The 230,686-nt window shown below is 61.3% G+C and carries 209 protein-coding genes and 5 pseudogenes (2 of these 214 running past the window's edge); 137 read left to right on the top strand and 77 right to left on the bottom strand.

What is annotated here, in order from left to right:
• The 16 genes from murG to HQ843_RS20985 all read left to right on the top strand — a co-directional run.
• On the top strand, nt 1-6 hold the final stretch of the coding sequence (gene murG / locus HQ843_RS21060) for an undecaprenyldiphospho-muramoylpentapeptide beta-N-acetylglucosaminyltransferase (RefSeq protein WP_180901353.1). 1,107 nt of this gene lie to the left of the window's left edge; 6 of the gene's 1,113 nt are visible here — the last part of the coding sequence; its start codon lies beyond the left edge, outside the window; the stop codon is at nt 4-6.
• On the top strand, nt 6-1,406 hold the full coding sequence (murC, locus tag HQ843_RS21055) for a UDP-N-acetylmuramate--L-alanine ligase (protein ID WP_180901354.1): 1,401 nt from the start codon (nt 6-8) through the stop codon (nt 1,404-1,406). The genes murG and murC overlap by 1 nt, the downstream gene beginning before the upstream one ends.
• 559 nt (nt 1,407-1,965) lie before the next feature.
• Nucleotides 1,966-2,889, top strand: coding sequence for a D-alanine--D-alanine ligase (locus tag HQ843_RS21050; RefSeq protein ID WP_180901355.1), 924 nt, complete (start codon nt 1,966-1,968; stop codon nt 2,887-2,889).
• Nucleotides 2,877-3,803, top strand: coding sequence for a cell division protein FtsQ/DivIB (locus tag HQ843_RS21045; protein WP_180901356.1), 927 nt, complete (start codon nt 2,877-2,879; stop codon nt 3,801-3,803). Before HQ843_RS21050 ends, HQ843_RS21045 begins: the two co-directional genes overlap by 13 nt.
• Complete coding sequence (gene ftsA / locus HQ843_RS21040) at nt 3,800-5,119, top strand: cell division protein FtsA (protein WP_180901357.1); 1,320 nt, start codon at nt 3,800-3,802, stop codon at nt 5,117-5,119. The genes HQ843_RS21045 and ftsA overlap by 4 nt, the downstream gene beginning before the upstream one ends.
• Nucleotides 5,120-5,176: 57 nt before the next feature.
• Nucleotides 5,177-6,775 carry a cell division protein FtsZ gene (gene ftsZ / locus HQ843_RS21035; RefSeq protein WP_180901358.1) on the top strand — a complete coding sequence of 533 codons (1,599 nt, stop codon included), beginning with the start codon at nt 5,177-5,179 and terminating at the stop codon, nt 6,773-6,775.
• Between the two features lie 285 nt (nt 6,776-7,060).
• Complete coding sequence (gene lpxC / locus HQ843_RS21030) at nt 7,061-7,999, top strand: UDP-3-O-acyl-N-acetylglucosamine deacetylase (RefSeq protein WP_246710184.1); 939 nt, start codon at nt 7,061-7,063, stop codon at nt 7,997-7,999.
• A 253-nt stretch (nt 8,000-8,252) separates the two neighbouring features.
• Complete coding sequence (locus tag HQ843_RS21025; protein WP_180901359.1) at nt 8,253-9,113, top strand: outer membrane protein assembly factor BamD; 861 nt, start codon at nt 8,253-8,255, stop codon at nt 9,111-9,113.
• A 29-nt stretch (nt 9,114-9,142) separates the two neighbouring features.
• A complete protein-coding gene (gene recN, locus HQ843_RS21020; protein WP_180901360.1) occupies nt 9,143-10,810 on the top strand; it encodes a DNA repair protein RecN in 1,668 nt (555 codons plus the stop codon).
• Nucleotides 10,811-11,041: 231 nt separating this feature from the next.
• Nucleotides 11,042-12,484 (top strand): phospholipase D-like domain-containing protein, encoded by a 1,443-nt coding sequence (locus HQ843_RS21015; protein ID WP_180901361.1) that lies wholly within the window; start codon nt 11,042-11,044, stop codon nt 12,482-12,484.
• Between the two features lie 40 nt (nt 12,485-12,524).
• On the top strand, nt 12,525-13,367 hold the full coding sequence (locus tag HQ843_RS21010; RefSeq protein ID WP_180901362.1) for an endonuclease/exonuclease/phosphatase family protein: 843 nt from the start codon (nt 12,525-12,527) through the stop codon (nt 13,365-13,367).
• A gap of 312 nt (nt 13,368-13,679) precedes the next feature.
• Nucleotides 13,680-15,827, top strand: coding sequence for an NAD-dependent DNA ligase LigA (gene ligA, locus HQ843_RS21005; protein ID WP_180901363.1), 2,148 nt, complete (start codon nt 13,680-13,682; stop codon nt 15,825-15,827).
• Nucleotides 15,828-16,132: 305 nt separating this feature from the next.
• Entirely contained in the window at nt 16,133-16,615 is a 483-nt protein-coding gene (locus tag HQ843_RS21000) for a CreA family protein (protein ID WP_180901364.1), read from the top strand.
• Nucleotides 16,616-16,681: 66 nt separating this feature from the next.
• Nucleotides 16,682-17,155 (top strand): GFA family protein, encoded by a 474-nt coding sequence (locus tag HQ843_RS20995; RefSeq protein WP_180901365.1) that lies wholly within the window; start codon nt 16,682-16,684, stop codon nt 17,153-17,155.
• Nucleotides 17,156-17,192: 37 nt separating this feature from the next.
• A complete protein-coding gene (locus tag HQ843_RS20990; RefSeq protein ID WP_180901366.1) occupies nt 17,193-17,789 on the top strand; it encodes an SCO family protein in 597 nt (198 codons plus the stop codon).
• 175 nt (nt 17,790-17,964) lie between these two features.
• Nucleotides 17,965-18,846: a 50S ribosomal protein L11 methyltransferase gene (locus HQ843_RS20985; RefSeq protein ID WP_180901367.1), complete on the top strand. Its 882-nt coding sequence runs from the start codon at nt 17,965-17,967 to the stop codon at nt 18,844-18,846.
• Between the two features lie 24 nt (nt 18,847-18,870).
• Here the strand turns inward: HQ843_RS20985 and HQ843_RS20980 are convergent, their stop codons facing one another.
• Both HQ843_RS20980 and HQ843_RS20975 read right to left on the bottom strand, forming a co-directional pair.
• Complete coding sequence (locus HQ843_RS20980; RefSeq protein ID WP_180901368.1) at nt 18,871-19,881, bottom strand: GlxA family transcriptional regulator; 1,011 nt, start codon at nt 19,879-19,881, stop codon at nt 18,871-18,873.
• A gap of 274 nt (nt 19,882-20,155) precedes the next feature.
• Nucleotides 20,156-20,323, bottom strand: coding sequence for a hypothetical protein (locus HQ843_RS20975; RefSeq protein WP_180901369.1), 168 nt, complete (start codon nt 20,321-20,323; stop codon nt 20,156-20,158).
• Between the two features lie 121 nt (nt 20,324-20,444).
• On the opposite strand from HQ843_RS20975, the gene HQ843_RS20970 reads away from it, so the two are divergent.
• The gene (locus tag HQ843_RS20970) at nt 20,445-21,350 is read left to right on the top strand and encodes a LysR family transcriptional regulator (protein WP_180901370.1); all 906 of its coding nucleotides are present in this window, start codon (nt 20,445-20,447) and stop codon (nt 21,348-21,350) included.
• Nucleotides 21,351-21,376: 26 nt separating this feature from the next.
• On the opposite strand, the gene HQ843_RS20965 is transcribed toward HQ843_RS20970, so the two are convergent.
• Nucleotides 21,377-21,985, bottom strand: coding sequence for an exopolysaccharide biosynthesis protein (locus HQ843_RS20965; protein WP_180901371.1), 609 nt, complete (start codon nt 21,983-21,985; stop codon nt 21,377-21,379).
• A gap of 283 nt (nt 21,986-22,268) precedes the next feature.
• Here HQ843_RS20965 and HQ843_RS20960 point away from each other — a divergent pair, with 283 nt between their 5' ends.
• The gene (locus HQ843_RS20960) at nt 22,269-22,430 is read left to right on the top strand and encodes an entericidin domain-containing protein (protein ID WP_180901372.1); all 162 of its coding nucleotides are present in this window, start codon (nt 22,269-22,271) and stop codon (nt 22,428-22,430) included.
• Between the two features lie 71 nt (nt 22,431-22,501).
• Here HQ843_RS20960 and HQ843_RS20955 read toward each other — a convergent pair whose 3' ends face one another.
• From HQ843_RS20955 to HQ843_RS20945, 3 genes are read right to left on the bottom strand one after another with little or no spacing between them, the layout of a single operon-like run.
• Nucleotides 22,502-23,581 carry a Gfo/Idh/MocA family protein gene (locus HQ843_RS20955; RefSeq protein ID WP_180901373.1) on the bottom strand — a complete coding sequence of 360 codons (1,080 nt, stop codon included), beginning with the start codon at nt 23,579-23,581 and terminating at the stop codon, nt 22,502-22,504.
• On the bottom strand, nt 23,578-23,910 hold the full coding sequence (locus tag HQ843_RS20950) for a hypothetical protein (protein ID WP_180901374.1): 333 nt from the start codon (nt 23,908-23,910) through the stop codon (nt 23,578-23,580). Before HQ843_RS20950 ends, HQ843_RS20955 begins: the two co-directional genes overlap by 4 nt.
• Nucleotides 23,907-24,713 (bottom strand): fructosamine kinase family protein, encoded by an 807-nt coding sequence (locus HQ843_RS20945; protein ID WP_180901375.1) that lies wholly within the window; start codon nt 24,711-24,713, stop codon nt 23,907-23,909. Before HQ843_RS20945 ends, HQ843_RS20950 begins: the two co-directional genes overlap by 4 nt.
• Before the next feature lie 105 nt (nt 24,714-24,818).
• On the opposite strand from HQ843_RS20945, the gene HQ843_RS20940 reads away from it, so the two are divergent.
• From HQ843_RS20940 to HQ843_RS20930, 3 genes are all read left to right on the top strand, one after another.
• Entirely contained in the window at nt 24,819-26,222 is a 1,404-nt protein-coding gene (locus HQ843_RS20940; protein WP_180901376.1) for an FAD-binding oxidoreductase, read from the top strand.
• 104 nt (nt 26,223-26,326) lie between these two features.
• Nucleotides 26,327-30,058 carry an AsmA family protein gene (locus tag HQ843_RS20935; protein ID WP_180901377.1) on the top strand — a complete coding sequence of 1,244 codons (3,732 nt, stop codon included), beginning with the start codon at nt 26,327-26,329 and terminating at the stop codon, nt 30,056-30,058.
• A 195-nt stretch (nt 30,059-30,253) separates the two neighbouring features.
• Nucleotides 30,254-30,643 carry a YbaN family protein gene (locus tag HQ843_RS20930; RefSeq protein ID WP_180901378.1) on the top strand — a complete coding sequence of 130 codons (390 nt, stop codon included), beginning with the start codon at nt 30,254-30,256 and terminating at the stop codon, nt 30,641-30,643.
• A 13-nt stretch (nt 30,644-30,656) separates the two neighbouring features.
• Here the strand turns inward: HQ843_RS20930 and HQ843_RS20925 are convergent, their stop codons facing one another.
• Nucleotides 30,657-31,736, bottom strand: a complete 1,080-nt coding sequence (locus HQ843_RS20925) for a LacI family transcriptional regulator (RefSeq protein WP_180901379.1) — start codon at nt 31,734-31,736, stop codon at nt 30,657-30,659.
• A 553-nt stretch (nt 31,737-32,289) separates the two neighbouring features.
• On the opposite strand from HQ843_RS20925, the gene HQ843_RS20920 reads away from it, so the two are divergent.
• The 7 genes from HQ843_RS20920 to mgrA all read left to right on the top strand — a co-directional run bounded on the left by HQ843_RS20920 (nt 32,290) and on the right by mgrA (nt 39,647).
• Nucleotides 32,290-33,522 (top strand): ABC transporter substrate-binding protein, encoded by a 1,233-nt coding sequence (locus HQ843_RS20920; RefSeq protein WP_180901380.1) that lies wholly within the window; start codon nt 32,290-32,292, stop codon nt 33,520-33,522.
• A gap of 69 nt (nt 33,523-33,591) precedes the next feature.
• Nucleotides 33,592-34,485 (top strand): carbohydrate ABC transporter permease, encoded by an 894-nt coding sequence (locus HQ843_RS20915; protein ID WP_180901381.1) that lies wholly within the window; start codon nt 33,592-33,594, stop codon nt 34,483-34,485.
• 4 nt (nt 34,486-34,489) lie between these two features.
• Entirely contained in the window at nt 34,490-35,386 is an 897-nt protein-coding gene (locus HQ843_RS20910; RefSeq protein ID WP_180901382.1) for a carbohydrate ABC transporter permease, read from the top strand.
• A 3-nt stretch (nt 35,387-35,389) separates the two neighbouring features.
• Entirely contained in the window at nt 35,390-36,484 is a 1,095-nt protein-coding gene (locus HQ843_RS20905; protein ID WP_180902090.1) for an ABC transporter ATP-binding protein, read from the top strand.
• A 102-nt stretch (nt 36,485-36,586) separates the two neighbouring features.
• Nucleotides 36,587-37,348, top strand: coding sequence for a sugar phosphate isomerase/epimerase family protein (locus HQ843_RS20900; protein ID WP_180901383.1), 762 nt, complete (start codon nt 36,587-36,589; stop codon nt 37,346-37,348).
• Nucleotides 37,349-37,359: 11 nt separating this feature from the next.
• Nucleotides 37,360-38,481, top strand: coding sequence for a Gfo/Idh/MocA family protein (locus HQ843_RS20895; protein WP_180901384.1), 1,122 nt, complete (start codon nt 37,360-37,362; stop codon nt 38,479-38,481).
• Between the two features lie 113 nt (nt 38,482-38,594).
• Nucleotides 38,595-39,647, top strand: a complete 1,053-nt coding sequence (gene mgrA / locus HQ843_RS20890; RefSeq protein ID WP_371822127.1) for an L-glyceraldehyde 3-phosphate reductase — start codon at nt 38,595-38,597, stop codon at nt 39,645-39,647.
• A 93-nt stretch (nt 39,648-39,740) separates the two neighbouring features.
• On the opposite strand, the gene HQ843_RS20885 is transcribed toward mgrA, so the two are convergent.
• A complete protein-coding gene (locus tag HQ843_RS20885) occupies nt 39,741-40,727 on the bottom strand; it encodes a zinc ABC transporter substrate-binding protein (RefSeq protein WP_210275302.1) in 987 nt (328 codons plus the stop codon).
• A 135-nt stretch (nt 40,728-40,862) separates the two neighbouring features.
• On the opposite strand from HQ843_RS20885, the gene HQ843_RS20880 reads away from it, so the two are divergent.
• From HQ843_RS20880 to HQ843_RS20870, 3 genes are read left to right on the top strand one after another with little or no spacing between them, the layout of a single operon-like run.
• Entirely contained in the window at nt 40,863-41,675 is an 813-nt protein-coding gene (locus HQ843_RS20880) for an ATP-binding cassette domain-containing protein (protein WP_180901386.1), read from the top strand.
• On the top strand, nt 41,668-42,468 hold the full coding sequence (gene znuB, locus HQ843_RS20875) for a zinc ABC transporter permease subunit ZnuB (protein WP_180901387.1): 801 nt from the start codon (nt 41,668-41,670) through the stop codon (nt 42,466-42,468). The genes HQ843_RS20880 and znuB overlap by 8 nt, the downstream gene beginning before the upstream one ends.
• Nucleotides 42,469-42,482: 14 nt before the next feature.
• A complete protein-coding gene (locus tag HQ843_RS20870; protein ID WP_180902092.1) occupies nt 42,483-42,893 on the top strand; it encodes a Fur family transcriptional regulator in 411 nt (136 codons plus the stop codon).
• A gap of 19 nt (nt 42,894-42,912) precedes the next feature.
• Here HQ843_RS20870 and HQ843_RS20865 read toward each other — a convergent pair whose 3' ends face one another.
• From HQ843_RS20865 to HQ843_RS20855, 3 genes are read right to left on the bottom strand one after another with little or no spacing between them, the layout of a single operon-like run.
• Nucleotides 42,913-44,187: a GGDEF domain-containing protein gene (locus tag HQ843_RS20865; RefSeq protein WP_180901388.1), complete on the bottom strand. Its 1,275-nt coding sequence runs from the start codon at nt 44,185-44,187 to the stop codon at nt 42,913-42,915.
• Nucleotides 44,184-44,726 (bottom strand): gamma carbonic anhydrase family protein, encoded by a 543-nt coding sequence (locus HQ843_RS20860; RefSeq protein ID WP_180901389.1) that lies wholly within the window; start codon nt 44,724-44,726, stop codon nt 44,184-44,186. The genes HQ843_RS20865 and HQ843_RS20860 overlap by 4 nt, the downstream gene beginning before the upstream one ends.
• 34 nt (nt 44,727-44,760) lie before the next feature.
• A complete protein-coding gene (locus HQ843_RS20855; RefSeq protein WP_180902093.1) occupies nt 44,761-45,450 on the bottom strand; it encodes a fumarylacetoacetate hydrolase family protein in 690 nt (229 codons plus the stop codon).
• Nucleotides 45,451-45,733: 283 nt separating this feature from the next.
• Here HQ843_RS20855 and HQ843_RS20850 point away from each other — a divergent pair, with 283 nt between their 5' ends.
• Complete coding sequence (locus tag HQ843_RS20850; RefSeq protein ID WP_180901390.1) at nt 45,734-46,828, top strand: GGDEF domain-containing protein; 1,095 nt, start codon at nt 45,734-45,736, stop codon at nt 46,826-46,828.
• Nucleotides 46,829-46,906: 78 nt separating this feature from the next.
• Here the strand turns inward: HQ843_RS20850 and gndA are convergent, their stop codons facing one another.
• From gndA to HQ843_RS20835, 3 genes are all read right to left on the bottom strand, one after another.
• Nucleotides 46,907-48,331, bottom strand: a complete 1,425-nt coding sequence (gndA, locus tag HQ843_RS20845) for an NADP-dependent phosphogluconate dehydrogenase (RefSeq protein WP_180901391.1) — start codon at nt 48,329-48,331, stop codon at nt 46,907-46,909.
• Nucleotides 48,332-48,568: 237 nt separating this feature from the next.
• Nucleotides 48,569-49,414, bottom strand: coding sequence for a tRNA 2-thiocytidine(32) synthetase TtcA (ttcA, locus tag HQ843_RS20840; protein ID WP_180902094.1), 846 nt, complete (start codon nt 49,412-49,414; stop codon nt 48,569-48,571).
• 49 nt (nt 49,415-49,463) lie between these two features.
• Complete coding sequence (locus HQ843_RS20835; RefSeq protein ID WP_180901392.1) at nt 49,464-50,390, bottom strand: glutaminase; 927 nt, start codon at nt 50,388-50,390, stop codon at nt 49,464-49,466.
• A 267-nt stretch (nt 50,391-50,657) separates the two neighbouring features.
• Between HQ843_RS20835 and HQ843_RS20830 the strand changes: the two genes are divergently transcribed.
• The gene (locus tag HQ843_RS20830) at nt 50,658-51,281 is read left to right on the top strand and encodes a PadR family transcriptional regulator (RefSeq protein WP_180901393.1); all 624 of its coding nucleotides are present in this window, start codon (nt 50,658-50,660) and stop codon (nt 51,279-51,281) included.
• A 315-nt stretch (nt 51,282-51,596) separates the two neighbouring features.
• Here the strand turns inward: HQ843_RS20830 and HQ843_RS20825 are convergent, their stop codons facing one another.
• The 6 genes from HQ843_RS20825 to HQ843_RS20800 all read right to left on the bottom strand — a co-directional run bounded on the left by HQ843_RS20825 (nt 51,597) and on the right by HQ843_RS20800 (nt 57,828).
• On the bottom strand, nt 51,597-52,160 hold the full coding sequence (locus HQ843_RS20825; protein ID WP_180901394.1) for a GNAT family N-acetyltransferase: 564 nt from the start codon (nt 52,158-52,160) through the stop codon (nt 51,597-51,599).
• Nucleotides 52,161-52,165: 5 nt separating this feature from the next.
• Nucleotides 52,166-53,005 (bottom strand): 3-mercaptopyruvate sulfurtransferase, encoded by an 840-nt coding sequence (sseA, locus tag HQ843_RS20820; RefSeq protein WP_180901395.1) that lies wholly within the window; start codon nt 53,003-53,005, stop codon nt 52,166-52,168.
• Between the two features lie 128 nt (nt 53,006-53,133).
• On the bottom strand, nt 53,134-53,856 hold the full coding sequence (locus tag HQ843_RS20815) for an alanyl-tRNA editing protein (RefSeq protein ID WP_180901396.1): 723 nt from the start codon (nt 53,854-53,856) through the stop codon (nt 53,134-53,136).
• A 10-nt stretch (nt 53,857-53,866) separates the two neighbouring features.
• Nucleotides 53,867-54,898: a cysteine synthase A gene (locus tag HQ843_RS20810; protein ID WP_180901397.1), complete on the bottom strand. Its 1,032-nt coding sequence runs from the start codon at nt 54,896-54,898 to the stop codon at nt 53,867-53,869.
• Nucleotides 54,899-54,993: 95 nt separating this feature from the next.
• On the bottom strand, nt 54,994-56,418 hold the full coding sequence (locus HQ843_RS20805; protein ID WP_180901398.1) for a cryptochrome/photolyase family protein: 1,425 nt from the start codon (nt 56,416-56,418) through the stop codon (nt 54,994-54,996).
• Nucleotides 56,419-56,499: 81 nt separating this feature from the next.
• Nucleotides 56,500-57,828, bottom strand: a complete 1,329-nt coding sequence (locus HQ843_RS20800; protein ID WP_180901399.1) for a L,D-transpeptidase — start codon at nt 57,826-57,828, stop codon at nt 56,500-56,502.
• 150 nt (nt 57,829-57,978) lie between these two features.
• On the opposite strand from HQ843_RS20800, the gene HQ843_RS20795 reads away from it, so the two are divergent.
• The 4 genes from HQ843_RS20795 to HQ843_RS20780 all read left to right on the top strand — a co-directional run bounded on the left by HQ843_RS20795 (nt 57,979) and on the right by HQ843_RS20780 (nt 60,468).
• Nucleotides 57,979-58,830, top strand: coding sequence for a DUF4432 family protein (locus HQ843_RS20795; RefSeq protein WP_180903298.1), 852 nt, complete (start codon nt 57,979-57,981; stop codon nt 58,828-58,830).
• A gap of 75 nt (nt 58,831-58,905) precedes the next feature.
• Entirely contained in the window at nt 58,906-59,244 is a 339-nt protein-coding gene (locus HQ843_RS20790; protein ID WP_180901400.1) for a TIGR01244 family sulfur transferase, read from the top strand.
• A 75-nt stretch (nt 59,245-59,319) separates the two neighbouring features.
• The gene (locus HQ843_RS20785) at nt 59,320-59,664 is read left to right on the top strand and encodes a RidA family protein (RefSeq protein ID WP_180901401.1); all 345 of its coding nucleotides are present in this window, start codon (nt 59,320-59,322) and stop codon (nt 59,662-59,664) included.
• A gap of 78 nt (nt 59,665-59,742) precedes the next feature.
• Nucleotides 59,743-60,468, top strand: a complete 726-nt coding sequence (locus HQ843_RS20780) for a ribonuclease T2 family protein (RefSeq protein ID WP_180901402.1) — start codon at nt 59,743-59,745, stop codon at nt 60,466-60,468.
• A 5-nt stretch (nt 60,469-60,473) separates the two neighbouring features.
• On the opposite strand, the gene HQ843_RS20775 is transcribed toward HQ843_RS20780, so the two are convergent.
• Nucleotides 60,474-60,800 carry a BON domain-containing protein gene (locus HQ843_RS20775; protein WP_180901403.1) on the bottom strand — a complete coding sequence of 109 codons (327 nt, stop codon included), beginning with the start codon at nt 60,798-60,800 and terminating at the stop codon, nt 60,474-60,476.
• Nucleotides 60,801-60,982: 182 nt separating this feature from the next.
• Between HQ843_RS20775 and ettA the strand changes: the two genes are divergently transcribed.
• Nucleotides 60,983-62,632, top strand: coding sequence for an energy-dependent translational throttle protein EttA (gene ettA, locus HQ843_RS20770; RefSeq protein ID WP_180901404.1), 1,650 nt, complete (start codon nt 60,983-60,985; stop codon nt 62,630-62,632).
• Nucleotides 62,633-62,899: 267 nt separating this feature from the next.
• Here the strand turns inward: ettA and HQ843_RS20765 are convergent, their stop codons facing one another.
• The gene (locus HQ843_RS20765; RefSeq protein WP_180901405.1) at nt 62,900-63,769 is read right to left on the bottom strand and encodes an ATP-binding protein; all 870 of its coding nucleotides are present in this window, start codon (nt 63,767-63,769) and stop codon (nt 62,900-62,902) included.
• Between the two features lie 231 nt (nt 63,770-64,000).
• Here HQ843_RS20765 and yajC point away from each other — a divergent pair, with 231 nt between their 5' ends.
• The 5 genes from yajC to HQ843_RS20740 all read left to right on the top strand — a co-directional run bounded on the left by yajC (nt 64,001) and on the right by HQ843_RS20740 (nt 68,866).
• Nucleotides 64,001-64,345, top strand: coding sequence for a preprotein translocase subunit YajC (gene yajC, locus HQ843_RS20760; RefSeq protein ID WP_180901406.1), 345 nt, complete (start codon nt 64,001-64,003; stop codon nt 64,343-64,345).
• Between the two features lie 134 nt (nt 64,346-64,479).
• Nucleotides 64,480-67,038, top strand: coding sequence for a protein translocase subunit SecDF (secDF, locus tag HQ843_RS20755; protein WP_180901407.1), 2,559 nt, complete (start codon nt 64,480-64,482; stop codon nt 67,036-67,038).
• Nucleotides 67,039-67,042: 4 nt separating this feature from the next.
• Nucleotides 67,043-67,429, top strand: coding sequence for an Mth938-like domain-containing protein (locus HQ843_RS20750; RefSeq protein ID WP_180901408.1), 387 nt, complete (start codon nt 67,043-67,045; stop codon nt 67,427-67,429).
• Nucleotides 67,430-67,475: 46 nt separating this feature from the next.
• Nucleotides 67,476-68,327: a phytoene/squalene synthase family protein gene (locus HQ843_RS20745; RefSeq protein WP_180901409.1), complete on the top strand. Its 852-nt coding sequence runs from the start codon at nt 67,476-67,478 to the stop codon at nt 68,325-68,327.
• Between the two features lie 116 nt (nt 68,328-68,443).
• Nucleotides 68,444-68,866 (top strand): hypothetical protein, encoded by a 423-nt coding sequence (locus tag HQ843_RS20740; protein WP_180901410.1) that lies wholly within the window; start codon nt 68,444-68,446, stop codon nt 68,864-68,866.
• Nucleotides 68,867-68,884: 18 nt separating this feature from the next.
• Here the strand turns inward: HQ843_RS20740 and trmFO are convergent, their stop codons facing one another.
• Entirely contained in the window at nt 68,885-70,285 is a 1,401-nt protein-coding gene (trmFO, locus tag HQ843_RS20735) for a methylenetetrahydrofolate--tRNA-(uracil(54)-C(5))-methyltransferase (FADH(2)-oxidizing) TrmFO (protein WP_180901411.1), read from the bottom strand.
• 417 nt (nt 70,286-70,702) lie between these two features.
• Here trmFO and HQ843_RS20730 point away from each other — a divergent pair, with 417 nt between their 5' ends.
• Both HQ843_RS20730 and HQ843_RS20725 read left to right on the top strand, forming a co-directional pair.
• The gene (locus tag HQ843_RS20730) at nt 70,703-73,102 is read left to right on the top strand and encodes a phosphoketolase family protein (protein ID WP_180901412.1); all 2,400 of its coding nucleotides are present in this window, start codon (nt 70,703-70,705) and stop codon (nt 73,100-73,102) included.
• Nucleotides 73,103-73,193: 91 nt separating this feature from the next.
• Nucleotides 73,194-74,396 carry an acetate/propionate family kinase gene (locus HQ843_RS20725; RefSeq protein ID WP_180901413.1) on the top strand — a complete coding sequence of 401 codons (1,203 nt, stop codon included), beginning with the start codon at nt 73,194-73,196 and terminating at the stop codon, nt 74,394-74,396.
• Between the two features lie 87 nt (nt 74,397-74,483).
• Here the strand turns inward: HQ843_RS20725 and HQ843_RS20720 are convergent, their stop codons facing one another.
• On the bottom strand, nt 74,484-74,774 hold the full coding sequence (locus HQ843_RS20720; protein WP_180901414.1) for a helix-turn-helix domain-containing protein: 291 nt from the start codon (nt 74,772-74,774) through the stop codon (nt 74,484-74,486).
• A 94-nt stretch (nt 74,775-74,868) separates the two neighbouring features.
• The gene (locus HQ843_RS20715; protein WP_180901415.1) at nt 74,869-75,084 is read right to left on the bottom strand and encodes a DUF2842 domain-containing protein; all 216 of its coding nucleotides are present in this window, start codon (nt 75,082-75,084) and stop codon (nt 74,869-74,871) included.
• 110 nt (nt 75,085-75,194) lie between these two features.
• Between HQ843_RS20715 and HQ843_RS20710 the strand changes: the two genes are divergently transcribed.
• On the top strand, nt 75,195-76,283 hold the full coding sequence (locus HQ843_RS20710; RefSeq protein WP_180901416.1) for a COX15/CtaA family protein: 1,089 nt from the start codon (nt 75,195-75,197) through the stop codon (nt 76,281-76,283).
• Between the two features lie 7 nt (nt 76,284-76,290).
• Here the strand turns inward: HQ843_RS20710 and HQ843_RS20705 are convergent, their stop codons facing one another.
• The 3 genes from HQ843_RS20705 to HQ843_RS20695 all read right to left on the bottom strand — a co-directional run bounded on the left by HQ843_RS20705 (nt 76,291) and on the right by HQ843_RS20695 (nt 79,735).
• Nucleotides 76,291-77,124, bottom strand: coding sequence for a DODA-type extradiol aromatic ring-opening family dioxygenase (locus tag HQ843_RS20705; RefSeq protein ID WP_180901417.1), 834 nt, complete (start codon nt 77,122-77,124; stop codon nt 76,291-76,293).
• A 344-nt stretch (nt 77,125-77,468) separates the two neighbouring features.
• Nucleotides 77,469-78,395, bottom strand: coding sequence for an N-acetyl-gamma-glutamyl-phosphate reductase (argC, locus tag HQ843_RS20700; protein ID WP_180901418.1), 927 nt, complete (start codon nt 78,393-78,395; stop codon nt 77,469-77,471).
• An 83-nt stretch (nt 78,396-78,478) separates the two neighbouring features.
• Nucleotides 78,479-79,735, bottom strand: a complete 1,257-nt coding sequence (locus HQ843_RS20695; RefSeq protein ID WP_180901419.1) for an AGE family epimerase/isomerase — start codon at nt 79,733-79,735, stop codon at nt 78,479-78,481.
• Nucleotides 79,736-79,994: 259 nt separating this feature from the next.
• Here HQ843_RS20695 and metH point away from each other — a divergent pair, with 259 nt between their 5' ends.
• Nucleotides 79,995-83,765, top strand: coding sequence for a methionine synthase (gene metH, locus HQ843_RS20690; RefSeq protein WP_180901420.1), 3,771 nt, complete (start codon nt 79,995-79,997; stop codon nt 83,763-83,765).
• A 19-nt stretch (nt 83,766-83,784) separates the two neighbouring features.
• Here metH and HQ843_RS20685 read toward each other — a convergent pair whose 3' ends face one another.
• From HQ843_RS20685 to HQ843_RS20660, 6 genes are all read right to left on the bottom strand, one after another.
• Entirely contained in the window at nt 83,785-84,576 is a 792-nt protein-coding gene (locus tag HQ843_RS20685; RefSeq protein WP_180901421.1) for a phytanoyl-CoA dioxygenase family protein, read from the bottom strand.
• Between the two features lie 167 nt (nt 84,577-84,743).
• The gene (locus tag HQ843_RS20680) at nt 84,744-85,361 is read right to left on the bottom strand and encodes a glutathione S-transferase family protein (RefSeq protein ID WP_180901422.1); all 618 of its coding nucleotides are present in this window, start codon (nt 85,359-85,361) and stop codon (nt 84,744-84,746) included.
• Nucleotides 85,362-85,517: 156 nt separating this feature from the next.
• Complete coding sequence (locus HQ843_RS20675; RefSeq protein ID WP_246710182.1) at nt 85,518-85,958, bottom strand: DUF779 domain-containing protein; 441 nt, start codon at nt 85,956-85,958, stop codon at nt 85,518-85,520.
• 87 nt (nt 85,959-86,045) lie between these two features.
• Entirely contained in the window at nt 86,046-87,557 is a 1,512-nt protein-coding gene (adh, locus tag HQ843_RS20670; RefSeq protein ID WP_210275344.1) for an aldehyde dehydrogenase, read from the bottom strand.
• 204 nt (nt 87,558-87,761) lie between these two features.
• Entirely contained in the window at nt 87,762-88,775 is a 1,014-nt protein-coding gene (locus tag HQ843_RS20665; protein ID WP_180901424.1) for a GAF domain-containing protein, read from the bottom strand.
• A gap of 247 nt (nt 88,776-89,022) precedes the next feature.
• Nucleotides 89,023-90,237, bottom strand: coding sequence for an NADP-dependent isocitrate dehydrogenase (locus HQ843_RS20660; RefSeq protein WP_180901425.1), 1,215 nt, complete (start codon nt 90,235-90,237; stop codon nt 89,023-89,025).
• A 204-nt stretch (nt 90,238-90,441) separates the two neighbouring features.
• On the opposite strand from HQ843_RS20660, the gene HQ843_RS20655 reads away from it, so the two are divergent.
• The 3 genes from HQ843_RS20655 (at nt 90,442) to HQ843_RS20645 (ending at nt 93,549) form a co-directional block, all read left to right on the top strand.
• Entirely contained in the window at nt 90,442-91,572 is a 1,131-nt protein-coding gene (locus tag HQ843_RS20655; protein ID WP_180903296.1) for a carbohydrate kinase, read from the top strand.
• Nucleotides 91,565-92,488: a pseudouridine-5'-phosphate glycosidase gene (locus HQ843_RS20650; RefSeq protein ID WP_180901426.1), complete on the top strand. Its 924-nt coding sequence runs from the start codon at nt 91,565-91,567 to the stop codon at nt 92,486-92,488. The genes HQ843_RS20655 and HQ843_RS20650 overlap by 8 nt, the downstream gene beginning before the upstream one ends.
• Nucleotides 92,489-92,556: 68 nt before the next feature.
• Nucleotides 92,557-93,549, top strand: coding sequence for an MDR family oxidoreductase (locus HQ843_RS20645; RefSeq protein WP_180901427.1), 993 nt, complete (start codon nt 92,557-92,559; stop codon nt 93,547-93,549).
• A 5-nt stretch (nt 93,550-93,554) separates the two neighbouring features.
• Here HQ843_RS20645 and HQ843_RS20640 read toward each other — a convergent pair whose 3' ends face one another.
• Genes HQ843_RS20640 through HQ843_RS20630 form a run of 3 tightly spaced genes read right to left on the bottom strand, consistent with a single transcriptional unit; the run spans nt 93,555 to nt 98,053 of the window.
• A complete protein-coding gene (locus tag HQ843_RS20640; RefSeq protein ID WP_180901428.1) occupies nt 93,555-94,442 on the bottom strand; it encodes a DMT family transporter in 888 nt (295 codons plus the stop codon).
• Between the two features lie 4 nt (nt 94,443-94,446).
• Nucleotides 94,447-96,822 (bottom strand): PIG-L family deacetylase, encoded by a 2,376-nt coding sequence (locus HQ843_RS20635; RefSeq protein ID WP_180901429.1) that lies wholly within the window; start codon nt 96,820-96,822, stop codon nt 94,447-94,449.
• 19 nt (nt 96,823-96,841) lie between these two features.
• Entirely contained in the window at nt 96,842-98,053 is a 1,212-nt protein-coding gene (locus HQ843_RS20630) for an ROK family transcriptional regulator (RefSeq protein WP_180901430.1), read from the bottom strand.
• Nucleotides 98,054-98,314: 261 nt separating this feature from the next.
• Here HQ843_RS20630 and HQ843_RS20625 point away from each other — a divergent pair, with 261 nt between their 5' ends.
• Genes HQ843_RS20625 through HQ843_RS20600 form a run of 6 tightly spaced genes read left to right on the top strand, consistent with a single transcriptional unit; the run spans nt 98,315 to nt 104,849 of the window.
• Nucleotides 98,315-99,565 (top strand): extracellular solute-binding protein, encoded by a 1,251-nt coding sequence (locus tag HQ843_RS20625; RefSeq protein ID WP_180901431.1) that lies wholly within the window; start codon nt 98,315-98,317, stop codon nt 99,563-99,565.
• A 9-nt stretch (nt 99,566-99,574) separates the two neighbouring features.
• Complete coding sequence (locus HQ843_RS20620; protein ID WP_180901432.1) at nt 99,575-100,537, top strand: carbohydrate ABC transporter permease; 963 nt, start codon at nt 99,575-99,577, stop codon at nt 100,535-100,537.
• The gene (locus tag HQ843_RS20615) at nt 100,534-101,391 is read left to right on the top strand and encodes a carbohydrate ABC transporter permease (RefSeq protein ID WP_180901433.1); all 858 of its coding nucleotides are present in this window, start codon (nt 100,534-100,536) and stop codon (nt 101,389-101,391) included. The genes HQ843_RS20620 and HQ843_RS20615 overlap by 4 nt, the downstream gene beginning before the upstream one ends.
• Before the next feature lie 4 nt (nt 101,392-101,395).
• Complete coding sequence (gene argH, locus HQ843_RS20610; protein WP_180901434.1) at nt 101,396-102,910, top strand: argininosuccinate lyase; 1,515 nt, start codon at nt 101,396-101,398, stop codon at nt 102,908-102,910.
• Nucleotides 102,910-103,959, top strand: coding sequence for an ABC transporter ATP-binding protein (locus HQ843_RS20605; protein ID WP_180901435.1), 1,050 nt, complete (start codon nt 102,910-102,912; stop codon nt 103,957-103,959). The genes argH and HQ843_RS20605 overlap by 1 nt, the downstream gene beginning before the upstream one ends.
• Entirely contained in the window at nt 103,956-104,849 is an 894-nt protein-coding gene (locus HQ843_RS20600) for a carbohydrate kinase family protein (protein WP_180901436.1), read from the top strand. Before HQ843_RS20605 ends, HQ843_RS20600 begins: the two co-directional genes overlap by 4 nt.
• 152 nt (nt 104,850-105,001) lie before the next feature.
• Here HQ843_RS20600 and HQ843_RS20595 read toward each other — a convergent pair whose 3' ends face one another.
• Nucleotides 105,002-106,099, bottom strand: coding sequence for a tyrosine-type recombinase/integrase (locus HQ843_RS20595; protein ID WP_180901437.1), 1,098 nt, complete (start codon nt 106,097-106,099; stop codon nt 105,002-105,004).
• A gap of 80 nt (nt 106,100-106,179) precedes the next feature.
• Here HQ843_RS20595 and HQ843_RS20590 point away from each other — a divergent pair, with 80 nt between their 5' ends.
• From HQ843_RS20590 to nusG, 7 genes are all read left to right on the top strand, one after another.
• Entirely contained in the window at nt 106,180-106,428 is a 249-nt protein-coding gene (locus HQ843_RS20590; protein ID WP_180901438.1) for a hypothetical protein, read from the top strand.
• 68 nt (nt 106,429-106,496) lie between these two features.
• Nucleotides 106,497-106,988, top strand: coding sequence for a GcrA family cell cycle regulator (locus HQ843_RS20585; protein WP_180901439.1), 492 nt, complete (start codon nt 106,497-106,499; stop codon nt 106,986-106,988).
• A 52-nt stretch (nt 106,989-107,040) separates the two neighbouring features.
• Nucleotides 107,041-107,790 carry a hypothetical protein gene (locus HQ843_RS20580; RefSeq protein WP_180901440.1) on the top strand — a complete coding sequence of 250 codons (750 nt, stop codon included), beginning with the start codon at nt 107,041-107,043 and terminating at the stop codon, nt 107,788-107,790.
• Between the two features lie 736 nt (nt 107,791-108,526).
• Nucleotides 108,527-108,910 carry a hypothetical protein gene (locus HQ843_RS20575; protein ID WP_180901441.1) on the top strand — a complete coding sequence of 128 codons (384 nt, stop codon included), beginning with the start codon at nt 108,527-108,529 and terminating at the stop codon, nt 108,908-108,910.
• Nucleotides 108,885-109,343, top strand: a complete 459-nt coding sequence (locus tag HQ843_RS20570; RefSeq protein ID WP_180897425.1) for a hypothetical protein — start codon at nt 108,885-108,887, stop codon at nt 109,341-109,343. Before HQ843_RS20575 ends, HQ843_RS20570 begins: the two co-directional genes overlap by 26 nt.
• Nucleotides 109,333-110,067: a hypothetical protein gene (locus HQ843_RS20565; protein ID WP_180897424.1), complete on the top strand. Its 735-nt coding sequence runs from the start codon at nt 109,333-109,335 to the stop codon at nt 110,065-110,067. The genes HQ843_RS20570 and HQ843_RS20565 overlap by 11 nt, the downstream gene beginning before the upstream one ends.
• Nucleotides 110,068-110,075: 8 nt before the next feature.
• On the top strand, nt 110,076-110,753 hold the full coding sequence (nusG, locus tag HQ843_RS20560; RefSeq protein ID WP_180901442.1) for a transcription termination/antitermination protein NusG: 678 nt from the start codon (nt 110,076-110,078) through the stop codon (nt 110,751-110,753).
• 218 nt (nt 110,754-110,971) lie between these two features.
• Here the strand turns inward: nusG and HQ843_RS20555 are convergent, their stop codons facing one another.
• From HQ843_RS20555 to HQ843_RS20525, 7 genes are read right to left on the bottom strand one after another with little or no spacing between them, the layout of a single operon-like run.
• Nucleotides 110,972-112,030 (bottom strand): 4-oxalomesaconate tautomerase, encoded by a 1,059-nt coding sequence (locus HQ843_RS20555; protein WP_180901443.1) that lies wholly within the window; start codon nt 112,028-112,030, stop codon nt 110,972-110,974.
• Nucleotides 112,031-112,042: 12 nt separating this feature from the next.
• A complete protein-coding gene (locus tag HQ843_RS20550) occupies nt 112,043-112,714 on the bottom strand; it encodes a 4-carboxy-4-hydroxy-2-oxoadipate aldolase/oxaloacetate decarboxylase (RefSeq protein WP_210275304.1) in 672 nt (223 codons plus the stop codon).
• Nucleotides 112,714-113,445 carry a PIG-L deacetylase family protein gene (locus HQ843_RS20545; RefSeq protein ID WP_180901444.1) on the bottom strand — a complete coding sequence of 244 codons (732 nt, stop codon included), beginning with the start codon at nt 113,443-113,445 and terminating at the stop codon, nt 112,714-112,716. Before HQ843_RS20545 ends, HQ843_RS20550 begins: the two co-directional genes overlap by 1 nt.
• Before the next feature lie 33 nt (nt 113,446-113,478).
• The gene (locus tag HQ843_RS20540) at nt 113,479-114,783 is read right to left on the bottom strand and encodes a TRAP transporter large permease (protein ID WP_180901445.1); all 1,305 of its coding nucleotides are present in this window, start codon (nt 114,781-114,783) and stop codon (nt 113,479-113,481) included.
• 28 nt (nt 114,784-114,811) lie between these two features.
• Nucleotides 114,812-115,363, bottom strand: a complete 552-nt coding sequence (locus HQ843_RS20535) for a TRAP transporter small permease (protein ID WP_180901446.1) — start codon at nt 115,361-115,363, stop codon at nt 114,812-114,814.
• A gap of 3 nt (nt 115,364-115,366) precedes the next feature.
• Nucleotides 115,367-116,455 carry a type 2 periplasmic-binding domain-containing protein gene (locus HQ843_RS20530; RefSeq protein ID WP_180901447.1) on the bottom strand — a complete coding sequence of 363 codons (1,089 nt, stop codon included), beginning with the start codon at nt 116,453-116,455 and terminating at the stop codon, nt 115,367-115,369.
• A 33-nt stretch (nt 116,456-116,488) separates the two neighbouring features.
• The gene (locus HQ843_RS20525; protein ID WP_210275305.1) at nt 116,489-117,391 is read right to left on the bottom strand and encodes an amidohydrolase family protein; all 903 of its coding nucleotides are present in this window, start codon (nt 117,389-117,391) and stop codon (nt 116,489-116,491) included.
• 142 nt (nt 117,392-117,533) lie between these two features.
• Here HQ843_RS20525 and HQ843_RS20520 point away from each other — a divergent pair, with 142 nt between their 5' ends.
• From HQ843_RS20520 to HQ843_RS20490, 7 genes are all read left to right on the top strand, one after another.
• Nucleotides 117,534-118,754 carry a LysR substrate-binding domain-containing protein gene (locus HQ843_RS20520; RefSeq protein WP_180901448.1) on the top strand — a complete coding sequence of 407 codons (1,221 nt, stop codon included), beginning with the start codon at nt 117,534-117,536 and terminating at the stop codon, nt 118,752-118,754.
• 297 nt (nt 118,755-119,051) lie between these two features.
• A complete protein-coding gene (locus HQ843_RS20515; RefSeq protein WP_371822131.1) occupies nt 119,052-119,963 on the top strand; it encodes a tyrosine-type recombinase/integrase in 912 nt (303 codons plus the stop codon).
• A gap of 4 nt (nt 119,964-119,967) precedes the next feature.
• Nucleotides 119,968-121,161 (top strand): IS91 family transposase, encoded by a 1,194-nt coding sequence (locus tag HQ843_RS20510; RefSeq protein ID WP_180901450.1) that lies wholly within the window; start codon nt 119,968-119,970, stop codon nt 121,159-121,161.
• Nucleotides 121,162-121,914: 753 nt separating this feature from the next.
• Nucleotides 121,915-122,574, top strand: a complete 660-nt coding sequence (locus tag HQ843_RS20505) for an esterase/lipase family protein (RefSeq protein ID WP_180901451.1) — start codon at nt 121,915-121,917, stop codon at nt 122,572-122,574.
• Between the two features lie 60 nt (nt 122,575-122,634).
• Nucleotides 122,635-123,717, top strand: a complete 1,083-nt coding sequence (locus HQ843_RS20500) for an IS630 family transposase (protein ID WP_180899062.1) — start codon at nt 122,635-122,637, stop codon at nt 123,715-123,717.
• A gap of 140 nt (nt 123,718-123,857) precedes the next feature.
• The gene (locus HQ843_RS20495) at nt 123,858-127,700 is read left to right on the top strand and encodes an HTH domain-containing protein (protein WP_180901452.1); all 3,843 of its coding nucleotides are present in this window, start codon (nt 123,858-123,860) and stop codon (nt 127,698-127,700) included.
• Complete coding sequence (locus HQ843_RS20490; RefSeq protein ID WP_180901453.1) at nt 127,690-129,615, top strand: hypothetical protein; 1,926 nt, start codon at nt 127,690-127,692, stop codon at nt 129,613-129,615. The genes HQ843_RS20495 and HQ843_RS20490 overlap by 11 nt, the downstream gene beginning before the upstream one ends.
• A 223-nt stretch (nt 129,616-129,838) precedes the next feature.
• Here HQ843_RS20490 and HQ843_RS20485 read toward each other — a convergent pair whose 3' ends face one another.
• Nucleotides 129,839-131,314, bottom strand: coding sequence for a protein adenylyltransferase SelO (locus HQ843_RS20485; protein WP_180902098.1), 1,476 nt, complete (start codon nt 131,312-131,314; stop codon nt 129,839-129,841).
• 614 nt (nt 131,315-131,928) lie between these two features.
• Complete coding sequence (locus HQ843_RS20480) at nt 131,929-132,678, bottom strand: SDR family oxidoreductase (protein WP_180898696.1); 750 nt, start codon at nt 132,676-132,678, stop codon at nt 131,929-131,931.
• A 32-nt stretch (nt 132,679-132,710) separates the two neighbouring features.
• Between HQ843_RS20480 and HQ843_RS20475 the strand changes: the two genes are divergently transcribed.
• Nucleotides 132,711-133,064, top strand: coding sequence for a hypothetical protein (locus tag HQ843_RS20475; protein WP_180901454.1), 354 nt, complete (start codon nt 132,711-132,713; stop codon nt 133,062-133,064).
• A 371-nt stretch (nt 133,065-133,435) separates the two neighbouring features.
• Here the strand turns inward: HQ843_RS20475 and HQ843_RS20470 are convergent, their stop codons facing one another.
• The gene (locus tag HQ843_RS20470; protein ID WP_180901455.1) at nt 133,436-133,852 is read right to left on the bottom strand and encodes a VOC family protein; all 417 of its coding nucleotides are present in this window, start codon (nt 133,850-133,852) and stop codon (nt 133,436-133,438) included.
• 38 nt (nt 133,853-133,890) lie between these two features.
• Here HQ843_RS20470 and HQ843_RS20465 point away from each other — a divergent pair, with 38 nt between their 5' ends.
• Nucleotides 133,891-134,736 (top strand): helix-turn-helix domain-containing protein, encoded by an 846-nt coding sequence (locus HQ843_RS20465; RefSeq protein WP_210275306.1) that lies wholly within the window; start codon nt 133,891-133,893, stop codon nt 134,734-134,736.
• On the opposite strand, the gene HQ843_RS20460 is transcribed toward HQ843_RS20465, so the two are convergent.
• The 3 genes from HQ843_RS20460 to HQ843_RS20450 form a co-directional block, all read right to left on the bottom strand.
• Nucleotides 134,711-135,127, bottom strand: a complete 417-nt coding sequence (locus tag HQ843_RS20460; protein ID WP_180901456.1) for a YdeI/OmpD-associated family protein — start codon at nt 135,125-135,127, stop codon at nt 134,711-134,713. The genes HQ843_RS20465 and HQ843_RS20460 overlap by 26 nt on opposite strands.
• A 509-nt stretch (nt 135,128-135,636) precedes the next feature.
• Nucleotides 135,637-136,773, bottom strand: coding sequence for a DNA polymerase IV (gene dinB / locus HQ843_RS20455; RefSeq protein ID WP_180901457.1), 1,137 nt, complete (start codon nt 136,771-136,773; stop codon nt 135,637-135,639).
• A gap of 7 nt (nt 136,774-136,780) precedes the next feature.
• Nucleotides 136,781-138,850 carry an ATP-dependent helicase gene (locus tag HQ843_RS20450; protein WP_180901458.1) on the bottom strand — a complete coding sequence of 690 codons (2,070 nt, stop codon included), beginning with the start codon at nt 138,848-138,850 and terminating at the stop codon, nt 136,781-136,783.
• 929 nt (nt 138,851-139,779) lie between these two features.
• Between HQ843_RS20450 and HQ843_RS20445 the strand changes: the two genes are divergently transcribed.
• Together HQ843_RS20445 and HQ843_RS20440 are read left to right on the top strand one after the other, a co-directional pair.
• On the top strand, nt 139,780-141,951 hold the full coding sequence (locus HQ843_RS20445) for a dehydrogenase E1 component subunit alpha/beta (RefSeq protein WP_180903294.1): 2,172 nt from the start codon (nt 139,780-139,782) through the stop codon (nt 141,949-141,951).
• Nucleotides 141,948-143,027, top strand: coding sequence for a GlxA family transcriptional regulator (locus HQ843_RS20440; protein WP_180901459.1), 1,080 nt, complete (start codon nt 141,948-141,950; stop codon nt 143,025-143,027). The genes HQ843_RS20445 and HQ843_RS20440 overlap by 4 nt, the downstream gene beginning before the upstream one ends.
• A 22-nt stretch (nt 143,028-143,049) precedes the next feature.
• Here HQ843_RS20440 and HQ843_RS20435 read toward each other — a convergent pair whose 3' ends face one another.
• The 4 genes from HQ843_RS20435 to HQ843_RS20420 all read right to left on the bottom strand — a co-directional run bounded on the left by HQ843_RS20435 (nt 143,050) and on the right by HQ843_RS20420 (nt 148,313).
• Entirely contained in the window at nt 143,050-144,318 is a 1,269-nt protein-coding gene (locus HQ843_RS20435; RefSeq protein WP_180903292.1) for a four-carbon acid sugar kinase family protein, read from the bottom strand.
• Between the two features lie 217 nt (nt 144,319-144,535).
• Complete coding sequence (locus tag HQ843_RS20430; protein WP_180901461.1) at nt 144,536-145,780, bottom strand: aminotransferase class III-fold pyridoxal phosphate-dependent enzyme; 1,245 nt, start codon at nt 145,778-145,780, stop codon at nt 144,536-144,538.
• Nucleotides 145,781-145,832: 52 nt separating this feature from the next.
• A complete protein-coding gene (locus HQ843_RS20425; RefSeq protein WP_246710181.1) occupies nt 145,833-147,428 on the bottom strand; it encodes an ABC transporter substrate-binding protein in 1,596 nt (531 codons plus the stop codon).
• 177 nt (nt 147,429-147,605) lie between these two features.
• Nucleotides 147,606-148,313, bottom strand: a complete 708-nt coding sequence (locus HQ843_RS20420; RefSeq protein ID WP_180901462.1) for a hypothetical protein — start codon at nt 148,311-148,313, stop codon at nt 147,606-147,608.
• Between the two features lie 383 nt (nt 148,314-148,696).
• Between HQ843_RS20420 and HQ843_RS20415 the strand changes: the two genes are divergently transcribed.
• Nucleotides 148,697-149,416 (top strand): response regulator transcription factor, encoded by a 720-nt coding sequence (locus HQ843_RS20415; RefSeq protein WP_180901463.1) that lies wholly within the window; start codon nt 148,697-148,699, stop codon nt 149,414-149,416.
• A gap of 66 nt (nt 149,417-149,482) precedes the next feature.
• Here HQ843_RS20415 and HQ843_RS20410 read toward each other — a convergent pair whose 3' ends face one another.
• Nucleotides 149,483-150,295, bottom strand: a complete 813-nt coding sequence (locus HQ843_RS20410) for an IclR family transcriptional regulator (protein ID WP_180901464.1) — start codon at nt 150,293-150,295, stop codon at nt 149,483-149,485.
• Nucleotides 150,296-150,494: 199 nt separating this feature from the next.
• On the opposite strand from HQ843_RS20410, the gene HQ843_RS20405 reads away from it, so the two are divergent.
• The 5 genes from HQ843_RS20405 to HQ843_RS20385 are packed head-to-tail and all read left to right on the top strand — an operon-like array spanning nt 150,495 to nt 155,630.
• On the top strand, nt 150,495-151,508 hold the full coding sequence (locus HQ843_RS20405; protein ID WP_180902101.1) for an ABC transporter permease: 1,014 nt from the start codon (nt 150,495-150,497) through the stop codon (nt 151,506-151,508).
• Nucleotides 151,509-151,511: 3 nt separating this feature from the next.
• Complete coding sequence (locus HQ843_RS20400) at nt 151,512-152,357, top strand: ABC transporter permease (RefSeq protein WP_180901465.1); 846 nt, start codon at nt 151,512-151,514, stop codon at nt 152,355-152,357.
• Nucleotides 152,354-153,355 carry an ABC transporter ATP-binding protein gene (locus HQ843_RS20395; protein ID WP_180901466.1) on the top strand — a complete coding sequence of 334 codons (1,002 nt, stop codon included), beginning with the start codon at nt 152,354-152,356 and terminating at the stop codon, nt 153,353-153,355. The genes HQ843_RS20400 and HQ843_RS20395 overlap by 4 nt, the downstream gene beginning before the upstream one ends.
• Nucleotides 153,352-154,365 (top strand): ABC transporter ATP-binding protein, encoded by a 1,014-nt coding sequence (locus HQ843_RS20390; protein WP_180901467.1) that lies wholly within the window; start codon nt 153,352-153,354, stop codon nt 154,363-154,365. The genes HQ843_RS20395 and HQ843_RS20390 overlap by 4 nt, the downstream gene beginning before the upstream one ends.
• 20 nt (nt 154,366-154,385) lie before the next feature.
• Nucleotides 154,386-155,630 (top strand): CaiB/BaiF CoA transferase family protein, encoded by a 1,245-nt coding sequence (locus HQ843_RS20385; protein ID WP_180901468.1) that lies wholly within the window; start codon nt 154,386-154,388, stop codon nt 155,628-155,630.
• A gap of 19 nt (nt 155,631-155,649) precedes the next feature.
• Here the strand turns inward: HQ843_RS20385 and HQ843_RS20380 are convergent, their stop codons facing one another.
• Nucleotides 155,650-156,300 carry a class II aldolase/adducin family protein gene (locus HQ843_RS20380; RefSeq protein WP_180901469.1) on the bottom strand — a complete coding sequence of 217 codons (651 nt, stop codon included), beginning with the start codon at nt 156,298-156,300 and terminating at the stop codon, nt 155,650-155,652.
• Between the two features lie 735 nt (nt 156,301-157,035).
• Between HQ843_RS20380 and HQ843_RS20375 the strand changes: the two genes are divergently transcribed.
• Together HQ843_RS20375 and HQ843_RS20370 are read left to right on the top strand one after the other, a co-directional pair.
• Entirely contained in the window at nt 157,036-157,347 is a 312-nt protein-coding gene (locus tag HQ843_RS20375; protein WP_180901470.1) for a 2Fe-2S iron-sulfur cluster-binding protein, read from the top strand.
• A gap of 33 nt (nt 157,348-157,380) precedes the next feature.
• A complete protein-coding gene (locus HQ843_RS20370; RefSeq protein WP_180901471.1) occupies nt 157,381-158,673 on the top strand; it encodes a cytochrome P450 in 1,293 nt (430 codons plus the stop codon).
• Here HQ843_RS20370 and HQ843_RS20365 read toward each other — a convergent pair.
• The gene (locus HQ843_RS20365) at nt 158,645-158,923 is read right to left on the bottom strand and encodes a hypothetical protein (protein WP_180901472.1); all 279 of its coding nucleotides are present in this window, start codon (nt 158,921-158,923) and stop codon (nt 158,645-158,647) included. The genes HQ843_RS20370 and HQ843_RS20365 overlap by 29 nt on opposite strands.
• Here HQ843_RS20365 and HQ843_RS20360 point away from each other — a divergent pair.
• A complete protein-coding gene (locus tag HQ843_RS20360; protein WP_180901473.1) occupies nt 158,914-160,098 on the top strand; it encodes an NAD(P)/FAD-dependent oxidoreductase in 1,185 nt (394 codons plus the stop codon). The two genes, HQ843_RS20365 and HQ843_RS20360, sit on opposite strands and share 10 nt — an antisense overlap.
• A 693-nt stretch (nt 160,099-160,791) precedes the next feature.
• Nucleotides 160,792-161,526, top strand: a complete 735-nt coding sequence (locus tag HQ843_RS20355; protein WP_256432929.1) for a GntR family transcriptional regulator — start codon at nt 160,792-160,794, stop codon at nt 161,524-161,526.
• A gap of 36 nt (nt 161,527-161,562) precedes the next feature.
• Here HQ843_RS20355 and HQ843_RS20350 read toward each other — a convergent pair whose 3' ends face one another.
• The 4 genes from HQ843_RS20350 to HQ843_RS20335 form a co-directional block, all read right to left on the bottom strand.
• Nucleotides 161,563-162,381, bottom strand: a complete 819-nt coding sequence (locus HQ843_RS20350) for an SDR family oxidoreductase (RefSeq protein ID WP_180901475.1) — start codon at nt 162,379-162,381, stop codon at nt 161,563-161,565.
• A gap of 37 nt (nt 162,382-162,418) precedes the next feature.
• Entirely contained in the window at nt 162,419-163,672 is a 1,254-nt protein-coding gene (locus tag HQ843_RS20345) for an amino acid deaminase (RefSeq protein WP_210275307.1), read from the bottom strand.
• 412 nt (nt 163,673-164,084) lie between these two features.
• Entirely contained in the window at nt 164,085-164,552 is a 468-nt protein-coding gene (locus tag HQ843_RS20340; protein WP_180901477.1) for a RidA family protein, read from the bottom strand.
• A complete protein-coding gene (locus tag HQ843_RS20335) occupies nt 164,553-165,329 on the bottom strand; it encodes an HpcH/HpaI aldolase family protein (protein WP_180901478.1) in 777 nt (258 codons plus the stop codon).
• 166 nt (nt 165,330-165,495) lie between these two features.
• Between HQ843_RS20335 and HQ843_RS20330 the strand changes: the two genes are divergently transcribed.
• On the top strand, nt 165,496-166,377 hold the full coding sequence (locus tag HQ843_RS20330) for an SMP-30/gluconolactonase/LRE family protein (protein ID WP_210275308.1): 882 nt from the start codon (nt 165,496-165,498) through the stop codon (nt 166,375-166,377).
• A 296-nt stretch (nt 166,378-166,673) separates the two neighbouring features.
• A complete protein-coding gene (locus HQ843_RS20325; protein WP_180901479.1) occupies nt 166,674-166,922 on the top strand; it encodes a hypothetical protein in 249 nt (82 codons plus the stop codon).
• Nucleotides 166,923-166,939: 17 nt separating this feature from the next.
• On the opposite strand, the gene istB is transcribed toward HQ843_RS20325, so the two are convergent.
• The 3 genes from istB to HQ843_RS20310 form a co-directional block, all read right to left on the bottom strand.
• Nucleotides 166,940-167,698, bottom strand: coding sequence for an IS21-like element helper ATPase IstB (gene istB, locus HQ843_RS20320; RefSeq protein WP_180899036.1), 759 nt, complete (start codon nt 167,696-167,698; stop codon nt 166,940-166,942).
• Entirely contained in the window at nt 167,695-169,191 is a 1,497-nt protein-coding gene (istA, locus tag HQ843_RS20315) for an IS21 family transposase (RefSeq protein ID WP_180899035.1), read from the bottom strand. Before istA ends, istB begins: the two co-directional genes overlap by 4 nt.
• 119 nt (nt 169,192-169,310) lie before the next feature.
• Nucleotides 169,311-169,607 (bottom strand): DeoR family transcriptional regulator, encoded by a 297-nt coding sequence (locus HQ843_RS20310; protein ID WP_180901481.1) that lies wholly within the window; start codon nt 169,605-169,607, stop codon nt 169,311-169,313.
• A 233-nt stretch (nt 169,608-169,840) separates the two neighbouring features.
• Here HQ843_RS20310 and glpD point away from each other — a divergent pair, with 233 nt between their 5' ends.
• The 7 genes from glpD to HQ843_RS20275 all read left to right on the top strand — a co-directional run bounded on the left by glpD (nt 169,841) and on the right by HQ843_RS20275 (nt 177,420).
• Nucleotides 169,841-171,424 carry a glycerol-3-phosphate dehydrogenase gene (gene glpD, locus HQ843_RS20305; RefSeq protein WP_180901482.1) on the top strand — a complete coding sequence of 528 codons (1,584 nt, stop codon included), beginning with the start codon at nt 169,841-169,843 and terminating at the stop codon, nt 171,422-171,424.
• Nucleotides 171,421-172,500 carry an ABC transporter ATP-binding protein gene (locus HQ843_RS20300; protein WP_180901483.1) on the top strand — a complete coding sequence of 360 codons (1,080 nt, stop codon included), beginning with the start codon at nt 171,421-171,423 and terminating at the stop codon, nt 172,498-172,500. The genes glpD and HQ843_RS20300 overlap by 4 nt, the downstream gene beginning before the upstream one ends.
• Before the next feature lies 1 nt (nt 172,501).
• A complete protein-coding gene (locus HQ843_RS20295; protein ID WP_180901484.1) occupies nt 172,502-173,584 on the top strand; it encodes an ABC transporter ATP-binding protein in 1,083 nt (360 codons plus the stop codon).
• The gene (locus HQ843_RS20290) at nt 173,581-174,453 is read left to right on the top strand and encodes a carbohydrate ABC transporter permease (protein WP_180901485.1); all 873 of its coding nucleotides are present in this window, start codon (nt 173,581-173,583) and stop codon (nt 174,451-174,453) included. Before HQ843_RS20295 ends, HQ843_RS20290 begins: the two co-directional genes overlap by 4 nt.
• A 108-nt stretch (nt 174,454-174,561) precedes the next feature.
• Nucleotides 174,562-175,338: a carbohydrate ABC transporter permease gene (locus HQ843_RS20285; protein ID WP_371822157.1), complete on the top strand. Its 777-nt coding sequence runs from the start codon at nt 174,562-174,564 to the stop codon at nt 175,336-175,338.
• A 33-nt stretch (nt 175,339-175,371) separates the two neighbouring features.
• Nucleotides 175,372-175,647, top strand: coding sequence for a DUF2160 domain-containing protein (locus tag HQ843_RS20280; protein ID WP_180901487.1), 276 nt, complete (start codon nt 175,372-175,374; stop codon nt 175,645-175,647).
• Between the two features lie 66 nt (nt 175,648-175,713).
• The gene (locus HQ843_RS20275) at nt 175,714-177,420 is read left to right on the top strand and encodes an ABC transporter substrate-binding protein (protein WP_180901488.1); all 1,707 of its coding nucleotides are present in this window, start codon (nt 175,714-175,716) and stop codon (nt 177,418-177,420) included.
• A gap of 237 nt (nt 177,421-177,657) precedes the next feature.
• On the opposite strand, the gene HQ843_RS20270 is transcribed toward HQ843_RS20275, so the two are convergent.
• Both HQ843_RS20270 and HQ843_RS20265 read right to left on the bottom strand, forming a co-directional pair.
• On the bottom strand, nt 177,658-178,638 hold the full coding sequence (locus HQ843_RS20270) for a zinc-binding dehydrogenase (protein ID WP_180901489.1): 981 nt from the start codon (nt 178,636-178,638) through the stop codon (nt 177,658-177,660).
• The gene (locus HQ843_RS20265) at nt 178,635-178,928 is read right to left on the bottom strand and encodes a TetR family transcriptional regulator C-terminal domain-containing protein (RefSeq protein WP_246710179.1); all 294 of its coding nucleotides are present in this window, start codon (nt 178,926-178,928) and stop codon (nt 178,635-178,637) included. Before HQ843_RS20265 ends, HQ843_RS20270 begins: the two co-directional genes overlap by 4 nt.
• 13 nt (nt 178,929-178,941) lie before the next feature.
• On the opposite strand from HQ843_RS20265, the pseudogene HQ843_RS20260 reads away from it, so the two are divergent.
• The 11 genes and pseudogenes from HQ843_RS20260 to HQ843_RS20210 all read left to right on the top strand — a co-directional run.
• A pseudogene (locus HQ843_RS20260) lies at nt 178,942-179,025 on the top strand (IS6 family transposase); the annotation flags it as partial.
• A 46-nt stretch (nt 179,026-179,071) separates the two neighbouring features.
• A complete protein-coding gene (locus HQ843_RS20255; RefSeq protein ID WP_180901490.1) occupies nt 179,072-179,443 on the top strand; it encodes a hypothetical protein in 372 nt (123 codons plus the stop codon).
• Between the two features lie 31 nt (nt 179,444-179,474).
• Entirely contained in the window at nt 179,475-180,476 is a 1,002-nt protein-coding gene (gene gnd / locus HQ843_RS20250; RefSeq protein ID WP_180901491.1) for a phosphogluconate dehydrogenase (NAD(+)-dependent, decarboxylating), read from the top strand.
• A 19-nt stretch (nt 180,477-180,495) separates the two neighbouring features.
• Nucleotides 180,496-181,872, top strand: a complete 1,377-nt coding sequence (gene zwf / locus HQ843_RS20245) for a glucose-6-phosphate dehydrogenase (protein ID WP_180901492.1) — start codon at nt 180,496-180,498, stop codon at nt 181,870-181,872.
• A 148-nt stretch (nt 181,873-182,020) separates the two neighbouring features.
• On the top strand, nt 182,021-182,605 hold the full coding sequence (locus tag HQ843_RS20240; RefSeq protein ID WP_210275309.1) for a hypothetical protein: 585 nt from the start codon (nt 182,021-182,023) through the stop codon (nt 182,603-182,605).
• Nucleotides 182,606-182,793: 188 nt separating this feature from the next.
• Nucleotides 182,794-185,445 (top strand): bifunctional lysylphosphatidylglycerol flippase/synthetase MprF, encoded by a 2,652-nt coding sequence (gene mprF / locus HQ843_RS20235; protein WP_180901493.1) that lies wholly within the window; start codon nt 182,794-182,796, stop codon nt 185,443-185,445.
• 135 nt (nt 185,446-185,580) lie between these two features.
• Entirely contained in the window at nt 185,581-187,461 is a 1,881-nt protein-coding gene (locus tag HQ843_RS20230) for a potassium transporter Kup (RefSeq protein ID WP_180901494.1), read from the top strand.
• Nucleotides 187,462-188,190: 729 nt separating this feature from the next.
• A complete protein-coding gene (locus tag HQ843_RS20225; protein ID WP_180901495.1) occupies nt 188,191-188,967 on the top strand; it encodes a helix-turn-helix domain-containing protein in 777 nt (258 codons plus the stop codon).
• A gap of 69 nt (nt 188,968-189,036) precedes the next feature.
• The gene (locus HQ843_RS20220; protein WP_210275310.1) at nt 189,037-189,441 is read left to right on the top strand and encodes a VOC family protein; all 405 of its coding nucleotides are present in this window, start codon (nt 189,037-189,039) and stop codon (nt 189,439-189,441) included.
• Nucleotides 189,438-189,791: a VOC family protein gene (locus HQ843_RS20215; RefSeq protein WP_180901496.1), complete on the top strand. Its 354-nt coding sequence runs from the start codon at nt 189,438-189,440 to the stop codon at nt 189,789-189,791. The genes HQ843_RS20220 and HQ843_RS20215 overlap by 4 nt, the downstream gene beginning before the upstream one ends.
• A 227-nt stretch (nt 189,792-190,018) precedes the next feature.
• A complete protein-coding gene (locus HQ843_RS20210; protein ID WP_180901497.1) occupies nt 190,019-190,399 on the top strand; it encodes a DUF1801 domain-containing protein in 381 nt (126 codons plus the stop codon).
• 81 nt (nt 190,400-190,480) lie between these two features.
• Here the strand turns inward: HQ843_RS20210 and HQ843_RS29545 are convergent, their stop codons facing one another.
• Nucleotides 190,481-190,966, bottom strand: coding sequence for a hypothetical protein (locus HQ843_RS29545; RefSeq protein WP_246710178.1), 486 nt, complete (start codon nt 190,964-190,966; stop codon nt 190,481-190,483).
• Nucleotides 190,967-191,001: 35 nt separating this feature from the next.
• Nucleotides 191,002-191,337 carry a universal stress protein gene (locus HQ843_RS20200; protein ID WP_180901498.1) on the bottom strand — a complete coding sequence of 112 codons (336 nt, stop codon included), beginning with the start codon at nt 191,335-191,337 and terminating at the stop codon, nt 191,002-191,004.
• 576 nt (nt 191,338-191,913) lie between these two features.
• Between HQ843_RS20200 and HQ843_RS20195 the strand changes: the two genes are divergently transcribed.
• From HQ843_RS20195 to HQ843_RS20125, 17 genes and pseudogenes are all read left to right on the top strand, one after another.
• Nucleotides 191,914-193,395: an aldehyde dehydrogenase gene (locus HQ843_RS20195; RefSeq protein WP_180901499.1), complete on the top strand. Its 1,482-nt coding sequence runs from the start codon at nt 191,914-191,916 to the stop codon at nt 193,393-193,395.
• On the top strand, nt 193,392-193,808 hold the full coding sequence (locus HQ843_RS20190; RefSeq protein WP_256432928.1) for a PaaI family thioesterase: 417 nt from the start codon (nt 193,392-193,394) through the stop codon (nt 193,806-193,808). The genes HQ843_RS20195 and HQ843_RS20190 overlap by 4 nt, the downstream gene beginning before the upstream one ends.
• On the top strand, nt 193,756-195,345 hold the full coding sequence (locus tag HQ843_RS20185) for an ABC-F family ATP-binding cassette domain-containing protein (protein ID WP_180901501.1): 1,590 nt from the start codon (nt 193,756-193,758) through the stop codon (nt 195,343-195,345). The genes HQ843_RS20190 and HQ843_RS20185 overlap by 53 nt, the downstream gene beginning before the upstream one ends.
• Nucleotides 195,346-195,541: 196 nt before the next feature.
• Nucleotides 195,542-195,664 (top strand): annotated as a pseudogene (locus tag HQ843_RS30105) (D-Ala-D-Ala carboxypeptidase family metallohydrolase); the annotation flags it as partial.
• A gap of 10 nt (nt 195,665-195,674) precedes the next feature.
• A pseudogene (locus tag HQ843_RS30100) lies at nt 195,675-195,863 on the top strand (hypothetical protein); the annotation flags it as partial.
• Nucleotides 195,829-195,954 carry a hypothetical protein gene (locus tag HQ843_RS29800; protein ID WP_256432927.1) on the top strand — a complete coding sequence of 42 codons (126 nt, stop codon included), beginning with the start codon at nt 195,829-195,831 and terminating at the stop codon, nt 195,952-195,954. The pseudogene HQ843_RS30100 and the gene HQ843_RS29800, both read left to right, overlap by 35 nt.
• A 93-nt stretch (nt 195,955-196,047) precedes the next feature.
• Complete coding sequence (locus HQ843_RS20175) at nt 196,048-196,500, top strand: hypothetical protein (protein ID WP_180901502.1); 453 nt, start codon at nt 196,048-196,050, stop codon at nt 196,498-196,500.
• A gap of 53 nt (nt 196,501-196,553) precedes the next feature.
• Entirely contained in the window at nt 196,554-196,970 is a 417-nt protein-coding gene (locus HQ843_RS20170; RefSeq protein ID WP_180901503.1) for an organic hydroperoxide resistance protein, read from the top strand.
• A gap of 37 nt (nt 196,971-197,007) precedes the next feature.
• Entirely contained in the window at nt 197,008-198,591 is a 1,584-nt protein-coding gene (locus HQ843_RS20165; protein WP_371822135.1) for an aldehyde dehydrogenase family protein, read from the top strand.
• Nucleotides 198,592-198,699: 108 nt separating this feature from the next.
• A complete protein-coding gene (locus HQ843_RS20160) occupies nt 198,700-201,612 on the top strand; it encodes a winged helix-turn-helix domain-containing protein (protein WP_180901505.1) in 2,913 nt (970 codons plus the stop codon).
• Nucleotides 201,613-201,648: 36 nt separating this feature from the next.
• Nucleotides 201,649-201,978 carry an ATP-binding cassette domain-containing protein gene (locus HQ843_RS30095; protein WP_180901506.1) on the top strand — a complete coding sequence of 110 codons (330 nt, stop codon included), beginning with the start codon at nt 201,649-201,651 and terminating at the stop codon, nt 201,976-201,978.
• Nucleotides 201,908-202,279: an ATP-binding cassette domain-containing protein gene (locus tag HQ843_RS29795; protein WP_180901507.1), complete on the top strand. Its 372-nt coding sequence runs from the start codon at nt 201,908-201,910 to the stop codon at nt 202,277-202,279. Before HQ843_RS30095 ends, HQ843_RS29795 begins: the two co-directional genes overlap by 71 nt.
• Before the next feature lie 338 nt (nt 202,280-202,617).
• On the top strand, nt 202,618-203,670 hold the full coding sequence (locus HQ843_RS20145) for an alpha/beta fold hydrolase (RefSeq protein WP_180901508.1): 1,053 nt from the start codon (nt 202,618-202,620) through the stop codon (nt 203,668-203,670).
• 61 nt (nt 203,671-203,731) lie between these two features.
• Nucleotides 203,732-204,189, top strand: a pseudogene (locus HQ843_RS20140) (cytochrome P460 family protein).
• A 23-nt stretch (nt 204,190-204,212) separates the two neighbouring features.
• Nucleotides 204,213-205,106, top strand: a complete 894-nt coding sequence (locus tag HQ843_RS20135; protein WP_180901509.1) for an SDR family NAD(P)-dependent oxidoreductase — start codon at nt 204,213-204,215, stop codon at nt 205,104-205,106.
• Nucleotides 205,107-205,155: 49 nt separating this feature from the next.
• Nucleotides 205,156-205,911 (top strand): alpha/beta fold hydrolase, encoded by a 756-nt coding sequence (locus HQ843_RS20130; protein WP_180901510.1) that lies wholly within the window; start codon nt 205,156-205,158, stop codon nt 205,909-205,911.
• A 64-nt stretch (nt 205,912-205,975) separates the two neighbouring features.
• On the top strand, nt 205,976-206,599 hold the full coding sequence (locus tag HQ843_RS20125; RefSeq protein ID WP_246710176.1) for a YkgB family protein: 624 nt from the start codon (nt 205,976-205,978) through the stop codon (nt 206,597-206,599).
• Nucleotides 206,600-206,879: 280 nt separating this feature from the next.
• Here the strand turns inward: HQ843_RS20125 and HQ843_RS20120 are convergent, their stop codons facing one another.
• The 4 genes from HQ843_RS20120 to HQ843_RS20105 all read right to left on the bottom strand — a co-directional run bounded on the left by HQ843_RS20120 (nt 206,880) and on the right by HQ843_RS20105 (nt 210,129).
• Complete coding sequence (locus HQ843_RS20120) at nt 206,880-207,152, bottom strand: creatininase family protein (protein ID WP_371822158.1); 273 nt, start codon at nt 207,150-207,152, stop codon at nt 206,880-206,882.
• 91 nt (nt 207,153-207,243) lie between these two features.
• Nucleotides 207,244-208,382 (bottom strand): IS3 family transposase gene (locus tag HQ843_RS20115; protein ID WP_180901512.1). Its coding sequence is split into 2 segments (ribosomal slippage): nt 207,244-208,124 and nt 208,124-208,382, totalling 1,140 coding nucleotides; the frame shifts between segments, so codons are not numbered across the junction.
• A 383-nt stretch (nt 208,383-208,765) separates the two neighbouring features.
• Nucleotides 208,766-209,617 carry an anti-sigma factor family protein gene (locus tag HQ843_RS20110; RefSeq protein WP_180901513.1) on the bottom strand — a complete coding sequence of 284 codons (852 nt, stop codon included), beginning with the start codon at nt 209,615-209,617 and terminating at the stop codon, nt 208,766-208,768.
• Complete coding sequence (locus HQ843_RS20105; RefSeq protein WP_180901514.1) at nt 209,614-210,129, bottom strand: RNA polymerase sigma factor; 516 nt, start codon at nt 210,127-210,129, stop codon at nt 209,614-209,616. Before HQ843_RS20105 ends, HQ843_RS20110 begins: the two co-directional genes overlap by 4 nt.
• 193 nt (nt 210,130-210,322) lie before the next feature.
• Here HQ843_RS20105 and HQ843_RS20100 point away from each other — a divergent pair, with 193 nt between their 5' ends.
• The 3 genes and pseudogenes from HQ843_RS20100 to HQ843_RS20085 all read left to right on the top strand — a co-directional run.
• A complete protein-coding gene (locus tag HQ843_RS20100; RefSeq protein ID WP_180901515.1) occupies nt 210,323-210,724 on the top strand; it encodes a DUF4168 domain-containing protein in 402 nt (133 codons plus the stop codon).
• Between the two features lie 910 nt (nt 210,725-211,634).
• Nucleotides 211,635-212,258 carry a hypothetical protein gene (locus HQ843_RS20095; protein ID WP_180901516.1) on the top strand — a complete coding sequence of 208 codons (624 nt, stop codon included), beginning with the start codon at nt 211,635-211,637 and terminating at the stop codon, nt 212,256-212,258.
• Nucleotides 212,259-212,623: 365 nt separating this feature from the next.
• A pseudogene (locus HQ843_RS20085) lies at nt 212,624-213,379 on the top strand (DinB/UmuC family translesion DNA polymerase); the annotation flags it as partial.
• Between the two features lie 147 nt (nt 213,380-213,526).
• On the opposite strand, the gene HQ843_RS20080 reads toward HQ843_RS20085, so the two are convergent.
• Complete coding sequence (locus HQ843_RS20080) at nt 213,527-214,450, bottom strand: LysR substrate-binding domain-containing protein (RefSeq protein ID WP_180901517.1); 924 nt, start codon at nt 214,448-214,450, stop codon at nt 213,527-213,529.
• 155 nt (nt 214,451-214,605) lie between these two features.
• Here HQ843_RS20080 and HQ843_RS20075 point away from each other — a divergent pair, with 155 nt between their 5' ends.
• The 9 genes from HQ843_RS20075 (at nt 214,606) to HQ843_RS20035 (ending at nt 223,553) form a co-directional block, all read left to right on the top strand.
• Nucleotides 214,606-216,213 (top strand): ABC transporter substrate-binding protein, encoded by a 1,608-nt coding sequence (locus HQ843_RS20075; RefSeq protein ID WP_180903290.1) that lies wholly within the window; start codon nt 214,606-214,608, stop codon nt 216,211-216,213.
• Nucleotides 216,210-217,313 (top strand): NAD(P)/FAD-dependent oxidoreductase, encoded by a 1,104-nt coding sequence (locus tag HQ843_RS20070; protein ID WP_180901518.1) that lies wholly within the window; start codon nt 216,210-216,212, stop codon nt 217,311-217,313. Before HQ843_RS20075 ends, HQ843_RS20070 begins: the two co-directional genes overlap by 4 nt.
• Before the next feature lie 29 nt (nt 217,314-217,342).
• Complete coding sequence (locus tag HQ843_RS20065) at nt 217,343-217,693, top strand: RidA family protein (protein WP_180901519.1); 351 nt, start codon at nt 217,343-217,345, stop codon at nt 217,691-217,693.
• 62 nt (nt 217,694-217,755) lie between these two features.
• Nucleotides 217,756-218,763, top strand: coding sequence for an ABC transporter permease subunit (locus tag HQ843_RS20060; protein ID WP_180901520.1), 1,008 nt, complete (start codon nt 217,756-217,758; stop codon nt 218,761-218,763).
• Nucleotides 218,756-219,670 (top strand): ABC transporter permease subunit, encoded by a 915-nt coding sequence (locus HQ843_RS20055; protein ID WP_180901521.1) that lies wholly within the window; start codon nt 218,756-218,758, stop codon nt 219,668-219,670. Before HQ843_RS20060 ends, HQ843_RS20055 begins: the two co-directional genes overlap by 8 nt.
• A gap of 2 nt (nt 219,671-219,672) precedes the next feature.
• Complete coding sequence (locus HQ843_RS20050) at nt 219,673-220,491, top strand: ATP-binding cassette domain-containing protein (protein WP_180901522.1); 819 nt, start codon at nt 219,673-219,675, stop codon at nt 220,489-220,491.
• Nucleotides 220,491-221,375 (top strand): ATP-binding cassette domain-containing protein, encoded by an 885-nt coding sequence (locus HQ843_RS20045; RefSeq protein ID WP_180901523.1) that lies wholly within the window; start codon nt 220,491-220,493, stop codon nt 221,373-221,375. The genes HQ843_RS20050 and HQ843_RS20045 overlap by 1 nt, the downstream gene beginning before the upstream one ends.
• Nucleotides 221,365-222,471 (top strand): alpha-hydroxy acid oxidase, encoded by a 1,107-nt coding sequence (locus HQ843_RS20040; RefSeq protein WP_246710174.1) that lies wholly within the window; start codon nt 221,365-221,367, stop codon nt 222,469-222,471. Before HQ843_RS20045 ends, HQ843_RS20040 begins: the two co-directional genes overlap by 11 nt.
• On the top strand, nt 222,468-223,553 hold the full coding sequence (locus HQ843_RS20035) for an NAD(P)/FAD-dependent oxidoreductase (RefSeq protein ID WP_180901525.1): 1,086 nt from the start codon (nt 222,468-222,470) through the stop codon (nt 223,551-223,553). The genes HQ843_RS20040 and HQ843_RS20035 overlap by 4 nt, the downstream gene beginning before the upstream one ends.
• A 543-nt stretch (nt 223,554-224,096) precedes the next feature.
• Here the strand turns inward: HQ843_RS20035 and murB are convergent.
• Both murB and HQ843_RS20025 read right to left on the bottom strand, forming a co-directional pair.
• Nucleotides 224,097-225,083: a UDP-N-acetylmuramate dehydrogenase gene (gene murB, locus HQ843_RS20030; RefSeq protein WP_180901526.1), complete on the bottom strand. Its 987-nt coding sequence runs from the start codon at nt 225,081-225,083 to the stop codon at nt 224,097-224,099.
• A gap of 124 nt (nt 225,084-225,207) precedes the next feature.
• Nucleotides 225,208-227,271 (bottom strand): lytic transglycosylase domain-containing protein, encoded by a 2,064-nt coding sequence (locus tag HQ843_RS20025; protein ID WP_180901527.1) that lies wholly within the window; start codon nt 227,269-227,271, stop codon nt 225,208-225,210.
• Nucleotides 227,272-227,470: 199 nt separating this feature from the next.
• Between HQ843_RS20025 and dapA the strand changes: the two genes are divergently transcribed.
• Both dapA and smpB read left to right on the top strand, forming a co-directional pair.
• Complete coding sequence (gene dapA, locus HQ843_RS20020) at nt 227,471-228,352, top strand: 4-hydroxy-tetrahydrodipicolinate synthase (RefSeq protein ID WP_180901528.1); 882 nt, start codon at nt 227,471-227,473, stop codon at nt 228,350-228,352.
• A 34-nt stretch (nt 228,353-228,386) separates the two neighbouring features.
• Entirely contained in the window at nt 228,387-228,866 is a 480-nt protein-coding gene (gene smpB / locus HQ843_RS20015) for an SsrA-binding protein SmpB (protein ID WP_180901529.1), read from the top strand.
• 101 nt (nt 228,867-228,967) lie between these two features.
• On the opposite strand, the gene HQ843_RS20010 is transcribed toward smpB, so the two are convergent.
• Nucleotides 228,968-229,546, bottom strand: coding sequence for a LabA-like NYN domain-containing protein (locus HQ843_RS20010; RefSeq protein WP_180901530.1), 579 nt, complete (start codon nt 229,544-229,546; stop codon nt 228,968-228,970).
• 291 nt (nt 229,547-229,837) lie between these two features.
• Between HQ843_RS20010 and rpoZ the strand changes: the two genes are divergently transcribed.
• Nucleotides 229,838-230,239 carry a DNA-directed RNA polymerase subunit omega gene (gene rpoZ, locus HQ843_RS20005; protein ID WP_180901531.1) on the top strand — a complete coding sequence of 134 codons (402 nt, stop codon included), beginning with the start codon at nt 229,838-229,840 and terminating at the stop codon, nt 230,237-230,239.
• A 101-nt stretch (nt 230,240-230,340) separates the two neighbouring features.
• Nucleotides 230,341-230,686, top strand: partial view of a RelA/SpoT family protein gene (locus HQ843_RS20000; RefSeq protein ID WP_180901532.1) — the 5' end (the start) only. It continues 1,841 nt past the right edge of the window; the window shows 346 of its 2,187 coding nt (coding positions 1-346); the start codon lies at nt 230,341-230,343; its stop codon lies beyond the right edge, outside the window.

The following is a 230,686-nucleotide window of genomic DNA, read 5'->3' as shown; positions in this document are numbered from 1 at the left end:
GACTGATGAGAATGCCTGAGGCTATCGGCGTCGTCCATTTTGTAGGCATCGGCGGCATCGGCATGAGCGGTATCGCCGAAGTGCTGAACAATCTCGGCTACAAGGTGCAGGGCTCCGACCAGGCCGAAAGCGCCAATGTCGCGCGCCTGCGCGAGAAAGGCATTTCCGTGTTCATCGGCCACAAGGCCGAAAATCTGGGCGATGCCGAAGTGGTTGTCGTCTCCTCGGCGATCAGGCGCACCAATCCGGAGCTTGTGGCGGCGCGCGAAAAACACCTGCCCGTGGTCCGCCGCGCCGAAATGCTCGCCGAACTGATGCGCTTCCGCGATGCGATCGCGATCGGCGGCACCCATGGCAAGACCACGACCACGTCGATGGTGGCGACGCTGCTGGAGGCCGGCGGGCTCGATCCGACCGTCATCAACGGCGGCATCATCAATGCCTATGGCACCAATGCCCGCATGGGTGAGGGCGAGTGGATGGTGGTGGAGGCCGACGAATCCGACGGCACCTTCCTGAAGCTGCCGGCCGAAATCGCGGTCGTCACCAATATCGATCCCGAACATCTCGACCATTACGGCACGTTTGACGGCGTTCGCGCGGCGTTCCGGCAGTTCGTCGAGAACGTGCCGTTTTATGGCTGCGGCGTGATGTGCCTCGATCATCCCGAAGTGCAGACGCTTGTCGGCCAGATCGAGGATCGCCGGATCGTGACCTATGGCGAGAACCGCCAGGCCGATGTCCGCTTTTCCAACATCCGCAACGAGGGGACGCGCACGACCTTCGACGTCGATATCCGCCGCCGCCGCCGTCCCTCGGTCAAACTCGAAAATCTCACTTTGCCGATGCCCGGCCGCCACAACGTTTCCAATGCGACGGCGGCGATCGCGGTCGCAGACCGGCTGCATATCTCCGAAGCCGATATCCGCAAGGGGCTGGCGGCATTCGGCGGGGTCAAGCGCCGGTTCACGCTGGTGGGCGACTGGAACGGCGTTCAGATCTTCGATGATTACGGCCACCATCCGGTCGAAATCCGCTCTGTGCTGAGGGCCGCGCGGGAAGCCTGTGAGGGGCGGATCATCGCGGTTCACCAGCCGCACCGCTATTCCCGGCTCGAAAGCCTGTTCGAGGACTTCACCAACTGCTTCAACGATGCCGACACCGTGTTCATCGCGCCGGTCTATGCCGCCGGCGAGGAGCCGCGCGCGGGTTACAATGCCGAAACGCTGGTCACCGGCATGAAGTCCGCCGGCCATCGCGATGCGCATTATCTGGCCGACGAGACCACCCTTGCGCATAACGTGGCGGCGATCGCCAGACCCGGCGATTTCGTCGTCCTGCTCGGCGCCGGCAGCATCACCAACTGGGCCGCGCGCCTGCCGGGAGAGCTTTCGGCGGGTGCGTGAGTTGTGGCCTTTTGAGGCCGCAAAGGGCAGAGCCTTGCGGAGGACTCTGTCTTTTTCGCCTCGCCGTTATGCATTTGGCCCGCCCCCATCCCCTGAGTCATCCTCGTGCTTGACACGAGGATCCAGGCGGCGTTTTCCGTGTGGCCTGGATGCTCGGGTCAAGCCCGAGCATGACCCGTGAGGGGAGGTATGACTCGCATCGCAGTCGCAGCATTTGCCGCGAGCAATGTGAGGCGCCTGTCGCCGGCGTTTTTTCGTGCGCACCGTTTCGAACCTGCCGGATGCGTGAAGGAAAAGGGCTGAAACCCTGGCTTTAGTGTCCTGCCTGCTTCCGAAACTCCCCTGAAACGCCCGGCAAAACCCTCCTTTTCCAATCAGTTGATCAACGCTGTCATCGCGCCGCTAACCCGTTTGATCGCATCGATTTTTTTGCATCGGTTAACCAAAGTAAACGCTTCATTAACCATCCTCGGTCACTAATGGTCACACGACGCTTTCCTTAAAAAAGCGGCATTGTGAGTGTGCTTTCCGGTGATAGCCGGAAAAGATGGGGACAGGCATGGGTGCCTTGCATGTAGCGGTATTGATGGGCGGGTTTTCCTCCGAGCGGCCGGTAAGCCTTGCCTCGGGGAACCCCTGCGCCGATGCGCTCGAGGCCGAGGGCTTCCGGGTCACCCGCGTCGACGTCACCCGCGATGTCGCAAGCGTGCTTGCCGAACTGAGGCCCGATGTCGCCTTCAACGCGCTCCATGGACCCTTCGGCGAGGACGGCACCATTCAGGGTATTCTCGAATATCTGCAGATCCCCTACACCCATTCCGGCGTTCTGGCGTCGGCGCTTGCCATGAACAAGGTTCAGGCCAAGCGCGTGGCGGCCGCCTGCGGCATTCCGGTTGCCGAGGACCGGTTGATGCAGCGCAGCGAAATCGGCCAGACCCATCCGATGACGCCGCCCTATGTGGTCAAGCCGGTCAATGAAGGCTCCTCTTTCGGGGTGGTCATCGTCGACGAGGGGCAGAGCGCGCCGCCGCAATCGATCACATCCTCCGAGTGGCCCTATGGCGAGACCGTGATGATCGAGCGCTTCGTGCGCGGCCGCGAATTCACCTGCGGCGTGGTCGACGGCAAGCCGCTATGCGTGACCGAAATTGTGCCGATCGGGCAGAAATTCTACGATTTCGACGCAAAATACAAACCTGGCGGCTCAAAACACATTCTGCCGGCGGAACTTAAACCGAATATTTACCAAAAGATTCAATCATTGGCAGTTCAGGCGCATCAGATCATGGGATGCCGCGGCGTCAGCCGTTCGGATTTCCGGTTCGATGAGGAGAGGGGCGAGGAGGGGCTGGTCTGGCTGGAAGTCAATACCCAGCCCGGCATGACCCCCACCTCCCTGGTTCCTGAAATGGCGGCGGAAGCCGGTATGAGTTTTGGTGCTTTTCTCCGTTGGATGGTGGAGGACGCTTCGTGTTTGCGTTGAAGACTGGAAAGGATGATATCGGCGAGAGCGACCGCATGGCTGCGGGCAGCCGCGCGGGCGTATTGCCGCGTCCTTTCCGGCGTCTGGTGCGCGCCACGACCGGGATATTCACCGGCCGCACCTCGGCTCCCAAACATGTCGGCAGCGCTGTTGCCCTGGTGTTCTTCGCGGTTGTCGGCGCCAACGGCATTGTCGTGGCCGGCAAGGGCGATCTCGTGCGCCGCGCCGCCTTCCAGCTTTCCGGTTTCGCCGTCGAGGATATCCAGATTTCGGGCAATAGCGAGACCTCGGAGATCGTGGTCTTGCAGAACCTCGGCCTTGAAGGCGCCTATTCATTGCAGGGCGTCGATATCCAGGCGGCCCGCGGCCAGCTTCTGAACCTGCCATGGGTGGCGGATGCCGATATCCGCAAGGTCTATCCCTCGACCCTCAAGATCACGCTCAAGGAGCGGCATCCCTATGCGCTCTGGCAGCAGGAAGACGGCCGGCTTCTGATGATCGAACGCGACGGCAATATCATCGGTCCGCTGAGCGCGCCGAAGTTCCGCCGCCTGCCGCTGGTGCTTGGCCAGGGCGGCAATGTCGCGGCAGAGGATGTCGAGGAATTGCTGCAGGAGTGGCCCGAGCTTGGCGAGCGCGTCAGGGCATTCAAGCGCATCGACGAGCGCCGCTGGGACCTCTATCTCGACAATGGCATGATCATCAAACTGCCCGCACAGGACAGCGATGCGGCCATTGTGCGGCTGCGCGCGCTGGAAAACGATCGTTCTATCCTGGAGCGCGAAATCGCAGCCGTCGATCTTCGCCTCGATGACCGGGTCGCGATCCAGCTGACGCCCACTGCCATGGAGCGGCGCGACGCTGCCCTGGAGGCGCTGCAGAAGACATTCAAGAACAAGGGGAGGCGTCTTTGACCCTGTTCCGCTCTTCCGGCTTTAACCGCTCCAAACCGCTTTCGGTCAAGAAGACGCATATCGTCAGCGTTCTCGATGTCGGTTCCTCCAAGGTCGTCTGCATGATCGCGCGCCTTACCCCGCGCGAGGAAAGCCTTATCCTGCCGGGCCGCACCCACAATATCGAGATCATCGGCATCGGCCATCAGCGTTCGCAAGGCATCAAGAGCGGCGTGATCGTCAATCTGGATGCCGCCGAACATGTGATCCGGCTTGCGGTGGACGCGGCCGAAAGCATGGCCGGCATCACCATCGACAGCCTGATCGTCAATGTCTCGGCGGGTCGCCTGCACAGCGATACCTATACGGCCGCGATCGACCTTGGCGGGCAGGACGTGGACTCCTCCGATCTCCGCCGCGTCCTGTCCGCCGTTTCCCGCCGCTCGATCAACGAGGAACGGCAGGTGCTGCATTCGCTGCCCGCCGGCTTCACGCTCGACGGCGAGCGCGGCATTCGCGATCCGCTCGGCATGTATGGCGAGACGCTCGGCGTCGACCTGCATGTGGTGACGGCGGAACGGCTGGCGCTGCGCAATCTCGAACTCTGCGTCAACCGCGCCCACCTTTCGGTCGAGCGCATGGTGGCGACCCCTTATGCGAGCGGCCTTGCCGCACTCGTCGACGACGAAGTCGAGCTTGGTTGCGCGGCGATCGACATGGGCGCCGGCACCACGACGATCTCGGTGTTTTCCGAAGGCCGGCTGGTTCATACCGACGCGGTGAGCCTTGGCGGCCATCATGTGACGACCGATCTCGCCCGCGGCCTTTCGACCCGGATGGAGGATGCCGAGCGGCTGAAATGCGTGCACGGCTCGACCATTGCCTCGAGTGCCGACGAGCGCGAGATGATCGCGGTCCCCTCCATCGGCGAGGACGACCACGACCAGCCCCGGCAGGTTTCGAAGGCGCTGCTTTCGAAGATCGTCCGGGCCCGGATCGAGGAAACGCTGGAACTGATCCGCGACCGGATCCAGCTTTCGGGCTTTTCGAACGTTGTCGGAAAGCGGGTGGTGCTGACCGGCGGCGCGAGCCAGCTGATCGGCCTCAGCGAATTGTCGCGGCGGATTTTGAGCAGGAACGTGCGCATCGGTCGTCCGATGGGTGTTTCCGGTCTGCCGCTTCCGGCCAAGGGGCCGTCGTTTTCGACGGCCGCGGGCCTTCTGATCTATCCGCAGCTTGCGGAAAGCGAAACCTATGGCAGTGAGCAGCGGGGCTTTCTGTCGTCGGGGGGCGGCCGCCTTGCGCGCGTCGGCCAGTGGTTCAGGGAAAGTTTTTAACGAACACAGAGATTGGCCGGCTAGGCGGTACGGCCATAGCGAGAAGGAACGAAACTCATGACTATCACGCTGCAGAAGCCAGATATTACTGAACTGAAGCCGCGCATCACCGTTTTCGGTGTCGGCGGCGGCGGCGGCAACGCCGTCAACAACATGATCACCGCGGGCCTTCAGGGCGTCGATTTCGTCGTCGCCAACACGGATGCCCAGGCGCTGACCATGACCAAGGCCGAACGGGTTATCCAGCTCGGCGTCGGCGTCACCGAAGGTCTCGGCGCCGGCTCGCAGCCGGAAGTCGGCCGCGCGGCCGCCGAGGAGTGCATCGATGAGATCATCGATCACCTCAACAACACCCATATGTGCTTCGTCACCGCCGGCATGGGCGGGGGCACCGGTACGGGCGCCGCTCCGATCGTTGCCCAGGCCGCCCGCAACAAGGGCATCCTGACCGTTGGCGTCGTCACCAAGCCGTTCCAGTTCGAAGGTCAGCGGCGCATGCGTCTCGCCGATGCCGGCATAGAGGAGCTTCAGAAGTCGGTCGATACGCTGATCGTCATTCCGAACCAGAACCTGTTCCGGATCGCCAATGACAAGACCACCTTCGCCGACGCCTTCGCGATGGCCGACCAGGTGCTCTATTCGGGCGTTGCCTGCATTACCGATCTGATGGTCAAGGAAGGCCTGATCAATCTCGACTTCGCCGACGTCCGTTCGGTGATGCGCGAGATGGGCCGCGCCATGATGGGCACCGGCGAGGCATCCGGCGAAGGCCGCGCCATGCAGGCCGCCGAAGCCGCGATCGCCAATCCGCTGCTCGACGAAACCTCGATGCGCGGTGCGCAGGGCTTACTCATCTCGATCACCGGCGGTCGCGACCTGACCCTGTTCGAAGTCGATGAGGCAGCAACCCGTATCCGCGAGGAAGTCGATCCGGACGCCAACATCATCCTCGGCGCCACTTTCGACGAGGAACTGGAAGGCATCATCCGCGTCTCCGTCGTTGCCACGGGTATCGACCGTTCGGTCAACCACGCCGACGACGATGTGCCGGAACCGCGCCGCGAGACCCGTGCGCCGGAAATCCGCAGCACCACAGCGCAGAGCCAGCCGGCCCAGCCCGCAGCCCCCCAGCCGCGCCAGGACCCGATCGCCGAAACGATCCGTTCCGCCGAGGCTGAAATGGAACGCGAGCTGCAGATGGCGATGAGCCATCAGCCGCAGCAGCCAAAGCCGCAGCCGCGCGCCGAAGCGCCGCGGATGCAGCCGAAGAGCCAGATCTTCGCCTCTGAAGCGCCGCGTCAACCTGCGCCGCAGCCTGTCCCCCAGCAGCCGCGCCCGCAGATGGCCGAGCCGCGCCGCATGCCGGAAGTCAGCGACTTTCCGCCGGTGGTTCAGTCCGACATGAGCGCCAGCCGTCGCCAGGAACACGAAGAGCGTGGACCGAAGGGCCTGTTCAAGCGCCTCTCCAACACGCTCGGCCGTGGCGACGAAAGCTTCGAAGGTCATCACGAGGAGCCGGTGGCTCGTCGCGAGCCGGCGCAGCCTGCCCAGCCGCAGCAGAACCCCTACGCGCCGCGCCGCGCAGAGGCACAGCCTGCCCGCCAGGACGACGATCAGTTCGATATCCCCGCCTTCCTGCGTCGCCAGGCGAACTGAAGCTCCATCGGTCCCCGGATTGTTAGGGGACCGGTAACCGTCTTTTTGAAAACCTTCTCGCCCATCGAACCCGGTCGCCCGCGCGGCCGGGTTTTTACGTGTTTCGTAACATTACGAAAGAAACAGTGATTTGGAATCATGCGAGCCTATGCGTAACTACATGCAAAGGCATCGACTCGCCGGACGCTATGCGTCTGCCGCTATTTTCAGCTCGCGACGCAAGCTGGAGCAAATATCGGGCATTGATAGGGCAGGGTCGGAATTCAGTTGAGTAGGGACATCATAATGTCGACAGGTATTTTCGGATTGCAGACGACGATTTCGAACTCCGTGCGGATTTCGGGGATCGGCGTGCATTCTGGCAAGCCGGCAACGATCGTCCTGCAGCCGGGCGAGGCCGATCAGGGAATCCTGTTCGAACGCTACGAAAACGGCAAGCGCATCAGCAGCTTCAAGGCCGTGTCGGACAATGTCGGCCCGACGGCGCTTTGCACCGTGCTCGGCACCCATCCGGGTGAATGGATCGCCACGATCGAACACCTGATGGCAGCGATTTACGCGCTCGGTATCGATAATCTCGTGATTGCCGTGGACGGCGCCGAGATGCCGATCATGGACGGCAGTTCACGGGTTTTCGTCGATGCGCTGGACGAGGCCGGGATCGTCAAGCTTTCGAAGCAGCGCAGCTATATCAAGGTCGCGAAAACGGTGCGCGTTGAAAGCGGCGCCGGCTGGGCCGAGTTCTCGCCCTATGACGGCACCCGTTTCGACGTCGAGATCGACTTCGACACCCCGGTCATCGGTCGCCAGAAATGGGTCGGCGACATGAACGCCGAGACCTTCCGCAAGGAACTGTCCGGCGCGCGGACCTTCGGCTTCATGCGTGACGTCGAGCCGATGTGGGCGCGGGGTTTCGCGCTCGGTTCCTCGCTTGAAAACTCGGTGGTGATTGCCGATGACGACCGCGTCATCAATGCCGAGGGTCTGCGCTATGAGCACGAATTCGTCCGTCACAAGACGCTCGACGCCGTCGGCGATCTGGCGATGATGGGCATGCGTTTTGCCGGCGCCTTCCGTTCCTATCGCGGCGGGCATGCGCTGAATGCGGCTGCCGTGCGCAAGCTGTTCGAAACGCCGGGCGCTGCGGTCATCGTCTCGCCGCGCGGCGCGCTGCCCTTCCGGCTGCGTCAGGAAGACGTCGTGGCCGCGGGACCTGCTTCCTGAGTTTTGTCGGCTACAGCACATATTTATGGCGGACTGATCGCGGGATTGCGACGGTCCGCCTTTTGTTTTCAATGTTTTACCGGCCTTCGGAACCTCTTCGCCTTTCCCGGACGCACTTCATCAATGCCTTGTTGAATCGCCAATAATTTGTGCGTTTTTCGCGCGTGCGCGATTGCTCTTGGCAGCGGGATATGCGTAAAACGTCGGTTGAAACAGAAATGCGTCGGTGTGACGCGCAACTGGGGCACAAGCAATGTCGGATACTCAGAACCGGAAAAGACAGGGGCCGTTTCGCGCAGCAGCGCTGCCGTTGGCGATAATTGTCGGAGCAGGTATCGTTCTGGGCGGATGCTCCAGGGACAAGGATGTCGACATCTCCACGCTGCAGTATGAGGCCGATCCGCCCCAGCAGGTTTATGACGAGGCGCTTGCCAATATCAACGCCGGCAAGGTGAGCGAGGCGTTGCGCAAGTTCAAGTCGGTCCAGGACCAGAACCCGCTTTCCGATTATGCCCGTCAGGCGCTGCTGATGCAGACCTATCTGCAGTATCGCTCGCGCAAATATGAGGCGGCGGTCAAGTCCGGGACCCGCTATGTCCAGCTTTATCCGAACTCGGAGGACGCGGCCTATGCGCAGTATCTGGTCGGACTTGCCTATTCCAAGGAGATCGTCGACGTCACCCAGGATCAGACGGCTGCCGATCAGACCATCGCCTCGATGCAGAAGGTGATCGACAACTATCCCGATTCCGATTACGCAGGCGATGCGCGCGCAAAGATCCGCTATGCCCGCGACCAGCTTGCCGGCAAGGACATGCAGGTCGGCCGCTACTATCTCGAGCGCAAGGACTATGTCGCCGCCATCTCCCGCTTCAACCAGGTGGTTGACGAATATTCCGATACCAACCAGATCGAGGAAGCGCTGGAGCGGCTGGTGGAAGCCTATTATGCCATGGGCGTCGTCTCCGAGGCACAGAACGCGGCCTGGGTGCTCGGCCACAACTATCCCGACAGCCCGTGGTATGCACGTGCGTACAAGCTGCTGAATTCCAAGGGGCTTCAACCCAAATCGTCCGGCCGGGGCTCCGCTGTTACGGACGCCACGCCGAGCTAAACCGGCGCATTCGCCAGGGCGCGAACAACATGCTCGTCCAGCTTTCCATTCGGGACATCGTTTTGATCGAGCGGCTGGAGCTTGACCTCGGCGCGGGTCTTTCGGTGTTGACCGGTGAGACCGGCGCGGGAAAATCCATTCTGCTCGACAGCCTTTCGCTCGCGCTCGGCGCGCGCGGCGATGGCGCATTGGTGCGTCACGGGCAGGAGTCCGGGCAGGTGATCGCGGTGTTCGATGTGCCGACGGATCACCCGGCGCGGCTTCATCTGCGCGAAAACGATCTCGATGACGATGGCGACCTGATCTTCCGGCGCATGCAATCCGCCGATGGCCGCACCCGCGCCTTCATCAACGACCGGTCTGTGAGCGTGCAGATGATGCGCCAGGCCGGCCGGCTGCTCGTGGAAATCCACGGACAGCATGACGAACGCGCGCTGATCGACACCGATGGCCACCGCCGCCTGCTCGATGCATTCGGCGGGCTGACGGGCGATGCCGAGTTTGTGGCCGGCCTCTATCGCGGCTGGAAGGACACGGAGCGCAAGCTGAAGCAGCACCGGGCCCATATCGAGGCGGCGATGCGCGAGGCGGATTATCTGCGCGCCTCCGTGGACGAGCTTCAGGAGCTTGCGCCGGTCGACGGCGAGGAAGACGCGCTGGCCGAAAAGCGCGCGAATATGATGAAATCCGAGCGGATTGCCGGCGATATCGCCGAGGCGCTGGAATTTCTGAACGGCAATGCCTCGCCGGTTCCGATGATCGCCTCGCTGGTGCGGCGGCTCGAACGCAAGTCGCACGAGGCGCCGGGGCTTCTGGAGGAGACGGTCGAGCTGCTGGATGCAGCGCTTGAAAAGCTCTCCAGCGCGCAGATGGAGGTCGAGGCCGCCCTCGATCGCGCCGCCTTCGATCCGAAAGAGCTGGAACGCACCGAGGAACGGCTGTTTGCGCTGCGGGGCGCCGCGCGCAAATACAGCGTGCCGGTCACCGAGCTTCCCGCCCTTGCCGAGCGCATGGTCGCCGATCTGGATGAACTCGACGCCGGCGAGGCGAAGCTTGCGGCGCTGACCGAGGCGGTGACGGTCGCCGAATCCGCCTATTTTTCGGCCGCGCGCGCGTTGTCATCACGCCGCATGGTGGCTGGAGAGCAGTTGAGCGCCGCCGTGATGGCGGAACTGCCGGCGCTGAAGCTGGAGCGGGCCCGTTTTACCGCCGTGGTCTCGGCCGACGACGACGCGGCTGGCGCGGAAGGCATCGATACCGTCTCCTTCGAGGTTCAGACCAATCCGGGCACCAGGGCGGGACCGATCATGAAGGTCGCCTCCGGCGGCGAACTCTCGCGTTTCCTGCTGGCGCTGAAGGTCGCGCTTGCCGACAAGGGCTCGGCGCCGACCCTGGTCTTCGACGAGATCGACACCGGCGTCGGCGGCGCGGTGGCGGACGCGATCGGCCAGCGACTGAAGCGGCTGGCCGAGAATGTCCAGGTGCTTTCCGTGACCCATGCCCCGCAGGTGGCCGCCCGTGCCGGCGGACATTTCCTGATATCCAAGGGCGACCGTGGCAAGGATACCGTCAGCACCCTTGTCGAGGTGATCGGTCCGGAAGCCCGCCAGGAGGAGATCGCCCGGATGCTGGCCGGCGCCAAGGTTACGGCGGAGGCGCGCGCGGCGGCGGCGAAACTGCTGGCCGGCGATGGCTGATCGGTGTTTGCTGATATAGGATGAAGACGAATGCGGAACCGCTTCCGGCAATGTCCCCTCAAGGGGCGATTGAGGGCGGCGACGTTGACGGACAGAATAATCGCCTCCATTTTCCGGCGGCATATCGAGCGTCGGGCGAAAAAGTGGAATCCGGTTTTTCGTTAACCCGACGCGTCAAAATGAAGAATCTGGAGCATCGGGCGATGCTCCAGAACAAGGGGACTGCCGTCGATGGAGACTTTTCTGGAACATTACTGGCCGCATATTCTGGCGGTGATTTCCTTCCTTCTCGGCGCGACCGCGGCGATCCATGCCGCGATGACCAAGGATGAGGTGCGCGCCGCGATCGGCTGGGTCGGCGTGATCATGCTGTCGCCGCTTCTGGGCGCCGCGATCTATGCGGTTGCCGGTATCAACCGGATGCGCCGGGCCTCGATCCTCGACAAGCGCGGCAATGTGCCCGCCGCCGTCGCCAATGAGGAGAAGGAGCACCATGTAGAGCGTGCGGCGATCGTCTCCGCCTTCGGTTCGCGCATGGGGGCGATGTGGAACCTCGGCAACCGCGTCTCGGGCATGCCGGCGACCGAAGGCAATGCCATTCACCTGCTGGAAACGGGCGACGAGGCCTATGCCGCCATGCTGGAGGCGATCGACAAGGCCGAGCGCTCGATCCTGATGGAAACCTATATCTTCGATTCCGACGCTATCGGCCGCCGGTTTGTCGACAGTCTCGATGCGGCGGTCAAGCGCGGCGTCGAGGTGCGGATTCTCGTCGATTCCATCGGCGCGCGCTATTCCCGCCCGCGCATCACATCGCTTCTGCGCGAACGCGGCATCCGGGTCGCGACCTTCAACGGCGCCGTGCTTTTGAAAATGCGGCTGCCCTATGCAAATCTGCGCACCCACCGCAAAATTCTGGTGATCGACGGCGAAACGGTTTTCGCCGGCGGCATGAATATCCGCGCGGCCTTTACCGGCCCGAACGCCGCCCACGATACCCATTTCAGGCTGCGCGGCGCGGCCGCGGGCGACTATTTCACCGTGGCTGCCGCCGACTGGTTTTTCGAAACCCGTGAAAAGCTCGATGGTCCGGCCTGGAAGGTTTCCGCCCCGGAAACCCATGAGGGCGTGATCGCCCGCGTCGTGCCGTCCGGACCGGATCGCAATCTCGGCAACAACAACAGCATGATCATCGGCGCGCTTTCGGTGGCGCAAGACAGCGTGATGATCATGTCGCCCTATTTCCTGCCCGATCGCGACCTCCTGTCCGCGCTGGCAACAGCCGCAAAGCGCGGCGTCGCCGTCGATATCATCGTGCCGGGCAAGAACAATCTGGGGCTCGTCGACAAGGCCATGACGGCGCAGTTCGAGGAGATACTGGAAGGCGGCTGCCGGATCTGGCGCGACAACGGGCCGTTCAACCATTCCAAGCTGATGACGATCGATGGGCGCTGGTCCTATCTCGGCTCGTCCAATCTCGATTCGCGGTCGCTGCGGCTGAACTTCGAAACCGATCTCGAAGTCTTCGACACCGGCTTTGCCGCCGAGCTTCAGGCCCGCATCGGCGCCGCGCGGGCCAATTCCACCGAGGTGACGATCGCGAAGCTGAAAAGCAGGCCGTTCCCCTACCGGCTCCGCGACCGGATTTTCTGGTTGGGATTGCCGTATCTCTGAAAACTGCCCATATTCATGGTCATTGAACTGCGTGTGAAACATGAGCCCGATGAAATCTCCGCTTGCCAATGCCTTGCTGCGCTCCTTCCGTGAAAACGGAAAACGCCCGGACGAGGCCGTGCCGATCGCAGGCGCGGGGCTCAGGGTCGCGACCTACAATGTCCATAAATGCGTCGGCGTCGACGGCCGTTTCGATCCCGACCGCACCTTCGAGGTGATCCGCGAGATCGGCGCCGATCTGATCGCCCTTCAGGAGGCCGACACCCGTTTCGGTGAGCGCACCGGGCTTCTGGACCTCAAGCGTATCGAGGCCGAGACCGGGCTGGTCGCCGTGCCGGCGGAGGCGAGCGTGCGCGCCCATGGCTGGCACGGCAATGTGCTGTTGTTCCGCGATGGCGCGGTGCGCGACATTCACCGCGAGAAGCTGCCGGGACTGGAGCCGCGCGGCGCGCTGCTGACCGAAATCGAACTCAAGAACGGCATCACTCTGCGTGTGGTCGCCGTTCATCTCGGTCTGTTCCGGGCCTCGCGCCGACAGCAGGCCGATCACATTCTCGGCCTGCTCGGCAATCGCGCGGAAACGCCGACGCTGATCATGGGCGACATGAATGAGTGGCGGCTCGGCAATGGTTCGGCGCTGCGCCGGTTCGAGGACAGCTTCGGCGCGCTGCCGCCGGCCAGGGCGAGCTTTCCGGCGCGCTGGCCGGTTCTGGCCCTCGACCGCATCATCGCCAATCGCGACAATCTGGTGGCCGACCTCGCCGCCCATGATTCGCTGCTCGCCCGCGTCGCGTCCGACCACCTGCCGCTGACGGCGCTGCTCGATACCGGGGTCTTGAGCGGTGAGCCCGATGCGACGACGGTGGCGCGGGCTTCTGGGTGAACGAACGCGCAGCCCGCCCGGGCTTTCAGTTGATTCTTATGCCCATCAGCCTCAATCTCTCCCCTTGAGGGAGAGATGCCCCGACAGGGGCAGAGAGGGGTGAACCCTCTCCGAGAGCACGGCGTCTGCGGTTTACGCCCATACCCCCTCTGTCGCTTTCGCGACATCTCCCCCTCAAGGGGGGAGATTGTGGGCTGCGAGGCCCGGTTTCGAACGAAGCTCATCGAAGGCGGCAGCGCCATCGCCATCAACCGGCTTCCATTTCTGAGCAAACCGCTCTAATTCAGCGGGGGAGCTGCGAAGGAGTGTGACATGGCGAAGAAACCGGTCGAGGAACTGTCCCGCGATGAGGCTGAGGCGGAGCTTTCGCATCTCGCCGGGGAAATTGCCCGCCACGACGCTGCCTATCACGGCAAGGATGCGCCGGAGATCAGCGACGCCGAATATGACGCGCTGAAGCAACGCAATGATGCGCTGGAAGCGCGGTTTCCCGACCTGATTCGCGCCGACAGCCCGTCCCGCCGGGTCGGATCGACGCCGTCGGAGGCGTTTGCGCCGGTGGTTCATGCCGTGCCGATGCTTTCGCTGGGCAATGTGTTCTCCGACGAGGATGTGCAGGATTTCATCGCCTCGGTCTATCGCTTCCTGGGGCAGATGCCGGACGGCTCGATCGCCTTTACCGCCGAGCCGAAGATCGACGGGCTGTCGATGTCGCTGCGCTACGAGGACAGCGTGCTTGTGTCCGGGGCCACGCGCGGCGACGGGGCGACAGGCGAGAACGTCACCGCCAATGTCCGCACCATCGACGAGATCCCGAACCGGTTACCGAAGGGCGCGCCGGCTGTCGTCGAGGTTCGCGGCGAAATCTATATGGCCAAGAGCGATTTTGCAGCGCTCAACGCAGCGCTGGCCGAGGACGGCAAGCCGACCTATGTCAACCCGCGCAACACCGCCTCCGGCTCGCTGCGCCAGCTCGACCCCAAGGTGACGGCGAGGCGCAAGCTGAAATTCTTCGCCTATGCATGGGGCGAAATGTCGGACATGCCGGCCGATACCCAGATGGGCATGGTCGAGACGTTCGAGAAATGGGGCTTTCCTGTCAATCCGCTGATGCGGCGGCTTTCATCGGTGGATGATCTCATCGATCACTACCGCGAGATCGGCGTTCAACGCGGCGATCTCGATTACGATATCGACGGCGTCGTCTACAAGGTCGACCGGCTCGACCTCCAGGCAAGGCTCGGCTTTCGCTCGCGCTCGCCGCGCTGGGCGACGGCGCATAAATTCCCGGCCGAACAGGCGATCACAAGGCTTCTCAACATCGATATCCAGGTCGGTCGCACCGGGGCCCTGACGCCGGTCGCGCGGCTGGAGCCGATCACGGTCGGCGGCGTGGTGGTGACCAATGCGACGCTTCACAACGAGGACTACATCGCCGGCAAGGGCTCCAATGGAGAACTGATCCGCGAGGGGCGCGATATCCGGATCGGCGACTATGTCATCGTCCAGCGCGCCGGCGACGTCATTCCCCAGATCGTCGATATCGTGGCCGACAAGCGACCCGATGATGCCGAACCCTATCAATTTCCCGATCAATGCCCGGTCTGCGGCGCTCATGCGGTGCGCGATATCAACGAGAAGACCGGCAAGCTCGACGCGGTGCGGCGCTGCACGGCCGGGTTCTCCTGCCGGGCGCAGGCGGTCGAGCACCTGAAGCATTTCGTCTCGCGCAACGCCTTCGATATCGAGGGGCTCGGCGTGAAGCAGGTCGATTTTTTCTTCGAGCATGATGACCCGGCGATCGCGATCCGCACCGCGCCTGATATCTTCACGCTGGAGCGGAGGCAGGCCGCCGCCCTGACGAAACTTGAAAATTTCAACGGCTTCGGAAAGACCTCGGTCGCCAATCTCTACCAGTCGATCAACGAGCGGCGCCAGATCGCGCTCAACCGCTTCATCTTCGCGCTCGGCATCCGCCATGTCGGGGAAACCACGGCAAAGCTTCTGGCGCGCTCCTACGGCTCTTATGCGTCCTTCGAAAAGGCGATGCGGGAGGCGGCGAGCGGGGCGGGCGAGGCCTGGGACGACCTCAACAATATCGACGGCATCGGCGTCGTCGTCGCCCGGGCGCTTGCCGAGTTCTTCGCCGAGGAGAAAAATACCGACGTCATCGCCCGTCTTCTGGAGGAAGTGACCCCGGAAGACGACCAGCAGCGTATCGATACGTCGAGCCCGGTCGCCGGCAAGACCGTTGTGTTCACCGGCACGCTCGAAAAAATGACGCGGGATGAGGCCAAGGCCAGGGCGGAAAGCCTCGGCGCCAAGGTCTCCGGCTCGGTCTCGAAGAAGACCGATATCGTGGTCGCCGGGCCCGGCGCCGGGTCCAAGCTGAAGAAGGCCGAGGAGCTTGGCGTTCAGACCATGGACGAGGATGAGTGGCTGGCGCTGATCGGCGGATGATCCGTTCTGGGCGGGCGGTATATTTGGCTTCTCCGCACAGCCCCCAATCTTCTCGCCCCGGAGGGGAGAGATGTCGCGACAGCGACAGTGAGGGGGGAGTCTATCAATACGGAAGCCCTCACAAGACTGACACGCTGCTTCACCCTCACTCCCCCTTTCGGGGGTATCTCTCCCGCAGGCGGGAGAGAGTATTGGGAGCGAGCCGCACAGCAACTATGCAATCGCCTGCCGTCTCAGACCTCAGCCGCTTGTATAGCGTCAGCAACCACCTATCTTGAGAGAACGGATTTTCAGGGAGTTTCGATATGAAGCGGTTTGGCGTTGCCCTTTGTGCGGGTCTGTTTATGGCGGGTCTTGCGCAGGCGGAACAGGTCGGCGAGGTCGGGGTCGACTGGGTCGGCAACGATATTCTCATCGAAGCCTTGCATGACCCTGAAGTCGAGGGCGTGACCTGCCACATCGCCTATTTCGACCGTTCGATCATCGACCGGCTGTCGAAGGGCAACTGGTTCGAAGATCCGTCGAATTCCTCCATCGCCTGCCGTCAGACCGGGCCTATCAGGATCGGCGAAATCGATCTCGACATGAATGGCGAGGAGGTCTTCCGGGAAGGGCGCTCGCTGATCTTCAAGCAACTCGTCATCAAGCGCATCTATGACAAGGCGAACCAGACCCTGATCTATCTCGCCCACACCCGCGAGATCACCGAGGGCTCGGCCAAGATGTCGATGTCGACCGTGCCGCTTTATGGCCAGGATATCGTGTGGGAGAATGGCGCGCCGCAATAAGCGCGGCCAGGAAAAGTGGATGCCGGTTTTTCGTCCGGCCGCGCGTAAAACGACCAGGAGGGCGTCATGAGACTTGAAGCGAGCTGTCAGTGCGGCAAGGTTTCCTATTCGGTCGAAAGCCGTACGCCATACCCCTATATGCGCTGCTATTGCAGCATCTGCCGCAAGCACGCCGGTGGCGGCGGCTACGCCATCAACCTCGGCGCCGACGCCGATACGCTGGCGGTGACGGGCGGCGAGCACAAGCGTTTCTATCACGCCCGCATGCATGACGGCGAAAGCCACGGCGAGCGGCATTTCTGCGGCAATTGCGGCAGCGCGCTCTACCTCTATGACGCGCGCTGGCCGGAACTGGTGCATCCAATTGCCGCAGCGGTCGACACCTCCTTGCCGCATCCGCCGGAAATCGTGCATATCATGCTCGACTCGAAGGCCAACTGGGTGGACGTGCCGGAAGGCCCGGGCCACGTCCATTTCGGCGGCTATCCGGAACTCTCGATCGAGGACTGGCATCGCAGGCACGGTCTTCTGGAGGAATAGGGCGGCGCTTGTCGTCGCCCCGCAAAAAGGGGTGGGTATGAAAACCTTTCGTCGTGTGCTCTGGGCTTCCGTCGCTGTCATTTGCGCGGTGCTGATCTGGCTGGTCTATGAAATTGGCGAGACCAATGAGGAGATGATGAACATCCCCTTCGGCCCCTCGTTCCAGCTTACCGCCGGCGATGGCGAGCCGATCACCGAACAGGCGTTGCGCGACAAGCCGACCGCGATCTTCTTCGGCTTCACCCATTGCCCGGAAGTGTGCCCGACCACGCTTTACGAACTGAACGGATGGCTGCATCAGGTCGATCCCGACGGCGACCGGATCAACGCCTACTGGATATCGGTGGACCCGGAGCGCGATACGCCGGAAACCATGGAACTCTACCTTTCCAACGTTTCCGACCGGATCGGGGCGATTTCCGGCGATCCCGACAAGGTGCGCGCGGCGCTCGACAAGTTCGGCATCTATTATGAAAAAGTGCCGCTCGATCCCGATCAGCCGGACGGCGACTACACGATGAACCACAATGCCTCGGTGTTTCTGCTCGATGATGGCGGTGTACTGAAGGGCACGATCGCCTATGGCGAAGCCCCCGATGTCGCGGTCCAGAAGCTCGAAAACCTGATCAACTGACGGGTCCCGGCCTTGCCATTGCCTGCCCGGCGGCTTATCGCGGTCGGGATAGAGCGCGTCCAGGAAAAGTGGATGCCGGTTTTCCGTCCGGACGCGCGTGAAAACAGAGAGACAGAGCATTTCCTGTGCCCCGATTGTCACTGGAAATGCTCTGGATTCCATGAAAGGCCGGTCAGTGAGCCAGATCAGACTTTACGTCACCACCAGTGAAGCCGGCGCGGGGCGGGTGCTCGACGCGCTTTCCGCAGCAATCGGCGAGGAGCCCTATGCGCTGGCGACCATGGAAATCGACGAGAAGGCCGATCGCTGGGAAGCTTCGGTCTATCTCGAAGCCGATGAGGAAGAGGCGCTGAGGGCGATCTTCGCGGATGCGCTGAAGGCCGTTTATGACGAGAGCGGCCCGGCGATCGAGAAGGAAGTGATCGCGGACATCGACTGGATCGCGAAATCGCTGGAAGGGCTGAAGCCGGTGCGCGCCGGTCGCTTTCTGGTTCACGGTTCGCATGATCGCCATCATCGCCGCGCCGGCGATATCGCCATCGAAATCGAGGCGGGGCAGGCGTTCGGAACCGGTCATCACGGCACCACCAGCGGCTGCCTCGAAATGATCGATACCGTGCTGAAGGCCGAATGGCCACGAAGCGCGCTCGATCTTGGCACGGGCACGGGCGTTTTGGCGATGGCGGTGCGCAAACTGCGCCCGATCCCGATACTGGCGACCGATATCGATCCTGTCGCCGTCGCCGTGGCGCGCGACAATGCGCGCGCGAACGGCATCGTCTCCGGCATCGATTTCGTCACCGCGCCCGGCTTTCACCATGCGGCGTTCGCCGCGTACGCGCCTTTCGACCTGATCATCGCCAATATTCTCGCCCGTCCGCTGATGAGGCTCGCGCCGGGCGTGAAGCGCAATCTTGCGCCGGGCGGGGCGGTCATCCTCTCCGGCATTCTGGCCGAACAGCGCTGGAAGGTGCTTTCCGCCTATCGCACCCAGGGCATGCGCCACGAGCGCACCTATTGGCGCAACGGCTGGGTGACGCTGCTGCTCAGGGGGTAGGGCAGGGCCGGTTAACGGCTTGCGTCAGACCGCCAGCCCAATCGCGGCTTCGCGCACCGACATGCGGGCCTGGCGGCGCTGGGCGCGTTCCTGCTGGGGGGAACACTGGTAGATCTCGCGGTAGCATTTGGAAAAATGCGAGGCCGAGACGAAACCGCATGCAACCGCAACGTCCACGATCGGCATGGTCGATTGCGCCAGAAGACGGCGGGCGCGGTCGAGCCGGATTTCAAGGTAGTAGCGCGCCGGCGAGCGCCCCATTTCCTGGCGGTACAACCGCTCGATCTGGCGGCGCGACAGCCCGACCGCGTCGGCGATCTCGATCAGCGACAGCGGTTCGGCAAGATTTGCCTCCATCAACTCGATGATCTGCAGCACCTTGCCGTTCTGGACGCCGAGACGGGCACGCAGCGGCAGGCGCTGGCGTTCGGATGACAGGCGCACCCGGTCGGTCAGCGCCTGCTCGCAGATCGCGTTGACCAGCCCCTCGCCGAATTCCCGGCCGATGAGATGCAGGATCATGTCGAGCGAGGCGGTGCCGCCGGCGGACGTATAGATGTTGCGGTCGATCACGAACAGATCGGCATGCGCCTCGATTTCCGGCCAGGTCTCGGTAAAGCCCGGCATGTTTTCCCAGTGGATCGCGCAGCGGCGGCCTTTCAGCAGGCCCGCGCGGGCCAGAAGGTGGGTGCCGGTGCACATCGCGCCGATGCCGCAGCCGCGATTGTTGAGCTCGCGCAGCCAGGCCTCGAAGGATTTGTTGTAATAGTCCTCGACGTCGATGCCGGAACAGACCAGCACCAGATCCGGCCGCTTCTCGCCCATCAGCGCGCGGCGCTCGTCGGCAAGCGAGGTATCCGCTTCGATGGCGATGCCGCTCGAGGAACAGACCTTCAGCCCGCTGTCCGAGGCGATCCGCCAGCGATAGGCCTCGTAGCCGAGCATCCTGTTGGCGATGCGCAGCACCTCGACTGCGCTGGTAAACGGCAGCAGTGAAAATTGCGGAACGAGATAAAAGACGAACGATCTTACCATGATGGACACCGCCGCGCTGAGAGCCGGATTCGACACTTGAGAAAATACAATTTCTGCAAGAAACCGGGTCGCCAATAGTCTGTTTACGACATTGACACAGACAAATGCGGCGGGAAAGAGAGCGAGGATGTGAATGGATCGATTTTTCCGGACCGCGACGGCCGGCAGTCAGGAAAGCAGGCGTGTTTCCTGGCCGTTCCGCCCTTGGTTCCACCCCGGCCGGCCGTGCCCTTCGACGCAATAGGGGGATGGCCGGCCGGGGTCGGAGCGGTCTTCAATCATGCCGCCAGTACCGGTCATCGGAAAGGATATCCTGCCGCAGATGCGGCGGGATCCGTTTGATATTCTCCTCGCGGCGCTGCTGCCTGGAAATCTGCTCCTGCAGATTTGCGAAGGCGACGATCGGTGCGACCAGGTGGTGCAGTATGGCAAACAATCCCATGACTTTTCTCCTTCAAGCGTTGGCAAGCGCGGGTTGTGAGGAAAAGATAGGCGGATTTGACGTTCAATCAAACGAAATGTAATTATACATTCAGTCAAAAATATTGATCTAAGAGAGCGCCATGACCCTCAGCCTGCAAACGCCCCTGCCGGTTCTTGACAATGATATCCTGCGCACCTTCGTCGCGATCGCCGAAACCGGAAGTTTCTCCGGGGCCGCCGAACGGGTGTTCAGAACGCCGTCGGCTGTGTCTATGCAGATCAAGCGGTTGGAAGAACTCGTCGGCGTTTCGCTGTTCGTGCGCGATTCCCGTTCCGTCCGTCTTACCCGCAGCGGGGAGACGCTGCTGGCCTATGCCCGGCGCATGCTGGCGCTTTCCAATGAGGCGATGTCGCGTTTCCGCCATCCCGATATGCACGGCGTGGTGCGGCTCGGCGCGACCGACGATATCGGTGAGCGTATTTTGCCGACGGTGCTCAAACGCTTTGCCGAGGCATTTCCGAGCGTGATGGTGGACGTCACGATCGACAACTCGATCGGCCTTTCGCAGCGCATGCGCGAGCAGCGCCTCGATCTCACCTTGCTGAACTCGGGCGACCTGCCGGGCAAAGATGAGGACGGCGAACTGATCATGCGCGAGAGGCTGGTCTGGGTCGGCGCGAAATGCGGCACGGCCTATCTCAAGGAGCCGCTGCCGGTGTCGATGTGGGAGCAGACCTGCTGCTGGCGTCACGAGGCGGTGCGCAAGCTTGCCGAGGTCGGCCGGCCCTATCGCGTCGCCTATCTGAGCGCGACCACCATGGTTCAGCGCGCGGCGGTGCTTTCCGATCTCGCCGTGGCGCCGATCGCCGCCTATTACGTCACCGACGACATGGAAGTGCTGGGGCCCGACAAGGGGCTTCCCGAACTCGGGCATTACGACATCCGGCTGAGGTTTTCGGATCAGCGCGGCGAACTGATCGATGCTGTTGCCGATGCGATCCGCCACGCCCTGCAGCCGGCACAGCTTGCCAGCCGGGTTGCCTGATCCGTTGAGAAAATGCCGGCAAGGTGTTAGAAAAGCAGGGCGATCAATGCGCCCGCCGCGACCACGACCAGGCCCGCGAGCAGGATCGAGATCACGCCGGTAATGATGCCGATGATCAGGCCATAGCCGTCCCGCTCGGTATCCGACAGCCCGATCACCGCCAACGCAAAGGCGGGGAGCCAGTTGCCGAACGGGATCGGCATGAACACCACCAGCGACAGCAGAAAGGCGAAGGCCCCGAGGAGGCGTTCCGACCGCCGGGTCTTCAGAAACCAGAAACGCGGACGGACGGCGCTTTCGATCCAGCGCAGCCAGGGCAATATCCGCTCCAGGAGCGCCAGGAAGCGCGCGCCATCCATCGAGTATTGCGCGATCCGCTCCGGCAGCCAGACGCGCTTGCGGCGCGATGCCATCATCTGCCAGCTGACGAGGATCAGCGGTAGGCCGAGCACCAGCGTCGCCCCCGGCGGCAGGGGGATCAGGTTGGGGATGGCAAACAGCACCAGAAACGCCCCGAAGGATCGTTCCGCCAGTACGCCGTCAAGCTGATCGAGGCTGACCCGCCCGTCCGGTCCCGGCTGCAGGCGGGCGAGAATGGCGGAGAGCTTGTCACTGTCTTCCGGATGTTCGTTCAACGGCGGCTTCCTCTGTTTGCGACCCCGAAGGGCTACAGGAAAATAGTGCGCTGACGCGGCGTTTGAAAGTGCCGCAACCGCATCTATCCGATCAACGGTCGCGCCTGTGCAAACCCTGTTGCCATCCTGTGGACAAAGGGTGGAGAGAGCGTGGAAAACCCGTGGATGCCCGGTCGCCGGGAGGCGCGCCGGAGTGGCTCATCGCGTTCTGCAAACAAAGGCCGGAACTTGAGGCAGTCCTGCACGTTTAGGAAACATCCGAACGATAAATCAGGAGTTCGAAATGTTTAAGGGTAAGGTCATCCTCGCTTCCATTCTGTTTGCAGTGGGCAGTCTGCTTGCCTCTTGCGGCAACACCATCGAGGGCATGGGACAGGATACGGCAAACGCGATCGACGCGACACAGAATGCCGGCCAGTCGATCGACAGCGCTGCAAGTTATTAATCCATATCACTGATTTTGCAGCAGAAAGTCCGGGCCAAGCGCTCGGGCTTTTCGCTTTGCGGCAGGCCGGATCAGATTGCGTTCTGCCAGCCGTTGTAGAAAGCATGGTCCGCCATCACGGGCAGGGCAACCGCGCTGTAGGTCTTGGCCGACCAATAGGCGGCGGTGGCGAAATCGAGGCTGTGGCGGGCATCGGCAAGGGTCAGCGGCAGCGGCGTCTTGGTGCAGATCGCCTTGTGGAAATCCTGCATCTGCCCGGCAAAGCCCGTGGGCGGTGGAGCGAATTCGGCCAATGCCTCGTCGATCCGCCGTCTGGTTTCCTCATTGGCCGGAATAAAGCGCCAGGGCGCGTCCTCGGCTGTGAAATCGGGTCGGCTGTCGGTCTCTATGATCATGTTCTCGAAGCACAGACGCATGCGGCTCATCGGCTCCACCGAGCCGAGCGTCGCGGATGTGGTGGCGAGCGCGCCACAATGCAGTTCGACGCTGACGCTGGCGCAGTCCTCGACCTCGATGCCGCTGTTGACCCGGGTGGCGATGCGGGCAAACAGTGATCGCACCGGGCCGAGCAGGTAGAACATCAGATCGTTGGCGTGGATGGCGTGGTTCATCAGTACGCCGCCGAGCGCATCGGACCAGTGCCGGCGCCAGTCGTGATTGTAATAGCTTGCATCGCGCAGCCAGTGGACCTCGCAGGTCGCGACATAGGGCTTGCCGGCAATGCCGGTGGTGATCAGGTGCTTGGCTTTCTGCGCGCCGTCATTGTAGCGATACTGCATGATCGGCATGACATGGCCGCTGGAGCGCGTCTCGGCATCGAGCAGTTCATCGATATCGGCAAGCGAACCGACCAGCGGCTTTTCGCAGATCACATGTTTTCCGGCCTTGAGGGCCGCGAGCATCAGGGGTTTGTGGGTGCCGGGCGGGGTGCAGACATCGATCACGTCGATATCCTCCAGGCCGAGGACCTCGAGATAGTCGGTCTCGCGCCGCTCGACGCCGAACTGATCGCCGACCGACCGCAGGCGCTCGGCGTCGATATCGCAGATGGCGGCGACTTCGAAGCGCTCCGGGTTGGGCAGGTAACCGCGTCTGATGTGCGTTTGGCCGACGCCCAGGCCGACAACGGCGACTTTGAGTTTTCTCGTCATTCCAATGTCCTGTAATGCATATCTCGGACGTATGCTTTCAATGCCGTTCCGGGCCTTCGGGCGCTGTCAATGCCTTGTGGAGGACGATCCGGCAGGATGGGGCGCGCGGAGTTGGCAAGGGTTTTAGGGATCAAAACAAACTCGATACAACAATCATGCTTTCGGCAAGCGACCGCCAGCATGGTCCGTTTTTCCCGCTGGCAAAGCTTTGTCACTTTATCGCCATGTTCGGGCTCGTATGGCAAGCCCCCTGCTTGATTCGATGACAACCGGATCGATTTTTCAGGTGAACGGCGGCGCTTAACTTTTTGACAAAACACAATTTTCAATGGCCTGCCTGCGTCAGAAAACCTTCCGCCATCGATCTGTAGCCCGAACCGAAGAGCCTGAGATGCACCAGCGCGGGCCAGAGACTGTAGACGGCGCGCCGCTCCTCAAAACCCGGATCGAGCGCGCCATAATGCGCGTAAAACCGGCCGTCGAGATGGCCGAACAGTTCGGCCATCGCCAGATCGACCTCGCGATCGCCATAGTAGCAGGCAGGATCGATCAGGGCCGTCACGCGCCGGCCCGACGCCATGACATTGCCCGACCAGAGATCACCGTGGAGCAGGGCGGGCGGCGGGGTGTCGGGAATGATGTCGCCCAGTGCGGCGGCGAGGCGTTCGACCCGACGTGCGAGCGGAGCCGGCAGTTCGGCGAGATTGTTGAGCAGGCGGTGGTCGCGCCAGAAGGCGACCCATGACGGGGTTTCGTCATTGCGGATGACAACCCTGCCGAAAGCGTAATCCTCGCCGAAGCCATAAAGCCTGTCGTTCGGATGGTGCAGAGCTGTCAGGACGCGCGCCAGATCGGCTTCCGCGCCCGAAAATCCGCTGCGGCCTTCAACTTCCTCCATGATGAGCAGGGTATCGTCGGCGGCGATCACGTCTGGCGCCGGCGCGCCGGTCGCCGCGATCAGGCGCAGCATTTCAGCCTCCAGCGATGGTGCCGGGCCGGTCTTGACGATGTAGCTCTCTCCCGTCGCGGTTACGGCGCGCATCAGCGCGGAAAGGTCGCCGCTTGAAAAATGCGTGAGCGTGACGCTTTCGACGCCGAGCAGGCGGGCGGTATGGGTTTCGCGTTCATTCATGGTCGTTCCGTGGCTGAGGTCGCTCTGGACGCCGGGGGCAATGCTGTCATAAAAGCAGTCACCGCCGCCTGAAGGCTACGGCAGTTTACGCGTGGAGTGCAAGCATTGGCCATCGAAGACGTCACGACCCGGTTGAGAAACCCCGAGGCGGCACAGACCGTCATCGCCATCCTGCAGCAGCGGTTCGCCGACAAGGTGCAGACCGGCGAGGCCTTCCGCGCCCAGCATGCCCACACCACCACCTATCTGCCGGCACAGCTTCCCGACGCCGTGTTCTTTGCCGAAAGCGCCGACGACGTGAAACAGGTGGTCAGGGTCTGCGCTGCCCACAAGGTGCCGATCATACCCTTCGGCACGGGTTCCTCGCTCGAGGGGCAGGTGAACGCGCCCGAGGGCGGCATATCGATCGATTTTTCCCGCATGAACCGCGTGCTGGAGGTCAATGCCGAGGACCTCGATTGCCGGGTGGAGCCCGGCATCACCCGCGAGGAACTGAACGAATATCTGCGCGATACCGGCCTGTTTTTCCCGATCGATCCGGGCGCAAACGCCTCGATCGGCGGCATGGCCTCGACCCGCGCCTCCGGCACCAACGCCGTGCGCTACGGCACGATGAAGGACGTGGTGCTGGCGGTAACGGCGGTGACGGCGGATGGCGAGGAGATCGCGACCGCCAGGCGCGCGCGCAAATCCTCGGCCGGCTACGACCTGACGCGGCTTTTCGTCGGCGCTGAGGGAACGCTCGGCGTGATCACCTCCGTGACGCTGAAGCTTGCCGGCATACCGGAGAAGATCGCCGGCGGCGTTTCCTCCTTCGCGACGCTCGAGGATGCCTGCAACGCGGTGATCATGACCATCCAGATGGGCATTCCCGTCGCCCGCATCGAATTGCTCGATGCCCTGCAGGTCAAGGCCTGCAATGCCTATTCCGGTCTCGATTTTCCCGAAACGCCGCTGCTGCTGCTGGAATTCCACGGCAGCGAACAGGCGGTCGCCATGCAGTCGGAGCAGTTTTCGGAGATTGCCGCCGAATGCGGCGGTTCGGAATTCGTCTGGACCGCCAATGCCGAGGAGCGCAACCGTCTGTGGAAGGCGCGCCACAATGCCTATTGGGCGGGCAGGGCGTTGAAGCCTGAGTATGAGGGCTTCTCGACCGATGTCTGCGTACCGATCTCGCGCCTTGCCGAGTGCATGCGCGAGACCCAGGCCGATATCGCCGCAGAGGGCATTCTGGCGCCGGTTGTCGGCCATGCCGGCGACGGCAATTTTCATCTTCTGGTGCTGTTCGACAAGGACAAGCCCGGCGAGATCGAGCGGATCGAAGCCTTCACCGCCCGCCTTGCCGAGCGCGCGATCGCCATGGGCGGCACCTCGACCGGAGAGCATGGCGTCGGCCAGGGCAAGAAGCGCGTGGTCGGCAAGGAACTCGGCAGCGCGATCGCCGTGATGCGCGCGATCAAGCAGGCGCTCGACCCGGACAATATCTTCAATCCGGGCAAGATTTTCTGATCGTGTGCGCCATAGGCCCGAACTGGTTTGCTATAGTACGCTGTGATAGGTTCTGGCTCATGCGGCGCCGGCGCCGCAAAGGCAAGTGACAGGGAATAGCAGCTTTGCTGGCTCGAATACTGGTTTCCATAGGCGCATTTCTGGTTTTCGTCCTCTGTGTCGCGCTGGTCGCCCCCTATTTCATCGACTGGAGCAGCTTCCGGCGGGAATTCGAGGTGCAGGCGAGCCGGGTGGTCGGCAAGAAGGTCGAAGTGCTCGGCGATGTCGGTGTGCGGGTGCTGCCGTTTCCGGCGATCACCATGCACGATGTCAGCGTTGGCCGCGACGCCGGCGGCGAACCGCTTGCGACCGCGGATTCATTCTCGATGGATGCGGAACTCGCGCCCTTCCTCAGCGGAGAGTTGCGCATTTTCAAGATGCAGCTCGACCATCCCGTGTTCAATCTCTCGCTGGGTGACGACGGCGCGCTGTCCTGGACCGATACCGGCGAAAGCTCCATCGCCGCGCGCCGCGTGATCTTCGAGGATGTCGAGGTTCGCGACGGCGAAATCCATCTTTCCGATGCGGCAAGCGGGCGGATGCGCAGCCTCACCGATATCGATGCCATGCTGTCCGCCAATGCCATCGAAGGGCCGTGGCGCATGGAGGGGACGGGTGTGCTTGACGGCCGCGCCGGAGACTTCAGCATCCTGACCGGCCGTCCCGATCCCGAAACCCGTTCCGTGCGCGTCCGGCTTTCGGCGACACCTGCGGAATGGCCGCTATCAGCGACGATGGAAGGCGATGTCTCGCTTGCGAGCGGGGCGCCGGTCTATTCCGGCGATTTCCGTCTTGCTGTGACCGGCGATGGCGAGCAGGACGTGCCGCTGCCACGCGTCGCCGGCAAGTTCGAGCTCACCAACAATTCCATCGCCGTGCCGGAATACCGGCTCGAGGTCGGTACCCGCGTTGACCCTTACGTGATTACCGGGGAGGGCAATTTCGATACGCGGCCGGGCGGAACCTTCCTGCTGACGGCCGATGGCCAGCAATTCAATGTCGAACGCCTTTCCGATTACGATACCAATCTGAAAAAGGGCCGGGTCGCGCCGCCAAGCGCGCGCGAGCGTCTCGAGGTTTTGATTGGCTTCATCAAGGATGTGCCGATCCCGCAATTGCCGGGCAAGGTGACGTTCCGCCTGCCGGCTCTGGTCTCCGGCGATACCACGATCCGCTCGATCGTGCTGGACGCCTCTCCGGACGGCGATGGCTGGCGGATCGAGAATGGCTCGGCGGTTCTGCCCGGGCGTACGCAGGTGGAGGCTTCCGGCCGCCTGTCCGTCGGCGAGACGACGGATTTTTCGGGTTCGCTTCTGGTCGCCTCGCGCCAGCCGAGCGGGCTTTCGCAATGGCTGACCGGCAAGGTCAGTCCCGAGATCCGTGATCTGGGTCGCGCCGGCTTTTCCGCCGACGTCATTCTGACGCCGGAGACGCAGGCGTTTGAAAACCTGCAGATCATTGCCGGAGACGCCGTGCTCGACGGCACATTGTCGCGCCAGGCGGTTGGGGCCGCAACGCCGACGCTCGATTTCGATCTGTCGGGCAATGTCATCGACCTGAACGCGCTGCGGGCCCTTGCCGGGCTGATGGTGGGCGACGATATCGATACCGGCCTCAGCCAGCACCGTATTCACGCAACCCTCAGGGCCGGGGCCGTCAACGCCTTCGACCTGACGGCGAAGGTGGTCGATACCGATTTCACCTACCAGACCGGAGCGTTGACGATCGACAGCCTGAAGATCGAGAATCTCGCGGGTGCGGCGATCACGCTTTCGGGCCAGGCGCAGACGATGCGGGATCTGCCGACCGGTTCGGCCCGCCTGACGCTGTCGGCTGAAGATATTGCCGATTTCGTCGCCATGCTGCGGCAGCGCGCCGGCGATCATCCGCTGCTGACGATGCTGGACGATGGCGCGATCTGGTACGGCGATACCAGTCTCGAGGCGGACATGACCTTCGGGCAGGATGGCACCGCGATCGCGGCCGTGGTCCAGGGCAGCGCCAACGGCTCCCGGATCGCCGGGTCATGGCGGATGGACGAGTTGATCGGGCAGGGCGGGTTCAGCGGCCAGCTTCAGCTCTCGAACCCGGATGCCGCGGTGCTGTTCGGGCAGGCGGGCATGATGCCGCTGCCGATCCCGGCGCCGGCGGGCGCGCAATTGTCGCTCTCCGTCGATCGCGCCGATGCCGAAGGGCCGGCGACCATCGGCTTTCGCGCGGCAAGCGGCGATACAAGGTTCTCCGCCACCGGAGAGGCGAGCCTTGCCGCGGGCGACTTCCTGACGGGCCGCTATGCGCTCTCGCTCGAAAGCCCCGATCTCGAACCCTATCTGGCGATGAACGCGTTCGCCGTGCCCGGCACGGCGTTCGGGGTGCCGGTATCGCTGAAGGCAGCACTGGATATCGACGCCAAAACCTATGCGCTTTCGGCGATCGAAGGAACGCTCGACAATAACGGCGTCGCCGGGCGCTTGGCGCTTGCCCGGGGCGGGCCTGTGGCCTCGTTCGACGGCGCGCTCTCGTTTGACCGGCTCGATATGGCCTGGCTGACCGAGGCCGTATTCGGGCCAGACTTTACCGATGCGGCGGGTAATCTCTCGGACATCCCGTTCGGCCATGCTTACTTCGGAACGGCGGAGGCGCGGGTGGACCTTCAGGCGGGCGCCTTCGATATCGGTCTTGCCGAGCCGGTGACCGGCATGGGCGGCAAACTCGACTTCCGGGGCGGCGGCATGTCCCTCAACGGGCTTTCGGGACGGCTGATGGGCGGCACGCTTTCCGGTGATCTCAGACTTGGAAACACCGATGGCAACGGCTATTTCCAGGCTCAGCTCAACCTTGCCAACGCCACCCTGCCGGACACGCTCTGGCAGGCGGACGGAACCCCCGTTGTCACGGGCGCGTTCGACCTCGGCCTTGTTGTCGAGACCACCGCCGATACCGCGAGAGGCCTGAAGTCGCAGGCAAGCGGTTCCGGCATCGCCACGCTCAGATCGCCGACCTTCAACGGGCTCGATCTCGGCTTCAGGGACGACCTGCTTTCCTGGGCGGATGCTCAGGGCACCGAAATCACCAATGACGCGATCGAGGCGGAGGTCCGCGCGCTGCTCTTCGGCGGCGGCAGTTTCCAGGCGGGCGATATCGCCATCCCGTTTGCGATCACCGACGGCACGCTGCAGGCGCGCAACGTGCTGGTCGATCTGCCCGAGGCCAGCGTCTACGCGGCAATGCAGACCGATCTGGATACGCGCGATCTCGATGCAACGCTCGATGTCGCGCTCAAACTGGGCGAGGAGAGCGAGGAGGGGGCCAGCGCCGGCTTTACGATCGGCTTCAACGGCGCGCTGGCCGACCCGACCCGCACGCTCGATCTCACCGATCTCGACAATTATCTGGCGCTGAGGGCCGTGGAGCGCGAGCGCGAACGCGTCGAGCGGCTGCAGGCCGATATTCTCGAAAAGCAGCGCCTGCGCCGTGAAGCGGCGCTCTACCGCGGACGGGACGAGGCGCGCCTGCGCGAGCGACAGCGGCAGGAGGAGGCCGAGCGGTTGCGGCTGGAGGAAGAGGCGCGGCGGGCTGCAGAGGCTGCCGAGGGCCCGGCAACAAGCCCGCCTGATCAGCCGTCGGGCCAGGCCGGGCAGGGCTCGTCCGACCAGCCGGTTGACGCATCGCCGATTTCCGCCGAACCGACCGAAACCGTCCCCCAGGCTCCCGCGAAGAGCGATTGGGACAAGCTGATCGAATCGGTCATCGGCGGTGCGGAGGAAATACGCGAAAACCGCGCGCCCGGCCCCTGAGCATGCCCGTCAAAATATCGCCGGTATTGTGGAGCAATTGAGAGCAGTTGACGCCTCGCTTGGATTCGGATGAAAACCACGCATTGAGCCTTTTCGTGGCAGCTTGAAGCGTGGTGTGGATCAGGCATGGTTTTCGCGCTAAAACAACACGGTAGCGTATTTTATTGTTGTAACGCATATGAACGGCAGGCATGAATGAAGACGGTAAAGCGCAGGCTTTTGATCGGGCTCGGATGGGTGATGATGGCGCTCGCGCTGGTCGGCGCGGTCCTGCCTGTCATGCCGACGGTTCCGTTCCTGATCGTGGCGGCCGCGGCCTTCGCCCGTTCCTCGCCGGAACTTGAGGCGCGGCTGATGAACCACCCCCATTTCGGCCCGCATCTCGGCCGCTGGCGGCGCGAGGGCGCGATTTCGCTGCCCGCCAAACTGCTTGCCGTGGCCGCCATGGGATGCAGCATGATCTCGGTTCTGCTGTTTGCCGGCGCCTATCCCTGGCTGCAGGCAGGCGTCGCGATTGTGCTTGTCTGTTGCGCGCTGTTCGTCATCACCCGCCCGTCACCCTCCAGAATGGCGGCGGACGGCTGACCTTTCTCCGGCTTTAGCTGTTCTCGCGGGCCTTCGCTGCGGGCGCCATCGACCAGTCCGGCTTGCTGATGCTTTGCAGCGGTTTTGAGCCGGCGTTGTCGATGCGGGCGAGCACGGCGCGGGCGAGTTCGCGTCCGGCCTGGCTGAAGTCCTCGCTCATGGCGATGAGTTCCGGGTTGATCCAGTTCAGGAAATCGGCCGGCTGTTTGGCCACCACGTCGATCTCGCGGCCAAGCGTCAGATTGCAGTCCCTGAGCGCCGCCATGATCGGGATCGCGCTGCTGCCGCTGCAGGCGATGACGCCATCGGGCGGATGGCTGGAGCGAAGCATTGTCAGCAGGCCGTTGCGGATATCGGGAAGGGGCGAATCGGTGGAGACGGATGTCAGCGGTGTTTCCTGCAACGAGAACTGGCTGAGGCCGCGTTCGAAACCGGCTCGGAAATATTTGTAATAGGTCAGATGGCTCGGCGGCTGCAGGCTGACGATCCGCCGCCGCCCGCGCCGGGCGAGCATTTCGACGGCATCGAAGGCGTAGGCGGCGTTGTCGAAATCATGAAACGGATAATCGATATTGCCTTCCGTGCGGCCATGGGTTGCAAATGGCATGCCGCGCTCGCGCATCAGCTTGATGCGGGGATCGTCGGGCTCGATGCGCGAGATGATCACGCCATCGGCCGATCCGGTATCGAGGATATAGCGGATCGGCGCCATCTGGTCGTGGTGGATCGGCTGCGGCATCAGCACGAGGTGATAGGGCGTGTCGGCGAGGATTTCGGAAATCCCGAAGATCATCTGTCCCGCCATGCCCATGATCTCCTCCTCCAGGTTGAGGATGAGGGCGATGACATTGGTCTTGCCGGTCCGAAGCCTGACGCCGGCGCGGTTCGGCATGTAGCCGAGCTGTTTGGCCACCAGCCGCACCCGTTCCTTGGTGTGTTCGGCGATATCCGGCGCATCCTTGAGCGCCCGCGAAACGGTGGTGACGCCGAGCCCGGTCATATAGGCGATGGTCTTCAAGGTGGGGCGGGCGTTTCCGGTCTCGCCTGTGCGGCCCCCCGTGTGCCCCCCATTGCGGCCCGTTGTCGGTTTCATCGCGTCTCCTCATTCTCCGGCCACTCCACCGGATCGTACCGCAAGCATGGTCCGCGCGCGATCATATGGTCGCGCATGCTCTCCGCCTGCGTTTCGTGCGCCCTGCCTTCAACAGTCCGGTCTGCCGCCGACGCTTATAACGTCACCCGGTCATCCATGCGCGAAAAAATGCGCGGATGGCAAGGCGCCGACCGGACGCCTCCCGCCAAGAAAGGGGCGGATTTCAATTTAGCGCGGAAACCACTGAAACGATACAGGAAATATTCCAGGCCCTCTCCGAGGAGGCGTTTTCTTGTCCTCTGTCCCTCGATACCTGGCGCGGGAAAGCCTTGGTTGCAGAAGCGAAAGGGGGCAGTGAATTGTCTGCAAAATCTTGATATGTGTTATATAATTCAATTTGTTATATAGCTTTTTGCAGCGCATTATCAGCAGTATGAAAAATCTTGAAATCTTCAACTAAAGTCGCAGCGCTCCAAAAAATTTGACAAAAAGGTTGCGAGTATCCGGGATTTTTAATACCGTTTTCCTGCAACGTTTCAGTTGGGAGGACAGTATGAAACATGCAATTCTCACCGCAGCCCTGGCTGCCGGCGTCGCGATGCCGCTTGCCGCCAGCGCGACCGATCTTGAGGTGACCCATTGGTGGACCTCCGGCGGCGAAGCTGCCGCGGTCAAGGTTCTGGCCGAAAACTTCAATGCCACGGGCAATAACTGGGTCGACAGCGCCATCGCCGGATCCGGTTCCACCGCCAACCCCATCATCATCAGCCGCATTATCGGCGGCAATCCGATGGGCGCCACCCAGATGAATACCGGCCGTGACGCCGAGGAGCTGATCAAGGGCGGCCTGATGCTCGACCTGACCGAGATCGCCGAGAAGGAAAACTGGGCCGGCAAGATCCGCCCGGCCAAGCTTCTCGAGGCTTGCGAATACGAAGGTCACATCTACTGCGTTCCGATCAATATCCACTCATGGCAGTGGATGTGGCTGAACCGGCAGGTGTTCGAGGATAACGGCATTGCTGTTCCGACCAATTGGGATGAACTGGTGGCTGTCGCGCCGAAGCTGCGTGAAGCCGGCGTCGTGCCGCTGGCGACCGGCCAGCCCTGGCAGGTCGACGGCATCCGCAACGTGATGCAGAGCGCGATCGGCGGCGTCGACAACTATCTCGCCGTCAACGGCGACAAGGATCCCGACGCGGTGATGAGCGATGAAAACCGCGCTATCTGGGAAGCGTTCGCCGAGGCCCGCGAGATGGTCGACGACGCCTATTCCGGTCGTGACTGGAACGTGGCGACCAACATGGTGATCCAGGGCGATGCCGCGGCCCAGATCATGGGCGACTGGGCGCAGGGCGAGTTCGCCATGGCCGGTCAGGAAGCCGGCGTGGACTATGATTGCCTGCCCGGGCTCGGCATGGCGCCTGTTCTCGATACCGGCGGCGATGCCTTCTACTTCCCGAAGAACAGCGATCCGGAGGTCACGGCCGCCCAGCTTGAACTCGCCTCGATGCTGATCTCGCCTGAAACCCAGGTTGAGTTCAACCTCGTCAAGGGCTCGCTGCCGGTGCGCGGCGACGTCGATCTGGAAGCGGCCAATGCCTGCATGAAGAAGGGTATCGAGATTCTCGCCAACCCCGACAACGTGCTGCCGTCGACCGAGCAGTTGCTCGATTCGGACACGCAGGGCCAGATCACCGACCTCGCGCTCGAGTTCTTCTCCTCCGACATGTCGGTGGACGATGCCATGGAGCGCCAGAAGGAAATCATCGAACAGGCCATGTAAGCCTGGGGGCGGAGCGGGTCGTGATCCGCTCCGCCATTCTTTCCGGAAAATAGCGCAAGGGGAGCAGCAATGGCTGATGTCGCTCGCCGTCCGTTGGGCCTGTTCAAGAACCTGAACGCCAAGATCGCGGCCATACCGATGATGCTCACCGCGGTGGTCATCTTCATCGGCTGCACCGCATGGACGGTCATCTATTCCTTCACCGATTCAAGGCTGCTGCCGAGCGAGAATTTCGTCGGTTTCGCCCAGTACGACCGGCTGTTCAACACGACGCGCTGGAATGTCGCGATCGTCAATCTTCTGATCTACGGCTGCCTCAGCCTGATCTTTTCCTTCGTCCTGGGGTTCATTCTGGCAACCCTGCTGGATCAGAAGATCCGTTTTGAAAACACCTTCCGCACCATCTTTCTCTATCCCTTCGCGCTCTCCTTCATCGTCACCGGACTGGTCTGGCAATGGATCCTCGATCCCGGCCTCGGCCTGCCGCGATTTCTCGATGAACTCGGGCTTCCCGGCGGCGATTTCGCGCTGCTCGGCAACAAGAGTACCGTGATCTACGCGCTGGTGATTGCCGGGCTCTGGCAGGGCACGGGGCTGGTGATGGTGCTGATGCTGGCCGGGCTTCGCGGCATTGACGGCGAAATCTGGAAGGCCTCCAGGATCGACGGCATACCGGCATGGCGGACCTACATCTTCATCGTCATTCCGATGATGCGCGGCGTGTTCGTCACCACGCTGGTGATTGTCGCCTCCGGCATTGTCCGGGTCTACGACCTCGTCGTCGCCATGACGCAAGGGGGGCCCGGCTTTGCCTCGGAAGTGCCGGCGAAATACGTCTATGACCTGATGTTCCAGCGCGGCAATATCGGGCAGGGGCTTGCGGCCTCCACCGTCATGCTGGTTACCGTCTTCATCATCATCGTGCCGTGGGCGCTGATGGAATTCAGAGGCAAGAGAAGATAGGACCATGGCTGATATCGCTTTGAAAGAACCCGCCGGCCCGCGCCCGAAGCGCCGGCTTGCCCCGTCCAGGATCATTCTCTATTCCATCCTGTTCGTCGCCGCGGTCTATTACCTGATCCCGCTTTACGTGATGGTGGTGACATCGCTGAAGGGCATGCCGGAAATCCGCATGGGCAACATCTTCGCGCCGCCGGTGGAAATCACCTTCGAGCCATGGGTCAAGGCCTGGAGCGGGGCCTGCACCGGGCTCTACTGCGAAGGTATTCGCGTCGGCTTCTGGAACTCGGTGAAGATCACGCTTCCGGGGGTCCTGGTTTCGATCGCGGTTGCCTCGGTCAACGGCTATGCGCTTGCCAACTGGCGGTTCAAGGGCTCGGAATTCTTCTTCACCGTGCTGCTGTTCGGGGCCTTCATTCCCTATCAGGTGATGCTCTATCCGCTGGTGATCATCCTGCGCGAACTGCATCTGTTCTCGACGCTTCCGGGCATCGTGCTGGTGCACACGATCTTCGGCATGCCGATCCTGACGCTGCTGTTCCGCAATTATTTCGCGTCGCTGCCGGAAGAGCTGTTCAAGGCCGCGCGCGTCGACGGCGCCGGTTTCTGGCAGATATTCTTCAAGATCATGCTGCCGATGTCGCTGCCGATTTTCGTGGTCGGCATGATCATCCAGACCACCGGCATCTGGAACGACTTCCTGTTCGGCGTGATCTTCGCCGGCCAGCAGAACTATCCGATGACGGTCCAGCTCAACAACATCGTCAACGCGGTGCAGGGCGTGAAGGAATACAATGTCAACATGGCGGCGACCCTTCTGACCGGCCTTGTCCCGCTTGCCGTCTATTTTGTCTCCGGACCGCTTTTCGTGCGCGGCATCGCCGCCGGCGCGGTGAAAGGGTGAATGATGAATACCAGTGTTTCCATCAAGGACCTGTCGCTTTCCTTCGGGGCGGTGGATGTTCTGAAAAACCTCGATCTCGACATAGCGGACGGCGAGTTCCTGGTGCTTCTCGGATCGTCAGGCTGCGGCAAGTCGACGCTTCTGAACTGCATCGCCGGCCTGCTGGACGTCACGGGCGGCCAGATCTTCATCAAGGACAAGAATGTCACCTGGCTGGAGCCCAAGGATCGCGGCATCGGCATGGTGTTCCAGTCCTATGCGCTCTATCCGCAGATGACGGTTGCAAAGAACCTGTCCTTCGGTCTTCAGGTCGCCAGAGTGGCGAAGGCCGAGATCGACAAGCGCGTCAAACGGGCGTCGGAAATCCTGCAGATCGAACCGCTCCTGAAGCGCAAGCCCGCCGAACTTTCCGGCGGCCAGCGCCAGCGTGTGGCGATCGGACGCGCTCTGGTGCGCGATGTCGACGTGTTCCTGTTCGACGAACCCTTGTCGAACCTCGATGCGAAGCTGCGCTCCGAACTGCGCGTCGAGATCAAGAGATTGCACCAGTCGCTCAAGAACACGATGATCTACGTGACCCACGACCAGATCGAGGCGCTGACGCTTGCCGATCGGATCGCGATCATGCGCGGCGGGGTGATCCTGCAGCTCGACGAACCGACCACGATCTATAACCGTCCGGTCAACCGCTATGTCGCGGGCTTTATCGGCTCGCCGCCGATGAACTTCATGGAGGGCGAGCTGTCGCGCAACAACGGCAAGCCGGTGTTCACCACCAACGGCGTCGATTTCTCGCTGGAGGGTTATGATGCCAATGGCGACCTGCCGGAAACGGGCAAGGTCACGCTCGGGCTGCGGCCGGAACATATCGTCATCGACAAGGCGCTCTCGGCGGAAAATCTCGAAGTGCATGAGGCAACGGTCGATCTTGAAGAGCCGATGGGCGCCGACAGCCTGCTGTGGCTGAAATATGCCGGTCATCTGATCACGGTCAGGGTCAACGGCAATGTCCGCTACAAGGTCGGCCAGAAGATCCGCTTCGCCTTCGATATCGCGCTCGCCTCGGTTTTCGATGCCGAAAGCGAATTGCGGCTTTGATGAAAAATCCGTGCCGGGGCTAAAGTATTTCCGGCGCGGCGATAACAACAGGCAAGGCTCCCCGGACCGTGCATTGACGGGTCGGCGGGGCGGAGGAAAGACATGACAAAACTGGGTTTCCAACTTTACAGCGCGCGCAATTATCAGCCGTTCTCCGCGATCTTCAAAAGGCTCGCGGCGGCGGGCTACAGTGAGGTGGAAGGCTACGGCGCGCTTTACGACGATCTCGATCAGGCGGGGCTCGAACGGCTTTCCCATGATCTTGAGACGATCGGCCTTGCCATGCCGACCGGCCATTTCAGCCTGAACATGCTGGAAAACGACAGCGAACGCGTGCTCGAGATCGCCTCCGCGCTGAAGATGGACAGCGTATTCTGCCCCTTCCTGATGCCGGACGACCGCCCGACGACGGCCGAAGGCTGGCGTGAATTCGGCGCCCGGCTGGAAAAGGCCGGCGCGCCGGTGCGCGATGCCGGGCTGGTCTTCGGCTGGCACAATCACGATTTCGAATTTTCCGCCCTTGCCGATGGCAGCGTGCCGATGACGCATCTGATGGAAGGCGGGGCATCGCTTTCGTGGGAGGCCGATATCGCCTGGATCATCCGCGGCGGCGCCGATCCGCTCCACTGGATCGAGACCTTCAAGGACCGCATCAGCGCGATCCATGTCAAGGATATCGCCGAGCCGGGCGAAAACGAGGATGAGGACGGCTGGGCCGATGTCGGTCATGGCACCGTCGACTGGAAGGGGCTGATGGCCGTTCTGAAGCCGCTGCCGATCCGCCACTACATCGTCGAGCACGACAATCCGAACGATATCGATCGCCTGATCGAGCGGTCGTTCGCATCCTTCCAGTCCTTCTGAACGAGGCATTCATGACCAGGGAACTTGGTGTCGGCATTCTCGGATGCGGCAATATTTCCGCGACCTATTTTTCTCTCGCCCCGCTGTTTCGCGGCCTGAAAGTGCTTGCCTGTGCGGATATCAATCCGGCGGCGGCAAAGGCCCGCGCCGGGGAATACGGCGTGACGGCTGAGAGCGTGGGGGAACTGCTCGCCAATGACGAGCTTGACGTGATCGTCAACCTCACCGTTCCGTCCGCGCATTACGAAATGTCGAAGCGGATTCTCGAGGCGGGCAAGCATGTCTATTCCGAAAAGCCGCTGGTGCTATCCGTCGACGAGGGCAAGGAACTCGGCCGCATCGCCGGCGAGAAGGGGCTTTCGGTCGGTTGCGCGCCGGATACGTTTCTGGGCGGCGCCCATCAGCGCGCCCGCAAATATATCGATGATGGCGGTATCGGACGGGTCACTTCCGGCACCTGCCATGTGATGAGCCCGGGTATGGAAATGTGGCATCCCAATCCGGATTTCTTCTTCCTGCCGGGCGGCGGGCCGGTGCTCGATCTCGGACCCTATTACATCGCCAATCTGATCAACCTGATCGGGCCGGTGAAACAGGTGGCAGCGCTGACCTCGATGGCAAACGAGACCCGCACGATTACCTCCAAACCCCGGCACGGCGAGATCATCCCGGTGAAGACGCCGACCAATATCCATGCGCTGCTGCAATTCGAGAACGGGGCGACGGTTTCGCTTGCCGCAAGCTGGGATGTGTGGGCGCACCGGCACTCCAACATGGAGCTTTATGGCACCGAGGGAACGCTGTTCGTGCCCGATCCGAACTTCTTCGGCGGCAAGGTCGAGGCGGCGGGCCGCGACGGCAAGGCGGCGGTGCTTGAAAGCGAGGATCACCCCTTCGGCAAGCCGAACCAGGGCGAGCGCGCCAACTACCGCACCGCCGGCCTTGCCGATATGGCGGCTGCCCTGATCGAGGGCCGCGATGCCCGTTGCTCGCTGGCGCGCGCGCTCCACGGCGTCGACGTCATGGCCGCGATCCTGAAATCCGGGGAGACCGGGGCCTTCGTTCCGCTATCGACAACCTGCACCCAACCGGCGGCGCTGGATGCGGCGGCGGCCGAGGCTTTGTTGCGGTAAGACGTGGCGCACTGTGCCGGACTTGCTATAATCGAATTGGAAAAGGCGGCGTCTGCCGCCTTTTCCATGACGGCCGGGACGCACCGGCCCTTTGTCAACATGATCGGGATGAAATGATGAGCTGGACACCGTCAAAGACGCGCTACGACACGATGCAATACAACCGCTGCGGCGCCTCCGGCCTCAAGCTTCCGGCGATTTCGCTGGGCCTGTGGCATAATTTCGGCGACGATACCGAGCGGGCGCGCAAGGTCGCGATCTGCCAGACCGCGTTTGATGCCGGCATCACCCATTTCGATCTCGCCAATAATTACGGCCCGCCGCCCGGTTCCGCCGAAAAGGCCTTCGGCGATATTCTCCGCAACGAATTTGCCGGTCTGCGCGACGAACTGATCATTTCGTCCAAGGCGGGATACGGCATGTGGGAGGGCCCCTACGGCGAATGGGGCAGCCGCAAGAACCTGCTGGCGTCCTGCGACCAGAGCCTGAAGCGGCTCGGTCTCGATTATGTCGATATCTTCTATTCCCACCGTTTCGATCCCGATACGCCGCTTGAGGAAACCATGATGGCGCTCGACCAGATCGTGCGCTCGGGCAGGGCGCTTTATGTGGGAATTTCTTCCTATAATTCCGAGCGCACCCGCGCGGCCTACAAGATCCTGAAGGAACTGAAGACGCCCTTCGTCATCCACCAGCCGAGCTATTCGATGATCAACCGCTGGGTCGAGGAAGACGGTCTGCTCGATACACTGGAGGATCTCGGGCTCGGCTCGATCGTGTTCTCGCCGCTGGCGCAAGGCATGCTGACCTCGAAGTATCTGAAGGGGATTCCCGAAGACAGCCGGGCAGCGCAGGGCAAGTCGCTGCGTCAGGACTTCCTGCGCGAGGACACTCTCGAACGGATCAGGGCGCTGAACGCGATCGCCGAAAGGCGCGGCCAGACGCTGGCGCAGATGGCGCTTGCCTGGGTGCTGCGCGGCGGACGGGTCACCACCGCCCTCATTGGCGCAAGCCGCCCCGAACAGGTGCTCGACTGCGTCAAGGCGCTCGACAATCCCGATTTCGCCGATGCGGAACTTGCCGAAATCGATCAGTACGCCCGCGAGGCCGATATCAACCTCTGGGCCAGATCGGCCGAACGCAAGGGCCCGGAACGGAAGAAGTAACGGCAGAGGCAAAAGAGGCCTGCGGGCGGCACTACTCACCCGCAGGCCACATCGTCCCGGCCATGCGCTTCCGGGCGATGCCCTTGTGGTCGATTACCCGGCCACAAAGCAGTCGGTGAGATTGCCCGCGAGATTTTCCAGAAGCAGGAAATAGAGATCCGGTCCGTCCTCCAGACCCGCGCCCAGCGGATCCAGGATGCCGGTGCGCGTATCGGTTCCCTCGATCACCGTATCGATGATCTTCGGCGGGAATTGCGGTTCGGAGAAGACGCAGGCCGCGCCAAGTTCGATCAGCTTGTCGTGAATTTCGCGGACGCGCTGGGCGCTCGGCGGCGCCTCGGGGTTGACCGTGATCGCGCCTGCGGCCTCGACGCCGAAGCGATGACCGAAATAGTGGTAGGCGTCGTGGAAGACGACATAAGGCTTGGGGGCAACAGCGTCAATCTGCGCCTGAATATCGGCCGTCAGGGCGTCGAGCCTGTCGTCGAGTTTTTCGGCATTGCCGGCATAGATCGCGGCATTGGCGGGGTCGCTGTCCGACAGGGTTTCGGCCATGGCGGCGGCGAAGGCCTTGGCATTCAACGGATCGAGCCACATATGCGGATCGACCTCTTCATGGTGGTGGTTTTCTTCATGTCCAGCCTCGTGATCGGCATGTTCGTCGTGATCTTCGTCCGCGTGACCCTCGTGATCATGATCATCGTGGGCCTCGAAAGCGCCGCCTTCGCGCGGGGCCAGCGTTTCAACGCCGGGGGCCTCTTCCAGTTCGACCACCTGGCCATTGCTGGCAAGAGCGTCGAGCGGCTTTTCGAGAAAATGCTCCAGCGATGGACCAATCCAGAACACCACGTCCGCATTCTGCAGTGCGCGCGCCTCCGAGGGCGTCATGCTGTAGGTATGGGGCGAGGCGGCTCCCTTGACCAGCAGCGTCGTTTCCGTCTCGGTTCCCGCGGTCAGGGCGGTGGCCAGCGAGTAGAGCGGCTTGATCGAGGTCACGACCTTCAAGGCGTCGTTGGCCGTTGCCGTGTGGGCAAAAGCCATGGCTGCGGTTGTCAGGAGAAGCAGGCGGGACGTTTTCATGGAAACCTCATCTGTGTCAGGGCGAAGGCGCAGAGCCGCCCCGGGGGATTGCGATTTGACGTAATGTTATTACATTAATTGCGTTACGCTATAACGTATGCCATAGACACGGGCAAGACGGAGTTTTGAAAAAAAATGCAATCGAATGACCTTCTGGTCTCGCTCGACAATGCCGGGCTTAGCCGCAATGGCCGGTGGCTGGTGCGCGGCGTGAGCTTCAGCGTGCGCCGCGGCGAGATCGTGACGCTGATCGGGCCGAATGGCGCCGGCAAATCCACCAGCGCCCGGATGGCGCTTGGCGTGCTCGCCCCCGACGAGGGCAGCGTCGAGCGCGCCGCCGCGCTCACCGTCGGCTATGTGCCGCAAAAGCTCAATATCGACCATTCCCTGCCGCTTACGGTGCGGCGATTGATGACCCTGACCGGGCCGCTTTCCGCCGGCGTGGTTGCCGAAGCGCTGGAGGAGGTCGGCATCGCCCATCTCGAAAGGGCCGAGGTCCAGACGCTTTCCGGCGGCGAATTCCAGCGCGCGATGCTGGCGCGCGCGATCGCCCGCAAACCGGATCTGCTGGTGCTCGACGAACCGGTGCAGGGGGTTGATCACGCCGGCGAGATCGCGCTTTACGCCCTGATCTCGCGCATTCGCGAACGCCAGGGCTGCGGCATATTGATGATCTCGCACGATCTGCATGTGGTGATGGCCCGCACAGATATCGTGGTCTGCCTCAACGGTCATGTCTGCTGCAGCGGCACGCCGGAGGCCGTGAGCGGCAGCGAGGCCTATCAGTCGCTGCTTGGCGCCCGCGGTGACGGCGCGCTTGCGCTTTATCGCCATCGCCACGACCATACCCATCTGCCTGATGGCCAGGTGCGTCATGCCGATGGCTCGGTGACCGAACATTGCCACCCGGATGATGGCCATGATCATGAGGCGCGCGATCATGCTTGACGATTTTTTCATCCGCGCGCTCGTGGCCGGCGCCGGCGTCGCGCTCATGGCCGGTCCGCTCGGCTGCTTCATCATCTGGCGCAAGATGGCCTATTTCGGCGACACCATGGCGCATTCGGCCCTGCTCGGGGTGGCGCTCTCCCTGTTGTTCACGGTCAACCTGACGCTCAGCGTGTTCGTGGTCGCAACCGCCGTTTCGGTGCTGCTGATCCTGCTGGAACGCCGGCGGGCGCTGTCCACCGACAGCCTTCTGGGCATTCTCGCCCATTCCACGCTTGCCGTCGGTCTGGTGATCGTGTCGTTCCTGACCTGGGTGCGGGTCGATCTGATCAGCTTCCTGTTCGGTGATATTCTTTCGGTAACCCGCACGGATATCGCCATGATCTGGCTTGGCGGGCTGGTGGTGGTCGCAGCCATAGCGGGTCTGTGGCGACCGCTTCTGGCGGCGACGGTATCGCCCGAGATCGCGCAAGCCGAGGGAATGCGGCCGGAGACGGTGCGCTTCATCTTCATGCTGCTGATGGCGCTGGTGATCGCGATCGCGATGAAGATCGTCGGTATCATGCTGATCACATCGCTGCTGATCATCCCGGCCGCGACCGCCCGCCGGTTCGCGCGGACGCCCGAGAGTATGGCGGTGTTCGCATCGCTGATCGGGGTCGCAGGCGTTGTGGCGGGACTGTATTTCTCGCTCTACTACGATACCCCGTCCGGCCCGTCTATCGTGGTCGCCGCCATGCTGATATTCCTTGTGACGCTTGTGCCCGAAGCGGCGGCAAGGCGATCGCGATGAGAACGGAGGATGCCTTGAACCGGCCTGAAAAACTCACCCGAAACCAGGCGCTGGTGTTCGACTGCCTCACCGGGAGCGAGGCGCCGATGAGCGCCTATGTCATTCTGGACCGGTTGCGCGATCACGGCTTCAAGGCGCCGCTGCAGGTCTATCGCGCGCTCGAGAAACTCACCGAGGCGGGGCTGGTTCATCGGCTGGAAACCATGAACGCCTATGTTGCCTGTGCCCATCCGCATCAGGATTGCAGCCATCACGGCATGACCGCCTTTGCGATCTGCGAGGCTTGCGGAGCGGTGATCGAGTTTCATGCCGACGAGATCGAAGACGCGCTTGGCCGGCTGGCGCGGTCCAAGGGGTTCCGGCCGGGCGCCATGACGGTGGAAATGCGCGGGCTGTGCGCTTCATGCGCTGGCGCTGCCTCGTGAGATCGCCCGGTAGGCAGCGTCAGTGCTGCAGCAAGCGCTCGGCGGGATTGCCCGGAGGAACCTGCTCGGACGAGACGTCGATCCGGGTGCAGTTGCGGCCGGCGCGTTTGGCGGCGTAAAGCGCCCGGTCGGCCCGGATCAGCAGATTGCGCGGATCGTGTGGCGTTGTCGCGGGTCGCTCGACGGCGATGCCGATGCTGACGGATAGCGTCTTGGTCGGGCTCGCGGCATGCGGGATGGCAAGGGCGGCCATGGCTTCATGGATGCGGGCGCCGAGCGCAAGCGCTGAATCCTCGTCGCCGTTTGGCAGCACCAGCGCGAATTCCTCGCCGCCGAAGCGGGCCGGAAGGTCCTCGTCGCTTCTGGACGACGCCTTCAGCGCGGCGGCAACCCGTTTCAGGCATTCGTCGCCGGCGGGGTGGCCGTAGGTATCATTATAGCCTTTGAAATGGTCGATATCGATCATCAGCATCGCGACAGGCTGCTCCGCGGCGGCGGCCGCGGTCCAGCTCTGCTTCAGGAAATCGTCGAACAGGCGGCGGTTGGCGAGTTCGGTGAGGGCGTCGGTATTCGAGATTTCGTTGAGCGAGCGATACTTGGCGTAAAGCGTGTCGGCATACACTTTTTCCCGCAGGTAAAGAAGGAAGACCTTACGCTCGATCGACTCGATGCGATAGCTCGCAAGCAGCGTCAGCAGACTTGTGGCGCCGAGAAAGATCAGAGGCGAAGCCTTCTCCATCGGATGCAGCGTTTCCAGGGGAAGAATGAAGAAGGCGGCAATGGCAAAGTTGACGACAGCGGCGACCACGGCCTGAGACGTGCGAAGCGGCAGTGCGATATTGCCGACGATGGCGAGCAGAAGGAATGTATAGGGCTCGAATTGAACGATCGGATTGCCGGGCGTCGTCAGCATCAGTCCGGCGCCGATCGCGGAAACCGCAACGCCGAAAACCGAAATCCAGCCCGGAAGGCGGGTATCCAGATCGCGCATGACCAAAACTGTTAGCGCTGACAGCAGGACCAAAACAACGCCGGTCCTGATCAACGTCATTCGGCCCAGCAATTCCTCCCGATAGATCACGTCGACAAGGGCGAAGGCCGCGATCACAAGCACGCCGATTATTCCGGCCCAGACAAGCTGGCGGTGGCGGTTGTGATGCATTTCTTCCACGAACCGGCGCTCGAGCGGTCGCGTGAAGCGGAGCAACGCCCCCCTTTTTCTCAGGTTGAGTTCGATCTGCTCGTCGAGAAGCTGATCTTCGCTCGACAGGCTTGCTACGCGTCGCAGCATCATGGCGCGCGGGACCCCGCAGGCCGCAGATCGCGGCTGAAACGCTTCCAGTTGCCGATATAGCTTTCAGCCGACCGGCGAAGGCCGGCGATTGCATTGTCGTCGAGTTCGCGCAGGACGCGCGCCGGCGAACCCACGATCAGGCTGTTGTCGGGAAATGATTTGCCTTCTGTCACCAGCGCGTTCGCGCCGACCAGTGAATTGCGGCCGATTGTCGCGCCATTCAAAATCGTCGCTCCCATGCCGACAAGACTGTTGTCGCCGATCGAACAGCCGTGGAGGATCGCGCGATGGCCGATGGTGCAGCCTTCGCCGATCGTGGCGGGGAAACCCATGTCGGTATGGATCACCACGCCATCCTGGATATTGCTGCCCTTGCCGATCGTGATCGGCTCGTTGTCGCCGCGCAGCACGGCCGCAAACCAGATGCCGACATCCTCGTTGATGACGATATCACCGATCACCGCGGCGTCGGGCGCGATCCAATATCGGCCCTCGTTCGGCAAGCGGGGCTGTCTGTCGGCCAAGTTGTAAAGGGGCACCAGTATCTCCTCCAAAGCGCAGGCTGACACTATATCAGATAACCTCGAATGCAAGTTCTCCCACGCCTTCTATGGCGCAGAAGATGCGATCTCCCCGCTCCACCGGCCCGACGCCTGCCGGCGTGCCGGTGAGAATGATGTCGCCTGCGGCAAGCCGCACATAACGGGATAGTTCGGCGATGATTTCCGGCGTCTTCCATATCATTTGCGAAAGGTCGCCGTTCTGAACCCTGACGTCGTTGCGGACGAGAGTGATCGCGCCGTGATCGGGATGGCCGATTTCGGCGGCGGGCGCGATCGCGGAGACGGGCGCGGAGTGGTCGAAGGCCTTGGCCATTTCCCACGGCCTGGATTTCGCCTTGGCTTCATCCTGAATGTCCCGGCGGGTGAAATCCACAGCGACCCCATAGCCGTATATACAATCAAGGGCCTGATCGATGCCGATATCGACGCCGCCATTTTTCAGGGCAACGTAGCACTCCACTTCGTGGTGCACGTTCTGCGACATGACAGGATAGGGGAACGGCTTGCCGCCTGCGACGAGATTGTCGGGATTTTTCTGGAAGAAGAACGGAACCTCGCGGCTGGGGTCATGTCCCATTTCCACCGCATGGGCGGCGTAGTTGCGCCCGACGCAGTAAACGCGGCGAACGGGAAAGGTGCGATCGCTGCCTTTGACGGGCAGGGTCACGGGGGGAGGAGAGGGAATGACGGATGACGACATCGTGTGCTTGTCCTGGAGGCGGGCGCCACCGCAGATGATTTTCACCAAAACGGGCGCCGACGTCTTAGAGTTGGTCAGATGATACAAAACAGGCCGCAAAGTAAGGCCTTCAACCGCGCTGGTCCAGTGTTAACCCTACCAAGTTCGGCGCATTTGCATATATACCAAATACGCTTCGCTCGGACAGCGCCTTTGGGCGTGCTGCGCGCCTTGCCGCTGAAAATCGATACCTGCGCCGCCGGGGGATCGGATTTTGAAGAAAGCCCTGGCGGGTCGGGACGCGATGTTTGAGAATCTGGAAATCGTCATCGCCATGCTGGAGAAGGTCGGCATGGCGGCGCTCGTCGTTCTCGCCTACCGACTGATTCAACGCGCGCGCTTCACGATCATCCGCTCATCGCTGGCGATCGGTATTCTGTTCAGCTTCGGGGCGCTGGTCACGATGGCCGATCCACTGGAGGTCAGGCCCGGCGTCGTCCTTGATATCCGGGTGGTCATGGTCGCGCTCGCGGCGCTCTTCGGCGGGCCGCTTGCCGCATTGATCGCATCCATTGTGACGATCGCGATGCGCATTTATATCGGCGGCGCCGGCGCGCTGGCGGGTTGCGTCAGCATCGCGCTTGCCGCCATGGTCGGGCTTGTCTATGCGCGTCTCAGCGGCGGGCGGCGCGATGTTCTGGGCCTTGCCATTCTGGGGCTTTCTCTGTCCCTGACACTGGTTGCCGGCATGCTCGTTCCCGTTCCGGTGGTGTCCGCCACGACGCCGGCGCTCATCATCCGCAATGTGCTCGGTACCGTAATTCTCGGCTACCTGCTTGCCATGGAGGATCGGCGCGAGGCCGAATATCTTGCCTATAAGCACGAGGCGGAACGCGATCCGCTGACGGGACTGAAGAACCGGCGGACGCTCGAGGCATTCGAACGGGGGATCGTCAGTGAGACGGAGCGACATCCCTTCGCCGTTCTGATGATTGATATCGACGATTTCAAATCGCTGAACGATATTCACGGCCATGCCTTTGGCGATGTCGTGCTGCGCCGGATTGCCGAGGTCGTTGTCGGACGGATGCGCGGCTTCGATCTGGTCGTGCGCTATGGCGGGGAGGAATTCTGCGTGGTGGTCAAGGAGGCAACGCTGCTCAATGCCGAGCGCATCGCGGAGGATATCCGGCTTCAGGTTATAGAGGAGCGTTTTCAGGCGGTGGTTGAGGAGGTCGGCGTTACCATCAGCGTCGGGATCGCCCAGTCAGGCGTTGCCGCCTCATCCGTGTTCCATGTTATCGAGCATGCCGACAAGGCGCTCTATGATGCTAAAAAAGGCGGCCGCAATCGCTCGTGTACCTATCTGCCCGCAACCGACCGCAGGGAGATGGTCTGAACTTGCGCCGGACAGCGGAAAGCCCCGTCGCCGGGGCTTTCCGCTTGTTCAAACGACGATCTGCGATCGCCAGCCGGCTCAGATGGCGCCGCTTCCCCACGGGCCGTGATGGATGTCGAGGCCGTCGAGACGGTCGAAGCCATGGGCGCCGAAGAAATCGCGCTGGGCCTGGATCAGGTTGGCGGTGCCGCGCGACTGGCGATAGGCGTCGAAATAGCCGAGCGCCGAGGCAAGGCCCGGAACCGGAAGGCCGGCGGCGGTTGCTGCCGACACGATGCGGCGCAGCGACGGCAGGCACTCGTTGACCATTTCCGAGAAGGCCGGCGTCACGATCAGGTTCGCGACATCCGGGGTATCGGAGAACGCCTTGGTGATATCGTCGAGGAACTGCGAGCGGATGATGCAACCGGCGCGCCAGATCCGGGCGATTTCCGGCATCGGCAGTTTCCAGCCATATTCGTCAGAGGCGGAGGCCATGACATCGAAGCCCTGGGCGTAGGCGGCGATCTTGGCGGCGAACAATGCGAGTTCGAGATCGCGGTTGAGCCAGGGGCCGGCCTCGATGCCGAAGGACAGATCTTCCTTGTTGAACATCGGCTCGGCGGCGGCGCGTTCGCCGCGCATGGCGGAGATGCAGCGGGCGGCAACGGCTGCCTCGATCACGGTCGCGGGGACGGCAAGCTGCTGGGCTTCGATCGCCGACCAGCGGCCGGTGCCCTTCTGGCCGGCGGCATCGACGATCACGTCGGGCATCGCCTTGCCGGTCTCCGGATCGGTGGCGCGCAGCACCTTCTCTGTGATCTCGATCAGGAAGGAATTGAGGCGGCCCTTGTTCCACTCGCCGAAGACGTTGGCGATATCGGTCGCATCCATGCCGCAGCCATCGCGCAGGATGCCGTAGATTTCGGCGATCATCTGCATGTCGGCATATTCGATGCCGTTGTGGATGGTCTTGACGAAATGGCCGGCGCCATCAGGCCCGAGCCAGGCGCAGCAGGGATCGTTGTCGAATTTGGCGGAGATCGAGGTCAGCACCTTTTCGACGCGCTCGTAGCTGTCCTCGGTGCCGCCGACCATGATCGAGGGGCCGTGGCGCGCGCCTTCCTCGCCACCCGATACGCCCATGCCGATAAAGGTCAGGCCGGTGCCGTCGAGCTCCTTGAAGCGGCGGCGGGTATCGTGGAAATTGGCGTTGCCGGCATCGATGATGATGTCGCCCTTGCCAAGATACGGGCGCAGCTTTTCCATTTCCTCATCGACAGGGTCGCCGGCCTTGATCATGATGATGATCGGGCGGGGAGCGCGGATCGCCGCCACGAAATCCGACAATGTCTCGGTCGGGACGATGTTCTTCTGCAACTCGCCGGCGCCGGCATAGAATGCGCGCGTCTTGTCGGCGGTACGGTTATAGACCGCGATCCTGTTGCCCTTCTCGGCAATGTTGAGGGCGAGGTTGGAGCCCATGACTCCAAGCCCGATCAGTCCGATTTCTGCTTTTTCCAAGACATCACCTCTTGTATTTGGCGCATCGACTGGATTGCCGTCGGCAATGATGCGCAATTTCGAAAACCCGGATCGTCTTCAGGTGCGCCGGGGAGCAAGCGGCGAGCCGGGGGTTGGCCTTTTGTGGCACCGTGACGGGCAAACGGCAAGACGTGGCGGCGCAAAACCGGCGCTTTTCACCGGGCGGCCGAAAAGTTTTGCCGTTCTGTCACAAAGCGCGGATGCGAAAACGCCGGGCTAGCGTTTGGCGGTCAATGCGGAAAAATCGAACAGCGAAGGGTCGAGCAGATGCGAGGGGTTGACGCTCGCAAGCGCCCTCAGCATCACGTCCTTGCGGCCGGGCATTTTCGCTTCCATGTCCGCCAGCATCGACTTCATCGCATTGCGTTCGAGCCCGTCCTGCGAGCCGCAGAGATCGCAGGGGATGATCGGAAACCGCATTGCTTCCGCGAACCGGGCGAGATCGTCCTCGCTCGCATAGGCAAGCGGGCGCAGCACCATCATGTCGCCTTCGTCGTTCAGGAGCTTTGCCGGCATGGTGGCAAGCTTGCCGCCGTGGAACAGGTTCATGAAGAAGGTCTCGAGAATATCCTCGCGGTGGTGGCCGAGCACCAGCGCATCGCAACCTTCCTCGCGCGCGATCCGGTAAAGGTGGCCGCGCCTCAGCCTTGAACAGAGCGAGCAATAGGTCGAGCCCGGCGCAAGCTTCTCTGTCACGATCGAATAGGTGTCGCGGTATTCGATCCGTTGCAACACGCCGATCTTCGACAGATAGTCGGGCAGGATGTGCCTCGGAAAATTCGGCTGGCCCTGATCGAGGTTGCAGGCGACGATCTCGACCGGCAGCAGCCCGCGCCATTGCAGTTCCAGCAGCACCGCAAGCAGCCCGTAGCTGTCCTTGCCGCCGGACAGCGCCACCAGCCAGCGCTTCTGATCCTTCAGCATGTCGAAATCGGCGATCGCCTGACGCACCTGCCGCAAAAGCCGCTTGCGCAGCTTGCCGAAGCTGACGGAAGAGGGCGCGTCGGCAAACAATGCCTGGAAGGCATCGGGCAGGATATCGTCAGCCAGTTCGGTCATCATCGCTCCGGGCGTTTGGTTCGCCATGGAATGCCCGTTTACGCCGAAAGGATCAACCCGCAAAAACCGACCAGCCGGTGCGCGCCGCCAGCATTTCGAGCGCGACCGAGCCGAGCGCGGGATTGCCGGTCGCATCCAGCCCCGGCGACCATACCGCCATCGACGCCTTGCCGGGGGCTACCGCCAGAATGCCGCCGCCGACGCCGGACTTGCCGGGAAGCCCGACCCGGAACGCAAAATCGCCGGAGCCGTCATAATGGCCGCAGGTCAGCATCATCGCATTGATGCGGCGCGCCCGTCGCGGCGAGACCACCGAAAAACCCGTCAGCGGATTGGTGCCGTGATTGGCCAGATAAAGCCCGGCATGGGCAAGCTGGACGCAGTTCATCATCAGCGCGCATTGGTGAAAATAGACGCCGAGCACATGATCGACCGGGTGGTGGATATTCCTGAAGCCGCGCATGAAATTGGCGAGCGCGAAATTGCGATAACCCGTGCGCTGCTCCGATTGCGCCACCTTCTCGTCGATCGAGATGGTCTCGTCATTGGCGACGAAATGCATGAAGCGCAAAAACTCGCCGATCGCTTCGCGCGGTGCATGGCCGGCCAGCACGATATCGGTGACGATGATCGCGCCGGCATTGATGAAGGGATTGCGCGGGATGCCGTGCTCATGCTCGAGCTGGACGATCGAATTGAAGGCGGAACCCGAGGGCTCGCGCCCGACCCGCTTCCAGATCGCCTCGCCGACCTTGCCGAGCGCCAGCGTCAGCATGAACACCTTGGAAATGCTCTGGATCGAAAAATGCGTCTCCGCATCACCCGCCCGATAGGTTTTGCCATCGACTGTGGTGATGGCGATGCCGAACTGTTTCGGGTCGACCTTGGCAAGCTCGGGTATGTAGTCGGCCACCTCGCCCTCGCCCAATCGCGGCTGTAACTCCCGCACGATGTCGTCGGCGATGGTCTGCAGGTTCATGCCCTGTATCTCCCTTCAAAGCATTTCATGGCCAGATGGCGCCAACGGACCCCCGCGGCGATGCGGCAGGACAAACGATGCGGCAGGACATTTGCATAGAGAAATCCGCCCCTCCGGTAAACGTCGATTTGTTCTGGCGTGTCATCAGTTGCGCGACAGGGTGAGAGGTCATCCAGCATGAAATGATATTTTTCGATATATCGTACCTTGTAAAATTTCCCAAAAGTTATATCTTGAGATATATCGAAAACAACAGGAGTAAAACTAATGAGGCATTTTGATGAATCCCGGCCTGACAATGGGCGCGGACGGTTTCGCGAATATATGATGATGGCGCGCGGCGGCGGCGGCGGTTTCGGTCGCGGCGGCTTCGGCGGCCCGTTCGGTTTCGGTGATGGCGAGGGCGGCGGCAGGCCCGGGCGCTTTCTCGGGCAAGGCCAGATCCGGCTTCTGGTTCTCCACCTGATCGGACAGGAGCCCCGCCACGGCTACGACATCATCAAGGCGATCGAGGAAATGAGTGGCGGTTTCTATGCGCCGAGCCCCGGCGTCATCTATCCTACACTCTCATTCCTGGAAGAGGGAGGGTATGTGGTCGCCGTCGAGGACGGAAACAAGAAGCGATACTCGATCACGGACGAGGGTAGCGCCTACCTCGCCGACAACATGTTCGAGGCGTCCATGGCGGTGAAGGCACTTTCGGCTATCGGCGACAAGATGAAACGCCGGCGCGAGCGGCGCGATGCCGAGGGTGGCCCCGAACTGCCGCGAAGCGTCGAGGTTGCGATGCTGAACCTGCGCGAGGTGATCGCCCGCAAGGTCGATGACGACCCCGCGGCCGCAAGCGAAATCGTCCGCGCCTTGCTGGAATTCACGGCGCGCTACGAATAGGGCTTTCATAACTTCGATATAACGAAAGATATAGCCCGGCGTTTTCGCCGGGTTACCGATCGCTGACAAACCTGTCCTTTTTTACGGACGTCATCCTCGGCCTTGTGCCGAGGATCCAACCACCGCTCCGCACGAGCGGTGTCGGCGTTTCGTAAAGAACTCTATTTAAATAGACTTTTCGTCCGAGAGGCTTGCCGCGTTGATACGTGCTTGGATGCTCGGAACAAGCCCGAGCATGACGGCGGAGAGCAGGGCAGGCTTTGTCAACAGACTGAACCCGGCATCTTTGCCGGGATATTGCCTTGCTCCGCAGGGCTAGAACTTTCGCGCCAGTGCCAGAAGCTCGGTGTCCGACAGCGGCAGGATCTCGCTTTCGTGGGTGGAGACGGGTGAGAAGCCGAATTGCTGGTAGAGCTGGAGCGCGCGCGGATGATCGAGATTGTTGGTTTCGGTGATCACCTTTTCCGGCTGGTCGGCCCAGATCGCCTTCAGCGCCTGGAGCAGGAACCATTTGCCGACGCCGAAGCCGAGCGCGCGTTCGAACAGGCCGAAATGCACCAGTCGCGTGACGCGGTCATCCTCGCGGTGATATTCGTAAAACCCGGCCGGCGCGCCCTCCAGATAGAACACCGTGATGGTGGTGCGCTCATTGTGGATGTTTTCGGCCAGATCCTCGTCGCTCATGCGCACCCGGTCGACCCATTCCCAGCGGGAGCCGACCTGGCGGTACAGAAAGCGGTAATACGCCAGCGGGATTTCCGGCACCCGCATCAGCGCGATATGCAGGTTCGAGGGCGCCAGCATATGGGCCTTCGGCGAGACGGTCATTTCAAGCCGGGTGACATGAACCGGGATCGGTGCTGTCGTCTTCTTCGTCATCGCGATCAGGCCTTTCCGGTCGCGACAGGCGTATCGTCGCGGCTGCCCCATTCGGACCACGATCCGTCATAAAGCGTGTTGTCGGTATGGTCGAGGGTTTCAAGCGCGAGCGTGATGATCGCGGCGGTGATGCCGGAACCGCAGGTGGTGACCACCGGTCTCCCAAGGTCGATCCCGGCCTGTTCGAACAGCGCGCGCAGTTCGTCGGGCGATTTGAACCGGCCGTTACTGGCAAAGGACGAGGACGGCAGGCTTTTCGCGCCGGGCATATGGCCGGCGCGCATGCCCGCGCGCGGTTCCGGTTCTGCCGCCTCGAACCGCGCGGCGCTGCGGGCATCCGCGATCTGGCTTCTGCCGGAGGCGACGATCGCGCGCATGTCCTCAAACGAGGTTACCCGGTGCGGCCTGGTATCGAGCGTGAATTTCGCCGGTTCAGGCGAGGGGAGCGCGGTCTCCCGGGTGCGTCCCTCGCTCCGCCAGCCGTCAAGGCCGCCGTCGAGAACGTAGACGTCTGTCGCCCCCATCATGCGCAACATCCACCACAGGCGCGGCGCGGCCAGATAGCCCGGGCCGTCATAGACCACGATCGTGTGATCGTTACCGACGCCGAGCGCTTCCATTTCGGCGGCAAACACCTCCGGCGCCGGCAGGGTGTGCGGCAGGCCGGTGGAATTGTCGGAAATCGCATCGTGATCGAAAAACACCGCGCCCGGCAGGTGGCCGGCAAGGTATTCGGCCTTCGCGTCGCGGTTGTGGGCCGGCAGGTACCATGAGGCGTCGATGACGGAAAAGCCGGGTTTGCCCAGCCTTTCCTCGATCCATTCCGGCGAAACGATAAAACTCATCTGGCGACACTCCTCACACGATGGCTAGAATATGTCCGGTGAACACCGGTTCACCGGACATATTCTAGCTTATTGTTTTTACGCATTTCCGGACGGAAAACCGTGATTACACTTTTCCTGGAAATGCTCTAGGCGTCAAACCGTATCCGAAAACGGCGGTTTTCGCGGCCCTTCTTTTCGATCTTGCCGATATGGATGCCGCCGACCTCGCCGGTGGAGCGCACATGGGTGCCGCCGCAGGGCTGGCTGTCCACGCATGCGTCGTTTCCGATCGCGATCAGCGAGATCCGGCCCATACCCATCGGCGGGCGGACATTCTTCGATTTGACGATATCGGGATTGGCGGCCAGCTCGGAATCGGTGATCCACTGGACATAGACCGGATGGTCCTCGGCAACCAGCTTCATCATCGCCGCGGTGACCGCGTCTTTGTCGATCGTTTCCGACATGTCGAAATCGACGCGGGACTCCTGTTCGCCGACGGCAGCACCGGTAATCGGATAGGGACAGACGACGGAGAGCAGGTGGCAGGCGGTGTGCATCCGCATCAGCTTCAGCCGCCGCGGCCAGTCGATCTCGAGGCGGAGCCTGTCGCCGACGACGGGCGACGCCTCGCCTTCAGCCGGCACGTGCAGGATGATGTCCTTGGCCGCGCCGTGGCGGGTAACGGCAAGGGCGATTGCCGAGCCGTCCGCGCGCCGGGCGATGCCGGTGTCCCCCGGCTGGCCGCCGGAGGTCGCGTAAAGACAGGTGCGGTCGGTCTCGAATGTGCCGTCCTCATGCACTGCCGTGACCACTGCATCGCAACTCGCAAGGTAGAAATCGTTGCGGTAGAGGGCATCAACAGGCATGGGTCGCTTTCTATTCGAACGGAGCGATAATCTCCGCTTTTTTGGTCAGCCATTCCGGCTGCGGCAGCCCCTTATCCTTCAGGAATTCGGGGTTGAAAAGTTTCGACTGATACCGGTTGCCATAGTCGCACAATATGGTGACGATGGTGTGGCCGGGGCCGAGCTCGCGCGCCAGACGCATGGCGCCCGCTATATTGATGCCCGATGAGCCGCCAAGGCACAAGCCCTCCTCGCTCACCAGATCGAATATCAGCGGCAATGCCTCGCTATCGGAAATGCGATAGGCGAAATCGGGGGTGAAGCCTTCCAGATTGGCGGTGATGCGGCCCTGGCCGATGCCCTCGGTGATCGAGCCGCCTTCGCTCTTCAGTTCGCCATGGGCATAGAATTCGTAAAGCGCAGCCCCTTCCGGATCGGCGATGCCGATCTTGATGTCGCCGTTCTTCGCCTTGAGGCCGATCGCGGTTCCGGCAAGCGTGCCGCCGGAGCCGACCGCGCAGATGAAGCCATCGACCTTGCCATCGGTATCGCGCCAGATCTCCTCGGCCGTGGTTTCGATATGGGCGTCGCGGTTGGCGGTATTGTCGAACTGGTTGGCCCAGATCGCCCCGTTTGGATTTTCGCTTGCGAGTTTTTCCGCGAGCCTGCCGGAAAGCTTCACGTAATTGTTGGGGTCGCGATAGGGCTTGGCGGGAACCTCGACGAGCTCCGCGCCGAGAAGCCTGAGCGCATCCTTCTTTTCCTGGGCCTGGGTCTCGGGGATCACGATCACGGTCTTGTAGCCAAGCGCGTTGGCGACCATGGTCAGGCCGATGCCGGTATTGCCGGCGGTGCCTTCCACGATCGTGCCGCCGGGTTTCAGCAGGCCGCGCTTTTCGGCATCGCGAATGATATAGAGTGCCGCGCGGTCCTTGACCGACTGGCCGGGATTGAGGAATTCGGCCTTGCCGAGAATGGTGCAGCCGGTCGCCTCCGAGGCGGCGCGCAATTTCACCAGCGGAGTGTTGCCGATCAGGTCGATGACGGAGGAATGCGTGGTCATGGGCTCGCTTTCAATTTTTCCGTACTTGTGCCGCCGGGGATCTGTTTTGCCAAGGATTTCGTTTTCGCGGCGAGGGGCTTTGGCGCAAAGCCATTTCAGTTCTTGATCGCCGCGAAGGCCGAAAGTGCGCGCCTACGCGCGGCCTTATGGTCGACAAGCGGCTTGGGATAGGTCCTGCCCAGCGTCACGCCCGCTTCCCTCAGCACATCGTCGGCTGCGTCGAACGGGGCGTGGATGTGCTTTTTCGGCATGTCCTTCAACTCCGGCACATAGGCGCGAACATAATCGCCTGCCGGATCGAACTTTTCGCCCTGAAGAACCGGGTTGAAGATCCGGAAGAACGGGGCCGCATCCGCGCCCGAGCCCGCGACCCACTGCCAGTTCGCGGCATTGGAGGCGGGATCGGCGTCGACCAGCGTATCGCGAAACCATTTTTCCCCGCGCCGCCAGTCGATCATCAGGTCCTTAATCAGGAACGAGGCGGCGATCATGCGCACGCGGTTATGCATCGTGCCTTCGCGCCAGAGCTGGCGCATGCCGGCATCGACGATCGGATAGCCGGTCTCGCCTCGGGTCCAGGCGGCAAACGCGGCTTCGTCGTCTTTCCAGGCGAAATCATCGAACCGCGCGTTCCAGTTCTTCTCGGCAAGGTCGGGGGCGTGGAACAGCAGGTGGTGACAGAAATCGCGCCAGACCAGCTCCTGCAGGAATTTTTTCCTGTTTTCGTCCGAGATCGATTTCGCGGCGCTGACCCGGTGCCACACGGTGGCCGGCGAAATCTCGCCAAGCGCCAGATGGGGCGAGAGCATCGAGGTCGCCTGCCTGTCCGGCCGGTCGCGCTGGCTGGCATAGTTCTCCACAACCTCGTCGATGAAGTGATCGAGGCGCGCGCGGGCGCCGTCCTCGCCGGGCTGCCATATTTTGCCGAAGCCAGCGGCCCAGTCGGGCTTGGCCTCGTAGAGCTTCCAGTCCTCGAGCTTTTCGGATTCGAGCTTGCCGGAAATGCCGGCAAGCCGTTCGGGCGGGTCGACCGGATCTGGAACATGCTGCTCGACGTAAAACGCCTTCCAGAACGGCGTATAGACCCTGTATGGGCCGCCGGCCCTGGTCTTGAAGGCGGCAGGCTCATGCAGGAGTTGGCCCGAAAAACTGCGGACCGTGATGCCGTCTTCGCCGAGCTCCGTCTTCACCGCCTTGTCGACCCTTATGCCCTGCGTACTGTATCGCCGGTTCCAGAACACGGCATCGGCCCCGGTTTCCGCGATCAGCTTGCGCAATGCCTTCAGCGGGTCGCCGCTTCGCAGCACCAGCGGCGCGCCGAGCCTGTCATAGCGCCCGCCAAGCTGTTCCAGCGAACGTTCCAGCCACCACGCCTGCGCGGCGCCCAGCGGCCCGTTGCCGTTATCCTCCCGGATATAGACCGGCACCACCGCTCTGCCATCGGCTGAAGCCGCGGCAAGGGCGTGATTGTCTGAAAGGCGAAGATCGTTGCGGATCCAGTAGATTGCCGGTTTGGCCATTATCCCTCGTCATCATGGTGTGTCGCGCATGATCTAGGGCGGCATAATGGATCGAAAAGGGCCGGCTAAAAATGTGGCGTTCTAGTCGATAAATTCGACCGTTGTGCCAGGGGATACCATGTGTGCGAGTTCATTCGCATCCCAGTTGGTCAGCCGCACACAGCCATGGCTCGATGTCTTGCCGATCTTGTCGGGATCGGGCGTGCCGTGAATGCCGTAGCTTGGCTTGGAAAGCGCGATCCAGACATTGCCGACAGGGCCGTTCGGGCCGGGATTGATCGTCAGCACCTGGTTGTTGTCGCCCTGCTTGAAATTCTTGTGCGGATTATAGGTGTAGTTCGGATCGATCGCGATCCGCTCCACCGAGACCGTGCCGGAAGGCGAGGGCGTATCCGATGAGCCGATCGTGGCCGGATAGGCCGCGATCAGCGTGCCCTCGGCATCATAGGCGCGCAACTGCTTGCGGGCCTTGTCGGCAAGGATTGTCGCGACCTTGGTTTTCTGCGGCTTGCCGATGTTGATGATCTTGATTGTCGTGCCGGGCCGCGAGAAATCAGCCTCCGGGTTCATCGTCTTCAGGAAGCCCTCATCCATGTGGAACTTCTCGGCCAGCATTTCCGATACGGAGGTGTAGGATAGCTCCGGAAGCTCGGCCTTCTCGGCGTAATCGGACGGGATCGCGGCGACATAGGGCCCGGCGGCATCCGTGGCGGTGATGGTGTAGGTGGTGAACGGCAGGCCACCCTCCAGCGACAGCGCCTGCATGATTGTCTCGCTGTCGGCGAAGGGGTCGAGCCGCTCGCCCGTTGCCTCGGCATAGGCATCGAGCGCCTTGCGGACATTGTCGCCCATCAGGCCGTCGATCACGCCCGGGGAAAAACCCTTGCGATCGAGAAAGACCTGGGTCGCGACCACGTTCATATCCGGTTTCGATGGCGCTTTGGCAACCGGCGCGCCCGTATCGGGACGGTCAGGGGTCGCGGTTTGCGGGGCTGCGGGAAAATCATTGGCGGGCGGTGGGGGATAGGCGTTCTGGCCGCCGAAATCACGGCTCCAGCGCTCCTGTCCGTTCTGGCCGAACGGGCGCTCGCCCCAATTGCCGCCGCGTTGCCGGTCGAAGCCCGGCGCGGTTTCGTAGCCGGCATTGGCCGGGCGGTATTCGTCGGCATAGATTTCGGTCGCCACCAGACTGCCATTGGCGTCGAGCAGGATCTGGCGGCCGTTGGCGTCGCGGCTCAGCATCACGCTTCCGGCCTCGGGCACGTAATCGAGCAATGCGCCATCGGGAGCGATTAGCAGGATTTGCCGACCGTTCTTGTAGAGCGGTTCATGGGCATAGGACGGCGTGACGGCGGGCGGGGCTGCCAGCGCCAGAACAAACGGAATGGTGTAAAATGTCGCTTTTCGCATGTTTTCGACCGTGTGACCGTTATAATCGGCAAAGCCCTTGCCAGATTCGCATTCGCTTGATTCAAGTCCTCCGTGAATGAACGTCGGCTGAACCGGTGTGTTTCACTATCGCCCAAACGTGGTTAAATTTGGTTTTATGACGGACCCATCATGATCGATTTCAGCATCCCGGACGGCCCGGCATTTCAACTCGATCCGACATCGGTTCTCGATATCGGCGGCTGCATCGTGGCGGGCGTCGATATCGCGCCGAAGCGGGCCATTCCCGACGATGGCGATCCGCGTATCGACCATTCGCTCGAGGGGTTTCTGTTTACCTGCGGCCCCGAGCATATCCGCCATCCCGAGCCGCTGGAGGGGGAGCCGGTGGAGGGCGGGGACGGGCGGTTCTATCCGCTTCACGGCTCCGCATCGGCCAATGCGGCGGTGATCAAATCGCTGGAGACGGGTTCGGGCGGCGCCGAATGCATTGCCGCCATCCCGGTCAGAACCGCCAATGGCGGCGAGATGCTGATCGAACGCCGCTGGACGCTCGATGCCGCGACCGGCGAACTGGAACTCACCGATATCGTGATCAACCGCTCCGAAAAGGCGCTGCCGATCATGATGATGTATCACATCAATTTCGGCGCGAAGCATTTTGATGACGGCGTACGGATCGAAAGCGCCTCGCTGCCCGAGGGCGCGCTGCCCTGGCGGTTCGGCGAGGGTGACCACGGCATATTCTGCGTTCCGGCGGCAAGCGGCGGGGATGGCTGGTCGGTGACCCGACTTGGCCCGATCGCGGCCCTTGGAGGGCGGACTTTCACGCTCGCCGTCGATACGGAAACGCTGCCCTATCTGCAGATCTGGCGCAATCAGGAGGCGCCGGCGCATATTCTCGGCATCGAGCCCGTTTCCCATCGCTGGACCTCGCGGCGCAAGCTTGCCGAGGCCGGCGAACTGGAACCGGTGGAGCCGGGCGGCTCGAAGCGTTTTTCGCTCAGGATCCGTTTCGAATAGCCAGACCGGCCGCCGTCTTGCAAATCGTCAAAATTTTCTTAGTTTCTGCGTATGAAACGCAACAAGGATAACGCCATGAATATCCGCACGATCGATGAGTTTTATGCCGTCAGCCCCCAGATCACGCCGGATCAGATCGCCGAGATCAAGGCGGCGGGGTTCAAATCCATCGTCTGCAACCGCCCGGACGGCGAGGAGCCGGGCCAGCCGGGATTCGACGAGATCAGGAAGGCGGCGGAGGACGCCGGGCTTTATTTCGCCCATGTGCCCGTCGGCGGCATGGGGCTGACGCCCGACGCCGTGACCGGCATGGTCGATGCGCTCGACGACATGGAAAAGCCGGTTCTCGCCTATTGCCGCTCGGGCGCCCGCTCGATGCGGATCTACGAGGAAGCCAGGCGTCTGCGCGGCTGAACCTTGCAGTCCAGGTAATCGGGGCGGTCTTCTCGGGGCCGCCTTATGTTTTTGCAAAAATCGGAAAGTGAAAAAATGACGGTAAAACGTATCAATCCCGGCCCCCTCATGTCCGGGGCGGTGGTCCATGGCAACACGGTTTATCTTTCCGGCCAGACCGGCGAGGGCGCGGACGTGACGACCCAGGCGAAGGCCTGCCTTGCCAAGGTCGACGCGCTTCTGGCTGAAGCCGGAACCGACAAGTCGAAGATCCTGCAGACGCTGGTCTATCTGAAGGACATGGGAAATTTCGCCGAAATGAACGCGGTGTGGAAGGGCTGGGTCGATCCTGAAAACACCCCCGCGCGCGCCACCAGCCAGGCCGAACTGGCCGCGCCGCATATCCTGGTGGAGTTCACCGTGATTGCCGCGCTCGACTGAGTGCGGCTTCGCCTTTTCATTGCCACGGCCACCGTTCACACTCGACCGGTGGCCGTTTTGTTTGAGCGGGAGCATGCCATGGGTGCGAAATCGTTACGGCGCTGGATCGCGGCGCTCTGTTTTGTGGCAGCCTCCGCGCCGGGGGCCGAGGCCGGCAATACCGAGGCGTTGCTGGCCGCAAGCTGGCAGCCCGCCTTTTGCGAAAGCCATTCCGCAAAGCCCGAATGCCGGGACCAGACCGATGACCGCTTCGACGCCAGCCATTTTTCCCTGCACGGCCTGTGGCCGATGAAACGCAATTATTGCGGCGTTGACGATGCCACGCGCAAACTGGATCAGTCCGGCGACTGGTCGTCGCTGCCCGCGCTCGACCTCGAACCGGAAACGCGTACGGCGCTCCAAAAGGTCATGCCCGGGTCGTATTCCGACCTGCACCGCCATGAATGGTACAAGCACGGCACCTGTAGCGGGATGACGCCGGAGGGGTATTTTTCGCGCTCGATCGAACTGCTCGAAGACCTGAACCTGTCGGTCGTCGCCGATCTGTTCGCCGCCAATATCGGTCGATACCTGTCCGAAAGCGAGATCAGGTCGGCGTTCGTTGCAGCCTTCGGCAACGATGCGGACAAGCGGGTGAAAATGAAATGCGCGATCGATGGCGAGCGTCGGCTGATTTCCGAAATCACGATAGGGTTGTCGGAGGCATATGCGCACGAACCGGCGCTGGGGCCGTTGATACGGCAGGCGGGGGGAACGTCTTTCGGCTGCGACGGCGGGATTGTCGATCCCGCCGGCCTGCAATAGTTTTCTCAGAGCGTGCGCGACTGGGCGCGGGCATCGTCTTCCTTGCCGGTGCTGCGCAGATGGCGCTCCTTGGGGTGGATGGCGTTGCGCACCCGTTTGATGCCTTCGACGGAAAGCGCGATGTTGCCGGCAACGGCGATTTCCTCGCGCAGGTAGACCTCGCCGGTCAGCCGGGCTTCCTCGCCCTTGACCGTGACATGCACTTCGGTCGCATCAACGAGACCGGAGGATGCCAGTTCGCTGGCGATCGCATCTTCCTTGCGGGCGTCGGGATTCCAGTCTTCGGTTGCTTCAACCGGATCGCCATAGAAAGTCGCCTTTTTCAATACCATCGTCGCTTCCTTCCATCCTGCCAGTGTTTTAACTTTCTCACCTGTAAACGTCTGGCAGCGACGATTGTTCATTTCGTGACGTCTTTGTGACACAGGCGGCAATTCCGGAAGGCGCATTGTGAAACGCGGCAGTTTCGCCTAAATAGCGCCCAAACAGCATTCCAACCAGGATTTATCGGCATATGGCACGTCAGTTCATCTATCACATGGCCGGTCTCAACAAGGCCTATGGCAACAAGAAGGTGCTGGAGAACATCCATCTCTCCTTCTACCCGGACGCCAAGATCGGGATTCTGGGGCCCAACGGCGCGGGCAAGTCGACCGTGCTGAAGATCATGGCAGGCCTCGACAAGGAGTGGACCGGCGAAGCCTGGCTCGCCGATGGCGCCACCCTTGGCTATCTGCCGCAGGAGCCGCAACTCGATCCCTCCAAGACCGTGTTCGAGAACGTGATGGAAGGCGTTGCCCACAAGCAGGCGATCGTCGACCGCTACAACGAACTGATGATGAACTATTCCGACGAGACGGCGGACGAGGGCGCGCGGCTGCAGGACGAGATCGACGCGCAGAACCTCTGGGACCTCGAAAACCAGGTCGAGATGGCGATGGACGCGCTGCGCTGCCCGCCGGGCGATGCCGATGTCGACACGCTCTCCGGCGGCGAACGCCGCCGCGTGGCGCTGTGCCAGCTTCTGCTGCGCCAGCCCGACCTGCTGCTGCTCGACGAACCGACCAACCATCTCGATGCCGAGACCATCGCTTGGCTCGAAAAGCACCTGCGCGAATATCCGGGCGCGATCCTGATGGTCACCCATGACCGCTACTTCCTCGACAATGTGACGGGCTGGATCCTCGAGCTCGACCGCGGTCGCGGCATTCCCTACGAGGGCAACTACTCGGCCTATCTGCTGGCCAAGGCCAAGCGGCTGGCACAGGAAGCCCGCGAAGAGGGCAGCCGCCAGAAGGCGCTGTCGCGCGAGCAGGAATGGATCGCCTCCAGCCCCAAGGCCCGCCAGGCCAAGTCGAAGGCCCGTATCCGCGCCTATGACGAACTGGTGGATGCCGCCGAAAACCGCCGTCCGAGTGACTCTCAGATCGTCATTCCGGTGGGCGAGCGTCTCGGCAATGTCGTGATCGAGGCAGAGAACCTGTCGAAATCCTTCGACGGCCGCGTGCTGTTCGAAGGCCTGACCTTCAAGCTGCCGCCTGGCGGCATTGTCGGCGTCATCGGGCCGAATGGCGCCGGTAAATCGACGCTGTTCAAGCTGATCACCGGTCAGGAAAAGCCGGACGAGGGCGATGTCCGCATCGGCGAGACCGTCGATCTCGGCTATGTCGACCAGAGCCGCGATTCGCTCGATGGCAGCAAGAATGTCTGGGAAGAGATTTCCGGCGGCAACGACATCATCAAGCTCGGCAAGTTCGAGATGAATTCGCGCGCCTATTGCGGCGCCTTCAACTTCAAGGGCGGCGACCAGCAGCAGAAGGTCGGTAATCTTTCAGGCGGCCAGCGCAACCGCGTCCACCTCGCGAAGATGCTGAAATCCGGCTCCAACGTTCTCCTCCTCGATGAGCCTACCAACGACCTCGACACCGAGACGCTGGGCGCGCTGGAAGACGCGCTGGAGGCCTTCGCCGGCTGCGCCGTGATCATCAGCCATGACCGCATGTTCCTCGACCGCCTCGCCACTCACATCCTCGCCTTCGAGGGCGACAGCCACGTGGAATGGTTCGAGGGCAACTTCGAAGACTACGAAGCCGACAAGATCAGAAGGCTCGGCCCCGAGAGCGTCAAGCCCAGCCGGGTGAGCTACAAGCGGCTGACGCGGTAATCAATCCAACGGCTATGCGGTGGAGGAAAGCCTTTGCCGCATAGCCCCCCAATCTTCTCGCCCCGGAGGGGAGAGATGTCGCGAAAGCGACAGTGAGGGGGGAATCTAACACCGCGAACGCCCTCACGAGACGAAATGCCGCGCCACCCTCACTGCCCCTGTCGGGGCATCTCTCCCGCCAGCGGGAGAGAAAATGGGGAGCAAGCTGCACCACCTCAGACACCACGCCTGCTCTTCCGAACAAGAGGTCTTCGCAGGCCCATTTCCTCACAAATCCAGCCGCCGCCGCTGCCGTCCCGCGATGTCCTGGATGAATTGCCAGGCGACGCGGCCGGAGCGGCCGCCGCGGGTGGTGGCCCAGGTGAGGGCTTCGGCGTGGAGGGCTTCCGGCGTGCCTTCGAGCCCGAAATGGGCGGCGTAGCCGTCGATCATCGCCAGATAATCGTCCTGCGAGCATTTGTGAAAGCCGAGCCAGAGGCCGAAGCGGTCCGACAGCGAGACTTTCTCCTCGATCGCCTCGGACGGATTGATGGCGGTGGAGCGCTCGTTTTCGATCATGTCGCGCGGCATCAGGTGGCGGCGGTTGGAGGTGGCGTAGAGCAGCACGTTTTCCGGCCGCCCCTCGACGCCGCCATCGAGCGCCGCCTTCAGCGATTTATAGGCGGCGTCATCGTGATCGAAGGAGAGATCGTCCGAAAACAGCAGGAAACGGTAGGGCGATGCCTTGATGATCTCGAGCAGATCACCGAGCGTGCCGATATCCTCGCGGTAAAGCTCCACCAGCTTCAGCGGCAGTTGGTGTTGTTCGATGATCGCGGCGTGAACCGCCTTGACCAGCGAGGATTTGCCCATGCCGCGCGCGCCCCACAACAGCGCGTTGTTGGCCGGAAAACCCTCCGCGAAACGCAGCGTGTTTTCAAACAGGATATCGCGGACATGGTCGACGCCGCGGATCAATGAAAGATTGACGCGGCTCGGCCTTGCGACCGGCGCGAGATAGCGTTCTTCCGGCTTCCACACGAAGCAGTCGGCGGCGTCGAGATCGCTCTGTCGCGGCTGCGGGCCGGAGATGCGTTCGAGCGCGTCGGCGATCCGGGTGACCTCTGCGAGGAGCCTGTCGGTGGTTTCGGTGTTCACGTTTTTCTCCCGATGACATGGTCTTTGCCGTTCAGATTTCGCGTTTCGGAGGCCGATGCAAGGTCGATTCACAGGCAAAATGGCCACTAAAGCGCAAAAAGCGCCGGTGTTTCATAGGCTATTGTTGCATTGGACAGGGCTCCGACTATATACCGGCGACACATTCTCGGGGGCAGGCCCCGTCGTGACGCGGGGCGTGCCCCGGTTCTGGTTTGAGGAGTTTTGATCAAGATGTTTAGCACGGCTTACGCCCAGGCAGCAGGCGCCGCAGGTCCGTTCGGATCCGGCATGGAAATGATCTTCCTGTTCGTGCCGCTGATGGCGATCTGGTATTTCCTGCTGATCCGGCCGCAGCGCCGCCAGGCCAAGAAGCGTCAGGAAACGCTGAGCGCGATCCGCCGCGGCGACCAGGTCGTGACCGGCGGCGGCATTGTCGGCAAGGTGGTCAAGGTCATCGACGACAACGAACTCGAGGTCGAGATTGCCGACGGCGTTCGCATCCGCATCGTGCGCAGCTACGTTTCGGACGTTCGCGTCAAGGGCGAGCCGGTCAAATCCGAGGACGCCAAGTCCTGATTGCCTTGCGGCCGAACCGTGAAAACTGCGGTTCGGCCGCAATTGCATTGCATGCTTTCGGCCAGAGCGCCGAGATCGAGGCGGCGCCTTCCGGGCTGCCGCCTGCTTCGTGAAACCGACGAACCGAGACCTTCATGCTGTATTTTTCCCGTTGGAAGACCTTCTTCATCTGGCTCGTCGTTGTGGTGGGCATTGCCATCGCACTGCCGAATCTCTTCAGCGACCAGCAATTGTCGAAGCTTCCGGGGTGGATGCCCGACAGCAAGATCACGCTCGGCCTTGACCTTCAGGGCGGCTCCTACATCATGCTGCAGGTCGATCGGAACGATATCGTCACCGACCGGCTGAACACGCTGGTCGATGATGTGCGCTCCGACCTGCGCGAGGCGCAGGTGCGCTATACCGGCCTTTCCGGTTCCGGCGACAGCGCCCAGGTTCGGGTCACCGATCCGGCGCAGTATGTGGAAGCCGAAGCCGCGCTTGAACCGCTTGCCGAATACATCAATGCCGGCACGCTGAACGGCGGCACCTTCCAGGAAGTCACGATGGATGATGACGGCAACGGTCTCATCCGCCTGACGCTGACGGACCAGGGCATCGATTACCGCATGCGCTCCGCCGTCGAGCAGTCGATCGAGGTGATCCGCCGCCGCGTCGACGAACTCGGCACCACCGAGCCGCTGATCCAGCGCCAGGGCGACGACCGCATCATCGTGCAGGTGCCCGGTCTCGACGATCCTCAGCGCCTGAAGTCGCTTCTGAACAAGACCGCGAAGCTGACCTTCCACATGGTCGACACCACGGTCAACGCGCAGGACGCGATCGAGGGACGGCCGCCGGCGGGCGACGAGGTGCTCTACTCGATGGACGATCCGCCGGTCCCCTATGTGATCGAGAAGCGGGCGCTGATCTCGGGCGAGGACCTCGTTGACGCCAATGCCGGCTTCGACCAGCGCACCAATGAGCCGGTGGTCAATTTCCGCTTCGATTCGCGCGGCGCCCAGCGCTTCGCCCAGGCCACCCAGCAGAATGTCGGCCGCCCCTTCGCCATCGTGCTCGACGACCAGATCGTCTCCGCGCCGGTGATCAACGAGCCGATCCTCGGCGGCTCCGGCCAGATTTCGGGCAATTTCACGGTACAGGGCGCCAATGACCTTGCGGTGCTGCTGCGCGCCGGCGCTCTGCCGGCAACGCTGACGGTGGTCGAGGAGCGCACGGTCGGACCGAGCCTCGGCGCCGACTCGATCCGCGCCGGCGTCACCGCATCGGTCATCGGCGCGGCCGCCGTGGTCGTGTTCATGGTCGCTTTCTACGGCATGTTCGGCCTTGTCGCCAACATCGCGCTGCTCTTCAACATCGTGTTGCTGCTGGCGCTCCTGAGTATTATCGGGGCGACGCTGACGCTTCCGGGCATTGCCGGCATCGTGCTGACGATCGGCATGGCGGTCGACTCCAACGTGCTGATCTATGAGCGCATCCGCGAGGAACGTCGCAACGGCCGCAACATCGTGCAGGCGGTGGATGCCGGCTTCTCGCGCGCCTTCGGCACCATCATCGATGCCAACCTGACGACGCTGATTGCCGCCGTCATCCTGTTCTTCCTCGGCTCCGGTCCGGTCCGCGGCTTCGCGGTGACGCTTGCGATCGGCATCATCACCACGATCTTCAGCGCCTTCTACCTGACCCGCTGGATGATTGCCGAATGGGTGCGCCGCAAGCGGCCGAAGGAACTGCCGAAGGGCATCCGCACCGGCATGTTCGACGGCATCAACTTCTCGTTCATGAACTTCCGCAAGGTGACCTTCATCGTCTCCGTGGTGCTGGTCATCGCCTCGGTCGTCGGCTTCGGCACCCGCGGCATGAATCTCGGCATCGACTTCACCGGCGGCTCGGTCGTGCAGGTGGAAGCCAAATCCGGGGCGGCGGACATGTCGGATATCCGCACCCGGCTGAACGAGCTCAATATCGGCGCGGTGCAGGCCCAGGGCTTCGGCTCCGACAAGGACGTGCTGATCCGCATCCCGGCGCAGGACGGCGGCGCGAATGCCGAGCAGAGCGCGATCTCGAAGATCCGCACCGCGCTTCAGGATGACTACACGTTCTCGCGCGTCGAGGTGGTCGGTCCGGTTGTCTCGGGCGAGCTCAGCCGGTCGGCGGCCATCGGCGTTCTCGCCTCGCTGATCGCGATCCTGATGTATATCTGGTTCCGATTCGAATGGCAGTTCGCCGTCGGCGCGATCATCGCCACCGCCCATGACGTGATCCTGACCATCGGCATATTCGTGCTGACGGGGGTCGAGTTCAACCTCACCAGCATCGCGGCGGTGCTGACGATCGTCGGCTATTCGCTCAACGATACCGTGGTGGTCTATGACCGCGTCCGCGAAAATCTGAGGCGCTACCAGAAGATGCCGCTGCCGGAACTGATCGACATCTCGATCAATCATACGCTGTCGCGCACCATCCTGACGGCGGTGACCACCATGCTGGCGCTGGCAGCCCTCTATGTCTTCGGCGGCGAGGTGATCCGCTCCTTCACCTTCGCCATGCTGTTCGGCGTGGCGATCGGCACCTTCTCCTCGATCTATATCGCGGCCCCCGTGCTGATCGCCTTCAAGCTGCGTCCCGACACCTTCAACAAGAAGAAGGATGAGGGCGCGCCGGAAGAGCAGGGCACGGTGGAGACGGTCTGACGACATGGCGCGCGGCATCGAAATACGCGAGGCGCATTTTCCCGGTCGCGCGCCGATCGACACCTACGGCAATGGCGGCTTTCGCTTTGCCGACATGTCGCATCGCGGCTCGCTGCTGTGCCTGCCCTCCGGCATTCACGGCTGGGATGTGACCGCGCCGCAGGATATGACGGTCGAGACGTTCGAGCGTGTGCTTGAGGAAGCGGGCGGGATCGAGGTTCTGCTGGTCGGCACGGGCGCGGAACTCTCGCTGCTGCCGCGCCCGCTGAAGCAGGCGCTCAAGGAGCGCGGCATTGTCGCCGATCCGATGAATACGGGTGCAGCGGTCAGGACCTATAATATTCTGCTGGACGAATCCCGCGCGGTCGCCGCGGCGCTGATCGCGGTATAGCTCATACGCCGGCGTCGCCCTTATCGCCCTGATACCGGAGAAACCATTGGCCGAAGCAACCGAAAGGCAGGACCCGCTGCTCGCCGAGCTTCGCGAGGCCGATCGCGATCGCTACCTCGCCGTGCTGCTTTCCCCTGCCCAACATCGCGCGGGGCTGACGGCGCTCTACCTGTTCAATGCTGAACTCGCGCGTGTGCGCGAGCGGATCAGCGAGCCGCTGCCCGGCGAGGTGCGCCTGCAATACTGGCGCGACGTGCTGGAAGGGGGCGGCCATGGCGAAAGCGAGCGCAATCCGCTTGCCGCCCGTCTGTTGCGGACGCTTGAAACATACCGCCTGCCGGCAGCCCCGCTGATCGGCATGAGCGAGGCCCGGATATTCGATCTCTATGACGACCCGATGGGCAGTCTTTCCGATTTCGAAGGCTATGCCGGCGAAACCGCCTCCGCCCTGATCCAGCTTGCGAGCATGGTGCTCGACCCCGAAAGGGCAGCCGCTGCTTCCACGGCTGCCGGCCATGCCGGCGTGGCGCAGGCGGTGGCGGGCTCGCTGCTGCTGCTGAGCCGGCATCGCGCCAACGGCCAGGTCTTCATTCCGACCGAAATCCTGTCGGCGACCGGGCTCGACCGCGAATCATTCCTGATCGCCAGCGATCGCGACCGGGTGGGCAATGCGATCCGCGCCTTTGCCGGGTTCGGCCGCTCCCATCTTGAGAAGTTCGGCGCGCAAGGCTCAATTCCAGGGGAAATCGCGCCCGCCTACCTGCCAATGGCGACCTGCAAGAACATTCTTGTAAAGGCCGAGGGTTTGGGAGAAAATGTGCTCGATATTTCAATCCAGCCGCCACAGTGGAAGAGGCAATTCGCGATGATGCGCTCTTTGCTGTTTCGTAAGTTTTGATTTATATAACGCGTCGACCTTGGGTTCTCCTGCCGGTTCTGGGCACTCGCTTTCACCATCCAGCATTCTCATCCGGGGCAGGGCGCGCGTGATGCAGCAGCAGAGGAAGTGGGCGCATGGAAACTTGGATCTGGGTCGCAATTGCCATTGTGGCCGTCATCGCAGCCTACTATTTCCTGCTCCGTCCCAAGAGCCAGCCCGCCGCGTCGGATGTTTCGGTCGACGAGACCTATAAATGGGCGGCTAGCGAGTTTCGACGCAGCTATCCCGATGCGCGGGCGGCGACCGTGATCGGCGACAAGGAGATGGAGACCTTCTTCCTGCGGCTCGAAGACGGCAAGGTCGGCATATACCGGTCGCGGCGCGGCAAGGGACACGCGATCATCGTGGTGCAGAGCGAATACCGCCTGAGGGCGCTGCCGGAGGCGAACGGCCTGCAGGTGGATTATCCCGAGGCGGATTTCTTCAGCGGCAACTACCTGTTTCAAAGCGAACAGGATGCCGCCGATGTTTCCACATGGATGCTGAACGCGCGCTGACCGTCGCCAGCCCGTATGTCAGGCGGCGAGCCAGGCCTTGCAGGCATCGAGCGCGCGTTTCGCCATGATCTGTTTTTTCACGCTCGATTTTGCCTTGCCGCGCGGGCGCTTGCCGGTCTCGGGGTCGATCAGCGCGCCGGGCTCCAGCTCCGGAAACAGCCCGAAATTGACATTCATCGGCTGGAACGAGCGCTTGCCGCCTTCCTCCTCATGGGCCAGATGCCCGCCAGTGACATGGCCGAGCAGCGCGCCGAGCGCCGTAACGGGCGGCGGGGCGACCGGCTCTTTTCCCAGGCGCTCGGCGGCTGCGAAACGACCGGCGAGCAGGCCGATGCCGGCGCTCTCCACATAGCCCTCGCAGCCGGTGATCTGGCCGGCGAAACGCAGGCCCGGACGGCCTTTCAGCATCAGCGTGCCGTCGAGCAGAACCGGGGAATTCAGGTAGGTGTTGCGATGCAGGCCGCCCAAGCGGGCAAATTCGGCCTCGCCGAGGCCGGGGATCATCTGCAGCACATCCTTCTGCGCGGCATAGCGCAGCTTGGTCTGGAAGCCGACCATGTTGTAGAGCGTGCCGAGCGCGTTGTCCTGACGGAGCTGGACGACTGCATAGGGCTTGACTTGCGGGTTGTGGGCATTGGTGAGGCCCATCGGCTTCATCGGTCCGTGGCGCAGCGTTTCGCGGCCGCGCTCGGCCATCACCTCGATCGGCAGGCAGCCGTCGAAATAGGGCGTGCCCTCCCATTCGCGGAAATCGGTCTTGTCGCCGGCGATCAGCGCATCGATGAAGGCGTTGTACTCAGCCTCGTCCATCGGGCAGTTGATGTAATCCTTGCCGGTTCCGCCGGGGCCGACCTTATCGTAGCGCGACTGGAACCAGCAGATATCCATGTCGATCGTGTCGCGATGGACGATCGGCGCGATCGCGTCGAAGAAGGCGAGGGCCTCGCGGCCGGTCTTTTGCTGGATGGCTTCGGCCAGCGCCGGCGCGGTGAGGGGACCTGTCGCGATGATCGCCTGATCCCAGTCCTCCGGCGGCAGCGTCGCGATCTCCTCGCGCATGATGGTGACCAGCGGATGGTCGGCAAGCGTTGCGGTCACGGCGGCCGAAAAGCCGTCGCGATCGACCGCGAGCGCGCCGCCGGCCGGCACCTGATGGCTATCCGCCGAGGCCATGATCAGCGATCCGGCAAGGCGCATTTCGGCGTGGATGACGCCCACGGCGTTGCTGGTGGCATCATCGGAGCGGAACGAATTGGAGCAGACCAGTTCGGCAAGACCGTCGGTCTTGTGGGCGGCGGTTTCGCGCACGCCGCGCATTTCATGCAGAATGACGGGGATGCCGGCATTGGCGATCTGCCAGGCGGCCTCGGAACCGGCAAGGCCGCCGCCGATAACGTGGATGGGTTTGTGCTCGGACATGGTTGTCTCAATCAGTCTGGAATTTCAGGGCATCGCAGCACTTCCGGCGTGATGCGGCGGTGGCGACGAAGCCGCGTTGCCCAGCACATGCCAGAAGCCGCCGCCGCCGTCGAGGTCCGGCGCGTAATTTTTCGGGCTCGGCGGGGGGTGGAAATCGTATCGCCCGTCAAACCCGTGACATCTTTGATGAGGTAGGCTCTTGAACGGGGCTTTGCAATTATCAAGGTATTGTAAGGTGCGCTGTTTTGGACCGAGCCCGGTTGCCAGGTCTTAACCAGTCTCGAATGTTCCGGCTTTTCGGTTTCAAACGCCACACCGCCGTGCGAGAAAATTGACTTATATCATATCGTGGACGGCGGGTTTGCTGGATACCGATAGCGGATCGGAACGACCTTACATTTGAAAGGGGAAATCGACATGGAACAGATTACGCCCGACGCCGCCCGCAACATTCTCGAACGGGACGAACTCGACCTGATGAACAGATACTGGCAGGCGGCAAACTACCTGTCGGTCGGCCAGATTTATCTGATGGACAATCCCCTGCTGAAGGCGCCGCTGGCCGCCGAACATGTGAAGCCGCGCCTGCTCGGCCACTGGGGCACCACGCCGGGCCTCAACTTCCTCTATGTCCATCTCAACCGCATCATCAAGAAATACGATGCGGACATGATCTATATCTGCGGTCCCGGCCATGGCGGTCCTGGGCTTGTGGCCAATGCCTATCTCGACGGGACCTATACGGAGATCTATCCGCAGATCACCGAGGATGAGGAGGGCATGCAGAAACTGTTCAGGCAGTTCTCGTTCCCCGGCGGCATCCCGAGCCATGTCGCGCCGGAAACGCCCGGATCGATCCACGAAGGCGGGGAACTCGGTTACGCGCTGGTGCATGCCTTCGGCGCGGCCTTCGACAACCCCGACCTGATCGTCGCCTGCGTCGTCGGCGATGGCGAGGCCGAGACCGGACCGCTTGCGGCCTCGTGGCATTCGAACAAGTTCCTGAGCCCGATCGTTGACGGCGCGGTGCTGCCGATCCTGCACCTGAACGGCTACAAGATCGCCAATCCGACGGTGCTTGCCCGCATGAAGAAGGCGGACCTGACCGCTCTGTTCACCGGCTACGGCTATGAGCCGTTCTATGTGGAAGGCGACGACCCGGAATACATGCATCAGCGCATGGCCGAGGTGATGGAGGATTGCTACGCCCGCATCCGCGAAATCCAGGAGACGGCGCGGGCCGACGGCACGGTTTATGAAATGCCGCGCTGGCCGATGATCATTCTGCGCAGCCCCAAGGGCTGGACCGGGCCGAAATTCGTCGACAACAAGAAGGTCGAGAATTTCTGGCGCGCCCATCAGGTGCCGATCGCCGAGGCCCGCCAGAACGGTGAGCATCGCGTCTTGCTGGAAGAATGGATGCGCAGCTACGCGCCGGAAAAGCTGTTTGACGAAGATGGCCGTCTCGCGCCGGAACTCAAGGCCCTGACCCCTGCCGGCAACCGCCGGATGAGCGCCAATCCGCACACCAATGGCGGTCTGTTGCGCAAGGAACTGAACATGCCCGACTTCCGGGCACTGGCCGTCGATGTGAAGCAGCCCGGAGAGGTGATGGCGTCCGCCACCCAACATCTCGGCATGCTGCTCGCCGAGGTGATGAAGCTCAACAAGAACGAGCGCAATTTCCGGCTGATGGGGCCGGACGAAACCGCCTCGAACCGGCTTCAGGACGTGTTCAAGGTCACCGACCGGGTGTGGATGGCCGATATTCTCGAATATGACGAGGGCATCGCCCGCGATGGCCGGGTCATGGAAGTGCTGAGCGAGCATCTGTGCCAGGGCTGGCTGGAAGGCTATCTGCTGACGGGCCGTCACGGCCTGTTCTCGTGCTACGAGGCGTTCATCCACATCATCGATTCGATGTTCAACCAGCATGCCAAATGGCTGAAGACCACCCGGACGATGGAATGGCGCAAGCCGGTCTCGTCGCTGAACTATCTCTTGACCTCGCATGTCTGGCGGCAGGACCATAACGGTTTCAGCCATCAGGACCCGGGCTTTGTCGACCACGTCGTCAACAAGAAGGCGGATGTGGTGCGCACCTATTTCCCGCCGGATGCCAACACGCTTCTGTGGGTCGGCGACCATATCCTGCGCACCTATAACCGCGTCAACGTGGTCGTGGCCGGCAAACAGCCGAGCCCGCAATGGCTGTCGATCGAGGAAGCGATCGTGCATTGCGAGGCCGGTCTTGGCGAATGGCGCTGGGCCAGCAATGTGCCCGATGGCGAGGAGCCCGACGTGGTGATCGCGGCTGCCGGCGATGTGCCGACGCTGGAAATGATGGCCGCCGTCGATCTGTTGCGCCAGAAACTGCCGGAAATGAAGGTCAAGGTCGTCAACGTCGTCGACCTGATGGCGCTGCAGCCGAAGGAGGAGCATCCGCACGGCCTGCGCGATGCCGATTTCGACGCGATCTTCACCGAGAACAAACCGGTGATCTTCGCCTATCACGGCTATCCGTGGCTGATCCACCGGCTCGCCTATCGCCGCCACAACCACAACAATATCCATGTCCGCGGCTATGTGGAGGAGGGAACCACGACGACGCCGTTCGACATGGTTGTCCTCAACCGTCTCGACCGCTACCATCTGGCCATCGACGCGATCGAACGGGCCGGCGGGTTTGGCGAGCGCGGCGCTGCGGCAATCAACTACCTCAACGACATGCGCACCAGACATCACGCCTATGTCCGTGAACACGGTGAGGACATGCCGGAGATTGTTGACTGGAAATGGCCCTATCCCAAGGGCTGATCCGGGGACCAGATAACAAGCATGCCGCCGTCGGGGACGGGCCTTTCCTGCCTTGCCCGGCGGCGGTGTGCGCATAGTATGGAAAGTCATTATGAACGGCAGCATCCTGGCGCTGAACGCCGGTTCTTCCAGCCTGAAATTTCGTCTCTACGAAGTGCATGGCGAGCAGTTTTCGCTCATCCTGCGCGGCCAGTTCGACGGTCTCAACGCCACGCCGCATCTTGCGGTGAAGGAGGCGAGCGGCAAGGAAATCGCCGATTTCGACCTGGTGCTCGAAGACAATATGCGCGAGGACATGCTCGGGCGTATTTTCGAGATCATCGTGCCCTATACCGTCAACAATCCGCTGCGCGCCGTCGGCCATCGCATCCTGCATGGCGGTGAGCGGTTTTCGGCGCCGGTGTTGCTCGACGATGCGGTTCTCGACTATCTGGAGACCCTGGTGCCGATGGGGCCGCTGCATCAGCCCGCCAATCTCGCCTCGGTCAAGCTGTTCCGGAAAATCCGGCCCGACCTGCCGCAGGTTGCCTGTTTCGACACCGCCTTCCACGTCAATATCGACGAGCGCGCCGCGCGTTATCCGATCCCGCGCAAATATGGCGACAAGGGCTATCGCCGGTTCGGCTTTCATGGGCTGTCCTACACCTATATCGCCGAGCGGCTGCGCGGCATTTCCGACTATCTCGCGCGCAAGCGCTGCGTGGTCGCGCATCTCGGCAACGGCTCCAGCCTGTGCGCCATGCGCAACGGCAAGGCGGTCGATACCACGATGGGCATGACGCCGCTTGGCGGCCTGATGATGGGGACGCGCTCCGGCACTGTCGATCCCGGACTGGTGCTGGCGCTGATAGAGACCGAGGGGCTTTCGCCGGCCGATCTCAAGCACATGCTCTATTACGATTCCGGCCTGCTTGGCGTTTCGGGCATTTCGCCGGACCTGCGCACGCTGCTTGCCAGCGACGATCCGCATGCCGCCCAGGCGATCGCGCTTTACGTGTTTTCCGCCACCCGCGAAATCGCATCCATGGCGGCGAGCATGGAGGGGATGGACGCGCTGGTATTTACCGCAGGCATCGGCGAGAACTCGGCCGTGATCCGCAAGATGATCTGCGACCGGCTTGCCTGGATCGGGGTGATCCTCGATGAGGAGGCCAACGCCGCCAATGCCGCCATCATCTCCGCGCCGGAAAGCCGCATCGAGATGCGCATCATTCCGACGGATGAGGAAGTGGTGCTGGCCAGGCAGACCGCGCGGGTGATCGGGGAGAGGGAGCATGGCGACGCGGCGGCGTGATCACCGCCGTGCCTGCCCGTAAAGGACGTCCGCTACATTTCGTCGCGGCGACAGGATTGCAATCCCGTTTCTTCGCCGCAAATACGCTCAACCGTCATTGGCGGAATTCAGGTTTTCCGGCCGGATGCCGCTGCAATGGCCGATCTGCTGTTTCAGCCGGACGCCGGGGCCGAAACCGTCCTCACCGTCCTCGATGAAGACCACGCCCTGTTTGACGAAGGTCTTTTCCAGCCCGTCGAAGACGGCGAGATCGCGCTCGGCCGTTTCGTCTTCCGCCTGCAGCAAAAGGTTGCGGTCAATGCCGGCGAGCCGGGCTGCCTGATTGCGCGATAGTCCCAGAAGCGCGCGGGCAGCGCGGATTTGATGCGGTGTTGTCATCGAAGCCTTCCGTGAAGTTGAGGTGGTGTCATACCATGTTCAATGTGCCAAATCTTCGACGGTTCCGTGCAACACGCAATAGTTACTGCGACATTCATCCGCGATTGGCCGGCGGACCCGCCATCCACTTGATGATGAACATCGCCGGGATGATCCACAACAGGCCGGTCAGGATGAAATAGATCAGGGCGGCGCCTGCGGAACGGCCGTCGAGCACGACGGTTGCCAGCATGGTAGCCGTCAGTGCATAGACGATGACGAGGGTGACGATCGCGATCGTCCCGATAAATTTGCGCAATCTGACTGGCACGGCGACAATTCCCCCCTTAAGAGTGATCGAGATTAAGCCGTTGAGCGGCAGGTGTGAAGTGCGGCTATGTAAGCCGGATCGGCGCAAATGGCAAAGCGAGCGGAGCAGGAATGATGGCGTTTGGAAGAAACATCGCGTGGAGCGAGGACGAATTGCGGTTCAACGCCGCCATGGTGCGCGGCTGGCTTTATTTCGTGGTGCTGGTGCTGTTCTGTCTCGTGATCGTCGGCGGGGCGACGCGCCTGACCCATTCCGGGTTGTCCATCACCGAGTGGAAGCCGCTGCATGGCGTTATACCGCCGCTCAATTTGTCTCAGTGGCAGGAAGAGTTCGAGCTTTACAAGCGTATTCCCGAATACCAGCTTGTAAACAAGGGTATGTCCCTTGCTGAGTTCCAGGGCCTGTTCTGGTGGGAATGGGCGCACCGGCTTCTGGCCCGCGGCGTAGGGCTGATCTTCGCGGTGCCGTTGTTGCTGTTCTGGGTCTCCGGACGGCTGCCCAAGGGGCTGGGTCTGCCGCTTGTCGGCGTTCTGGCGCTCGGCGGGTTTCAGGGCTTCATCGGCTGGTGGATGGTGTCCTCCGGCCTTTCGGAGCGCACCGATGTCAGCCAGTACCGTCTCGCGGTGCACCTGATCATGGCCTGTCTGATCATCGCCTCATGTGTCTATATCGGTCGCGGGCTTGCGCCGCGCAAGCATGAGCATGTCGGCGGCGCGCACTGGCTTGCGGCACTTCTGCTGGTCGCGACCTTCGTGCAGCTCTATCTCGGCGCGCTGGTGGCGGGTCTCGATGCCGGCCTTTCCTACAACACCTGGCCGCTGATGGATGGCGCGCTCGTGCCCGGCGGCCTGCTCCTGCACCAGCCGGGCTGGATCAATTTCTTCGAAAACCCGAAAACGGTGCAGTTCGCCCATCGCTGCGGCGGCTACGGTCTGCTGGCGCTGGCGCTCATGCATTTCGTCATCGAATGGCGCAGCGCCGTTTCGCGCGGGCTCGACCTGGAACTGTCCCAGCATGCCCGCGGCGCGCTGATCCTGCTTGTTGCCGTGATCATCCAGGCCGCGATCGGGATTGTCACGCTGGTGACGATGATGCCGCTTCCGATCGCGCTTACGCATCAGGCGATGGCGATCATCGTGCTGATCATCGTCACCGCCCATCTGCGCGGTTACCGCGCGCCGCGCTTCGAACTTGCATAGATAGGGCTCAGCCGAAGCGGTAGGCCGAATAGGGCTTGCCGAGAAAGCTGCCCCGGAAGATGCGTTCGCCGGCATCCGGACCGGCGGCGCCCGCGGCGGCAAACACCGGTACGAGATGGTCGTGGTCGGGTACATGGGCGGCGCGGGCATCGGGGTTGTCTTTCCACTCGGCCAGTCTTTCGGCGCGCGCGACCGGGTTTTCGATCGCCACCGCCTCCGTCAGCCAGTCGTCGAAGCGGGTTGCTGCCTGTTCATGTTCGACGTCCCTGCGGCCGAACATGCGCATATTGTGATAGGAAAGGCCTGAACCCACGATCAGGATATCCTCGTCCCGCAGGCCTTCCAGCGCCTGTCCGACCCGAAAATGGGTTTCGGCCGTAAGGTCCGGATCGAGCGACATCATGATCACCGGCACATCCGCATGCGGATAGATCATCATGAACGGGATGAAGACGCCGTGGTCGAAGCCGCGTTCGGCATCCGCCGCCGTTTCAATGCCGGCCGCGCGCAGGACGTCGCGGACATGCTCGGCGATGAACGGCGAGCCGGGGGCGGGGTAGTCGAGCTTATAGGTGTGGGGCGGAAAGCCGTAATAGTCGAACAGCATTGGCGGGTTGGACGCCGTCGAGACCGTGAGCTTGTCGACCTTTTCCCAATGCGCGGAAATCACCAGAACCGCCTTCGGGCGCCGACCGATCATGGCATCGATGCTCTTCAGGAAAATTTCCAGCTCTTTCCACGGATCGTCATCGGGAAGATTGCCTTCCGGCCCCTGCATGAACGGCCAGGGACCGCCCCCGTGGGGGATGAACAGGACGGGAAGGCGCGTTTGTTGTGACATGACGGAAACCTCGCTGATTGCGTGTTGGCAATATAGCGAGGCATGGGGCGAACGGCGATGGTTGATCCGGTCGACGGATCGTTCACGAAATGAGGAGGTCCGGCTTGCTCCCAATATTCTCTCCCGCTTGCGGGAGAGATGCCCCGAGAGGGGCAGTGAGGGTGAAACAGCATAACAATTCATGAGGGCGTCCGCGAGGGAAGACTCCCCCCTCACTGTCGCTGTCGCGACATCTCTCCCCTCCGGGGCGAGAAGATTGGGGGCTGTGCGGCGAAGCCATCTCCCTGCCTCAAAGGGGGGAGATTAGATGCTGAAAAGCCTTGGTAACAGTGACGACCGCAGCCTCACGCCGACAGCATCAGGTCCATGTTCTGCACCGCGGCCCCCGAGGCGCCCTTGCCGAGATTGTCGAGCTGGGCGACCAGATTGACGTGAGTGGCGCTGCCGAACACGTAGAGCTTCATGATGTCCTGGCCGGCGAGTTCCTCGGCGTTGACGCGGGGAAGCGCGGCGCTCTGTTCGAGCGGCACGACCTGCACGATGTCCTGTCCGGCATAGAATTCGGCAAGCGTGGCGTGGATGGTCTCCGGCGTCTGGTTGCCCGTAAGGTCTTCCAGATAAAACGGCACCTGCACCAGCATGCCTTGTGCGAAGCGGCCGACGGACGGCGAGAAGATCGGCGCGCGGGCAAGAAGTCCGTGGGTCGTCATCTCCGGCACGTGCTTGTGCTTCAGGTTGAGGCCGTAAAGGAAATGCGGCGCGTCGATATGGTCGTAGCGGCCGGTATCCTCCATCTGCGCGATCATCGCCTTGCCGCCGCCGGTATAGCCGGAGACCGCGTTGACGGTGACGGGATAGCTGTCGGGCAATATTCCGGCGGCCCGCAGCGGCCGGATCAGGCTGATGGCCCCGGTCGGATAGCAGCCGGGATTGGCGACATTGCGGGCGGAACGGATGCGCTCGGCCTGGGCCTTGTCCATCTCGGCAAAGCCATAGGCCCATTCTGGATCGGTGCGGAAGGCGGTCGAGGTGTCGATGACGCGCACCTTGTTGTTGCCCGAAAGCATCGCGACGGCCTCTCTGGAAGCGTCATCCGGCAGGCACAGGATCGCGATATCGGCGCTGTTGAGCATGTCCTCGCGCATCGCCGCATTGCGCCGTTCCTCATGCGGGATCGACAGCATTTCGACGTCGCGGCGGCTTTCCATGCGGGTGCGGATCTGCAGGCCCGTTGTGCCGTGTTCGCCGTCGATGAAGATTTTCGCTGCCATGGTCTCGTCCTTCGATAGGAATGATGCAGCGTTATATAGAACGGGCCGCGCCGGCCCGCAATCATTCAGTCCGTGCGAAGATGTCAGGGCTGCTTGACGTCGCGGAAGATCATCTCCGGCAGGCTGCCAACGGCGGGATAGAGCGGAATGAGGCAGGCCTGAAGCGCGTGATAGATGTCGCTCTTGCCGGCAAACAGCGTGGATTGTGGGACCAGATCCTCCGACAATTCCTCATGCCAGCCGCCCTTTTCATGATCGAGCAGGTGGTTGGCGATGAAGCTCCACTGCTTGCGATAGGCATACATATGCATGTCCTCGCCGAAATTGGCCGTCAGGAAGTGGGTGGCGCCGATGCCCTCGGCATGCGGCCACCACAGCTTTGCCCGGTTCCTGGGCTGGTTGTTCCAGTCGAGCGTGTAGAAGATGCCGCGCTTTTCGAAGTCCCAACCGTATTTGAAGGCGGACACGAACAATTCGCGCGCGGCTTTCGGCATCCATTCGTGCGAGCGCCCGGTCAGCGTGTAGAGCTGGAGCAGAAGCCGGGTCCATTCGAGCCAGTGGCCGGGCGTGGTGCCGGCGGGCCGGAACATCTCGTTGCCGGAATAATTGTAGTCGATCTGCCAGTCTTCGGTGAAATGCTCGGCCACGCGGTATTCGCACGAGACTGCGTGCTTCTTGATGATCAGCTCGGCGATGCGCTTGGCCTTGGCGAGGTATTCGACATTGCCGGTCACCTCATAGGCTTCCATCAGCGCTTCGGTCATGTGCATGTTGCAGTTCTGGCCGCGATAGCCGGGCACTGGCGTCCAGTCGGTCTCGAATTCCTCGGCAACCGCGCCATGCTTCTCTTCCCAGAAGCGGGTGTTGATCACCTCGGTGACGTCGGCGATCATCGCGTCGGCCAGCGGATGGCCGGCGAATTTGGCGGAGGAGGCGGCGAGCAGCACGAAGGCATGGCCATAGGCCTGCTTGGTGGGGTTGGCGAGCGGGCCGTTATTGTCGATCTGCCAGAAATAGCCGCCATGCTGCTTGTCGCGATGATGCTCCCACAGATAGTTCATGCCGTGGTCCATCAGGTCGTCGCAGCCCGGCCGGCCCAGAAGATGGCCGATCGCCATGCAGTGGACCATGCGGGTGGTGGTGTGGATGCCGCGCACGGGATTGTCGCCGCCGGTCGGCCTTCCGTCCTTGTCGAATTCGTAAAACCCGCCCTTGGGATTGACCGAACGGTACTGGAAGTAGTCGAAGAGGTTGTTCGCCTGCTGCATCAGCCATTCTCGGTGATAGGGCCTCTTGATCCAGCGCGGCGGTGCGACCAGCGTGTTGATCTTCGGCTTCATGGCAAATCCTCCCTTTCGTGCGGCCAGGCCCGGCCCATGCAGGCACGCCGGCAATCCCGGCGTGTGTCGATTGATTAAGGTATATCGCGCTCTCGGCGTCATCACAATTCTGATTTGCATCGTCCTTGATCATGCGCAAAGAATGAAACACACAGGTGACACGGAGCGCCGCGCGCTGGACGTCCTGATTTCAGCCGCTATATGTTGACATAAAGATATCTTTATGTGATCTCATGGCTTCAAATTCTGGAGATGATTGATGTTTGACGACCTGTTCGGGGAAGAAGCGCCCAGGCGCGATGGCAAGGAAATCCGCGCCGCGCTGGAAAAGGCCGCGCGCGAGCGCATTCTGGTTCTCGACGGCGCCATGGGGACGCAGATCCAGGGCCTGGGTTTCGATGAGGACCATTTCCGCGGCGACCGCTTCATCGGCTGCGCCTGCCACCAGAAGGGCAATAACGACCTTCTGATCCTGTCGCAGCCGAAGGCGGTGGAGGATATTCATTTCGCCTACGCGATGGCCGGCGCCGACATCATCGAGACCAACACGTTTTCGGGAACGCGCATCGCGCAGGCCGATTACCAGATGGAAGGGATTGTCTACGACCTCAACCGGGATGGCGCGCGGGTTGCCCGCCGCGCGGCGCTCCGGGCCGAAAAGGAAGACGGCCGTCGCCGGTTCGTGGCCGGCGCCGTCGGCCCGACAAACCGCACCGCGTCGATTTCGCCGGACGTGAACAATCCCGGATACCGCGCTGTTTCCTTTGATCAATTGCGCGATGCCTATCGCGAGCAGATCAACGGGCTTATCGATGGCGGTTCCGACCTGATCCTGATCGAGACGATCTTCGATACGCTGAACGCCAAGGCGGCCGTGTTCGCCGCGCGTCAGGCGTTTCGCGAAAAAGGCATCGAACTGCCGCTGATGATTTCCGGCACGATCACCGATCTCTCCGGCCGCACATTGTCGGGCCAGACGCCGACGGCATTCTGGAACTCGCTGTCGCATGCCGACGCGTTCACCATCGGGCTCAACTGCGCGCTTGGCGCGGATGCCATGCTGCCGCATCTGCAGGAATTGTCCGGCGTCGCCGATACCTATATCTGCGCCTACCCCAATGCCGGCCTGCCGAACGAGTTCGGACTCTACGATCAGGACCCGGACGAAATGGCCGCCCTGATCCGCCCGTTTGCCGAGCAGGGGCTTGTCAACGTCATCGGCGGCTGCTGCGGCTCCACGCCCGAGCACATCGCCAGCATCCGCGACACCGTCAGCGCCTTTGCCCCGCGCGAGGTGCCGGAACATCGCGCCGTCATGTCGCTGTCGGGCCTTGAACCGTTCACGCTGACGAAGGACATTCCTTTCGTCAATGTCGGCGAGCGCACCAATGTCACGGGCTCGGCCAAGTTCCGCAAGCTGATCACCAATGCCGATTATGCCGCAGCCCTCGATGTTGCCCGCGATCAGGTCGAGGCCGGCGCGCAGATCATCGACATCAACATGGATGAAGGGCTGATCGATTCGCAAAAGGCGATGGTCGAGTATCTGAACCTGATCGCCGCAGAGCCGGATATCTCCCGCGTGCCGCTGATGATCGACTCCTCCAAATGGGAGATCATCGAAGCCGGCCTGAAATGCGCGCAGGGCAAGTCGCTGGTCAACTCGATCTCGCTGAAGGAAGGCGAGGAACAGTTCATCGAGCGCGCGCAGCTCATCCGCGATTATGGCGCGGCAACCGTGGTGATGGCGTTCGACGAGAAGGGCCAGGCCGACACCTATGAGCGCAAGGTGGAGATCTGTACCCGGGCCTATAATATCCTGACGCAAAAGGTCGGATTTCCGCCGGAAGATATTGTTTTCGATCCGAATATCTTCGCAATTGCCACCGGCATCGAGGAGCACGACAATTACGGCGTCGACTTTCTGGAGGCGACCAAGGCCATCCGCGAGACGCTGCCGGGCGCGCATATTTCCGGCGGGGTCTCGAACCTCTCCTTCTCCTTCCGCGGCAACGAGCCGGTGCGCCAGGCGATGCATGCGGTGTTCCTCTACCACGCCATCCAGGCGGGCATGGACATGGGCATCGTCAATGCCGGCCAGCTGATCGTCTACGAGAGCATCGATCCCGAACTGCGCGAGGCCTGCGAGGACGTGGTGATGAACCGGCGCTCCGATGCGACCGAGCGGCTGCTGGAGATTGCCGAGCGCTATCGCGGCACGGGCAAGACCGAGGCCCGAAAGCAGGATCTGACGTGGCGCGAATGGCCGGTCGAGAAGCGACTGGAACATGCGCTCGTCAACGGCATCACCGAATATATCGAAGGCGATGTCGAGGAAGCCCGGCAGGCCGCCGAACGGCCTCTGCACGTCATCGAGGGGCCGCTGATGGCCGGCATGAACGTCGTCGGCGATCTGTTCGGCGCGGGCAAGATGTTCCTGCCCCAGGTGGTCAAATCCGCCCGCGTGATGAAGCAGGGCGTGGCGGTGCTGCTGCCCTACATGGAAGAGGAAAAGCGCCTCAATGGCGACGAGCAGGGCCAGGCCGCCGGCAAGGTGATCATGGCGACCGTCAAGGGCGACGTGCACGATATCGGCAAGAACATCGTCGGCGTCGTGCTGGCCTGCAACAATTACGAGATCATCGATCTCGGCGTGATGGTGCCGTCCGAAAAGATCCTCGCCGCTGCGAAGGAGCACAAGGCCGATATCATCGGGCTTTCCGGCCTGATCACGCCCTCGCTCGATGAAATGGTGCATGTCGCCGCCGAAATGGAGCGCCAGGGCTTCGATATTCCGCTGCTGATCGGCGGGGCGACGACCAGCCGCGTCCATACCGCGGTGAAGATCCATCCGGCTTACGAGAAGGGGCAGGCGATCTATGTGACCGATGCGAGCCGCGCGGTCGGTGTCGTGTCGTCGCTGCTGACGCCGGAGGCGCGCGACGGCTATATCGGCAATATCCGCGCCGAATATGCCAAGGTCGCCGATGCCCACCGCAAGGCGGAGGCCGCCAAGAACCGGCTGCCGCTGCCGGCAGCGCGCGCCAACGCCGTCAAGATCGACTGGAACGCCTACGAGCCGACGCGGCCGTCCTTCCTGGGCACGAAGACCTTCGAGGATTACGACCTCGAAACACTGGCGCGCTATATCGACTGGACCCCGTTCTTCCAGACCTGGGAGATGAGGGGCCGCTATCCCGATATCCTGAAGGACGAAAAGCAGGGCGAAACCGCGCGCCAGCTGTTTGCCGACGCGCAGGCGATGCTGAAGCAGATCATCGACGAGAAATGGTTCCGGCCGCGCGCCGTGATCGGGTTCTGGCCGGCCAATGCGGTGGGCGACGATATCCGGCTTTACAGCGACGACAGCCGCGGCGAGGACCTCGCCACATTCTTCACGCTCCGCCAGCAGCTTTCCAAGCGCGGCGACCGGCCGAATGTGGCGATATCCGATTTCGTCGCGCCGGTCGAAAGCGGCAAGCAGGATTATGTCGGCGGCTTCGTGGTGACGGCGGGGATCGAGGAAGTCGCGATCGCCGAGCGTTTCGAGCGCGCCAATGACGACTATTCCTCGATCATGGTCAAGGCGCTCGCCGACCGTTTCGCGGAAGCCTTCGCCGAATGCATGCATGAACGGGTGCGTCGCGAATACTGGGGCTATGCGCCGGACGAGGCGTTTTCCAATGTCGAGTTGATCGGCGAATCCTATGGCGGCATCCGCCCCGCGCCCGGCTATCCGGCCCAGCCGGATCACACCGAGAAGAAAACACTGTTCGAGCTTCTCGATGCCGAAAAGGAGGCCGGTGTCGAACTGACGGAAAGCTATGCGATGTGGCCCGGTTCCTCGGTGTCCGGCATCTATATCGGCCATCCCGACAGCTATTATTTCGGCGTCGCCAAGGTCGAGCGCGACCAGGTGGAAGACTATGCGCGGCGCAAGGGCATGAGCATCGAGGAAATCGAACGCTGGCTCTCCCCGATCCTGAATTACATTCCGGCGGATGCCAAGCCGGTGGATGACGCCGCCTGAGCGGCGGCGTCATCCTGCCTTAGAAGGACAGTCCGCAAGCCCGCCGAATGGCGATCTGAACCGGGGACGGCGGCAGCGCCGGGTCGAATTCGCCGACAGGCAGAAGTGGCGGCTGGGCCATGAAGCGCGGCGTCGTTCCGCGATGCGGCTGGGCCCGGTGTACCAGGAACGGGTGGCAGAGATAGACCGTGCCAGCAGGACCCGTCGCCTCGACCTCCGGGCAGGCGGCGGTTGAAGCGTAGCCGTCGGCTGAAAGCGTCCGCAAGGAAAGGCCCGCCTCGCCATGAGGCAGCAATTGACGGGCGATCACGGCATGCGATCCCGCCCGGATGATGGTGGGGGCGTCGCGTTCCCCGACATCGGAGAACAGGAACAGCATCAGCAGAAGCCGGCCGGTGCTTTTCACATTCACCCGCCATTCCAGGAAGTCCGGATTTTCCAATCCGAAGCTCACATCCACATGCCAGCCATCGTCTCCGGCTGGCTGCGGCGAGGGGAAGCGGATCGGGAAGGTGCCGATGCCCCGAGGAGCGAGCCAACGTCCCTTGCCCGCCAACTGGTCATAGCTCAGGTGGAGGCGCGGCGTGTTGGCGGCTTCCACAAAGGCAGGCGAGGCCATCGATCCGATCCGGATCACCGGCTCGTTCCAGGTCTCCGGCGCATCCGGGGATAAACCGGTCGCCTGCCACAGCGCAGCGCGGCACTGGGCGGCCAGCGCGGTGTCGAAGGCGCGGTCGAGCCGCACATATCCGTCTTCGATGAAGGATGTGACCTGAGCAGCGCTCAGGCCGGTATCATGATCTTCTGACATATCAACATTTCTCCTGCGGGATCGCGCGTCTGTCGATCCCGTTGAAACCAAATCTGAAAATCCGCCGCCAGCGGTCTTCTCAGTTCAGCGGAAAAAATGTTGCCTTGATCATCATGGCTCTATTTTACACCTGCTGTCTTCGCGGGCAAGTCAGGTCCCGGCCGTGCTTATGCGAGCGCGGCAGCCGCTGCGTCATCAAGCTTGCTGGCGCGGATAAAGGTCGGGCGGGCGGTGACGCGTTCGGCATAGGCCGCGAAAGAAGCTCTTTTCTCCATCGTGCCGAATTGCAGGCCCCAGACGATCTGAGCGCCGACATAGACATCGGCTGCGGTGAAGCTGTCGCCGGCGATGAAGCGGCTTTCCGAAAGCCGCTGATCGAGCGTGTCCATGACGTTCTCGAAATTGCCGTAGCCAACGGCGCGTTCGCGTTCGGGCGGAACGGAAAAGCCGAATTGCCGGTTGACCACCGCGGCCTCGACCGGTCCTGCCGCGAAAAACAGCCAGCGGTAATAGGCCGCTCGCTCGGCAGGCGGCGGGGCGAGTTGTGCCTCGGGAAAGGCGTCGGCGAGATAGGCGCAGATTGCGGCGCATTCCGTCACCACCTTGCCGTCATCGACGATCGCCGGCACCTTGCCCATCGGGTTGATGGCGAGGTAGGCCGGCTCCTTCATCGTGCCGTTATAGGTCACAATGCGGGTCTCGTAATCGGTCCCGGCTTCCTCCAGCATCCAGCGGGCGATCCGTCCGCGCGATTGCGGGTTGGTGTAGAACGTGATCCTGCTCATAAATCTCTCCCGATGTTCTTTTTATGCTCTTTCCTATTCGCGTTGCGAATGCAAGGCCTCGAAGAACAAACCGGCGCGGATGCCGCATGAGGGCGCAGCCGAACGGTTGAAACAGGATGTGGTGACTTCCACTGACGCCGCGCGAAACATGCCCGTTCAGATGGCGGGCGCGCTTTTCCCGTCGGCTTTCTGCAGCATTGCCTGTTCTTCCCCGGTCAGAACGCGGGAACGGGTCAGAAATCGTTTTTCACGACCATTGTCGAGGCTGAACATGCCGCCGCGTCCGGGAACCACGTCGAGGATGAGCTGGGTATGCTTCCAGGCGGCAAATTGGGGGCCGGATATCCAGACCTCCGCGCCTTCGACCTCGCCAAGCAGAACGTCGCCGCCGCCGAGGTGGAATTCGGCTTTCGGATAGCACATCGGCGATGAGCCGTCGCAGCAGCCGCCGGATTGGTGGAACATGATCTCGCCATACTCGGACTGGATTTCGTGGATCAGCGCGCGGGCCGCAAGCGTGGCCGTCACGCGGCAATCGGGCTCCGCGCCTTCGGGCAATGCCTGATCCGTGACACAGGTGATGGCTTGCGTTTCCATGATTGTTCCTTCCGATGTCGTCGGCGGACGGAGCATGCGCTCCGTCCGCCTTCAGGGAGGAGGGGGCTTTGCACCCTCTTCTTGTGTTTAGAAGAAACCGACCTTTTCGGTTGAGTAGCTGACCAAAAGGTTCTTGGTCTGCTGATAGTGGTCGAGCATCATCTTGTGGGTCTCGCGCCCGATGCCCGACTGCTTGTAGCCGCCAAAGGCCGCATGCGCGGGATAGGCATGGTAGTTGTTGACCCAGACGCGGCCGGCCTGAATGTGGCGTCCGAAGCGGTAGCAGGTGTTGGCATCGCGCGACCACACGCCGGCGCCAAGCCCGTAGAGCGTGTCATTGGCAATCTCGAGCGCTTCGGCCTCATCCTTGAAAGTGGTGACGGAGACGACCGGGCCGAAGATTTCCTCCTGGAACACCCGCATCTTGTTGTGTCCCTTCAGGATCGTCGGCTCGATATAATAGCCATTTGCAAGCTCGCCGCCGAGATCGGCAGCCTTGCCGCCCAGCAGAACTTCCGCGCCTTCCTGACGGCCGATATCGAAGTAGCTCAGGATCTTTTCCTTTTGCTCGCTCGAGGCCTGCGCGCCGATCATGGTGTTGTCGGCGCGGGGATCGCCCTGGATGATCGCTTTGGTGCGGGCAATGGCGCGCTCCATGAAGGCGTCGTAGATATCTTCCTGGATCAGGGCGCGGCTCGGGCAGGTGCAGACCTCACCCTGGTTGAGCGCGAAGAACACGAAGCCCTCGACGGCCTTGTCGAGAAAGCCGTCATCCTCGCGCATGACGTCCTTGAAGAAGATGTTGGGCGACTTGCCGCCGAGTTCCAGCGTCACCGGAATGAGGTTTTCGGTGGCATATTGCATGATCAGCCGACCGGTCGTGGTCTCGCCGGTAAACGCGATCTTGGAGATGCGGGGGCTTTGCGCCAGCGGCTTGCCTGCCTCAAGGCCAAAGCCGTTGACGATGTTCAGCACGCCCGGCGGCAGGATGTCGGCGATCAGTTCCGCCAGCGCCATGATCGATGCCGGCGTCTGCTCGGCGGGCTTCAGCACCACGCAGTTGCCGGCAGCGATGGCGGGGGCCACCTTCCAGGCGGCCATCAGGATCGGGAAGTTCCACGGAATGATCTGGCCGACCACGCCGAGCGGCTCGTGGAAATGATAGGCGACGGTGTCGTCGTCAATCTCGCTCATCGTGCCTTCCTGCGCCCTCAGAGCCGAGGCGAAGTAGCGGAAATGGTCGGCGGCGAGCGGGATATCGGCATTCATGGTCTCGCGGATCGGCTTGCCATTGTCCCAGGTTTCGCAGGTGGCGATGTAGGAAAGATTGGCCTCGATCACGTCGGCGATCCTGAGCAGCGCGCGGGCGCGCTCCGCCGGCGCCGTCGCCCCCCATTTTGCCTTTGCGGCATGGGCGGCATCCAGCGCGAGCTCGATATCGGCGGCGTCGGAACGCGCGATCTCGTTGATCGCGGCGCCGGTTATCGGCGTCGTATTGGTAAAATAACGGCCGTTCTTCGGCGCCACGAACTTGCCGCCGATGAAATTGTCATAGCGGTCCTTGAAGGGGGATTTCAAAAGCCCTTCCGGTTTTGACATCTCGTTCATAAGGTCTCCTCCTCATCGTGAACTTCGGTGATGGGCAGAGTTTCGGGGTTTGATCGGCCGCTGTCATCCGCTGCAAACCGGCAGCAGGCTCAGACTGTCTCGCAATTGAGACAGTTTTCCGTGCCAAGGATGTTGATGGGGCGGGAAGATTGCGGCGGCCTGGAATGGCCACGCCCGAAAGCGCGTCGCTTCGGTTTATCTTTCCTCGAATCGTGATGGTACGCCGAGGCGCTTCATACGGCGATAAAGCGTTGCCCGACCTATACCCAGATCCTCCGCGGCGCGGCTTGCATTGCCGTGCCGGCGGGCGAGCGCCTTGAGGATCGCCGAGCGTTCCGCCGAGGCGAGGCCGGTTTCCGTCGTGCCGGCGGTCAGCAGGTCATCGGCGGGAACCGGCGAGAACATGCCGGCGGGCGCAAGCCCCAGCGCCAGCCGCGCGGCGCGGGTGGCGCCGATCACGAGGTCGTTCTCATCGACGGCGACAAGCGCGATTGCCGCCCCGCCGACCGCTTCCTTATCATCGCTGTCATCAACAAGAATGATTCGCTGGCCGCCATGATCGTGGCGGAAACAGTCAGCCTCGATCTGTCGCGCGGCCTGGCGGACGAGCGCTGCAATGAGCTGGTTGGCGGCCGGGGTCTGATCGCTGCGGGCCGACGAGATGTCGAGCGCGCCGATCAACTGGCCGTCCGCTCCGTAGATCGGCGCGTCAATGCAGCTCATCGCGATGTTGCGATCCAGAAAATGCTCGTCGCGATGGATGATGAGCGGCCGTTCCTCCGCCAGACAGGTCCCGATGCCATTTGTGCCAACGGCCGATTCCGACCAGCTTCGACCCGGTCTCAGGCCCCAGCTTTCGAAACTTGACTGGTCGCCGCTGCGCCACCGCGCATCGAGTACGACGCCGTCGGCATCGCTCAGGAAAACGCCGCAGGCAGAGAGGGATACGCATTTATAGAGATGATCCAGCTGGGCGCGCGCCACATGCATCAGAAGATCGGATTTCTGTATGCTCTGCTTCAGTTCCAGTTCGGACAACGTCTCGGCGCGGCGCGCTCTGGAGCTTGCCGGGTCGAGCCCGTGCTGAACCAGCGACCGCCACCACGAGGCGGCAACGGATGAGCGTGCCGGGCCGTTGACCGACAATGCCGTCGCGGTCACGATATCGGCGTGGGCACGGTTTTCCGCCGGCTTCGAAAAATAAGCCATCGGTATCTCCTCCCGCCGCCGGCGCGCACATCTGCGGTGCTGCTTCCGGTCTCCTCAGCGGTTCACATCGATATTGTTATCCAAAACGAGGCAGGAGTGAAGGGATTTCGGCGCGGGGCGCATCAGACTTTGGTGAACAGGCGCGTTTCGGGCTCCCGGACCGCGGATGAAGCGGCGCCTCCCGAGGGCAAACAAAAACCCGGCGCGATGGCCGGGTTTTCGGTATTCGTCGCAGAAGGCGTCGGCCTCAGGCCGCCATGGCCTTTTGCAGGTTCTCGTCGATCTTGTCGAGGAAGGCGGTGGTCGAGAGCCAGGGCTGGTCGGGGCCGATAAGCAGCGCCAGGTCCTTGGTCATGTGGCCGCTTTCGACGGTGTCGACGCAGACCTTTTCCAGCGTTTCGGCAAAGTGGATCAGGTCCTGATTGTCGTCGAGCTTGCCGCGATGGGCAAGACCGCGGGTCCAGGCGAAGATCGAGGCGATCGAGTTGGTCGAGGTCTCCTGGCCCTTCTGGTGCTGGCGGAAGTGGCGGGTGACCGTGCCATGGGCGGCTTCGGCTTCGACCGTCTTGCCGTCCGGCGTCATCAGCACCGAGGTCATCAGGCCGAGCGAGCCGAAGCCCTGGGCGACGATATCGGACTGGACGTCGCCGTCATAGTTCTTGCAGGCCCAGACATAGCCGCCGGACCACTTCAGCGCGGCTGCGACCATGTCGTCGATCAGGCGGTGCTCGTACCAGATCTTCTTCTTTTCATATTCAGCCTTGAACTCTGCCTCGTAGACGTCCTGGAAGATATCCTTGAAGCGGCCGTCATAGGCCTTGAGGATGGTGTTCTTGGTCGAGAGGTAGCAGGGAACGCCGCGCATCAGGGCATAGTTCAGCGAGGCGCGGGCGAAATCGCGGATCGAATCGTCGAGGTTGTACATCGCCATGGCAACGCCGGAGGAGGGCGCGTCGAACACTTCGTGCTCGATTTCCTTGCCGTCCTCGCCGACGAACTTGATCGTCAGCTTACCCTTGCCCGGGAAGCGAAAGTCGGTGGCGCGGTACTGGTCGCCGTAAGCGTGACGGCCGACGATGATCGGCTGGGTCCAGCCCGGCACCAGGCGCGGCACGTTCTGCATGATGATCGGCTCGCGGAAGATCACGCCGCCGAGAATGTTGCGGATCGTGCCGTTCGGCGAGCGCCACATCTTCTTCAGCGAGAATTCCTCGACGCGGGCTTCGTCCGGCGTGATCGTCGCGCATTTGATGCCGACGCCGTGCTTCTTGATGGCGTTGGCGGCGTCGACGGTGACCTGATCGTCGGTGGCATCGCGGTTTTGAACTGAAAGGTCGTAATATTCGATCGGCAGGTCGAGATAGGGCAGGATCAGCTTTTCCTTGATGAACTGCCAGATGATGCGCGTCATTTCATCGCCATCGAGATCGACAACCGGATTTGCCACCTTGATCTTCGTCATGCTTCTTCCTCGTCTGCGGGGCGTGGCCCTCGTGTATCAACAGTTTCCCGTGGGCTATAGCATCGCGGTCGCGGGGAAAAAAGGCATGTCGACCCGAAACTTCGCGAAAAGTGCCTGTTGGCGGGCGGCGCCTCTGGCATGATGTCATAACTGATGTTATTGGCGTAACAAATGTTATGGTTTGCGCGGCGGCAAGGGCGTGGAATGGCCGAACTGAGCGATGTCGAAAATGCGGTGCTGGGCCTCATCCGCCAAAATCCATTTGCGGGCCAGCAGCAGATGGCCGACCAGCTTGGCCTGTCGCGTTCTGCGGTGGCGGCCCATGTGGTGCGGCTCACCGAGCGGGGCTTTATTCTCGGGCGGGGTTATCTGCTGCCGGAAGAGGGCCGGGTGGTTGTCATCGGCGGGGCGGTGATCGACCGCAAATACCTCGCCCGCGCGCCGCTGATTGCCGGGACCTCGAACCCGGTCGAGGGCATGCGCAGCTTCGGCGGCGTCGCCCGCAATGTCGCTGAAAACCTGGCGGCGCTCGGGGCCGGCGTCAGCTTCGTTTCCGCGATAGGGGCGGATGAGAGCGGGCGCGATCTCTCCCGCCATCTCGGCGCGCGCGGTATCGATGTGGCCAATCTCTATGCATTGCCGGACGAGCGGACGGCGGAATATGCCGCCATTCTGGAACCCGGCGGCGACCTTGCCTATGGTATCGCCGACATGGCGATCTTCGACCGGCTGACGCCGGAGCTTGTCGCCAATGCAGCCCCCTCCCTTGCCGCCGCAAGGCTGGTGTTTGCCGATTGCAACCTGCCGGCCGCAACCCTTGCCGCCCTGATCGACCAACGGCGCGGCGGGCGGTTCGAGCTGGCGATCGACGCAGTCTCGACGCCGAAGGTCAAGAAGCTGCCGGCCGATCTTTCCGGCGTCGACCTCCTGTTCCTCAATCTTGATGAGGCTTGCGCTTACATTGGTTCGTCATTTTCGAGGAATATCAATGGAATGCAGCAGGCGGCGAAAGCGCTGAACGAAGCCGGAGCGGCCACCGTGATCCTGACATCCGGCACCCTCGGCGCCGTGGTTTCTGCCGGCGGCGCGGCAAGCACGGTGCCGGTGGTGGCGGCAAGGCCTGTGGATATGACCGGCGCCGGCGATGCGATGATCGCCGGAACCCTTCACCATTATCTTGAGAGCGGCGCGCTTCATGAGGCCGTGCGGCGGGGCGCGCTCATTGCGGCGCTGACCACCGAGAGCGCGGCAAGCGTCCATCCGCAAATGTCCATCCACTTTGTCGAGGCCAATCTTCATCGCCTCGGACCAATCGAAGGAGAAGCACATGTCTGACATTGAAATCGTTCTCGGCACGGACGTTAAAGAGGCGCTGTCTCAGGGCCGGCCGGTGGTGGCGCTGGAATCGACCATCATCACCCACGGCATGCCCTATCCCGCAAATCTCGAAACCGCGCTCGGCGTTGAAGCGGTGGTCCGCGAAAACGGCGCGGCGCCGGCCACCATCGCCGTGATCGACGGCAAGCTCCACGCCGGCCTCGACCGCGATGTGATCGAGCGGCTGGCGAAGGTGGAGGACGGCGTCGTCAAGGCCTCAAGCCGCGACCTCGCGGTGGCGATGGTCAAGGGCCAGACGGCCGGCACCACGGTTTCGGCGACGATGAAGATCGCCGCGCTCGCGGGGATCCCGATCTTTGCCACCGGCGGCGTCGGCGGCGTCCATCGCGGCGCTGAACAGACCTTCGATATCTCGGCCGACCTGACCGAGCTCGGGCGCACGCCGGTGACGGTGATCTGCGCCGGGGTGAAGTCGATCCTCGATATTCCGAAGACGCTCGAATATCTGGAAACCCAGCGCGTGCCGGTCATCGCCTATCGCAGCGACGATTTCCCGGCCTTTTTCACCCGCTCCAGCGGCCGCAAGGCCGACCACAGGCTGGATAGCGCCGAAGAGATCGCGCGGACGATGATCGCCCATGACCGGCTTGCGACCGGGACCGGCATTCTGATCGCCAATCCTGTGCCGGAAGCCGATGCGCTGACGCCGGCATTCATCGATGGCACCATCGACGATGCGGTGCGCGAAGCCGGGGAGCGCGGCATCGCCCGCAAGGAACTGACGCCGTTCCTGCTGGCGCGGATCAACGAATTGTCCGAGGGCCGCAGCCTGAGGGCCAATATCGCGCTGGTGAAGAACAATGCGGCGCTCGCCGCAAGGATCGCGGCCGCGCGGATCGCCGCGCTTTCCTGAAGGCGGATTGCGTTTCGCGCCGGTCTCGTTACTCTCCGGTGCAAATCGCAGAACCCGAGGAGACCGCGATGACCGAGACCTTTCCCGCGCTGCTGATCCGCGACAAGGAACACCCCGCTGCCGTGCTGACGGAGCTGAAACGCGAGGACCTGCCCGACCTGCCGGTGCTGGTGCGGGTGGATTATTCCAGCCTCAATTACAAGGACGGGCTTTCGGTTACCGGAAAGGGGCGGATCGCGCGGCGGTTTCCGATGGTGCCGGGCATCGATATCGCCGGCACGGTGGTCGAATCGGCAAGCGATGCGTTTCAGCCCGGCGATCGGGTGGTTGTCACCGGGGCCGGCCTGTCCGAGACCGAGTGGGGCGCGTTTTCAGCCTATCAGCGGCTGAAGCCCGAATGGCTGATGAAGCAGCCGGAACGCTTCGACCAACGCCAGGCGATGGCGATCGGCACCGCCGGCGTGACGGCGGCGCTCTGCGTCAACCAGCTTCTCGCCTGGGGCAATCTTTCGACGGATGGCGGCAGCGTGCTGGTCACCGGGGCCGCCGGCGGCGTCGGCTCCTATGCCGTGGCGCTGCTTGCCGCACTCGGCTTTCACGTGACCGCCTCCACCGGCAGGCCCGAGACCCATGACTACCTGCGTCAGCTCGGCGCGAAAGCCTTCATCGACCGCAAGACGCTTTCGGAGGCCGGAAGACCGTTGCAGGAGGAGCGCTGGATCGGCGCGGTCGACAGCGTCGGCTCGACCACGCTTGCCAATGTTCTGGCGCAGACGGTGCGCGATGGCGCGGTGGCGGCCTGTGGGCTTGCCGGAGGTCCGGATCTGCCGGCAACCGTGATGCCGCATATCCTGCGTTCGGTCACGCTGATCGGCGTCGATTCCGTGTTCGCCCCGCCACGTCGCCGCGAGGCTGCATGGCGGCTGCTGCAGAACAATCTGACTCCGCAGCATATCGACCTCGTCACCGCCGGCGAAATCGATCTTCAGGGTCTGCCGCAGGCGGCGGAAGACATTCTGGCCGGCAAGGTGCGCGGACGGCTGATCGTGAAGGTGGCTTAGGCCGATTATCGCCGCCGTCTCGCCTCGATGAGCCGGGTTCCCTGCAAGGCGATGAGGATCACCGCCACGCCGATGAAGATGCGCGGCGGCGGGACTTCGGCGAAGAAAAAGAAACCGGCGGCGGCGGAGAAGAACACCGAGAGATAGCCGAACGGGGCGAGCACGCTCGCATCGCTCTTCTGATAGGCCTTCAGCCAGCAATATTGCCCTGCCTGCGCCAGAAGCCCGATCAGGGCGAGCACCGGCCAGTGGGCAAGCGGGACCGGCTGCCACATGATCACGGCCGGAATGCCGGTCAGCAGTGCAAGGCCGACCGTGTAGAACGCCATCATCACGATCGTACTTTCATCCTTCAGCCGTCGCGTCTGGATCGTCGCCATGGCGCCGAAGAAGATACTGGCGACGACCACCAGCAGGCCGGGATGAAACGCCATTTCACCGGGCGAGACGATGATCAGCGCACCGCCGAAGGCAAGGGCTGCACCCAGCCATCGGAGGCGGCTGACCCTTTCGCCGAGAAGAAGCGCCGCCAGCCCCATGGTCACCAGCGGCCGGGTGAAGCCGAGCGCGTTCACCAGAACCAGCGGCAGCATGGCGAAGGCGAGGAAGTTCGAGGTCAGCGCGATCGCGTTGCAGGTCACGCGGAAGGCATTGCGCAGCGGATAGCGCATGTCCGCGAGTTCGCCGCGATGGCGGACAATCATCGGCAGGATGAAGACAAGGCCGATCAGCGCGCGGATGAACACGAGCTGGATCGCCGGATAGGCAACGCTGTTGGCCTTCACCAGTGCGCTCATGAAGGTCACCAGCGTCATGTCGGCGAAGAGCCAGACGACACCCTGGCCCGTCGCGTTCTTCTCCTCGGGCTTCGTTGCCGGGGCGTCGGCGCTCACGGAATCATGCCGGTTGAACGAGGTTCGCCATCAGCCGGAAAGCGCCGGGGGTGAGGCGGTCCATCTGGTGGTGGAGCACGAGGCTCGTATGAGTATGCCGGCCCTTGCCGATGGCAGCGGAGACGAGGGCGCCGAGAAGCGGCTTCTCGTCGGCATCGTGCATGGCGAGCAGCGGCTCGTAGGCCTCGTCCCATTCGGCCGAGAAATAGAGCCCGCGTTCCTTGTGCCAGCCGGCCCAGTCTTCCGGCCCGATCACGTTCGGACCGGCGAGAAGCGTGTGGCCGGGCGCCAGCACGTCGACATCGGCGGCCGGGTTGGTCACCCGCCAGCGCAGCGACGGCGTGCCGATCTTCAGGTAGCGCGGCGGGGTCGTCTCAGGGTTCCAGCCATCGGAGGGGCGATGGTAGAGCGTGACGAGGTGGCCGCCATCCTCGACGAAGCGATGGAGCTTCTTCGTGGCCGCCGCAAGATCCGTCCGTGTGCCGAAGGCGAAGATGCCGATGACGATGGTGGTGAAACCCGAAAGGTCGCCGGAAAGGGCGTTGGCATCGAGCTCGGTGACGTCGAGGCCCATGCGCTGCAGCCAGGTGCCGACATTGTCCGCGCCGCCGCCGACATAGCCGACCCGCGCGCCCTCGGGCAGCGTCAGGTCGAGCGCCAGCACGCTCAGCACCTCCGGCCGGACAAAGCGGTTGCGGCCGATATGCGGGTAGCTGAAGCTTGTGATATTAGCCGCCGGCTGGCCCTCGATTTCCGGCGTCAGGATGGTAAGGCCGGGAGCCGGACTGGCAGGTATTTTAACCTTGAAGCTTTCGCCTTCGCCGGTGACCTCGAAGCCGTTAACCGTCTTAAAGTGAAGTGGCAGGTCGGTGTCCGCGGTGAAGGAGAGTTCCGGCGGAACCTTTTGAAGCGGAACGATAAATGCGTTTGGCTTCAGCATGACGGAATGCGCGGGCGCAAGCGGAAGCGCGGTTTCGAGATCGAAGCTGCGCGTCACCTTGCGTCCGGCGATTTCAGCCGACAGCGTCACCGAAACCGGGCCATTGCCGCCGAGCGAGGACCACAGCGGCGGGTACTGGTTGGAGAGCGGTGCGCCGGTATCGGCGGCAAGCGTGAAGCGATGGATGCCGGCGGTCTCGCTGGCCTCAGTGACGCGGACGCCCTCCGGCAGGTTCGGCGCAACGGTGGCGGACATGCCTTCGCCGAGGACCACGGTCAGCGCGGCGGTGCCGCCCGGCGTCATATATTCAGCCTCGCCATAGGCGCGCTCGAAGATGCGGGCGCTCTCGAACAGCGCCGCGTCGATCTCGGCGCGCTTGCGTGTGAGGCGATGGCCATGGAGGCGCATGAACGCGTCGTCGGCCTCGGCTTGCGCAGCCTCGAGCCGGCTTGCGGCCTCGGCAAGGCATTTCTGCACGGCTGCGGCGTTCGGGAAGGCGGCGATCGCGGCGGCAAAAGCGGCGTCGGCGGCGGCGAGCGCATCGTGCAGCGGGCCTGTCTCGGCGAGGGCTGCAAGCGAGGAGGGCAGGCCGTCGAGGATCGTCGCTTCGGGCAGGCCGGCCCTGTCGCCGCTGAGCAGGTGAAGCTGCCAGACATGGTCCGGGCGCTCCGGCCACCAGCCCATGCCCTGCGAGGCGTGGTAATAGCGCGACCACTCGCCGATGCGGTCGTAGTCGGCCCCGGTCACGGGGTCGGTCTTCCGGACATCGATGGTGAGCGTCGCGGGGGGCGGGGGCAGGTCGTCGTCATAGGTGCCGCCGCCGCCCGACCATGCGGGGAGGTAGTATTTGGCGACCTTCCAGGGCTTCAGGCCCTCGGCGAAATGCTCCGGATAGGCGGTGTCGTTGGCTGCAAGGCGCAGCGCCGTTTCGGCGGCGCGGGTCATGGCGCGGTGGTGGCCGTGCTGGCCGGGGACGTCGAGGAAGGTCGGGATGACGATGTCGGGCCGCTCGGTGCGGTAGGCGCGCACCAGCCGTTCGATCGTGCGCTCCTCGCCCCAGCGGGCGAAGGTGGCGTCGCCATCCTTGGAGAAGCCGAAATCATGGACCGGATCGTCCGGCCCGTGGCCGAGCCAGTGGATGTCGGCATCGAGCGCGCGGGCGGCCTCTTCCAGTTCGCGGGTGCGCATCACGCCGAGCGCGCCGAGCCGCTCCGGCCCGAGCACGTTCTGCCCGCCTTCGCCGCGGGTCGAGCAGGCGATGATGACGCGCATGCCGAGGCCGAGGCTGAACCAGGCGAGCATGCCGGATTGTTCGTCGTCGGGATGGGCGCCGGTGTTCATCAGCGTCACCGGCGAGGTCAGCCGGGTGAGCGCCCGGTAGAGCCGGACGTGAGAAGACGAAGCCATTTCCTGTTCGATGCGCTGGCGCGGCGTGAGCATGCTGTTCCCCGTGGTTGTTTCAGGCCACCTGCTGGTCGGGCGGCGATGTTTCGAGTTTCGGTGTCAGGATTTCGAAGAGCGGCAGGGCGGCAGCGCCGAGGGCCGCCGTATACTGCCCGGTCTGGCCGCGCATCACCCGCGGCTGGGTGCGCCCGGTGCGGGCGGCGACGGATGGCGGCAGCGGCGGCAGGCGGGCGATCACCGCGTCCATGACGCTGTCGGAAAACGCGCCGCTGAAGATGATGGTTTCCGGGTCGAAGATGTTTTCAAGCAGGCCGATGACGGTCGACAGGTGGGAGGCAGCTTCCTCGATCCACGCCTGAACCACTGTGTCTCCGGATTCGAAAAGTTCTTCTATTTCAGATATCTGAGGGCGTTCTCTGCCGCTTTGAACGAATTTTTCATGGAGCGCGTGCAGGGAGGCGTAGCGCTCCAGGCAGCCGTGCTGGCCGCAGGGGCAGAGCCGTCCGGACGGGACCACCGGCACATGGCCGATCTCGCCGGCATTGCCGAAGGCGCCCCGATAGGGCGCGCCGTCATGGATCATGCCGAGGCCGATGCCGGTGCCGAAATAGAGCATGCAGAAATGCGATATCGCGTGGCCCGCGCCGAACAGCCGTTCGGCAACGGCGGCGGCGGCCGCGTCGTTTTCGAGCGCAACCTCGATGCCGCAGGCCTCCGTCAGCGCGGCCTTGACGTCGATGCCGCTCCAGCCGGGGAGCGTGGTCGGGCCGACGAAGCTCATGCCCTCGATGCCGAACGGACCGGGCATTACCACGCCGACGCCGAGCAGCGGCGAATCGAACGATTTTCGCGCGCGCTCCACTTCCAGGCTGAACACCGGGAGGCAGCGCTCCGGGCGGGTGTCGGCGAGCGGAATGATGCGCTTGTATCGCAGCACGCCGGTCAGATCGAGCACGGTGACGACCATCTGGTCGGTGGCGATCTCGACGCCGATCGTGGCGGCGCCTTCCGGGTTGACGGCGAACTGGATCGGCGGCTGGCCGCGGCCGGAACGGCGGCGTCCTGTGCTGATCAGCAGGCCGGAGCCCACAAGATCGTCGACGATGTTGGCGACGGCTTGCGCGGTGAGCTGCGTCTGGCGCGCGATCTCCATGCGGCCGAGCATGCCGTGCTGGCGCACGATATCCAGCACGACCCGGCGATTGTGTTCCCTGTTGCGTTCCGGATTGTTGCCGATGGCGAACTGCCCGCGCGTCTTTTCGTTCATTTCATTCCGCTTTCTGAAGGCCTTCAGTCTGATGCGGGACTTTTCTAACGTCAATATATTAATTCAATTAGATTATGTTATTGACAAATCCCCGATGTCACGCAACCGTAATGACGAGGCGCCGGGATGCGGCGCTCCCTGGGCACCGTAACAGCGGGCCCCGGCAAGAATGAACACTGGCCGCCACCGAGAGGGATGACGGCTTTTCGGGAACAAAAGCCCTGAGGGCCGTGGCGGCCGTTTTGGGAAGTGGAGAGATTTATGCCCAGGCTACTTTTATTGGCCGGACTGGTGTCCGGCGTCAGCATGCTTTCAGTCAGCTCCGCCAATGCGGTCGAGATCGAGTACTGGCAGTATATCTACGAGACCCGCGTCAACGCGATGGACCAGCTGATCGAGAAGTTCGAGGCGGCCAATCCGGATATCACCGTCAAGCAGGTGACCTTCCCCTACGCCGATTACCAGACCCGAATTGTCGCCGCCAACATGGCCGGCAAGGGTCCGGACGTGATGCAACTGTTCTATGGCTGGCTCGACAAGTTCGTGGCCGGCAATCTGCTGCAGCCGCTGTCGCAGGACGCCTTCCCGCAGGACAAGATCGAGAGCGAGTTCTTCCCGATCGTGACCGCGATGAAGCGCGACGGCGAATATTACGGCCTGCCGACCGCCGTGCGCTCGCTGGCGCTGTTCTACAACAAGAAACTGTTCGAGGAGAACGGTCTCGACCCCAACAGCCCGCCGCAGACGCTCGATGACATGGTCGCGGCCGCCAAGGCGATCGCCAAGCATGACGGTGCCGGCAACATTACCGTCGAGGGCATGACGCTCGACATGGCCGGCCAGGACCACCAGTGGTGGCGCGAAGTGCTGGTGCGCCAGTATGGCGGCGTTCCCTATACCGACGACTACCGCAAGGTCACCTATGACAGCCCGGAAGGCACCGAGGCGCTGGCCTTCTACACCGATCTCCAGCTCAAGGAAAAGGTCGGCCAGGCGGGCTTCATGGATGAAGCCCAGGCAGCCTTCAAGGGCGGCCGCGCCGGCATGACCATCGATGGCACCTTCCGTCTCGGCTCGTTCGGCCAGATCGAGGATTTTGAATGGGGCGTGACCGAGTTGCCGGCCAATGCCGACGGCATGCGCTCCAACTATTCGAGCTATTTCGCCAACGGCATCGGCGCCAAGGTGGAAGGCGAGGAGCTTGAAGCCTCGGAGAAGTTCCTGGCCTATCTGACCTCGCCGGAAGCCATGGAAGTCTGGCTCGACGTCGTTGGCGAACTGCCGGCTCGCCGCGAGGTGGCGCTGACGGACAAGAACGTTTCGAACCCGATCTACGGCCCGTTCCTGAAGGGGCTGGCATACGCCCATACCACGCTGTTCGTTGACGAATCCGCCCAGCGTCAGGTCGCCATCGACATGGCGAACCGGGTGCTTCTGAATGGCCAGTCGCCTGCCGACAGCATCAAGGAAGCGGCCGCGCAGGAACAGAAGATCATCGACGAAGCGATGTGAGGCGGCAAAATGCCCGTTCAGGCTGAAGCAACCAAAGGGGCGGCCGCGAGCCGCCCCCATGGCCGCCCCGAAGGCGGCGGCTTTTCCGACCGTTTTTCAATGCACACCAAGCGGCTCATCTGGATCTGGACCTTTCTGGCCCTGCCGGTGCTGTTTTACAGCGTCATCCGGTTCTATCCGACGCTCGACGCCTTCCGGCTGTCGCTGACGGACTGGAACCTGATGAAACCGCCGAAATTCATCGGTCTTGAAAACTACCGGAAGATGTTCGCCGATCCGGCGTTCTGGCAGGTGTTCAAGAACACCTTTGCCTATCTAATCTTCGGCACGCCGATCTCGCTGGTGCTGTCGTTCACCATCGCCTTCTTTCTTGATCGGGTGCGCTTCGGCCACGGGTTCATCCGCGCGCTCTATTTTCTGCCGTTCCTGACGACGGCTGCGGCGATGGCCTGGGTCTGGCGCTGGTTCTACCAGCCCGCGCCCATCGGAGTCATCAACGACCTTCTCGCCCAGTTCGGCCTCCAGCAGCAGCCCTTTCTGCGCTCGACCACGCAGGCGCTGCCCTCGATCATGGTGACGGCGATCTGGGCCGGGCTCGGCTTCCAGGTCATCATCTTCATGGCGGGGCTCCGCGCCATTCCCACCACCTTCTACGAGGCCGCGCGCATCGACGGGCTCGGCGAATGGGCGATCCTGCGCAGGATCACGCTGCCGCTGCTGAAACCGACCACCGTGTTTCTCGTGGTGCTGTCCTCGATCGGGTTCCTCAGGATCTTCGATCAGGTCTACAACATGACCACCAATGATCCCGGCGGCCCGCTCGGCTCCACCAAGCCGCTGGTGCTGATGATCTATCAGTCGGCCTTCTCATCCTACCAGATGGGCTACGCCGCCGCGCAGACCGTGGTTCTCTTCCTCATCCTGCTGGTCATCTCGCTGCTGCAGCTCTGGATCCTGAGGGACAAGTCATGACCGATATCACCCGCGAGGCGGCTGTCTCCCGCTACCGTCCCAAGGTTCGCCCCGGCTATGTGCTGATGTGGACGCTGCTGCTGATCGGCGGCATCGTGATGATCACGCCGATCCTGTTCATGTTCGCGACCTCGCTGAAGCCGTCGAGCCAGGTCTACGACCTGCGGCTGATCCCGCAGGACCCGACGCTTGCCAATTATATCGAGGTGCTGACCTCGTCCGGCTTCGCCCGCTGGTTCGTCAACTCGCTTCTGATCGCCACCATCGTCACCTGCTCGAACGTGTTCTTCGACAGTCTGGTCGGCTACACGCTCGCGAAATTCCGCTTTCGGGGCCGCCGCTTCATCTTCCTCGCGATCCTCTCGACCCTGATGATCCCGACCGAGATGCTGGTGATCCCGTGGTATCTGATGTCGGCCAATTTCGGCTGGCACGACAGCTATTGGGGGATCATGTTCCCCGGCATGATGACCGGTTTCGGCACCTTCCTGATGCGCCAGTTCTTCGAGGGCGTGCCGGACGATTTCATGGAGGCCGCCCGCATCGACGGCATGAACGAGTTCGTCATCTGGTGGCGGATCGCGATGCCGCTGGTCGCGCCCGCGCTTTCGGCGCTCGCGATCTTCACCTTCCTCGGAAACTGGACGGCGTTCTTCTGGCCGCTGATCGTCACCACCTCCAGCGAGCTCTATACGCTGCCCGTCGGCCTCTCGTCCTTCGCGGTCGAAGCGCAGATCGAGTGGGAGATGATCATGACCGGGGCCGCACTTGCCACCATACCGACGCTGCTCGTGTTCCTGATCTTCCAGCGCTATATCGTGCGCGGGGTCATGCTCGCCGGCGTCAAGGGATAAACCAATGAAACACACCAATCCCGCCACCGGCGATACCAGCCGTTTTCCTGATCCGGTTTACAAGGAAACCGTACTCAAGCCCTTGTTCGACGGCGCAAAAACGCATTTCGTCGATGGCTTCCGCGCGATCGACCGCGCCCACCTCGTCATGCTGGCCGAGACCGGCATTCTGAGCGCCGAACAGGCCGGCCGGATCGCCGAGGCGCTTGTCGCCATCGACGCCGAGGTCGATCCGGCGGCGCTTGAATATACCGGCGAGGTCGAGGACTTCTTCTTTCTGATCGAGAAGGAACTGAAGGCCCGGCTCGGCCCCGATCTCGGCGGCCGGCTGCATACCGCCCGCTCGCGCAACGACATCGACCACACGCTGTTCAAGCTCGGCCTGCGCCGCTACATCGATGTCGCGCTTCGCAAGGCGCTTGGCCTGCTCTCGGCAATGATCGACACGGCGGAGCGCGAGAAGGCGACGCTGATCGTCGCCTATACCCACGGCCAGCCCGCCCAGCCAACCACGTTCGGCCACTATCTCGCCGCCGCGATCGAGGTTCTCGCCCGCGACATCGAGCGGCTGTTTGCCGCCCGCAAGACGGTCGACCTGTCACCGATGGGCGCTGCCGCGATCACCACGTCCGGCTTTCCGATCGACAGGCATCTCATGGCGGAGTTGCTTGGCTTCGAAGCGCCGCTGCAGAACTCCTACAGCTGCATCGCCGCCGTCGACTACATCACCGGCGCCTATTCGGCGCTCGAACTGATGTTCCTCCATCTCGGCCGTCTGATCCAGGACTTCCAGTTCTGGACCAGTTTCGAGGTCGGCCAGCTCTACGTGCCCAACGCGCTGGTGCAGATCTCCTCGATCATGCCGCAGAAGCGCAACCCGGTGCCGATCGAGCACATGCGGCATCTGGCGAGCCAGACCGTCGGCCGGGCGCAGACCGTGCTGACCGTGATGCACAACACGCCGTTCACCGACATGAACGACAGCGAGGGCGAGACCCAGGCGATGGGCTACCAGGCCTTCGAGACCGGTTTTCGTGTGCTCGACCTGATGGCGAGCATGATTTCCGCCGTCAAGGTCAACGGCGAGCGGGTGGCGACCAATCTCGACCGTTCCTGCATCACCATCACCGAGCTTGCGGATTCGCTGGTGCGGCGCGAGGACCTCTCGTTCCGCCAGGCCCACGAGATCGCCGCCGATGTCGCCTGTGCGGTCGTTGCCGCCTCCGGCGCGCTTGCAAGCGATGGCTACGCGCCGTTCCGCAAGGCGTTTTCCGCCCATGCCGGGCGCGAGACCGCGTTTGACGAGGCCGCCTTCCGCGAGATCGTCTCGCCGGAGTATTTTGTCAGCGTGCGCTCCCGTTTCGGCGGTCCGGCGGAAGAACCGCTCGGCCGCGCCATTGCCGGCTACCGCGACACGCTCAAAAAATATCAGCAACAAACCGATGAGCAGGCCGCCCGTCTTGGCAGCGCCGGCGCGGAACTCGGCGCCCGTTTCGAACGGTTGAGGGGAAAAGCATAATGGCTTCAATCGCACTGGAAAAACTGGTGAAGCGCTACGACAAGGTCGAGGCGGTTCACGGCATCGATCTCGAAATCGCCGATGGCGAGTTCGTGGTGTTCGTCGGCCCGTCCGGCTGCGGCAAGTCGACCACGCTCCGGATGATCGCTGGTCTGGAGGATATCTCCGGCGGCACGCTTCGGATCGGCGGCGACGTCGTCAACGAACGCGCGCCAAAAGCCCGCAACATCGCGATGGTGTTCCAGAACTACGCGATCTATCCGCATCTGACAGTGCGCCAGAACATCGGCTTCGGGCTCTACACGGCGAAGCTTTCCAAGGACGAGAAGAATACCCGCATCGACGAGGCGGCCCGCATTCTCGGCCTGACCGATTATCTCGACCGCCGCCCGGCAGCACTCTCTGGCGGCCAGCGCCAGCGCGTCGCGATCGGCCGCGCCATGGTGCGCAATCCATCGGCCTTCCTGTTCGATGAGCCGCTGTCCAATCTCGATGCCCAGCTTCGCGCCCAGATGCGCATCGAGATCAAGAAACTGCACCAGGAACTGAAGACCACGACCGTCTACGTCACCCACGACCAGATCGAAGCCATGACCATGGCCGACCGGATCGTGGTGATGAAGGACGGCAATATCCTGCAGACCGGCACGCCGGTGGACCTCTACGAGCATCCGACAGACGTCTTCACCGCCCGGTTCATCGGCTCGCCGTCGATGAACATGCTGCCGGCGGGAAACCTCGGTGAGGCCGGTCACGGCATTGCCGATGGCCGCGACGTCCTTGTCGGCATCCGCCCGCATGATCTGGTCGCCGTCGTCGATGGCGAAGCGCCGCTGGACGCGATCCTGACGCTCGAAGGCAAGGTCGAGGCGGTCGAGCCGCTCGGGCCGGAAACCATGGTCCATCTCATCGTCGGCGGCGAGAGCGTGATTGCGACCTCGCCGGGCACGGTGTCGCCGGCGGTCGGCTCATCGGTCGTCTGCGCGGTCATGCCGGGAAAACTCTATCTGTTCGACGCCGGGACCGAAAAGAGCCTGGGCCGCCGATGACAGCCGGACATGATGAAAGATCGGCCGTCCTCTGCGTCGGCCGGATTTACTGCGACCTGATCTTCACCGGGCTTTCGCGCATGCCGGTGCTCGGCCGCGAGGTCTTCGCCGACGGCCTGACGATTGCCGCCGGCGGCGGGGCCTTCATTTCGGCGGCGCATTTCGCCGATGTCGGCCGCCATGCAGCGCTGGTCGGACGGCTTGGCAATGATGCGATGTCGATGGCGATCGAGGGTCAGCTCGAAGACAGTGGCGTCGACCTCTCTTTCATGGAGTACGCCGACGATGCCGGACCGCAGATCACCGTCGCCTCGGTGGTCGGCGCGGAGCGCGCATTCCTGACGCGCAGGGCAGGCAGGGCCGAGCCATCGACGCTCGATGCAGCGCTCGCCTGGCCACGGGCCCGCCATCTGCATATCGCCGAATATGCGACGCTCGCCGAAATGCCCGATCTCGTCACCCGCGCCAAGGCCGCCGGGCTCTCGGTCTCGCTCGATCCGAGCTGGGACGACGCTCTGATCGGTGACGAGGCCCTTCTTTCCAGATGTCACGGCGTCGACCTGTTCCTGCCGAACCTCGAAGAGGCCCGCGAAATCACCGGGAAGCGCGAGCCGGAGGCCATGCTCGAAACCTTGAAATCCCATTTTCCGCAGGTCGTGATCAAGGCTGGAGGCGAGGGCGCATACGCCGCCACGCCCGGGCGGGCGCTTCACCAACCGGCCGAACGCGTTCCGGTTGTCGATACCACCGGCGCGGGCGATGCCTTCAACGCAGGCTTCGTCGACGAATGGTTGTCCGGCGCGGACCTGACCGCCGCTCTTGCCGCGGCGATCGGCGCCGGCAGTCGCGCGGTTCAGGTCGCCGGCGGCGCCGTGCGGCAAGGTGGCTGAGGCCCTTTAAGCCGCATTTCAACGCCCTGGAAACAGCGTCAGCTTTTTTCGACGGAAAAACGCCGGGCGTCTTGATCGCCGTGCGAAAAACGCCTATCAGGGTCGGACCGGAGAGGTGGCCGAATGGTCGAAGGCGCTCCCCTGCTAAGGGGTTATTCACCTCCGGATTTCCGTTTATTTTTCATTTGCTTGGCGGTGCAGTTCGAGACACCCTGTTCAGGTTTTGCAGATTTTCCCATTTTCCCGCGTCGGAACGCATCGTGAATGGATGCAGAACTATCTTCCGCGTGAGCATAGGTGTCGAGCAATATCCTTGGGCTTGACCAGCGGCCATGTTTCGCGGCCGTCACCGGGTCGATGCCTTGGCGAACGGTCAATTCCGTTCCAAAGCCATGCCGCCCGGCAGCGTGCGGAGGGATATATTCTATCCCCGCCCTTGCGCACGCCTTTTTCCAAACCTCATAGACTCCGTGCCGCGAGGCATAGCCAAAGACCTTGCCGTTGCGCGGCGGCAAGTTCGCCAGTTCCGCAACAAGTTCTGCCATGATTTCCACCCATTGCGCTTGATGTCCTTTAGCCGGCGGCATGATCAGGCGATGGCTTTGCAGATCCAGATGATCCGGCGTGATCTCTACCGCTTGGCCGATCCGCGCGCCGGTAGTGAACATGAACAGCGCCATGGCGGACAGATACGGGTTTGCCTCAGAGCGGAACGCAGAGAGCCACTCCCATGAGCCTGGCGTCTTGGCCTGTCGCGAGACTTTCCCCCGCCTTTTGTCCTGCTCTATGCGCTCCTGGGCGGTATAGGCGCGGACGCGGATGGGCTGACACTTCCCAAGCTCGTGCGCATTGTTGATGACGGCACAGATCGGCGTAACCACCTGCCGGCGCCATGTGTCTGTCGCCGCTCCGGGGTAGATCCTGACACCTAAATACCGGACGAGTTTCGGCTTGATATCCTTGACCTTCAGATGGCCGATGAACGGGATCACCTTCAGCAAGAAGGCGTCGGAGGCGGGGTTGCTTCTGTAAAGCTTGACGGCCGAGGCGAAATCTAGCTCGTCTTCAGGTCTCGGCGCATCGTCTCCAAGTATCGCGCGTTGCCGCGCTTTCCTTTCGAAGTCGCGGATTTTCGCTTTTGCGATTTCTTCATCAGAAGTTCCGAGGCTTCGGTTGATGTACTCGTTGTCTCCATCAGCCCGGCCACGTACCCACCATTTGTTCCCGCGTTTGTAGTGTTCAAGCGGCATGTCGCAGCCTCGAATATCCTATCAATGTGTTCCGGCTTGCCGGCGGCGGTCTTTCGGTGCCCGGCCGGGAGGAACGAGCGATGAAAGGTGCATTTCCCTTTGCCGAAGCGCCATCGCACCGGGTGATGCCCGGCGAGATCCGGCCCCGGCCATGGCAGCCGGAAGAAACCAGACGTCCAACCGAAGAGGATGCATCACCGGCAATCCCGATGCGCGACCTCATCGAGGAGGAGCTGGACGCACTCTGCATGGAAGCGATCGAGGCTGCGACCGACTGGCGGCGGCTGGAGTCGTTTGCAGCCGGCGGCATCAAGCCGGCACGGACCTGAGGATCCTTCCGCTCCGGTGTCCCGCCCTTAGTCACGGGCGGGCATCCCGAACGGAAAGGAGAGGCCTTGTGAAGCACTGGGACCGTCAGGAGATAGAGGCGATGGCCGCGATGCGCCGGGATGGCAAGGCGCTGACGGCGATTGCCGAGGCGTGGGGCGTGTCGCGCATGGTGGTTGCCGGCATTGCCCGCCGCAATCCGGAGCTGTTTCCCGTGAGGGAAAAGAAGACCGCAGCGGATAAAGCCGCCGAGCGAAAGACGAAGGCGGCCAAGCTTCTGGCAAAGCGGAAAAAGGCAGCCGGGACCGGGACGGTGGACAAACCCAGGCTGATCCCGGTCGAGGCCTATGACACCCAGCACATGCAGCTCCCCGGGGCCCCGACCGTGGCGTTCATCGACTGCGGCGAATTCCGCTGCCGGCTGGTGCTGACGCCGGGCGGTGAGCGGCTCGGTCCGGACACGCCGTGTTGCGGCAGACCGGTGGCAGAAGGATCCGCCTACTGCCCGGAGCATCAGAAGCTGATGTACCGGCCCTACATCAAGAGGACGCCGGCATGGTGATGGCCGTGCAATGGGGCGGATATGCCGGGGAAGCGATGCGGGAGACTTCCGCATGAGCACCACGGCAGCACGATCACCCGTTCGCCACTTCGAGCGCGCGACCGTCGCGCACGCTACCGGCATGGCCGCAGCGCTGCGGATCGTCTGCGGCTGCTGCGAGGCGAGCGGCTACGCGATCCTCAGCGCCGCGCTGCGGCAGGGGCCACCCGAGGCCGTCACGGATCACTTCCGCGCCGGCGGCTGGAAAGTCGGCGCCACACCGGCCGACGACCGGTGCCCGGCCTGCCGGCGAAACACCACAAACCGCATGAAAGGACAGACCATGGCAGCAGCAAAGCCGCGAAAGGCAGCGGCGACAGCAAAGGCACTTGCCGTCAGGACGACGGCAGCCGCAGCTCCCGCACCCACCGAAGCTCCCACGACCGCACCGCAGGCCGATCCGCCGCCGGCGATGGACCGGGAGGACCGGCGGATCATCACCGAGAAGCTGGACGACGTCTATGGCGATCGCGGCTATCGCGGATCCTGGACGGATACGACGCTTGCCCGGGATCTGAATGTGCCCCGGGCATGGGTGAGCGAGGTCCGCGAGGCCTTCTTCGGTCCGGAAGGCAGCAATCCGCTGCTCGACGAATATACGGCCGAGAAGGAAGGCTTCGATCGGTTGCACTCGGGCTTCATGGCGGCCCGCAAGGCGCATTGCGAAGAGCATGACCGGCTGCTGAAAATGGCCATGGACCTGTCGCGCAAGGCCGACGACATCGCCCGGATCGGCAAGCGGATCGAGCGGGAACTCGGCTGATGTGTGAGGTTGCCGCCCTGATAGCCGATATGGTGCGGGCAGGCGTCGACGCCGATCTGATCGGACGGACGGCTGCGGCGCTTTCCGAGCGCGAACCCGTGTTCGTGCCGGTGACCGGCGCGACGGATGACGCCATGGCGAATGAAGGCCATGGCGGTCGTTCCGCTGCGGCCAGACGGCAGGCCCGCTATCGGGCAAGACGGGCGGCAAAACCTGCTTCAGGGCGTAACGCAGGCGTAACGCGTGACGTAACGCGTTACGTAACGCGTGACGGGGGGCATAACGTGGAGGAAAATGGCACAGGCCCTGATATTGCGGGTGAAACCGCAGATCAGGCCGATATTGCGGATGCCTCAGACCGTAACGAAGCGTCACGCGGCGTTACGGGTGACGTAACGCGTTACGGTGCGGCACAAAAAGACACTTCCCCCCCCAACAGGAAAATTCCCCCCTTAAAGAAAAGGCCCCTAAAGGGGCCCAAAAGAAAAATCCCCCCGCCACGGCGGAAACGGGTCTGTTTGCAGCAGAACCCGATGCCGGTCCCAACGTTGACCTCGGAGCAGAACCGGGACGGGAGCCGGGGACCGACAGACCGTCATCCGCCGGGAGCGGGGCAGCCGTCGAAACAGCCGGCACAGCCAGCACAGTCGGCACCCGGGCTCGTCGACGCGGTGGTGACATCACCGGGCTGACGGCGGAGTTCGATGCCCATGTCTGGCCGCTCTACCCGCAGAAGGTGGCCCGCAAGACGGCGCTGAAGGCATGGGCGTCGGCAAGGCAGCGGGCGGACCTCGACACGATCATGGCCGGGCTGAGGCGCTACGTCGCCAAGCGTGACGACCGGCCATGGTGCAATCTCTCGACATGGCTCAACCAGGACCGCTGGACCGACAGGCCGGCCGCGTCCTCACCATCGCAGGCCAGATCGCCGCCACGGCCTTCAGGCACATCTCGCTCCGAACAGATCCGGGAACACAACAGGCGGGTGCAGGAAACCCTCGACAAGCGCATGAGGCACGACAATGGCAACAGTGACGACATTGGTAACCGGGAGACAGACATCATCGACATCGGCAGATCGGACTGGACGGCGCATGGCAGCCCACGAAGCGGCCCTTGAACCGGCAGGCGAGCATCGCTCGGATCTGATGCTGTCCTCGCTGATGCAGTGCGGCTTCACGGTGCCCGACAGCATCGACCCGGAGATGGCCGCGGAGCTTTATGCCAGCGTGCTGCGCGACAAGCCGGTCGCGGCCATGCGTCGGGTGTTCACAAACCTCAGGCTTGGCCGCTATGAGCGCTTCCGCTCGTTCCTGCCGAAGCCGGCCGAGCTCTCCGCCCTGATCGATGATGCCGCCCGCCATGACCGGGAGATGCTGCGGATCGAACGCGAACGGCTGAAGGGCATCGAAGAGCGCCGGCGGCTTTCGAGACCCATCTCGCCGGAAGAACGGCAGCGCCGCCGGGAGAAGGTCGCAGCCGCCAGGGCATTGATGGCGCAAGCCGCCGCAAAGCGGGCAATGCCAACCACGGGAGAGCGCGATGACCACTGAGAGCGAAGACCGCAGGACGGTGCGAAAGTCCTTCCTGAAGTTCTACCGGCAATGGTCGACCTTCGGCGATGACAGCGACGAACGGGCCTTTGCCGAATGGCAGGCGATGACCACGGAAGACCGGGAGAAGGCCTCCACCCTGCTGCCGGCCTTCCTCACCCTTGCTGCGCTGAAGGGCAGGGCGGTGAAGTTTGCCGCCAGCACCTATCTGAGGGACAAGCGCTGGCAGGATGTGCCGGACGGCATGGAAGCCCCGGCAACCGGCCCGGCCATTGCCGCGACCTTCGGCAAGGCGTGGATGGCAGAACGCTTCATCCGGCTTGGCGAGCCTGCCATGAAGCTGCCGCCGCTGACGCGGTTCCAGGAGCATGAGATTGCCGCAGGCCGGCAGGACCGCAGCTCACTCCAGCACGAGCGGATGCAGAAGATGGGCTGGCCGTCGGTGAACGCCATGCACGAGCAGGCGCTGCACCATCCGGGCAGGGGGGTGCGGGTGACGGCGGAGACGGTGCTTGCCGGTGCGGACTTCGAACAGGTGCGTGTCGGTAGCGATCTGTGGCTCGCCTGGCAGGCCGAACATGACGCCCGGTGCTTTCCGTGGCTTCCGGATCCCGGGCGGGCGCAATGGATCTACTTCCCGCCGGGCGGAACGCCGGCAGCGGCACTGACGGGTTTCTTCGGGAAAATACAGCGGATCCGGCAGGGCGAGGCGGCAGCACGATGATGGTGGCAATGATGACGACTGGGATGACGGCAGACGCAGGGGCAGCGGCAAGGGACAGGCTCGAAGCGGAACTGGGCGAACGCAGTCTGCGCAGGATGCACCGCGACGACACGATCCGGCGCATCCGGCAGGACGAAGATGGCGCGCTTGCCGCCAACACCGCAAGCGAGACGGCATGCTGGTATGTGGCAGCGGTTCATCCGGGTCACGAGCAGGCAACCGAGGCAGCGCTGAAGGCGATCGGAGCCGAGGCTCTGGTGCCGATGCGCCAGGGCAAGCGGCGCAGACGTCGCGGCAGGCTGCTGCCGCCGCAGGACGAGGTGCTGATGACCGGTTATGTCCTCGTCCGCTTCGTCAGCACGGCGAAGGCGCTGAGGGGATTGCTCAGGCAGGAGCATGTGACGGCCATCCTCGGCGGCTGGGAAACGCCCTATGCCATCCCGGCCGATGCCGTCGCAGCGCTGATGCGCAAAGCCGACAACGGCGCCTTCGACTATGACCGGCAGAGCGATGTCCGGGTCGCTGCCGGAGACCGGGTAAAGATCGAAGACGGGATCTTCGCCGGGCAGGTCGGAACCGTGACAACCCCCAACACCACGGGCAGGGGCGATGTCGTCATCGAGGTCGATCTGTTCGGGCGCATGACGCCGATGGTCGTGCCGCTTGCCGTAGTCACCAAACTATAAGCCGAAAGGCAGAAACCCGTCACGGCGGGCAGGGTGCGCGAGGGCGGGTTGCTTCGGCGATCCGCCCTTTCCGCAAAGGGCTGTAGACCCTCCCGAGGAAAACGGCGGGTCCTTCCTGGCACCCTTGGCCATGCGGGTATTTGGCACCGCGCGGGTTGCCCAGTCTGAGGCTAAATTCAAAGCCTAAAGTCGGGGCTAAACTAAAGAGGAGACTACGTTCAAGAGCCAAAGATTATTCCATCAAACAGCTTGCGCGCCGTTCGCAGAACCCCGGCCGTCCGGACCTCGCCGTTTTTGATGGTGGCAATCACCGTGAGTTCCCCGGTCGGGTGCTCGACCGAGATCGATTTCGTTTCGCCGTCAGGGATGACCGCGAGGGCCGCAGCCGGGCCCTGTGGCAACAGGCATGCGGTCGCAACGCTCACCGCCCCCAGGACGCCGATTGCAGCATGGCAGCGGTGCGGGATGAAAGTACGGGTCATGATCGCGCCGCCGGCTATCGGTTTCGACACCATCGTCATCTTCGGCACGGATTTCTTGCTGACATCGCCGAGTTTCATGAGTGGGCCGGCCGCAAGGCGGATCGCTTCCAGTTTTTCCCTGAGCGCCGCATTGCCCTCCAGCGTCGCCGGCGCTTCGTCGCCGGCGATTCCGAGATCGGCAGCGCGGATCACCACGCAGGGCATGCCATTGTCGATCATCGTGACCTCGATACCCTCGACCACATCGACGGCATTGCCGGTTGGCAGCAGGGCGCCGCAGCTTGATCCGGCGGTATCCTCGAACACGATCGGCACCGGGGCTGCGGTGCCCGGGACACCGTCAATACGGGCCGTGCCGGCATAGTTGACCTGCCCGCCCGGCGTTTCCACCGTCGCGACGGCAATCTGGCCGGTATTTTCCATGAAGATGCGTACTTCGGTCTGGTCGTCCGTCGCTTCGACCAATCCGCGTTCGATCGCGAACGGGCCGATGCCGGCGAGGATGTTGCCGCAGTTCTGCGCGTCCGTGACGGTTGCCTGGTCGACAAAGACCTGCAGGAACAGGTAATCGACATCGATGCCGCAACGCTCCGACCGGCCGACCACGGCGACCTTGGAGGTCAAGGGGTCCGCTCCGCCAAGTCCGTCGATCTGGCGTGGATCGGGCGAGCCCATCACGCGCAGCAGAAAGGCATCGCGGACGCCACGATCGGCAGGCAGGTCTTCCGCCAGGAAATAGCCGCCCTTGGAGGTGCCGCCGCGCATCCACATGCAGCGCGCCGAATGATCGTTCATTTCCGTTCTCCGCTATTCGTAGCGCAGGCCTCCTGCCTCAAGGCGGCCGCGCATGTCGTAAATATCGAGGCCGAGCTTGCCGGCGGCGAGCAGGGCGCGCTTGTTTTCCTCGTTCGCGGTGCGGGCATCAGCCTTGCCGGCAACTTCCGCCGCCCTTGCCGCCGGCACGACGGTGACCCCGTCATCATCGGCGACGATCACATCGCCGGGATTGACCAGCGCGCGCCCGCAGACGATCGGCACGTTGACCGAGCCGAGCGTCTCCTTGACGGTGCCCTGCGAGGAGATCGCCATCGACCAGACGGGAAAGCCCATTTCGGTCAATTCGCGCACATCGCGGCAGCCGGCGGCGATCACCAGTCCCCGGCAGCCTCGCGCCTTGGCCGATGTCGCCAGAAGGTCGCCGAAATAACCGTCGTCGCAGGCTGATGTCGGCGCCAGCACAAGGATATCGCCGTCCTTCACCTGCTCGATCGCCACGTGCAGCATCCAGTTGTCGCCGGGCGGCGCCGAGATCGTGACGGCGGAGCCGGCGATGCGCGTGCCGGGATAGATCGGACGCAATAGCGGACCGAGATAGCCGGTACGGCCCTGTGCCTCATGGGTGGTTGAGGCGCCGGCGCCGGCAAGCCGCGCAATGACGGCGGGATCGGCACGGGTGATGTTCTGCTTGACGACGGCCATCAGAGTTCATCCACGGTGCGGGGAAAGATCGATTGGAAACCTTCAGCATGGGTTGCGGGCCGACCGCCGGACTGGCCGCCGGAATTACGGCGGAAATGGTTGGCACGGTTTTCGGCGACGTTCCTGTAATAGTGCCAGAGATGTTCCTGGCCGGTCATGCACTGGATCGCCGCCCATTTCTTGTCCCAGACCGGTGAGATGTCGAGAAACACGTCCGGCTTCCATTCCATTTGCTCGGTCTGGTGCGGCTCGAACAGATAGAGTTGCGGTGCGCCCAGCACCTTTTCGCCGGGGTTATGACCCCAGGCCTGCGCGATCATCCGGCACTCGATCGCCATCTGGGTCGCGTACATGTGGTCGGTATTGTAAGGATCCACCTTCGAATGGGAGAGCATGAAAGCGGGCTGGACCTTGCGAATGACATCAACCAGTCGCTCCTTGGCGGAGCGATCCATCTCCAGTGGATAGTCACCGAGATCGAAGAACTGGATATCGTGGACATCGAGCGCGCGGGCGGCGTTCTCGGCTTCTATCCGGCGGGCCTCCTTTACCTTCTCCAGCGTCATACCCTCGTTCTTCCAGAGCTTGGCGCTTTCGCCGCGCTCGCCATAGGAAAGGCAGACGATGGTGACATCATAGCCGCGTTGCTGATGCAGCGCGATGGCGCCGCCGCAGCGCCAGACAAAGTCGGCGGAATGGGCGCTGATGACCAGCGCTGTCTTGTCAGCCATAGGAAAACTCCTTGCAAAGTGTCTTTGTCTTCATCACATCAGGCTCGGCAGCAGCAGCGAAATCTGGGGAAAGGCGATCAGCAGGGCGACGACAACGACCTCGCAGGCGAGAAACCAGCCGATGCCGCGAAACACTGTCGTCAGCGGTATGGCATCGCCCGCCACCTGCTTGACCACGAAGGCGTTGATGCCAACCGGCGGCGTCAGCACGCCGATTTCAAGAAATTTCACCACCAGCACACCCATCCAGATCAGGTCGAAACCAGCGGTGTGGAAAATCGGCAGGAAGATCGGCAGCGTCAGCAGCATCAGGCCGATAGCATCCAGGAACATGCCGAGCAGGATGTAGATTAACGCGATCGCGATGATCAGCTTGATGCCGGTGATGTCGTGGGTGGTAACGAGGTCCGAGAGATAGCGCGGCACGCCCGAAAGCGCGAGAAAGCGTGTCAGCAGGATCGCGGCGATTGCGATGATGAAGATAGCACCTGTGGTGCGCACCGCATCGGTAATGCTGTCGCGCAGCACCCGCCAGTTCATCCGGCCCTGCACCGTGGCGATGACGATAGCGACGAACGCGCCGAACGCACCCGCCTCGGTCGGCGTCACCACGCCGCCATAGATGCCGCCTATGATCGCGAAGATCAGCACCGGGATCGGCCAGACGCGCGCGAGTTCGCGCCATTTTTCGTTTTTGTCGATGGCCTTGGGCGCCGGCGGGGCAAGCGACGGGTTGAGCTTGCAGCGGATGATGATCATGCCCGCATAAGCGACGGCCGTCAGCAGGCCCGGCAGCAGGCCGGCAATCAGCAGCGCGCCGATCGGTTCCTCGGAAAACCAGCCATAGAGGATGAACAGGATGCTCGGCGGGATAAGCGCGCCCAGCGTTCCCGCAGCCGCGACCGTGCCAGCGGCAAGCGATTTGTCATAGCCGCGGTCGAGCATTTCCGGGATCGCGATCCGGCCCATGGCTGCGGCGGTTGCGACGCTGGAACCGCACATCGCCGCAAAACCGGCGGAGGCGAAATTGGTGGCGACCGCAAGCCCGCCCGGCATCCAGTTCATCCACACCCGCGCCGCCGAATAAAGTACGCCGGTAATGCCGGTGCGATAGGTGATGGCCCCGAGCAGCAGAAACATCGGCACGGCGGAAAGCGACCAGTTGGCGGCGAAATCATATGTCAGCGTGCCGAGCGCGCCGAAGGCCGCGGTCGACCCCCGGATCATCCAGATGCCGACCAGTGACACCAGGCCGAGAGCGGCCGCGATCGGTACGCGCAACGCCAGCAGAATGACCACGACACCGAGACCGGAAAAGCCGATGGCAAGCGAACTCATCGGATCGCTCCCTTGAAAGCAGACGACATCAGAGTTCCTCCTGATGGGTTTCCGGGGCAACCGGGGCCTTGCCGGTGGCGTCCTTCAGATAAAGCCACGCATGCAGCAGGCACATCGCCGTCAAAAGGCCGCAGCCGAGCGGGGGAAACCAGCGCGTCGGCCAGACAGGGATGGTGTAATAGACGGCGTCGATCATCTCCCCCGCCTCCGTACGATCGATTGCCTCGACCGTCGTCATCCAGGTGACGCAGAGCGCGAAAACGGCGAGCATCAGACAGCCGAAGGCATCGAGCACCAACGTCGGACGCGGCCCCAGCCGGGCCGTGAACAGTTCGACGAACAGATGGCCGCGCGATTTCTCGATCGCCGCAAGCGGCAGGAAGATCGCCGCCACCATGTAATAATTCGAGACGATCTCAAGCGTGCCGACGATCGGCATCCTGAAGAAGTATTTCAGCAGGACGTCGGCTGCGACATGCAGCATCATCATGAGCACCGTGGCTCCCGCGACCACTGCAAAGGCGCGGGAGAGCATGGTGAGCACGGCGTTGACGGGGCCTTCTCTTGTCCTGTGGGTCATCGCTCAGAGCTTCGCGTAGATTTCCTGGCGCAGCGCCTCGGCATAACCTTCCTGGGTACTGCCGGGACCGGCGACGATGCCTTCCCACTTGTCGAGCAGTTCGCCGTAATGTTTGAACAGCGCCGGCGTTTCGGTGATGCCGGCCTCCTCGCCCTTGGCGACGATCCGCTCGATCTCGGCTGCGCGGAATTCCTCAAGCGTTGCCAGCATGTCGTCGCCCATAGGATAAGCCTCGGCGCCATCGGCGATTGCCGCCTCCAGCGCGCTTTCGCTGCCCGCGATATAGTTGAAAGTGATGGCGGCAAGCGTTTCCGGCGTCTCGTCGATCATCACCTGCTGCTGTTCCTCGCTCATCGCCTCCCAGGCATTGGTGTTGACGGCGAGATGAAGCAGGCCGCCGATCGCCCCGAGCGGCGTGGTGATCAGATTGTCGGCGACTTCCTTAAGATTGTTGGTTTCCAGCCAGTCGAACGGGGCGGCGGCGCATTCCACCTGACCGCGCTGCAGGCCCTCATAGACCTCGTCACTCTTCAGGTTGACCGGCACCATGCCGAATTCCTTGGCAATCAGGGCCAGTGAACCGACGGCGCGTACCCGCTTGCCCTTGGCATCCGTGAGCGATTTCATCGGCTGGTTGCACAGAAGCTGGAAGCTCGGCACCGCGAAACTCATGATCGGAACGGCGTTGACCTTGAGCAGTTCAGCCGTGCAGCCGGGGCAATCGAGATTGACGATCTCGTTCATGGCGCCGACGAGGACGCGCGGGTCTGCGATCATCAGTTCGGAAAGCAGGGCTTCGACCTGAAGCTGCGACGGCTCATAGACCGGGTTCAGCATGCCCGCATCGGAAAGCCCGTCACGCAGGATGCCGAGCAGCGCATTGCCGCCGCCAAGCGCGCCGCCGACGAACATCTTGAAATCAAGCGCGCCGTCGGTATCGGCCTTGACCCGCTCGAAATAGGTTTCCATCGCGGCGTTGACCGGATGTTGCGGCGGCAGATGGTTGTCATAGGTCAGTTCGCGCGCATCAGAGGCGGCAACCGACAGTGTCAGCATCGAGGCCGCGAGGGCCAGTCTGGTCATCATTTTCATTGTCATCCTCCCAGTTTTGAAATTTGTCTGCGCTCAGACCGGATCGAAGCCGTAAAGCTGACGCGCATTGTCGCGCACGATCTGCGTGCGCATCGTCTCATCAGGTATCCATTCGGCCAGAAGATCGACCAGCAGGCCATCATCCGGCATGGTGCGGCCATTCATGTTGACATGCGGCCAGTCCGTTCCCCAGACCATGCGTTCGGGCGCGAAATCGACGAGTTTTCTCGCAAGCGGTGTAACGCTTGGATATGGCGGCTCTTCCTGGGTACAGCGCATCGGACCCGAAAGCTTCACCCAGACCCGACCGGTATCCAGCATCTCCAGTACCCGACGGAAAGCCGGCTGCTCGATGCCGCCCGCAGCAGGCACATTGGCGAAATGATCGAGCACGATTGCCGCGTTCGGCAACGCCAGAAGCTGATCGGAAACATGCAGGATCTCGTCGCCATGCGGATAGAACTGCACATGCCAGCCAAGTTCATGGGCTATCGCCGCCATGCGCGGCGATATCTGCGGCAGGCCGCCGCCATGGGAAGGGCCGACGAAACGCAGACCGCGGACGCCAAGCCTGTCGAGTTCGGCCATCTCATCCATCGTCGTGGTCTCGGCCAGCAACGCGATGCCGCGGAAACGTTCAGGAAACCGGGAAAGCACATCCTTCAGGTGGCGCATATCCGTGCCGTAGCCGCCGCCGGAAACCAGCACGGCCTTCTCGAGCCCCAGCGTTTGCTGCACAGCAATATAAGTTTCGGGCAACATGTCGTCCGAGACGTAGCGGCTGGTCGCGGAAAAGCTGTACTGTTCCGCCGGGCCGAAAAGATGCATGTGGCTGTCAACGGCGCCGGCCGGAAGCTTCAGCGCCGGCACGCTCGGATTGGACACCGGCGGCTGGTTTCTGGGCTTTTCCACCATCATATTGCGTTGCTCGTTCATGCTGGACACCTCCTCCGGCTCCTTTCGGATCGGCCTTGTGATAGACCGTGAAAATGTCTCCGTCCAAGTAATTGTCATAGCTGTTTGATAAGTTTATTCTACTGGTCTGTATTTTCTATCATTCTGAAGGAGCCGTGGCCTCATGTATCCCCGCGTCAACCTGCGCCATCTGCGCCTGCTCGATGCGATCGCCCGCAACGGAACGCTTCACGCAACCGCTCAGCAGATCGGCTTGACGCAGCCCGCCGTAAGCCAGGGTATCGGACGACTGGAGTCGATCTACGGCGCAAAACTGTTCGACAGGGGGCGCAACGGCGCGCGGCTGACGGAAGAAGGCGAACTGGTGCTCGCCCGCGTGCGCCGGCTGATGGCCTTCATCACCCGGATGCGGCGGCGGGTGAACGGCGCGCGGCGCGGACGGCCGCCGGTGCAGTTGCAGCATCTCATTACGGCTTCGCAGCTTGAAATTCTGCTCGCGGTCGAGACCCATCGCGGCTTCGCCGCCGCGGCCCGCGAACTGGGTGTGGCGGAGCCGACCGTGCATCACGGCGCGCGCGCGGTCGAGCGGATCGTCGACCACACGCTGTTCCGCAGCGTCGGCAGCGGTATCGAGATCACCCCGATCGGGCGCGACCTGGCGCGGCTCGCTGGCCTCGCCCTCAGGGAAATCGAGGGGTCGTTCGAGGATATCGACGCCCTGCGCGGCCGGCGCGGCGGGCGGCTGGCGATCGGATCGCTGCCACTTGCCCGCACCGACCTGCTGCCGACCGCGATCACCGAATTGCACGCGGTCTATCCCAATGCGATCATCGAGATTGCTGAAGGAAGCTATGAGCATCTGCTGGAAAGACTACGCCGAGGCGACATCGATGCCATTATCGGCGCACTCCGAGAGCAAACCGGTGGCGACATTGAGGAACGCAAACTGATGGAAGACAGCCTTTCGGTGATCGCCCGATGCGGCCATCCGCTCGCCGCCCGCAACACGCTCGATCGCGCCGCTCTCCTTGCCTATCCCTGGGTCGTTTCCCGCAAGGGCACGCCGACGCGCAAACATTTCAACGCGTTGTTCGAAAACGCCATGCCTGAGAGCGGCCTGATCGAGTGTTCGTCGTTGGTCATCCTTCGGGCTTTGCTGATCAAATCGGACAGCCTGACATTGCTTTCGCGCCAACAGATCAAATATGAGGAGAGCCTCGGAATGCTGACGGCCCTACCAATGGCGCTGCCCGAAACCACCCGCTCCATCGGGGTGACGACCCGGCGCAACTGGAAGCCAACGGCGCTTCAGTCACGGTTTTTGGATATTCTTGACGATTTGGTGGCCGGCGAACTGCAACCGGTTGGAGGATTACCGAAATGACAATGCTCTTCCCTAGGGGTAGAAAAGTGACTGATGGAACTCAATAGTTGGTGTCAGGGCAGACCTTATTGCATATTCGTCGCCGAAAATTAAGCGCCTTGCGGGAAATGAATATGGAGAGGCGAATGAGCATTTTGAGGCTGGGTTCTGGGGCGGCGGCAAAGGGGCCGACGAACGAACCCGCTCCGCGGGAAGGCGCGTGGGGTTAGGAAACGGCGAGCACGCCGACGTTGAGGTTTAATTGAGCAAAGTTCTGTTCGGGTGAACCATCCGGTTTCCTTCAACAAAAGGAATCGAATGATGACCCGGATATTCCCCGATACTTCCGTCAGCACGCTGCGCCAGCGTCTGATCGATGACATGAACATGCCCCATTTCTCTTCGGCGACGCAGCGCAACTACATCCGCGACATTGGGCGTTTCACGACGTTTCTGGGACGATCGCCCGACACGGCGACGGCGGAGGAATTGCGGCGCTTCCAGAACGAGCAGCACGAAGCCGGCGTTCCTGTGCCGACCATGAACAGCATCGTCTCGGCCCTGCGTTTCTTCTTCACCCACACGCTTGACCGGCCCGATCTGGCACGCAGGCTGGTCCGTGTGAACCAGCCCCGCAATCTGCCGGTCGTCCTGAGCCGCGACGAGGTCGCTCGCTTGCTGGAGGCAACAACCTGCCTCAAGCATCAGGCTGCTCTGGCGGTTGCCTATGGCGCGGGGTTGCGCGTATCTGAAGTCGCACATCTCAAGGTGCGCGATATCGACAGCGAACGCATGCTGCTGCGGGTGGAGCGCGGCAAGGGTGGACGCTATCGCAACGCGATGCTGTCCGCCGACCTGCTTCGTCTTCTGCGCCAGTGGTGGGTCGCCGGACGCCAACAGGGCGTGATGCATCGTGACGGGTGGCTGTTTCCAGGGCAACATTCCATGAACCCGATCAGTACCCGACAGCTCCATCGCATCGTCGTCGAAGCCGCCCGGGTTGCAGATATCCCCAAACGGGTCGGCCCACACACATTACGCCACAGCTTCGCCACCCACCTTCTGGAGGATGGCACCGACATCCGGATCATCCAGGTCTTGCTTGGACATGCCAAGCTGAACAATACGGCACTCTACACAAAGGTGGCGACCCGAACGGTTCACGCCGTGATCAGCCCGCTCGACAGGCTCGGCATCTTCAGAACGGAAGAGATATCGCCCGACGGCTGAACCGATGCGCACCTCAATCGAGGTCGCCGACATCTTCCGCTCCGCCGGACCCGCCTACCGGGCAGCGCATCAAGGACATCTCAACCTGGCCCACCTCAAGGTGATGTCGGCGATCGAGCATTGCCGCACGGTCGCGTTGGGCGGTCATGTCGAGGCCTGCGAGGATTGCGGAGAGTGGCGCATCGCTTATAACTCCTGTCGCAACCGGCACTGCCCGAAATGCCAGAGTGCCGCCGCGCGCGCCTGGCTTGCCAGACGTGAGGCCGACCTCCTGCCGGTGGGATATTTCCACGTCGTCTTCACGCTGCCCAACGAGGTTGCCGACATCGCCTTCCACAACAAGGCGCTCGTCTACGACCTTCTGTTCAAGACCGCATCACAAACCATGCTGACGATCGCCGCCGATCCGAAGCATCTCGGCGCGCGCATCGGCATCACCGCCGTGCTCCACACATGGGGTTCGGCCATGATGCATCATCCCCATGTTCACATGATCGTGCCGGGCGGCGGCATCGCCCTTGATGGAAGCCGTTGGATATCATCACGCCCGGCGTTCCTCCTGCCGGTGCGCGTGCTCGGCAAGCTGTTCCGCCGCCTGTTCCTCACGCGACTGCTTCAGCTCCGTGACGCCGGCAAACTTACCTTCTTCGGCTCAGTGGCACATCTGGCCGATCGCCGGGCATTTGTGCGGCACCTGTCGCCAGTCCGCAAGAAACGCTGGGTCGTTTACGCCAAGTCGCCCTTCGCCGGCCCGGAGGCGGTTCTGGCCTATCTGTCGCTTTACACGCACCGGGTGGCGATCTCGAATAGCCGCCTCGTCTCTTTCGACGAGACCGGCGTCACCTTCCGCTACAAGGACTATCGCCGCGACGGTGCGGACCGGCAGCAGATCATGACGCTTGCCACGACTGAGTTCATCCGCCGCTTCCTGATCCATCTTCTGCCGAAGGGCTTCCACCGCATTCGCCATTACGGTTTGCTCGCCGGCGGCTCCCGCAAGACCTGTATCGCACGCGCCCGCGAACTCCTGAACGCTGTCCAGCCGCCTGATCACGACGCAGCCGATGCGCCGGTCGACTTCCGGCCCCCATGCCCCTGCTGCGGAGGGCGCATGATCGTCATCGAGGTGTTCGAGCGCTGGCGCCAGCCACGCGGGCCACCGGAAACGGCAGCAACCAACCGGGAGAATGCGTCATGACCCGGCATGGCATAGCCACAAATCTTGCCCGGGATACTCCGCCCGAGGCAGTGCTCCCGTGCGCTTCCATCACCATGACCGAGGCCGACCAGGTCGTCCACCGGCATATGTTTCCCCCACACTGCAGCTCAAAAACACGCCGAAACGGCCGGGCCGCAACAGGTACGGCGCGAAAAATGCCCATCCACGTCAGTTCAGGGACGGGCTCAAAGTCGAAATCCCCATAGTCCAGCCTTCGCCGCCCGCGGGTTCCTTCCTCGGCGACTTTCGTACGCCTGACGGCATCCGAAACTCTTCACGACTTACCGATTGTCAGCTTTGGGGTGCTTCAAGCGAGAAGCGGACGTATCGCCCAATAGCGTCGAGGGCGGTAACTACGCCCCAAACCAGAGATCAGAACATGACTACCATCGTGCCTAACGACGACCGAAGGCAACCCTCCCAATGTAGTTTTCGGTGCTGCCGCTCTCGCTATGTTGCGTAGAGCAGGGCCGAGATATAAATTCGACACTGTTTTCTTCCGCAGATAGATTCGGAAGGACGCATTCAGGGGAATACCCCATTCCTGACCCTACTTGCGAGCCTGACTTATAACGGGCCGTGAGCCACGATTTTCAATGGATAGCTTACGATGCGCCGTGACGTCTCCCGAGATTGATGTGTAAATGTCCATAATTGCAGTAGATTAATGCGTTTTTCCTTTCTGTTCGGCACTGTGTTTCGCTAGTATCTCCCTTGAGGAGAAAGCAGTCTTTGGTCGATATCAAGCGTCCATCGAGAAAGTCGTTTGATCACGTGGATACCCACGTGGTGTTCGTCCATGGGCTTGAAGGTGACATAGAAGGCACTTGGACTTCCGGCGAAGGTTCCAATGCTGAATTCTGGCTTCAATGGCTCGAAGAGGACGTGCCTAATGTTGCCGTCTGGAGCGTTGGCTATCTTGCATCGCGTTTCAAGTGGAACGGCGGAATTGCCATGGCACCTGAGGACCGGGCGGAACAAATACTTCAACGTTTACTTGCAGAACCTGGACTCGCGAATGGCACTATCATTCTCGTTGGTCACAGTATGGGCGGCGTTATCATAAAGGAGATGCTGCGTCTTGCCGAGACACAGGCGGCTACGGATCAGGGCGTGGCCAGTTTCGAGCGTCGCGTCCGGAAGGCGGCGTTTATAGCTACACCCCATCAGGGGTCTTGGATGTCGTCTGTTGCAAGCAATCTGGGATTCTTTTTCAGACCTAGCGCGGCAACTGCGGCACTTGGTCGGAACAACCGACACCTGGCGGCCCTCAATACGTGGTTCAGGAATTACGCGACCGGCGCCAGGCTCGCCGTTGTCGGGTTCGGCGAAACGCTGCGAACGCGCCTGGGTCAGGTGGTCCTCCCTGACAGCTCCGATCTAGTGGATTGATCGGATCAAAGGAGTCCGTTGGTTGATTCCCAACCGCTTTGAGATGTGCGAGTCTGCGGCATGCGCAGCAACATTTCCTTTACGGTATCTCCCGACGACCGGCAGCGATTGAGCGCCATCGTCGCGGCCCCGAACAGCCCACAGAAGCACGTCTGGCGGGCACGTATCATCCTTCTGAGCGACGATGGTCTGGGCACCTCGGCGATCATGGCCGAGACCGGCAAGTCGAAAACCTGTGTGTGGCGCTGGCAGGAGCGGTTCATGCATGAGGGCGTCGACGGCCTGCTTCATGACCGGTCCCGGCCACCCGGCAAGGCGCCGGTCCCGCCGGAGCGTGTTGCCGAGATCGTCCGCTTGACGCAGGAACCGCCGCCGCACGAGGCAACACACTGGACGCTGCGCGCCATGGCCAGGGTCGCCGGCATCGCGGCCTCGACGGTTCAGGCGATCTGGAAGGCTCACGGTCTCAGCCCGCATCGCTGGAGGCAGTTCAAACTCTCCAACGATCCAGCCTTCGCCGAAAAGCTCACCGACATCGTTGGTCTTTATGTCGACCCGCCGGCCCATGCCGTGGTGCTGTCGGTTGACGAGAAATCACAGATACAGGCTCTCGACAGAACCCAGCCCGGACTGCCGATGAAGAAGGGCCGTGCCGGCACCATGACCCACGATTACAAGCGCCACGGCACCACCACTCTGTTTGCCGCGCTCAACGTGCTGGATGGCACGGTCATCGGCCAGAACATGCAGCGCCACCGCCATCAGGAGTTCATCCGCTTCCTCAACCGCATCGAGCGCGAGGTGCCGCAAGACAAGGCCATCCACGTCATCCTCGACAATTACGCCGTACACAAAAAGGACAAGGTCCGCGCCTGGCTCGCCCGCCATCCGCGCTGGACCTTCCACTTCACCCCGACATCCTGCTCCTGGCTCAACGCCGTCGAGGGCTTCTTCGCCAAACTCACACGGCGAAGGCTCAAATACGGGGTCTTCCATTCCGTCGTCGATCTGCAGGCCGCAATCAACCGTTTCGTGCGCGAATACAATGCTGACTGTCCCAAGCCATTTGTCTGGAAAGCCGATCCCGAGGACATCATCACCGCACGAAACCGAGGGTTCCAAACGTTGGAATCAAACCACTAGGACTGCCTTCACCAGCAAGGTTTACACTTCTGGATGAGGATCATTCCAGCATTTCCAGGCCCGCGACGCGTGCCAAAGACATCTATGTTCTACTCAAGGCGTTCGTTCTGGAAGCCATCGGTAGCGAACATCCGCGGGCGGTGCAGGCGCAACAGCTGCAAAGTGTTTCCGACGGGGTGCAGGAGCTTCTGCGTCGTGGTGGTGGCCGACCGGTACGCGGGGTGGTCAATCCGATCATCGACCGCAGTGCCGCTGACCGCGTTCTGCGCATGCGGCGATCGCGCTACTTCGTCGGCGCCGATCCGAAAGCTGATGCCCGCCAGATCTCTCGTGATATCCTCGTAGGTGAATTGCTGGATGCTTCGAGCGCAACAAAGTCCAATGCGCTGGCATGGTGTGCACGGTTTCTTTCATCTGACGATCCGGCTGACGCCGAGAGGCTGGTGGAAGAAGCACGCCGTCTCGGGACCGGCGATGAGATTAGAATTGCGTCTGCCTTCATTACAGCCGCGCGCGGTGACAAACAGGGCGCGCTGGACTCCATATCTTCGATCAGCGCACCACTCGGTCAGACGGCCACACTCATGATAGGAGTCAATGGTCTCTCTTCGCAGGATGCCGTGGAATGGATTAACGGTAGCGGTGCCGCGTTTGAAGACCTTGATGGTGATGGCAAGTTTATTGCCATGGCACGCCTGATTGCCGACTGCGCAGTCGATAAGGCACTCGACGCGGCATCACGCGTTACGCTCACTGACGCGGAATATTGTCCAACCCTCCATCACTCGATTGGTATGTCACATCTGCTGGCGGCTGTTCCGCCTGAGATGCAGGAGGTACTAGTCGAGCATACGCCATTTGACTGGGCACATTTCCCCTTGCAGGAGGACCCTGCGTCGCTGGAACACCTGCGCAGTGCGCGTGAAAGTTTTGCGGCGGCTGCTCTTGCTGCGGCACAGCTTCGCTGCGACGCAGCGCGCCAGAGTGCAGACGACTTTGCGCTGTGGCTCGCGCTACGTGACCCAGCGGAAGTGGTAGCCGCACGTGAGCGGCTTGTTCGCAGCATGGCGGACCCACGTGACATGGTCCACCGTGTGCCCATGGCAATGCAGTTTGGTCTGCAACTGGACCGCGCGGCGGTGGATCAGGCGATCACTACCGTTGAGGCGAAAGGTGGACCAGATCGGCACGATGCACTGATGGCGCGATTCGTTCTCACAATCGATGACGATGATCCAGCGGCGCTTGCACAGTTTATCGGCGCCAACCGGGACAGGCTTTCACTGCTTATGGGCGCGACAGCGGTCTCATCGTTCGAGATTAGGGCGCTTGCTGAAGATGACCGGCAGCCGGAAGCTCAGGCGAAGCTGACTGAGCTGCGCGCAAGCGGTACCGCGACAAAGGAAGATCTTCAAAAGCTTGATGGCGCTCTCGCAGACGTTCGCGGCGAAGACACGATTTCTGCAATTGAAGAACGTTTCCGAACGACCGTAGCGCTTGATGATCTGATCGTTCTTGTCGGTCGTCTTCAGGAGCGTGAAGACTGGGTTCGCCTAGTTCCCTATGCAAGACAGCTGTTTGATCGTCTTAATAACCTGCAAAGCGCGTCCGCATATGCCCGCGCCGCTCACGAGAGCAACGACTGGTTGGCGGTAGTCGCCTTTCTTGAGGACAAACGTGACTTTCTGGATAGGTCTGACAATCTGCGTCAGATCTATGCATGGTCACTGTTCCGTCTGGGTGAGGTAATGCGCTCAAGGGATGCGCTGGCGCCGCTGCTTGCCAAACGGAACAACCCGAACGATCACGCCCTACAGATCAATGTGGCGATTACCTCTGGTGACTGGGGTTCACTGGCGAGCCTGGTCGAGAAGGTATGGAATGACAGGGCTGATCGTTCCGCTACAGATCTCCTGCAGGCGGGTCAGATCGGAGCGATCATCGGCTCTCTCAGGACACAAGCCTTGATCCACGAAGCTGTCGCGAAGAGTCCATCTGACGCTGCCGTTCTCGTAACCGCGTACCACACTGCAGTTTCGGGCGGATGGGAGGACAATGAGGCGGCCAATAACTGGCTGAGATCGGCGATGGAGGCATCGGACGGGCAGGAGGGTGCTCCACTGCAGCGCATGTCCTTCGACGATCTGATGAACATGCGTCCGGACTGGGAGCGCTTTGAAAGCGAAACCTGGGATCAACTTTCGAAGGGCCAGATGCCACTGTTCGTTGCAGCGATGAGGCTGAACCGAACGACGATCAGCATGCTGCTCACCTCGGCCCTCGCCAACCTGGACGAGGCCGATCCTCGAAAACGCGGCCTGCTGCTGACATTCAGCGGAAGAGCTGCCGCGTCCATCGCTCCAAGTCCGGCCCCTGGCAGCATCGTAACTCAGGCTGCTCCACGAAACGCAGCTGATCAGACAACGATAGCCCTCGAAGCATCATCACTACTCGTTCTGTCATTCATTGACCGACTCGGCCTCGTGATTGAGAGGTTCCGGCAGATTGTCATTCCGCATTCCACGTTGCGCTGGTTGATCGGCGAACGTCAGCGAACCGAATTCCATCAGCCATCTCAGGTGAGAAGTGCTCACGAACTTCGGGACCTGCTTTCGCAGGACGCCTACTTCATTGTCGATGCCATCCGTCGTCCTGATTCCAATCTCACGGATGACGTCGGAGAAGAGCTGGCGATACTGCTGGAGACCGCACGCATCCTCGACGAGGAAGCAATCGAGAAGGTTGTTGTAAGGCCGGGGCCGGTACATAGGCCGGCGTCCCTGATGAAGGAAAATGCAGACCTTTCGGAATTCAGCGACGTGCTTTGCGGATGCGGCGATGTCATCACTGCGCTTCTGGCACAGGGGCAGTTGACGGATGAAGAGGCTAAGAGGGCGAGGGACTATCTCGATCTTCACGAAGTTCCGTGGGAGCAGACGCCTCCAATACGCACTGGTGCTACGCTCCTGCTTGACGATCTGGCTATTTCAACCCTTCAGCACCTGTGTCTGATCGGAAGTCTCGGGGGTGCCGGCTTCAGGATCGGCATCCCTCGCGGTCATGTGGAACGCGTCGACGCGCTGATCCGCCACCAAGCCTACGCCAACGGAACAATCGAACACATTGAGCGCATACGGACCGCGCTGGCTGATGGCATCGCATCGGGAAAGGTCAGGGTGGGGCCGGAAGCCGCTGACGAAGATGAAGAAATCGCACGTGTGGCGCAGCACCCGACTGCCGGCGTCTTCGGGCTGGCCCCGATGGTTGATCTCATCATTGTTGACGATCGGGCTCTGAACCAGTTCGCCAACGTGAATGCGGATGGCAACGTCATCTCTGTCGGCTGCACGCTTGACCTTCTGGGGATGCTTGAACGCAGCACGGCTATCAGCGCGCCGGAACGCACTGAAGCCGAGACCAGACTCCGGCGCGCGGGCTTCCAGATGATGCCGCTTCGCCTGGACGAGCTGGTTCGCCTCGTAAATGCGGCCCCCATCCAGAACGGCGAAATCCAGGAAACTGCCCACCTAAAGTCGATCAGGGAAAGCATAGAGCGCCTGAGAATGACTGATACGCTGCAGCTTCCTCCCGACCAGCCGTGGTTTGACAGTCTGCTCATGACGGTGCGTGAGGGCGTCCGGGCCCAGTGGAACGATGAGATTGATGATGCAACCGCACGGGCACGGTCGGATTGGCTTCTGGGTCTGCTGCACATGCAGGGGTGGTCGCACAGGTTCGATGCTGCCAATGATCGTGGCGCAATCATCAACCGGTACCGGTTGATGTCCTGGCTCATCATGTCGGTACCGCTGACCAACATCGGTGAATCCATGCGACGTTATTCGGCATGGCTGGAGAGCACGTTGATTGAGCAGATGCGCTCGTTTGATCCCGCATCACTCGAAGCCCTGGTTGAACAGGTCAGAAACTACATCGAGGCATTTGCTGAACAGCTTGACCAGAGGACGGGCGATGACGATTGAGGAGCGTAAGGCCATCGTCCGTGAGCTTCTGGGTTACTTCCCGGAAACGGTCGTTGACCGTCTCACTCTTGATCGCGCATTCCGCAGGCGCAATGACTTCCGTACGGTAGCGACCATCAATTTTACAAGCGTCGATGCGCCGTTCCCGAGGAACGAACTTATGCGGGCCGTTGGTCGGGTCTTCCGTGCGGGATCTGCCCCGGAGAACATCACTGATGATACTGGCGGTATCTGGCAACTGGCATTCGATGCCGAAGCGGGTGAACCCTTCCTGACGAAAGGCGATCAGCGCGTGCCGCTGGGAGGCCTGTGGTACGTGGCGGCAGATGATACGACGCGTCGCTCTATGCTTGAGCAGTTGTTCAGTGAGAATCGTGCTGTAGGTGCCGATCTGGACCGCTGGCGGGAGCTTCTGACGGAAGGCCCTATTGATTTCGAGGAAATCGAGGCTTTCCATGAGGATGTCGCGCGCACGCCAACACAAGTCGTTCTCGGCATACGCACCGGTATGGCAGAGGGGAGTTCGACGCAGGAGTCTCTCACACCAAAAGGACTACACTACTACGAGCGCCTCGTAGGGGCCCACGGGACCGCGACTACCTTGACATCCTTTTCGGAGGGGCCCGCGCGGGATCATGTCACTTCATTGCTCGCGTGGAATGCGGAAGAGGGGCTTCGTCAGGCGCTGCTCTCAGGATCGCAGTCCAGTCTGACGCCAGCGCTGCCGGATGGCTTTGATGTCACCGTATTGGAGCGCGTAATTGCCTGGGTGGCCGCGCGTGGGGACCGTATCTCCCAGACGTCGGCGTTTGAGCTTGGCGTCAGGCACCTCAGGGATCGGCCTGAACTAATGCCATTTCTCGTCTCGATCGCTACGCAGATCAGGGATGATGATCCTGAAGATGAAAACGGCCGTCTCCTTCTGTTGTCCAATCTCTTCATATTTGTGGATGGGTCACTAGCGCACCTTGGACATCTCAGGAACGTTCCTCCCTTCTGGCGTCGCATCGCAGCGACTGCACAGGCGTCCATGATCGAAAGGGAGTACGTGCGCGGAGGGATTTCGCCGGCCAGCTCTACCAGGTGGATGAATGGCGGTCGCGGGACACCGTTCTACCTTCAAAACTCGATTGACGGGCGCCTGGAGCCGCGCTGGCTGCCTGATTTCGCGACACCGCATCAGTGGAAACAGGAACTTGCCAGCAGGCTCGTTGGGACAGCTGTCCTGCATTCTGATGTGATCGAGGGTACACCTCTCGCGCCTCTCGTCCTGTTAGATGGTGAGGGCAGTCTTCGCGCCCAGTTCGAGTTTCCGTTCACTTATCTGCCAGGGCCCGTTGAGGGCGGCCTTGACCGGATGGTTGAAGCACCGCCCGAGTTCGAGGCATTGGTTCGCGAGAGCGTTTCGGTTGATGTGACCAATCCTGAATCTTTCAACGCCCTGGTCAATACCTGCCTTGTTTTCCGCACACCACCAGAACTTGCTCAGGAGGCAGCGGAGGCAATCAAGGCTGCAAAGTACCGCATCCGTGATAACGCGCGCACCGGCCAGAATTTCGCGATGCTGAGCGGGCTTGCGATGGTTGCTGCCGTGACACGCAGTCAGGATCTGGCGCGCGAAGTCCGTGTGCTCAATCGTGTTGCACTGAGGCGGGTCAATAGTGATCTGGATATCATCCAGTCATTCCGGATCGGCATGATCGCAGCGAACGCGTTCTCTGATCTCAACGAGTGGCGCAAGTTTGTTGGAGACTGGGTAACCGAACTTGCCTTTAGCGATATGGGTCGGCCGACTGCATCGCAGTTGCATGGGCTTGTCGAAGTGCTGTGCGATCTGGAGCCAGCTTTGTGGGCAACGCTTTCAAAGGCCGACGCTGCACTTACATCCTATATCAGTTCAGTTCAGCCGGCGTGATCAAACTGCGGCTTACGTCATGCCCGTGTAAAGCGCGGCGAGTGTGCCGAACTTCATGCCGATAGGTTGGCAGGTGATGTCTGCTTCGGGGAACGCGCGAAGGTTCGTTGAACGACCGGAAGGGGGGCGCATTCCCGTCCGTCTCGTTTGGGCCGATAGCGGCCATTAAAAGAGCCGCTCCCCGGTCCGCCAAATAGGATTGCGTCGCTCGCGGGCCGCGCGTTTACGTGCCACAGAAGGTTCGGTAGGCCGCCTCGGGCACCGGCGGAAGGCCGGCATAATCGGTGAACTCCGCCTGATCCTCGAAAGGCGTGGCCAGTGCTTCGTTCAAGCGTTCGAAGGGGGCCAGGTCCCCGGCCATCGCGGCGGCAAGCGCTTTCTCGACGAGGTGGTTGCGCGGAATGATCGCCGGGTTCACCGCATCCATCGCAGCGCGACGTTCACCCGGCTCTCTCGGTTCGGCCGCAAGGCGCTGACGCCAGCGAGCCGCCCAGCCGTCATAGGCGGTTGGATCGGCAAAGAGACCGCGAAGCGCCCCGTCGGCCTGCGCGCTTTCCGCTGCTTTGCCGAGATTGCGGAAGGTCACGGTGAAGTCCGCATTCTGCCGTGCCATGTGCCCAAGAAGATCCTCGATCAACGCGGCGTCTTCCGTCCGCGGTGTCTGCAAACCGATCTTCGCGCGAAAACCGTCGAGATAAGCGGTGTTGAATGCGTTCGCAAAGCCGGAAAGGACCTCCTGTGCGGCATCAATGGCTTTGTTTTCGTCTGGATCGAGATGAGGAAGCAGGCATTCTGCCAGACGTAGGAGGTTCCAGTTCGCGATGCGGGGCTGGTTGGCGTAGGCGTAACGCCCGTTCCGGTCGATCGAAGAGAAGACGGTCGCGGGATCGTAAGCGTCGAGGAAGGCACACGGGCCGTAGTCGATCGTTTCCCCGGCGATCGACATATTGTCGGTGTTCATGACGCCGTGAACGAAGCCGATCTGCATCCAGCGTGCGACGAGTTCCGCCTGACGGGCGCAGACGCCCTGGAGAAGAGCGCGGTAGGGATTGGAAGCGCCAGCGGCCTCGGGATAATGCCTGTCAATCACATGGTCGGCGAGTTGGCGAACCGCGGCGTCGTCGCCCCGTGCCGCGAAGAACTGGAACGTGCCGACGCGTATATGGCTGGAGGCGACACGCGTAAGGACCGCGCCCGGCAGGGCCGTTTCCCGGTAGACTGGCTCTCCCGTCGCGACCGCGGCCAGCGCCCGTGTGGTTGGGATGCCGAGCGCGGCCATGGCCTCGCTGACGAGATACTCGCGCAAGACCGGGCCGAGCGCGGCCCGTCCGTCGCCGTTGCGCGAAAAATTGGTGGGGCCAGCCCCCTTCAGTTGAATGTCTCGACGCCGACCCTGTCGGTCGACGACCTCGCCGAGGAGGATGGCGCGCCCATCGCCGAGTTGCGGCACGAAGTTTCCGAATTGATGTCCGGCGTAAGCGGCCGCTATCGGCTCGGCTCCCGCTGGCAGCCGGTTGCCGGCGAAGATTTCAACCCCTTCAGCATTGTCCAACACATCCGCGTCGAGCCCGAGTTCCTCGGCGAGTGGCCGGTTCACCTTCAGGAGATGCGGCGCGGCGACGGGTGACGGCGCGGTAGGCCGGTGGAAGGCGGCACCGAGATGCGCGTAGCTGTTGTCGAAGTCGAAATGTACCGTCATCTTTTCCGCATCGCTTCCGTCGTACCGCTCGGCCGCTGGCTCTCGACCATTCTGTACATAGGTGGCGTTGCCGATGTCGGATTTCCAGGGCAATGCCTGACCACAAACGTCTCTGTCTGACACGTTACATCGGCACGGAAGTAGCAGATCCATCCGACCAGGACAGAATATGCACGCCGAGGATCAAGGCAGTGCCGTCCTTTGGACCAGGGCGAACGAGATCCTCTCGATGATCAGCTGGGCATTGGCAGTTGGCACTATCATGCTGCATGCTCAGTTGCCGTTGGAGGTATAGCCCAAAATTCATGCTGCTTAATCGCCAAGGCTGACGGGCAGTCGCGTATTTTACCCAAAGCCTTCCAGCCCTTCCCCCCTTATAGACACTGCAGCAACCTGCGCGGATCGGCAGCTTTCAGGGAAATCGAAAACCCGCTTGAACGACCGAAATGGAGACACTTTACTGACCGGCTGGAACGGGGCCGTGTCCGGACTGGCGGGTTTGAACTCAGATCATGAGCTAGGCGGCCATTCACGCTTCATGGGCTTGGAACCGTTTTCGACCCGGAACGGTCCTTCGAGCAGTTCACCTCGAAGGACCGCAGTGAAAGATGCACCTATTTCACCGCCGAATTTCCCCCGTCCGCGAATAGCGCGGAACCTGTCACGAAGCTCGATGCTGGCCCCGCCAAAAACAACGCGGCCTGCGCGATTTCTTCTGGTTGGGCTATTCGCTTCATCGCATGGAGACCGGCGGCCCAATCTTTCTGCGATTGATCGCCCGCCATCCCCGTGTCTGTGCCGCCCGGAAGAAGGGCGTTGGCCCGTATATTTTTTACGCCATAGTCCGCCGCGATGCCTTTGACCAAGCCCATCAGTCCTGCTTTTGCGGCGGCGTAGGCACTCATCCCTGGCAAACCGACGCTCGTGCCGACAAAGCTGGAGGTAAAAACAATAGAGCCGCCTCCGCGTTCGAGCATTGCCGGTATCTGATAACGGCTCGCAAAAAATGCACCGTTCAGGTTTGTGGCGATCGTTTGAATCCATTCTTCGGATTCCAGTTCAGCGACCGGTTTTAAGGCACCCACGGTCCCGGCATTGTTGAAGGCGATATCAAGACCTCCAAAAACCTGCACGGCTTCCGCGACCAGTTGTTCATGTGTTTCAGCCGAACTCACATCGCCGGCAACTAAATGCGCGCGTCCGCCTGTTTCTTGGATACGCTTCGCGACGTCCTCCAAAGCCGCTTTCCCACGCGCGTTCAAAACCACGCATGCGCCCTCAGCGGCAAAAAGCAACGCGGCCGAACGGCCGATGCCGGATGACGCGCCGGAGATAATTGCAACTTTATCCTGTAATATTCCCACAAGTGTTCTCCTTAAATTGGAGACTGACGGATATGAAATACTCAGCTACTTCGACACCCGATTCCTGCGGTCAGCTTCAGAAAACCGCCATTCATCTGCATCGCAACAAAAGTTGGCCATCCGCCGCAACCTCGACGTTTGCCGCGTCGCAGCGCATGGCAGATTTCGGGATACGTAACTGGCTGATTGATCGTCCGAATGGTGAAGGGTTTCGGGTGCCGTCAGGCGTACGAAAGCCTCTCATGCAGGAACCCGCAGTCGGCAATTTCCGAGCTATGGGGTTTTGTGTGTTGGAGCTTCGGGCGGGTCTGATCGCGGGGAATTTTCCGGTGATTGCGCGCGTGGTTGCCCGAACCTCCACTGGCAAGGTGGATGATGGCTTCTAAAGCACGAGAAACGCCAGACCAGGCGTCCGTATGGGTATGGCTACCAGGGAGGACGGAGCCCGTTGTCGTCGGGCTGCTTACGCGTGCGGGCGCCCAGTTCGTCTTCAATTACGGCCGTTCCTAACTTGATAGGCCCGATGCGATCTCCCTATACGCGCCGCGGCCAGCCCAGGAAGCGCACGTGCCACGATAAGCATGTCACGTTCTGGGAAAATGCCGCAAGCAGGGATGCTGCGCCGAAAGCGACTGCGCCCACCATCAAAAGTCTGCGACGGCCGATCCGGTCCCCCGGGGGTCCCATGGCGTCCATCGCACCCGCCAGAGCAGTGCCTGTGTCACGGCACCAACGGCTAAACGAGCTTTCGACGAGCTCAGTGCAGCTCTACAAAGTGCGGGTTGTACATGATGCCCAGTATGTTGCCAAAGGGGTCGAGAACTGATGCGGTGACAAAGCCGGATTCGCCCCGCTTCGTGATCGGGTCATGTTCGGTGGCGCCCAGCGCCTTCAAGCGTGACAGAACGCTTTCGATATCATCGACGTGCCAGTACAGTATGGCGCCTCCCGGTCCGGTTTTCGTGCCATCAGGAGCATATTTACTGTCGACGATACCGAATTCATCGGCATCGTCTCCGATACGGAACTCGATATAGGCGGGATGTTCGCGGCTCGGCATCTGGAAATAGGCTTCGATACCGAAAAGTTCAGTGTACCATTCACGCGCGGCAGTCAGGTCGTCGGCAAAGTAGTTGACGGTGGCCATGCCCCGTAGAAAATGTTTGTTGCCCATTGGTTTGCTCCACATGGTTCGTTGTCGATGGAGAGATCATGTCATCAAAGGATCCTGGCGTATTTCAAAAACCCGCAGAGACCTATGATCCGCGTGGCCGCCTCGACCCCACCGGCTTTGATCGGCATGTGCGCTTCCGTACGCGGTTGCCCTGCGAACCCCTCCGCCGGTTCCTGGATCATTTCTGGGTCATTCGATGGGACGTATCGGAAAATGCCTATCATTCGGCCGAGGTCATGCATCGGCCCTATGTTGACGCTTTTCTCTCTCTCGACTGGTCAGGCGTCCAGGGAACCTTTCGGGGCAAGCGCGTTTATGAGGCTCATGGAAGCGGCCGTATAATAGGTGCCCGATTTCTGCCCGGCGCCTTCCGGTCATTCTGGTCGGGTGAACTGACAAACCTGCAGGATCAACAACTCCCCCTATCCGAACTCCTTGACGGCCTGGATCAGACAACCGTGGAGCAGTTGCTTGCAAATGACGACGACGGCGTCATAGATCGCCTTGAAAAACTGCTTTTGCTCAAGAAGCCGGCACCGGACGAGAATATTGCTTTGGTCAATACGATCATTGCGGCGATCGAAGCCGATGACACTCTGTCCTCCGTGTCCGCTGTCGCCGACAGCTTTCGCTATAGCGAGCGCTGGCTGCAGCAACTGTTCCGCACCTATGTCGGCATAGGACTTAAATGGTTCTTGCAGCGTCACAGGTTATTGTTGGCCGCCGAACGCATTCGCGGCAGCGATGCGCCGGACTGGGCCGACATGGCCTACGACCTGGGCTATTCGAGTCAGCAACACTTTATCACCGATTTCCGCAAGGTTCTCGGTGAGACGCCGCTGCAATACTGGGCCACGGTTACGCGGTCGCGAGGAGCGAGTTGAGCGAGATTGCAGGGACGTTCGCCGGCCACTTGCCCCTTTCCACACCGCGACGCACAGCTGCCAGTCCGGCAGGGCGCATGTGGCCAGAGGCGATCAGGCGCCGCACGGTGCGGGCGTTGATCTCACTCCAATTGCTGTTCGGCCTGCGGCGGGAATAGCGCTGGAGGAAACTGCAATCGTCAAATCCCTTGCGCAAACCATCGATCCAACCCCAGCAGAGCGCCATTTCAATCGCCTGCTCGGGTGTGACGGTAGGCAATCGGGATTTCACCTTGTGGATCTTAACCCACACGCTCACTTCGATGTCGTGGTGCGATTCCAGCCAGGAATAAAAACCTCCGGGATCTGTGAACTCCAGCACCTTGGACATGTCGACTTCAAATGTAGCCATTGCGTTTCCTTTCCAGCTATGCGGATACTGGAAAACCTCATCGGTTTGAGTCTTACAAAAATCCGCAGTAGCTGGCGGTACGCCTCACCGGTTCTGGAGCCCAGGTTCATGCTAATCCCCGCCGGTGGCATTGACCTTGGTCCGGGTGCTCCACAAGTGCCTGGAGAAATTCGGTCCGAGGCCAGCAGCCGAACGGCAGCTCGTCATCACGTTCGACCTCGACTCTGCCATCCGGGGAGAGCCTAACGAATGACAAGTTTCGGGCGGCGGCGGAAGTCCCCTGAACGGCGACAATGGCGTCGGATGCTGAACGGCGGGTTTCTGTGGCTTCCTTGCCAGACCGGACAGGCAGCAAACGGCCCCTTTGCTGCCGATCCGGAACCCCCAATTTCCTCGTCATAGACCAGCAGCATTCGATCAATGTCCATTCATGCTCAGGCCACAGGATGTAAATGAGATCCAGAGGCGTGGTGAGCGGGAAATAGGCCTGCTTTCCTTCGGCTCGGGGCTCACAGCAAGCTCATCTGAGTATCCCCTGGCGTCTCTGACTCTTCGCCCAGTGAGGAAAGCGTCACACCGAGCAGGCGAATCCCCTTCTTCACCGGAAAGATCTCAGTCAGCAACGCGGTAGCGGTCTCGCTGATCTCATCTGCGCTTCGCATGTTGTGGCCAACCGACCGGCTCCGCGTGATCTGCTGGAAGTCTGCGTATTTCACCTTCAATGTGACGGTTCGCCCGCTGATCCGTTTGTTCTCCGCATGGCGCCAGACCTTGCTTGCGAGCGGGAGCAACTCGGTCTTCGCCGACGCCAGGTCGAAGATATCGGCAGCAAAGGTATCTTCAGCCCCGATTGATTTGCGCGGCCGATCGGGCTGAACCGGACGCTCGTCGATCCCGCGGGAGATCCGATAATACCATCCGCCCGACTTGCCGAAGTTGTCGCGCAGGAAAGTGAGCGACTTCTCGCGCAAGTCGGCCCCGGTCACGATCCCGAGCCGTTGCATCTTTTCGGCCGTCGCCGGCCCGACGCCATGGAACTTCTTGACCGCCAGCTCTGCGACGAACGCCGGCCCCATCTTCGGCGTGATCACGGCCTGACCGTTCGGCTTGTTGAGATCACTCGCCATCTTCGCGAGGAACTTGCAGTAGGAGATACCGGCAGAGGCATTCAGGCCGGTCACCTCCTTGATGCGGGCACGAATGAGTGATGCGATCTCGGTTGCGAACGCGATCCCTTGCTTGTTTTCCGTGACGTCAAGATAGGCCTCGTCGAGCGAAAGCGGCTCGATCAGATCGGTATGCTCAGTGAATATCTGATGGATCTGCGCCGAGACCGACCGGTAGACGTCGAAACGCGGCTTTACGAACACCAGTTCCGGACAGCGCCGCTTCGCGGTCACTGACGGCAAGGCGGAACGCACGCCAAACGCCCGCGCCTCATAACTCGCAGCCGCAACAACGCCCCGCGCCGCCGATCCGCCGACTGCGACCGGCTTACCCCTCAGCTCGGGATTGTCGCGCTGCTCGACAGAGGCATAGAACGCGTCCATGTCCAGATGGACGATCTTGCGGATGACCGGGGCGGCATCATTCGCGTCGACCTCGTGGTCTCTCGCAGAAACTATCAGTTCGCTCGGCGCGGCCATATCCACCTCACCGCCACATCCCGCGCATCCGCGCTCCGACATCGAGACGGACTTGCCGCGGCCCTGCGTTGTTCTGTTGCCCCGGCTTTACCACCGGCCATGTCCTGTTCTCAAAATGCTGCAACAACATAGCGGGAATGAACCGGGTTCGCGAGGCATAGACATGCCTGTCGCCGGTCGAGGACTGCCCGTGCGTAAAGAAGCGCTGCGGCACGACAAGGTTCAGGCTGTCTCGCGCCCGCGTCATCGCCACGTAAAGCAGGCGTCGTTCTTCCTCGATATCGTCGGTCGTGCCGACACCGAGATCGGAGGGGATGCAGCCGTCGACTGCATTGAGCACAAAGACCGAGCGCCATTCCTGCCCCTTGGCCGAATGGATGGTCGAAAGGATCAGATAGTCCTCGTCGCGCAGCGGCACGCCGGCCTGGCCGGAGGTGGCGTCCGGTGGGTCGAGCGTCAGCTCGGTCAGGAATCGCTCCCGTGACGGATAGCCGGCGGCAATGTCCTCAAGCTGGAGGAGATCGGCGCGGCGCATCTCGAAGTCTTCATGGATGCGTTCCAGATACGGCTCATACCATGCCCGGATCCGGCCGATCTCGGCGGGCCAGCCCATGTTTGATTGGCGAAGGTCCGTGACCAAAGACACAAGACCCGGCCAATCGGCCACCGCACGCGAGGGGGCCGGCAGTGCCGCGAGGGTCCCGACCGGATCGGCGGTTTCCGCAATCGCGTCCAGCGCGTTTTGTGCCGAGGCCGGGCCAACACCGGGCAAGAGCTGCATCAGCCTGAAGCCCGCCACGCGATCGCGCATGTTCTGGGCAAACCGCAGCGCTGCCAGCAGGTCTTTCACATGCGCGGAATCGAGGAACTTCAGACCGCCGAACTTCACGAAGGGAATGTTGCGACGCGTGAGTTCCACCTCCAGCGGCCCGCTGTGATGGCTCGCCCGAAACAGCACGGCCTGATCCTTCAGCCGCATGCCGCCTTCGCGGTTGTCGAGAACCTCGTCGGCAATGAACCGAGCCTGATCGCCTTCGTCGCGAACCGTCACCAGCCGCGGCTTTTCGGTTGAGACACGGTCGGTCCAGAGATCCTTGGTGTAGCGCTCCTGGGCGAGACCGATGACGCCATTGGCAGCCGCGAGGATCGGCTGTGTCGACCGGTAATTGCGGTCGAGCGTGATCACGTCGGCCTTCGGCGAGAATTCATTCGGGAAATCGAGGATGTTGCGAACCGTGGCAGCCCGGAACGAATAGATCGACTGTGCGTCGTCACCAACGACCGTCAGACCCCGCCCTCCGAGCTTGAGCGCCATCAGGATCGAGGATTGCAGGCGGTTGGTGTCCTGATATTCATCGACCAGGACATGATCCCAGCGTCCGCCGATCTCGGCGGCAAGCACCGGATCGCCCATGGTCTGCGCCCAGTAGAGCAGCAGATCATCATAATCGAGGACGTTCTGGACCTGCTTGGCCTCGACATAGGCCGAGAACAATTCCCTCAGTTCCTTTTCCCAGGCCGCACACCATGGAAAGTTCGCTCGCAGGATTTCCGCAAGCGGCGCCTCGGCATTGACGGTGCGCGAATAGATCGAGAGACAAGTGCCCTTCGCCGGAAACCGGTTCTCCGTCTTCGAGAAGCCGAGATCATGCCGGGCGAGGTTCATCAGGTCGGCCGAGTCCTCGCGATCATGAATGGTGAACTGCGGATCGAGACCAAGCTCGATTGCATATTCACGCAACAGACGGGCGCCGATCCCGTGGAAGGTGCCGGACCAGGCAAGCCCGTCAGCCATGATCCCGGCCTTGTCGCCAAGCGTCTTCGTGCATATCCGCTCGACGCGCCTTCCCATTTCGGCGGCGGCACGACGCGAAAAGGTCATCAGCAGGATCCGGCGAGGATCGGCGCCGGAGATGACGAGTTGGGCCACGCGATGGGCAAGCGTATTGGTCTTGCCGGATCCGGCGCCGGCGATGATCAGCAGCGGTCCGCCAATCGATCCATCTGGCAAATCCATGCCGTGCAGAACCGCGGCCCGCTGATTGTCATTCAACTTTTCGAGATGCGCCGCGCTCATGCCGTCCTGCCCTCAAGCCCTTGTGATTCAACGATGCGCGCATCGCGCATCGTTATCTTCTCCCGGTGGAAGTCCACAGGGCCACCAACGCGACCGAGTGACTCAAAACCGGAAAAGAACAAATAAGGAACATATCGGAGAATTCCGCCGTTGCAAAGTCCTCAAGGAGACTGTTCAACACCATGTCGAGCCATACGCTCGGTCCAGCGAGAGGGAGAGGTCGTCCATCTCGTCGCCCGGGAGCTACTTGACCTGTCCGCCGAGCTTGCAAGCGTTGGGAGCCGAGATGCGGCCTTCCCGCTTCCGCAGGGGTGGGGTGACGCGTTTCATCCTGGATTGCCGGCACCTGATCCGCGGGGAATGCCAAAGCCGCGCGGCATGTTCGAACCCTATGGGCATATCGATGAGATGCGGGTGAAGACGCGGGACTTTCGATGATCGGGCCGAATGCGCTCTGATACCTTTGAACTTCATCTTACCGATGTGATGGCGGCGGGCGGCGTTATGTTTGTGCGGCATACGGGGTCAATCAACCTATTTTCAATCCCGACCGCATAGACGCAAAACGTTGAAATTTGATCCCTGCGCCAACGCCGCCAGGAGTGGCTAACGACCGATTTCCTCCTCGATCGGGAAGAAGTCGAAGAGCGCTCCGAGCGGAAAGTTCGCCCGCCGTGGTCCGGCTATTATTTCGTCAATTCCGGTCTTGGGTAAGCGCGAATTTCTCCGCACCTTTTTCATCTGAGTTTTCTGCGGCATGAGGTGTCCACCAAAAACGAGGTGGACACCACGTATGGAAGATGACGGGCGGAAATTGCGGGTGACGGCAGTGCATCCGAGTGGGCGTCGATTGACAACTCCAATTAATGAAATTAAATTTCATTGTAGTTGAAAGCATAGCGGCCGCCAACCGGAGTTCGGAGGATGTAATGGTAAAGCGACGGCCCATCATTCCGGCCGCTGAATGGACCAGAATCGAAGTCGATGACAGCGATTGGGCGGCGCTGCCGGCCCGCGACTTGATCACATGGTATGCGCAGATGGTCCTGATCCGCCGGTTTGAGGAAAAATTGCTGGATCTTGAAAAGGCTGGCCTCGTCCACGGGCCCGCGCATGCCAGCGTCGGGCAGGAAGCATGTGGCGTCGGCGCCATGTCTGTTCTCGGCACGGGTGACAAGATCAACGGAACGCATCGAGCCCACCATCAGGTTCTCACCAAGCTCCTGAACTCTGCGATGCCCGAGGAATTCAGCGTCCTTGAGGACACGTTTACGCCGGAAATGGACGATGCCATCTATCGGTTCATGGCCGAAATTCTCGGTTTGGCGCCGGGCTATTGCGGTGGTCGGGGCGGCTCGATGCACATGCGCGCTGCCGAAGCCGGCATCGTCGGCACATCCGCCATCATCGGCGGCAATCCGCCCCATGCGGTTGGTTATGCGCTGGCGGACAAGCTTCTCGGCCGCGATTGCATCTCCGTGACGTTTTTCGGGGATGGGGCCACGCTGAATGGTGGCACTGCCGAAGCCATGAATATCGCCGCTGCTCAAAATCTTCCGGTCATCTTCTTTATTGAGAACAACCTTTACGGCGTCTCGACGCACATTTCGGACGTCACACGCGAAATTCGGCTCGCTTCGCGTGGTGTAATGAACGCAATCCCATCCCTGGAGTGTGACGGCATGGATGTTGTCGCGGTCCATCAGACTGTTGCCAATGCCAGAAAGCTGATCGCCGAGCGGGGCGGTCCAGTCGTTGTGGAGGCGCTCTGTTATCGGCATCTTCACCAGTCGGGCGGTCGTGCGGGCAGTGATTTCGGCTATCGCACCCGCGAAGAGGAGGCGTATTGGCGAAGCCGCGATCCTTTGGCGCTGGCTGCGGATCGACTGACCTCGCTGGGGTGTCTCAGCGTCGAGGCGCTCGGGCATATCGACTCGCTTATGATGGAACGCATATCAGCCGCGGTGGCCCGTCTTACAGAGACGGAGCCTGGCGGAAACGGGCTTCGGATACCCCCAAAGTTGTTTCCTGATCCGGCCACGCGGGACGACGGGATTGTCGGCGATCTTTCGGAGTTCCGAGACGCCAGGTTCCTAGATCATGACCAGTTGGACCGTACCGAGCTGGAAAACATCAAGTTTGTTACCGCTGCGTCTGAGACGATTGCGGCGGCGATGGAGCGCGACCCCACCATTATCGTCATGGGAGAGGATGCTCATCGCATGCGCGGGGGCGTGAGCGGATTCACCAAGGCGGCACTCGACCGCTGGCCGAACCGTATCTTACCGCTGCCAATTGCCGAGAATGGATTCACAGGCGTCGCCCTCGGAGCAGCCCTCAATGGCTTGCGACCAATCGTGGAGATCATGTTCGGCGACTTCTGCTTCACGGCCGCCGATCAGATCGTCAACGGCATCGCCAAGGTGCGCCACATGTTCGGAGACGGATTTCCTGTCCCGATCGTGCTGCGCGTGAGGATATCCCCCCATACCGGCTATGGCTCTCAGCATTCCGGTGACCCCTCCGCCCTATTCGGGATGTTTCCCGGCTGGCGGATCGCCACGCCGACCACCGCGCTGGACTATATAGGCCTCCTGAATTCCGCGATCGTTTGCAACGATCCTGTGGTCGTGTTCGAGCACACCGAACTCTATCAGCGTGAATTCCCTGTCCCCCGTGGGAGCCGGGATTTTTGTATTCCGTTGAAATCTGCTCGTGTGGTCCAGAGCGGTACTGCCTGCACTGTCCTTGCGACTTCGGTAATGGTTGAACGCGCGATCAAGGCCGCTTCGGAGGCCGGCATCGACGCCGAAATCATCGATTTGCGTAGTCTGGATTACCATGGAATGGATTGGGACACGATCGGGATATCCATCAAAAAGACGAACCGGGTGATCATCGCGGAGCAGACGGCACGGCGTCTGTCTATGGGAGCCACCTGGGCGGCGGAGATCCAGGAACGTTACTTTGATTTTCTCGACCACGAGATTTTGCGCGTCACCGGAGGCCTTGCCGCACCCACCGTGTCGCGCCCTCTCAATGAAGCAGCGCTTGCCGGCAGTAAGTCCATTCGCGACGCCCTCGAACGGATTGCCGGATGAACACTCACATGCAGCCGAACCTCAGAAAGACGCGAAAAGCCTCTATGGAGGTTCCTTCAAATCTGGGTAGAGCTGATGAGATGTCAGTAGCGTCAGAAGCGCCCTATGATATAGCGGTTGTTTCACTCGAGCCTGCACTGCACGCGGTCCTTCTGTCGATAGAACCGTTTCGCGCTGCCAACCGCTTGAGCAAGTCGCCACGTTTCCGCTTCGACTTCATCTCTGCGGATGGAGATCCGATACAAACGACACTGGACATTCTTATTCCACCGACCGCGAGGTTCGATGACGGCCGAACTTTCGACGTTGTTATGTTGCACTCCTCTTACGCGTTCAGCGACGATCGAAAGGGACCATTGTTCAACTGGCTGCGCAGGCAGGCCGCCTCCGGTGCTAAAATCTGCGGGATTGATACTGCACCGCTTCTGCTTGCCGAGGCAGGTCTATTGAAAAGCTACACCGCGACAAGTCATTGGAGCACCATAGCCTCATTCAAGGAGCTGCACCCCGACACAGACGTCGTTGAACAGCTCTTTGTCGTCGATCGGGAAAGGGCAACGTGCGCGGGCCAGGTTGCTTGCCTTGATCTGTCGCTCTACCTGCTCGAAAAACTGTGTGGTTCGGCGCTTTGCGAGCTCGTGGCCAACGAGATCGTTTATCCGCTGTCGCGTCCCGGCAGTAGCCCCCAGCGGCAGATTGTCAATGAACCCGCCTGGTCGACGAATCCGACTCTGATGAGGGCGCAACGATTGATGCGCGAGACGATTGAAGAGCCTCTCTCCATTGAGGCGCTTGCCGCCCGGTGTAATGTTTCCAAGAGAGAACTCCAGCATCTGTTCAGGAAGCACCTCAAGGACAGCCCGAAGAGCTACTATCTTGCGTTCCGGCTACAGCATGCCAGGGAGTTGCTTCTCTACAGCACACTCAGCATCCGTGAAACCGGGCTTGCAAGCGGCTTCTCGTCGCCGGCAACCTATTTCAGGGCGTTCAAGTCCAAATTCAATACAAGTCCAATGGGCTATCGCAGGGCGTTCCAAAGGAGTTCAGTCAAACCCGACGGGCGGCGGCTCTACTGATCCGGCCCGTTGGTTCAGGCGTTCAAGACAATGTCGGATCAAGCGCGTCCAGGCCTCCGAGCAGGATATCGTCCTCGCCGATTTTTCCGGACTTCAGAAACAACCCCATGCGAACGGGTTGCTCGGCAACGCAGAAACCGCTGCCCAACGGTCCTTCCGGCAGGACGCGAACGCGTTCAAGACCAAGGGCCGCCACCACGGCGCCGGACGTCTCTCCACCTGAAACCACGAGACGCCGCACGCCCCGTTCTTGAAGTCCTCTGGCTATGCCCCCCATGAGCCGCTCGGCGCGACGAGCGGCACCGAGCACCCCCAGGGCCGCCTGTGCTCTCGCAACCGCTGCCTCTTCGCCCATCGAAGCGATGCAGAAAGGTTGCGCACCGATCCGCGGGGCGGCCCAGTCCAGCGCCGAAGCGATGATTGCCTCTTCCTCCCGCGTGTCTGCCGGATCGATGGTCAGCAGTGGATGATCCTGGGCAAAACGGGCGACCTGAGCGAGCGCGGTGGGGCCGACGCTGCCGACGAGCACCGCGCCGGGGCCGTCGGGAAGCGATATTGGCGGGGGCAGGGCGCGCCGTGCTTGCGCGAGCCGTAGACCGACGCCGACGATCACCGGATCGCTTGCCACCACCACAGCGTCCGTTGCGACCGCCAGATCCGCCGTGACCTCCACATCGCCGTCGTCGCTGGTGTCCGCCAGTACATAGGCAACGCCGTCGGTCGTCGCGCTCCGCCAAGCCTCAGTGGTCACTTCAAGCCCGTGACGGAGTATGCTGTGGGGCAACAAGGCTACATCGGAGCCGATCTGTAGCGAGAGAAAGCGTGCAAGGTCAGGGTCCTCCATCGGCGTTAGTGGATCGTATCGTTTCACCGACTCCGAGAGCAGCCGACCGCGATAAAAGAGATAACCTTGATGCACCGAAACATTGTAGCGCGGAAACCCGGCACTCATCAGCACTGACCGGCCACCTGCTTCACCGCTCAAGAACCTTGCCGCAGGCCCGATATTGCCCGTGGCGGTGGAATCGAAACTGGCGCACGCCTTGTAGGCAATGCTGGAACAGCCAGCCGCGCGAAGCGCCGCCGCGCCTTCTCTGATTGTGGCCAATGCCTCTTCTACAAGGCAGACGCGGGTCCGCGTCGCCAGAATAAGCACCCCGCTTTCGAGTGAGGCTGAAACCCCTTGGCTGCTAAAGGCTACAGGTGCAGACACACCGGCTGTCTCGAGCATGCCGGCAACGAGAATGGCGCCGGTGAAGTCGTCTGCGATGATCCCCAGTTTCGGCGTCATGCTGCGTCCTCTGCTGCCGTAAGCATCTCAATTGCGATTTTTGGGTCAGGCTCATGCCACCACAGATCAGGAACAGTCGCCCGTCGCGACGAAGACGTTCGACCGTGTAATCTTGCATATAGCAAACGCCTCCACCAACGATGATTGACGCATTGCCGCCGTGCTTTCCCACAAAGGAGAGGCACCCGGCCTCGGTGCCAATGCAGATATGTTCCGCTCAATCCGGCACGACGCCTGCGGCGATCATGTCGGCCATCGCGTGATCCGCTGCCTCAATTCCGCGGTCAATGTCCGACGCGGAGTGGGCGGCGCAGATGAACATGTTGTGCCTCGGGTGAAAATACGCTCCGTGGCGCAGCGCGGCGAGACCGAATGCGTTGCCGAGGCGAAGCTGGTGGTCACCATCGAAAAGCACTGCTGGAATTTGTGCAGGCCCGGTCTGGCGAAGACTGAACCCGTGGCGGGCAGCCGCTTCGTCCAGTCCGGCCCGCAGGCGCTCGCCCATTGCCGCGATGTGATCGATGACGTGATCGCGCTTCACCACACCGATCGTGGCGATAGAGGCGGCCATGGCGGCCGCTCCGTACCAGAAGGAGCCGGTGACGAATACCTTGGACGCTGCCTGACGGAAGCTTTCGCCACCGGCGACAGCCGCCAGCGGCCAGCCGTTCGCGATCGACTTGGACATCGCCGTCAGATCGGGCTGGATGCCATAAGACGCCCAACTGCCGCGGAGATCGATGCGGAAACTGGCGCGGACATCGTCGAGGATCAGTGCTGCGTCAGCGCGATCGCAGATGTCGCGCGCAGCCTGCATAAATTCCGGGGTCGCCAATTCCTGATCGCGCATGACATCGTGGCGAAAGGCCGAGAGGATGACGCCTGCCAAATCACCCTCGGCATCGGCGGCGGCCTTCTCAAGACTGGCGATGTCGTTAAAATCAAACAAAATCAAATGCGCCTTGTCTTCGTCCGTCACGCCGACCACGGACGGGGTGCACCATGGAACTGCGCCATGATAGGCGCCACGCGCGACAAGTATCTTGCGCTTTCCGGTATGGGCGCGGGCGATCATGACGCAAGCCGTCGTGGCGTCTGTTCCGTTCTTCTGGAACAACGTCCAGTCAGCGCCATCGAGGGTATCGACCATCAGCTCTGCCAGTTCGACCATGGTCTCAGTCGGACCGTTGGAAATATCAGCCGTCTTCATCTGTTCGAAAGCGGCTGCATCCACTTCGGGATGCCGGTAGCCGAGCAGATTCGGTCCCCAAGCGCACATGAAGTCGACATATTCGTTGCCGTCCGCGTCCCAGACCCTGCAACCATCAGATTTGGAGAAGAACTGCGGATAGCCAGGCGCAATCGCGTGCGTCGCCATATGCCCCCACACTCCTCCAGGGACAACACGTTGTGCCCGATCAAGAAGTTGTTTGTCCCGGCTGTTGTGCAGGCTGATATTCATGAATTCTCTCCGTGGGCGGGTAAAGCGGGGGCGCACCCCCGCATCTCGCTTATTATTCGTTCGTGATTTCGGCGAGGGGCGTATTGCAGCAAGCGCTGAAACGCAGGCCCTTGATATTAGGTCCATGGGCGAGGATGAGATCCGGATTGACCATGGGAAGGAAAATGCCGGTGTCATGGATGATAGAAGCAGCTTTGAACCACTCCTTGTCAGATTCCTCGGGGGTTTTGGCCGCCAGCGCTGCGCTCATGATGCCGCGAACCTCGTGGTTGATCAGCGAAGGATCACGGTCACCACCGGCCCGTTTGGCCCAGGTCGAATCCGGTGCAAGGCCGAAGTAGTCGATGAACTGGGACGTGCCGAAGAAGTCGGGCGCATAAAACACCGCTGTCAGAGGAATGCCATCGCTGTTGATCACATCACGCCAGTTCGACAGCGGTACCGGTGTCAGGGAGACCTTGACGCCAACCTTGGCCAGATCCTGCTGGATCTTCTGCATCATGAGATTGAAGTCGACACCGTAGGTGTTCAGATCCGGATAAACGGACTCGATCTCAAAGCCGTCGGGGTAGCCGGCCTCGGCGAGAAGCTCCTTGGCGCGTTCGGGGTTGTATTCAGGAACCTTGTGCCCGTCGGCACCCGGGAAACCGGGTGAAACTGGTACAGCAATCTCCCTGCCGGCACCGCCGACAACCATGTCGATCAAGCCTTTGCGATCGATTGCGATCGAGATAGCTTCGCGGACCTTGGCGTCGAGCGGCACCTTGTTGTCCTTGGCGCCGGGTGACAGCGCGATATAAACGAAGTTCAGCGAGGGCTCACGCGTGATTACGACATCAGTTCCTTCAAGGCTGTTTGCGGTGTCCGGATCAATCTGCTGGGCAATGTCCACGGCGCCCGACTGCAGCATCTGTGCCTGAGCGACAGCGTCTTTCACCTGACGGAAAGTGACTTCGGGCACATGTGCCGGCGTGCCCCAATACTCCGCACTGCGCTTGAGTCGAAGTTCGGCATTGGGTTCGTAGCTCTCCAGCTCGAACGGCCCTGAGCCGGCGGAGTGCGTGAGAAACCAGGTTTCGGCCGTGTCTTTCTCAGGAGCGGTCGCATCGGCGACGCCACCGTTTTCGGCAACGAGGTCACTGTTGAGGATCGCCATATATGACGATGCCAGAATCTGGATATATTCGGAATTCGGTTGACCCAGCGTCAGCACGACGGTGCTAGCATCCGGAACGTCGATGACCGATATCGGATCGACCATGAAAGTGGTGTTGGTCTTGAGGTTCTTCAACCGATCAATAGTCCATTTCACATCTTTGGACTCGACGGGGCTGCCATCGGCAAACTTGGCGGTAGGATCGATATGCAGGGTAATCTTGGTCTGCTCTGGGTTGCTCTCCCAACTCTTTGCGAGCAGCGGCTGGAGCTTGTTGTCCTTGTCGAGCGTTACGAGCGATTGATAGGCGGAAGAGTTGTATATCTGACAAGTATCGCACCATGACCGGTGAGGGTCGAGCGAGTTAATGTCCATGTCGCGCGCGATCACCAGGGCCCGTTCGGCAGCTTGAGCCGATCCGCAGGCGGCCATTGCCAGCGCTATGGATAGCAGCAGGCGCCGCGATCGTTTCATTCCGTTTAAATTAATCATTTCTTGTTCTCCTCTGTTGGTCGGTGAGACATGCTCCCACCTTTTTGCCACTTTCACCTGTTGCCCTTTGGGGCACTTCGGATGGCGGAGTGGGTCGCCTGTGTTCGCAGGGCGTTGAAGCCTCGATCTCTTATATTTGAAGCTTATTCTATTGTTGGTCGCGCTTTCGGCTTGAGCTCACCATAAACGCTGCTTGCGAAGGGTTTGCAGGTTTGCATCCGCAGGGCGGAGAGCAACCGTCTCAAATGCACCGACGCTTGCTGAATAGTGATCGCTCACCATCAAAGTCACCTCACAGCGTGGACAATCCAACGCACGATAGTCGATGTCGCGATAGATGTTCTTGCAACACATGCACTGGACGTCGCGAGCGCGCGAACCTGTCAATTCGGCCTGTATCGCCGAGCCGACCCGCTCGCCGGGTCGCGCAAGTCTGGATACCGATAAGAGGAAGGACTGCGATCCGGCAGCATAAAGTTGGGTGGGACTGGAGGAAGCACGCAGGGATGCACAAAGGAGTTCTCGAAAGCTGCGATCATCTGGATTGACACAAGCGTCCATTCGATCAGGCAGTAGCAAGACGTCGACCTTGTTCTCGCGGCCTAGCACATGCAGTGTGAAGCGCTCACCCGAGACCGGAAAGGGGTTTGCCAGAAGTCGTTCCACTGCTGCCAGGCCCGCCTCGTCTGATACAATGAGATGCGTGCGTGCCGGACGCCAGTCAAGCGATGTGAAAAGTGGCAGCACTGAATTTTCGCCACAGACCGTATCCGGAATGGCGTCTTTGACATGTTGACTCAAGAAAACATTCATTGCTGCCTCGCTCGTGGTTCCGTCGACACCTTCAGATCCAGTAGATGGGGCGGCTTGAGGCTTCGCTTCCATCTTGCTTTTTTGCTATTGTTGAACCGTTGGTCGGTCAATCGTCTGAAAGTATGATTCTAGCTCTGGAAGCCGCTGGAGCGGGGGTGTATGCGCGTTTTGGACGCGATTTTACCGGAGTGTTTCATGTTCGTTTCGCCTTTTTCTGCGCGGTGATGCAGCATGCCGCCCGGTGCCCAACTGCACGGCAACTGTGAGGGTGAAACCGCGGATATGGCCGCCCAAACCTCGTCTTGCCGAACGGGTTAGCGTTCTCGGCACATGCATGACACGTGCACGTGATAAAGAAAGGCGCCACGATTACCCCTTGCATGATATATCATTTTGAGGAATTCTCATGACGGGGAATAAAGAGACGCGCCAATTTGCAAGTCAGGAGCGCCGGAATGAGAACCATCCAGGTCGAAAACGACGGTGACCAAAATACTGAGATCGTCAATCTGCTGAGATTTTCAATCGAGGCGACGCATCTTTCATCGGCGGTTTTCTATTGGGTCGATGATCGAACCCGGATGAAGTTCGTGGCTGTTGAAGGCGTGGACCAGAGCCGACTTAACCTCTACCAATCGACTTTCTACGAACACGACCCCTGCAGTCCTTCCCGTATGATTGATCTCCAATTGCGGACCCAGACGCTTGGGCAGGCATGCTCGACGCTGCCCAATGGTACGATGGAGCGTTACCGTCCCTATATGAACTTCAGTGGAATCAGGGACTCTCTGGAAATGCTGTTCTGGTGTGAAGGGCGTGCTATTGCCGGCATGGGCCTGATCGCCCGGGATGGCGATGCGCCCTGTATCCCGCTGGAGGTCGTCAAACTCGCCGACAGCATGCAGACCTATATTGAAGCGAGCCTCTTGCGCCATCCACATGTCGTGCGCGAACTGGCGCGGCACAGGCTGTTGGTCCATTACATGCTGTCGCCGAGGGAACTCGCTGTTGTGCATCTGGTTTGTAGAGGCCTGACGAATATCGAGATTGCTGAAGAACTCTCGATTTCGCTTCCCACTGTAAAAACTCATTTACAGAATATGTTTGAAAAGATGAACGTGTCGAACAGGGCTAGTCTCATTTCGGAAGTGCAGCAGATTGGAATGATCCATTAGACTGTTTGCTGAGCCCTGAAGGCATGATGCCATGCGGGTCTGAGGTCATGCAGCACCCTATTTCAATTATGCAATATCATTTCCGGCCAATTTCAGCTTCAGTTGTTCCGTCATCTTTATCAGTTCCGGTCCCGTAGAAGTCATGCAGACCTCACGTGGCAGAATGTCTACAATGCCGCCGCAGGTGATTGACACGGTCGGTGAACCATCGGTGGGAAAGAAACACGTCCCCACAGCGTTGATATAGCTGTACCAAGCGCCGAATGCGCCCACGAAGCCGCGTTGCGACTGATCGACAACGGCCTGATCAACCAGCGATGCGATGCGTTTGGCCTGGGCTGGCTCCCTTTCAATCAACTGTTCGACGATGCTTGTGCGTTCCGCGCGCTCCATGACCGCGAGATGGGCCAAGCCATTGGCAGTCCGCCAAATCGGCAGCCGGGAGCCGACATCGAGCCGCAAGGTCACGGGAGAAATAGGTCTGCAGGTCGCAATATACACCATCTCCAATCCGTCGCGCATTCCAATGGCCACAGCAGCGCCGGTCTTCTCCGTTAGGTGCTCCATCAAGGGACGGGCGATGTGTACGACCGGGCTCGAACTCAGCGCTGAATAACCGAGCGATACGGTTGCCGGCCCAATGCTGTAGCGTCCGAGCCGGTCGTTGTAGTGGAGATAGCCAAGATTGGTCAGGGTGAGCGTCAAGCGGGATATAGTTGCTTTGGGAAGGCCCGTTCGCTCGATCAAATCCTGGTTGCCCAAGGTGGTATCACTGGCGGTGAAAGCACGGAGAATATCCAGTCCCCTTGCTAAGGTTGCGGCTGAGCCCGGGCTCTCCGCCGATGCCTTATCGAGAGGAGGTTGCGCTCTTTTCCTCATCTAGTGTTCCTTCTTAATGGACCGTACCTTGCCTGATTCAAAGGCATTTGGCGTTTTACTCCGATTACCAAAAGCCATTGTCGAGAAAAAATGGAATTTAATTTCATCAAAGTTGACGTCTTATCTGTTTTTTGTCAATCTCTCCCTGCATGACGAAACGACAAAGCCGATAATCCGATCACAGGAAGGCTCTATAACCTTGACTAGATACATAGTCCGTCGACTTTTTGCGATGCCCTTCCTGATACTGGGAATTGTCACACTCGCATTCCTCCTTACCACCGTGGTGAAGGGCGATCCGCTGAGCGCGATCGTCTCCGAACGACAGATGAACAACCCTGACATTGTGGCAGCTGCCAAGGCGCGATGGGGCCTAGATAAACCGTTGCCTGAGCGTTACGTGATCTATGTTACGAACCTGCTCAAAGGCGATATGGGGACATCCTTCATCACCCGCCGACCGGTAACACAGGATTTGATGTACCGCCTTCCCGCCACTATGGAGTTGGTTATCGCCGCCATGCTTGTTGGAACGGTGATGGGCATTTCGCTTGGCGTTCTCGCCGCCTATTTTCGGGGAACGGCAATCGATCACGTCGCTCGCCTCATTGCCTTGTTCGGCTCCAGCGTGCCTGTTTTCTGGCTCGGCCTGGCGCTGATTTACGTGACGTCCGTCCACTGGCACTTCCTTCCTGGTCCCGGCAGGGTTGATGCGCGCGCGGCGCTACCTCCAACGATCACAGGGTTCATTATCATCGACAGTCTGCTGTCTGGCGACTTCCGACTATTCGCCGATGCGCTACGGCATTTGATCCTTCCTGCCTTCGTTCTGGGGTGGTCGGTAGCAGGCACGATTTCGCGCCTCGTCCGCGCCAATATGTTGGAAGTCATGAGCCGCGAGTTCATCCTGACCGCAAGGGCAAAGGGAGCAGGAGAGTTCAGGGTCGTCATGCATCATGCCCTTCGCAATACAATGGTGCCGACACTGACGGTGATTGGATATTCGTTTGCATACCTCCTGACGGGGGCGGTGCTTACCGAGACGATATTTTCGTGGCCGGGAATGGGGTCCTACGCCGTTCAGGCCGCGCGGGGCCTTGATTTCCCCGCAATCATCGGTGTGACGATCGTCGGCGGCTCGATGTTCCTCCTGACCAATCTGCTGACAGACATCGCCTATGTTGTTGCTAACCCTCGTGTCCGGTTGAGTTGAACGATGACTGAAACCACTCTCACTCCACTTGGCCGCAGGCCAATCATGATGATGATTTCGCTGCCACTGGTCGTCGGTGGAATTATCATCGCGTTCTGGCTTATGGCCACACTGTTCGCACCGTTCATGACATCCTTTGACCCATTGGAGATGGTTGGGCGCAGGTTGCAGCCGCCAAGCTGGGATCATTGGCTGGGAACTGATGCTCTTGGACGAGACGTGTTCGCCAGAACGCTCTATGGCGCCCGGCACTCCATACCAATTGCCGTTATCGTTGTCGCGATCGCCGTATTTATCGGTTCCGCGCTGGGTGCACTTTCGGGCTTCGTCGGTGGCCTCCCCGGCGCTGGGATCATGCGTCTGGTCGACATAACCCTGTCGTTTCCCCCCATGTTGCTGGCCATGGCGGTTGCCGCCTCCCTCGGCCCTGGCTTGGAGAACGCTGCTGTTGCCATGGTCATCGTCTGGTGGCCGATCTATGCACGCCTGATGCGGGCGCAAGTGCTGGAAGTGCGCGAGCGTGAACACGTCGAAGCCGCTGTCGCGGCTGGGGCAACCCCTGCACGGGTTCTGTCGAAGCATATTCTGCCGCTTTGCTGGACACCCGTTCTCATCAGCGCGACGATGGATTTGGGGCAAGTCATCCTGCTTGCCGCTTCGCTCTCCTTTATCGGCCTCGGCGCAAAACCCCCGGCACCTGAATGGGGCTCCATGATTTCTGACGGCGCGTCACAGTTCTATTCCTGGTGGGTCGCGTTGGGGCCGGGCGTGGCTATCCTTACCGTCGTCTTGGGCTTCAACTTCATTGGTGACGGCCTCCGCGATTACTTCGACCCGAGGTCCCAATGAACAATCATACAGAATCCGAACCCCTATTTGAATTTCGCGACCTGCGCGTCGCCTTTGGCGGCGGAGCGGTGGGCTACTTCGAGGCTGTTCGAGGCCTGAATTTCAGTGTCGGTGCCGGCGAGGTGCTCGGGATTGTCGGCGAGTCCGGATCGGGCAAGTCCGTTGGCATGCTGGCAGCTCTTGGTCTGCTGCCAAAGGATACCCGGATAACCGGTTCGGTGCGCTTCCGAGGTCGCGAACTGGTGGGGCTCCCCCGGCGAGAGCTGCGAAAGTTGAGCGGATCACGTATCGCTATGATCTTTCAGGATCCGCTTTCCTCGCTCAATCCCGTGATGACTGTTGGGGCCCAGCTTCTTGAATCGCTCACTCTGCATAACTCGAACATCTCTCGGAAAGATGCTTTGGCGCGTGCGACTGAACTCCTCGAGCTCGTCGCCATCCCGCAGCCGGACAGGAGGTTGCAGCAGTATCCTCATGAGTTCTCTGGCGGCATGCGACAGCGCGTCATAATTGCGATGGCGATGGCCAACAATCCGGATGTTCTGATTGCCGACGAACCGACGACTGCGCTTGACGTGACCGTTCAGGCACAGATCATGGACGTGCTCGCCGATCTCCAGCATAGGCTCAAGCTGGGGATCATTTTGATCACGCACGATCTGGGCGTCCTCGCAGGCTTCGCTGACAAGGTTGCAGTCATTTATTCGGGCGAAGTTGTGGAACAGGCAAACATTTTCGATCTGTTTGCCCGCCCGGGTCATCCCTACACGCGCGGCCTCATAGAATCTATTCCCAATATGGCGGTCGCTCGCGACAGACTGTTTTCCATCAGCGGTGCTCCGCCTGCTCTCGGACATTTGCCTGGGGGCTGTGCATTTCATCCGCGCTGCCCCGTCGCTCAGACGATCTGTAGTACTGAAGCGCCGAAGCCGGCCGGCGACGAGAACCATAGCGCCGCTTGCCATTTCGCCTTTTCCGCGACGGAGACCATGGCATGACCGAACATCAGGCAATTCTTTCCGTCCGCAACATCGTCAAACAGTTCCCGATTAAAGGCGGCTTTCTGATTGAACGCGAAGTCGGCCAGGTCAATGCTGTCGCCGGCATCAGCTTTGATGTTTCCGCAGGGGAAACGCTTGGCCTGGTGGGCGAAAGCGGATGTGGCAAGTCCACTCTGGGCCGTTGCCTGCTGCGGCTTATCGAGCCGACATCCGGCGAGATTTTCTTCGAGGGCGTCGACATCAACCGGCTTCCCTCGGAAGAGATGCGCATGTTGCGCAAGCGCATCCAATTGATGTTTCAAGACCCCTACGGTTCCTTGCACCCCCGTATGAAAATCAGAGACAATATCGCCGAGCCGCTGCGCATCAGCGATATGACGAAGGCGCAACGCAGGGCGCGCGTCGACGAAATGCTTGAGTTGGTTCGTCTCAATCCGGAACACGGCGATCGCTACCCGCATCAGCTTTCAGGCGGGCAGCGTCAGCGCGTCGTCATTGCACGCGCGTTGGCGATGAAGCCTGATCTCCTGGTTTTGGACGAGCCGGTATCTGCGCTCGACGTCTCCGTCCAGGCGGGCGTGCTCAATCTGCTGAAGGATATCCAACGAGATCTCGGGACGGCTTATGTGTTCATCGCACATGATCTTTCGGTGGTGCAGCACATTTCCGATCGTGTGGCGGTCATGTATCTCGGGCGCATGGTGGAGATCGCGCCGAAAATGCAGCTTTATGGCCAGCCGATGCATCCCTACACTCAGGCGCTCATGTCAGCCGTGCCGTTGGCAGATCCGATCCGCGAGCGTTCGCGCAAGCGCATCGTGCTCAAGGGCGACGTTCCAAGCCCCATCAACCCGCCTTCAGGCTGCCGGTTTCGCACGCGTTGTCCGAAGGCCCAGTCCCTCTGCGCCGAAATTGAGCCGCAGCTGACCGATCACGGCAATGGTCATCATGTGGCCTGTCATTTTCCCGATGCGCAGCCTTCGGGCCTGTTGGGTGAGGTGGCTTAGGTGTCTTGGGAGGAGTAGACATGACAACAAAGGAACTTCCTCTTGAGGGGTTGAAGGTATTGGACCTGTCGCGGGTGCTTGCCGGTCCCTGGGCCACAATGAGCCTTGGGGATCTTGGTGCCGATATCTGGAAGATCGAGAACGTTAAGGGCGGTGACGATACCCGCGCGTGGTCGGTGCCGAACTACAAGGGTGTGAGCACCTATTATCTCTGCGCCAACCGCGGAAAGCATAGCATCGCGCTCGACCTCAAGAGCGCCGAGGGGCGCCAGATCGTTCTCGATCTGGCTGCAAAGGCCGACATTCTCGTCGAGAATTTCCGTGCCGGCACAGTTGACCGCTTGGGGCTTGGCTACGAAGCCATACGTAAGATCAACCCGGCCATCATCTACTGCTCAATCTCCGGTTATGGACAGACCGGTCCGCAACGTGCCCGCCCCGGATATGATTTCATCATGCAAGCGGAAAGCGGATTGATGTCCATCACTGGTCAGGTTGACGGGCCACCCAATAGGTTGGGCGTCGCCTTCACCGACGTGGTGGCCGGGATGGTATCGACGCAGTCGATCCTAGCAGCACTTTATCAGCGCACGAAGACAGGGGAGGGGCAGTTCATTGATGTATCCCTGCTGGAGTCCACCCTCAATCTCTTGATCAATGTCGGCAGCGGGTACCTGAATGCTGGTGTCGAAGCATCACGCTATGGCAACGCCCACCCGACCGTTGTGCCTTATCAGGTTTTTGATGCCCTGGACGGCCCTTTCGCGCTTGCTGTGGGAAATGACAGGATATTCGTCGACTTCTGCCAGAATGTCATATCGAGACAGGACTTGGCGGCGGATCCACGCTATGCCACCTCGCACCTGCGGGCAATAAATCGCAATACTCTGATACAGGAGCTTGTAGAGGTGCTCGCTCGGCAGTCGGTTAATCATTGGCTAAGCCTATGCGGCGAATATGGCGTTCCCGCTGGCAGGGTGAAAACCGTCGCAGACGCTCTGGAGAGCGAAGTCGTCGTCGAACGTGGCGTCGTACAAGAGCTTACTCATCGCGTTTTAGGCCCGGTTCGGCTGATACGACCTGCTCACGGTCTTGCCGCTCAGACCGGAAGAATGCCGAAAGCGCCTCCATTGCTGGGTGAGGATACAGCCATTGTCCTCTCCGATGTGCTTGGATTCAGTGCTGACCATATCCGCAATCTGGAAAACAGCGGCGTGATCGCATGCCACGATAGCACCAAGCTCGCTAGCTCTGAACCGTCATAGTCCTGGTTGCGCCAGATCCTCATCTAGGCAAGCGTGACGTTCCGTAAAACTTGTATCGATGATGTACATCGGCCATCTCCTCATCCGTCAGCAAAACCGGATGCCCGGCTTGGCGAGCCAGAAGATATTGCCGCGCCAGCGTCTCCAGTTTAACGGCAAGGTCAAGCGCCTGTCGGAGGCTCTTGCCGACGCTGATCATGCCATGATTGGCCATAAGACAGCTCGTGTGACCTTCAATCGCTTCAACCACGGCATCGGCCAAAGCATCGGAGCCAAAGGGCTCATAGCGCGCGCAGGGCACCGAGTTGCCACCGAAGCCGGCAACCATGTAGTGGAATGGGGGGATCGGCGTACGTAAAGAGGACAAGGCGACGCAATTGTCCGGGTGGCTATGAACGACAGCCATTATCTCCGGCCTGTTGATGTAAAGTTCGGTATGAAGCCGCCATTCGGTGGAAGGCACACCGGGTTCGCCATCAGCTTGGCCACCGTCCAGATCCAGCCACACCATCCTTTCCGGTGAAAGGTTGGACGCGCGCGCTCCGGCAGGCGTAATCAGCATGCCGCCCTCGTGACGTATGCTGATATTGCCCGAACTGCCGTGGTTGAGTCCGGCTTCCTCCATAAAGGAGACCGCATCGCAAATCTCCGCACTTTTCTCTAGTTTCATCTGTTGCTCCTGACATCGAACAAGAAGTTGCCGACAAGGCTCATTAGCGCGTTGAGCATAGCAGCGCCGCTAGCCACGACGCGCTCCGCGGCTCTCTGCGGCGGCCATCAGACGGGAGGCGCGGATTTACAGTAATGTCGTATACGGCGGTCGAGCTGCTGATGCGAGAGACATCGCATGGCATTTCGTCTGTGGTCGTCAGGCCCAGCAATGTGGAGTTCACGATTATGTTGGAATCCTCAGGCTTATCACCGCCAGCGCGCCGTTACGCTCGGATATGGTCCCCATCTCATTGTCTCTTTTCCACGGAATTCGCCTTGTGTCGTATCCGGCCAATCGATCTGTTTCGTATCACTCGACTAGCTTTCATAGCGCATGGAAAGCAATTTTGATATATCAAAAATGGTTGCATTTGCACTTTCGCGCGTGTTTTTGTCCGGGACAAAGCTAGGTGAAACTGGTCAAAAGGCTGCCGTTTCAGTCCATCTTCTGAATCTGTTGCTGTTTATCACTGCGCGAAATGCGACAAGTGTTGCGCAATTTACAATATCGTTTTGACGGACAGTGGGTAGTGTACCTCTGGAAGCTCAAGGTTCGGGACTGTCTGCCGTAACGCCGAGGACCGGCCGATCCGCAAGAGCATGAAGGATTAGATACCAAATCTTCAGCACGGTTCCTGAAGGAGCCTTCCTAGCGTGGATTTTCAACCGAAACACAAATCCGGGAACAGCCAATATGATCAATATTCATGTCACTACCCGTAACGGCTCACCCATTGACCTTTCCGTCCCTACAGGCCGGTCGCTGATGGAAACTCTCAGAGGCGGCGGCATTGACGATATCGCGGCGTTGTGTGGGGGCAGCTGTTCCTGTGCCACCTGTCATGTTTATGTTGAGCCATCCGCCTATCTCGAAGACATAAGCGATGGTGAGGCGGACATGCTCGACTCGCTTCTTCACCAGAAGGAAAATTCCAGGTTGTCGTGCCAGATCACAGTCACTGAAGGCATGGATGACCTGCGGGTCGAGATCGCTCCTGAAGAATAATCCGCGGCAATTTGATAAAAGTGGAGAAGCGTAATGCCCGAAATACTGGATATTGCAAGCCTGCCCTCGCTGAGTGACGTGGGTTTCACGGCGGGTCGCGACGGTCTGCGGGAGTTTTGTCGACGGATTTTCGACGCGCCAGTCCCCCGGTTCCTGAAGAACGAAAACAATCAACTGGTTGTTTTCCGTAATGCTGATCTCCGCGCATTTGGTGCTGCGCCGGAAATCGGAAATGTACCGATCGGCACGCTTTTCCCGAGCAGATACATGGAAACAGACGACCCTCAGGAGAAGCTTCCGGGGTGGGAGATTGGCGAGGTGATTGGCAAGCAGGTGTTCACCTTTAATCCACCGCTGCACGGTCCGGCCAGACGCATACTTACATCATGGCTCAGTCCAAAAGGTGTCAACCTGATGGAAGGGGTCGCGCGAAAGATTGTGAACCAAATCATTCGCGAAACCGCCGACGGCGAAGAAATTGACTTCGTGAAGGAGGTTGCCGAACGGCTGATCCTCGGTTTCTGGAGTGAGTTGCTACATCTCACCGAGAGTGAATCGCAAAGCCTTGGGCAGCATGCACGGAATATGACGAGGCTCTTTTACGTGGATCGGACTGACGACGATTTGCGCGCTCTTGATGTGGCTTTTTCAGGTTATGCGCAGATTCTGGCGGGCGCGGCCGAGCGAGGTCTCGCCGAGGGCGACCCAATCATGCTCGAAATCGCTGAAAAGCTGAAAGATCTGGATTTCCAGGACGACCCGTTCGAGACGGGGGTCGTGCCGAAATCCGTTGGCGATTTCCTGGCGGGCAATCTCATAGACGGTGTCCACACAGCCGCGCTTGCGGCAGCCAATACGGTTTTCGCGCTGGCATCAACTCCAAATGCAATGGAACTGGTGCGGCAGACGCCTGAACTTGTCCCGAGAGCAATTGCCGAGGCTTTGCGTCTTAACCCTCCTGTCCTATTCCTACCCAGGTTTTCGCTCCGTGATTTTCACTACGACGATCTCATCATTCCGGCTGGCAACATGATCTCCATGATGTGGGGAGCCGGGAATTATGACCCGGCGACTTTTGCGGATCCGGAAGTCTTCAACCCCAACCGACCTCCGGCCGGATTGACGACGTTCGGTGGCGGCATCCACATTTGCCCGGGCCGATATGTCGGGGTGATGCTCGTCAGGGTCATGATCGAGGAATTTGAAGCTAACGGTGTGATCTGTGAGCCAGGGAATAACCCTGCTGTCTGGTATCCGTCGCACAAGCTGTCGCAGTTGAAAGTCTTTCCCGTGAGGCTCAGGAAAGATGCGCCGCAGACGGTGTGATCACGAGAGATCGTTTTTCAAACACGACTGGCGCTCTATGGTTCCAGCGTTGTTCTTGCACTTTAGAGGCCTTGTTGCGCGGATCGTCGTTGATCTGATAACAGGCCCGCGTTTTGATCTCAGGATGTTGTGGATGCGGCATAAGCACAATGAAAGCCTGAGACGGCGTGGTGATTTGACGGTCTGGACAAGCGATGAGGAGCTTGAAGGGCTCATCATCCATTTGCCGGAGGAGCAGGGGTGACTTCATCTCAAAGCCGGGTCGTTATCGTCGGAGCTGGGCAGGGTGGGCTGCAGGTCGCTATCAGCCTACGCCAGGAAGGCTTTGAAGGAAGTATCACCCTGATCGGGGATGAGCCCGGCCTGCCTTACCAGCGTCCCCCGCTATCCAAGGCCTATCTCAAGACGGGCGACGTGGAGGGACTGACCCTCAGGCCATCAGCATTCTTCGAGAAGAACAGGATCGAGTTGATCGCCAAAACGACCGTTAATCGTCTCGATCGCGCCGGAAGAAAGGTCATCGCCAGCGAACAGGCATATGAGTTCGATCACCTGATACTCGCAACCGGCACATCCAACTTCCGTCCGCCTATAAACGGGCTCGAAAGAGCGCTTGACCTGAGAACGCTGGAGGATGCGAAGCGTCTGCGCGAGGGGCTTGACCGCTCTCGGCGTATTGCGGTTATCGGGGGTGGGTTCATCGGGCTGGAATTTGCTGCGGTGGCAAGGGCGTCGGGCCATGATGTGACCGTGGTGGAAACGGCACCAAGACTTCTTTCGAGAGCCGTTTCTCACGCGATGTCGGCTAGATTTCTCGACTTTCATCGCGCGCTTGGAACACGCATCCTTCTTGGTGCGTCCGTTGCTCATATCTCCGATACATCGGTGACAGTCTCGAACGGCGAAGACGTGGAAGCGGATCTGGTTTTGTTGGCGGCGGGTGTTCGGCCGAACGTAAAGCTTGCCGAAGATGCCAGACTGTCTGTCGAAAACGGGATTATCGTCGACCAGTATCTCCTGACTTTGGATCCGAATATCTCCGCGCTTGGAGATTGCGCTTCGTTTCCCGACCCGCGTACTGGACGATCCGTTCGCCTTGAGAGCGTTCAGGCAGCGACCGATCATGCCCGTCTCATTGCACGGCGTCTCGTGAAGGGGGACCTTTCTGGCTACACTGCCGTTCCCTGGTTCTGGTCGGATCAAGCCAATTGGAAACTGCAGATTGCCGGGTTGTCGGGGCCGGAAGACGAAAGCATTCCGGTGGGAGAAACAGCCGTGTTTCGGTTCTCTGAAGGCATCTTGACAGCGGTCGAGACGATCAATGATGCAAAAAACCACATGAAGGCGCGCAAGGTGCTGGCTTCCAGAGAGCCTTGCTCTCGTGACATGCTCGAGCGGGGAGGATATGACCTAAGCCTGAGTTAACAGGGATATGACGGAAACAGGATGACAGCTGAGAATGAGACGGCCAGACGCGAGGCTCAGGTCAAGTTGTGTCAAGACATCACCATTTTGGATATCAACAAGTACTGCCTTTCCTGCTCAATGCCGTCAGCTGTGCCTGGATCCGCAAGACTTCAGCAGTCTACCGCCAGAACTTCGGTTTGGGCAGCGCCGAACCCCGCATCACGGCAAACCGGATTTGCGAGGTCCTGTGCTTTGACAAGGCGGCAGCAAACGGCTTTGTTGCACGGGTCAAATTTGGGACGAGATAACCCCACCTTCAGATTTTTCAGGCCACGGGCTTGAACACCGGATGGCCGAGTTGGCTCATCTGGTTGAGAGCACAGATGCCGATCTTTGCTTCTGTGGTGTGATTGCCGAAGTTCCGTGCCTTGAGCTTCGGACCAAAAACGCGTGCCTGTTGTCAGATCAACGGCGCACCGCGCAAGAAGGCCCCTCACAATACCGGCGATAGTTCGTCACGGATTGAAAACGGCCAGGTCGGTGCAATACAGGAAGCCTGCCAAGGTGCGGAGCGAGGCCCTGCATTCCAACAAGTCTGGGCGCTGTTTATTCAGCCCAATATCAAAGTCAGGCGAAGGCCATAGCTTTGCGAAAAGCCGGCATTCGTGATACCAGATGATCCGTTGTGTGCAATAAGAGCTAGGGCTTGTCGTGGGTCAAACGCGAAGCGGTGCGATTTCCGCGAACGAGAATACTTTGGACCTGTCGAGGAATAGTCTTTCTGAGCGAATTTACGCTCATTTGCGTCTAGAGCTTATGTCCGGACTCCACCCGCCTGGCATGCGTTTATCGATCCGGCGTCTCGCATCCGAGTTCAACACTTCCCCTACCCCTGTAAGAGAAGCGATTTTCCAGCTCGTTCGCGAGGGAGCGCTTGAGCTGCGACCGGGGTATCAGCCGCGTGTTCCCGTGCTCGACGTTCCGGTCTATCTCAACATCCGAGAAACCCGACTTCCCTTGGAGCGGTTGGCAGGTGAACTTGCCGCAGTTCATATAACGGCCGAGGAAATCGAGGCGCTTCGCGAATACCACAGGCGGTTTCAGCAGGGAGAGGCGGATGAACAGTGGCGCGATGCGCTGATAGCGAACCAGAATTTTCATTTCGCGATCTACAATGCGTCCCAGAATCCGGTGCTCGTCCGGGTGATCGAAAACCTCTGGCTGCTCGCGGGACCGATTGTCAATTCGCAATATCCGAATGTCCGCGAAGCATCATCGGATATGCATCCGCATTTGCTGGTCATCGACGCGCTTGAGCGCCGTTCTCCCGCCGATACTGGCGAACTGCTTGTCCAGGACTTGCGCGAAGGCTCCTATCGCATCCTGCGCCAGATGGAAGAGACAGAGAAAAGCGATTTTCGTAAATCAAAACGTGCCAAAGGTTGAGGCGAAAGCCGGCAGCGCGCGGCCACCGACACGCTTTCAGCTTCCCCCATCGTGGGTTTGTCTGCGTTTTTGAAGTCTTTCCCAGCCGATGGCTGTGTTCTTCTCGACATGCTCGCGCAATTCTTTGATATCAACGCCAAGCTTTCGCACCGCCTCACCGCGCTCGGGTGGCAGATAGATTTCTTCGGGTCGGGTCTCAATGGCGTCCAAGATGAGACTGGCGACTTCCTGTGGTGAGCAGGGCTCACCCGCGAAGGCCAGTGCAAGCGCGTCTGTCTTGGATTCCTTATCGAGCATCGGTGTTTCCGTGGCGCCGGGATAAACCAGCGTAAAGGCCACCGGGCTTGCAGTTTCCTCGATTGCCAGCGCGACATGGAATGCGCGCAAGGCATGTTTTGCTGCAGCATAGCTTGCAAGACCGGGATAGGGAACGAAGGCAACCATGCTGGCCACGGTGATGAGGTGGCCGGAGCCCTGTTGCTTGAAGCGCGGCAGAGCGGTCATCATTCCGTTGATCGCGCCGAGACAATTCGTCTGGATCGTGTCGTGGTGGCCGGAAAGCGGAACGTCGCGCGCCCAACCGGCATGAACGATCGCCGCGTTGTTAATCAAAACATCGAGACGGCCCTCACGCGCCCAAACCGTGTCAAGCGCCGACTGCCACTCGGCTTCCGACGTGATGTCGAGTTTCACGGCCCATGTTCGGTCTCCAAGTCGCACCGCCAGATCCTCTGCGCGAGCGATGTCGATATCGGCGATAACGACCCTATGGCCGGCTGCCAACGCCAACTCGGCGACGGTCGTTCCAATTCCGCTTGCACCGCCGGTGATCATGATCACCTTGCTCTTTGTCATCCTTTGCTTCCCTCGTAAGCGTGTCCGGTCCACTGGATCAGAAATAAGTTCGTATTGAGCCCGTCACGAGATAGTCCTCATCAACAAGATGCATCACGCGCCATTTGTCGAATGTCAGGCAGGGGTGCGATATCCCGAAACCGAGCATGTCGCCCACTAGCAAAGGCGATTGTGCCGGAATCTCAAGGTGGCAATGCTGATCATTGAGACGTTGCACGATATGGCCCGGAGGCAGTGGTTGCGGTTTGTCGTGCAAGCCCGGACGAAACCATTTCAAGCCAATGGGCGGGTCATCGTAGGATGCGTCTCGTTTGCCGAACCCAACAATGGCCTTGCATGGCTCGGGGCGGGATTGCACGTAAGCCCATACTTCCAGCGCGGGTTCGAGGTTGCCAGTCGCCGCAAGTGCAGGATCGCGCCGCGCCAAAGCGTCACGCGCCCGCACATACATGTGAGAGTCATGCGTAATGTAGCAGCCGGACCGGATCAGTACACGGAAAGCCCGTGAGAGCTTCGCGGCAGAGAGTTTGGTGGTTACAAGATCGTAGTAAGAGGAACCGCCCGCCGACAGCAGTACTTCTCCATCGCCAAACAACCCTTCGCGGTCAGCCGTTTCCGCCAGGGTGACCATACCGTCAAGAAGTGCGTTGACCTGCACAAGGATTTCCGGCGCACCATCGTTCCGCAACAAGCCTTCGAACCCCTCAACACCGGCAAGGTTCAGGGCGTCAGCCTCCTCAGCGACGGCGTGCGCGACCTGCAGCGCAGCTTCGAGGGAGCGGCAGCCTGTTCGGCCTCCTTCGAAACCAAGTTCAACGAGAACGTTGAGCGGTCGTCCAAGTCCGCGTTCGCGCACCGCACGCGCCAGCGCGGCCACATTGGCGGTGTCATCGACCAGGCAGTAAAATGCGAGGTCCGGAGACGCTTTCAGACCGTCGATGACGTTGGCAATACCACGCCGTCCGATCAACTGGTTGGCCATGAAGATGCGCTTGAAGCCAAATTCGCGCGCCACCGCAAAATGCTGGGGCGTTGAGACGGTGATCGCCCATGCGCCATCGCTGATTTGCAGGTCGTAGAGAGCGGGGGCCATCGACGTCTTGCCATGAGGCGCGATGCTGACCCCCGTCTGCTCGATATAACCGCGCATCCAGGCGCTATTTGCCCGCAACGCGCGTTCACGCAATATTGCGACCGGCAAAGGCACGTCTTCAGCCAGAATATTCCATTTCTGCGTGGCGACCTGATCGAGCGGCAACGGGGCTTGAAGGGCGGGGACACCTTTCTCCAAGGCGGTAAGCGGTGCCTCCCAGGGGCGCGGAGCGCCCAAAACGTTATCGAATTGTAGAGTCATATTACCATCAAATGCTCAGGGAATGGAGGAGCCGGTAAAAATCTCTGCCGGTCATCTGCGAAATGGTGGTGTGTAGGCGCTCGCCTAAGAGCGAGCGACGTTAGGAAATAGAGGCAGACGTTTTCTAATACTGTCGTAACAAAGCGCCCGGCAGCTACCGAGAGCACGCTGCATATTCCTATCCAACGATATGGCCTATGATATGTCAAAATAGAGGTAACTAGATCCCACATTGTAGAATTCGGCCGCCGTTTGATGCACTTGCCCAGCCAGGGCACCAAGACCTTGATCTGTCTGGATGCAGAGCCATCCCAATTGATACAAACATGCGGGTTTGATGAGGCTTTTGTCATCTGCAACTCACGATCATCTCAATCTCGACAGTGATCTGTGCAGGCAAGCTGCCGGCACCGATCGCCGAGCGTGCGTGGCTGCCGTGGTCCGGACCAAAAAGCTCGACCAAGAGATCGGAACATCCGTTGATAACGGATGGATGGGCGGTGAAATCCGGAGCCGCGTTCACGAAACCGAGCACTTTGATGATGGCGTCGATGCGATCCAAAGAGCCAAGATGGTTATCTGCGACGGACAGGAGATTAAGTGTCACAAGGCGCGCATGTTGATAGGCTTCTTCGACGCTGACGGTGTCGCCTACCTTGCCCGAAATTCTGGCGGCTCCTTCTGTATTAGGGCCTTGGCCGGACAAATAGAGCAAATCGCGATGACGCTTTGCCATGACAAAGTTACCGACGGGCGCCCGCAACTTGGGAAGCGTAAGCCCGAGCGTTGAAAGACGTGTGGAGGCAGTGCCCGTCATTCAGCTACCCGCCATGCCGGCGTGGAACCGGCTGACAACATCTCGGGCTGACATAGTCATCAGCGCCGCATCGCTGGCTACAGTGATCAGGCGGAAGCCCATTCCTGCCATCTTCAAGGCGTACTCGCTCGACATGCAGTGAATTCCGGCAAACTTGCCACGACTTTCAGCCGCCTTGACGATACGCTCATAGGTCGCCAGTATTTCGGGCGATGCCTTGTCGAAGACGGGCGCCTGTCCCATCGAAAAAGCGAGGTCGGTCGGCCCGACATAGGCACCGCTGACTCCTGGAACATCAAGAATGTCGTCAAGCGCGTCCAATGCCTCGACCGTCTCTATCATCGGCAGAACCAGGATCTCCGCGTTCGCAAAACCCTGGTAGGGCATATCCGGACTTCCGAAAGCAGATGCGCGGTTTGGTCCATTGGACCTCTGTCCCAGTGGCGGATAGAGGCAGGACGCCACAAAACGCTCACAGTCCCCGCGGGAATTGATCATCGGGCAGATGACGCCCCATGCGCCTGCATCGAGGACCTTTCCAATAATACCGCTTTCGTTGGATGGCACGCGGGCCAACATTGGAATGCCCGAAGCGTCTGTGGCCTGGAAGCACGCGACGAGCGAAGCATAGTCCTGCACGCCGTGTTGCAAATCGACCGTCAGACTGTTCCAGCCGCATCTCGCCATCAATTCGGCGCTGTATCCACACGGCATCGATAGCCAGCCGTTGATGCTGGCCTGACCGGTAAGAAGGCGCGCTCGAAGCGGATTTTTCATATTGGTCTCCGCCTAGCGTTGCGAGATCGGATTGGAAATTTTGATATACGATATAGGCTCGACCTAAATCTGACAATATCGTATTCGCCATTAATATCATTTTGATATATCAAAAATGTACGAATGAATGTAAATCCAATCAAACGCGAGCGGGCTGGAGCGCCAAATGTTCATGAACCCACCGACATTCACCTCCTGTATCAACATCGAGACTCCTCTGGGTGAAGGTCCGGTCTGGGACAGTGATCGCGGTCTCTTGTGGTTCGTCGACATTCTTCTGCCCGCAATCTTCTCCTTCGATCCCGATACGGAGCGGCTGGAGAGATATGACATGCCGGTCGCGGTCACCTCGATCGGCTTGACCATGGACGAACGGCTCATTGTTTCGACAAGCAAGGATATCTGCTACTTCCAACCGGCTGACGGCACTCTGGAACGTCTTGTCACCCCGGAAACGGATCGGGAAATGAACAGGTTGAATGATGGAAAGGTCGGGCCAGACGGTGCCTTCTGGGTCGGGTCGATGCATGTAGTCCGCCCAAGCGAGCCGACGGCCGCGCTTTACCGCATCACCCCCGATGGCAACTGCACCCGGATGATCGAGGATATTCACGTGTCCAACGGGCTCGCCTGGAGTCCCGACCACCAAACGATGTATCACGCCGATTCCCGCGTACCTTTCATAAAGACGTGGGACTTTGATCCATCCAGCGGCAACATTTCCAGACCTCGCCTGTTGGCGGCACCGACCGTGGAAGAGGGATTGCCGGATGGTGCGGCAGTGGATAGCGAGGGCAATTATTGGAGCGCGGGCGTCACTGGCGGCTGTATCCACATCTTCGCTCCCGACGGTACGCTCCTGCAAAGAATTGACCTGCCGATGGCCGCGCCCACCATGCCATGTTTCGGTGGCCGCGATGGCGATATACTGTTTCTGACTGGCTTGACGCGGAAATCCGAAACCGGAGTTTCGGCGGGCAAGCTGATGGCGTGCCGGGTTAAGGCGCGCGGAGCTCCAATTTCTCGATTTGGCGTCGGATTGGTTTGACGACGCGGGGATAAATCCGGTCAGTGGTGCAACGGACTGAAATGATACGCCTCAGCCGCGCTCGAGAAGAAACTCTGGCACTCACTGTCTATCGCGAGAACACGACCGGGCGAACTGCACGATTGCAGGTCAATTTGGCGAGCGGACTTCTGGCTCCTCCGCATTTGCTGATACATCGGCCAATCGGAGATCAGCCCTATTATGAGGTCGTCGGTCCCGAGATCTATAGGGTCGGGGTTCAGCCAGGGGTGGCACTCACTTATTCCAAAGGAATTGCCACTGCCGAGGAGGCACGCTTGAAGCGCTTCGACTACCTTGTGGTGGGCGACGCCTCAAGTATCGATGGGCTTGCTGCCCCCTATGATGAGGAGGAAACCGACCAGGTCGTTCATGTCGAAAGGCTCGACGCCGGTCTCGATCTTTTCGAATTTGTCAACGGCGGCGTAAAAACCGGCCACGGGGCGGAGCAAAAGTCGGCCACTTTGGACGCCGGTATGAGACCCGCGGGAGGGCGTAGCCCGAGCGGGGGTCTCATACCGGCGTAGCGATTTTCTGAAGGGTTTCAGCCAGCCTTTCTGGCGCGGCTTTGGGCGAGACGATAGCTGTCGCCATTCATTTCGAGAATGTTGACGTGGTGGGTGACGCGGTCGAGCAGAGCGCCAGTCAGTCGCTCGGATCCCAGGATTTCTGTCCATTCGTCAAAGGGCAGATTGCTGGTGATCAGGGTGGCGCCCCGCTCATAGCGTTGCGAGATCAACTCGAACAGCAGCTCCGCGCCGGTCTTTGACAACGGCACGAAGCCAAGTTCGTCGATGATCAGCAGCTTGTATCCTGCCATCTGCTTCTGGAAACGTAGGAGACGCCGCTCGTCACGGGCCTCCATCATCTCGCTGACCATGGCAGCTGCTGTGGTGAAGCCAACGGACAGGCCCTTCTGGCAGGCGGCCAGGCCAAGGGCGAGCGCTATGTGCGTCTTCCCGGTTCCGCTGGGGCCGAGAGCGATGACGTTCTCGCGACGCTCGATCCATTCGCAGCGGGCCAGTTCCAGCACCTGCATCTTGTTGAGCTTCGGTATGGCGGTAAAATCGAAACTGTCGAGGCTTTTGACAACCGGGAATTTGGCTGCCTTGATACGGCGCTCGACCTTGCGGCGATCCCGTTCGATCATTTCCCGCTCGGCAAGCCGGGTGAGGTATCCGATATGATCAACGCCCTCGGTGGCGCAAAGCCGGGCCAGTTTCTGATACTCCCGCTGGAAGGTCGGCAGCTTCAGGCTCTTGAGGTCGTGGGCAAGCAGGATCTCGGGTGCTTCGGTGCTCATGCCGCTTCTCCCTTCCCCGATGACAGGAGGCCCATATACGCCTTCGCCGATGTCGTCTCCACGGTTGCTCTCGGCAGGTAGGGATAGATCGACAGATCAAGTCGCGGCGGCCGGCGCTCCACCCGGCAAAGAATCAGATGTTTGACGGCGTCGAAGCCGATCGCACCGAGATGAATGGCTTGCTTGATCGCCGCATGCAGGTCAGCCATATCGAAGCTTTCCAGCAGTCGAAGAACCTGCACGTATTCTCGCCGGCCATGCTTTGCCATGCGGCCTTCCATCAGACGGCACAGTGTCGCGAACTCCTCCGGCAGATCCCAGCCCTGCAAAGGGGCTGCCTGATCCAGCGCATTGATCTTCTGCTCGATCAGCGGCAGGTAATGCACAGGGTCGAAGATGACATCCTCCCGATCAAAGCTCCTGGGATGGCGGGCGATGATCTCGCCGCGGCAACCAATCACCACCTTGTCGACATAGCCTCGGACCCAGACGTCCTGGTGACCGTAGGCGACGGGTACGGAATAGTCGTTCGTCTTGTAGCGAACGAGAGACTGTGCCGTGACCCTGGCGCTGGCCTGATCGCAGGCGTCAAATGGGGAGGCTGGCAAGGACTGCATGGCAGCCAGATCACGCTGCAGCCGTTCACCGATCATCTCGCTCTCACCACGCAGCCTGTCGCGCTGGCGCTTGCGGCACTGTTCTTCCAGAAAGGCATTGAACGCATCCCACGTTGGAAACTGCGGGATGGGGACCATGAAGTTACGCCGCGCATAGCCCACGAGGCCCTCGACATTCCCCTTGTCATTACCCTTTCCGGGGCGGCCATAGCGATCCCGGATCAGATAATGGGACAGGAACCCGCTGAACAGTGTTGCCCGCTTGCGCGTGCCATCAGGCAGGATCTTCGCCACAAGGCAGCGGTCATTGTCATAGACGATTGATGGAGGCACGGCCCCGAAGAAGGCGAACGCATGGACGTGGCCATCGACCCAAGCCTCGGCTACCGCCGCCGGATAAGCCCGCACATAGCAACCGTCGCTATGCGGAAGATCGAGTACGAAGAAATGGGCTTTCTGCTCGACACCTCCGATCACGACCGTCGCCTCACCGAAATCGGCCTGCGCATGGCCGGGCGGATGAGAAAGCGGCACGAAGACTTCCTGACGGCGCTGTTCCCGCTCCCGGATATAGCCCTTGATAATCGTATAGCCGCCGGTGAACCCGCACTCATCACGAAGCCGGTCAAACACACGCTTGGCTGTATGGCGCTGTTTGCGCGGTACGTGTCTGTCTTCGTCCAACCAGTGGTCGATCGTTGAAACGAACGCGTCCAGCTTCGGCCGCCGGACCGGTGATTGTCGCTGATAGCCAGGAGGCGTCGAATACGACAACATCTTCGCTACGCTGTCGCGGGATATGTTGAAGTGCTTGGCTGCCTGACGTCGGCTCATCCCTTCCGAGACGGCCAGACGAACCTTCAGATAAAGTTCCACGGTGTAGATCCTCTGTCCCTCCTGCGCTCATTGCAGAAGGAAAATAGGTGGCCGGATTTTACTCCGCCCGCGGACGAATTATTCCGCCGCTTCCGTGGCCGACTTTTGCACCGCCGTTCTCAATTCAGGAAGATCGCGCAATCCTCAGGGATCATTGAAGCGCATGCCTTCGCCATCGCCGTCTTGCTGTCCGCGTTTAAACGTCGGCGCTCCTCGTAGGCGATATTGGCCGTTCCGGAAGGGAGCACCGCGCCACCATGCACCCGCTCGAGCTTTCCAGAATCAGCCAGTTCGGTCAGGTCGCGACGAACTGTCTGCAGCGTTACGCCCAGATGCTTTGCCAGCTGATCGACGGTTACCTTGCCGTCGCGTCGGGCGATTTCGAGGATCTGGGGGTGTCTTATCGATTGTGACATCCGGGTGTCTCCGTCAGGCGGTGGCGATAGATGAGCCGCGCTGTTCGCGCAGGCTCCTATAGCAGAAATTACGGCGACAATGGCAACTCGCGGGTAAAGCGCGTGAGAACGCGGACAAAAAGAACAGTCGATCCAATCATATAGAAAGAAAGCGAACATATATCGAAAAAAATGCTTTCTTTTATGTTCGTTTTGATCAATGCTAACTTTCAAGGGATTTGGGAGGATCCGGGTTGGAGGACCAGTCAGACATTATTGAACTTTTGGTTGTTGGTGGTGGCATCAATGGGTGCGGGATCGCGCGGGATGCAGCGGGCCGCGGCCGTTCGGTGATACTTGCGGAGATGTCGGATTTGGCCTCGGCAACGTCGTCCGCATCAACGAAGTTGTTTCACGGCGGCTTGCGCTATCTGGAGTATTTTGAGTTCCGGCTGGTGCGGGAGGCATTGATGGAGCGCGAAAATCTGCTGCGCGCCATGCCCCATATAAGCTGGCCGATGCGGTTTGTTCTGCCTTATCACGCCAATATGCGCTTTGATGGCGAAACGCCGACGTCCAAGCTTTTGTCCACACTGATGCCATGGATGAAGGGGCGTCGTCCGGCCTGGCTCATAAGGTTGGGGCTCTTCATTTACGATCATCTGGGCGGGCGCAAGATTCTTCCCGCCACCAAAACGCTGGATCTGACCAATACCCCAGAAGGGGCGCCGCTGCGCGATGAATTCACCAAGGCATATGAGTATAGCGATTGCTGGGTCGAGGATTCACGCCTGGTCGCGCTGAATGCTCGCGATGCCGCTGAACGCGGTGCCAGCATTCTAACCCGGACCAAGCTGGTATCGGCGCGGCCTGAAGACGGCATATGGCGTGCAGAACTGGTCGATGACGGCTCTGGTCGCAAGTACATTGTCCGCGCGCGAATGATTGTGAACGCCGGTGGCCCCTGGGTGGGAGATATTCTGCGTCAGCGTATCGGCTCCAACACAAGGGACGGCGTGCGTCTTGTGCGCGGGAGCCATATTGTGACGCGCCGCCTGTTCGATCATGACAAATGCTACTTCTTTCAGGGCGCCGATGGCCGGATCATGTTCGCCATTCCCTATGAGACCGACTTCACGCTTATCGGCACGACCGATCAGGAGCATCATGACCTTTCGCAAAAGCCGGTCTGCACGCCGGAAGAGCAGCGTTATATGGTCGATGGCGTCAATGTTTACCTGAAGAAGCCGATTTCTGTCGATGACATCGTCTGGACCTATTCCGGCGTTCGTCCACTCTACGATGATGGTGCGCTTTCAGCGACGGCAGCCACGCGCGACTATACAATTAAACTGGATGAAAGCGCCGGTGCGCCCGCTCTGAACATCTTCGGGGGCAAGATCACCACCTATCGCAAGCTGTCGGAGAGCGCGATGAAAATGATCGGCGGGCGACTGGGCACAGACAGCGGGCCCTGGACTGAGGGCGTGGCCCTGCCGGGCGGTGACTTTGCAGTGAGCGATTTCGGGAAACTGGTCTCGGAGTTGAGGCGCGATTACGGATTTCTCACCGAACGCTGGGCAATGCGGCTGATCCGAGCCTATGGAACCGATGCACGCAGATGGCTGGGATCGGCAAGGGATGCACAAGACCTTGGACAGGATTTTGGCGCGACCCTGACCGCGGCGGAAGTCGACTGGCTGATGGAGAAAGAATTCGCCCGTAGCGCAGACGACATCTTGTGGCGGCGCAGCAAGCTTGGCCTGCACAGGCCCGACGCGGCGGCCCTTGAGGCCTACATGGCCCAGCGCAGCTTTTCGATGAAGGACACAGCATGACCCTCAAAATGGAAAACGTCAGCCATGTCGTCGGCGCCGAGACCCATATCTACCCAACGTCTCTGACATTGGAGAAAGCGACGATGAATGTCCTGCTCGGGCCGACGCTGTCGGGCAAGACATCCTTGATGCGGCTTATGGCGGGACTCGACAAGCCGACAAAAGGGCGCATCAGCTGGAATGGGGAGGATGTGACCGGCAAGCGTGTGCAAGAACGCAAGATCGCCATGGTCTACCAGCAGTTCATCAACTATCCGGCGATGACGGTTTACGACAACATCGCCTCGCCGATGCGGATCATGGGGCTGGACAAGACGGAGATCGACAGCCGCGTTCACCGGACGGCGGAGCTGATGAAACTGACCCCCATGCTCAATCGCAAGCCGCTGGAGCTTTCCGGCGGCCAGCAGCAGCGTTGCGCACTGGCGCGGGCGCTGGTGAAAAATGCGGGCCTTGTTCTGCTGGACGAACCGCTGGCCAATCTCGATTACAAATTGCGCGAGGAACTGCGCGCGGAGATTCCGCGCATTTTTGAGGAAGCAGGGTCGATCTTTGTCTATGCCACCACGGAACCGGAAGAAGCGCTGCTTCTGGGCGGCAATTGCATCACCCTGTGGGAGGGCAAGGTAACGCAATTTGGCCCGACAGCCGAGGTTTATCGCCATCCCGCAGATGCCGCGACGGCGCGTGTCTTTTCCGATCCGCCTATGAACTTCCTAACGGTTGAAAAGCGTGGTGACACGATGCATTTCGGCGACCAGGAAAGCATGCCGTCGGTCGACAATACTGTCCCTGACGGGCGCTATCTGCTCGGATTTCGGCCCAACCACCTGGCGCTGGAGCCGCGCGAGGGTCGGCTGCGCTTCGAGGCGATGCTGACCGTGACTGAAATCACCGGCTCGGAGACCTTTGTGCATCTGACCCATGGCGATGAGCGCTGGGTGGGCCTCGTCCATGGCGTGCGCAAGCTTGAGGAAGGTGCGCCGCTGCCGGTTTATCTGCATCCGTCCCACATTTACATTTTCGCACGGGATGGCGCGCTCGTCTCCTCTGCAGCTTATGCGGAGGCCGCCTGATATGGCCAAAATCACACTGGAAAACCTGGCGCACTCATACCTTCCCAATCCGACAAAGGAGGAGGACTTCGCGCTGAAAGAGCTGAACCATCACTGGGCGGATGGCGAAGCCTATGCCCTTCTGGGGTCGTCCGGTTGCGGAAAAACAACCTTGCTGAACATCATTTCCGGGCTGCTTATTCCCTCGCAGGGCCGCGTCCTGTTCGACGACAAGGACATCACGACCGCGCCGACGGCCGAGCGCAATATTGCGCAAGTGTTCCAGTTCCCTGTCGTCTATGACACCATGACCGTTCGTGAAAACCTCGTTTTTCCCCTGAAAAACAGAGGGATGGACGCCGCCGAAATCAAGCGGCGCGTACAGCGTATCGGCAAGATGATCGATATGGAGGCCGAGCTGGATCGCAAGGCGCGTGGTCTGACGGCAGATGCCAAGCAGAAGATCAGCCTGGGCCGCGGCATGGTGCGCGAAGATGTGAATGCGCTGCTGTTCGACGAGCCTTTGACCGTGATTGACCCACATATGAAGTGGGAGCTGAGGACCCAGCTCAAGACCCTGCATCGCGATTTCGGGCATACGATGATTTATGTGACCCATGATCAGACAGAGGCGCTGACTTTCGCCGACAAGGTTGTTGTCATGTATGACGGGCGGGTCGTCCAGATCGGAACGCCTCAGGAATTGTTCGAGCGTCCTCAGCACACATTCGTTGGCTATTTTATCGGTTCTCCGGGCATGAACCTGTTCGATGCGCAACTTGATGGCACGCGCGCCCGCATCGGCGAGACCTCCGTTGATCTTGGAGGCCACTATGAAGCGCGCGGCAAAGTTCAACTTGGCGTCCGTCCTGAGTACATCCGCTTGCAGACACAGGGCGAAGGCATTCCCGCAAAAATCAAGCGCGTCGAGGATGTCGGTCGTCACAAGATCGTTCGGCTGGAGGCTCCCGGCGGTGAGATCAGCGCCGTTGTGCCCGAGCATTTTGCGATTGCAGCGGACACGGATCGCATCACCTTCGAGCAAGGGAGCGTCAATGTCTACGAAAACGATTGGCGCATTGAGCCTAAAGGAGAAGCGGCATGAACAAGACCGTTAATCAGAAGGCGTGGCTTCTGGTACTGCCTGTGTTGATCCTTGTGGCCTTTTCGGCAGTGATCCCGCTGATGACCGTGGTCAATTACTCGGTTCAGGACACGTTCGGCAGAAACCAGTTTTTCTGGGCCGGACTCACCTGGTTCAGCGATATGCTGCATTCGGAGCGGATGTGGAACGCGCTCAGCCGGCAATTGCTGTTTTCAGCTGTCATACTGGCGATTGAAGTACCACTGGGCGTGTTTGTGGCACTGCATATGCCCAAGAAGGGGTTCTGGTCGTCCTTCTGCCTGGTGACAATGTCACTGCCGCTGCTCATTCCGTGGAATGTTGTCGGCACCATCTGGCAGATCTTCGGTCGCGTTGACATCGGGCTTTTGGGTTACACGCTCGAAGCGCTGGGGATCGATTACAACTACACGCAGGATACGATGGATGCGTGGATAACCGTCGTTGTCATGGATGTATGGCACTGGACGTCACTCGTAGCGCTTCTGGCCTATGCCGGCCTCTGCTCCATACCGGACGCCTATTATCAGGCTGCCAAGATCGATCAGGCCAGCCGCTGGGCCGTGTTCCGCTACATCGAGCTTCCCAAGATGGCGGGTGTCTTGATGATCGCGATCCTGCTGCGGTTCATGGACAGCTTCATGATCTACACCGAGCCTTTCGTCCTGACGGGCGGCGGACCGGGCAATGCCACGACGTTCCTGTCGATTGACCTTGTGAAGATGGCGCTGGGGCAATTTGACCTTGGACCGGCGGCGGCTTTCAGCCTGATGTACTTCCTTGTGATTATGGCGATTTCCTACGTTTTCTACACGGTGATGACGACGATCGAAAAAAGGGATGGCAAGTAAATGAGCGATTTAGCAAGCCCGCAGGCCACCACCCGAAATGACGCGATGACCATCGCGAAACCGCGGGTCGCGCAGCGCCGCTTTCGCCCTTCGGGCAGTGCGGTTGTGATGGGTCTGTATCTTCTGTTCCTGATGCTGCCGATCTACTGGCTGGTCAATATGAGCCTGAAAACCAACAATGAAATTCTAGGGTCTTTCTCACTCTGGCCACAGGATCTGACGTTTTCGAATTACGCTCTGATCCTCACGGATCCGAGCTGGTACATGGGTTACGTCAACTCTCTGACATATGTGGTGATGAACACCTGCATCAGTCTTGCCGTGGCATTGCCGGCCGCATATGCCTTCAGCCGCTACCATTTCATGGGCGACAAGCACCTGTTCTTCTGGCTGTTGACCAATCGTATGGCGCCACCCGCCGTTTTCGCCCTGCCGTTTTTCCAGCTCTATTCCTCGTTCGGCCTCTTTGACACCCATATCGCCGTCGCACTGGCACAGTGCCTGTTCAACGTGCCGCTGGCGGTCTGGATACTTGAGGGCTTCATGCGCGGCGTGCCGAAGGAGATCGACGAAACGGCCTATATCGACGGCTATTCGTTTCCGAAATTCTTCGTCAAAATCTTCATGCCGCTGATTGCAAGCGGGATCGGGGTGTCGGCCTTCTTCTGCTTCATGTTCTCATGGGTTGAGTTGTTGCTGAGCCGCACGCTGACCTCGGTGAACGCAAAGCCCATCGCTGCCACCATGACCCGTACAGTCGGCGCGGCCGGCGTGGATTGGGGCGTGCTGGCGGCAGCGGGTGCGCTCACCATCATTCCCGGCGCGCTGGTGATCTATTTCGTCCGCAATTACATCGCCAAGGGTTTTGCCCTGGGGCGGGTATGACGCCGCGTCTGGTAAAGAGAGGAGGGTACAAACATGTTTGACTGGATGGCATGGACTTGGCCAACGGCTGCATTCTTCGCATTGATCGCCGCCACGCTGGTTGTCTTTTCTATACTGGCGATACGTTTTCCCGAGGTGCCGCGGAAAGGCGTTCTGGGGATCGAGACGACCCGCGGAGACCGGCTGTTCATCACGCTTCTTGGGTCCGCATTTATCAATCTCGCCTGGCTCGGCCTCAACGTCGGTCCGCAGCCCTGGGCGCTCGTCGTTTGTCTGGCTTACGCAGCGGCAGTCTTTAGCTGGGTTTAGGCCATGTCAATCACCGGACCGTCGTAGGAGGGCGGTCTTCACGTTCATACACAGGAGGAGACCAAAATGAACGTCTTACTGAAAACGTCCACGGCTCTGGGGTTGGCGCTTGCCTTTACACAACCGGCATGGGCCGACATGGAGGCAGCAAAAGCATTCCTGGATAGCGAAATCGACGGCGTGACAACGCTTTCGCGCGCCGACCAGGAAGCCGAGATGAAGTGGTTCATCGACGCTGCCGAGCCTTTCAAGGGCATGACCATCAATGTGGTTTCGGAAACGATCACCACGCATGAATATGAAAGCCAGGTTCTGGCCCCCGCGTTTACTGCCATTACCGGGATCGTCGTCAACCACGACCTGATCGGTGAAGGGGATGTGGTCGAAAAACTGCAGACCCAGATGCAGTCGGGTGAAAACATCTACGACGCGTTCGTCAACGACTCGGATCTGATCGGTACGCACTGGCGCTACCAGCAGGTCCGCAATCTGACCGACTGGATGGCCAATGAAGGCGCCGACGTCACTTCGCCGACGCTCGATCTGGAGGACTTCATCGGGACGCAGTTCACCACGGCCCCTGACGGCGACCTCTATCAGCTGCCCGACCAGCAGTTCGCAAACCTCTACTGGTTCCGTTACGACTGGTTCAGCGATCCGGAAATTCAGGCCGACTTCAAGAAGGCATACGGCTACGATCTGGGCGTACCGGTAAACTGGTCTGCCTATGAGGATATTGCCGAGTTCTTCACCGGTCGCGAGATCGACGGCGTGAAAGTTTACGGCAACATGGACTACGGCAAGAAGGACCCAAGCCTCGGCTGGCGTTATACCGATGCCTGGATGTCCATGGCCGGTATGGGCGACAAGGGTGAGCCCAACGGCCTGCCCGTCGACGAATGGGGCATTCGCGTCAACGACAAGTCGCAGCCCGTCGGCGCATGTGTGGATCGCGGTGGCGCTACAAACTCGCCGGCAGCCGTCTATGCAGTCAACAAGGCCATCAAGTGGCTGCAGGATTACGCGCCACCGGCCGCAGCCGGCATGACCTTCTCCGAGGCCGGACCGGTCCCGGGACAGGGTAATATCGCTCAGCAGATGTTCCTGTATACGACATTCGTGGCCCCCCTGGTCGCTTCGGATGCTGTGATGAACGAAGACGGTACGCCGAAATGGCGTCTGGCTCCGAGCCCCCACGGCGTCTACTGGGAAGACGGCATGAAGGTCGGCTATCAGGATGTTGGCAGCTGGACCCTGATGAAGTCCACCCCCGAGGACCGTGCCAAGGCCGCATGGCTTTACGCACAGTTCGTGACCTCGAAGACCGTGGACGTGAAGAAATCCGACGTTGGTCTGACCTTCATTCGTGATTCCACCATCAACTCCGAGCATTTCGACAAGCGTGCCGACAAGCTGGGCGGTCTTGTTGAATTCTACCGCTCGCCGGATCGCGTACGCTGGTCGCCCACGGGTACCAATGTTCCGGATTACCCGAAGCTCGCCCAGTTGTGGTGGCAGAATATCGGTGATGCGATGTCTGGTGCAAAGACCTCGCAGGCCGCGCTCGATCAGCTATGCGCCGATATGGAAGGCGTCATGGCGCGTCTGGAACGTGCCGGAATTCAGGGCGATCTCGGCCCGGTCCTGAATGAAAAGCGCGATCCGTCCTATTGGCTGGAACAGCCCGGCGCTCCGAAGCCGAAGCTTGCCGATGAAGACGAGAAGCCCGTTACCATTGGGTATGACGAACTCGTGGAATCCTGGAAACAGTAACCACCACGAAAGCAAGTCAGGCCGGGACGCGCAAGCCGCGTCCCGGCCTTTTCTATTTTGCTGACCCGAGCCTCAAACGTCCTTTGAAGCATCGAGCTATGAATTGGTGTTGCGTCGATACTCTATCTATTTGTTTTCACGCACGCACGGACGGAAAACCGGCATCCACTTTTCCTGGACGCGCTATAGCTTCTTTGGCCTGCCCCCGGATTGGCGCCGGCGGCGGCGTCTCCTTGCTTACGGCTTCAGCATCACCTTGCCGGCCCGGCCGGGCGTCAGGCTTGCTTCCATTGCCTCTTTCACCTGATCGAGCGGGAAGATGCCGTCGACGTTAAGCGTCAGGACACCTTTTGCAGCAAGTGTGACCAGTTCGGTGATCAGGCGGATACGATTGTCGGGATCCATGTCTGCGCTGACGCGTGCACCCCAGAAGCCCTTGACCGTGATCTGCTTCATGATCAGGGTGCCCGATGACAGCGGCATCGGCGCACCTGTGGCGGTTCCGAAAAGCACCAGTTCTCCATCGGATGCGAGAAGATCGACCAGATCCGCAGCAATATCGCCGCCGACGGAATCGATCGCGGAAATGGCGCGGCCTTCACCGATGATCTTCTGCGCCTCGTCCTTCCAGTCATCGGCCGAGGTGGACACGACATTCTGGATGCCTTCAGCGCGAAGTTCCGCTGCGGCCTCTTCGCGTCGCACGAGGTTCAGAAGATGAATGCCGCGGGCCTCGGCCAGAATGGCCATGACCCGCCCGACAGTTCCATTGGCAGCCGTCTGAATGATCCAGTCGCCCTTCTCGGCCTTCAGCATATCGAGCATCGAAATGGCGGAGAACGGCATGGCGATCAGCTGCGCGCCCATCTCGTCGGAAATCTGTTCGGGCAGCGGCAGCACGCCGGCAGCAGGCGCGATGAACTGCTCTGCCCAGGTTCCGTGGACGCCTGCTATGGCAACACGCTTTCCGATAAGCGCCTTGTCAACGCCTTCGCCGACAGCGTCAACGACACCTGCGGCTTCCGATCCGCCGATCGCGCCGGGCAGGGGCGGCTTGTAGCCATAATCGCCGCGGATCGTCCAGAGATCGTGATTGTGGATCGGCGACAGGAGGGTGGCGACCCGCACCTCGTCTGCACCCGGTTCCGGCAGGGCAACCTCACGGGTTTCCATAACGTCTTTCGGTTCGCCAAAAACGTCGTGAATTGCAGCTTTCATTGATTTTCTCCTTTTCGCGCGTCAGCGATCAGACGCGCTTTGGTGTTGTTCATTGCCCGTTCCAGCGGGCGTTGATCAGCGGCGAGCTTTGACAGGATCGCAGCACCCAGCCATTCAGCGTAGACCGCTTCAGCCACTGCATCCGGATCGTCCAGCGGCAGAAGGGAACCGTCACGAGCACCATCCCGCAGCAGGTCTGCCAGCATCGCAATCAGGACCTTCACACCATCGTCGAGCACTTTGCGCATGCTCTCCGAGAGGTCGGCAACCTCGGCGCCGAGCTTGACCACGAGACAGGTGGGCCGCCTCTCCGCCACATCATATCGTCATGCCAGGGCAGATGCATTCTGTCTCTGGGCTGACTATGCTGCCGAAATGAGACCATAATCGTCGCCCTCGCGCGCTTTCAAAATCTCGCTTCAGCAACTTGGCAATGCCAATCAAACTGCTGCGCTCGCTTGCCGACGGGGCCGTATTCGACATGCCGCCACAGGGCGTGAGCCGCTATATCGAGAAACAGACAGGGTCAAAAATACGAATCTGGCGCTTCGACAACAGGCTGGCCACGATACCGTCCGGCAAGACGCTGAGGATCGAACTGGCGGATCCGGCCGCCATCCACTGGAGTGCCGACGGCTGGACGACCGTCAAGGACATCAAGACGAAACCATCGGGGCTCGGGACCCATTTCGCGGATCTGCCGCTCAAGGGCGTGGAGCCCGGGCATGCCGTGGTTTTCACTTTCTTCTGGCCGGAAAGCGGACAGTGGGAGAATGTAGATTTCGCCGTTCGCGTCGGCGAATAGGGTGATCGGCAACTGGAAACGGAGTTTTGACATGCAGATTGGAATGATGGGCCTTGGGCGCATGGGCGCCAACATGGCGCGGCGTCTCATGAAAGACGGCCACGAATGCGTCGTCTACGACGTGAATGCCGACAATGTCGCCGCGCTGGTCAAGGAAGGCGCGATCGGCGCCAGTTCGGCCGAGGACCTTGTTGCCAGGCTGGAAAAGCCCCGCGCGGTGTGGATGATGCTGCCGGCGGCGATCACCCCGCGGATTGCTCGCGACCTTGCGGGCAAGCTCGAAAAGGGCGACGCCATCATCAATGGCGGCAATTCGCACTACCGGGATGCGATCGATCTTGCCGCCGAATTCGCGCCCGCCGGCATCGACCTCATCGACGCCGGCACGTCGGGCGGGGTCTGGGGTCTCGAGCGCGGTTACTCGCTGATGATCGGCGGTCCCGAGGCGGCAGTGAAGCGGCTCGACCCGATCTTCGCCTCGCTTGCGCCGGGAGCCGATCCGGGCGCTGCGCCGGACGTTTCCGGGGGCACAGCCTCAAGGGGCTATCTGCATTGCGGGCCGACCGGGGCGGGCCACTTCGTCAAGATGGTGCATAACGGAATCGAATACGGCGTGATGGCGGCCTATGCCGAAGGGCTGAACGTGCTGAAGGCGGCCAATGCGGGCAAGGGCGAGCGCGCGGTCGACGCCGAAACCACGCCGCTTTCGAACCCTGAATACTACCAGTTCGACATCGATCTTGCGGCCGTGACCGAAGTCTGGCGGCATGGGTCGGTGATCGGCTCGTGGCTTCTGGACCTGACCGCGGCGGCGCTGAAGGAAAATCCGCATCTCGAAGGTTTCGACGGAAGGGTGTCGGATTCGGGCGAAGGCCGCTGGACATTGCAGGCGGCAATCGACACCGGCGTTCCGGCGCCGATCCTGTCATCGGCGCTGTTCGAACGGTTCTCCTCGCGCGGCGAGGCCGAATTCGCCGGCAAGATTCTCTCGGCGATGCGCTACGCCTTCGGCGGCCATCTGGAAAAATCGTGAAGTGGTGGAGATCGAGACGATGACGGAGCAAAAATCTGACGCGCTGGTGGTGTTCGGCGTGACCGGCGATCTGGCGCACAAGATGATCTTCCCCTCGCTTTACGCGATGGTGAAGCGGGGAGCGCTTACCACCCCGGTGATCGGCGTCGCCTTTGACGACTGGAACGTCGACCAGCTGATTGCCCGCGCCAGGGACGCGGTGGAAACCCATGTCGAGGCGATCGACGAGGCGGTGTTTACGAAACTCGCCGGGCTTCTCGCCTATGTTTCCGGCGATTATCGCAGCCAGTCGACCTTCGACACGCTGCGCGAGACGCTCGGCAGTGCCAAAAGCCCGCTCTACTATCTCGCCATCCCGCCTTCGCTGTTCGAAACGGTCGCGGGCGGCCTCGACAAGGCGGGGATCGCCAGAGGGGCCCGGCTGATGGTGGAAAAGCCGTTCGGGCGTGATCTTCAATCCGCGCAGGCGCTCAACAAGGTGCTGCATGCGGTGTTCGAGGAAGATGCGATCTTCCGCATCGACCATTTCCTCGGCAAGGAAGCGATCCAGAACCTGCTCTATTTCCGCTTCGCCAATGCCTTTCTGGAGCCGGTCTGGAACCGCAACCATATCGACAGCGTCCAGATCACCATGGCCGAAGACTTCGGCGTGGCGGGGCGCGGCAAGTTTTATGACGAGGTCGGCTGCATCCGCGACGTGATCCAGAACCATCTGGTCAACGTGCTGCTGCTGCTTGCGATGGAGCCGCCGGTGACCGGTTCGTCCGACGATCTGGTGGACGAGAAGGTGCAGATCCTGAAGGCGATCCCGCCGCTGACGCAGGCGGATGTGGTACGCGGCCAGTTTGACGGCTATCGCGATGAACCGGGCGTCGCCGTCGGCTCGACGACGGAAACTCTTGCCGCCGTGCGGTTTCAGATCAACACCTGGCGCTGGAGCGGCGTGCCCTTCTTCATCCGCGCCGGCAAGAACCTCCCCGTTCACGCGACCGAAGTCGTCGTGCGGTTCAAGCGCCCTCCGATCGCGCTTTTCGATACTTTGGAGCATTCCAGCGCCAATTATGTCCGCTTTCGGCTCGGGCCGGAAATCGCAATCGGCCTCGGCGCACGGCGGAAGTCGCCGGGCGAGGACATGCGCGGCGAAGCGGTGGAGCTTGCGGCCGTCGATGACGGCGTCGGTGACCTGGCGCCCTATGACCGCCTGATCGGCGATGCCATGGCCGGTCGGCGCGAGCTTTTCACGCGCGAGGATGCTGCAGAATTGGCGTGGACGATCTTCGAGCCCATCCTCGACGACAAGACTGAGCCGGAAAAATACAAGCCCGGCAGCTGGGGATCTGAAAAAATGACAAGCTTCGCCCCGCCCGGCGGCTGGTTCGATCCAGCGCAATCCTGAAGGAGCGAGATATGGAACAGACCAATCTGAAAGGCGGCGGGGGCCGTGTTCTCGCCATCGGCGATGCGGCCCGGCTATATCGTCACGGGCGGCGGTTTCCGTCCTTGGCAGGATGACAGCCTGACGCGTTCAAGAGCGGATTGAAAACATGCCCCTCAACCCAACACTCTGGCGCTTTCGTTTCACGCTGGCGTTTCTCGCGATCATGCTTGTCGCCAATGCCTTCGCCGGAACATTCTCCGGCCAACTTCCGGAGACCGCGCTCGCGGCCTGGGGCATTGGGAAGGACGCTGTGTGGTCCGGAGACGTCTGGCGGTTCGTGACGGCCACTTTTCTTTCCCACGACCGGGGCATGCTGGTCCGTCAGTTTTTCTTCGCGGCCGCTATTCTGGGCTATACGGAATGGAAACGGGGCAGTGCCTCGACCTTTCTGCTGTTCTTCTCCCTCGATCTCGCTGCATCGTGCCTGCTGTTGCTGGGGGTCGCCTTGTGGCCGGACACCGCCGGCCTGTCGGCGGCAAATGATGTCGGCATGTCGCTGGGCGGGTTCGGGCTTATCGGCCTTGCCGCGTCCGGCACGCGCTGGCGGTTTCCGCTTTTGGCAGCGGTGCTTCTGATGATCGGGATAAAGATTGGGGCGGCGTTTGATCCGCTTGCCGACCTCGGCCACGTCATCGCCTTGTGGATGGGATTTCTGCTGGGATTGGTGCAGGTCAGGATGTCGGCGAGATAGGATCGGTTGCGTGGCCCGATGCATAAGCTCAGGCACGATGCTGGCAATAGCAATGCTGTGTCCTCAGAGGAGCGCCTCCGGCCACGGACGAAGCGGCCTTGGCAAATTGACCATTCGTCGTCGGCACGGTACTTTTCCGAACGGTGAGGCGACCGGTTCTTCCGGCCGCCCTTTTTGTCGGGTCATCCATGGTTTCTGAAGACGGCCGATCCATACCGGCCAAGCAAAGAACAGTTGCATTCCTGTGGAAGTTCGGACCTCTGCTGGCCACGTTCATTCTGTTCGGTCTCGGGGCATTCGCGGTCTATGTGGCATTGCACGGGATCACGATTTCCGATGTCATCAGCCGGATAAGACTGACGCCGACACATTCATTGCTTGCTGCGGTGCTGGCCACCGCTTTCGGATATGTGGCACTGATCGGTTATGACTGGTCCGCATTGCGCTATGTCGGCAAGGGGGTTCCCCTTCCAACCTTGTCACTGGGCTCCTTTACCGCCTATGCCCTGAGCAATTCGATCGGGCTTGCCGTCCTGTCCGGAGGCGCCGTTCGGTATCGGTTCTATCGCGGCCTTGGTCTCTCCCTTGCCGATATCACCGTGGTCTCGACCTATTGCGCAATGGCCTTCGGCATCGGCGTCACCGTGATCGGGTTTGCGGCCATTGCCTGGCAGCCGGCGGCAATGGAGCACATCGTTCCGCTGTCGGCCGCCACGATCAGGGTCGCGGCAGTTTCGGCCTTCGCTGTGGTAACGATTGGCGTCGCCTGGAGTTCAATTGCCCGGCATCCGATCGGTTTTGGCCGTTTCAGATTTGTCATGCCGCCGCCTCGCGATGCAGCGTTCCAGATTCTGTTCTCGCTCCTCGACATCATCTTCGCGGCGGCAACGCTCTATATCCTGTTGCCGTCCGGCGCATCGGCGGCCGTTACGTTTCCGACCTTTGTCGCGGTTTTCGCAGCGGCCGCCGTCGCGGCGGTGCTCAGTCACGTTCCGGGCGGCGTCGGCGTTTTCGAAGCCGTCATCCTTGGCGCATTCGCAACCGTGTCGGATCAGGCGGCGGGCGTCGCCGCGGCCCTGCTCGTCTACCGGATCATCTACTACCTCCTGCCGCTCCTGGCCGGCGTGCTCATCCTTGTCGGGGTGGAGATCCGCGAAAGAATAGCGCCGCTGACAAAGCCGGGAGGTAAGGCGTTGAGCGCGCTTTCGGTGCTGTCTTCCCTGACATCCCTGATGCCCTCCGTCGCCGCCGGCCTGACATTTCTCGCGGGGTCTATCCTCATTCTCGATGGAATTATCCCGATCCCGAAGTCCATTCTGGGGGAGTTGCAGTCGGCGGTTCCTCTCGGCCTTTTCGAGCTTTCAAACGTGATCATGGGCGTGACCGGCGGCATTCTCATCGTGCTTGCCAACGGATTGCGCTCGCGCTCGCGCAGTGCATTCTACATGGCGATTGCGATCCTGGGCCTCGCAGTGATCTCCCTGCTCCTTCAGCGGCTCGATTTCGATCTTGCTTTCGCGCTTGCCTTTCTGGCGGCGGTGCTTTGGGTCTCACGGGATCGTTTCGACCGCAGGACGCCGCTTTCAGCCGGCCAGCATTCCATGACATCGCTTGCCCTCTGGGCCGGGTTTTCCATTTGCGTTGTCCTGTTTTTCCTGTTCGCCCATCAGGATGCCGAATATTCCCATTCCCGCTGGTGGCAGTTCGCATTCGACGCGAATATGCCGCGTGCCTTGCGCACGGCCGGCATCAGCGTTTCGGTGTCGCTCGTCGTGCTCCTGTTTCTGGCGCTGAGACCCGGAGCCGGGGCATCGCCATCAGGCTCCGAAGCCGATATCGCTCTCGTGCGTTCGCTGATTGCCCGTCAGGATGATCCCGATGCGAACTTTGCCCTTTCGGGAGACAAGCTGTTTCTGGTTTCGGACGATCGGAATGCCTTCGTGATGTATGGCCGGCATGGCCGCAGCTTCGTGGCCCTGGGGCCGCCTTTCGGGCAAAGACCCTCAACGGCGGAACTGATCGATGCCTTCGTCTCCGAGGCGAAGCGGGCCAATTGCCGTCCGGCTTTCTATCAGATCGCGGCCGACGACCTTGCGACCTTTGTCGATGCCGGTTTCATGCCGAGCAAGCTCGGCGAGGAGGCTGTCCTGGACCTCACGACCTTTGCCCTGGACGGGCCGGAACGACGCAAGCTCAGGCAGGCCCATAACCGTGCGACACGCGACGGCCTCATGATGGACATTGCCTCACCGCCCCATTCCGAGGCGCTGATGGCCGAGTTGAAAGCAATCTCGGACGAATGGCTCGGCGAGAAACATGTGCGGGAAAAGCGGTTCTCCCTTGGCCGTTTCGACGAGGATTATCTTCAGAACTTCCGGCTGGCGCTGGTGCGCAAGGAAACAGGAATTGTCGCCTTCGCCAACATTTTCGAGACCTCGACGCGAAAAGTCGGCACCATCGATCTGATGCGCCACGCCTCCAGCGCGCCGTCGGGCACCATGGATTTCCTTTTTGTCGCGCTGATGCTCGCCCTCAAGCAGGAAGGCTTTCAGCAATTCTCGCTGGGAATGGCGCCGTTGACCGGGCTGGATTCCTCTCGTCATCCGAGGATCTGGGACCATGTCGCCGGGTCCGTCTCCCGGCTTGGCGGCCATTTCTACAATTTCGCGGGCCTGCGCGACTACAAGGAAAAGTTCGCGCCGGACTGGCGCTCGCGATATCTCATGACCTGGGGCGGCATCGATCCTCTGCTGGTTGCCAATGATGTGAACGCACTCGTCAGCGGCGGGCTTCGCGGCGCGATAACGCGCGGCGCCAAAGGGAAAGAAGACGACGAATGATCAGCCGGTTCGAAGACGGGGCAGTTGCGGGCAGCGACATGTTTGTATCGACCCCCATTGGATATTCGCGGAAAATCTGAAACCATCACAAAATCGCGTCGAATGGGTCGCGCGTATTTCTCGGGAGGCGGGACGTTGGCGACCGGGCAGGACGAAAAACGGCCGGCAGGGCTGGCAGCTTTGTCGGTTTCAGCGCTTGGCATCGTCTATGGCGATATCGGCACGAGCCCTCTCTATGCCTTCCGCACGGCGCTCGGCATGGCGACGCCGGACGAGACGTCCGTGCTCGGCATTCTGTCGATGATCGTCTGGTCGCTGGTGATCGTCGTCTCGCTCAAATATCTGTTGCTGGTCATGCGCGCCGACAACAATGGCGAGGGCGGCGTACTGGCGCTCCTTGCCCTTCTTCAGCCTTGGAGCGGCGCCTCGCGAAGAGGCAAGGGGGCCTTGCTGGTTATCGGCCTGTTCGGCGCTGCCCTTCTTTATGGCGATGGCATGATCACGCCGGCGATCTCCGTGCTGAGCGCGGTCGAAGGCATCCAGACGATCGAACCGACGATATCCGACTTTGTCGTTCCGATCACCATCGTGATCCTGCTCGGGCTCTTTTCCGTACAATGGCGCGGCACGGCGCGTGTCGCCGTGTTTTTCGGGCCGATCATGTTGGTCTGGTTCCTGGCAATCGCCCTGCTCGGCCTCGCGCAGATCATTCAGCACCCCGTCGTGCTGAAGGCGCTGAGTCCGCTTTATGCGGTGGAATTCGGCATCGCGAGGCCGGGAATCACGGCGATGGTGATGGGTGCTGTGTTCCTTGCCGTCACCGGATGTGAGGCGCTTTACGCCGATATGGGACATTTCGGCCGCCCGCCGATCAGGCTCGCCTGGTTTGCCTGCGTCTTTCCCTGCCTCGTCATCAACTACTTCGGGCAGGGCGCCCTGGTGCTGTCCGACAGCGCCCATGCGGGACAGACCTTCTATGGCCTGGCCCCCGGCTTCCTGCGCATTCCGCTGGTCTTGCTTGCGACGGCCGCGACCATCATCGCGTCCCAGGCCGTGATTTCGGGGGCCTTTTCGCTGACCCGCCAGGCGGTCCAGCTGGGGCAGTTTCCCCGCGTCGAGATCCGCCAGACCTCCGCGGAAGAGACCGGGCAGATCTATGTGCCCTCGATCAATCTGTTTCTGGCCATTTCCACCGTGGCGCTGGTGCTGGCCTTCCGCAGTTCGGAAAACCTCGCGGCGGCCTACGGCATTGCTGTCAGCACGACCATGGTGATTACCACGATACTGCTCTATTTCGTGATGGTTTACCGCTGGAAGTGGAAAGCCCGCTTCGTCCTGCCGCTGATAATCTGCCTTGCCTTGATCGACATGACCTTTCTCGTGGCCAACAGCCTCAAGATCATGGAAGGCGGGTGGCTTCCGCTGGCGGTCGGGGTGGGCATCCTCGTCATCATGCGGACCTGGGCATCCGGACGTGGCCGGCTCATCACCTATCTGAACCGGAACGGACAATATATGGAAGCGTTTCTGGACGAACTCCGTCACAAGGATGTCCCGCGGGTTCCGGGCACGGCGGTTTTCCTGACGGCGTCGCTGCCGCATGTGCCGCCGGCGCTCCTGCACCAGTTCTGGCATCTGCCGGTGCTTCACGAGAGGGTCATTCTCCTGCATGTCGAGAGCGAGGAGGTGCCGAAGGTGAACGCGCGCCAGCGGCTCGAGGTCAGGGATCTCGGGCAGAATTTCTCGGTGGTGCACGTGCATTACGGGTTCATGCAGTCACCGAATATCCCGGTCGCGCTCAGGCTTCTCGGCGAGATAGACAACAGCATCGATCTCGAACACGTCACCTATTTCGTCGGGCACGAGACGATCATTCCCTCTCAGGATGCCTCCTTCCTGCACCGCTGGCAGGAGAAGCTGTTTGCCTTGCTGACGCGCAACGCTGTCAGGGCGACAGCTTTCTACAAACTGCCGCCTGAAAAGGTGGTCGAGCTCGGCATGCAGATAGAAATCTGACTTGCTGCGCGACCCTGGAGCGCGATCGGCACGGCAATCAATTTCAAAGCGTCACATGGAGCCATCGATTTGCTCATGGTCGCCTTCTTACCTCATTTTTAGGCAGCAAGGTGTCTACAATTCTTGGGATTATTCACTCTTAGGCTCTCTTGACTATTGTGTATTGCTCGACGGACTGCCTCTGTCGTCGTGACGCTGCCGTGCAGAATTTGGCCCATAGTGCTTCCTTCCATTCCATGGAAAACATCGCACCATCAAAGCCTAGGATCAAACACCAGATACATTCCACGGTTGTCTAATTCATAAGCCATGAAATTCATTCGTATTTCGAGAACTCATGAGGGTCGCCGGTCCCAATCCCTTCAAGACCAGAATAGCGATGCTATCTTCCGCAGTGCTGCGGGTTGAACGACAGTTTCGCGTCCCATTTCAGCCAAGCAACGGTTCGTGATTGGATTCCAGAACCAGACACTCGTTGAGTAGCGAACAAATGACCACGATTCGAACTAAGCGACCAGTCCTCAGGGCGAAATGAACGTGTCAGATGGGCGGGGAACGAACGTTCACCGTGCAGGAGGCAAATGATGGATGTGCGGCCCCGCCAGACTGTCGCTTCAGGTGCTCAATCAATGTGACCAAGCTCGCATGAGGCGACATTTCGGCACGCTTTCCATTGCTTCGGGACGACTTTGATGATCCAATAGTTCGGGCTTCAAATCGAGGGAAACGATGCTCACTTCTCGCGTCCCTGAAAACAAGACGGCCGGATCGATTATCGACCACCTCTGGTGCGTCTCAGACCCTGAGGCCTCTGGATTCGAGGCTTTGCTGCCGTCTGGACGGTGCCAGATCATTTTCAGTCTTGCCGGTATGTCGCTTCTGGATGGCGCTTCGGGCGGCGGGCCACTGGCGGTTTTCCAAGGGCCTTCTACAACAGTCAGACGTATTCCGCGCCGGCCCCAGCAATCGGCCTGTGGCATCAGCTTTCGGCCCGGCGGAGCCGGGGCTCTATTTGGCAGGGTCGATGGATTTGCAGATCAGGTCACCGATCTTAGCCGGCTTTTGGGGGAGCGTGCAGGGAGCCTCCGTGAGGAACTGCGAGAGCTCGGAACGCATGCGGCGCGGCTCGAGCTGCTCGAAAGCGAAATCGTGTCACTCGTTGAGGATACCCGTTCCTTGGAGTTGATCTCACGTGGACTGGAGGATCTGCGTGCTGGCAGAACTGTCCGCGAAACCAGCCATGAACTCGGACTGTCGTCGCATACCTTCAGGAAGCTATTTCTTGTCAATGTTGGTCTGACACCCAAGAGCTATTTGGGGATCGAACGGTTTCGAAGCGCTGTCGCTCGGATGACAGAGGCGTCATCGCTCTCGGACCTGGCGCTGGACACATGCTATTCCGACCAGTCTCATATGACACGCGAGGTCACGCGCTTCGCGTCCATGTCCCCGGGCCGCCTGCGCGCGAGCGAACGCCCCTATCCGGGGCATGTTCGATCCCGTTGACTTTCATTCAAGACGCGCTGCGTCACGCTGCCTATCTTGCCTGGATGACAAGATAAAAGCGGAGTGAAAATGCCAGGAGAAACAACACTAACGGCTGTCTTTGCGCGCCTGATCGTGCAGGATGTCGATGCCGCCATCGCGTTCTATCAAGCGGCACTGGGCGCAGACCTTCTCGAACGTCATGACGAGGCGGACGGCATCGTCGGGTTTGCCAAGCTTGGGCTGGGAGATATCCGGCTCGCCCTGAGCGAGGAGGTAGCCGAGTGGGGCTGGCTGTCGCCGCAGACATTGGGCGGATCACCCGTTCTGATCCAGATTGAGGCGTCCGACAGCGCCGCGATTGTGGATCGCATGACAGCGGAAGGCGCCGAGACTGTCATTCCGGGTCAAGGATCGCCGGTACAGCAAGCGAGAAGGACGCCTGCGCGATCCATTCGGCCATCTGTGGATACCGAGCCAAGGGGGGCAGTATGAGCGTGCGGCGTATCGTTGCGAATGTTGCCGCAGGGTCGGTTCAGGATGTACAGGCATTCTATACCGAACTCTTCGACCTCGACCTGCTCATGGATCTCGGCTGGATCGTCACCCTCGGTTCGGATCTGACGGCCAAGACGCAGTTGAGCATCATGAGCGAAGGCGGCTCCGGGGCGCCGGTTCCGGACCTCTCCGTTGAAGTCGATGATGTCGACGCGGTATATGCCCGTGCCGTCAAGATGGGCTGCGACCTTGTTCACGATCTGAGGGACGAACCGTGGGGAGTCAGACGCTTCTTCGTGGCCGACCCTGCCGGCAAGCTGATCAACATCCTCTCGCATCTGGCGTAACGACCAATCTGCTTCTTGTTGCTGGGTTGTCCACGGCGTCAGACACCCAATTCTCCCTTCCAGCGGGTTTTGATTTGCATTGCAAAACTCCGTCCGTGTGCCAAGGACCAATGATCACACCCCATATGATGCGCACTTCGACAGGCTGGAGCAGGTACTGGCCGAGATGGATTGAAGCGAGCGCGGGCCATGCGCCCCGCACCGCAAGAAGCAAGAGGACCATGACTATGACCAATGCTCAACAGGAGCAAAATCCATCGCAAAAGATCGATGAAAGGATCACGGAACTGGGCGACTGGCGGGGCGACATGCTCTCCCGCATCAGGGGTTTGATTAAAGAAGCCGAGCCCGATATCGTCGAGGAATGGAAATGGCGCGGCGTTCCGACCTGGTATCGCGACGGCATGATCTGCACCGGCGAGGCCTACAGGGACAAGGTCAAGATGACCTTCGCCAAGGGCGCGTCCCTGCCTGACCCGACCGGACTTTTCAATTCCAGTCTCGACGGCAATGTCCGGCGGGCCATTGATTTCCGTGAGGGCGATGCAATCGACGAAGAGGCGCTGTCGGCGCTCATCCGAGCCGCCGTGGCACTAAACGCCTCATGATCCCTCGGGCCCGGGCCTTTTTCGCATCCGACGAATTTCGAAGGAGGTACAATTGAGCTGGAGTAAGTTGATAAGACGATGTCATCGCTGGCTGTCGATCATTTTCACCCTGATCGTGATTGGCATCTTCGTAACCCCACGGTAAGGGCCGTCTTGCGAGATTGAGGCGAACATCGGATACGCGCCACAGGCGAGTACCTGAAAGGAAAGCGGTATGCCGGCATCGATCAGAACACCCATCAGGATCGGCGATGCGCCGCGTGCGATGACCGTTCCGGCTTCGACAAACGATCTCACCCGAGCGAGTTCGGCAGGGCCGAACAGATCGACCCAGAGCGCGGTCGCCAATGTCGATCCGAGCGCCATGGAAAGTGCCTGCGATGCCTTTGCCTGTTCCCCGGCCAGGATCTGCCCGTCCTGCGGTGTTTTCGGACGGAACGCCAGCCGCAGCATCGGTGCGTCGAACACATAAAGCAGCGAATTGCGGTTGCGGGCGCCGACGCCGAGTGCTGTGAAACGCTGCAACGCCTCACCCGAACCATCGGAAAGGTCGGTGGTCTGCAGCACATGCCGATTATTTCCGGCAGGCTGGGCGTTCACCATCAGGACAGGCAGTGCACGGATCTGATCGTCCGCTCCGCCGTGGTTCCAAGGAAGATATCCTTCAGCACCTGCCGGCGATGCGGCCCGATCACGAGAATATCCGGCGCAATCTCTTCCGCAGCCCTGACAATGCCGACAAAGGGCGAGGCCATAATGACGCGCGTGCTGCACGCCACGCTATCGACGCCTTGCAGCGTTGCGGCCATCTGTCGCAATAAAGGCACGGTCTCGTTTTTCTCGGCATCGACGATGCGCCGCGGCCGATCGTCATCAACCACATGGATGAGGGAAATGGCCGCCCCGAACTGGCGCGCAAGAAGTGTTGCGCTGCGCAACGCCGTCTATACCGGTTCCTTGGCCGGCCGATCATCCATGGCGAAGTTCCAGATCCGAATTCGCCGATCCGTCAATTTCGTACATTGCAGCACTCCCTCAGGGATCGCCCCCCAGCGACTATCCAGATCCTCGGTGGACAAAGAGTGACGGGGGGTCGCGAATGGCCGCCAGTTAGTCGCCGTTAGGCGCCATGATATGCGGTGGGAAATTCTGCCGCGTGACCAAGGCGCAGGCGAGCGCGCCTAGCGCTCCCTCATGCAAGCTGGCACAGCCTAATTTGTCCAACGCGAGACGTTGCTCGATATTGCGTGGACAGGATGGCCGCGGCTGCGGCTGCTCCGCCAGCAAAAATAAGGACCATGCCATGCCGTTTGTTGAATACCCCTGGAAGCACTGTTTTTGTGTGGTTGGCGCCGCCACCGATTCCACAAGCGTGTGGGAGGTCGGAGCGACCTTCCACGATCATCGGTTTGTTACCGATGGACGCCCGGGTCATCCTCCCGAGTCCTTCGCCGTCAGCGCGCGTCGTCTCGACACGCGGCACCATTTTCAACCCGTAGGGGAGGTACAACGCCATGTTTGATGCGCACGAGGAACTTTCCGCCGATGTCCGGACGCGTTTCTTCATCAGAGGACAATGGGACGCACCGACGTCGTCTAAACATACCCCGATCATCGATCCCACCACCGAAGAGGTCGTGCTCGAAGTTCCCTTAGCAAGTCCTGAGGATGCCGAGTGCGCGATCCTGGCGGCACGCGCGGCCTTTGATCGGGGGCCTTGGCCACTTATGCAGGGCCACGAGCGGGGCGCCGTGCTAGCGAAGCTGGCCGATGCCTTGTCCCGCCGGGCGCCGTTGCTGGCGCGGCTCTGGACCGCGCAGGTGGGCATGCCGATCAACCTTGCCACGCGCCTCATCGGTACGGGCATCCAGCGCCTCCGCTACTACGCAGAGCTCGCGGACGTCTTCGAGTTCGAAACCGTCAGGCCGCTGGCCGGCGGCACTGCGCGCGTGCGTAAGGAGCCAGCTGGTGTGGCCCTGCTGATCGTCCCCTGGAACGCTCCATTCCCAATCCTCTGCCAGAAACTGGGCGCCGCACTGGCTGCGGGATGCACCTGCATCGTCAAACCATCGCCTGAAAGCCCGCTCGACACGCTCGTCCTCGCCGAATGCGCGAAGGAGGTCGGGCTTCCGCCGGGCGTGCTCAACGTCCTCAACGCCGACGCGCAGGAGAGCGCCCAGCTCGTCTCCTCGCCGGCGGTCGACAAGGTGAGCTTCACCGGGAGCCTCGCGACGGGTCGGCAGATCGCGGTAGCCTGCGCGGAGAACATGACACGCCTGACGCTGGAGCTTGGCGGCAAGTCCGCCGCGATCCTGCTCGAGGACGCCGATCTTCCGACCGCGTTCGACGCGCTGATGCCGTTCGCCATGCCGTTCTCGGGGCAGATCTGCTTCTCGCAGTCGCGCATCCTGGTGCCGAGACAACGGCTCGACCAAGCCGCCGGCGCGTTGAAGGCGCGGCTCGAAGCCTTGCCAATGGGTGATCCGTGGGAGCCGCAAACCGAAGTCGGGCCGGTACTCAACGCTCGGCAAGCAAACCGTGTGCTGTCCTATATCGCATCCGGCCGCAGCGATGGCGCCGAGATCCTTACGGGCGGCGGACGAAGCGCGCGTTTCCAGCGCGGCCACTATATCGAACCCACGCTGTTCATCTCTGTTACGTCCGACATGGCCATCGCGCGCGAGGAAATCTTCGGACCGGTGCTCACAGTGCAGCCTTATGATTCGATCGATGAGGCGGTAGAGATCGCGAACGCACCTCAGATGGGGCTCAGCGGCAGCGTCTATTCGAACGATCCCGAGCGCGCCTATTCGGTCGCTTGTCGGATCCGTACCGGCCAGGTGGGCGTGAACGGACTCCAGCTCGATCCTTCTGTGCCGTTCGGGGGCTACAAGCGCTCTGGCATAGGACGCGAGGGCGGACCGGAAGGACTGGAAGCCTTTCTGGAAATCAAGAGCGTGTTCATGCCCAAGCAAGAGATGCGCGATGTCGCTTGACGGCCTCGCCCTGCCGCGCCGCGTCCGCGCACACGCTGGAGCCCGCTGGGACGATGGTCGTGACGAAGGATCTCACCATAACCTATCTGAAGCCGGTGCGGAAACCGACGATGCCGATCACGGCTGTGGCGCAGGTCGTAAATCGGGGCTGGACAGCCGGTTATGTGACCGGCGAAGTGCTGGACTGCGACGATCGCCTCGTCGCCCACGCGGTCGGCAACTTCTGGACACGAACGCCTGGCGATGGCAATATAATGACTGCGCCCCGCTGGCGCAGCGTCTCGCAAGGAGTGTCCACGCGCATGGATCGTATCCCCGACTGCAACACCGCTTCGCATTGTCAGCAGGGAACGCCTATCCATGTCAACCGCCGCATCCATCTCCGTCGCCCATCTGCGCTGGCTTACGTCTGACGGCAGAGCCATATTCGACGATCTGAATCTTAATTTCAGACTCGAACGGGCCGGCCTCGTTGGGCGAAACGGGGTGGGGAAGTCCACCCTGTTGAAGCTCCTGGCGGGCGAGCTCCGCCCCTTGAACGGGCGGGTCATGTGCAACGGCACGATCAGCACGCTGCGCCAGATCGTGCAGATCTCGCCCGACGAGACGATCGCCGATTTGATGGGGCTGACCGCGGGCCTTGTGCTCTTGCACAAGGCCGAGATCGGGACAGCGACTATCGAGGAACTCGCCGAGGCTGACTGGTCGCTGGAAGCGCGCGCGGCGGAAGCGCTCGCCCAGGTCGGGCTGGACGCCCCGTTCGAGACGCCACTGGCGAAGCTCTCGGGTGGACAGCGAACGCGTGCGGCGCTGGCCGGCGCCGTCTTCGTCCGGCCCGACTTCCTGCTGCTCGACGAGCCGACCAACGACCTCGATCGCGACGGCCGGCGGGCGGTTCGCGACCTGCTGCGTGGTTGGCGCGCCGGTGCGATCGTTGTCAGCCACGACCGAGAACTGCTTGAGGAAATGGACGCGATCATCGAGCTGACCACGCTCGGCGCAACCCGGTATGGCGGTAACTGGAGCGCGTATCGCGCGCGCAAGGCGACCGAACTTGCCGCTGCCGAGCATGACGCGGCATCAGCGGAACGCCGGATGATGGAGGTCACGCACAAAGCGCAGCAGGCGGTTGAGCGCCAGCAGCGCCGTGATTCCGCCGGCAGCCGCAAGGGCGCGCGCGGAGACCTACCGCGCATTCTGATCGGTGGTCGCCGCGATCGAGCGGAGAAGAGCGGCGGCGAGAATGCCCGTCTCGCGGAGCGCCAGCGCACGGACGCCGCCCGCACCGTCGCGGCGGCGCAGGAACGGATCGAGCGGATCGAACCCCTATCGATCAATCTCGCGCTGGCGGGGCTTGCGCCAACGCAGCGCGTACTCGAAGTCGAGCATGTCACCTTCGGCTATGAGCCTGATCGGATCGCTCTGCGCGATGTGTCGCTCGCTATTGCGGGACCCGAACGCGTGTCGATCTCGGGCGCGAACGGCTCCGGCAAATCCACGCTCCTCGGCATCATCGCGGGATCGCTGGCGCCCTGGTCCGGCAGCGTCGCGATCCATGTCCCTCATGCCTTCTTCGACCAGCGCGTGAGCCTGTTTGATCCCGCGGGCACGATTGTCGAGAATTTCGCCCGACTGAACCCATACGTCGACAACAACGGGGTTCGCGCCGCACTGGCGCGCTTTCAGTTTCGTGCGGAGATGGCGGATCGCCGTGTGGGGACCCTCAGCGGGGGACAGATACTACGGGCGGGACTCGCCTGCGTTCTTGGCGGCCCCACGGTGCCACAGCTTCTCCTTCTCGACGAGCCGACCAATCATCTCGACCTCGACACCGTGGCCGCTGTGGAGGCCGGATTGCGGGCCTATGACGGCGCTCTGCTCATCGTCAGCCACGACACCGCCTTTCTTGATGCTGTCGGTATCGGGCGGAGCATCGACCTGAACCGTTAGGGGCGGAGCGGGCGCTCACACGATCTCACGATGCATAACGGGGCATTGGAGCCGTGGCGGCATATCACTGCATTCGCCGTTTCAATTGCGCGATGAGGTGAAAAACCCTTGCTGCGCCCAACCGAAGGTGATGCAACGGGTGGCTGGGGTTTCGGCCGCTTCGTCAATGACAAGCCGCTGATCGTTCGCTCCGCCTATCGCAGCCCCGAGCACAAACCGCGCCGTTGGTGGTGCGACCCGGCCGAAGCATCTCGATGGTGCGGTCTTCGACATCGTCATGACGAACCACGACCCGGTGGCGTTCGAGGCGGCGGCGCGGGTTTCTCGGCTTCGGCTTCTATCCGCGCTCGGGGTTCCTCCATGTCGACCTCGGCCCCGTGCGTCAGTGGGGCGAGCGCTTCCCCGTCCGGGAGACGGCCTTCGCGGCGGAAACCCCGCCAGTGCGCGAGGTTCTGGCGCAGAACCGCACCATGAAGGGCGGCGGTGATCGCTGTCTTGCTCGGCAGGATTGCCGCTAGCCCGTGGATGCGGGCGCCGCTGCGCTACGGCGCCATCGCGCTTGCCGTGCTCCTGTTCCTGCTGGCTCTCACGACAACATGCAGCGGCTAACACTGCATAACTCGCAACCCGCACTGGCCTCGCTGATGATCAACAGCGTCGGCCCAATCAATCGGGTCCGTCCGAGGTGTTGAGGTGTTGTCGATGTCAGGTGAACAACAGGCAGAGATGTCTAGGATCCAGCACCTGCTGAATCGCAGGGGAATAGAAGGTTCGTCCAGCGACGACCTGCGTTTGTGGCTGATGAACGCGCGCGAAGGCGACAGGCAGGCTGAGCAACAGCTGATGCGCGCGCTGATGCCACGGCTGATCGTTTTCTTCATGCGGCGGCTGCGGATCGAGCGCGACGATCTGGAAGAACTCGCCCGCCTCACCATCGAACGCGTTCGCGGTGAGCGAGGCGGTTATGACCCGCGCAAGCACTTTGCCGAATGGCTGTTTGACCTGGCACGCCAGGCGATGCTGGAGCACCTCGTTCGGCAGGCGAACCGCGTCTGGCGTGAACGCGACGCAAGACCGGTCGACACCGAATATCGCGTCGTCATCCCGTGTTGGACTGCTGCGGCCCGTTCGCCGCATTCGCGCAGACGGCAATAGCCCAGCAGGGGCCGAAACTCTCGACTCCAAAAATGAGAAGAAAGGAACCGATCATGACGAAACCCGAGAAGATCCTGTACACCGCGAAGACCCATGTTACAGGCGGCCGCGAAGGCGCGGCGCGCAGCAGCGACGGACGGCTCGACGTCAAGCTGTCCCTGCCCGGCGGACCGGGAAACGGCACAAACCCCGAGCAACTGTTCGCGGCGGGGTGGTCTGCCTGCTTCATCGGCGCGATGACGCAGGTGGCCGCCGCAAGAAAGATCGTGCTGCCCAAGGATGTTTCTATCGACGCAGAGGTGGATCTGGGCACCGTGGGTGGCGGCTTTCTGCTGCGTGCGCGACTGATTGTGAGCCTGCCCGGTGTCGAACCCGAGATCGCGCGCGAAATCATCGACGGCGCGCATCAGACCTGTCCGTATTCGAAAGCGATACGCGGCAACATCGATGCAACGGTCGATCTGGCCTGAAGCGCAACCGACGCACCAGATAAACACGGAGCCGCTCATGAGGACCGTGTTGATCCCGGCGATCGACGCCGGCCTGGCACTGCAAGCGGCGCGGCCCGGAAGTCCTTGCGCGGGGCGGTACCCAGCGACCGACCCCCATCGGCAAGACAGTAGATGGATTCCGTTCCCGAAAGAAGAACTCGACCGCATTCAGGAGAAGAATATGCGTTCCATTGACCAAATCTACATCGATGGCGACTTCGCGCCAGCAACGGGTGAAGACGTGCTCGACATCATCAATCCAGCAACCGAGAAGACGATTGGCACCTACCGGATGGCCAGCCGCGAGGATGCACGGCGCGGGGTCGCCGCGGCAAAGCGTGCGCAGCCGCGCCTGGCCGCGACGCGCGTGTCAGAACGCATCGAAATGCTGCGCAGCCTGCAATCGTCAGTTCTGGCGCGTACCGATGACATCCGGGACGCTACAATCGAGGAGTATGGTGGCCCGGTCAGCCGGGCGAAGTGGATCAGCCAGTATTCCTCGGACTGCTTCGGTTTCGCAGCAGAAACGCTGGCAAGCTTCGCATTCGAACGGCGCGCAGGTGTCTCGACGGTGCACATGGAACCGGTGGGCGTCTCGACACTGATCGCACCGTGGAATGCGTCGGCCGGCACGATTTGCAGCAAGCTCGCCTCGGCCCTCGCCGCGGGCTGTGCCTCGGTGATCAAGCCCAGCGAACTCAGCGGCATGCAGAACCAGGTGGTGGCAGAGGCGCTGCATGCGGCGGGTCTGCCGCCGGGCGCCATCAACATCGTCACGGGGCGTGGCAACGATGTCGGCGACGAACTCACCACCAATCCCGACGTGCGGCGGGTGTCTTTCACCGGCTCGACGGCAACCGGCAAGGTCATCGCAAAGGCCGGCATCGACACGATGAAACGTGTGACCCTGGCGATGTCCGGGAAATCTCCGGCAATTTTGCTGGACGATGCCGAATTCTCGCAAGCCATACCGATGGCGCTGAGCGCGGGGTTCCAGAACAACGGCCAGGCCTGCATCGCCGGTACTCGTATCCTAGTGCCGAGGGCACGGCTCAAGGAAGCGAATGAGATAGTCCAGAGCTCGGTGGCAGCGTTTCGTGTCGGCGATCCCGCAGACCCCGGAACCACGGTCGGGCCGGTGGCAAGCGCCACTCAGTTCGAGCGCATCCAGCGTTACATCGCGGCTGGTCTTTCTCAGGGCGCGTCGCTGCTTGCCGGCGGGCCGGGCAAACCGGAGGGCCTCGATGCGGGCTTCTTCGTCAAGCCAACGATCTTCACCGAAGTCACGAATGATATGGACATAGCACGCGACGAAATCTTTGGTCCGGTGCTTGTGCTCATTCCATACGACGGCGAGGAAAATGCTGTGCGGATCGCCAATGACTCTCTGTACGGGCTTGAGGCCTACATCTACTCGGCCAACCTCGAGCGTGCGCAGGCCGTCGCCCGCCGTATCCATGCCGGAACGGTGCTGATCAATCGCACTGCCCCTGACCTGCTGGCACCGTTCGGCGGCGTACGCCAGTCCGGCATCGGCCGCGAATTCGGCACCTTCGGAATCGAGAGCTTTCTGGAGGCAAAGACGATCACTCTCGCCTAGCCGCTGCAATTGTTCGCAATTCGTGCGATAATTGCGAGGCGTATCCCGCAATAACAGATCGGAAGGTGCCGCACACATCGATTTGTGCCGAAATCGAAAGGAAACGAGATGTCCCGATGGCAAGACATGTCCGACTCGGCCGACGCGCAATTCGATTTCGGACCGTTCACCTTGCATCCGCGATCCCGGCTGCTGCTCAAGAGTGGCGAACCTGTCACACTGGGTGGACGGTCGTTTGACCTTCTTGCCGCCCTTGTCCAGCGGCCCGGATGCGTGATCTCCAAACGTGACCTGCTCGCGGAGGTTTGGCCGGACATAATCGTCGAGGACGGGAGCCTGCGCTTCCACATGGCCAACCTCCGTCGGACGCTAGGCGACGGGGCGGACGGGGCGCGGTACATCGCGACACAGGTGGGCGTCGGCTATGCATTTGTAGCCGAGGTGACACGCACCTTGCGAGGACAGGTCGCAGCACAGGAAGACGTGGCTCCGCTCGCGGTTTCGGGTCCGGCCGAAGACGCGCAAGGCCGGCTGCCGCCGAGGATCCGGGTGATCGGCCGCGAGAACGATCTGCTGGTGGTCCTCTCGGCAATCGAGAGCCCCGGCTTGCTGACCATCGTCGGGCCCGGTGGAGTGGGCAAAACGACCCTCGTCGTCGAAGCCGGATACCGTATGTCGCTGCAGACCGGCCGCAAACCCTGCTTCGTTGATCTGGCCCAGGTCGAGGATCCTGCCCTGGTGCCGTCGGCGCTCGCCGCCGCGCTCGGAATTCGCGTGCACGGCGATGACCCGCTTTCCGTGTTGATTGCTTCGCTCCGCGGAGATAGCCCCTGCATGTTAGTCGACAACTGCGAGCACCTCGTCACAGACGTTGCCGCAACAGTGGAGCGCATCCGCATTGAAGTGCCGGGTGCTCGCCTTCTTGCCACCAGTCGCGAACCTCTCAGGGTGCATGGCGAAGCCGTGCACTGGCTGGAGTCGCTGGAGTATCCGGCCGAGGCGACGGTGAATTCGACCGAGGAACTTCTGCGTATCGCCGCCGTCCAGCTCTTCGTCGAGCGAGCCCGGTCGGCCAATATAGCGCTAAAGCTCGACACAGAAGAGCTTTGCCTTATCGCCGACATGTGCCGCCGCCTCGAAGGCATGGCGCTGCCCATCGAACTGGCGGCTGTCCGCGTCGCGACCCATGGCGTCCGCGACACGCACCGTCACCTCGGTCAGCACCTGAGTCTGGGGTGGACGGGTCGTCGGACGGCATCGGAACGCCAACAGACGCTCCGTGCAACTCTGGATTGGAGCCACGCGCTGTTGTCGCCCGTCGAAGCACTGGCGCTCGAGCGGCTGTCCGTCTTCGTCGGCCCGTTCTCGTATTCGGGCGCTGCCTGCGTGATCGCCGATGGCGCTATCGACGAACGTACCGCCATCTCGATCCTTGACGCCCTCGTCTTGAAGGGACTCGTCGCAATTTCCCGCGGCTCAGGTATCGCACCGTTTCGTCTGCTTGAAATGACACGCGCCTACGCGGGCGAAAAATTGCGGGCGCGTGGTGACGAGGAGGTCGAGGCGACTGCCAGGCGGCACGCGCTGCATTGTGGGGAGATGCTCGACGGGATACGGCAGACCAGCGCAGGCGGCATCGAGTTCGCCGAAGAGTTGCCAACCCAGTTGGGTAACATCCGGGCCGCACTGGACTGGAGCTTCGGCCCGGCCGGCGATCTGGACATCGCCATTCCACTGACCAAGCATAGCGCTTGCCTGCTGATGCACCAGTCCCTGCTGGTCGAGGCGCGAAAGCGGTGCGAAAGGGCCTTGGACCGGCTGGCGGGCGACTTCGTAGGCAGCACTTACGAGATGGAGCTCAGGGCCATACACGGACTGGCGCTTATGTTCACCTGCGGCAACAGCCCGGCGGCGGAGGTGGCGCTGAGGCGCGCCCTGGAGGTCGCCGCCTCGCTCGGCGAACGCTGGCACGAGCTTCGCATCCTGGGAATGCTGCAGATCTTCCACGAAAGGACCGGCGATTTTCACAGTTCGCTCGCTTGGTCTAGGCGCGCGGTCGAGGTCGCGGAGGGGGTCAACGAACCGGAGGCCCGTGCGGTCGCGGCCTCGCTGGCGGGCGTGTCGCATCACCTGCTCGGCGACCAAGCGCGCGCGCGCCGGGAGCTGGAGTTCGCGTTGGCGCACAGCCAGCCCTTCAATTTCGTCAAGACCGTGCTCTACGGTTTCGACCACCGCAATCGGGCGGGTATCGCTCTGGCCCGGGTGCTATGGTTGCAGGGTCTATCTGAGGAAGCTCGGAAGCTGGCCTGCGAGGTCGAGGCGGAGGCTGCCGCGTTGAACCACCCGGTCACGCACTGCATCGCGTTGATGTGGGCGGCCACGGTTCACATTTGGTCCGGGGACCTTCTAGCGGCCGCCGAGTGCCTGGAGAGATTGCAGGAGCGAGCCGAGGTGAATGGTTTCGGGCCTTATCTGTCGGCGGGTCGGGGCTTGGGCGGGAGCCTGGGCATCCGTCAGGGCAGGCCCCGCGAGGCGGTTCACCGGATCGAGACGAGCCTTTCCGAACTGCAAGCGGCACGCTACGAACTGCTGACGACCTCGCTAGAAATCTCGCTCATCGAGGGCTTGCTTCTAAGTGGGCGGGAGGCAGAAGCGCTGGAGACGGTGCAACGGACCATGCAGCGCTGCGAACGTGACGGCGACGGGTTCGCCCTTCCCGAACTCCTTCGGATCAAGGGGAACATCCTGCGGAAGCTGAACCCGCGGAGCGCGGCCGCCGAAGAGACTTTCCAGGAAGGTCTTGCCTGTGCCCGGCGGAACTCCGCACGGGCATGGGAACTGCGACTGGCCCTTGACCTCGCGCGACTATGGCTGGAAACAGGGCGGAATACGGAAGTTGCCGCACTGTTGCGGCCATTCCGCGGGGATCTGCGACAGGGTACCGACACCACCGATTTAGGGGATCTGGAAATGCTCTGGCAACGGGCCGGCGACGGTCCCGGCAAAGCAGCCGCAGTCTGATCGCAGGCTTCGGGGCACGCCCATCGACGGAATATCATGCCCTCCATCACCCTGTCCGGGCTCGCCTACGCGCCTCCCGGCGGCAAAACACTCTTCGCCGGCCTCGCTCTCGTCTTCAACCGCGAGCGCATAGGTCTTGTCGGCCGCAACGGTGTGGGCAAGTCCAGACTGTTGCCCTTCATCGAGGGCCAGACAACTCCTTCGACAGGCGGCATCACGGTCGATGACACGCTCGGCGCGATGCGGCGAGATCGTCGCCAACCTGTTTGGAACCCGTTGACGCGTTGGCTGTGCTGTGCCGCGCCGCGCCGAGAGGGGCGAGGCCACCGTCGAGGACCTCTGCTTCGCCGACTGGACTCTCGATAATCGCATTGCCGACGGGCTTGGGCGGGTCGGACTTGATATCGGGCCGGACACGACCCTCACCCAACTTTCAGGCGGTCAGCGCACCCAGGCAAGCCTCGCCGCGGCTCTGTTCGAAGAGCCCGATTTCCTGATCCTGGATGAGTCGATCAACCATCTCGACCTCGCCGCGATCACGGCGGTCGAGTCGGCGCTGAAGGCCTACGAGGGCGCCCTGCTCTTCGTCAGCCACGACGAGTTTTTCCCGGAGTCGATCGGCATCATGCACCGGCTCGATCTAACCGATCGGCGCCGCTCGTACTGATCCGGGCGGCGCCTTCGCGCAGGTCAGAGCACCGGCAGCAGCTTGCCCTTGGTGGCCCGACCCTAGATGCGCGAGCGCCATCGGGCAACGTCGCCGACAGGTATACGCCGCCGTCCGCCCAATTCATCTGACTGCACCGCTTTCCGGCGAGCGCCGCATCGCGACGGCTCACGGAGGCTAGCGGCCGATAACGAGCTAAGCCGAGACCTCCGCGGTATTCATAGCTGGCGGCGCCTGCTTCCCTGCTTCTGCCTGGCCGCAGCCGTGACGTTCAATGCAACCTCGTGCGGATCATCCGGACTGCCGGACGACGCGCGCAAGCAAAAGGTGAATCTCGCATGGAAAACTCGTTCCCACAGGAAGCGATCGACCATCCGCGGCGACGGTTCGTCGGCGCCGCCACCCTGATGGCTGCAGCGACCTTTCTCGGCCGAAGCGGTCCCGCAATTGCAGACGACGGGACTTCGCAAGCCCCGTATATGGCCGATGGCCGTAGCTTCGCCAACCTGAAGCGGATCGACGCTGGCGATCTCGACGTGGGATACGCCGAACAAGGTCCGATCGACGGCACGCCGGTCATCCTGCTGCACGGCTGGCCCTACGATATCCACAGCTACGTCGAGGTCGCGCCACTGCTGGCGCGCGACGGGTACCGTGTGATCGTCCCCTACCTGCGCGGTTACGGGACCACGCGCTTCCTGTCGGAGACGGCGTTGCGCAACGGCCAACCCTCCGCCATGGCGCAGGATGTGTTTGCGTTGATGGATGCGCTGGGGATTTCGCAAGCGGTGCTGGGCGGGTTCGATTGGGGCGCGCGAACCGCAGACATCGTCGCGGCGCTCTGGCCGGACAGGGTCAGGGCATTGGTTTCGGTGAGCGGCTACTTGATCGGAAGTCAGGCTTCCGGCGCGATGCCGCTTTCTCCCGAAGCCGAACACGAGTGGTGGTATCAGTTCTACTTTGCCACCGAGCGCGGTCGCGCCGGATATACGGCGAACACCAAGGACTTTGCGCGTCTGATCTGGCAACTCGCCTCGCCGCGATGGACGTTCGACGATGCCACGTTCACGCGTAGCGCGGCTGCGTTTGATAATCCCGACCACGTGGACATCGTGCTCCACAATTACCGCTGGCGGCTCGGGCTGGCGGAAGGTGATCCGAAATTCGACGCGCTCGAAGCGCGGCTCGCAGACCGTCCACTGATCGCGACGCCGACGATCACGCTCGAAGGTGACGCCAATGGCGCACCGCATCCCGAGCCGAATGCCTACGCCAAATTATTCTCGGGAAAGTACGAGCACCGCACGATCACGGGTGGGATCGGACACAACCTGCCGCAGGAGGCCCCCGCGGCCTTCGCGCGGGCTGTGCTCGACGCCGACAGGCTCTGAGAGGAGAAGATCGGTGCGCCCGTCTCATCTCGCATTCTTCGCGGCGATCGTCGGACCGTCGATGCTCGGCCTCGCCATCGCGGCTGCGGACGAGGATGATCTCGCCTCGCCGATCTACGGCGTCACGCTCCCCGGCGACTACCGGAGGTGGGAGCTGATCGCTCCCGCCGAGGAGGCCGCGCCGCTCGACGAGCTTCGCGCTGTTGTCGGGAACGCCGTGGCCGTCGAGGCGTATCGCGCCGGGACGCTGCCTTTCCCGGACGGAACTGTCCTCGTGAAGCTCGCCTGGAAACGCGTCCCGTCGCCCGAGTTTGCTCCGGCCTCCGTTCCCGGACCGGCGACCACCGTGCAGGTCATGGTCAAGGATACCCGGCGCTACCCCGACTCCGGCGGCTGGGGCTTCGGGCGCTTCGTCGATGGAAAGCCGGTCGACAGAGGGCGCAGCACGAGACCTGCTTCGCCTGTCACGAACCCAACGTGAGCGATCACGACTACGTCTTCACCCGGTTCGCCCCCTAGCAACATCGGAAGGGACATCGGAGATGCGAAAAAGTTGGCTCATCACGGGATGCTCCAGCGGCATCGGGCGCGCTCTGTCCGAGACCGTACTGGCCGCAGGTCACGCGCTGGTCGCGACGGCGCGGGATCCCGACCTGCTGGCAGATTTTCCGGCGCGTTACGGTGACGCCGTTCGGGTCGCCGCGCTGGACGTCACCGATCCGGACGCCGCGCAGGCCGCGGTGGCCGCCGCCCGGGACAGCGTCGGCGGGCTCGACGTCCTCGTCAACAATGCCGGCTATGGCAACGTCAATTCGATCGAGGACACATCGCTCGACGAGTTCCGCCGGCAGATCGAAACGAACCTGTTCGGTACGATCATCCTGTGCAAGGCGGCGATCCCGGTCATGCGGGCACAGCGCAGCGGCCACATCATCCAGTTCTCGTCGGTCGGTGGTCGCATCGGCGCGCCTGGCCGCGCGCCTTACTCGGCCGCGAAATGGGGCGTCGAAGGATTTTCCGAAGTGCTCGCGGCCGAGATGGCGCTGATCGGTGTCAAGGTCACGGTGATCGAGCCCGGTGGTTTCCGAACCAACTTTGCCGACGACTCGACCACGCTTGACGAGGGGCGCCCGGAATACGACGCCGTCGTGGGTGCGGCGGCCCGGATGCAGCGAGCCTTCGACGGGCACCAGCCTGGAGACCCGCTGCGGGCCGCGCAGGTCATCCTTCAGGTCCCCGCAATGGACGTGCCGCCGTTCCGCCTGCCTTTGGGCCGGGACGTCTCGGAAGCCCTCGAGACGGCGGATCGCGCGAGGCTGGACGAGGTCCTCCGATGGCGCGAACTGAGCAATTCCACGAACTTCCCGCAGACAGGCGAGGTCGGCGCCTTCCGCGGGCAGGTAAATCCCTCCGACGACACCTTACCCTCACGCTAACGGCCGCGGCCAGTGAGGCCGTAGGCATCTATATGAAAGGAATCTCGAAATGAACAAGTTCATCGCAGGTCTCGCGCTTGCCACGCTGATCTCTACCACGTCCGTCGCATCGGCGCAGACTCCCGAGCCAACCGTTGTCCTCGTCCACGGCGCGTTCGCCGACGGGTCGAGCTGGTCGAAGGTGATCCCGCTTCTGCGCAAGAGGGGCCTTGGCGTGGTCGCGGTGCAGAACCCGCTTTCCTCGCTTGAGGCTGATGTCGACGCTACACGCCGGGCCATCGACCAGATTGACGGGCCAGTCGTCCTGGTCGGTCACAGCTGGGCAGGCGTGGTGATTACTGAGGCTGGTAACGACCTCAAGGTCAAATCGCTCGTCTACGTGGCGGCCTTTGCGCCGGACTCCGGCCAGTCGATCACCAGCATGACTGCCGATCTGCCGCCCGCCCCCTACGCACCGTTTCTGCGCAAGGACGAGGGCGGCTATCTGACCCTGTCGGAGGAGGGGGTGCGCAAGAACTTCGCCCAGGACCTCCCGGCGGCGGAGGCCGAACTGGTAGCGATCACGCAAGGTCCGTGGAATGCCAACTGCATAGACGCGAAGGTGACGCACGCGGCATGGCATGACAAACCGGTCCGCACGGTGATCACCGAGGACGATCGCATGATCCCGCCCGCGCTGCAGGAACAGATGGCCAGCGTGGCCCATGCCGACGTCGTCAGGGTTCCGTCCAGCCACGTCGTGATGTTGAGCCATCCAGAGGTCGTCGCCGATGCGATCATCGCGTCCGCAATGGCTCTTGAGTGAACCGTCACCCCAAAGCACGGGGGCGCAAACTGCGCCTCCACAGTCTGGAACTGGAGCATTGGAAATGCCTGCAGATGAATGGATGAGAGAGGCGGCCGAACCGCGGAGCCGCAGCCTTGCCGGAACAGCCGATCCGGCAGGCGGCACCCCCTCGGCCGCGTGGACACGCAGGTTCTCGAACCTGCGTGTCGCCGAGCGATCAACCGGATCCTACGAGCCGCTGGCGCTGCTGCGTTGGGCACTCGTCGTCGTCTTCCTGTGGTTTGGCGGCATGAAGTTCACGGGTTACGAGGCAAACGGCATCGCGCCGTTTATCCAGCACAGCCCGATCCTAAGTTGGCTCAACGCACTCCTGGGCGTACAGGGCGCGAGCTACGTCATCGGCGTCCTGGAACTGTCAACCGCTGCGGCGTTGATCGTGGGCGCGTTCAGTCCATTCGCCTCGGTGATCGGCGCTGCGATGTCATGCGTGACATACGTCATTACCCTTTTGTTTCTCCTCAGCACACCCGGCGTCGCCGAGCCGGCAGCGGGCGGCTTCCCGGCAATCTCCGCTCCTGTCGGACAGTTCCTGCTCAAGGATCTAGAGTTTGTCAGGGAAAAATGGAATCCGGTTTTCCCGAAAAGACAAACGAAAACAAATAAATCTAGAGTCTGTCTGGTTCGATTTGAACCTGGCAGACTCTAGTGCTGCTCGCCGCATCGCTCGTTCTCTTGCTTGCGTCCATGCGGGACTCCTCCGCCAGCAGTTTGTAACCGAACGGTAAGTCAGCCAGTTCGCCTCGGTTGCGCGATTTCGGCCTGGCACATCCGGCATTTGCTCGGGGCGCCAGGTCATTTGTATTGATGTATTGACTGCCGACGGGCGATCGCCTGCCATCAAGCGATTCCAATAGACCCTGGTCGCAGTCAGGGAATGATTTGTCTGGCCTTTTTCGGTTGGGCCGTAGATTCCGGTATGGCCGGATTCATCCGGCTCGCTTGAGGCTGAGGGCTAGATCTGCGAGCGCGTCGACGACGAGGGAGGTGATCGCTGCACCCCGCTCGACGGACGCGAGTGCCGGGTCGCCATCAACGCCGCTCCCGCCGGTCCGGTCGCACATCGATGCATACAGCGTTGCCCGCTCCGCCGTCAGCAGGTCGCCCGTCGCCCAGGGAAACATCGCCTGGCCAGTTTCTTCACGCGGGGGTATGGCTCGCACCGTGTCGGGAAATAGATGGAGCATGAGCGATGTCTCCAGATCTCCGGCATGAGAATCCCTGTCGGCGTCAGAGCTGGCTCGGTTTGTCTGAACAGTTTCGAGCGTTTCGTTAAGTGGATTTCCGCCTCGATTATGCCGCCACCATCATTGGTGCCAGCGCGTTGAAGTAAGCCTGATCCGGCGTCTGCCGGTCAAGGGATGAATGTGGGCGTCTGGTGTTGTAAAAGTTCAGATATCGGCCAATGCCGATGCGGGCCTCAGACACGGTTTTGTAGGCGTGGAGGTAGACCTCCTCATATTTGATCGACCGCCAGAGCCGCTCGACGAAGACGTTGTCGCGCCATGCGCCCTTGCCGTCCATCGAGATGGCGATCTCAGCTTTCTTCAGCACCGCCGTGAAGTCCACCGAGGTAAACTGCGAGCCCTGATCCGTGTTGAAGATGTCGGGCTTGCCATAGCGGGCGAGCGCTTCCTCGACCGCTTCGATGCAGAAGGCCGCTTCCATCGTGATCGACAGCCGCCACGACAGAACCCTCCGGCTGAACCAGTCGACGACGGCGCAGAGATAGACGAATCCCCGTGCCATGGGGATGTAGGTCAGGTCCATCGCCCAGACCTGGTTGGGTCTGGTGACCGCCAGCTTGCGCAGAAGATAGGGGTAGATTTTGTGCCCAGGCGCTGGTTTCGAGGTGTTCGGGCGGCGATAGATCGCCTCGATGTCCATCTTCTTCATCAGCGTGGCGACGTGCAGCCGCCCAGCTTCCAGCCCTTCTCCTTTCAAGAGCCCTTGCAACATCCGACTTCCCGCGAACGGGTAGTCGAGATGCAGTTCATCGATCCGCCGCATCAGGGCAAGGTCGCCATCAGGCACCGGACGTGGAGAATAGTAGACGCTGCCACGGCTGAAGCCGAGAAGCTTCGCCTGGCGCACCACGGATAGCTTGTGCTCGCGATCGATCATTTCTTGTCCCCCAGCAATCCCGCCTTGCCGAGCGCACCGGATAAAAAATCGTTCTCCAGTGTCAGCTCCCCGATTTTAGCGTGCAGCGTTTTGACGTCGATGGTCGGACCCGCCGGTTCCGCCTTCGCTTCATCACCGAAAACACCCGTCGCTCCCTCAAGGAGCTGGTCTTTCCACTGCTTGATCTGGTTGGCGTGCACATCAAACTGCTGGGACAACTCCACCAGCGTCTGTTCGCCTCGGATGGCGGCGAGCGCCACCTTTGCCTTGAAAGCCGGGCTATGGTTTCGGCGCGGTCGTCTCGTCATGGTATCTCCTGTTCCCGGCATCTAAGCCGAAGTCAGGCAGAAATTCCACTTATCCCCGCTGTCCAGATTTCCTGAGCCACCTCTAATCATGCAGGGGACCTTGCGACAGATTTTCCCAAGGATTCCTGGCTTCAATAGTCGCTTCACGGTCGACAATGACCGCTCTTGCGCGAATGCCGGAGCGACCTGACAATCCGTTTTCGACCCCTTTGTTATCAACCATGCGGGAGAAGCTTGTGTTTGGTTGCTAGAAATTTCAGGTAGATGAATATCATAACGACGGGGTTGACAGTTCACATCCCTTCAAGACCTAGACAGCAACATTCTGGCGGGTGCCATCCAGACATTACGACGTCGTTGCGGCGCCTATCCGGATAGCCCGTCTAGTTTTCCAACGTGGGTGCCACGAAATCAGAAGATGCGGGGCTCAGGGGGGTGTCAACCGAGGCGGCGATGGTTGATTCCGGCTTTGTAAAGTGCAGCCCTTTGATTGAGGCCTCCACCGTATTTACGATGCGATCCGCATCAAGATCCTCAGCATCGGTCGTCAAGGCGATCGTCATGGGGCCGACGCTCATGAAGTGCGCTGTGGTGTCGCCACTTTTGTTGACCTCTGTCCGGCTTCTGACCATGTCCTGCGAAGGCTGCATGAAGATCTTCAGGGTTTTCCCGTTCGCACTGCGATAGGTCAGACGAACGACGCCCTCCTGCGAAGGTGTTGGTTCTTCTCGTGATACGAGGCGGTACCCTTCAGATGAGAGATCGGGCGTGGGAAATGCGAGCCAGAGCCGATTTTCTAGCGGGCCCGCCTGAGCCGTTCCCGTCGATACCGGATGCGGGGAGATGGAATTTTCCGATAACGTGACAGCATTCATGAACGAGGAAGGTAGCGACGCTCGATGAGGCCGGAATTCATCATAGAAGTAGCCGAGCAGACCTGCGCCAGCCACTGCGACAGCCAGTGAGGCCGCCCTAGCAAGATTTGCGCCGGTGCGGACTTGCCTGTTCCAGACTGCTGCACGCAGCCGGGCGGGTACCGGCTCCACCTTATGGTTGAGGCAAACCTGGCGGAGAAGATCGTTCTGCCGGCGCACCTCCTCGACGAATTCCCGTGCCGATGGATTGGAATTCAGGAAGGACTCCACGGCGGCCTTCCGTTCAGGGTCGTCATCAAGCAACCCGTCAGCGAATGCCAGGAGATCGAGTTCCTGTATCCTGTCTGATCTGGAATTCATTTCACGCGCCTCAGCAAGGTCGTTTTCGGGGATCGGGAACGGTTTTCGCGCAAGGCGGCCCGCCCTCTGGAAAGCCTTGATCGTACTGTGCCAACAGGCACATCCAACAACTCGGCAACCTCGTCATAGGCCATTCCATCAAGAGCGACGAGGAGTATGATTACACGCTGGTCGGCAGGGAGGCGGTCGAGCGCCGCTGCTATGCTGATGCATTCAACCCGATCCTCCTGATCAGGCAACTGCACCGCGACCCTGTCGATCGCTTCCTGATCATAAGACGAAGAGCCGGGTTTCTGCGTTCGGACGCGATCAATATAGGTCCGGTAGAGAATCCGAAACAGCCAGGATCGCAAACGTCCCTTGCGCCCCCACAGGCGCCACTTCCTCAGAGCGCGTTCCAGGGTATCCTGAACGAGATCGTCGGCTTCGTCCTGATCCCGGGTCAATGCGAAAGCATATCGCCGCAGATGCGGTATCTGTCTCTCGATCATCCACCGCAGGTCATCGCTCATATTTCTCATCCCGACATTCAGTCACTACAGCTACTGACGGGTCCGGACAGAAAAAAGTTCCCAAAAAAAGCCAAAAAGAGAATGGAACCAATCATCGCCTGCCTTCGTCTGTTGTGTTGCCATGATGGCAAATCAGTCAACCCGCGACGACATGCTGCCTGGTATCATTGTTGCAAATTGAAAGAAGGACGACATGACCTACCCATTCCAGAGAAAACTCGCCGCATCCATGATCGCCGTTGCCGCATTCTCGATGTCTTCCACGGCCGTCTTTGCACAGCAAACCCAGGCGCCAGCCCCGGCGCCTTCCGGCTCGCAGGGCTCGCCCGCAATCGATCAGGGTGCGATTGACAGCTTCGCCGCGGCATCGATTGAAATCCAGCAAATCCTGGCCAAATGGGAGCCTCGGATCAGCAGCGCGCAAAGCGAGGCCCAGGTCCAGGAAATCAGGGAAAACCAGGAGGAAGAGCTCGTGGCGGCTCTGCAGGCCAATGACCTTGATGTCAGCGCTTATAACAGGATCTTTCAGGCGGCCAACAATGATCCTGCGCTCGCCCAGAGAATTCAGCAGCGGCAGCAACGGTTGCTGCAATAGCAACTGCCCCTTTTCAGAATATGAGGAACCCTATCCGGCCGTGACATGGGAAACACTCCGCGGCCGGAACAAAGCAGAAGGAGGAACTGAACAATGCGAAAATTGCTCACGCTGGCCTTTTCCGGGCTGATGCTCATGGGACTTGCCGCATGCGGCGACGACAATGCAGGCGACAACGCAAACAGTAACCCTGATATGCCGGCTCCGGCAGAACCGGGCATGGCTCCGGCTGATCCCGGCGGGGGTGCAACGCCGCCGAGCCCGGGTGGCGGAACGGAACAGGGCTCCGGTTCAGGCCAGTTCTGAAATAGTCTTGACAATAGCCGAGACGGAACCGGTCTCCCCCGGTTTCGTCCTGTAACCTATCAACTTCAGCGGGTCGGTTCAGGTGCTATCGCCGGGAAACGGCGATCCGGAGCGAACGGAACTCACAGATCAATGGCTACCATATTCCCGAACTGCCGAGATGCGGGCCAAACAGGGCAAGGGCGCAATGTATAGAACTGCTATGTGTTCAATTTTCGGTTTTGCTTTTCTGGGATTGACCGCCTGCAACGGCAATCAAGCGAATCCGACAAATGCTTCCTACTCTTACACGGGCTTTGACAGCAGTGCGCCCGTCAAGGTGGACCCTGAAGCAAGGGGCAGCCCGTTCTGATCTTCACATGTCTCACGTGGCTCCCGGTGGAATGATTTCCGCTCCAGACCGGCAATTTTTGACACAAGCGTGGATCGCGATTGTGGTCAGCCTTACCTGGCTTGTGGGATGTCGGTCCTGATCCATATGCGCATCGGCTTTCATCCGACTACGAGCTGAAGGTTCGGATCCGGCTCGGCCCCGCCTCCCGATCAAGGGAGAGGTCTCTGACCGCCAACACATGCATTCCATCGTTCGAAAGGAGAATAATAGATGAGCAGGGTTTCCACAGCGATCGTTTCCGCGGGCGTTTTGTTTGCGGGTGCGAGCTTCGCCGAGGACTACAGATGCGCCAACTTCGCGAATGACGTCCACGAGCAAACGAGCGGGCAGGATGGCGGTGAGACGAGCCCTGGTTATCAATTTGCGGTATCGCAGGGCATCGTTGATGGCATATTTGCAGCCAGCCAGAGAACGCCACTGGCAGGTCCGCAGGACCAGACGCGGGGTCAGTTCAGACGCGCCGTTGCAGACCGGTGTTCCGGTCATCCGGACGAGACCGTCGAAGACGCTGCGCTCACAGTCTCGGGGTTGCTTCCTGACGCCACCGAGTATCGGTCTCTGTCACCACGTGATTTCAATCTTGCCAAGAGCGCCATCGTCGGAACGAAGGTGTCGCTATCCGGAGATCTCTTGGTAAGTAGCAGCACTGCGACCCTTTACAGCGAGAAGATGAATACCAACTCGATCAATATCGACATCGCCCAGCTCGCCCGCGCCGACCGGGAATACCTTTTGGAGAACTGCACCGGACTTTGTCGGATCACCATAAATGGCACAGTGTCAAAGATAAGTTTCAGCGAGGGGCTTAAGGCTGAAAGTATTGAGCACGAATGAGTGTGGAACGTAATTTCTGCTGGCTGAGAGCAGCGGTATCTTCCAACCTACGACGGCTTCTGGATTGGCATCAGAGGAAAGGGTCCAGTCGCGGCATGACGAGATTGAGCAGTTCGTCGTCCTCGATCCGGCTTGGCACTCCGTAGTCGCCTTCGCTGACATCGAGCAGGATCATGTAGTCGGCTTCAAGTCCCTTGGCGCGGTGGAACGACAGACTCGAAACATCGATATAGCCGGCAATTTTGACGACACCGTAGGAAGTCGATCTCTAGCTCACCGGGACGTGGGCCGATGTGAAAGATCTTCAGCGGCCGCTGCCTGGCGACATGCTGGTCCTGGTAGATCCTCCTGAAAACCCAGAAGACGAATATCTTGACATCACGGAAAACAAGCAAGGTATCGCGATCGCAACCGAGATCGCGACCATCATTCGGGCCCGTATCAAAGAGGTGACCGGCCTGAACGCCTCGGCCGGGATCTCATACTGCAAATTCCTCGCAAAGATGGCGAGCGACCTCAACAAGCCGAACGGCCAGGCCGTGATCACGCCGAAGATGGGGCCGGCGTTTGTGGCAGATCTCACCGTCAAGAAGTTCCATGGTGTCGGGCCGGCAACCGCCGAAAAGATGCGGCGGCTCGGGATCGTGACTGGCGCTGATCTGCGCGAGAAGTCGCTCACGTTCCTGCGTGACAATTTTGGCAAGTCGGGAGGTTGGTACTACCGAATCTCACGCGGGATCGATGAGCGGCCAGTTCAACCCGATCGGCCCCGTAAATCGATCGGGGCGGAAGATACCTTTGCTGCCGATATTTTCGACCTTGGGGCGGCGAAGGCTGAGTTGATCCCGCTTGCAGGGAAGGTCTGGCGCCATGCGGAGAACAAGCGGATCAGCGGGCGAACCGTTACGCTGACGGTGAAATATTCAGACTTCCAGCAGATCACGCGGAGCCGGACGGTTGGTCGCAATATGCGCAGCGCAGATGAGATTGGCGAGGTAGCCGGTGCTATGCTGACCGAGCTGTTTCCGGTGCAGAAAGGAATTCGGTTGCTTGGGGTGACACTCTCCTCTTTGGGCGAAAGCTCAGAGTGGGTAGGGGACGCTCAAATGCGTTTGATATGAGTGGGCCAGCTGCTGCCGTTTTGCGTATATCGAGCCAACTGCGTGTTGAAAGCCCAAACTGAAACCGCAGCTAATATTGCCGGTCGCACTTCTTCGGTCTGTATTTGGTTTGATTCAGCACCATTTCGATATGCACGACGAAGACGATCAAACCTCTGTCACGGATTTTACATCGGAGTGGTCCACGTCGTAGCGCTGCAGTTCCCGGCGGAGGACCTCGACGATCCGCTCCGTTGCGAGTGACGGCGGGCGCAAAGCCGGCAACATGATCCAGACGCTCATCGTCGTCAGCGGCACGATGGGGCGACGGATCAGCTTGTCTTCCGAGTATCCAAGGCCGACGAAGGGCGGGACGATCGAAACGCCGGCGCCGCCGGCGACGAAATCGCAGACGGTTTCCGACATTGGCACCTCGACAATGGCGCGTTTCTGGACGCCGCGAAGCTGAAACGCCCTGTCGATCGTCATGATCGAGCAATCGTCCCGCATCAGGCCGATGAAGGGCTCGTTCTTGAGGTCCTCGACGCGAATCAGACGCTGAGCCGCAAGCCTGTGGTTTGCCGGCAGAACGCAGACCATGGCGAAGCGCATCACCAACTCGGAGCGGACATTCGTATGTTCGAACGGCTGGACCGAGAGACCGATATCGATCTGCTGGCCTTCAACGAGTTCGGCGACCCGCGGACTGGGCTGGCTCGAAATTGCAATATGCATCTTGTTCTGGCCTGCCATCATCGGACCCAGCGCCAGAGCGAGAAAGCGCGCGGACAGCGCCGGTGGCGCGGCAATCGTTACTTCGCCCCACTCCCTGTCGCGCACCGCATGGGCGAGCTTCTGGATCCGGTCGGTACCCGAGAAAAGCCGCGAAACCTCCGAGGCCAGCAATTGTGCATCCGAGGTCGGAAGCATGCGTCCGCCGCTGCGCGTGAACAGCCGGAACCCGCAGCTTTCGCCAAAGGCCTTCAGCAGCTTGCTGACGGCAGGCTGCGAAATCCCCAGTCGCTCGCCCGCGAGCGTGACGGATCCTGTTTCCATCACGGCATGGAATGCCTCGAGCTGACGGATGTTCATGAAGCCTTCCCCGATAAACATGAGTTTTGGTTATATTGGTCGGATAATTACTGATTTGACAATCATACTGGCTTTGCTCTCTCTTACAATAATCAAAAAAAGAGCAGCCGGGAAAACGGCATGTCGGTTTTCAAGCCAAGCGAGAAGGGAACGAAATGAGTAAGCTGAAATATCTTTGCGGAGCCGCGATGCTGATGATGGCGCCGGCCGCCCATGCCGGCGTTCTGACCGTGTGCATCGAAGGCGCTCCGGAAACCTTCAACCCGGAACTGACGAGCAACGGAACGACGGCCTATGTGCTGGGCCAGATCTATGACGGCCTTGTCTCAGTCGAGCGAGGCGGGTCGGAAATCGAGCCGGCGCTGGCCGAGAACTGGGACATTTCGGAGGATGGCAAGACCTACACATTTCATCTGCGCCATGATGTCACCTGGCAGTCGAACGACAGCTTCACGCCGACGCGCCCGATGAATGCCGATGATGTGGTGTTTACCTTCGATCGCATGATGAACGAAGACAATCCGTATCATGGCGTTTCCGGCGGCACTTACGTGACCTTCAATGCGAAGCTCGCCGACAATATCGATACGATCGAGAAGATTGACGACTACACCGTCGCTTTCAAGCTGAAGCAGCCATTGGCCGCCTTTCTCGGCACCATGGCGCATGGTTCGATCGTGATTACTTCGGCGGAATATGCCGATGCCATGATGGAGGCGGGAACGCCGGAGCAGTATGATCTCGATCCGATCGGAACTGGCCCCTTTGAACTTCAGGCCTACCAGACGGATGCGGTGGTGCGCCTGTTGCCGTTCGCCGACACCTGGGGTGCCGTGATCGGTGACGATGAGCGCACGCCTATGGTCGATGCCGTTGTCATGGCGATCTCGGCCGATGCCACTGTGCGCCTGCAGCGGGCGGAAGCGAATGAATGCCTGATCAGTCTTTACCCCAACCTTGCGGATCGCACGGAAATCGAGGACGCGGAGAATCTCGATGCCGTGCAGACGCCGGTGGCCTCGACGGGGATGCTGCATTTCAACTTCCGCGATGACCGGCTGAACAAGCAGAAGGTTCGTCAGGCACTTGCCGAGGCCATCGACATGGATAATCTTGTCGACGTGGTCTACAGCGGCATGGGTCATGCGACCGGGGCTGTCGTGCCGCCGGCGATGTGGGGATCCGCCGAGGACATCGCACCGTGGCCCTATGATCCGGAAGATGCGAAGAAGCTGCTTGCTGATGCCGGATATCCGGATGGTTTCGAGGTCGATCTCTGGGCTGTGCCGGTGTCGCGTCCCTACATGCCGAATGGCCGTCGCGCCGCGGAAATGATCCAGGCCGACTGGGCCGACATCGGGGTCAAGGCGAACATCGTCACCTATGAATGGGCTGAATACATCCAGCGCGCGCGCAATGGTGAAGCGCAGGTGGGCATGTTCGGGGGCATCTATGACTTCCCCGATCCGAGCCAGATCCCCAACAACTATCTGACCTGCAACGCCGAGGGAACGCCTGCGCCGTCGAATATCGGCGCCTGGTGCGATGATGACTTCAACGCCGTCATGCAGGAAGCCGGCTCGATCTCCGACCAGGATGAGCGCATCAAGCTTTATCATCAGATGCAGCAGATTGTGCATGATGAGGTGCCGGTCGTCGTTCTCGGCGGTGCTGACACGATCACGGCGGTGAACAAGAAAGTGCATGGCTACGTTCCGGCGATCTTCGGCTCTTCCCGTCTTTCCGGAGTAACCGTGGAATGAAGGTAACAGTCATTGGCGCCGGTATTCTCGGCGCCAGCACCGCCTACCATCTGGCTCTTGCCGGCCATGACGTCACCATCGTCGATCAGGAACACCAGGGCAAGGCGACGCTTGCAGGCGCGGGCATCGTCTGCCCCTGGGCCACCAAGGCGGATGAACCCGAGTGGTACAAGATGTACGCCGCGGGAGCCCGCTACTACGAAGAACTTGTTTCCGGGCTTGCGGAGAGAGGCGAGACCGATGTCGGCTATCGCAGGGTCGGCGCGCTGGTGACGGCTGAAGATCCCGCCGAATATGACGCCGCCGGCGAGCGGCTTGCGCGGCGCACGGCCGATGCACCGGAATCCGGCGGCTTTGAAGAGATCACGCCGGCTCAGGCGCAGACGCATTTTCCGCCGATCAACAAGGCGTTCAAGGCTTTCTATGTTCCGGGCGGTGCGCGTGTGAATGCCCGGCAACTGGCCCCGGCAATGGTGCGGGCGGCCATCAAGCTCGGCGCCACCTATGTCAGCGATCTGGCGACGCTGAAACTTGAGGAAAGCCGGGCGCTGGTGCTTGACGGGCGTGGCCAGTCCATTCCTTCGGATCAGATCATCGTCACGGCGGGTGCCTGGGCATCGCAGATCCTCGCCCCGCTCGGGCTCATCCATCCGGTGAAGCCGCAGCGGGGCCAGATCCTGCATTTTGGCATGAAGGGCGCGGACACGTCGCGCTGGTCGGTGCTGCTGCCGATGGCGAGCCACTACCTGCTCGCCTTCGATGACAGCCGGGTTGTGGTCGGCGCCACGCGCGAGGATGGCAAGGGCTTCGACTATCGCACCACCTGCGAGGGTCAGCACGAGGTTCTGACCGCTGCGCTGCGTTATGCTCCGGGCCTCGCCGATGCGACCCTCATCGAAACACGGATCGGCTTCCGCCCGGCGCCGCCGGAATTCCGTCCGATCCTTGGCCCGGTTCCCGGTATCGAGGGACTCGTCCTCGGCAATGGCCTCGGGGCTGCCGGTCTGACGATCGGTCCCTATGCCGGCCGCCAACTGGCCCGCATCGCTACGGGGGAGGCGGCGGAGGTGCCGCTTGAGCCCTACCATCCCGCCGCCTGAGGGGCGGCGGCAACTTCCAAGGAAAGACAATGATCAAACGCTTGAATTCCCGTCCCCACCTGCATGGCGGGGTCGTCCATAATGGTGTGCTCTACGCGTCCGGCCACGCGGCCACCGATCTGAGCCTCGACATGAAGGGGCAGACCGCAGAGATCTGCGCAAAGCTCGACGCGCTGCTGGCGCAAGTGGGCAGCGACAAGTCCCGGCTGCTGCACGCCCGCGTCTATCTCTCCGACATGTCGGGCAAGGCCGCGATGACCGAAGCCTGGACGGAGTGGCTGAACGAAGCCGACCTGCCGTCGCGCGCGGCAATCGGCGGCGCTGATCTGGGCGACCCGCGTCGTCTTGTCGAGATCGTGATCACGGCGGCAGCCGACTGACCGCATGGCATCTGGCCGGGTGGCGGGGTATCCGCCATCCGGCTCTTTGAAAGGATCGTCTCTTGCTGCGCTATCTCGTTGGAAAGCTTCTGGTGCTGATACCGACCTTTTTCGGAATCACCATCGTCGCCTTCGGCTTTGTCCGGGTGCTGCCCGGCGATCCGATCATGCTGATGGCGGGCGAGCGCGGGATGACGCCGGAACGTCACGCCGAGCTGATGAGGCAATTCGGTTTTGATCGACCCATATGGCAGCAATATCTCTCGTATCTGAACGATCTTTTTCACGGAAACCTCGGCACTTCGCTCGTGACGCACCGGCCCGTAGCCGGAGATTTCCTGGTCTTCTTTCCCGCTACAGTGGAACTTGGTCTCTCTGCCATGTTTCTTGCGATCGTCATCGGCCTGCCGCTCGGTGTTTTTGCCGCCGTTAAGCGCGGAAGCTGGTTTGAGCAGATTTCCATGACCACCGCCCTGATTGGTTATTCGATGCCGATCTTCTGGTGGGGACTTCTGATGATCATCTTCTTCTCCGGCACGCTTGGCTGGACGCCGGTTTCCGGCCGGATCGGACTTGAATACTACTTTCCGCAGCGGACCGGGTTCATGCTGATCGACAGCCTGCTTTCTGGCCAGCCCGGAGCCTTTCGTTCGGCGGTTTCGCATCTGATACTGCCAACGATTGTGCTCGCCACGATCCCGATGGCGGTGATTGCCCGTCAGTCACGTTCGGCGATGCTTGAGGTTCTGAGCGAAGACTATGTGCGCACCGCCCGCGCCAAGGGCTTGGGACCGGCGCTGATTGTCGGCCGTCATGCCCTGCGCAACGCGCTGATCCCTGTGGTCACCGTCATCGGTCTTCAGGTCGGGTCACTGATGGCGGGCGCAATCCTGACCGAAACCATCTTCTCATGGCCCGGTATCGGCAAGTGGATCGTCGATTCCATCTCCAAGCGGGACTACCCGGTGGTCCAGGGCGGACTGCTGGTCATCGCAGTCGTGGTCATGGTCGTGAACCTGATTGTCGATCTTCTCTATGCCGTCATCAACCCAAGGATCCGTCATGGCTGAACCGCTCGCACCGATCAGGTCGGATACGTCCGAAGCAGGCACCGGCCGGGCCGCATTCAGGGCCTTCTGGCGTGATTTTCGTCGCAATCGCGGCGCTTTGATCGGCCTCGTCGTCATCGTTGTCCTGATTGTGCTTGCGCTCCTGGCGCCGGTGCTTGCGCCCTATGATCCGACCCATCAGTTTCGCGACAGCCGGCTCCTGCCGCCGTTCTGGGAGACCGGCGGGCAGCTTGCATTCCCGCTCGGCACGGATGCCGTCGGTCGCGACATGCTTTCGCGGCTGATCTTCGGCGCCCGCTATTCGCTGCTGATCGGCGCCATGGTGGTGACCATCGCGCTTGTTGGCGGCATCGCAATCGGGCTCGTGTCCGGCTATTTCGGCGGCTGGATCGACAATACCATCATGCGGATGATGGATATCATCCTCGCCTTTCCGTCTCTGCTGCTCGCGCTTGTTCTGGTCGCTATCCTGGGGCCGGGGCTCACCAATGCGATGATCGCCATCGCGCTGGTCCTGCAGCCGCATTTCGCCCGGCTTGCCCGCGCGAGCGTAATCAACGAAAAGACGCGGGAATATGTGGTCGCTGACCGGATTGCGGGGGCATCCGCCCTCCGGCTGATGTTCGCAACCATCCTGCCCAATTGCCTGGCGCCGCTGATCGTCCAGGCGACTTTATCCTTCTCCACCGCCATCCTCGATGCCGCCGCCCTTGGCTTTCTTGGCCTCGGTGCGCAGCCGCCGACGCCTGAATGGGGCACCATGCTGGCCGAGGCCCGCGAGTTCATCCTGCGGGCATGGTGGGTGGTCACCTTTCCCGGCATTGCGATCCTGGTCACCGTCGTTTCGATCAATCTGTGTGGCGATGGCTTGCGCGACGCGCTCGATCCGCGCCTGAAGAGGAGCTGAGCATGGGACACCTCCTTGAGATCCGCAACCTCACGGTCAGTTTCGAAACCGACGACGGACCGATGATGGCGGTCAAGGGTATCGATCTCCACGTCGACGCCGGTGAAGTTCTGGCAGTCGTTGGTGAAAGCGGCTCGGGAAAGTCGGTCGCAATGCTCGCCGTCATGGGTCTTCTGCCCGATACGGCGACTGTCGCGGCCGACGTGATCCGCTTCGCCGGCATCGATATCGCCAACCTGTCGCCGCGTGAGCGTCGGAAGATCATCGGGCGCGATATCGCGATGATCTTTCAGGAGCCGGTAGCCTCGCTGAACCCTGCCTATACCGTCGGCTTGCAGATCGGCGAGGTATTGAAGAAACACCAGGGGCTCGGTCGGGATGATCGACGGGAGAAGACGCTGCAATTGCTGCGCGCCGTCGGCATGCCGGAACCCGAGGAAAAGATCCGGGCATTTCCCCACCAGATGTCCGGCGGCCAATGCCAGCGGGTGATGATCGCCATGGCGATCGCCTGCCAGCCGAAGCTGCTGATCGCTGACGAGCCAACGACGGCGCTTGATGTCACCATCCAGAAGCAGATCCTCGATCTTCTGATCGAGCTTCAGGAGCAAAGCGGCATGGGCCTGATCATCATCACCCACGACATGGGCGTGGTTGCAGAGACCGCCGACCGCGTCATCGTGCAGTACCAGGGCAGGAAGCGGGAAGAGACAGACGTGCTTTCGCTGTTCGTCTCGCCGCAGGATACTTACACAAGGGCACTTCTTTCCGCACTGCCGGAACGCAGCACCGGCGGCCCTCTCACAGGGGTGGATTTCTGATGGCCGGCGATAAATCAGATGTCATTCTCGAAGGGCTCGGCCTGGTGCGCGAATATCCGGGACGTTCGAGGGTGTTTCGCAACGGGCCGCCCGTCAGGGCCCTCAAGGGTGTTGACCTGAAGCTGAGAAAGGGGACAACTCTTTCGGTGGTTGGCGAGACGGGCTGCGGCAAGTCGACTCTCGGGCGTATCCTGACGCTGATCGACCCGCTGACCGAAGGTGAGCTGATTGTCGACGGCGAGCAGGTGGACATCCGTCACCATCATCTTTCGTCGGAACTCAGGCGCAAGGTCCGGATTGTCTTCCAGAACCCCTACGGATCACTGAATCCGCGCAAAAAGGTCGGCGATGCACTCGGACAGGAACTCCTGCTGAACACGTCGCTCGATGCCGCGACACGACGCGTTCGCGTTGGCGACATGCTTGAGAGGGTCGGCCTCGAGCGCCAGCATGCCGGGCGGTATCCGCACATGTTTTCCGGCGGCCAGCGCCAGCGTATCGCGATCGCGCGGGCGCTGATGGTCAATCCCAAGATCCTGATCCTCGATGAGCCGGTCAGTGCGCTTGACCTCTCGGTGCAGGCGAAAGTTCTCAATCTGCTTGCCGACCTCCAGCGTGAATTCGGCCTCTCCTATGTCTTCATCAGTCACGATCTCAGCGTGGTCCGGCGCATTTCCGACGAGGTGATGGTAATGAATTCCGGAGAAGTGGTCGAGCGCGGCACGAGCGATGCGATCTTCGCCAATCCGACCCACCCCTACACGCAGCAACTGCTGGCCTCGACGCCTTCCACCGATCCCGACGCCATCCGCGCGCGCCTTGCCCGTCGCGCCGAACGGCGGGCCCGGGCTTCTCAACCGACAGGAGATGAACTTGACCAATAAGGACGAAGAGGTCCGCCGCGACGACCGCTATGCGACGCGGGAAAAATATGCCTCCCTCAGGGGCATCCACGCGGCGGCGCGGCGCAATCTTTCGGACATGGTCTGGAACTACCTGCATTGCGGGACCGGTGGTGAGGTGACGGCGCGGGCCAATGTTTCGGCCTTCGATGCCTATCTTTTCGACGCACCGCTGTTTGCCGGCATTTCCAATCCGGACACGCGCACCAGTGTGATGGGTTACGACCTTTCCTTTCCGGCCTTCACCGCGCCCTTCGGTGGTGGAGAGACGTTGTTTCACACTGACGGCATGCTCGCCATCGGCCGGGCGGCCCGTGCCGCCGGCATTCGCCAGATGGTGCCGGTCGCTGCTGGGCACTCGCTGGAAGAGGTGCGCGCGGCATCACCCGCCGCCGTTATCTTCCAGATGACATTCTGTGGCGAGGAAAGCGATGTCATCGACATGATGCACCGCGCCAAGGATGCAGGCTATGAACGCATCTGCGTGACCTATTCGCCGATCCGCCAGTGGCGCGAGCGGATGATGGAAGACCGGTTCTCGATGCCGGGAGCGGGCAATCCATCGAATTTCGGGCCGGGGAAATCAGACCAGGCGATGCTGCGCGAACTTCTGGACTTCACGAAGCCACGTTGGGACTGGGCAACGGCCGCCCGCGTCATCGCCGAAGCGCCGCTGCCCTGCATCGTCAAGGGCATTTCCAGCAAGGCCGATGCGCGGGCGGCGCTTTCGGCCGGCGCCGAAGGGCTTTACGTGTCCAACTATGGCGGTCGGACGGTCGACCGCGAGCCGGCATCGATCGACACGCTCGCAGCGGTCCGCGCGGAGGCCGGCCCCGACGTGCCGATCATCTTCGACAGCGGCATCCGGCGCGGCAGCGACATTGCCACCGCACTTGCGCTGGGCGCCAACGCGGTGGCGCTCGGCCGAAGTTGCGCGCTTGGCCTCGCCGCCGATGGTGAGGCTGGCGTCAAGCGCGTGCTCGACCTCCTGAAGGACGAGTTCTGGACCACGCTCGGCCACCTCGGCTGCTCATCGGTGAACGAACTTTCCCCAAAGATCTTCCGGTCACGGCCATGAAGGTAGCGATCATTGGAGCCGGCGCGATCGGCGCCAACATCGCCTACCGTCTCAGAGATTGCGGTGCGGACGTTGTCCTGATCGACAAGAGCAGTCCGGGGGCGGGCACCAGCGGTGCATCCTTCTCCTGGCTTTCCTCGTTCCCTCAGCTCAGCTGGCCGGAATCGCCTGGCCGCCGCCAGTTGCGCCTCTCCGTCAATGCCCGCTTTGACCGTCTGGCGGAGGAACTGGGCGGCGACTGGCTCGACTGGTCTGGTACGCTGACCGTCGAAAGCGCTGTGCCGGATTTCGAGAAGACGGTTGCCCTCAGCAGGGAGGCGGGAGCTCAGATCGAGGTTCTTTCACCCGAGGAATCGCGTGACCTGGAGCCGCAGCTTCGCCTGCCGGAGGGCGAGCGCGTCGCTTTCGAACTGCGGTCGGGTTGGGTCGACGCGCCGGCCATGATCGAGCAACTGATTCGAGTTTTCACCCTCAGCGGCGGCGAATTGCTGATCGGCAGCGCCGTCGCGGCGTTCGAGCGTGACCGGGCCGGGGCCAATGTCCTGTTTCTTGAGGACGGATCGCGGGTTTGCGCTGATGCCGTGGTCAATGCCGCCGGCAGCCACGCGACGCATATCGCCGCAATGGCCGGGCTTGCCATTCCACTGGAGCTTGTGCCTGGTGTGATGCTCTATGCGGGGGCGGGGCGGTTGCCGTTCCCTCGCCATGTGATCAACGGCGCAAATTGGCTGTTACGGCCGGACCGCGACCATGGCGCGGCGATACACTGGCGCGGTGAGGGGCTGACCGTAAGCCATGGCAAGAACGGTGCCTTCGGAGGAAAAATGCTGGCGGATGTCGCGAAAGCGATCCCGGCCCTCGAAGGTCTGGAGCCATCGGCGATGCGAGTCGGAATTCGCGCGATACCACCGGGTGGGCCGGTAATTGGCTTCCTGCCCTGGCTGGACGGTTTCTACTTTGCCGTCTCCCACGGCGGTATCGGCTGGGGGCCGGTCTGGGCCGATCTCGCCGCGCAGGAAATTCTGTATGGCTCACGAGCAGAGGAACTTGAGGGAGCAAGGCCCTCGCGGTTCTACTTTTGATACTGAACCTTGGGTTTGTTCCTAAGGCGTGATTTTGCGGTACGGGTTTAGCGTGGATGGACCGAACACTTTCGGTTGGCCTATTGGCGCCGAATGAAGCACGGCGCGAGGGATCTTCGGGTCAACAATGCCGACGACATGGCGAACTGATGGTTATCGTGTCCGGAATGTGCAGCTATCTACTCGCCTGAGATTGCCGGTCCATGAGTAACGGAACGTGTAACAAAATGTGTCGCTAAGTCCCGAAAATCATAAAAGATATAATTAAATCAATTTTATAATGACCGTATGTGTGCGCTCCACGCGCATTTTACTCCGAGTGGCGCAGGTGCGACTGGGTGACCTCTCATGAGCGCTGCACTAATGCCCATAGAAGGAAATCTGTGAGAGCAGTGTGGGTGCGCAACATGAAAGTTCTCCAGTTGTTCTCGTAACGTTTATGCAAGAAGGTCCTGATTTCTCGGAAATGAGCCTACTTTTCTCCGGTTTGGGACCAGAGGGTCGGGAGTTCGAATCTCTCCACTCCGACCATTTTCCCAAAATTCAAAGCTCGATCGGTTCCTGCACCAGTTCGACGTCGAAGCGGTCGCGCACCTTTTCGCGGATATGGGCGGCGAGGGCTGCTATGTCGGTCCGGGTGGCGCCGCCGTGGTTGACGAGGACGAGGGCGTGGCGGTCGTAGGTGCCGGCCGGGCCGAGGCGGAAGCCCTTGAGGCCGCATTGCTCGATCAGCCAGCCGGCCGAGAGTTTCATTGTGCCGTCCGGCTGGGGATAGCGCGGAGCGCCCGCGATTTCGGCGGCCTTTTCGGCGCTGACCACCGGATTGTGGAAGAACGATCCGGCATTGCCGAGCACCCGCCAGTCGGGAAGCTTCGAGGCTCTGAGGGCCACGACGTGGTCCAGTACTTCCCGCGCCGAGATTTGTTCGGGCAGCTGGTCGAGCCCGGCGTAATCGCGTTTCGGCCGCCATGCGCGGGGCAAAGCGAGCGTCACCGACAGGATGACATGGCGTCCCGGCTCGGTCTTGAAATGGCTCTGGCGATAGCCGAAGCGGCAGTCCTGCGCATCGAATGTGCGGACAACGCCGCCCTGAAGATCGTAGGCTTCAAGCGACAGGAAGAAATCGGAAAGCTGGGCGCCATAGGCGCCGATGTTCTGGATCGGGGCGGCGCCGACCGTGCCGGGAATGCCGGCGAGGTTTTCCAGGCCCGGCATGTCTTCGGCAATCGTCCAGGCCACGAAATCGTGCCAGTTTTCGCCGGCCCCGGCCGTGACGATGCTGTGGGTGTCGGTCTGGCGGGCCACCTTACGCCCGCCGATCCGCATCAGCGCGACGATCGCCTCCAGCCGCTCGCGCAGCACCACATTGCTGCCGCCGCCGAGGAAGTAGAGCGGCAGGCCGGAGGCGGCGCTTTCGCGGGCAAGGGCGGGCAGGATCGTGGGATCATCGACGATCACGGCCCGACGCGCGAAGGATTTCAGCCCCATCGTGTTGCTGCCGGTCAGGTCGAAATCGGAAATCATGTCCATCGGGGGGCGTTCCACTTGCTTGACGTCCGGTCAGGTCGGACGCGCGCTGATGGCCGGTCAGATAGCGGAAAGCGCCGGCACGGCGCAAGGGCGGTGACGCTTCCGGCAAGGTCATGGCTGCGCCTCAGGTCCGCCCGTAGATCAGGTCGCGGGCGATATCGGTCGGCTGGCCGAGGCGGGCCTTGTAGATCTCGTAGTTTTCCATGATCCGCTGAACGTAGTTGCGGGTTTCCGGATACGGGATCGATTCGATCCAGTCGATCACGAAATCGAGGTCCTTGCCGCGCGGATCGCCAAAGCGTTCGATCCACTGCGGCACCCGCGCCGGCCCGGCATTATAGGCGACGAAGGTGAGGATGTAGGAACCGCCGAACCGGTCGATCTGCTCGCCGAGATAATGCGCCCCGAGGGTGGCGTTATAGGCCGGATCGCCGGTGAGCCTGCTTGCCGAATAGGAAAGCCCGTGGCGACTTGCGACCCGCTGGGCGGTGGTCGGCAGCAATTGCAGCAGCCCGCGCGCATCGGCCGGCGAGACCGCGCCCGGATTGAAGGCGCTTTCCTGCCGCGCGATCGAATAGGCGAGCGCCATGCCGGAGCCGGAGATGTTGGCGTCGGTCGGTATCACGCCGATCGGAAACGCAAGCGCCGCGACATCGAGCCCGCGGCCATAGGCGATCTTGCCGACCTGGAGGGACAGGCTGTGGCTGCGGTCCTTTTCCGCCTGGTAGGCAAGCAGGGAAAGTTCGCCGGGGTTGGTGAGCTGTTCGGCAAGCGCGCGATAGAGCGAATCAGCGCGCCAGCCATGGCCGACGGCTTCGAGCCGGTCGATCGCCTGCACCGCCGGATTGCGCTGGTAATTGGCGCGGTCGGTGGCGGTCGGGCTCGGATAAGGCACGTTGAGCTGTGTCTGTCCGAGCTTTTGCAGCGCGAGCTGGCCGTAGAACGTGGTCTCGTAGGCGCCGGCCTTGCGGTAGAAGTCGCGCGCATTGCCGGGGCCGCCGGCCTCGGCGGCGCGGCCCTGCCAGTAGTAGGACCGCGATGCGGAGATCGGGGTGGTCGAAATCGCGCCGATGTTCGCGAAGTGTTTTGCTGCGGTCCTGCCGTCGTTCAGGCCGCGCAGCGCGAACCAGCCGGCGTGGAAAGCAGCGTCCAGCCGGTCGAGGCGATCCTCGGGCATGGCGGCGGCGACCACCTGATAGGCCTCGCGGGGATGACCGTCCTCGTAAAACTGACGGCCGATAATGCGGCTTTCGTCCCACCACTGGTCCGGATTGACGAGAGCGGCCTGATTGCGCGGCATCTTTTTCAGAAGTGCTGCTGCGGTATCATACTGGTTGTTCTGCCGGGCATTCCGGATCTGGATATAGAGAAATGCCGGATCGGAGCGCCAGGAGGAATGCACGGCATTGATCAGGCTTCCGGAATTGGACTGGCGGCGGATAACAGCGGCCCAGGCGTCATAGAAGGACTGCGCCTTGCCGAGATCCGAGAACCGTTTGGCCTGGGTCGCGCGGTCGCGATACATCAGGTAGATCATCCGGTTCTTGTGGTCCGTCTGGCTGAGGATCGGACCGAATTCTTTCAGGATCTGGTTTTCCGTGCTGGTATCGAGCGCCCATCCGGTCCACGCCCGGTTGATGATGTCGTGCGCCTTCTGCTTCTGCCCCGCCGCCATCAGGGCGCGCGCGAGCAGGACCGTGCCCTGCGAGGTTTCCGGCAAGGTATTGCCGAAGGCGGCGAGCACAGTGTTGGGCGAGGGGTTTTCGCGGGCGAAGGCACGTTCGGAGTTGGCGCGCAGCGACGAAAGGCCCGGCCAGCCGCGAAGCTCCTGCTGGGCCTCGGCGATTTCGGAGGACGGGACGTCGGGCTCGCCGGAAACGGCGATCGCCCAGCTCAGTATCTGGTGATCCAGACTGTTGTCGGGCAGGCGGTTGCGGGCCTGAAGCGCGCCGGAGACATTGCTGTCCTTCAGGGCGTCGAGGCCCTGTTTCAGCACCGTGCTCGAAGCCGGATTGGCGACCGGCTGGCTGATGGCGCCTGTGACCTCAAGAGAAGGCGGAAGGGCCGATCGGTCCGGGCGGGCATAGGGTATCGGAGCCGCCGAGGGGAAATCCTGCGCGGCGAGCGATGTCAGATCCGCGGCCGTCATCGAGGCGGCGAGCGAGAGCATGCATAGTGTTTTCTTCATTCGATCATCCAGGGGTCGAATTCAGTCGGGCTCCGATAGTGTCGTTTATCGCGGTTAAGAACGCATTAAGGTATCACAGTTTCGAGTGGTTTGCGCCACCGAATGCTAATGCTTGCAGTACCTGATGTCCGGCATTATGGTGCGCCCGATTTGGCAACAGGAATGCGGCTTTAAAATGAGGGCCGTCAGGAGTATCTGCATGATCAAGGGGTCCATACCCGCCCTTGTTACGCCCTTCACCGCCGATGGCGCGGTCGACGAGCAGGCATTCGCCGCGCATGTCGACTGGCAGATCGGCGAGGGCAGCCATGGCGTGTCGCCCGTCGGCACCACCGGCGAAAGCCCGACGCTGAGCCATGACGAGCACAAACGGGTAGTCGACCTTTGCGTGGAAGTGGTCGCGGGCCGAGTGCCGGTGATCGCCGGCGCCGGCTCCAACAACACGCGCGAGGCCATCGAACTGGCGCTCCACGCCGAAAAGGCCGGCGCCGATGCGCTGCTGGTGGTCACGCCCTATTACAACAAGCCGACCCAGAAGGGGCTGTTTGCGCATTTCTCGGCGATTGCCGAGGCCGTGAAGCTGCCGATCATCATCTATAATATTCCGCCGCGCTCGGTGATCGATCTTCTGCCCGAGACCATGGGCGCGCTGGTGAAGGCGCATTCCAACATCGTCGGCGTCAAGGATTCGACCGCGAAGATCGAGCGTGTCTCCGAACAGCGGATCGCCTGCGGGAAGGATTTCATCCAGCTTTCCGGCGAGGATGCGACGGCCCTCGGTTTCGCGGCGCAGGGCGGCGTCGGCGCGATTTCCGTGACCGCCAATGTCGCGCCCAGGCTTTGCGCCGAATTCCAGAACGCTTTGCTCGGCGGTAATTTCGCCACGGCGCTGAACTATCAGGACAGGCTGATGCCGCTCCACCGGGCGCTGTTTCTTGAACCGGGCGTCTGCGGCACTAAATACGCACTCAAGAGGATCGGCCGGATGAACGATACCGTCCGGCTGCCGCTGACAGCGATCGACGACAAGACCGCCGCGGAGATCGACGCTGCGTTGAAACACGCTGGATTGCTGGACTGATTTCGTCCGGCGCATTGCAGACTGGAAGACTTTCATGGCTCCGAAAGGTAGCAAGGGCGGCCGGCTCAACATCGTCGCCGAAAACCGCAAGGCGCGGTTCAACTACGAGATTCTCGACACGTTTGAGGCGGGCCTGGTGCTGACCGGAACCGAGGTCAAGTCGCTGCGCGAGGGCAAGGCCAATATCGCCGAATCCTACGCCTCCGACGAAGATGGCGAGATGTGGCTGATCAATTCCTATCTTCCGGAATATCTTCAGGGCAATCGTTTCAACCACGAACCCCGCCGCCGCCGCAAGCTGCTGCTCGGCAAGCGCGAAATTCATCGCCTGCGCTCCGCCGTCAATCGGGAAGGCATGACGTTGATACCGCTGAAGCTTTACTTCAACGATCGCGGTCGGGCCAAGCTTGAGCTCGCGCTGGGCAAGGGCAAAAAGCTCCACGACAAGCGCGAAACAGAGAAGAAGCGCGACTGGAACCGGGAAAAGAGCCGGCTCCTGAAAAACCTCGGTTAGAGCGTCGGGCGAAAAAGTGGTATCCGGTTTTTCGATAACCCGACGCGTCAAAATAAAGAATCCAGAGCATCGGGCGATGCTCTAGCTGGCGCTCGTCAGCTTCAATCGTCGAAGTCGGAGGTCACAACCTCCGGCGCGCGGTGCGGTCGTTCCGACGTCTCGCGCCCGACTTCCTGTTTCAGCGAAATCAGGTCGATGAAGTGATCGGCCTGCCGGCGCAGATCATCGGCAATCATCGGCGGCTGGGTTGCCATGGTCGAGACCACCGAGACCTTGCGGCCCTTGCGCTGCAGCGCTTCCACCAGGGTGGTGAAGTCGCCGTCGCCGGAAAAGATCACAAGGTGATCGACCGTGGCCGCCTGCTCCATGGCATCGATTGCGAGCTCGATGTCCATGTTTCCCTTGATCTTTCGCCGTCCCATGGAATCGGTGAATTCCTTGGCCGGCTTCGTCACCACCTTGTAGCCGTTATAATCCAGCCAGTCGATCAGCGGACGGATCGAGGAATATTCCTGGTCTTCGATCAGCGCCGTATAATAATAGGCGCGCAGCAGATAGGCCTTGCCCTGAAATACCTTCAACAGCCTGCGATAGTCTATATCGAAACCAAGGCCCTTGGAGGCGGCATATAGGTTCGCGCCATCAATGAAGAGCGCAATTTTCTCGCGCGGGTCAAACATAAAACATGTCCTCAATGAAATTTGGTTTTGCAGCCGGCTCTTAAATGAGTGCATCGGCGATATACGGGTAAACGACGAGAGTTCAAATTTGTGCCACAAAATGTACAATCCGCATGGGATTTAAACATGCGTTCAAAGGAATTCAACACAAAGTTTCAGATAGACTGACAGAACACGTAACAGGGCGTCAGGTCGGAGGCGTTCCTGCGGTGTTGAATTGCGCCCTTGAATTCCGGGCGCGGCTCCTTTATGAGGTGCAATTCCACAGAAATCTCCTTAAAAGGACAGTCAATGGCTCGTGTCACAGTTGAAGACTGTATCGACAAAGTCGACAACCGGTTCGATCTCGTTCTGCTCGCAGGACACCGCGCCCGCCTCATCTCCCAGGGCGCCCAGATCACCATCGACCGCGACAATGATAAGAACCCGGTCGTGGCCCTTCGCGAGATCGCCGACGAAACCTTGTCGCCCGACGATCTGAAGGAAGACCTGATCCATTCGCTTCAGCGCCATGTCGAGGTCGACGAACCCGAGGCCGACGCGTCGGCGAATGCTTCTGCCGACGAGGATGCCTCCGAGGGCGGGGAGCGCCCGGATATGCCGGATGCCATTCCTTTCGACCAGATGTCGGAAGAAGAGCTTCGTTCCGGCATCGAGGGTCTTGTGCCGCCGGAAAAAGGCGACGATTACTGATATTGCCGGCTGCGGGACAGTTTCCCGCAGCCTGCCCCTCCATTTCAGGCGGACTTTCCACATGTCCGCATTGCGCCCATGACGGGCTTGGTCACTGAGCCATGATGCGGCAATACGAACTCGTTGAGCGGGTACAGAAATATAAGCCTGACGCCGATGTCGCGCTGCTCAACAAGGCCTATGTCTACGCCATGCAGAAGCATGGACGGCAGAAGCGCGCCAGCGGCGACCCCTATATCTCCCATCCGCTTGAAGTTGCTGCGATCCTGACCGACCTGCATATGGACGAGTCGACGATAGCGGTTGCGCTGCTGCACGACACGATCGAGGACACCTCCGCCACCCGTTCCGAGATCGACGCGTTTTTCGGCGACGAGATCGGCGCGCTGGTCGAGGGGCTTACCAAGATCAAGCGGCTCGATCTCGTGTCCCGCAAGGCGCAGCAGG

It is taken from the genome of Martelella sp. NC20 (assembly GCF_013459645.1).
Classification (GTDB): Bacteria; Pseudomonadota; Alphaproteobacteria; order Rhizobiales; family Rhizobiaceae; genus Martelella.
The sequence above is the reverse complement of the archived record's forward strand: the minus strand, read 5'-3'. Positions and strand labels throughout refer to the sequence as shown.

Bases quoted from the DNA above. Each gene is read 5' to 3' on its own strand.
- murC (WP_180901354.1), top strand. From the start codon at position 6: ATGAGAATGCCTGAGGCTATCGGCGTCGTCCATTTTGTAGGCATCGGC.
- HQ843_RS21050 (WP_180901355.1), top strand. From the start codon at position 1,966: ATGGGTGCCTTGCATGTAGCGGTATTGATGGGCGGGTTTTCCTCCGAG.
- ftsZ (WP_180901358.1), top strand. From the start codon at position 5,177: ATGACTATCACGCTGCAGAAGCCAGATATTACTGAACTGAAGCCGCGC.
- lpxC (WP_246710184.1), top strand. From the start codon at position 7,061: ATGTCGACAGGTATTTTCGGATTGCAGACGACGATTTCGAACTCCGTG.
- HQ843_RS21025 (WP_180901359.1), top strand. From the start codon at position 8,253: ATGTCGGATACTCAGAACCGGAAAAGACAGGGGCCGTTTCGCGCAGCA.
- recN (WP_180901360.1), top strand. From the start codon at position 9,143: ATGCTCGTCCAGCTTTCCATTCGGGACATCGTTTTGATCGAGCGGCTG.
- HQ843_RS21015 (WP_180901361.1), top strand. From the start codon at position 11,042: ATGGAGACTTTTCTGGAACATTACTGGCCGCATATTCTGGCGGTGATT.
- HQ843_RS21010 (WP_180901362.1), top strand. From the start codon at position 12,525: ATGAGCCCGATGAAATCTCCGCTTGCCAATGCCTTGCTGCGCTCCTTC.
- ligA (WP_180901363.1), top strand. From the start codon at position 13,680: ATGGCGAAGAAACCGGTCGAGGAACTGTCCCGCGATGAGGCTGAGGCG.
- HQ843_RS21000 (WP_180901364.1), top strand. From the start codon at position 16,133: ATGAAGCGGTTTGGCGTTGCCCTTTGTGCGGGTCTGTTTATGGCGGGT.
- HQ843_RS20995 (WP_180901365.1), top strand. From the start codon at position 16,682: ATGAGACTTGAAGCGAGCTGTCAGTGCGGCAAGGTTTCCTATTCGGTC.
- HQ843_RS20990 (WP_180901366.1), top strand. From the start codon at position 17,193: ATGAAAACCTTTCGTCGTGTGCTCTGGGCTTCCGTCGCTGTCATTTGC.
- HQ843_RS20980 (WP_180901368.1), bottom strand. From the start codon at position 19,881: ATGGTAAGATCGTTCGTCTTTTATCTCGTTCCGCAATTTTCACTGCTG.
- HQ843_RS20975 (WP_180901369.1), bottom strand. From the start codon at position 20,323: ATGGGATTGTTTGCCATACTGCACCACCTGGTCGCACCGATCGTCGCC.
- HQ843_RS20970 (WP_180901370.1), top strand. From the start codon at position 20,445: ATGACCCTCAGCCTGCAAACGCCCCTGCCGGTTCTTGACAATGATATC.
- HQ843_RS20960 (WP_180901372.1), top strand. From the start codon at position 22,269: ATGTTTAAGGGTAAGGTCATCCTCGCTTCCATTCTGTTTGCAGTGGGC.
- HQ843_RS20955 (WP_180901373.1), bottom strand. From the start codon at position 23,581: ATGACGAGAAAACTCAAAGTCGCCGTTGTCGGCCTGGGCGTCGGCCAA.
- HQ843_RS20945 (WP_180901375.1), bottom strand. From the start codon at position 24,713: ATGAATGAACGCGAAACCCATACCGCCCGCCTGCTCGGCGTCGAAAGC.
- HQ843_RS20930 (WP_180901378.1), top strand. From the start codon at position 30,254: ATGAAGACGGTAAAGCGCAGGCTTTTGATCGGGCTCGGATGGGTGATG.
- HQ843_RS20925 (WP_180901379.1), bottom strand. From the start codon at position 31,736: ATGAAACCGACAACGGGCCGCAATGGGGGGCACACGGGGGGCCGCACA.
- HQ843_RS20920 (WP_180901380.1), top strand. From the start codon at position 32,290: ATGAAACATGCAATTCTCACCGCAGCCCTGGCTGCCGGCGTCGCGATG.
- HQ843_RS20915 (WP_180901381.1), top strand. From the start codon at position 33,592: ATGGCTGATGTCGCTCGCCGTCCGTTGGGCCTGTTCAAGAACCTGAAC.
- HQ843_RS20910 (WP_180901382.1), top strand. From the start codon at position 34,490: ATGGCTGATATCGCTTTGAAAGAACCCGCCGGCCCGCGCCCGAAGCGC.
- HQ843_RS20905 (WP_180902090.1), top strand. From the start codon at position 35,390: ATGAATACCAGTGTTTCCATCAAGGACCTGTCGCTTTCCTTCGGGGCG.
- HQ843_RS20900 (WP_180901383.1), top strand. From the start codon at position 36,587: ATGACAAAACTGGGTTTCCAACTTTACAGCGCGCGCAATTATCAGCCG.
- HQ843_RS20895 (WP_180901384.1), top strand. From the start codon at position 37,360: ATGACCAGGGAACTTGGTGTCGGCATTCTCGGATGCGGCAATATTTCC.
- mgrA (WP_371822127.1), top strand. From the start codon at position 38,595: ATGATGAGCTGGACACCGTCAAAGACGCGCTACGACACGATGCAATAC.
- HQ843_RS20885 (WP_210275302.1), bottom strand. From the start codon at position 40,727: ATGAAAACGTCCCGCCTGCTTCTCCTGACAACCGCAGCCATGGCTTTT.
- HQ843_RS20880 (WP_180901386.1), top strand. From the start codon at position 40,863: ATGCAATCGAATGACCTTCTGGTCTCGCTCGACAATGCCGGGCTTAGC.
- znuB (WP_180901387.1), top strand. From the start codon at position 41,668: ATGCTTGACGATTTTTTCATCCGCGCGCTCGTGGCCGGCGCCGGCGTC.
- HQ843_RS20865 (WP_180901388.1), bottom strand. From the start codon at position 44,187: ATGATGCTGCGACGCGTAGCAAGCCTGTCGAGCGAAGATCAGCTTCTC.
- HQ843_RS20855 (WP_180902093.1), bottom strand. From the start codon at position 45,450: ATGTCGTCATCCGTCATTCCCTCTCCTCCCCCCGTGACCCTGCCCGTC.
- HQ843_RS20850 (WP_180901390.1), top strand. From the start codon at position 45,734: ATGTTTGAGAATCTGGAAATCGTCATCGCCATGCTGGAGAAGGTCGGC.
- ttcA (WP_180902094.1), bottom strand. From the start codon at position 49,414: ATGATGACCGAACTGGCTGACGATATCCTGCCCGATGCCTTCCAGGCA.
- HQ843_RS20835 (WP_180901392.1), bottom strand. From the start codon at position 50,390: ATGAACCTGCAGACCATCGCCGACGACATCGTGCGGGAGTTACAGCCG.
- HQ843_RS20830 (WP_180901393.1), top strand. From the start codon at position 50,658: ATGAGGCATTTTGATGAATCCCGGCCTGACAATGGGCGCGGACGGTTT.
- HQ843_RS20825 (WP_180901394.1), bottom strand. From the start codon at position 52,160: ATGACGAAGAAGACGACAGCACCGATCCCGGTTCATGTCACCCGGCTT.
- sseA (WP_180901395.1), bottom strand. From the start codon at position 53,005: ATGAGTTTTATCGTTTCGCCGGAATGGATCGAGGAAAGGCTGGGCAAA.
- HQ843_RS20815 (WP_180901396.1), bottom strand. From the start codon at position 53,856: ATGCCTGTTGATGCCCTCTACCGCAACGATTTCTACCTTGCGAGTTGC.
- HQ843_RS20810 (WP_180901397.1), bottom strand. From the start codon at position 54,898: ATGACCACGCATTCCTCCGTCATCGACCTGATCGGCAACACTCCGCTG.
- HQ843_RS20805 (WP_180901398.1), bottom strand. From the start codon at position 56,418: ATGGCCAAACCGGCAATCTACTGGATCCGCAACGATCTTCGCCTTTCA.
- HQ843_RS20800 (WP_180901399.1), bottom strand. From the start codon at position 57,828: ATGCGAAAAGCGACATTTTACACCATTCCGTTTGTTCTGGCGCTGGCA.
- HQ843_RS20795 (WP_180903298.1), top strand. From the start codon at position 57,979: ATGATCGATTTCAGCATCCCGGACGGCCCGGCATTTCAACTCGATCCG.
- HQ843_RS20790 (WP_180901400.1), top strand. From the start codon at position 58,906: ATGAATATCCGCACGATCGATGAGTTTTATGCCGTCAGCCCCCAGATC.
- HQ843_RS20785 (WP_180901401.1), top strand. From the start codon at position 59,320: ATGACGGTAAAACGTATCAATCCCGGCCCCCTCATGTCCGGGGCGGTG.
- HQ843_RS20780 (WP_180901402.1), top strand. From the start codon at position 59,743: ATGGGTGCGAAATCGTTACGGCGCTGGATCGCGGCGCTCTGTTTTGTG.
- HQ843_RS20775 (WP_180901403.1), bottom strand. From the start codon at position 60,800: ATGGTATTGAAAAAGGCGACTTTCTATGGCGATCCGGTTGAAGCAACC.
- ettA (WP_180901404.1), top strand. From the start codon at position 60,983: ATGGCACGTCAGTTCATCTATCACATGGCCGGTCTCAACAAGGCCTAT.
- yajC (WP_180901406.1), top strand. From the start codon at position 64,001: ATGTTTAGCACGGCTTACGCCCAGGCAGCAGGCGCCGCAGGTCCGTTC.
- secDF (WP_180901407.1), top strand. From the start codon at position 64,480: ATGCTGTATTTTTCCCGTTGGAAGACCTTCTTCATCTGGCTCGTCGTT.
- HQ843_RS20750 (WP_180901408.1), top strand. From the start codon at position 67,043: ATGGCGCGCGGCATCGAAATACGCGAGGCGCATTTTCCCGGTCGCGCG.
- HQ843_RS20740 (WP_180901410.1), top strand. From the start codon at position 68,444: ATGGAAACTTGGATCTGGGTCGCAATTGCCATTGTGGCCGTCATCGCA.
- trmFO (WP_180901411.1), bottom strand. From the start codon at position 70,285: ATGTCCGAGCACAAACCCATCCACGTTATCGGCGGCGGCCTTGCCGGT.
- HQ843_RS20730 (WP_180901412.1), top strand. From the start codon at position 70,703: ATGGAACAGATTACGCCCGACGCCGCCCGCAACATTCTCGAACGGGAC.
- HQ843_RS20725 (WP_180901413.1), top strand. From the start codon at position 73,194: ATGAACGGCAGCATCCTGGCGCTGAACGCCGGTTCTTCCAGCCTGAAA.
- HQ843_RS20720 (WP_180901414.1), bottom strand. From the start codon at position 74,774: ATGACAACACCGCATCAAATCCGCGCTGCCCGCGCGCTTCTGGGACTA.
- HQ843_RS20710 (WP_180901416.1), top strand. From the start codon at position 75,195: ATGATGGCGTTTGGAAGAAACATCGCGTGGAGCGAGGACGAATTGCGG.
- HQ843_RS20705 (WP_180901417.1), bottom strand. From the start codon at position 77,124: ATGTCACAACAAACGCGCCTTCCCGTCCTGTTCATCCCCCACGGGGGC.
- argC (WP_180901418.1), bottom strand. From the start codon at position 78,395: ATGGCAGCGAAAATCTTCATCGACGGCGAACACGGCACAACGGGCCTG.
- HQ843_RS20695 (WP_180901419.1), bottom strand. From the start codon at position 79,735: ATGAAGCCGAAGATCAACACGCTGGTCGCACCGCCGCGCTGGATCAAG.
- metH (WP_180901420.1), top strand. From the start codon at position 79,995: ATGTTTGACGACCTGTTCGGGGAAGAAGCGCCCAGGCGCGATGGCAAG.
- HQ843_RS20685 (WP_180901421.1), bottom strand. From the start codon at position 84,576: ATGTCAGAAGATCATGATACCGGCCTGAGCGCTGCTCAGGTCACATCC.
- HQ843_RS20680 (WP_180901422.1), bottom strand. From the start codon at position 85,361: ATGAGCAGGATCACGTTCTACACCAACCCGCAATCGCGCGGACGGATC.
- HQ843_RS20675 (WP_246710182.1), bottom strand. From the start codon at position 85,958: ATGGAAACGCAAGCCATCACCTGTGTCACGGATCAGGCATTGCCCGAA.
- adh (WP_210275344.1), bottom strand. From the start codon at position 87,557: ATGTCAAAACCGGAAGGGCTTTTGAAATCCCCCTTCAAGGACCGCTAT.
- HQ843_RS20665 (WP_180901424.1), bottom strand. From the start codon at position 88,775: ATGGCTTATTTTTCGAAGCCGGCGGAAAACCGTGCCCACGCCGATATC.
- HQ843_RS20660 (WP_180901425.1), bottom strand. From the start codon at position 90,237: ATGACGAAGATCAAGGTGGCAAATCCGGTTGTCGATCTCGATGGCGAT.
- HQ843_RS20655 (WP_180903296.1), top strand. From the start codon at position 90,442: ATGGCCGAACTGAGCGATGTCGAAAATGCGGTGCTGGGCCTCATCCGC.
- HQ843_RS20650 (WP_180901426.1), top strand. From the start codon at position 91,565: ATGTCTGACATTGAAATCGTTCTCGGCACGGACGTTAAAGAGGCGCTG.
- HQ843_RS20645 (WP_180901427.1), top strand. From the start codon at position 92,557: ATGACCGAGACCTTTCCCGCGCTGCTGATCCGCGACAAGGAACACCCC.
- HQ843_RS20635 (WP_180901429.1), bottom strand. From the start codon at position 96,822: ATGCTCACGCCGCGCCAGCGCATCGAACAGGAAATGGCTTCGTCTTCT.
- HQ843_RS20630 (WP_180901430.1), bottom strand. From the start codon at position 98,053: ATGAACGAAAAGACGCGCGGGCAGTTCGCCATCGGCAACAATCCGGAA.
- HQ843_RS20625 (WP_180901431.1), top strand. From the start codon at position 98,315: ATGCCCAGGCTACTTTTATTGGCCGGACTGGTGTCCGGCGTCAGCATG.
- HQ843_RS20620 (WP_180901432.1), top strand. From the start codon at position 99,575: ATGCCCGTTCAGGCTGAAGCAACCAAAGGGGCGGCCGCGAGCCGCCCC.
- HQ843_RS20615 (WP_180901433.1), top strand. From the start codon at position 100,534: ATGACCGATATCACCCGCGAGGCGGCTGTCTCCCGCTACCGTCCCAAG.
- argH (WP_180901434.1), top strand. From the start codon at position 101,396: ATGAAACACACCAATCCCGCCACCGGCGATACCAGCCGTTTTCCTGAT.
- HQ843_RS20605 (WP_180901435.1), top strand. From the start codon at position 102,910: ATGGCTTCAATCGCACTGGAAAAACTGGTGAAGCGCTACGACAAGGTC.
- HQ843_RS20600 (WP_180901436.1), top strand. From the start codon at position 103,956: ATGACAGCCGGACATGATGAAAGATCGGCCGTCCTCTGCGTCGGCCGG.
- HQ843_RS20595 (WP_180901437.1), bottom strand. From the start codon at position 106,099: ATGCCGCTTGAACACTACAAACGCGGGAACAAATGGTGGGTACGTGGC.
- HQ843_RS20590 (WP_180901438.1), top strand. From the start codon at position 106,180: ATGAAAGGTGCATTTCCCTTTGCCGAAGCGCCATCGCACCGGGTGATG.
- HQ843_RS20580 (WP_180901440.1), top strand. From the start codon at position 107,041: ATGAGCACCACGGCAGCACGATCACCCGTTCGCCACTTCGAGCGCGCG.
- HQ843_RS20570 (WP_180897425.1), top strand. From the start codon at position 108,885: ATGGCAGCCCACGAAGCGGCCCTTGAACCGGCAGGCGAGCATCGCTCG.
- HQ843_RS20565 (WP_180897424.1), top strand. From the start codon at position 109,333: ATGACCACTGAGAGCGAAGACCGCAGGACGGTGCGAAAGTCCTTCCTG.
- nusG (WP_180901442.1), top strand. From the start codon at position 110,076: ATGATGACGACTGGGATGACGGCAGACGCAGGGGCAGCGGCAAGGGAC.
- HQ843_RS20555 (WP_180901443.1), bottom strand. From the start codon at position 112,030: ATGAACGATCATTCGGCGCGCTGCATGTGGATGCGCGGCGGCACCTCC.
- HQ843_RS20550 (WP_210275304.1), bottom strand. From the start codon at position 112,714: ATGGCCGTCGTCAAGCAGAACATCACCCGTGCCGATCCCGCCGTCATT.
- HQ843_RS20545 (WP_180901444.1), bottom strand. From the start codon at position 113,445: ATGGCTGACAAGACAGCGCTGGTCATCAGCGCCCATTCCGCCGACTTT.
- HQ843_RS20540 (WP_180901445.1), bottom strand. From the start codon at position 114,783: ATGAGTTCGCTTGCCATCGGCTTTTCCGGTCTCGGTGTCGTGGTCATT.
- HQ843_RS20535 (WP_180901446.1), bottom strand. From the start codon at position 115,363: ATGACCCACAGGACAAGAGAAGGCCCCGTCAACGCCGTGCTCACCATG.
- HQ843_RS20530 (WP_180901447.1), bottom strand. From the start codon at position 116,455: ATGAAAATGATGACCAGACTGGCCCTCGCGGCCTCGATGCTGACACTG.
- HQ843_RS20525 (WP_210275305.1), bottom strand. From the start codon at position 117,391: ATGAACGAGCAACGCAATATGATGGTGGAAAAGCCCAGAAACCAGCCG.
- HQ843_RS20520 (WP_180901448.1), top strand. From the start codon at position 117,534: ATGTATCCCCGCGTCAACCTGCGCCATCTGCGCCTGCTCGATGCGATC.
- HQ843_RS20515 (WP_371822131.1), top strand. From the start codon at position 119,052: ATGATGACCCGGATATTCCCCGATACTTCCGTCAGCACGCTGCGCCAG.
- HQ843_RS20510 (WP_180901450.1), top strand. From the start codon at position 119,968: ATGCGCACCTCAATCGAGGTCGCCGACATCTTCCGCTCCGCCGGACCC.
- HQ843_RS20500 (WP_180899062.1), top strand. From the start codon at position 122,635: ATGCGCAGCAACATTTCCTTTACGGTATCTCCCGACGACCGGCAGCGA.
- HQ843_RS20490 (WP_180901453.1), top strand. From the start codon at position 127,690: ATGACGATTGAGGAGCGTAAGGCCATCGTCCGTGAGCTTCTGGGTTAC.
- HQ843_RS20485 (WP_180902098.1), bottom strand. From the start codon at position 131,314: ATGACGGTACATTTCGACTTCGACAACAGCTACGCGCATCTCGGTGCC.
- HQ843_RS20475 (WP_180901454.1), top strand. From the start codon at position 132,711: ATGAAATACTCAGCTACTTCGACACCCGATTCCTGCGGTCAGCTTCAG.
- HQ843_RS20470 (WP_180901455.1), bottom strand. From the start codon at position 133,852: ATGGGCAACAAACATTTTCTACGGGGCATGGCCACCGTCAACTACTTT.
- HQ843_RS20465 (WP_210275306.1), top strand. From the start codon at position 133,891: ATGTCATCAAAGGATCCTGGCGTATTTCAAAAACCCGCAGAGACCTAT.
- HQ843_RS20460 (WP_180901456.1), bottom strand. From the start codon at position 135,127: ATGGCTACATTTGAAGTCGACATGTCCAAGGTGCTGGAGTTCACAGAT.
- dinB (WP_180901457.1), bottom strand. From the start codon at position 136,773: ATGGCCGCGCCGAGCGAACTGATAGTTTCTGCGAGAGACCACGAGGTC.
- HQ843_RS20450 (WP_180901458.1), bottom strand. From the start codon at position 138,850: ATGAGCGCGGCGCATCTCGAAAAGTTGAATGACAATCAGCGGGCCGCG.
- HQ843_RS20445 (WP_180903294.1), top strand. From the start codon at position 139,780: ATGGTAAAGCGACGGCCCATCATTCCGGCCGCTGAATGGACCAGAATC.
- HQ843_RS20440 (WP_180901459.1), top strand. From the start codon at position 141,948: ATGAACACTCACATGCAGCCGAACCTCAGAAAGACGCGAAAAGCCTCT.
- HQ843_RS20435 (WP_180903292.1), bottom strand. From the start codon at position 144,318: ATGACGCCGAAACTGGGGATCATCGCAGACGACTTCACCGGCGCCATT.
- HQ843_RS20430 (WP_180901461.1), bottom strand. From the start codon at position 145,780: ATGAATATCAGCCTGCACAACAGCCGGGACAAACAACTTCTTGATCGG.
- HQ843_RS20425 (WP_246710181.1), bottom strand. From the start codon at position 147,428: ATGATTAATTTAAACGGAATGAAACGATCGCGGCGCCTGCTGCTATCC.
- HQ843_RS20420 (WP_180901462.1), bottom strand. From the start codon at position 148,313: ATGGAAGCGAAGCCTCAAGCCGCCCCATCTACTGGATCTGAAGGTGTC.
- HQ843_RS20415 (WP_180901463.1), top strand. From the start codon at position 148,697: ATGAGAACCATCCAGGTCGAAAACGACGGTGACCAAAATACTGAGATC.
- HQ843_RS20410 (WP_180901464.1), bottom strand. From the start codon at position 150,295: ATGAGGAAAAGAGCGCAACCTCCTCTCGATAAGGCATCGGCGGAGAGC.
- HQ843_RS20400 (WP_180901465.1), top strand. From the start codon at position 151,512: ATGACTGAAACCACTCTCACTCCACTTGGCCGCAGGCCAATCATGATG.
- HQ843_RS20395 (WP_180901466.1), top strand. From the start codon at position 152,354: ATGAACAATCATACAGAATCCGAACCCCTATTTGAATTTCGCGACCTG.
- HQ843_RS20390 (WP_180901467.1), top strand. From the start codon at position 153,352: ATGACCGAACATCAGGCAATTCTTTCCGTCCGCAACATCGTCAAACAG.
- HQ843_RS20385 (WP_180901468.1), top strand. From the start codon at position 154,386: ATGACAACAAAGGAACTTCCTCTTGAGGGGTTGAAGGTATTGGACCTG.
- HQ843_RS20380 (WP_180901469.1), bottom strand. From the start codon at position 156,300: ATGAAACTAGAGAAAAGTGCGGAGATTTGCGATGCGGTCTCCTTTATG.
- HQ843_RS20375 (WP_180901470.1), top strand. From the start codon at position 157,036: ATGATCAATATTCATGTCACTACCCGTAACGGCTCACCCATTGACCTT.
- HQ843_RS20370 (WP_180901471.1), top strand. From the start codon at position 157,381: ATGCCCGAAATACTGGATATTGCAAGCCTGCCCTCGCTGAGTGACGTG.
- HQ843_RS20365 (WP_180901472.1), bottom strand. From the start codon at position 158,923: ATGAAGTCACCCCTGCTCCTCCGGCAAATGGATGATGAGCCCTTCAAG.
- HQ843_RS20350 (WP_180901475.1), bottom strand. From the start codon at position 162,381: ATGACAAAGAGCAAGGTGATCATGATCACCGGCGGTGCAAGCGGAATT.
- HQ843_RS20340 (WP_180901477.1), bottom strand. From the start codon at position 164,552: ATGACGGGCACTGCCTCCACACGTCTTTCAACGCTCGGGCTTACGCTT.
- HQ843_RS20335 (WP_180901478.1), bottom strand. From the start codon at position 165,329: ATGAAAAATCCGCTTCGAGCGCGCCTTCTTACCGGTCAGGCCAGCATC.
- HQ843_RS20330 (WP_210275308.1), top strand. From the start codon at position 165,496: ATGTTCATGAACCCACCGACATTCACCTCCTGTATCAACATCGAGACT.
- istB (WP_180899036.1), bottom strand. From the start codon at position 167,698: ATGAGCACCGAAGCACCCGAGATCCTGCTTGCCCACGACCTCAAGAGC.
- HQ843_RS20310 (WP_180901481.1), bottom strand. From the start codon at position 169,607: ATGTCACAATCGATAAGACACCCCCAGATCCTCGAAATCGCCCGACGC.
- HQ843_RS20300 (WP_180901483.1), top strand. From the start codon at position 171,421: ATGACCCTCAAAATGGAAAACGTCAGCCATGTCGTCGGCGCCGAGACC.
- HQ843_RS20295 (WP_180901484.1), top strand. From the start codon at position 172,502: ATGGCCAAAATCACACTGGAAAACCTGGCGCACTCATACCTTCCCAAT.
- HQ843_RS20290 (WP_180901485.1), top strand. From the start codon at position 173,581: ATGAACAAGACCGTTAATCAGAAGGCGTGGCTTCTGGTACTGCCTGTG.
- HQ843_RS20285 (WP_371822157.1), top strand. From the start codon at position 174,562: ATGGGTCTGTATCTTCTGTTCCTGATGCTGCCGATCTACTGGCTGGTC.
- HQ843_RS20280 (WP_180901487.1), top strand. From the start codon at position 175,372: ATGTTTGACTGGATGGCATGGACTTGGCCAACGGCTGCATTCTTCGCA.
- HQ843_RS20275 (WP_180901488.1), top strand. From the start codon at position 175,714: ATGAACGTCTTACTGAAAACGTCCACGGCTCTGGGGTTGGCGCTTGCC.
- HQ843_RS20270 (WP_180901489.1), bottom strand. From the start codon at position 178,638: ATGAAAGCTGCAATTCACGACGTTTTTGGCGAACCGAAAGACGTTATG.
- HQ843_RS20255 (WP_180901490.1), top strand. From the start codon at position 179,072: ATGCCAATCAAACTGCTGCGCTCGCTTGCCGACGGGGCCGTATTCGAC.
- gnd (WP_180901491.1), top strand. From the start codon at position 179,475: ATGCAGATTGGAATGATGGGCCTTGGGCGCATGGGCGCCAACATGGCG.
- zwf (WP_180901492.1), top strand. From the start codon at position 180,496: ATGACGGAGCAAAAATCTGACGCGCTGGTGGTGTTCGGCGTGACCGGC.
- HQ843_RS20240 (WP_210275309.1), top strand. From the start codon at position 182,021: ATGCCCCTCAACCCAACACTCTGGCGCTTTCGTTTCACGCTGGCGTTT.
- mprF (WP_180901493.1), top strand. From the start codon at position 182,794: ATGGTTTCTGAAGACGGCCGATCCATACCGGCCAAGCAAAGAACAGTT.
- HQ843_RS20225 (WP_180901495.1), top strand. From the start codon at position 188,191: ATGCTCACTTCTCGCGTCCCTGAAAACAAGACGGCCGGATCGATTATC.
- HQ843_RS20220 (WP_210275310.1), top strand. From the start codon at position 189,037: ATGCCAGGAGAAACAACACTAACGGCTGTCTTTGCGCGCCTGATCGTG.
- HQ843_RS20215 (WP_180901496.1), top strand. From the start codon at position 189,438: ATGAGCGTGCGGCGTATCGTTGCGAATGTTGCCGCAGGGTCGGTTCAG.
- HQ843_RS20210 (WP_180901497.1), top strand. From the start codon at position 190,019: ATGACCAATGCTCAACAGGAGCAAAATCCATCGCAAAAGATCGATGAA.
- HQ843_RS20195 (WP_180901499.1), top strand. From the start codon at position 191,914: ATGTTTGATGCGCACGAGGAACTTTCCGCCGATGTCCGGACGCGTTTC.
- HQ843_RS20185 (WP_180901501.1), top strand. From the start codon at position 193,756: ATGTCAACCGCCGCATCCATCTCCGTCGCCCATCTGCGCTGGCTTACG.
- HQ843_RS20175 (WP_180901502.1), top strand. From the start codon at position 196,048: ATGTCAGGTGAACAACAGGCAGAGATGTCTAGGATCCAGCACCTGCTG.
- HQ843_RS20170 (WP_180901503.1), top strand. From the start codon at position 196,554: ATGACGAAACCCGAGAAGATCCTGTACACCGCGAAGACCCATGTTACA.
- HQ843_RS20165 (WP_371822135.1), top strand. From the start codon at position 197,008: ATGAGGACCGTGTTGATCCCGGCGATCGACGCCGGCCTGGCACTGCAA.
- HQ843_RS20160 (WP_180901505.1), top strand. From the start codon at position 198,700: ATGTCCCGATGGCAAGACATGTCCGACTCGGCCGACGCGCAATTCGAT.
- HQ843_RS30095 (WP_180901506.1), top strand. From the start codon at position 201,649: ATGCCCTCCATCACCCTGTCCGGGCTCGCCTACGCGCCTCCCGGCGGC.
- HQ843_RS20145 (WP_180901508.1), top strand. From the start codon at position 202,618: ATGGAAAACTCGTTCCCACAGGAAGCGATCGACCATCCGCGGCGACGG.
- HQ843_RS20135 (WP_180901509.1), top strand. From the start codon at position 204,213: ATGCGAAAAAGTTGGCTCATCACGGGATGCTCCAGCGGCATCGGGCGC.
- HQ843_RS20130 (WP_180901510.1), top strand. From the start codon at position 205,156: ATGAACAAGTTCATCGCAGGTCTCGCGCTTGCCACGCTGATCTCTACC.
- HQ843_RS20125 (WP_246710176.1), top strand. From the start codon at position 205,976: ATGCCTGCAGATGAATGGATGAGAGAGGCGGCCGAACCGCGGAGCCGC.
- HQ843_RS20110 (WP_180901513.1), bottom strand. From the start codon at position 209,617: ATGAATTCCAGATCAGACAGGATACAGGAACTCGATCTCCTGGCATTC.
- HQ843_RS20105 (WP_180901514.1), bottom strand. From the start codon at position 210,129: ATGAGCGATGACCTGCGGTGGATGATCGAGAGACAGATACCGCATCTG.
- HQ843_RS20100 (WP_180901515.1), top strand. From the start codon at position 210,323: ATGACCTACCCATTCCAGAGAAAACTCGCCGCATCCATGATCGCCGTT.
- HQ843_RS20095 (WP_180901516.1), top strand. From the start codon at position 211,635: ATGAGCAGGGTTTCCACAGCGATCGTTTCCGCGGGCGTTTTGTTTGCG.
- HQ843_RS20080 (WP_180901517.1), bottom strand. From the start codon at position 214,450: ATGAACATCCGTCAGCTCGAGGCATTCCATGCCGTGATGGAAACAGGA.
- HQ843_RS20075 (WP_180903290.1), top strand. From the start codon at position 214,606: ATGAGTAAGCTGAAATATCTTTGCGGAGCCGCGATGCTGATGATGGCG.
- HQ843_RS20070 (WP_180901518.1), top strand. From the start codon at position 216,210: ATGAAGGTAACAGTCATTGGCGCCGGTATTCTCGGCGCCAGCACCGCC.
- HQ843_RS20065 (WP_180901519.1), top strand. From the start codon at position 217,343: ATGATCAAACGCTTGAATTCCCGTCCCCACCTGCATGGCGGGGTCGTC.
- HQ843_RS20055 (WP_180901521.1), top strand. From the start codon at position 218,756: ATGGCTGAACCGCTCGCACCGATCAGGTCGGATACGTCCGAAGCAGGC.
- HQ843_RS20050 (WP_180901522.1), top strand. From the start codon at position 219,673: ATGGGACACCTCCTTGAGATCCGCAACCTCACGGTCAGTTTCGAAACC.
- HQ843_RS20045 (WP_180901523.1), top strand. From the start codon at position 220,491: ATGGCCGGCGATAAATCAGATGTCATTCTCGAAGGGCTCGGCCTGGTG.
- HQ843_RS20035 (WP_180901525.1), top strand. From the start codon at position 222,468: ATGAAGGTAGCGATCATTGGAGCCGGCGCGATCGGCGCCAACATCGCC.
- murB (WP_180901526.1), bottom strand. From the start codon at position 225,083: ATGGACATGATTTCCGATTTCGACCTGACCGGCAGCAACACGATGGGG.
- HQ843_RS20025 (WP_180901527.1), bottom strand. From the start codon at position 227,271: ATGAAGAAAACACTATGCATGCTCTCGCTCGCCGCCTCGATGACGGCC.
- dapA (WP_180901528.1), top strand. From the start codon at position 227,471: ATGATCAAGGGGTCCATACCCGCCCTTGTTACGCCCTTCACCGCCGAT.
- smpB (WP_180901529.1), top strand. From the start codon at position 228,387: ATGGCTCCGAAAGGTAGCAAGGGCGGCCGGCTCAACATCGTCGCCGAA.
- HQ843_RS20010 (WP_180901530.1), bottom strand. From the start codon at position 229,546: ATGTTTGACCCGCGCGAGAAAATTGCGCTCTTCATTGATGGCGCGAAC.
- rpoZ (WP_180901531.1), top strand. From the start codon at position 229,838: ATGGCTCGTGTCACAGTTGAAGACTGTATCGACAAAGTCGACAACCGG.